The organism is Agromyces mediolanus, from assembly GCF_044917495.1.
Lineage (GTDB): Bacteria > Actinomycetota > Actinomycetes > Actinomycetales > Microbacteriaceae > Agromyces > Agromyces mediolanus_B.
Map to the genome: position 1 here is coordinate 1 of NZ_JAVSSI010000002.1, position 222,453 is coordinate 222,453.

At 72.8% G+C, this 222,453-nt stretch carries 217 protein-coding genes and 1 tRNA gene (1 of these 218 only partly in view); 57 read left to right on the plus strand and 161 right to left on the minus strand.

What is annotated here, in order from left to right; all coding sequences use genetic code 11:
- Window positions 1-262: 262 nt before the first annotated feature.
- The 4 genes from ROT00_RS02755 to ROT00_RS02770 all read right to left on the minus strand — a co-directional run bounded on the left by ROT00_RS02755 (window position 263) and on the right by ROT00_RS02770 (window position 6,182).
- Window positions 263-1,528, minus strand: a complete 1,266-nt coding sequence (locus ROT00_RS02755; RefSeq protein WP_404772154.1) for an extracellular solute-binding protein — start codon at window positions 1,526-1,528, stop codon at window positions 263-265.
- Between the two features lie 66 nt (window positions 1,529-1,594).
- Complete coding sequence (locus ROT00_RS02760; RefSeq protein ID WP_404772155.1) at window positions 1,595-2,812, minus strand: ROK family transcriptional regulator; 1,218 nt, start codon at window positions 2,810-2,812, stop codon at window positions 1,595-1,597.
- 96 nt (window positions 2,813-2,908) lie between these two features.
- Window positions 2,909-4,786, minus strand: a complete 1,878-nt coding sequence (locus ROT00_RS02765; protein WP_404772157.1) for a heavy metal translocating P-type ATPase — start codon at window positions 4,784-4,786, stop codon at window positions 2,909-2,911.
- A gap of 178 nt (window positions 4,787-4,964) precedes the next feature.
- A complete protein-coding gene (locus ROT00_RS02770; protein ID WP_404772158.1) occupies window positions 4,965-6,182 on the minus strand; it encodes an NADP-dependent isocitrate dehydrogenase in 1,218 nt (405 codons plus the stop codon).
- A 216-nt stretch (window positions 6,183-6,398) separates the two neighbouring features.
- Between ROT00_RS02770 and ROT00_RS02775 the strand changes: the two genes are divergently transcribed.
- Together ROT00_RS02775 and ROT00_RS02780 are read left to right on the plus strand one after the other, a co-directional pair.
- Window positions 6,399-6,851 (plus strand): GNAT family N-acetyltransferase, encoded by a 453-nt coding sequence (locus tag ROT00_RS02775; protein WP_404772160.1) that lies wholly within the window; start codon window positions 6,399-6,401, stop codon window positions 6,849-6,851.
- A gap of 8 nt (window positions 6,852-6,859) precedes the next feature.
- The gene (locus tag ROT00_RS02780) at window positions 6,860-7,246 is read left to right on the plus strand and encodes an MGMT family protein (RefSeq protein WP_404772162.1); all 387 of its coding nucleotides are present in this window, start codon (window positions 6,860-6,862) and stop codon (window positions 7,244-7,246) included.
- A 21-nt stretch (window positions 7,247-7,267) separates the two neighbouring features.
- Here the strand turns inward: ROT00_RS02780 and ROT00_RS02785 are convergent, their stop codons facing one another.
- Together ROT00_RS02785 and ROT00_RS02790 are read right to left on the minus strand one after the other, a co-directional pair.
- Window positions 7,268-9,079, minus strand: coding sequence for a sensor histidine kinase (locus ROT00_RS02785; RefSeq protein ID WP_404772164.1), 1,812 nt, complete (start codon window positions 9,077-9,079; stop codon window positions 7,268-7,270).
- A gap of 54 nt (window positions 9,080-9,133) precedes the next feature.
- The gene (locus tag ROT00_RS02790) at window positions 9,134-9,799 is read right to left on the minus strand and encodes a response regulator (protein WP_404772166.1); all 666 of its coding nucleotides are present in this window, start codon (window positions 9,797-9,799) and stop codon (window positions 9,134-9,136) included.
- Between the two features lie 227 nt (window positions 9,800-10,026).
- Between ROT00_RS02790 and ROT00_RS02795 the strand changes: the two genes are divergently transcribed.
- The gene (locus ROT00_RS02795) at window positions 10,027-10,425 is read left to right on the plus strand and encodes a peptidoglycan-binding domain-containing protein (RefSeq protein ID WP_404772167.1); all 399 of its coding nucleotides are present in this window, start codon (window positions 10,027-10,029) and stop codon (window positions 10,423-10,425) included.
- A gap of 87 nt (window positions 10,426-10,512) precedes the next feature.
- On the opposite strand, the gene ROT00_RS02800 is transcribed toward ROT00_RS02795, so the two are convergent.
- Together ROT00_RS02800 and ROT00_RS02805 are read right to left on the minus strand one after the other, a co-directional pair.
- Window positions 10,513-12,318, minus strand: a complete 1,806-nt coding sequence (locus tag ROT00_RS02800; protein WP_404772168.1) for an ABC transporter ATP-binding protein — start codon at window positions 12,316-12,318, stop codon at window positions 10,513-10,515.
- The gene (locus ROT00_RS02805) at window positions 12,315-14,207 is read right to left on the minus strand and encodes an ABC transporter ATP-binding protein (protein ID WP_404772170.1); all 1,893 of its coding nucleotides are present in this window, start codon (window positions 14,205-14,207) and stop codon (window positions 12,315-12,317) included. The genes ROT00_RS02800 and ROT00_RS02805 overlap by 4 nt, the downstream gene beginning before the upstream one ends.
- A 535-nt stretch (window positions 14,208-14,742) precedes the next feature.
- Here ROT00_RS02805 and ROT00_RS02810 point away from each other — a divergent pair.
- Genes ROT00_RS02810 through ROT00_RS02825 form a run of 4 tightly spaced genes read left to right on the plus strand, consistent with a single transcriptional unit; the run spans window position 14,743 to window position 21,861 of the window.
- Entirely contained in the window at window positions 14,743-17,361 is a 2,619-nt protein-coding gene (locus ROT00_RS02810; RefSeq protein WP_404772171.1) for a hypothetical protein, read from the plus strand.
- Entirely contained in the window at window positions 17,358-20,105 is a 2,748-nt protein-coding gene (locus ROT00_RS02815; RefSeq protein WP_404772172.1) for an FtsX-like permease family protein, read from the plus strand. The genes ROT00_RS02810 and ROT00_RS02815 overlap by 4 nt, the downstream gene beginning before the upstream one ends.
- A complete protein-coding gene (locus ROT00_RS02820) occupies window positions 20,102-21,151 on the plus strand; it encodes an ABC transporter ATP-binding protein (protein ID WP_404772174.1) in 1,050 nt (349 codons plus the stop codon). Before ROT00_RS02815 ends, ROT00_RS02820 begins: the two co-directional genes overlap by 4 nt.
- Window positions 21,148-21,861 carry an ABC transporter ATP-binding protein gene (locus ROT00_RS02825; protein WP_404772175.1) on the plus strand — a complete coding sequence of 238 codons (714 nt, stop codon included), beginning with the start codon at window positions 21,148-21,150 and terminating at the stop codon, window positions 21,859-21,861. The genes ROT00_RS02820 and ROT00_RS02825 overlap by 4 nt, the downstream gene beginning before the upstream one ends.
- On the opposite strand, the gene ddaH is transcribed toward ROT00_RS02825, so the two are convergent.
- The 11 genes from ddaH to ROT00_RS02880 all read right to left on the minus strand — a co-directional run bounded on the left by ddaH (window position 21,833) and on the right by ROT00_RS02880 (window position 33,863).
- Window positions 21,833-23,128, minus strand: coding sequence for a dimethylargininase (gene ddaH, locus ROT00_RS02830; protein WP_404772177.1), 1,296 nt, complete (start codon window positions 23,126-23,128; stop codon window positions 21,833-21,835). The genes ROT00_RS02825 and ddaH overlap by 29 nt on opposite strands.
- Window positions 23,129-23,204: 76 nt before the next feature.
- On the minus strand, window positions 23,205-24,299 hold the full coding sequence (locus ROT00_RS02835) for a Glu/Leu/Phe/Val dehydrogenase family protein (RefSeq protein WP_404772178.1): 1,095 nt from the start codon (window positions 24,297-24,299) through the stop codon (window positions 23,205-23,207).
- Between the two features lie 126 nt (window positions 24,300-24,425).
- Complete coding sequence (gene purH / locus ROT00_RS02840) at window positions 24,426-26,036, minus strand: bifunctional phosphoribosylaminoimidazolecarboxamide formyltransferase/IMP cyclohydrolase (protein WP_404772180.1); 1,611 nt, start codon at window positions 26,034-26,036, stop codon at window positions 24,426-24,428.
- Window positions 26,033-26,626: a phosphoribosylglycinamide formyltransferase gene (gene purN, locus ROT00_RS02845; RefSeq protein ID WP_404772182.1), complete on the minus strand. Its 594-nt coding sequence runs from the start codon at window positions 26,624-26,626 to the stop codon at window positions 26,033-26,035. Before purN ends, purH begins: the two co-directional genes overlap by 4 nt.
- Window positions 26,627-26,628: 2 nt before the next feature.
- Window positions 26,629-27,936: a cell division protein PerM gene (locus tag ROT00_RS02850; protein WP_404772184.1), complete on the minus strand. Its 1,308-nt coding sequence runs from the start codon at window positions 27,934-27,936 to the stop codon at window positions 26,629-26,631.
- A 58-nt stretch (window positions 27,937-27,994) separates the two neighbouring features.
- Window positions 27,995-29,464: a hypothetical protein gene (locus ROT00_RS02855; RefSeq protein ID WP_404772185.1), complete on the minus strand. Its 1,470-nt coding sequence runs from the start codon at window positions 29,462-29,464 to the stop codon at window positions 27,995-27,997.
- A gap of 141 nt (window positions 29,465-29,605) precedes the next feature.
- Complete coding sequence (gene sucD / locus ROT00_RS02860) at window positions 29,606-30,508, minus strand: succinate--CoA ligase subunit alpha (RefSeq protein ID WP_243567520.1); 903 nt, start codon at window positions 30,506-30,508, stop codon at window positions 29,606-29,608.
- Between the two features lie 13 nt (window positions 30,509-30,521).
- Window positions 30,522-31,685, minus strand: coding sequence for an ADP-forming succinate--CoA ligase subunit beta (sucC, locus tag ROT00_RS02865; protein ID WP_404772187.1), 1,164 nt, complete (start codon window positions 31,683-31,685; stop codon window positions 30,522-30,524).
- A gap of 194 nt (window positions 31,686-31,879) precedes the next feature.
- Entirely contained in the window at window positions 31,880-32,149 is a 270-nt protein-coding gene (locus ROT00_RS02870) for a helix-turn-helix transcriptional regulator (protein ID WP_404772188.1), read from the minus strand.
- A complete protein-coding gene (locus ROT00_RS02875) occupies window positions 32,146-32,985 on the minus strand; it encodes an ABC transporter permease (RefSeq protein ID WP_404772190.1) in 840 nt (279 codons plus the stop codon). The genes ROT00_RS02870 and ROT00_RS02875 overlap by 4 nt, the downstream gene beginning before the upstream one ends.
- A complete protein-coding gene (locus ROT00_RS02880; RefSeq protein ID WP_404772192.1) occupies window positions 32,982-33,863 on the minus strand; it encodes an ABC transporter ATP-binding protein in 882 nt (293 codons plus the stop codon). The genes ROT00_RS02875 and ROT00_RS02880 overlap by 4 nt, the downstream gene beginning before the upstream one ends.
- Window positions 33,864-34,007: 144 nt before the next feature.
- Between ROT00_RS02880 and ROT00_RS02885 the strand changes: the two genes are divergently transcribed.
- Window positions 34,008-34,730 (plus strand): VIT1/CCC1 transporter family protein, encoded by a 723-nt coding sequence (locus tag ROT00_RS02885; protein WP_404772193.1) that lies wholly within the window; start codon window positions 34,008-34,010, stop codon window positions 34,728-34,730.
- 30 nt (window positions 34,731-34,760) lie between these two features.
- Here ROT00_RS02885 and ROT00_RS02890 read toward each other — a convergent pair whose 3' ends face one another.
- The 4 genes from ROT00_RS02890 to ROT00_RS02905 form a co-directional block, all read right to left on the minus strand.
- Window positions 34,761-35,876: an FUSC family protein gene (locus ROT00_RS02890; protein WP_404772195.1), complete on the minus strand. Its 1,116-nt coding sequence runs from the start codon at window positions 35,874-35,876 to the stop codon at window positions 34,761-34,763.
- Window positions 35,873-38,341, minus strand: coding sequence for an ATP-dependent helicase (locus ROT00_RS02895; RefSeq protein WP_404772196.1), 2,469 nt, complete (start codon window positions 38,339-38,341; stop codon window positions 35,873-35,875). Before ROT00_RS02895 ends, ROT00_RS02890 begins: the two co-directional genes overlap by 4 nt.
- 47 nt (window positions 38,342-38,388) lie before the next feature.
- Window positions 38,389-39,384: a hypothetical protein gene (locus tag ROT00_RS02900; protein ID WP_404772197.1), complete on the minus strand. Its 996-nt coding sequence runs from the start codon at window positions 39,382-39,384 to the stop codon at window positions 38,389-38,391.
- 122 nt (window positions 39,385-39,506) lie between these two features.
- On the minus strand, window positions 39,507-40,544 hold the full coding sequence (locus ROT00_RS02905) for a glycerophosphodiester phosphodiesterase family protein (RefSeq protein WP_404772198.1): 1,038 nt from the start codon (window positions 40,542-40,544) through the stop codon (window positions 39,507-39,509).
- A 155-nt stretch (window positions 40,545-40,699) separates the two neighbouring features.
- Between ROT00_RS02905 and ROT00_RS02910 the strand changes: the two genes are divergently transcribed.
- On the plus strand, window positions 40,700-41,503 hold the full coding sequence (locus ROT00_RS02910) for a Bax inhibitor-1/YccA family protein (RefSeq protein ID WP_404772199.1): 804 nt from the start codon (window positions 40,700-40,702) through the stop codon (window positions 41,501-41,503).
- An 89-nt stretch (window positions 41,504-41,592) separates the two neighbouring features.
- Here the strand turns inward: ROT00_RS02910 and ROT00_RS02915 are convergent, their stop codons facing one another.
- Both ROT00_RS02915 and ROT00_RS02920 read right to left on the minus strand, forming a co-directional pair.
- Window positions 41,593-42,813 (minus strand): RNA polymerase sigma factor, encoded by a 1,221-nt coding sequence (locus ROT00_RS02915; protein ID WP_404772947.1) that lies wholly within the window; start codon window positions 42,811-42,813, stop codon window positions 41,593-41,595.
- A 133-nt stretch (window positions 42,814-42,946) separates the two neighbouring features.
- A complete protein-coding gene (locus ROT00_RS02920) occupies window positions 42,947-43,378 on the minus strand; it encodes a YciI family protein (protein ID WP_404772201.1) in 432 nt (143 codons plus the stop codon).
- Window positions 43,379-43,818: 440 nt separating this feature from the next.
- Here ROT00_RS02920 and ROT00_RS02925 point away from each other — a divergent pair, with 440 nt between their 5' ends.
- Window positions 43,819-45,546 (plus strand): cell wall-binding repeat-containing protein, encoded by a 1,728-nt coding sequence (locus ROT00_RS02925; RefSeq protein ID WP_404772202.1) that lies wholly within the window; start codon window positions 43,819-43,821, stop codon window positions 45,544-45,546.
- 24 nt (window positions 45,547-45,570) lie between these two features.
- Here ROT00_RS02925 and ROT00_RS02930 read toward each other — a convergent pair whose 3' ends face one another.
- The 7 genes from ROT00_RS02930 to ROT00_RS02960 form a co-directional block, all read right to left on the minus strand.
- Window positions 45,571-46,509, minus strand: a complete 939-nt coding sequence (locus tag ROT00_RS02930) for an L-lactate dehydrogenase (protein ID WP_404772203.1) — start codon at window positions 46,507-46,509, stop codon at window positions 45,571-45,573.
- A 129-nt stretch (window positions 46,510-46,638) separates the two neighbouring features.
- A complete protein-coding gene (gene guaA, locus ROT00_RS02935; RefSeq protein ID WP_404772205.1) occupies window positions 46,639-48,216 on the minus strand; it encodes a glutamine-hydrolyzing GMP synthase in 1,578 nt (525 codons plus the stop codon).
- On the minus strand, window positions 48,213-48,689 hold the full coding sequence (locus ROT00_RS02940; protein ID WP_404772206.1) for a DUF3817 domain-containing protein: 477 nt from the start codon (window positions 48,687-48,689) through the stop codon (window positions 48,213-48,215). Before ROT00_RS02940 ends, guaA begins: the two co-directional genes overlap by 4 nt.
- Before the next feature lie 9 nt (window positions 48,690-48,698).
- Window positions 48,699-49,496 (minus strand): SURF1 family protein, encoded by a 798-nt coding sequence (locus tag ROT00_RS02945; RefSeq protein WP_404772208.1) that lies wholly within the window; start codon window positions 49,494-49,496, stop codon window positions 48,699-48,701.
- A gap of 87 nt (window positions 49,497-49,583) precedes the next feature.
- Complete coding sequence (locus tag ROT00_RS02950) at window positions 49,584-51,314, minus strand: glycerol-3-phosphate dehydrogenase/oxidase (protein WP_404772209.1); 1,731 nt, start codon at window positions 51,312-51,314, stop codon at window positions 49,584-49,586.
- Window positions 51,315-51,437: 123 nt separating this feature from the next.
- Window positions 51,438-52,562: a GuaB3 family IMP dehydrogenase-related protein gene (locus ROT00_RS02955; protein WP_404772211.1), complete on the minus strand. Its 1,125-nt coding sequence runs from the start codon at window positions 52,560-52,562 to the stop codon at window positions 51,438-51,440.
- A gap of 22 nt (window positions 52,563-52,584) precedes the next feature.
- Window positions 52,585-54,285, minus strand: coding sequence for an ABC-F family ATP-binding cassette domain-containing protein (locus ROT00_RS02960; protein WP_404772213.1), 1,701 nt, complete (start codon window positions 54,283-54,285; stop codon window positions 52,585-52,587).
- Window positions 54,286-54,438: 153 nt separating this feature from the next.
- Between ROT00_RS02960 and ROT00_RS02965 the strand changes: the two genes are divergently transcribed.
- Window positions 54,439-55,590, plus strand: a complete 1,152-nt coding sequence (locus tag ROT00_RS02965; RefSeq protein ID WP_404772215.1) for a MalY/PatB family protein — start codon at window positions 54,439-54,441, stop codon at window positions 55,588-55,590.
- Between the two features lie 194 nt (window positions 55,591-55,784).
- Here the strand turns inward: ROT00_RS02965 and guaB are convergent, their stop codons facing one another.
- Entirely contained in the window at window positions 55,785-57,287 is a 1,503-nt protein-coding gene (gene guaB, locus ROT00_RS02970) for an IMP dehydrogenase (protein WP_404772217.1), read from the minus strand.
- Window positions 57,288-57,592: 305 nt separating this feature from the next.
- On the opposite strand from guaB, the gene ROT00_RS02975 reads away from it, so the two are divergent.
- Genes ROT00_RS02975 through ROT00_RS02990 form a run of 4 tightly spaced genes read left to right on the plus strand, consistent with a single transcriptional unit; the run spans window position 57,593 to window position 61,573 of the window.
- A complete protein-coding gene (locus ROT00_RS02975) occupies window positions 57,593-58,915 on the plus strand; it encodes a branched-chain amino acid ABC transporter permease (protein WP_404772218.1) in 1,323 nt (440 codons plus the stop codon).
- Between the two features lie 13 nt (window positions 58,916-58,928).
- The gene (locus tag ROT00_RS02980) at window positions 58,929-59,909 is read left to right on the plus strand and encodes a branched-chain amino acid ABC transporter permease (RefSeq protein WP_404772949.1); all 981 of its coding nucleotides are present in this window, start codon (window positions 58,929-58,931) and stop codon (window positions 59,907-59,909) included.
- Window positions 59,899-60,813 (plus strand): ABC transporter ATP-binding protein, encoded by a 915-nt coding sequence (locus tag ROT00_RS02985; protein WP_404772219.1) that lies wholly within the window; start codon window positions 59,899-59,901, stop codon window positions 60,811-60,813. The genes ROT00_RS02980 and ROT00_RS02985 overlap by 11 nt, the downstream gene beginning before the upstream one ends.
- Complete coding sequence (locus tag ROT00_RS02990) at window positions 60,800-61,573, plus strand: ABC transporter ATP-binding protein (protein ID WP_404772220.1); 774 nt, start codon at window positions 60,800-60,802, stop codon at window positions 61,571-61,573. The genes ROT00_RS02985 and ROT00_RS02990 overlap by 14 nt, the downstream gene beginning before the upstream one ends.
- Window positions 61,574-61,729: 156 nt before the next feature.
- On the opposite strand, the gene ROT00_RS02995 is transcribed toward ROT00_RS02990, so the two are convergent.
- The 3 genes from ROT00_RS02995 to groES form a co-directional block, all read right to left on the minus strand.
- The gene (locus ROT00_RS02995; RefSeq protein WP_404772222.1) at window positions 61,730-63,028 is read right to left on the minus strand and encodes an ABC transporter substrate-binding protein; all 1,299 of its coding nucleotides are present in this window, start codon (window positions 63,026-63,028) and stop codon (window positions 61,730-61,732) included.
- Between the two features lie 195 nt (window positions 63,029-63,223).
- Window positions 63,224-64,174 (minus strand): EamA family transporter RarD, encoded by a 951-nt coding sequence (rarD, locus tag ROT00_RS03000; protein ID WP_404772223.1) that lies wholly within the window; start codon window positions 64,172-64,174, stop codon window positions 63,224-63,226.
- 106 nt (window positions 64,175-64,280) lie between these two features.
- Window positions 64,281-64,577, minus strand: a complete 297-nt coding sequence (groES, locus tag ROT00_RS03005; RefSeq protein WP_017203655.1) for a co-chaperone GroES — start codon at window positions 64,575-64,577, stop codon at window positions 64,281-64,283.
- Window positions 64,578-64,892: 315 nt separating this feature from the next.
- Between groES and ROT00_RS03010 the strand changes: the two genes are divergently transcribed.
- The gene (locus ROT00_RS03010; RefSeq protein ID WP_404772225.1) at window positions 64,893-66,092 is read left to right on the plus strand and encodes a class I SAM-dependent methyltransferase; all 1,200 of its coding nucleotides are present in this window, start codon (window positions 64,893-64,895) and stop codon (window positions 66,090-66,092) included.
- A 34-nt stretch (window positions 66,093-66,126) separates the two neighbouring features.
- Here ROT00_RS03010 and ROT00_RS03015 read toward each other — a convergent pair whose 3' ends face one another.
- From ROT00_RS03015 to glmS, 10 genes are all read right to left on the minus strand, one after another.
- The gene (locus ROT00_RS03015; RefSeq protein WP_404772226.1) at window positions 66,127-66,627 is read right to left on the minus strand and encodes a hypothetical protein; all 501 of its coding nucleotides are present in this window, start codon (window positions 66,625-66,627) and stop codon (window positions 66,127-66,129) included.
- Window positions 66,628-66,761: 134 nt separating this feature from the next.
- Window positions 66,762-67,490, minus strand: coding sequence for a DUF4190 domain-containing protein (locus tag ROT00_RS03020; protein ID WP_404772227.1), 729 nt, complete (start codon window positions 67,488-67,490; stop codon window positions 66,762-66,764).
- A gap of 70 nt (window positions 67,491-67,560) precedes the next feature.
- A complete protein-coding gene (locus ROT00_RS03025; RefSeq protein ID WP_404772229.1) occupies window positions 67,561-67,956 on the minus strand; it encodes a DUF4190 domain-containing protein in 396 nt (131 codons plus the stop codon).
- Window positions 67,957-68,090: 134 nt separating this feature from the next.
- The gene (gene tsaD / locus ROT00_RS03030) at window positions 68,091-69,143 is read right to left on the minus strand and encodes a tRNA (adenosine(37)-N6)-threonylcarbamoyltransferase complex transferase subunit TsaD (RefSeq protein WP_404772230.1); all 1,053 of its coding nucleotides are present in this window, start codon (window positions 69,141-69,143) and stop codon (window positions 68,091-68,093) included.
- On the minus strand, window positions 69,140-69,760 hold the full coding sequence (locus ROT00_RS03035; protein ID WP_404772232.1) for a GNAT family N-acetyltransferase: 621 nt from the start codon (window positions 69,758-69,760) through the stop codon (window positions 69,140-69,142). Before ROT00_RS03035 ends, tsaD begins: the two co-directional genes overlap by 4 nt.
- A complete protein-coding gene (tsaB, locus tag ROT00_RS03040; protein ID WP_404772234.1) occupies window positions 69,757-70,377 on the minus strand; it encodes a tRNA (adenosine(37)-N6)-threonylcarbamoyltransferase complex dimerization subunit type 1 TsaB in 621 nt (206 codons plus the stop codon). The genes ROT00_RS03035 and tsaB overlap by 4 nt, the downstream gene beginning before the upstream one ends.
- Before the next feature lie 85 nt (window positions 70,378-70,462).
- The gene (gene tsaE / locus ROT00_RS03045; protein WP_404772236.1) at window positions 70,463-70,984 is read right to left on the minus strand and encodes a tRNA (adenosine(37)-N6)-threonylcarbamoyltransferase complex ATPase subunit type 1 TsaE; all 522 of its coding nucleotides are present in this window, start codon (window positions 70,982-70,984) and stop codon (window positions 70,463-70,465) included.
- Window positions 70,984-72,111 carry an alanine racemase gene (gene alr / locus ROT00_RS03050; RefSeq protein ID WP_404772238.1) on the minus strand — a complete coding sequence of 376 codons (1,128 nt, stop codon included), beginning with the start codon at window positions 72,109-72,111 and terminating at the stop codon, window positions 70,984-70,986. The genes tsaE and alr overlap by 1 nt, the downstream gene beginning before the upstream one ends.
- Window positions 72,108-72,476 carry a holo-ACP synthase gene (locus tag ROT00_RS03055; protein ID WP_404772240.1) on the minus strand — a complete coding sequence of 123 codons (369 nt, stop codon included), beginning with the start codon at window positions 72,474-72,476 and terminating at the stop codon, window positions 72,108-72,110. Before ROT00_RS03055 ends, alr begins: the two co-directional genes overlap by 4 nt.
- A gap of 48 nt (window positions 72,477-72,524) precedes the next feature.
- Window positions 72,525-74,375, minus strand: coding sequence for a glutamine--fructose-6-phosphate transaminase (isomerizing) (gene glmS, locus ROT00_RS03060; RefSeq protein ID WP_404772242.1), 1,851 nt, complete (start codon window positions 74,373-74,375; stop codon window positions 72,525-72,527).
- Between the two features lie 79 nt (window positions 74,376-74,454).
- On the opposite strand from glmS, the gene coaA reads away from it, so the two are divergent.
- Window positions 74,455-75,411 (plus strand): type I pantothenate kinase, encoded by a 957-nt coding sequence (gene coaA, locus ROT00_RS03065; protein ID WP_404772243.1) that lies wholly within the window; start codon window positions 74,455-74,457, stop codon window positions 75,409-75,411.
- A gap of 170 nt (window positions 75,412-75,581) precedes the next feature.
- On the opposite strand, the gene glmM is transcribed toward coaA, so the two are convergent.
- The 16 genes from glmM to ROT00_RS03145 form a co-directional block, all read right to left on the minus strand.
- Window positions 75,582-76,943: a phosphoglucosamine mutase gene (gene glmM, locus ROT00_RS03070; RefSeq protein ID WP_404772244.1), complete on the minus strand. Its 1,362-nt coding sequence runs from the start codon at window positions 76,941-76,943 to the stop codon at window positions 75,582-75,584.
- Window positions 76,944-76,964: 21 nt separating this feature from the next.
- Entirely contained in the window at window positions 76,965-77,450 is a 486-nt protein-coding gene (rpsI, locus tag ROT00_RS03075) for a 30S ribosomal protein S9 (RefSeq protein ID WP_189083736.1), read from the minus strand.
- 38 nt (window positions 77,451-77,488) lie between these two features.
- Entirely contained in the window at window positions 77,489-77,935 is a 447-nt protein-coding gene (gene rplM, locus ROT00_RS03080; RefSeq protein ID WP_189083735.1) for a 50S ribosomal protein L13, read from the minus strand.
- A gap of 153 nt (window positions 77,936-78,088) precedes the next feature.
- Complete coding sequence (locus tag ROT00_RS03085) at window positions 78,089-79,048, minus strand: tRNA pseudouridine synthase A (protein WP_404772246.1); 960 nt, start codon at window positions 79,046-79,048, stop codon at window positions 78,089-78,091.
- A gap of 102 nt (window positions 79,049-79,150) precedes the next feature.
- Entirely contained in the window at window positions 79,151-79,690 is a 540-nt protein-coding gene (gene rplQ, locus ROT00_RS03090) for a 50S ribosomal protein L17 (RefSeq protein ID WP_404772248.1), read from the minus strand.
- A gap of 45 nt (window positions 79,691-79,735) precedes the next feature.
- A complete protein-coding gene (locus ROT00_RS03095; protein ID WP_243567480.1) occupies window positions 79,736-80,722 on the minus strand; it encodes a DNA-directed RNA polymerase subunit alpha in 987 nt (328 codons plus the stop codon).
- A gap of 130 nt (window positions 80,723-80,852) precedes the next feature.
- The gene (rpsK, locus tag ROT00_RS03100; protein ID WP_022889749.1) at window positions 80,853-81,251 is read right to left on the minus strand and encodes a 30S ribosomal protein S11; all 399 of its coding nucleotides are present in this window, start codon (window positions 81,249-81,251) and stop codon (window positions 80,853-80,855) included.
- Window positions 81,252-81,283: 32 nt separating this feature from the next.
- The gene (gene rpsM / locus ROT00_RS03105; protein WP_243567479.1) at window positions 81,284-81,664 is read right to left on the minus strand and encodes a 30S ribosomal protein S13; all 381 of its coding nucleotides are present in this window, start codon (window positions 81,662-81,664) and stop codon (window positions 81,284-81,286) included.
- A gap of 160 nt (window positions 81,665-81,824) precedes the next feature.
- A complete protein-coding gene (gene rpmJ, locus ROT00_RS03110; RefSeq protein ID WP_005050492.1) occupies window positions 81,825-81,941 on the minus strand; it encodes a 50S ribosomal protein L36 in 117 nt (38 codons plus the stop codon).
- Window positions 81,942-82,012: 71 nt separating this feature from the next.
- Complete coding sequence (gene infA, locus ROT00_RS03115) at window positions 82,013-82,234, minus strand: translation initiation factor IF-1 (RefSeq protein WP_011186713.1); 222 nt, start codon at window positions 82,232-82,234, stop codon at window positions 82,013-82,015.
- 145 nt (window positions 82,235-82,379) lie between these two features.
- Window positions 82,380-83,546 carry a mannitol-1-phosphate 5-dehydrogenase gene (locus ROT00_RS03120; RefSeq protein WP_404772251.1) on the minus strand — a complete coding sequence of 389 codons (1,167 nt, stop codon included), beginning with the start codon at window positions 83,544-83,546 and terminating at the stop codon, window positions 82,380-82,382.
- Window positions 83,543-83,980 carry a PTS mannitol transporter subunit IIA gene (locus tag ROT00_RS03125; protein ID WP_404772253.1) on the minus strand — a complete coding sequence of 146 codons (438 nt, stop codon included), beginning with the start codon at window positions 83,978-83,980 and terminating at the stop codon, window positions 83,543-83,545. The genes ROT00_RS03120 and ROT00_RS03125 overlap by 4 nt, the downstream gene beginning before the upstream one ends.
- A 55-nt stretch (window positions 83,981-84,035) precedes the next feature.
- A complete protein-coding gene (locus ROT00_RS03130) occupies window positions 84,036-85,589 on the minus strand; it encodes a PTS mannitol transporter subunit IIBC (RefSeq protein ID WP_404772254.1) in 1,554 nt (517 codons plus the stop codon).
- 22 nt (window positions 85,590-85,611) lie between these two features.
- Entirely contained in the window at window positions 85,612-87,294 is a 1,683-nt protein-coding gene (gene ptsP, locus ROT00_RS03135) for a phosphoenolpyruvate--protein phosphotransferase (RefSeq protein WP_404772256.1), read from the minus strand.
- Between the two features lie 36 nt (window positions 87,295-87,330).
- Window positions 87,331-87,597 carry an HPr family phosphocarrier protein gene (locus ROT00_RS03140; protein ID WP_404772258.1) on the minus strand — a complete coding sequence of 89 codons (267 nt, stop codon included), beginning with the start codon at window positions 87,595-87,597 and terminating at the stop codon, window positions 87,331-87,333.
- Window positions 87,598-87,682: 85 nt separating this feature from the next.
- A complete protein-coding gene (locus tag ROT00_RS03145; RefSeq protein ID WP_404772260.1) occupies window positions 87,683-87,991 on the minus strand; it encodes a PTS sugar transporter subunit IIB in 309 nt (102 codons plus the stop codon).
- A gap of 163 nt (window positions 87,992-88,154) precedes the next feature.
- Here ROT00_RS03145 and ROT00_RS03150 point away from each other — a divergent pair, with 163 nt between their 5' ends.
- On the plus strand, window positions 88,155-90,212 hold the full coding sequence (locus ROT00_RS03150) for a BglG family transcription antiterminator (protein ID WP_404772262.1): 2,058 nt from the start codon (window positions 88,155-88,157) through the stop codon (window positions 90,210-90,212).
- Window positions 90,213-90,279: 67 nt separating this feature from the next.
- Here ROT00_RS03150 and map read toward each other — a convergent pair whose 3' ends face one another.
- The 23 genes from map to rpsJ form a co-directional block, all read right to left on the minus strand.
- Entirely contained in the window at window positions 90,280-91,131 is an 852-nt protein-coding gene (map, locus tag ROT00_RS03155; protein WP_404772263.1) for a type I methionyl aminopeptidase, read from the minus strand.
- 4 nt (window positions 91,132-91,135) lie between these two features.
- Window positions 91,136-91,762: an adenylate kinase gene (locus ROT00_RS03160; RefSeq protein WP_404772265.1), complete on the minus strand. Its 627-nt coding sequence runs from the start codon at window positions 91,760-91,762 to the stop codon at window positions 91,136-91,138.
- A complete protein-coding gene (gene secY / locus ROT00_RS03165) occupies window positions 91,759-93,081 on the minus strand; it encodes a preprotein translocase subunit SecY (RefSeq protein WP_251202118.1) in 1,323 nt (440 codons plus the stop codon). The genes ROT00_RS03160 and secY overlap by 4 nt, the downstream gene beginning before the upstream one ends.
- Before the next feature lie 136 nt (window positions 93,082-93,217).
- Complete coding sequence (rplO, locus tag ROT00_RS03170; RefSeq protein ID WP_404772267.1) at window positions 93,218-93,895, minus strand: 50S ribosomal protein L15; 678 nt, start codon at window positions 93,893-93,895, stop codon at window positions 93,218-93,220.
- Window positions 93,895-94,080 (minus strand): 50S ribosomal protein L30, encoded by a 186-nt coding sequence (gene rpmD / locus ROT00_RS03175; protein ID WP_067948559.1) that lies wholly within the window; start codon window positions 94,078-94,080, stop codon window positions 93,895-93,897. Before rpmD ends, rplO begins: the two co-directional genes overlap by 1 nt.
- Window positions 94,080-94,784: a 30S ribosomal protein S5 gene (gene rpsE, locus ROT00_RS03180; RefSeq protein ID WP_372458675.1), complete on the minus strand. Its 705-nt coding sequence runs from the start codon at window positions 94,782-94,784 to the stop codon at window positions 94,080-94,082. The genes rpmD and rpsE overlap by 1 nt, the downstream gene beginning before the upstream one ends.
- Window positions 94,781-95,140: a 50S ribosomal protein L18 gene (gene rplR / locus ROT00_RS03185; protein ID WP_243567474.1), complete on the minus strand. Its 360-nt coding sequence runs from the start codon at window positions 95,138-95,140 to the stop codon at window positions 94,781-94,783. The genes rpsE and rplR overlap by 4 nt, the downstream gene beginning before the upstream one ends.
- A gap of 2 nt (window positions 95,141-95,142) precedes the next feature.
- Window positions 95,143-95,679 (minus strand): 50S ribosomal protein L6, encoded by a 537-nt coding sequence (gene rplF, locus ROT00_RS03190; RefSeq protein ID WP_404772268.1) that lies wholly within the window; start codon window positions 95,677-95,679, stop codon window positions 95,143-95,145.
- A gap of 4 nt (window positions 95,680-95,683) precedes the next feature.
- Window positions 95,684-96,082, minus strand: a complete 399-nt coding sequence (rpsH, locus tag ROT00_RS03195) for a 30S ribosomal protein S8 (RefSeq protein ID WP_243567472.1) — start codon at window positions 96,080-96,082, stop codon at window positions 95,684-95,686.
- Between the two features lie 166 nt (window positions 96,083-96,248).
- Complete coding sequence (gene rplE, locus ROT00_RS03200) at window positions 96,249-96,833, minus strand: 50S ribosomal protein L5 (RefSeq protein ID WP_404772270.1); 585 nt, start codon at window positions 96,831-96,833, stop codon at window positions 96,249-96,251.
- Window positions 96,833-97,192, minus strand: a complete 360-nt coding sequence (gene rplX / locus ROT00_RS03205) for a 50S ribosomal protein L24 (protein ID WP_404772272.1) — start codon at window positions 97,190-97,192, stop codon at window positions 96,833-96,835. Before rplX ends, rplE begins: the two co-directional genes overlap by 1 nt.
- 2 nt (window positions 97,193-97,194) lie before the next feature.
- Window positions 97,195-97,563, minus strand: a complete 369-nt coding sequence (rplN, locus tag ROT00_RS03210) for a 50S ribosomal protein L14 (protein ID WP_404772274.1) — start codon at window positions 97,561-97,563, stop codon at window positions 97,195-97,197.
- 33 nt (window positions 97,564-97,596) lie between these two features.
- Window positions 97,597-97,899: a 30S ribosomal protein S17 gene (rpsQ, locus tag ROT00_RS03215; protein WP_404772275.1), complete on the minus strand. Its 303-nt coding sequence runs from the start codon at window positions 97,897-97,899 to the stop codon at window positions 97,597-97,599.
- A gap of 2 nt (window positions 97,900-97,901) precedes the next feature.
- The gene (rpmC, locus tag ROT00_RS03220; protein ID WP_285872697.1) at window positions 97,902-98,222 is read right to left on the minus strand and encodes a 50S ribosomal protein L29; all 321 of its coding nucleotides are present in this window, start codon (window positions 98,220-98,222) and stop codon (window positions 97,902-97,904) included.
- Window positions 98,222-98,641, minus strand: coding sequence for a 50S ribosomal protein L16 (gene rplP, locus ROT00_RS03225; RefSeq protein ID WP_189083717.1), 420 nt, complete (start codon window positions 98,639-98,641; stop codon window positions 98,222-98,224). Before rplP ends, rpmC begins: the two co-directional genes overlap by 1 nt.
- A 2-nt stretch (window positions 98,642-98,643) precedes the next feature.
- A complete protein-coding gene (rpsC, locus tag ROT00_RS03230; RefSeq protein WP_404772277.1) occupies window positions 98,644-99,399 on the minus strand; it encodes a 30S ribosomal protein S3 in 756 nt (251 codons plus the stop codon).
- Entirely contained in the window at window positions 99,399-99,764 is a 366-nt protein-coding gene (gene rplV / locus ROT00_RS03235) for a 50S ribosomal protein L22 (RefSeq protein WP_189083715.1), read from the minus strand. The genes rpsC and rplV overlap by 1 nt, the downstream gene beginning before the upstream one ends.
- Before the next feature lie 25 nt (window positions 99,765-99,789).
- Window positions 99,790-100,071, minus strand: coding sequence for a 30S ribosomal protein S19 (gene rpsS, locus ROT00_RS03240; RefSeq protein ID WP_022889728.1), 282 nt, complete (start codon window positions 100,069-100,071; stop codon window positions 99,790-99,792).
- Between the two features lie 12 nt (window positions 100,072-100,083).
- Window positions 100,084-100,923, minus strand: coding sequence for a 50S ribosomal protein L2 (rplB, locus tag ROT00_RS03245; protein WP_404772278.1), 840 nt, complete (start codon window positions 100,921-100,923; stop codon window positions 100,084-100,086).
- 15 nt (window positions 100,924-100,938) lie between these two features.
- Window positions 100,939-101,244: a 50S ribosomal protein L23 gene (gene rplW / locus ROT00_RS03250; protein WP_189083713.1), complete on the minus strand. Its 306-nt coding sequence runs from the start codon at window positions 101,242-101,244 to the stop codon at window positions 100,939-100,941.
- Window positions 101,241-101,900, minus strand: a complete 660-nt coding sequence (gene rplD / locus ROT00_RS03255) for a 50S ribosomal protein L4 (RefSeq protein WP_404772279.1) — start codon at window positions 101,898-101,900, stop codon at window positions 101,241-101,243. Before rplD ends, rplW begins: the two co-directional genes overlap by 4 nt.
- A gap of 3 nt (window positions 101,901-101,903) precedes the next feature.
- The gene (gene rplC / locus ROT00_RS03260) at window positions 101,904-102,560 is read right to left on the minus strand and encodes a 50S ribosomal protein L3 (RefSeq protein ID WP_189083711.1); all 657 of its coding nucleotides are present in this window, start codon (window positions 102,558-102,560) and stop codon (window positions 101,904-101,906) included.
- A gap of 8 nt (window positions 102,561-102,568) precedes the next feature.
- Window positions 102,569-102,877 carry a 30S ribosomal protein S10 gene (gene rpsJ / locus ROT00_RS03265; protein ID WP_087135818.1) on the minus strand — a complete coding sequence of 103 codons (309 nt, stop codon included), beginning with the start codon at window positions 102,875-102,877 and terminating at the stop codon, window positions 102,569-102,571.
- Between the two features lie 518 nt (window positions 102,878-103,395).
- Between rpsJ and ROT00_RS03270 the strand changes: the two genes are divergently transcribed.
- Window positions 103,396-103,854, plus strand: a complete 459-nt coding sequence (locus ROT00_RS03270; protein ID WP_404772281.1) for an OsmC family protein — start codon at window positions 103,396-103,398, stop codon at window positions 103,852-103,854.
- Window positions 103,855-103,878: 24 nt separating this feature from the next.
- Here the strand turns inward: ROT00_RS03270 and ROT00_RS03275 are convergent, their stop codons facing one another.
- From ROT00_RS03275 to ROT00_RS03355, 17 genes are all read right to left on the minus strand, one after another.
- Window positions 103,879-105,114, minus strand: coding sequence for an acyltransferase family protein (locus ROT00_RS03275; RefSeq protein WP_404772283.1), 1,236 nt, complete (start codon window positions 105,112-105,114; stop codon window positions 103,879-103,881).
- Between the two features lie 168 nt (window positions 105,115-105,282).
- Entirely contained in the window at window positions 105,283-106,476 is a 1,194-nt protein-coding gene (gene tuf / locus ROT00_RS03280) for an elongation factor Tu (protein ID WP_189083708.1), read from the minus strand.
- Between the two features lie 131 nt (window positions 106,477-106,607).
- The gene (fusA, locus tag ROT00_RS03285) at window positions 106,608-108,722 is read right to left on the minus strand and encodes an elongation factor G (protein ID WP_404772285.1); all 2,115 of its coding nucleotides are present in this window, start codon (window positions 108,720-108,722) and stop codon (window positions 106,608-106,610) included.
- Window positions 108,723-108,833: 111 nt separating this feature from the next.
- Window positions 108,834-109,304, minus strand: a complete 471-nt coding sequence (gene rpsG / locus ROT00_RS03290) for a 30S ribosomal protein S7 (RefSeq protein WP_092668506.1) — start codon at window positions 109,302-109,304, stop codon at window positions 108,834-108,836.
- Entirely contained in the window at window positions 109,304-109,678 is a 375-nt protein-coding gene (gene rpsL, locus ROT00_RS03295; RefSeq protein WP_022889720.1) for a 30S ribosomal protein S12, read from the minus strand. Before rpsL ends, rpsG begins: the two co-directional genes overlap by 1 nt.
- Window positions 109,679-109,916: 238 nt before the next feature.
- Window positions 109,917-110,567: a spermidine/putrescine ABC transporter substrate-binding protein gene (locus ROT00_RS03300; protein ID WP_404772287.1), complete on the minus strand. Its 651-nt coding sequence runs from the start codon at window positions 110,565-110,567 to the stop codon at window positions 109,917-109,919.
- Window positions 110,568-110,645: 78 nt separating this feature from the next.
- Window positions 110,646-111,122 carry a DUF6121 family protein gene (locus tag ROT00_RS03305; protein ID WP_404772288.1) on the minus strand — a complete coding sequence of 159 codons (477 nt, stop codon included), beginning with the start codon at window positions 111,120-111,122 and terminating at the stop codon, window positions 110,646-110,648.
- A 69-nt stretch (window positions 111,123-111,191) separates the two neighbouring features.
- Window positions 111,192-111,530, minus strand: coding sequence for a hypothetical protein (locus tag ROT00_RS03310; RefSeq protein WP_404772290.1), 339 nt, complete (start codon window positions 111,528-111,530; stop codon window positions 111,192-111,194).
- On the minus strand, window positions 111,530-112,396 hold the full coding sequence (locus tag ROT00_RS03315) for a T6SS immunity protein Tdi1 domain-containing protein (protein WP_404772292.1): 867 nt from the start codon (window positions 112,394-112,396) through the stop codon (window positions 111,530-111,532). The genes ROT00_RS03310 and ROT00_RS03315 overlap by 1 nt, the downstream gene beginning before the upstream one ends.
- Before the next feature lie 466 nt (window positions 112,397-112,862).
- Complete coding sequence (locus ROT00_RS03320; protein WP_404772293.1) at window positions 112,863-113,234, minus strand: hypothetical protein; 372 nt, start codon at window positions 113,232-113,234, stop codon at window positions 112,863-112,865.
- A 31-nt stretch (window positions 113,235-113,265) separates the two neighbouring features.
- Window positions 113,266-113,556: a hypothetical protein gene (locus ROT00_RS03325; protein ID WP_404772295.1), complete on the minus strand. Its 291-nt coding sequence runs from the start codon at window positions 113,554-113,556 to the stop codon at window positions 113,266-113,268.
- Window positions 113,557-113,581: 25 nt separating this feature from the next.
- Window positions 113,582-113,938 carry a hypothetical protein gene (locus ROT00_RS03330; RefSeq protein ID WP_404772296.1) on the minus strand — a complete coding sequence of 119 codons (357 nt, stop codon included), beginning with the start codon at window positions 113,936-113,938 and terminating at the stop codon, window positions 113,582-113,584.
- 34 nt (window positions 113,939-113,972) lie between these two features.
- Complete coding sequence (locus tag ROT00_RS03335) at window positions 113,973-114,251, minus strand: hypothetical protein (protein WP_404772297.1); 279 nt, start codon at window positions 114,249-114,251, stop codon at window positions 113,973-113,975.
- Window positions 114,248-119,458, minus strand: coding sequence for a polymorphic toxin type 15 domain-containing protein (locus ROT00_RS03340; protein WP_404772298.1), 5,211 nt, complete (start codon window positions 119,456-119,458; stop codon window positions 114,248-114,250). The genes ROT00_RS03335 and ROT00_RS03340 overlap by 4 nt, the downstream gene beginning before the upstream one ends.
- A gap of 73 nt (window positions 119,459-119,531) precedes the next feature.
- A complete protein-coding gene (locus tag ROT00_RS03345; protein WP_404772299.1) occupies window positions 119,532-119,843 on the minus strand; it encodes a WXG100 family type VII secretion target in 312 nt (103 codons plus the stop codon).
- A complete protein-coding gene (locus tag ROT00_RS03350) occupies window positions 119,840-120,484 on the minus strand; it encodes a WXG100 family type VII secretion target (protein ID WP_404772300.1) in 645 nt (214 codons plus the stop codon). The genes ROT00_RS03345 and ROT00_RS03350 overlap by 4 nt, the downstream gene beginning before the upstream one ends.
- A 64-nt stretch (window positions 120,485-120,548) precedes the next feature.
- Window positions 120,549-120,842 carry a WXG100 family type VII secretion target gene (locus ROT00_RS03355; RefSeq protein WP_056010942.1) on the minus strand — a complete coding sequence of 98 codons (294 nt, stop codon included), beginning with the start codon at window positions 120,840-120,842 and terminating at the stop codon, window positions 120,549-120,551.
- A 175-nt stretch (window positions 120,843-121,017) separates the two neighbouring features.
- Here ROT00_RS03355 and ROT00_RS03360 point away from each other — a divergent pair, with 175 nt between their 5' ends.
- The gene (locus tag ROT00_RS03360; protein ID WP_404772302.1) at window positions 121,018-121,635 is read left to right on the plus strand and encodes a hypothetical protein; all 618 of its coding nucleotides are present in this window, start codon (window positions 121,018-121,020) and stop codon (window positions 121,633-121,635) included.
- Entirely contained in the window at window positions 121,635-122,378 is a 744-nt protein-coding gene (locus tag ROT00_RS03365; RefSeq protein WP_404772303.1) for a hypothetical protein, read from the plus strand. The genes ROT00_RS03360 and ROT00_RS03365 overlap by 1 nt, the downstream gene beginning before the upstream one ends.
- 76 nt (window positions 122,379-122,454) lie before the next feature.
- On the opposite strand, the gene ROT00_RS03370 is transcribed toward ROT00_RS03365, so the two are convergent.
- From ROT00_RS03370 to ROT00_RS03380, 3 genes are all read right to left on the minus strand, one after another.
- Complete coding sequence (locus ROT00_RS03370) at window positions 122,455-123,063, minus strand: FHA domain-containing protein (protein WP_404772305.1); 609 nt, start codon at window positions 123,061-123,063, stop codon at window positions 122,455-122,457.
- Between the two features lie 80 nt (window positions 123,064-123,143).
- Entirely contained in the window at window positions 123,144-127,475 is a 4,332-nt protein-coding gene (locus tag ROT00_RS03375; RefSeq protein ID WP_404772306.1) for an FtsK/SpoIIIE domain-containing protein, read from the minus strand.
- 22 nt (window positions 127,476-127,497) lie between these two features.
- Entirely contained in the window at window positions 127,498-128,592 is a 1,095-nt protein-coding gene (locus ROT00_RS03380; protein ID WP_404772308.1) for a hypothetical protein, read from the minus strand.
- Window positions 128,593-128,715: 123 nt separating this feature from the next.
- Between ROT00_RS03380 and ROT00_RS03385 the strand changes: the two genes are divergently transcribed.
- Entirely contained in the window at window positions 128,716-129,261 is a 546-nt protein-coding gene (locus ROT00_RS03385; protein ID WP_404772310.1) for a hypothetical protein, read from the plus strand.
- Window positions 129,258-130,028, plus strand: coding sequence for a hypothetical protein (locus ROT00_RS03390; RefSeq protein WP_404772311.1), 771 nt, complete (start codon window positions 129,258-129,260; stop codon window positions 130,026-130,028). The genes ROT00_RS03385 and ROT00_RS03390 overlap by 4 nt, the downstream gene beginning before the upstream one ends.
- 16 nt (window positions 130,029-130,044) lie before the next feature.
- On the opposite strand, the gene ROT00_RS03395 is transcribed toward ROT00_RS03390, so the two are convergent.
- From ROT00_RS03395 to rpoB, 3 genes are all read right to left on the minus strand, one after another.
- Complete coding sequence (locus ROT00_RS03395) at window positions 130,045-131,145, minus strand: hypothetical protein (RefSeq protein ID WP_404772313.1); 1,101 nt, start codon at window positions 131,143-131,145, stop codon at window positions 130,045-130,047.
- A gap of 189 nt (window positions 131,146-131,334) precedes the next feature.
- Complete coding sequence (gene rpoC, locus ROT00_RS03400) at window positions 131,335-135,231, minus strand: DNA-directed RNA polymerase subunit beta' (protein ID WP_404772315.1); 3,897 nt, start codon at window positions 135,229-135,231, stop codon at window positions 131,335-131,337.
- Between the two features lie 41 nt (window positions 135,232-135,272).
- On the minus strand, window positions 135,273-138,764 hold the full coding sequence (rpoB, locus tag ROT00_RS03405; RefSeq protein ID WP_404772317.1) for a DNA-directed RNA polymerase subunit beta: 3,492 nt from the start codon (window positions 138,762-138,764) through the stop codon (window positions 135,273-135,275).
- 337 nt (window positions 138,765-139,101) lie between these two features.
- Between rpoB and ROT00_RS03410 the strand changes: the two genes are divergently transcribed.
- The 3 genes from ROT00_RS03410 to ROT00_RS03420 all read left to right on the plus strand — a co-directional run bounded on the left by ROT00_RS03410 (window position 139,102) and on the right by ROT00_RS03420 (window position 141,715).
- Window positions 139,102-140,001: a hypothetical protein gene (locus ROT00_RS03410; RefSeq protein ID WP_404772318.1), complete on the plus strand. Its 900-nt coding sequence runs from the start codon at window positions 139,102-139,104 to the stop codon at window positions 139,999-140,001.
- A 14-nt stretch (window positions 140,002-140,015) separates the two neighbouring features.
- On the plus strand, window positions 140,016-140,777 hold the full coding sequence (locus tag ROT00_RS03415) for a spermidine synthase (protein ID WP_404772320.1): 762 nt from the start codon (window positions 140,016-140,018) through the stop codon (window positions 140,775-140,777).
- Between the two features lie 71 nt (window positions 140,778-140,848).
- Window positions 140,849-141,715, plus strand: a complete 867-nt coding sequence (locus ROT00_RS03420; RefSeq protein ID WP_404772321.1) for a spermidine synthase — start codon at window positions 140,849-140,851, stop codon at window positions 141,713-141,715.
- Between the two features lie 138 nt (window positions 141,716-141,853).
- Here ROT00_RS03420 and ROT00_RS03425 read toward each other — a convergent pair whose 3' ends face one another.
- The 3 genes from ROT00_RS03425 to ROT00_RS03435 are packed head-to-tail and all read right to left on the minus strand — an operon-like array spanning window position 141,854 to window position 144,143.
- Window positions 141,854-142,717 (minus strand): 5-oxoprolinase subunit C family protein, encoded by an 864-nt coding sequence (locus ROT00_RS03425; RefSeq protein WP_404772323.1) that lies wholly within the window; start codon window positions 142,715-142,717, stop codon window positions 141,854-141,856.
- Entirely contained in the window at window positions 142,714-143,385 is a 672-nt protein-coding gene (locus ROT00_RS03430) for a 5-oxoprolinase subunit B family protein (protein WP_404772324.1), read from the minus strand. Before ROT00_RS03430 ends, ROT00_RS03425 begins: the two co-directional genes overlap by 4 nt.
- Window positions 143,382-144,143, minus strand: coding sequence for a LamB/YcsF family protein (locus ROT00_RS03435; protein WP_404772326.1), 762 nt, complete (start codon window positions 144,141-144,143; stop codon window positions 143,382-143,384). The genes ROT00_RS03430 and ROT00_RS03435 overlap by 4 nt, the downstream gene beginning before the upstream one ends.
- 89 nt (window positions 144,144-144,232) lie before the next feature.
- Between ROT00_RS03435 and ROT00_RS03440 the strand changes: the two genes are divergently transcribed.
- From ROT00_RS03440 to ROT00_RS03450, 3 genes are all read left to right on the plus strand, one after another.
- The gene (locus ROT00_RS03440; protein WP_404772327.1) at window positions 144,233-145,390 is read left to right on the plus strand and encodes a PQQ-dependent sugar dehydrogenase; all 1,158 of its coding nucleotides are present in this window, start codon (window positions 144,233-144,235) and stop codon (window positions 145,388-145,390) included.
- Window positions 145,391-145,512: 122 nt separating this feature from the next.
- The gene (locus tag ROT00_RS03445; protein ID WP_404772328.1) at window positions 145,513-146,010 is read left to right on the plus strand and encodes a SprT-like domain-containing protein; all 498 of its coding nucleotides are present in this window, start codon (window positions 145,513-145,515) and stop codon (window positions 146,008-146,010) included.
- A gap of 86 nt (window positions 146,011-146,096) precedes the next feature.
- Complete coding sequence (locus tag ROT00_RS03450) at window positions 146,097-146,708, plus strand: CGNR zinc finger domain-containing protein (RefSeq protein ID WP_404772329.1); 612 nt, start codon at window positions 146,097-146,099, stop codon at window positions 146,706-146,708.
- A gap of 6 nt (window positions 146,709-146,714) precedes the next feature.
- Here ROT00_RS03450 and ROT00_RS03455 read toward each other — a convergent pair whose 3' ends face one another.
- Entirely contained in the window at window positions 146,715-147,482 is a 768-nt protein-coding gene (locus ROT00_RS03455; protein WP_404772331.1) for a 2-phosphosulfolactate phosphatase, read from the minus strand.
- Window positions 147,483-147,568: 86 nt separating this feature from the next.
- Entirely contained in the window at window positions 147,569-148,858 is a 1,290-nt protein-coding gene (locus ROT00_RS03460) for an ATP-binding protein (protein ID WP_404772332.1), read from the minus strand.
- On the opposite strand from ROT00_RS03460, the gene ROT00_RS03465 reads away from it, so the two are divergent.
- The 4 genes from ROT00_RS03465 to ROT00_RS03480 all read left to right on the plus strand — a co-directional run bounded on the left by ROT00_RS03465 (window position 148,857) and on the right by ROT00_RS03480 (window position 152,890).
- Window positions 148,857-149,444, plus strand: a complete 588-nt coding sequence (locus ROT00_RS03465) for a hypothetical protein (protein ID WP_404772333.1) — start codon at window positions 148,857-148,859, stop codon at window positions 149,442-149,444. The genes ROT00_RS03460 and ROT00_RS03465 overlap by 2 nt on opposite strands.
- Before the next feature lie 211 nt (window positions 149,445-149,655).
- Window positions 149,656-151,311 carry a DEAD/DEAH box helicase gene (locus ROT00_RS03470; protein ID WP_404772335.1) on the plus strand — a complete coding sequence of 552 codons (1,656 nt, stop codon included), beginning with the start codon at window positions 149,656-149,658 and terminating at the stop codon, window positions 151,309-151,311.
- Window positions 151,312-151,391: 80 nt separating this feature from the next.
- Window positions 151,392-151,895, plus strand: coding sequence for a GNAT family N-acetyltransferase (locus ROT00_RS03475; RefSeq protein WP_404772336.1), 504 nt, complete (start codon window positions 151,392-151,394; stop codon window positions 151,893-151,895).
- 44 nt (window positions 151,896-151,939) lie between these two features.
- Complete coding sequence (locus ROT00_RS03480) at window positions 151,940-152,890, plus strand: nucleoside hydrolase (RefSeq protein ID WP_404772337.1); 951 nt, start codon at window positions 151,940-151,942, stop codon at window positions 152,888-152,890.
- Window positions 152,891-153,046: 156 nt separating this feature from the next.
- On the opposite strand, the gene ROT00_RS03485 is transcribed toward ROT00_RS03480, so the two are convergent.
- The 3 genes from ROT00_RS03485 to ROT00_RS03495 all read right to left on the minus strand — a co-directional run bounded on the left by ROT00_RS03485 (window position 153,047) and on the right by ROT00_RS03495 (window position 155,571).
- Entirely contained in the window at window positions 153,047-153,949 is a 903-nt protein-coding gene (locus ROT00_RS03485; RefSeq protein ID WP_404772339.1) for a TerC family protein, read from the minus strand.
- Window positions 153,950-154,077: 128 nt separating this feature from the next.
- Entirely contained in the window at window positions 154,078-154,833 is a 756-nt protein-coding gene (locus ROT00_RS03490; protein ID WP_404772341.1) for a dienelactone hydrolase family protein, read from the minus strand.
- Between the two features lie 156 nt (window positions 154,834-154,989).
- Window positions 154,990-155,571 (minus strand): NUDIX hydrolase family protein, encoded by a 582-nt coding sequence (locus ROT00_RS03495; RefSeq protein WP_404772343.1) that lies wholly within the window; start codon window positions 155,569-155,571, stop codon window positions 154,990-154,992.
- Window positions 155,572-155,615: 44 nt separating this feature from the next.
- On the opposite strand from ROT00_RS03495, the gene ROT00_RS03500 reads away from it, so the two are divergent.
- Complete coding sequence (locus ROT00_RS03500; RefSeq protein WP_404772345.1) at window positions 155,616-156,260, plus strand: alpha/beta hydrolase; 645 nt, start codon at window positions 155,616-155,618, stop codon at window positions 156,258-156,260.
- A 15-nt stretch (window positions 156,261-156,275) separates the two neighbouring features.
- Here ROT00_RS03500 and ROT00_RS03505 read toward each other — a convergent pair whose 3' ends face one another.
- Complete coding sequence (locus ROT00_RS03505) at window positions 156,276-156,665, minus strand: DUF5997 family protein (RefSeq protein ID WP_404772951.1); 390 nt, start codon at window positions 156,663-156,665, stop codon at window positions 156,276-156,278.
- A 123-nt stretch (window positions 156,666-156,788) separates the two neighbouring features.
- Here ROT00_RS03505 and ROT00_RS03510 point away from each other — a divergent pair, with 123 nt between their 5' ends.
- The gene (locus ROT00_RS03510; RefSeq protein WP_404772347.1) at window positions 156,789-157,547 is read left to right on the plus strand and encodes a LysR family transcriptional regulator substrate-binding protein; all 759 of its coding nucleotides are present in this window, start codon (window positions 156,789-156,791) and stop codon (window positions 157,545-157,547) included.
- A gap of 50 nt (window positions 157,548-157,597) precedes the next feature.
- Window positions 157,598-158,338 carry a glutamine amidotransferase gene (locus ROT00_RS03515; protein ID WP_404772349.1) on the plus strand — a complete coding sequence of 247 codons (741 nt, stop codon included), beginning with the start codon at window positions 157,598-157,600 and terminating at the stop codon, window positions 158,336-158,338.
- Between the two features lie 55 nt (window positions 158,339-158,393).
- On the opposite strand, the gene ROT00_RS03520 is transcribed toward ROT00_RS03515, so the two are convergent.
- From ROT00_RS03520 to ROT00_RS03535, 4 genes are all read right to left on the minus strand, one after another.
- On the minus strand, window positions 158,394-159,176 hold the full coding sequence (locus ROT00_RS03520) for a YidC/Oxa1 family membrane protein insertase (RefSeq protein WP_404772350.1): 783 nt from the start codon (window positions 159,174-159,176) through the stop codon (window positions 158,394-158,396).
- Window positions 159,177-159,276: 100 nt separating this feature from the next.
- Window positions 159,277-159,570: a DUF6412 domain-containing protein gene (locus tag ROT00_RS03525; RefSeq protein ID WP_404772352.1), complete on the minus strand. Its 294-nt coding sequence runs from the start codon at window positions 159,568-159,570 to the stop codon at window positions 159,277-159,279.
- 112 nt (window positions 159,571-159,682) lie between these two features.
- Window positions 159,683-160,258, minus strand: coding sequence for a GNAT family N-acetyltransferase (locus tag ROT00_RS03530; protein WP_404772354.1), 576 nt, complete (start codon window positions 160,256-160,258; stop codon window positions 159,683-159,685).
- 31 nt (window positions 160,259-160,289) lie between these two features.
- Complete coding sequence (locus ROT00_RS03535; RefSeq protein WP_404772355.1) at window positions 160,290-160,913, minus strand: TetR/AcrR family transcriptional regulator; 624 nt, start codon at window positions 160,911-160,913, stop codon at window positions 160,290-160,292.
- 87 nt (window positions 160,914-161,000) lie between these two features.
- Here ROT00_RS03535 and ROT00_RS03540 point away from each other — a divergent pair, with 87 nt between their 5' ends.
- From ROT00_RS03540 to ROT00_RS03550, 3 genes are all read left to right on the plus strand, one after another.
- Window positions 161,001-161,864, plus strand: coding sequence for a carbon-nitrogen hydrolase family protein (locus tag ROT00_RS03540; protein WP_404772356.1), 864 nt, complete (start codon window positions 161,001-161,003; stop codon window positions 161,862-161,864).
- Complete coding sequence (locus ROT00_RS03545; protein WP_404772357.1) at window positions 161,864-163,294, plus strand: APC family permease; 1,431 nt, start codon at window positions 161,864-161,866, stop codon at window positions 163,292-163,294. The genes ROT00_RS03540 and ROT00_RS03545 overlap by 1 nt, the downstream gene beginning before the upstream one ends.
- A 213-nt stretch (window positions 163,295-163,507) precedes the next feature.
- Window positions 163,508-164,230: a GntR family transcriptional regulator gene (locus ROT00_RS03550; protein WP_404772953.1), complete on the plus strand. Its 723-nt coding sequence runs from the start codon at window positions 163,508-163,510 to the stop codon at window positions 164,228-164,230.
- 101 nt (window positions 164,231-164,331) lie between these two features.
- Here ROT00_RS03550 and ROT00_RS03555 read toward each other — a convergent pair whose 3' ends face one another.
- From ROT00_RS03555 to iolC, 12 genes are all read right to left on the minus strand, one after another.
- Window positions 164,332-165,453 carry a Gfo/Idh/MocA family oxidoreductase gene (locus tag ROT00_RS03555; protein ID WP_404772359.1) on the minus strand — a complete coding sequence of 374 codons (1,122 nt, stop codon included), beginning with the start codon at window positions 165,451-165,453 and terminating at the stop codon, window positions 164,332-164,334.
- Window positions 165,450-166,397 carry an ROK family protein gene (locus ROT00_RS03560; RefSeq protein ID WP_404772361.1) on the minus strand — a complete coding sequence of 316 codons (948 nt, stop codon included), beginning with the start codon at window positions 166,395-166,397 and terminating at the stop codon, window positions 165,450-165,452. The genes ROT00_RS03555 and ROT00_RS03560 overlap by 4 nt, the downstream gene beginning before the upstream one ends.
- Window positions 166,394-167,287: a TIM barrel protein gene (locus ROT00_RS03565; protein ID WP_404772363.1), complete on the minus strand. Its 894-nt coding sequence runs from the start codon at window positions 167,285-167,287 to the stop codon at window positions 166,394-166,396. Before ROT00_RS03565 ends, ROT00_RS03560 begins: the two co-directional genes overlap by 4 nt.
- Before the next feature lie 29 nt (window positions 167,288-167,316).
- Window positions 167,317-168,441: an ABC transporter ATP-binding protein gene (locus ROT00_RS03570; RefSeq protein WP_404772364.1), complete on the minus strand. Its 1,125-nt coding sequence runs from the start codon at window positions 168,439-168,441 to the stop codon at window positions 167,317-167,319.
- A 16-nt stretch (window positions 168,442-168,457) separates the two neighbouring features.
- Window positions 168,458-170,191, minus strand: a complete 1,734-nt coding sequence (locus tag ROT00_RS03575; RefSeq protein WP_404772366.1) for an ABC transporter permease — start codon at window positions 170,189-170,191, stop codon at window positions 168,458-168,460.
- 57 nt (window positions 170,192-170,248) lie between these two features.
- Complete coding sequence (locus ROT00_RS03580; protein ID WP_404772368.1) at window positions 170,249-171,286, minus strand: extracellular solute-binding protein; 1,038 nt, start codon at window positions 171,284-171,286, stop codon at window positions 170,249-170,251.
- Window positions 171,283-172,779, minus strand: coding sequence for a CehA/McbA family metallohydrolase (locus ROT00_RS03585; protein ID WP_404772369.1), 1,497 nt, complete (start codon window positions 172,777-172,779; stop codon window positions 171,283-171,285). Before ROT00_RS03585 ends, ROT00_RS03580 begins: the two co-directional genes overlap by 4 nt.
- Window positions 172,780-172,890: 111 nt before the next feature.
- The gene (locus tag ROT00_RS03590; RefSeq protein WP_404772371.1) at window positions 172,891-173,688 is read right to left on the minus strand and encodes a 6-phosphogluconolactonase; all 798 of its coding nucleotides are present in this window, start codon (window positions 173,686-173,688) and stop codon (window positions 172,891-172,893) included.
- A 52-nt stretch (window positions 173,689-173,740) separates the two neighbouring features.
- On the minus strand, window positions 173,741-175,657 hold the full coding sequence (gene iolD / locus ROT00_RS03595) for a 3D-(3,5/4)-trihydroxycyclohexane-1,2-dione acylhydrolase (decyclizing) (protein WP_404772373.1): 1,917 nt from the start codon (window positions 175,655-175,657) through the stop codon (window positions 173,741-173,743).
- Window positions 175,654-176,511, minus strand: a complete 858-nt coding sequence (iolB, locus tag ROT00_RS03600; protein WP_404772375.1) for a 5-deoxy-glucuronate isomerase — start codon at window positions 176,509-176,511, stop codon at window positions 175,654-175,656. The genes iolD and iolB overlap by 4 nt, the downstream gene beginning before the upstream one ends.
- 56 nt (window positions 176,512-176,567) lie before the next feature.
- A complete protein-coding gene (locus ROT00_RS03605) occupies window positions 176,568-177,515 on the minus strand; it encodes a Cgl0159 family (beta/alpha)8-fold protein (RefSeq protein ID WP_404772377.1) in 948 nt (315 codons plus the stop codon).
- Window positions 177,508-178,485 carry a 5-dehydro-2-deoxygluconokinase gene (gene iolC / locus ROT00_RS03610; RefSeq protein ID WP_404772379.1) on the minus strand — a complete coding sequence of 326 codons (978 nt, stop codon included), beginning with the start codon at window positions 178,483-178,485 and terminating at the stop codon, window positions 177,508-177,510. The genes ROT00_RS03605 and iolC overlap by 8 nt, the downstream gene beginning before the upstream one ends.
- 242 nt (window positions 178,486-178,727) lie before the next feature.
- Here iolC and ROT00_RS03615 point away from each other — a divergent pair, with 242 nt between their 5' ends.
- The 4 genes from ROT00_RS03615 (at window position 178,728) to ROT00_RS03630 (ending at window position 182,753) form a co-directional block, all read left to right on the plus strand.
- Window positions 178,728-180,074: an ABC transporter substrate-binding protein gene (locus tag ROT00_RS03615; protein WP_404772381.1), complete on the plus strand. Its 1,347-nt coding sequence runs from the start codon at window positions 178,728-178,730 to the stop codon at window positions 180,072-180,074.
- A gap of 59 nt (window positions 180,075-180,133) precedes the next feature.
- Window positions 180,134-181,093, plus strand: coding sequence for a carbohydrate ABC transporter permease (locus ROT00_RS03620; protein WP_404772383.1), 960 nt, complete (start codon window positions 180,134-180,136; stop codon window positions 181,091-181,093).
- Window positions 181,090-181,920 (plus strand): carbohydrate ABC transporter permease, encoded by an 831-nt coding sequence (locus tag ROT00_RS03625; protein ID WP_404772384.1) that lies wholly within the window; start codon window positions 181,090-181,092, stop codon window positions 181,918-181,920. The genes ROT00_RS03620 and ROT00_RS03625 overlap by 4 nt, the downstream gene beginning before the upstream one ends.
- Before the next feature lie 83 nt (window positions 181,921-182,003).
- Window positions 182,004-182,753, plus strand: coding sequence for a GntR family transcriptional regulator (locus tag ROT00_RS03630; protein ID WP_404772386.1), 750 nt, complete (start codon window positions 182,004-182,006; stop codon window positions 182,751-182,753).
- Here ROT00_RS03630 and ROT00_RS03635 read toward each other — a convergent pair.
- A complete protein-coding gene (locus tag ROT00_RS03635) occupies window positions 182,698-183,756 on the minus strand; it encodes a helix-turn-helix transcriptional regulator (RefSeq protein ID WP_404772388.1) in 1,059 nt (352 codons plus the stop codon). The two genes, ROT00_RS03630 and ROT00_RS03635, sit on opposite strands and share 56 nt — an antisense overlap.
- A 105-nt stretch (window positions 183,757-183,861) precedes the next feature.
- Here ROT00_RS03635 and ROT00_RS03640 point away from each other — a divergent pair, with 105 nt between their 5' ends.
- Window positions 183,862-184,317, plus strand: a complete 456-nt coding sequence (locus tag ROT00_RS03640; protein ID WP_404772390.1) for a VOC family protein — start codon at window positions 183,862-183,864, stop codon at window positions 184,315-184,317.
- Between the two features lie 9 nt (window positions 184,318-184,326).
- Here the strand turns inward: ROT00_RS03640 and ROT00_RS03645 are convergent, their stop codons facing one another.
- The 4 genes from ROT00_RS03645 to ROT00_RS03660 form a co-directional block, all read right to left on the minus strand.
- Window positions 184,327-184,527 (minus strand): hypothetical protein, encoded by a 201-nt coding sequence (locus tag ROT00_RS03645; protein WP_404772392.1) that lies wholly within the window; start codon window positions 184,525-184,527, stop codon window positions 184,327-184,329.
- Between the two features lie 146 nt (window positions 184,528-184,673).
- Window positions 184,674-185,783: a fatty acid desaturase family protein gene (locus ROT00_RS03650; protein WP_404772394.1), complete on the minus strand. Its 1,110-nt coding sequence runs from the start codon at window positions 185,781-185,783 to the stop codon at window positions 184,674-184,676.
- Between the two features lie 178 nt (window positions 185,784-185,961).
- Complete coding sequence (locus tag ROT00_RS03655) at window positions 185,962-186,165, minus strand: cold-shock protein (protein WP_404772954.1); 204 nt, start codon at window positions 186,163-186,165, stop codon at window positions 185,962-185,964.
- Window positions 186,166-186,679: 514 nt separating this feature from the next.
- Window positions 186,680-187,675: a hypothetical protein gene (locus ROT00_RS03660; RefSeq protein WP_404772396.1), complete on the minus strand. Its 996-nt coding sequence runs from the start codon at window positions 187,673-187,675 to the stop codon at window positions 186,680-186,682.
- A gap of 37 nt (window positions 187,676-187,712) precedes the next feature.
- Between ROT00_RS03660 and ROT00_RS03665 the strand changes: the two genes are divergently transcribed.
- Window positions 187,713-188,255, plus strand: coding sequence for an aminoglycoside phosphotransferase family protein (locus ROT00_RS03665; RefSeq protein ID WP_404772397.1), 543 nt, complete (start codon window positions 187,713-187,715; stop codon window positions 188,253-188,255).
- Between the two features lie 55 nt (window positions 188,256-188,310).
- Entirely contained in the window at window positions 188,311-188,613 is a 303-nt protein-coding gene (locus tag ROT00_RS03670; RefSeq protein WP_404772398.1) for a hypothetical protein, read from the plus strand.
- A gap of 47 nt (window positions 188,614-188,660) precedes the next feature.
- Here ROT00_RS03670 and ROT00_RS03675 read toward each other — a convergent pair.
- Window positions 188,661-188,751: transfer RNA gene (locus tag ROT00_RS03675), tRNA-Ser, on the minus strand.
- Window positions 188,752-188,846: 95 nt separating this feature from the next.
- Here ROT00_RS03675 and ROT00_RS03680 point away from each other — a divergent pair.
- Complete coding sequence (locus ROT00_RS03680) at window positions 188,847-189,617, plus strand: SGNH/GDSL hydrolase family protein (protein ID WP_404772400.1); 771 nt, start codon at window positions 188,847-188,849, stop codon at window positions 189,615-189,617.
- A 9-nt stretch (window positions 189,618-189,626) separates the two neighbouring features.
- Window positions 189,627-190,991 carry a DNA repair protein RadA gene (gene radA / locus ROT00_RS03685; protein ID WP_404772401.1) on the plus strand — a complete coding sequence of 455 codons (1,365 nt, stop codon included), beginning with the start codon at window positions 189,627-189,629 and terminating at the stop codon, window positions 190,989-190,991.
- Between the two features lie 27 nt (window positions 190,992-191,018).
- On the opposite strand, the gene ROT00_RS03690 is transcribed toward radA, so the two are convergent.
- Window positions 191,019-191,426, minus strand: a complete 408-nt coding sequence (locus ROT00_RS03690; RefSeq protein ID WP_404772402.1) for a dehydrogenase — start codon at window positions 191,424-191,426, stop codon at window positions 191,019-191,021.
- Window positions 191,427-191,498: 72 nt separating this feature from the next.
- Between ROT00_RS03690 and ROT00_RS03695 the strand changes: the two genes are divergently transcribed.
- Complete coding sequence (locus tag ROT00_RS03695; protein ID WP_404772404.1) at window positions 191,499-192,161, plus strand: pentapeptide repeat-containing protein; 663 nt, start codon at window positions 191,499-191,501, stop codon at window positions 192,159-192,161.
- A gap of 23 nt (window positions 192,162-192,184) precedes the next feature.
- Entirely contained in the window at window positions 192,185-192,436 is a 252-nt protein-coding gene (locus ROT00_RS03700) for an SHOCT domain-containing protein (RefSeq protein WP_404772406.1), read from the plus strand.
- Between the two features lie 138 nt (window positions 192,437-192,574).
- On the opposite strand, the gene ROT00_RS03705 is transcribed toward ROT00_RS03700, so the two are convergent.
- A complete protein-coding gene (locus tag ROT00_RS03705) occupies window positions 192,575-193,408 on the minus strand; it encodes an oxidoreductase (protein WP_404772408.1) in 834 nt (277 codons plus the stop codon).
- Window positions 193,409-193,493: 85 nt separating this feature from the next.
- On the opposite strand from ROT00_RS03705, the gene ROT00_RS03710 reads away from it, so the two are divergent.
- Window positions 193,494-194,084, plus strand: a complete 591-nt coding sequence (locus tag ROT00_RS03710) for a TetR/AcrR family transcriptional regulator (protein ID WP_404772410.1) — start codon at window positions 193,494-193,496, stop codon at window positions 194,082-194,084.
- A 66-nt stretch (window positions 194,085-194,150) separates the two neighbouring features.
- On the opposite strand, the gene ROT00_RS03715 is transcribed toward ROT00_RS03710, so the two are convergent.
- From ROT00_RS03715 to ROT00_RS03730, 4 genes are all read right to left on the minus strand, one after another.
- On the minus strand, window positions 194,151-194,792 hold the full coding sequence (locus ROT00_RS03715) for a hypothetical protein (RefSeq protein ID WP_404772412.1): 642 nt from the start codon (window positions 194,790-194,792) through the stop codon (window positions 194,151-194,153).
- A 73-nt stretch (window positions 194,793-194,865) separates the two neighbouring features.
- On the minus strand, window positions 194,866-195,369 hold the full coding sequence (locus ROT00_RS03720) for an amino-acid N-acetyltransferase (RefSeq protein WP_404772414.1): 504 nt from the start codon (window positions 195,367-195,369) through the stop codon (window positions 194,866-194,868).
- A gap of 105 nt (window positions 195,370-195,474) precedes the next feature.
- Window positions 195,475-198,003: an ATP-dependent Clp protease ATP-binding subunit gene (locus ROT00_RS03725; protein WP_404772956.1), complete on the minus strand. Its 2,529-nt coding sequence runs from the start codon at window positions 198,001-198,003 to the stop codon at window positions 195,475-195,477.
- Between the two features lie 163 nt (window positions 198,004-198,166).
- The gene (locus tag ROT00_RS03730) at window positions 198,167-198,613 is read right to left on the minus strand and encodes a hypothetical protein (protein ID WP_404772416.1); all 447 of its coding nucleotides are present in this window, start codon (window positions 198,611-198,613) and stop codon (window positions 198,167-198,169) included.
- Window positions 198,614-198,703: 90 nt separating this feature from the next.
- Here ROT00_RS03730 and ROT00_RS03735 point away from each other — a divergent pair, with 90 nt between their 5' ends.
- The gene (locus ROT00_RS03735) at window positions 198,704-199,753 is read left to right on the plus strand and encodes a pirin family protein (RefSeq protein ID WP_404772418.1); all 1,050 of its coding nucleotides are present in this window, start codon (window positions 198,704-198,706) and stop codon (window positions 199,751-199,753) included.
- A gap of 108 nt (window positions 199,754-199,861) precedes the next feature.
- Here the strand turns inward: ROT00_RS03735 and ROT00_RS03740 are convergent, their stop codons facing one another.
- From ROT00_RS03740 to ROT00_RS03755, 4 genes are all read right to left on the minus strand, one after another.
- A complete protein-coding gene (locus ROT00_RS03740; protein ID WP_404772419.1) occupies window positions 199,862-202,948 on the minus strand; it encodes a M14 family zinc carboxypeptidase in 3,087 nt (1,028 codons plus the stop codon).
- Window positions 202,949-203,161: 213 nt separating this feature from the next.
- Entirely contained in the window at window positions 203,162-204,631 is a 1,470-nt protein-coding gene (gene cls, locus ROT00_RS03745; RefSeq protein WP_404772958.1) for a cardiolipin synthase, read from the minus strand.
- A gap of 9 nt (window positions 204,632-204,640) precedes the next feature.
- Complete coding sequence (locus tag ROT00_RS03750) at window positions 204,641-204,817, minus strand: hypothetical protein (RefSeq protein ID WP_189083612.1); 177 nt, start codon at window positions 204,815-204,817, stop codon at window positions 204,641-204,643.
- Window positions 204,818-204,883: 66 nt separating this feature from the next.
- Entirely contained in the window at window positions 204,884-205,609 is a 726-nt protein-coding gene (locus tag ROT00_RS03755; RefSeq protein WP_404772421.1) for a DUF1684 domain-containing protein, read from the minus strand.
- A gap of 133 nt (window positions 205,610-205,742) precedes the next feature.
- Between ROT00_RS03755 and ROT00_RS03760 the strand changes: the two genes are divergently transcribed.
- The 5 genes from ROT00_RS03760 to ROT00_RS03780 are packed head-to-tail and all read left to right on the plus strand — an operon-like array spanning window position 205,743 to window position 212,908.
- The gene (locus tag ROT00_RS03760) at window positions 205,743-208,400 is read left to right on the plus strand and encodes an ABC transporter substrate-binding protein (protein WP_404772423.1); all 2,658 of its coding nucleotides are present in this window, start codon (window positions 205,743-205,745) and stop codon (window positions 208,398-208,400) included.
- Window positions 208,397-209,389 carry an ABC transporter permease gene (locus ROT00_RS03765; protein ID WP_404772425.1) on the plus strand — a complete coding sequence of 331 codons (993 nt, stop codon included), beginning with the start codon at window positions 208,397-208,399 and terminating at the stop codon, window positions 209,387-209,389. The genes ROT00_RS03760 and ROT00_RS03765 overlap by 4 nt, the downstream gene beginning before the upstream one ends.
- Window positions 209,386-210,240, plus strand: a complete 855-nt coding sequence (locus ROT00_RS03770) for an ABC transporter permease (RefSeq protein ID WP_404772426.1) — start codon at window positions 209,386-209,388, stop codon at window positions 210,238-210,240. Before ROT00_RS03765 ends, ROT00_RS03770 begins: the two co-directional genes overlap by 4 nt.
- Complete coding sequence (locus ROT00_RS03775; protein ID WP_404772428.1) at window positions 210,237-211,832, plus strand: ATP-binding cassette domain-containing protein; 1,596 nt, start codon at window positions 210,237-210,239, stop codon at window positions 211,830-211,832. Before ROT00_RS03770 ends, ROT00_RS03775 begins: the two co-directional genes overlap by 4 nt.
- A complete protein-coding gene (locus tag ROT00_RS03780; protein WP_404772430.1) occupies window positions 211,829-212,908 on the plus strand; it encodes a peptidase C39 family protein in 1,080 nt (359 codons plus the stop codon). The genes ROT00_RS03775 and ROT00_RS03780 overlap by 4 nt, the downstream gene beginning before the upstream one ends.
- Before the next feature lie 100 nt (window positions 212,909-213,008).
- On the opposite strand, the gene ROT00_RS03785 is transcribed toward ROT00_RS03780, so the two are convergent.
- From ROT00_RS03785 to ftsH, 12 genes are all read right to left on the minus strand, one after another.
- Window positions 213,009-213,143 (minus strand): hypothetical protein, encoded by a 135-nt coding sequence (locus ROT00_RS03785; RefSeq protein WP_404772432.1) that lies wholly within the window; start codon window positions 213,141-213,143, stop codon window positions 213,009-213,011.
- Window positions 213,144-213,145: 2 nt separating this feature from the next.
- The gene (gene lysS, locus ROT00_RS03790; RefSeq protein WP_404772434.1) at window positions 213,146-214,663 is read right to left on the minus strand and encodes a lysine--tRNA ligase; all 1,518 of its coding nucleotides are present in this window, start codon (window positions 214,661-214,663) and stop codon (window positions 213,146-213,148) included.
- 70 nt (window positions 214,664-214,733) lie between these two features.
- Window positions 214,734-215,621 carry a pantoate--beta-alanine ligase gene (gene panC, locus ROT00_RS03795; protein WP_404772435.1) on the minus strand — a complete coding sequence of 296 codons (888 nt, stop codon included), beginning with the start codon at window positions 215,619-215,621 and terminating at the stop codon, window positions 214,734-214,736.
- The gene (locus ROT00_RS03800) at window positions 215,618-216,379 is read right to left on the minus strand and encodes a Rossmann-like and DUF2520 domain-containing protein (RefSeq protein WP_404772437.1); all 762 of its coding nucleotides are present in this window, start codon (window positions 216,377-216,379) and stop codon (window positions 215,618-215,620) included. The genes panC and ROT00_RS03800 overlap by 4 nt, the downstream gene beginning before the upstream one ends.
- Window positions 216,372-218,069, minus strand: coding sequence for a PH domain-containing protein (locus ROT00_RS03805; protein ID WP_404772439.1), 1,698 nt, complete (start codon window positions 218,067-218,069; stop codon window positions 216,372-216,374). Before ROT00_RS03805 ends, ROT00_RS03800 begins: the two co-directional genes overlap by 8 nt.
- Window positions 218,066-218,593 (minus strand): PH domain-containing protein, encoded by a 528-nt coding sequence (locus tag ROT00_RS03810; protein ID WP_404772441.1) that lies wholly within the window; start codon window positions 218,591-218,593, stop codon window positions 218,066-218,068. The genes ROT00_RS03805 and ROT00_RS03810 overlap by 4 nt, the downstream gene beginning before the upstream one ends.
- Window positions 218,586-219,050 (minus strand): DUF3180 domain-containing protein, encoded by a 465-nt coding sequence (locus ROT00_RS03815; protein ID WP_404772442.1) that lies wholly within the window; start codon window positions 219,048-219,050, stop codon window positions 218,586-218,588. The genes ROT00_RS03810 and ROT00_RS03815 overlap by 8 nt, the downstream gene beginning before the upstream one ends.
- Window positions 219,047-219,532 carry a 2-amino-4-hydroxy-6-hydroxymethyldihydropteridine diphosphokinase gene (gene folK / locus ROT00_RS03820; protein WP_404772444.1) on the minus strand — a complete coding sequence of 162 codons (486 nt, stop codon included), beginning with the start codon at window positions 219,530-219,532 and terminating at the stop codon, window positions 219,047-219,049. Before folK ends, ROT00_RS03815 begins: the two co-directional genes overlap by 4 nt.
- Entirely contained in the window at window positions 219,529-219,909 is a 381-nt protein-coding gene (gene folB / locus ROT00_RS03825; protein WP_404772446.1) for a dihydroneopterin aldolase, read from the minus strand. Before folB ends, folK begins: the two co-directional genes overlap by 4 nt.
- Window positions 219,902-220,693 (minus strand): dihydropteroate synthase, encoded by a 792-nt coding sequence (folP, locus tag ROT00_RS03830; protein ID WP_404772959.1) that lies wholly within the window; start codon window positions 220,691-220,693, stop codon window positions 219,902-219,904. The genes folB and folP overlap by 8 nt, the downstream gene beginning before the upstream one ends.
- A gap of 43 nt (window positions 220,694-220,736) precedes the next feature.
- Complete coding sequence (folE, locus tag ROT00_RS03835) at window positions 220,737-221,360, minus strand: GTP cyclohydrolase I (RefSeq protein ID WP_404772448.1); 624 nt, start codon at window positions 221,358-221,360, stop codon at window positions 220,737-220,739.
- A 17-nt stretch (window positions 221,361-221,377) separates the two neighbouring features.
- Window positions 221,378-222,453, minus strand: the 3' portion of a protein-coding gene (ftsH, locus tag ROT00_RS03840) for an ATP-dependent zinc metalloprotease FtsH (protein WP_404772450.1). Its footprint extends 943 nt past the window's final position; the window shows 1,076 of its 2,019 coding nt (coding positions 944-2,019); its start codon lies beyond the right edge, outside the window; the stop codon is at window positions 221,378-221,380.

The following is a 222,453-nucleotide window of genomic DNA, read 5'->3' on the forward strand; positions in this document are numbered from 1 at the left end:
GGGGGGGGGGGGGGGGGGGGGGGGGGGGGGGGGGGGGGGGGGGGGGGGGGGGGGGGGGGGGGGGGGGGGGGGGGGGGGGGGGGGGGGGGGGGGGGGGGGGGGGGGGGGGGGGGGGGGGGGGGGGGGCGGGGGGGGGGGGGGGGGGGGGGGGGGGGGGGGGGGGCCCCCGCCCCCCGCGGGGGGGGGGGGGGGGGGGGGGGGACGGGGCCCCGCGCCACCGCGAAGTCGGCGGGTACCGACTCGCTCGGTCGGTGGGTGCCGACTAGCTGTTGAGGATGTCCTCGATCTGCTTGTCCGCCTCCTCGGCGAGGCTCTTCACGTCGCCGCCCTGGGCGATGTTCACGAAGAGGTCCTCGAGGATGCGGGCGGCCTCGACGTCGGCCCAGCGCGGCGAGGCCGGCGTGAGCTTCGCGTTGCCGGCCGCGGCGGCGATCGCCTGCGCGACCTCGTCCGTGCCGAGCTTGTCGGCGAGCGAGAGCTTGGCCGGAACCAGGCCGCCCTCGGCGTAGATCGTCTGGAACTCGTCCGAGAGGATGATCTTCAGCGCGTCGACCGCGAGCTCGGGGTGCGCCGACTTGGCGGACACGCCGATGTTCGAGCCGCCGGCGAAGACCTGCGCCGCGCCGCCGTCCTTGCCCGGGAGGGCGTAGACGCCGAGGTTGGCCTCCTGGTCGGGGCAGCCGGGGGCTTCAGCGTCGACCGGCGCGAGGATCGAGAACTTGACCCAGCTCGGGGCCGAGAGCTGCAGCGTGGTGCCGTCGCAGAAGCCGACCTCGGGGCTCGTCTCGTTCGCGTCCTTCGGGGCGACCGAAGCGGTCTGCATCGTCTTCTGGACCTCTTCGAGGCCCTTGATCGACTCGGGCGAGCTCAGCTGCGCGTCCCACTTGTCGCCGTCCGGCACCGCGACCTCGCCGCCGTTCTCCCAGATGAAGGGGAGCGCGTTGCGCCAGTCCTGGCCGGGCCACCAGATGCCCGACTTGCCGGGGTTCGCCGTGGCGAGCGCGGCGCCGGTGGCGACGTACTCGTCGAGGGTGGTCGGCACGGTCTGACCGGCCGCCGCCATGGCGTCCTTCTTGAAGAAGACGAGGCGCGAGCCCGAGTAGAGCGGCGCGGCGTAGAACTTGCCGTCGTAGCTGCCCGCCTCGACGAAGCCGGGGAGCAGGTCGTCACCGCCGAGGGCGTCGTACTGGTCGGTCAGGTCGAGGAACGCGCCCGCCGAGGTGAACGCCGCGGCCTGGGTGTTGCCGACCTCGACGACGTCGGGGCTGTCCGAGCCGGAGAGGCTGGTGGTCAGACGGTCGACGAGACCGTCCCAGGCCTGCTCCTCGATGACGAGCTTCGAGCCGGGGTGCTCCTCCTCGAAGGTCTTCACCAGGTAGTCGCGCGCCGTGTCGGGCGTGTCGGTGCCGACGAGCCAGACGCGGATGGTGGCGTTCTCGTCCGAGCCTCCGCCGGTGTCGCCCGAGGCGCAGCCGGCGAGGGTGAGCGCAGCAGCGGCGCCGAGGGCCACGATGCCGAGTTTCCGCATTGCGTTGTTTCCTTTCTGGGGGTGAAGGAGCAGCAGGACGCTGTTCTCTCGGGTGCGAGGGCTCGTCTACGAGACCCCGAGTTCTCCGGACAGGACCATGACGGCCGTGCCGCGCAGGACGATGTCCTGCCCGTGCGCGGTCATCCGGAGCCTCAGATCGCGGGTCTGTTCCGCCATCGTCCGCTTCCGGAGCGTTTCGAGGGCCGCTTCGATGAGCGGACCGTCGAGCAGGTGAGCCGGACCGCTCAGCACGATCTCCGGCAGGTCGAGGGCGCCGACGACGGGCGCGAGCACGATGCCGAGCCGGCGACCGGCCTCGGCGAGCACCTCGGCGCGGGCGGCGGCGTCGGCGTCGGTGCCGAGGGCGTCGAGCTGCTCGGTGAGGCGCGGCACGGAGAGCCAGGCCTCGAGGCAGCCGTCGCGGCCGCAGACGCAGCGGGGGCCGCCGTCGGTGCCGACGACGACGTGGCCGATCTCACCGGAGGCGAAGCCGGATCCGGTGACGAGCCGACCCCCGACGATGAGCCCCGAACCGACACCGTGGCCGATCTTCACGAGCATGAGGTCGTCGGCCTCGGCGGCGCCGTGCTCGGCGAGCACGGCGGCGTTGGCGTCGTTGGTGGCGTGCACGGGCAGCCCGAGGCGGGCCGAGAGGCGCGCCTGGAGCGGGAGGTCGGTCCAGCCGAGGTTCGGCGCGGAGCGCACGGTGCCGCGGGGGTCGACGACACCGGGGGTGCCGATGCCGACGCCGAGCACCGGGGCGGTCGCGAGGGCGACGAGCCGGGCGGCGAGCTCGGCGACGAGTTCGAAGGCCCGCTCCCCCGTGGCTCCGCCGAGCGGCGACTCGGCGCGCTCGAGGACGGTGCCGGAGAGGTCGAGGACGGCGCCGCGGACGACGCGGTGGCCCGAGACGTCGATGCCGACGATCCGGAAGGCGCCGCGGGCGACGTCGAGGAGGGTGGCGGGTTTGCCAGGGCGGGCGTCCTCACGCTGGCCGAGCTCGAGGACGAGGCCCTCGGCCATGAGCTCCGCGACGAGGTCGGAGACGGTGACCCGGGTGAGGCCGGTCTCGCGGGCGAGGTCGGCGCGGCTCTGCGCGCCCGCCGTGTAGAGGGTCTGCAGGACGAGGGCGCGGTTGTGGCTGCGGGCGTGCTCGGGCAGCACCTTGCCCGTGGGGCGGAGGGCGCGGCTCCGGCTCGAGAGGCCGCTGAGCGCGCCGGATCCGGCGGCGGGGCCCGCGAGCTCCGCCTGCGCCGTTCCGCGAGGTGCTTCCGTAGCAGTCACGAAAGTTAGTAAAGCTTACGAACAAACTTCGCGCAAGAGGGATTCCCGACGGGAGCCGCTCGTTACCGAGTTGTGATCCGGATCCGGCCGCCGGGCTCAGCCGACCGCCGCCGGCTCGCTCGCGGGCGCCGCCGCGGGTCGCGCACGGTCCAGCCGCCCGCCGATCGCCCGCAGCGCGGCGAGGATCGCGACGAGGTCGACGACCTCCTGGAGGACCGCGCCGAGCGTCGCCGGGATGACGCCGAAGGCCGCGATGAGCATCAGCCCGACGCTCACCAGGATGCCGAGCCAGATGCTCTGCAGGGCGATCCGCACGGTGTCCTGCCCGATCCGCACCGCGCGGGCCACCCGGGAGATCTCGTCGACGAGCACGACGACGTTCGCCGACTCGCTCGCGGCCGTCGTGCCCTTCGCCCCCATCGCCACGCCGACGTCCGCCGCGGCGAGCACCGGGGCGTCGTTCACCCCGTCGCCGACCATCATCACGGGCCGGCGCTCGATCGCCTGGACGTCGCGCACCTTGTCGCCGGGCAGGCACTCCGCGTGCACGCGCGTGATGCCGAGCTCGTCGGCGATGTGCCGCGCGGTCGCCTCGGCATCCCCCGTCAGCATCAGCGTCTCCTCGACGCCGAGGCGGCGCAGCTCGGCGAGGGTGGCCGCGGCATCCGGACGCACGTGGTCCGCGGCGAGCACGGCGCCGGCGTAGCGGCCGTCGACCGCGACGTAGATCGCGAGCTGCCCGGGGGCGATCTCGGTGCGCCGCGCGTCCGGCGCGTGCTCGGCGACGAAGCGGAACTTGCCGACGACGACCTCGCGGCCCTCGATCCTCGCCACGACGCCGTTCGTGGCGTTCTCGGCGGCCCGGTCGGCCTCGGCGAGCGCGAGTCCGCGCTCGGCGCCCGCGCGGAGCATCGCCGCGGCGAGCACGTGCGAGGAGTACTGCTCCGCGCTCGCGACGAGGCGCAGGAGCTCCCGTTCGTCGAAGCCCGGCTCGGGGCGGAGCTCCGCGAGCTCCGGCTCGCCGCTCGTGAGCGTGCCGGTCTTGTCGAAAACGGCGGTCCGCACCCGGGCGAGGAGCTCGAGCACCCCGCCCGATTTCACGATGAGCCCGTTCTTCGCGGCCCGGCTCATGCCGCCGAGGAACGCGACCGGAGCTGCGATGAGCAGCGGGCACGGCGTCGCGAGCACGAGCACCTCGGCGAAGCGCACGGGATCGCCGGACGCCCACCAGGCGATGCCGCCGAGCGCGAGGGAGAAGACCGTGAACGGCACGGCGTAGCGGTCGGCGAGGCGCACGACCGGCGCCTTCGATTCGGAGGCCTCGGCGACGAGCGCGACGATCTGCTGGTACTGGCTGTCGGCGGCGGTCGCGGTCGCGCGCACCTCGACGGCGGCGCTGCCGTTCACCGATCCGCTCAGCACCGGATCGCCCGCGTGCTTCTCGGCGGGCACGCTCTCGCCGGTGATCTGCGCCTCGTCCATCGTCGTCTCGGCGGAGAGCAGCACGGCGTCCACCGGCACGAGCTCGGACGGCCGGATGAGGAGCACGTCGCCGACGCGCACGGCATCGGCCGGCACGTCGACGATCTCGCCGTCGCGGCGCAGGTGCGCCAGCTGCGGGGCCCGCGTGAGCAGGGCGTCGAGCTCGCGCTTCGCGCGGCGGTTGGCGTAGTCCTCGAGGGCCTCGCCGCCGGTCAGCATCAGCACCACGACGAGCGCGGCGATGTACTCGCCGACGAGCACGGTCGCGACGATCGCGGTGATCGCGAGGACGTCGAGGCCCCAGTGCCCGCGGAGCAGGTCGCGCACCATGCCGACGGCCTGCCAGGCCGCGATGGCGAGCGCGTAGCCGCTGAACAGCCAGGGCACGACCGCCCCGGCGCCGACCGCCCAGAGGAGGAGGCCGGCGAGGCCGACGACGACGGTGAGCGTGACCGCCCAGTACCGCCTCGCGATGCGCAGGATCCGTGCCACGAGCCCGCTCCTTCCGCCGGCTCCCCCGCGCCGGTCCTGCGCCCAGCCTACGACGGGTGCGGCCCCGGCGGGCGGGGTCGGCACGCGGCATCCGGCCGGCGTGCGCCGGAGCAGGGACGACGAAGGGCGGATGCCGAAGCATCCGCCCTTCGCACCGGCCGCGCTGCGGCCCGCGTCATCAGGCCGCGAGGCGCGCCTTCAGGTTCGCGTCGATCGCGTCGAGGAAGCCCTCGGTGGTGAGGTACTCCTGCTCCGGGCCGACGAGGAGCGCGAGGTCCTTCGTCATGGCGCCGGACTCGACGGTCTTCACGACGACGTCCTCGAGGGTGCTCGCGAAGTCGATGAGCTCCTGGTTGCCGTCGAGCTTGCCGCGGTGCGCGAGGCCGCGCGTCCAGGCGTAGATCGAGGCGATCGGGTTCGTCGAGGTGGGCTTGCCCTGCTGGTGCTGGCGGTAGTGGCGGGTGACCGTGCCGTGCGCCGCCTCGGCCTCGACGATCTTGCCGTCGGGCGTGGTGAGCACGCTCGTCATCAGGCCGAGCGAGCCGAAGCCCTGCGCGACGGTGTCGGACTGCACGTCGCCGTCGTAGTTCTTGCACGCCCAGACGTAGCCGCCCTCCCACTTCAGCGAGGAGGCGACCATGTCGTCGATGAGGCGGTGCTCGTAGGTGAGGCCGGCCGCGTCGAACGCGTCCTTGAACTCGGTGTCGAAGACCTCCTGGAACAGGTCCTTGAAGCGGCCGTCGTAGGCCTTCAGGATCGTGTTCTTGGTCGAGAGGTAGACCGGGTAGTTGCGCGAGAGGCCGTAGTTCAGCGAGGCGCGCGCGAAGTCGCGGATCGACTCGTCGAGGTTGTACATGCCCATCGCGACGCCGGCGCCCGGCGCCTGGAACACCTCGAACTGCTGCGGCTCGGAGCCGTCCTGCGGGGTGAACGTCATGGTGAGCGTGCCCGGGCCGTCGAAGCGGAAGTCGGTCGCGCGGTACTGGTCGCCGAAGGCGTGGCGGCCGACGATGATCGGCTTGTTCCAGCCCGGGACGAGGCGCGGAATGTTCGAGATGATGATCGGCTCGCGGAAGATGACGCCGCCGAGGATGTTGCGGATCGTGCCGTTCGGCGAGCGCCACATCTTCTTCAGACCGAACTCCTCGACGCGGGCCTCGTCGGGGGTGATCGTCGCGCACTTGACGCCGACGCCGTGCTGCTTGATGGCGTTCGCGGCGTCGACGGTGATCTGGTCGTCGGTCTCGTCGCGCTTCTGGATCGAGAGGTCGTAGTACTCGAGGTTCACATCGAGGTAGGGGTGGATGAGCTGGTCTTTGATGGCCTGCCAGATGATGCGCGTCATCTCGTCGCCGTCGAGTTCGACGACGGTGCCTTCAACCTTGATCTTCGACAAAGGGATGTCTCCTTGAATGCGGGCGGGGAAGCGGGCCCGTCGTGCGGGCTCGAGAACCGGCGGGGCGCGAGTTCGCGCCGCCGGACAGTTTACCGTGTCGCGCGAATATCTCGACATCGAGAGATCCTCCCCCGCGGATCCGCCGGACGGCGGGCCTGCGGAGGATGGCACTTCCGGCGGATACCGGCGCGGGCCGCGAGCCGTTAGCCTGTTCGCATGGGTGCGCTGAGACTTGAAGACCTGTCCGCCTCGAACATCGTCGCGGCCAACACGCTGTCGCTGAAGCCCGGGCAGGAGCAGTTCATCGCCCCCGTCACCTACTCCGCCGAGGCCTCCGTCGTGAACCCCGACACCGCCTGGCAGCGCGTGGCGCTGCTCGACGACCGCGTCGTCGGGTTCATCCACGGCAATTTCGACCCCGAGAACTCGCACGAGGAGTTCCGGGCCTGCATCTGGCGCATCAACGTCGACGCCGAGGTGCAGGGCCAGGGCGTCGGCCGCTTCCTCGCGACGGCGCTCGCGGAGGAGGCGAAGCACCGCGGCTTCGACCGCATCACCGTGCTCTGGGAGCCGGGCGACCAGGGCCCGGAGGCCTTCTTCCACCGGGTCGGCTTCGTCGACGTCGGCGAGACCGCCTACGGCGACGTCATCGGCGCGCTCGAGCTCTGAGCGGGCGGATGCCGCGACCGGACGCCGGCGACCGGGCCGCCGACCCGGCGCCCCACGGCGCCGCGCGTGACGACGCGCCGGCCGGCGACGCCCTCGGCAGCTTCGCGGACGCGGTCCTCGCGGTCGTCGCCGACATCCCCGCGGGCTGCGTCGCGACCTACGGCGACGTGGCCGCCCTGCTCGGCACCCGCGGGGCGCGCGCCGTCGGCCGGGTGATGGCGCTCTCGGGCGGGACCGTGCCGTGGTGGCGCGTCATCCGCGCGGGCGGGCATCCGCCGAGCGGGCACGGCGCCGAGGCCCGAGCCCACTACGAGCGCGAGGGCACCCCGCTGCTCGCGGCCGACACCGACGACGGCTACCGGATCGATCTGGCCGCCTGCCGCTGGCGGGCCTGAGCCGGCAGCCCCCGGAGCGGCTCAGCCCGTCGCCGTCTGCGCCCCGCCGGCGCCGTCGACGAGCGGCAGCCGCACCGAGACCGTCGTCCCCCGACCGGGCTCGCTCGCGAGGTCCAGCCGGCCGCCGACCGCCTCGACCCGGTCGACGACGCCGAGGATGCCGGTGCCCGCGTCGAGGCGGGCGCCGCCCGCACCGTTGTCGCGGACGCTCAGCAGGAGCTCACCGCCGCTCGTCGCCGCCTCCAGCCAGACCCGGGAGGCCCGGGCGTGCTTGTCGATGTTCGCGAGCGCCTCGGCCACCACGAAGTACGCGGTCGCCTCGACGAGCTCGGGCAGCCGTCCGCCGAGCTGCACCCGCACCTCGGCCGGCACGGAGCAGCGTCCGGCGAGCTCCGGCAGCGCGAGCGGCAGCCCGCCCTGCGCGAGCAGGCTCGGGTGGATGCCCTGGGCGAGCTCCCGCAGCTCCTTCAGCGCGGCGTTCAGCAGCACGATCTCCGCGTCGATCTCGTCGGCGACCGCCGGCATCCCCCGGTCGCGCGCCTGGTCGGCCGTCCGGCGCAGCCGCATCGCGAGCGAGACGAGCCGCTGCTGCGCGCCGTCGTGCAGGTCGCGCTCGATGCGGCGCCGCGCCTCGTCGCCCGCCTCCACGATGCGCTGACGCGACTCGCGCACGTGCGCGAGGGTCCGCTCGATCTCCGAGCGGAGGCGCCCGTTGTCCACCGAGAGCCGGAGCGCGCTCGAGACGCCGTCGAGCAGCCGCATGTTGTCGGTCAGCACGCGATCGTGCCGGATGAGCGCGATCGGCACGCCGAGCGGCGAGGCCACGGGCAGCACGCTCTGGCTCCCGCGCGGGTCGGCGTCGCCCTCCGGGATCGGCGCGCCCGAGGCATCCGCGTAGACCCCGCGCTCCTCGTCCCACCAGTAGACCCGCACCGAGGCGTCGCGGAGGGTCCGCGCGAGCGACTCGGCCCAGAGCCCGCGGTCGGCGCCCTCCCTCGTGATCCGCATCAGGTCGGCGACGCGCGCCCGCATGTTGCGCGCGTGCGCGACGCCCGCGACGAAGCTCACCGGGATCGAGGCGATCGCGATGAGCGACACGGTCGCGAGCATCTGGTCGCCCCGCGCCTCCGCCGCGTAGCTCACGGCCTGCGCGGTGAGCGTCGTCGCCCAGGCGAGGAGCGCGAGCGGCATCAGGAACGCGACCGTCCGCGCGGGCACGCTCCCCCGCATCCAGCGGACGAGGAGCCGCACGGCGATCGCGAGGGCGAGCCCCACGCCGACGATGCGGTAGCCGACGTCGATCGCGGTGAAGAGCTCGGGCAGCACGGCGATCCGGTACGGGTTCGGCGCGGTGCAGGCGCAGACGCCGTCCCCGGGCGCGGCGAGCAGGAGCACGGCCGCGAGGTTCGCCGCGGAGGCGACGATCGCGATCCCGACGACCCAGCGGTCGAAGCGCTCCCGGAGGACGCCGCGCGGGTAGATGAGCACGATGATGCCGGTCACGACCGCCCAGCCGAGGTCGACGCCGCGGACGAGCGGCCAGAGCCAGCCCACGTCGCCGATGACGGCGTAGATCGACTGCGGGATCCAGAGCACCACGAACGCGACCATCAGCCGCGCCGGCCAGCGGCTCTCGCCGAGCGCCCAGGCGACGCCCGCGCACGCGGCGAAGACGAGCGGCACGATCGCGTGCAGCGTCGCGTACGACGTCTCCGGCCGCGCCGCCGCCGGCGTCGCCCAGTACCCGGAGACCGCCATGGCGAGGCTCAGCCCGACGGCGATCGCGAGCGTGACGGTGCGCCGGGCGATGCGGCCGTTCCGGCCCGGCGCCATCACCTCGGCCTCACCCCGCCACCGCCCGCGCGCCGGCCCCGCGTCATCTCGGCGTCACCGCTCGCCGAGGAGGGCGAGCACCGCGAGCACGCGGCGATGGTGGTCGCGCGACTCCTCCAGGCCGAGCTTCTGCAGGATGCTCCGCACGTGCGTCTCGACCGTCTTCAGTCCGAGGAACAGCGCCTGGGCGATCCCGCCGTTCGAGTAGCCCTGCGCCATGAGCTCGAGCACCGAGCGCTCGCGCTCGGTCAGTCGCGAGATCGGGTCGTCGACGCGGCTGCGCCCGACGAGCTGCTCCACGACCTCGGGGTCGACGACCGATCCGCCGCCGGCGACCGTCTCGACCGCGCGGACGAGGGTCTGCGGCTGCGCCACGCGCTCCTTCAGCAGGTACCCGGTGCCGCTGCCGGCGCCCATGACGCGCAAGGCGTACTCCGGGGTCGCGTACATCGACAGCAGCAGGACGCCGATCGTCGAGCCGCCCGCGCGGATGCGCTCGAGTGCGACGACGCCCTCGTCGCTGTGCCCGGGGGGCATCCGGATGTCGAGCACCGCGGCGTCCACTGGCAGCTCGTCGAGGATGTCGAGGAGTTCGTCGGCCGTGCCGACCGAGGCGACGACCTCGATGCCGGCGTCCTCGAGGACCTTCTGGATGCCCTCGCGAAGCAGCATCGCGTCATCCGCGATGACGACTCGCAGGGGCGTGGTCGAATCGCCCATGGCTCCTCCGTTCGACGGCGCTCGGGCGCGCGGCCGCGGGCGCACACACCGCCCCGCTCACTGTATCGCGCTGGAAACGGCGGGGCAGGTCCCAATCCGGGGGTGCCGCCGCGCGCCTCCGCCTCCGCCCCGGGCCCCGGATGGGGAGGGCTGCCCATCGACGCCGGCGATCCGCGGCGCATACGATCGCCACGCGCGGCCCAGACCCGCGCCGGAAGGAGATCACCGTGAAGATTCGTACGAGGCGGCACAAGCTCGCCCTGACCCTCTCAGCGCTCGCGATGGCGGCGGCCGGCACGATCGGCGCCGCGGGCACCGCGGCGGCACCGGCGGAGGCCGCCGGCCGCTGCGTCGACTACAACTACTCGCAGGGCGGCTACTCGAGCTGCATCGGCTACATCCAGCAGCTCGTCAATTACCACACGGGCGCCGGCCTCGCCGTCGACAACAACTTCGGCCCGAAGACCCGGTCGGCCGTGGTCCGGGTGCAGGGGATCTTCCGGCTCACGGCCGACGGCATCGTCGGACCGCGCACCTGGAACATCATCTGCTACCCGCAGAAGGGACCGGGCCCCATCCCCGGCTTCCCCTACGCGGCGGCGCGCGCGGCGGGCTGCAGCATCTAACCCCGTCCGCGAGGAACGGCAGAGGCGGGCGACCCGATCGGGTCGCCCGCCTCCGTCATGCGTCCGCCGCCGTCCGCTCCACCCGGCTCACACGAGCGAGTCGCGCCACGCCGCGTGCAGCGCCGCGAAGCGGCCGTCGCCGCCGATGAGCTCGGCGGGCGAGCCGTCCTCCACGATCCGGCCGTGCTCCATCACGAGCACCCGGTCGGCGATCGCGACGGTCGACAGGCGGTGCGCGATGATGATCGCCGTGCGGTCGGCGAGGAGCTTCGTGAGGCCCTCCTGCACCAGCCGCTCGCTCGGGATGTCGAGCGAGCTCGTCGCCTCGTCGAGGATCAGCACCGCCGGGTTCGCGAGGAACGCCCGGGCGAAGGAGATCAGCTGGCGCTGCCCCGCGCTCACCCGGCCGCCGCGCTTGTTCACGTCGGTGTCGTAGCCGTTCGGCAGGCCCTCGATGAACTCGTGCGCGCCGACCGCCTTCGCGGCCGCGACGACCTCGTCGAGCGAGGCGTCCGGCTTCCCGAGCGCGATGTTGTCGGCCACCGAGCCGGAGAACAGGTACGCCTCCTGGGTCACCATCACGATCGCGCGGCGGAGGTCCTTCGGGTGCAGGGTCCGCAGATCGAGGTCGTCGAGGGTGACCGCGCCCTCGCTCGGGTCGTAGAAGCGGGCGATCAGCTTCGCGAGCGTCGACTTGCCGGCGCCCGTGGAGCCCACGAGCGCGATCGTCTGCCCCGCCGGGATGTGGAGGTCGAACCTCGGCAGCACGACCCGGTCCGTCGTGTACGCGAACTCGACGCCGTCGAAGCGCACCCGCCCGGTGGCGTTCCACAGGTCGACGGGCCGCTCGGGGTCGGGCACGCTCGGCTCCTCCTCCAGCACGCCCGAGATCTTCTCGAGCGCGCTCGCGGCGGACTGGTACCCGTTGTAGAACATCGCGAGGTCCTCCATCGGGTCGAAGAACCGCTTCGTGTACAGCACGGCGGCGAGCAGCACGCCCACCTGGAGCGAGCCGTCGACGACGCGGAATCCGCCGAGCACGATCGTCGCGGCCACCGCGGTGTTGCCGATGAGCGCGAGGCCCGGGTTGAACACCGCGAACAGGCCGAGGACCTTCGCGTTCACGTCGCGGTAGTCCTCCACGAGCCCGCCGAACTCGCGCTCGTTGCGGCGCTCCTTCCGGAACGCCTGCACCGCGCGGATGCCCGTCATGGTCTCGACGAACTGCACGATGAGGCGCGCCGAGGCGACCCGCGAGCGGCGGAACAGCTGCTGCGAGCGCAGCTGGAACCACCGGGTCAGGATGCCGAGCGGCACGAGGGCGATGAGCAGCACGACGCCCGACGGCCAGTCGAGGATGATGAGCATCGCCGCGGTGAACACCATGTACATGAGGCCGCGGACGAGGAGCGTGAGGCCCTCGTCCATGAGCTCGCGGATGGCGTCGAGGTCGCTCGTCTGCCGCGAGATGATCCGGCCCGAGGTGTACGACTCGTGGAACTCGAGCGAGAGCTTCTGCGTGTGCAGGAACACCCGCGTGCGCAGGTCGATGAGCACGGCCTGGCTGATCCGCGCCGAGAGCCGAATGTAGACCGCGATGAGGAACGCGCCGACGAGGCCGGTGACGACGTACGCCGCACCCGACAGCGCCGCCGGCCACCAGTTCTGCCCGATGAGGGCGGGGATGCCGGTGTCGATGCCGTAGGCGATGATCGCCGGGCCCGCCACCTGCGCGGCGGACGACAGCATCACGGCGATGACGGTGAGCCACAGCGTCGGCCGCAGCGGGTGCAGCAGGGCGCCGAGCAGACGCATCGAGCGGCGGCGGATCTGCCGCGACTCGGCGCGCGTGTAGTGCTCGCGCTCTTCTCCCTGAACGCCGGTGACGCTCATCGTGCGACCTCCTCTCGGTCGGTCTCGGGTTCTTCGGCGACGGCGCGGGACGGATCGCTCGCCGCCAGTTCCTCGTCCTCCAGGCTGGAGATGACGAAGCGGTAGTGCTCCGACTCGCGGAGGAGCTCGGAGTGCGTGCCGACCGCGGTGATGCGGCCGGACTCGAGCAGCGCGACCCGGTCGGCCATCATGACCGTCGAGGGGCGGTGCGCGACGATGAGCGCGGTGGTGTCGGCGAGGACGTTCCGCAGCTCCTCCTCGACCTTCGCCTCGGTCGTCACGTCGAGCGCGGAGAGCGGGTCGTCGAGCACCAGCACCGCGGGCTTCGCGGCGACGGCGCGGGCGAGCGCGAGGCGCTGGCGCTGGCCGCCGGACAGGCTCATGCCCTCCTCGCCGACCTTCGTCTCGAGGCCCTCGGGCAGTTCGTAGGCGAAGCCGGCCTGCGCGATGCGCAGCGCCTCCTCGAGCACGCGCTGCGCCTCGGCCCGCACCGCGGGGTCGTCGCCCGCGAGCTCCGGCCGGCCGAGCAGCACGTTCTCACGCACGGAGGCGCTGAACAGGGTCGCGTCCTCGAACGCCATCGCGATGTGGCGGCGGAGCTCCTCCCGGCTGAAGGCGCGGACGTCCACGCCGTCGAGCGTGACGGCGCCGCCCGTGACGTCGTAGAGGCGCGTCGTGAGCGCCGTCATCGTCGTCTTGCCGCTGCCGGTGAGCCCGACGAGCGCCATGGTCTCGCCCGGGCGCACGACGAGCTCGACGTCGTCGAGCAGGTCGGGGAACCGCGACGGGGCGTCCTGGTAGCGGAAGTGCACGCGCTCGAACGCGAGCTCCCCGCGGGGCCGCTCGAGCGTGCGCGGCTCCTCCGGGTCGAGGATCGTGTTCTCGCTGTCCATGATGTCGAAGAAGCGGTCGGTCGCGGTCCGCGCGTCGAGCGCGAACGCCAGCATGAAGCCGATCGACTCGATCGGCCAGGCCAGCACCGTCGCCGTCGCGAAGAAGGCGACGAGCTCGCCGACGCTGAGCTGGCCGTTCGCGGCCAGCCAGATGCCCACGACGAGGCACGCGCCGAGCGCGATGGCCGGCACGACCATGATCCAGACCCAGATGTTCGCGTCGAGCTGCGCCTTCTCGATCTCGGTGCGGCGGAGCGACTCGGCCTGCGCGCGGAACGTCGACAGCGCGTGCTTGCCCCGCCCGAACGCCTTCAGCACGCGGATGCCGTGCACCGACTCCTCGACGGCGGTGGCCAGATCGCCCTGCTGGTCCTGGCTGAGCCGCGACTTCTCGGAGTACTGCCCCTCGAAGCGGTAGCCGGCCCACCACAGCGGCAGCGAGCAGACGAGGAAGATGAGCCCGAGCAGCCAGTTCATCGACATCAGGATGCCGACGCCGACCACGATGATGACGACGTTCGCGCCCGTGAGCACGAGGCCGAAGCTGAGCCAGCGACGGATGAGACTGAGGTCGCTGACGGCGCGCGAGAGGAGCTGGCCGCTCGGCCAGCGGTCGTGGAAGCTCACCGGGAGGTCCTGCAGCTTCGCGTAGAGCGCGTCGCGCATGCGGGCCTCGACCTTCGTGCCGGGGCCGACGACGAGCCAGCGCCGGAGCGCGTACAGGATCGACTCGATCGCGCCGAGCACGAAGACGAGGAGCGCGAGCGGCCACACGGCGGTGGCGTCGCGGTCGGCGAGGGGCCCGTCGACGATCTGCTGCATCACCTGCGGGATCGCGAGCGCGAAGAGCTGCGCGACGAGGGCGGCGCCCATGCTCATCGCGAACGCGGGGAGCGCGGGTCCCGCGAACTCGCGGAGGCGCCAGAGGGCGCGCACCGCGCCGAGGCGCGGCGCCTCGGCGGCGTGTCCGGGCGGGTGGGTGGGTGGGGTGGTCAAGACGGCCCTTTCGGAACGGCGTGCTGCGGCGTCGGCCGGGCACGCGGAGGCGTGGGATGAGATGCGGATGGCGGACCGGGCCGTCGTCCGGGGACGGCAGTCGGTGCCCGAGGGGAACCGGCGGTGCGGCCCCCGGAAGCGGAGTGCGGCGCACCCTCGGCCGAAGTCGGCCGATCCGGGGGCGCCCGGTACTGGTCGCCGCCGAAGCGGCGTCTGGGCCGGACCGTGTCCGGCGCGACGTGCCGGAGCTAGTGCTCCGGCGTGGCAGCGGGACGGCGCGGGGCGCGGATGCCAGCGCCAGCGACCGCGACCGAATGGGCGGAAGTGTGGGCTGTTGACATCGGGTCCTCCTGCGTCATCGTCTCGTGATCCTTGAGCCTGCCGCGCTCGTGGTGCGACAGCCTTACAGACTATTCAGATCGAGGAGTGGTACGCAAGTCCCCGGTGCGGGGTATGCTGTCCGAATTCGACGCCGGCGCACCGCTGCACCGATCGCCGCGGCGACCCGAACCCCTGCATCGAGGAGGCTCCGCGCGTGGCATCCGCCCGGCTGGCACTGGCACGTGCCGGCGCGCGCTCGGGCGTGCTCGCCGGCGTCGCCGCAGTCGTGCTCGTGCTCGCGGGCGTCGGCACCGCCATCATCGACCAGGCCGCCGGCGCCGGCGTGACGGGGCTGCGCGACCGCGTCGGCGCGGCCGCCGGCGCCGAGGGCGCGGTGCGCTGGGAGATCCGCCGGTCGAGCGACCCGGAGGCCCAGACGGCGGCCGGCGCCGCCGTGCTCGACCGCACGCTCCCGGCCGACTCGATCGAGTGGGGCCGCACCGTCGAGAGCGCTCCGGTGCCGCCGAGCGGCGAGGACGCGCCGGCCGCCGGCCTCGTGCTGCTCACCGACCCCGATGCGGCGGCACGCGCGCACCTCGTCGACGGGGCGTGGCCCGAGACGGCGGGCGACGGCTCGGCATCCGCGCCGATCCCCACCGCCGTGCACGCGGGCGCCGCAGCGGCGCTCGGCCTCGCGGTCGGCGACACGATCGAGCTCGCCGACCGGAGCCTCGAGCTCGTCGGCACCTGGCTGCCGGACGACGCCCGCGCTCCGGCCTGGTTCGGCTCGCCGCTCGTCGCGACCGGCTCGGCCGACGGCGCCGCCGGCCCCTTCCTCGTCGACGAGCGCGCCCTCGACGGCCTGCCGGTGGCCGTCCGGGTGCGCTGGACCGCGACCCCGATCGTCGACGCGCTCACCCCGGACTCGGCCCGCGAGCTCACCTCCGCCATCGCGCGCACCACCCCGGCGCTCGCGGCGGAGCCCGGCATCGGCGAGGACGGACTCAGCCAGCTCGGCGGGCTGCCCGCCACGATCGACGCCGCCATCACGGGCCTCGACGCGGTGCGGGCCATCACGCCCCTCCCCCTGCTCCTCCTCGCCGCGGCGGGCATCGCCGCCCTCGGCCGGCTCGGCACCCTGCTCGCCGGGGCCCGCCGCGGGGAGACCGTGCTGCTCCGCGCCCGCGGCGCCGCGACCCGGCAACTCGTCGGCTGGCAGGCGGGCGAGGCCGCCGCCGTCGGCGCGCCCGCCGCGATCCTCGGGGCCGCCGCGGGCGAACTCGCGCTGCTCCTGCTCCGGCCGGGCGAGCCGAGGTCGCTCTGGATCGCCGCCGCGGTCGCCGCAGCCTCGGTGCTCGTCGCCGTCGTCCTGCTCGCGGCGAGCGCGTGGGGCGAGGCCCGCCGACCCGTCACCCGCTCGACCGGCGAGGACAGCGGCCGCGGCACCCGTGCCGCCGCCCTCGGCGGCACGATCCTCGTCGCGGTCGCGGCGGCCGTGTCGCTCTGGCAGTTCCGGCTCTACGGCTCCCCGCTGGTCCGCACCGCCGACGGCGGCACCGCCGTCGACCCGCTCGCGGTGCTCGCCCCCGTGCTCGTGCTCCTCGCCCTCGCGCTCGGCGCCCTCGCCTGCACGCCGTTCGTCTCGCGGCTGCTCGAACGCATCGCCTCGGCGCGCCCCGGGCTGGTGCCCTCGCTCCCCCTGCGTCAGTTGGCCCGACGGGCGCCCATGTTCGCCGCGGCCTCGTTCACCGCGATGCTCGGGGTCGCCGGGATCGTGCTCACCGCCACGGTCGCCGGCAGCTGGCAGCGCTTCGACGCCGATGCCGCCGCACTCGCGACCGGCGGCGAGGTGCGCGTCGTCGGCGCCGCCGACCCGGCCGCGGCGGAGGCCGCCGCCGAGGCCCTGCCCGCGGTCGTCGTCGAGCCGGTCGTGCGGCGGGAGATCCGCGTCGGCCCGGAGACCGCGACGCTCGTCGCGACAGGCCTCGATCTGCTGCCCCAGGTCGCCCCCGGCCTCCCGGCCGACATCGCGAGCGCGATCCGCGCCATCGACGCCGCCGACGCCGATCTCCTCCCCGTCGCGATCGACGAGAAGCTCGCCGCCAGCACGAGCGCGGGTCCCGGCGACCGCATCTCCCTCCGGCTCGGCAGCGCCGACGGCACCATCGACGCGCGCGTCGCGGCCGTCGTGCAGGCCGTCCCCGGCGCCGGCGAGATCGGCGTGCTCGCCGACCGTGCCGAGCTCGACGCCGCCGTCACCGAGGCCGGTGCCCGCGCGCCGAGCCCCGATGAGCTCTGGATCGGCGCCGCCGACCCGGCCGCCGTCGTCGCCGCGTTCGACCGCGACCGCCCCGGTGGCGCGGTGGCGCTCGCCCGGGATGCCGCATCGACGGCGAGCCTCGTCTCCCCCGCGATCACCGCGCTCTGGCTCGGGGCGATCGGTGCCCTCGCCGCCGCGCTCGCAGCCCTCATCGCGCTCGCCGCCGCGCTCGGCGCGTCCCGGCGTGGCGAAGTCCTCGTGCTCCGCGCGCTCGGGGCTCCGGCGGCGATGCAGGGGCGCGCGCGCTTCGCCGAGCTCGCCGCCTCCGTCGGCACCGCGATCGTCCTGGGCGCCGCGATCGGCGCGATCGCCGCGTGGGCGACCTCGGCCGAGCTCGCCCGGGCGGCGGTGCCCGGCGCGCCGGCCGCCCTCGCCCCGGCGCTCGCGGTCGAGTGGTGGCCGCTCGCAGCGGCGCTCGGCGCGTTCGCGCTGGCGACCGCCGCCGTCGCCCTGGTTTCGGCCCGCGCCGTCACCAGGGACGCGGGCCGCCCCGGACGGGAGGAGGTGCGATGAGCAGGCGCTCCCGGTTCTCCCCCGGCGGACTCGTGGCCCGGCAGTTCCAGGCGTCCCCGACCGCCTCGATCCTGCTGGCGGTGCTGGTCGCCGTCGCCGCGTTCGCCGCGGTCGCCCTGCCCCGGGCGATCACCGCGCTGCACACCGAGTCACTGCGGCAGTCGATGGCGGCCGCCGAGCCGCGCGAACTCGACCTGACCGCGTCGACGAGGGACCGCCCGCCGGTCGGGCCGGGCGAGTCCACCCTGCCCGAGGACGTCGCCGCCGTCTGGGGCTCGCAGGCGGAGCAGGCCGAGCAGATCCGGGAGCGGCTGCCCGACGAACTCCGCGCCGTCCTCGGCCCGCCGAGCGCCGTCGTCATCGGCGACCCGGTCGTCGCGAGCACCGCGGAGCAGGGTATCGGCAGCACGATCTACCGCGTCCAGCCCGGTTTCGATCCGCGGCTGCGCGAGCACGCCGCGCTCAGCGAGGGCGACTGGCCGGCCCCCTTCGACGGCGCGGTGCCCGGCGAGGAGCCGATGGAGATCGTGCTCTCCGTCCCCGTCGCCGAACGCCTGGAGTGGGCGATCGGCGAGACGCGCACCCTCGACTTCCCGACCGGCCAGGTGCCAGCGGTCGTCACCGGCACGTACACGGCGGTCGATCCCGCCGACCCGTTCTGGAGCCACGTGCCGACCGCCCTCCGCGCGAACCGCGAGGAGGTCGGGCTCAGCCCGCCCATCCTCACGGGCGTCGCGATGCTCGACCCCGCCTCCTGGGAGACCGTGCAGTCGGTGTCGCTCCCGATCGAGCTCCAGGTGTGGTTCCCGCTCGAGTACGGGGAGGTCCGCGCGGAGCAGGTGTCGACCCTCATCGACCAGCTCGGCGAGGTCGAGTCCCGGATGGAGCCGCTCGACCAGAGCGCCGAGACGCTGTCCTTCCGCACGGCCGACAGCATCACGTTCCGCAGCGGGCTGCGCGACGTGCTGATCCAGGCGCGCAGCGAGGCGGTCGCCGTCGACGCCGTGCTCGCGACCGTCGCCTCGGGCCCGATCGGCGTCACGATCGCGGTGCTCGTGCTCGGCGCGCTCGTGGTCTTCGAGCGTCGTCGCACCGGCCTCGAGCTCGCGGCCGCGCGCGGCGGCTCCGCCGGGCAGCTGCGCGCCGTCCTCGGCGCCGAGGGCGCGATCATCGGCCTGCCCGCCCTGCTCGTGGGCGGCCTCGCGGGCACCCTCGCCGTGAGCTCCGAGGCGGGCGGCGGCGGCTGGTGGCTCGCCGCGGCCTTCGCGCTCGCGCCGGGGGTCCTGCTCGCCGCCTCGGCCGGGCAGCTGAGCCCGTTGCGGCGCGCCAGGGTCGATCTCGGCGGGGTCCCGGCGCGCGGACGCTGGATCGCCGAGCTCGCGGTGACCCTCGTCGCCGCCACCGCCGTCGTGCTGCTGTTCCGCCGCGGCCTCGCAGGCGGCGACGCGACGGGGCCGGCGAGCGTCGACCCGCTTCTCGCGGCCGTCCCGCTGCTGCTCGCCCTCGTCGTCTGCGTCGTGGTGCTCCGCGCCTACCCGCTGCCGCTGCGCCGGCTCGTCGCGGTGCTCGAGCGCCGCCGCTCGCTCGTGCCGTTCCTCGGCGCCGCGCGGGCGCTCCGCGACCCGTCCGCCGGGCTGGTCCCGGTGCTCGCGGTCGTCGTCGGCGTCGCGGTCGCCGTGTTCTCCGCCGTGCTGCTCGGCACCGTGCGGGGCGGCATCGAGGCATCCGCCGCCGTGCAGGTCGGCGCCGACGTGCAGCTGCACGCCGGGCCGCTGACCACGGAGCAGCTCGACGAGCTGCGCGCGATCGACGGGGTCGAGGCGATCGCCCCGGTGTACTCCGAGGGCTCCGCGCCGCTCGAGATCGACGGGCAGCGCCGGCCGACGACGGTCGTCGTCGTCGACGTCGCCGAGATGTCCGCGGTGCAGGCCGGCCGGAGCGGGGTCGTGCCGCTGCCGGCATCCCTCGCCGCCGGGGAGCCGGCCGACCGGCCGGTGCCCGTGCTCGCCTCGGCGGCGCTCGCCGAGCGCATCGCGGGCGGCGACCGGGTCCGGCTCGACGGGCAGGAGATCGAGGTCGTCGAGGGCATCGACGCCGAGACGGCGTTCACGCCCCGCCGGGACTGGCTCCTCGTCGACCGCGCGAAGGCGCGCGCCTTCGCCGACACGCTCGTGCCCCGCACCGTGCTCATCCGCGTCGCGCCGGGGGCGTCGGACGCCGCGGTCGCCGAGGCCGCGATCGCCGTCGCGGGCGAGACGGCCACGGCGGAGACGCCGGCCTCGCTGACCGCCTCGCTCTCAGAGAGCCCGGCCGCGCGCGGGCTGATGATCGCCCTCGCCATCGCCATCGTGCTCACGAGCCTCGCGACGGCGCTCGCCATCGTGCTGACGCTCGTCGTGGGCCGGCCGGCCCGCGAACGGCTGCTGCCGCTGCTGTCGACGCTCGGCCTGCGCCGACGCGAGGAACGGGCCCTCGTCGCCTGGGAGATCGGCCCGGTCGTCGTCGCGGCGGTGGTCGCGGGCGCCGCCCTCGGGCTGGTGCTGCCGCTCGTGGTCCTGCCGGCCATCAACATCGCCGCGTTCACCGGCGCGATCGTCCAGCCGCCCGTCTCGATCGACCCGCTGCTCGTCGGCGGGGTGCTCGCCGGCGCGATCGCGGTTTCCGCGATCGGCGCCTGGGTCGCCGCGAGCATCGGGGGCCGGGTGGATGCCGCCAGAGCGCTCCGCAAGGAGGAGGAATCATGACCGACATCGCCGAACCGCACATCCTCTGCGTCGACCTCGTGCGCATCTTCAGCGCCGACGGCGTCGAGGTGCAGGCGCTGCAGGGCCTGAACCTCCGGGTCGAGGCCGGCGAGATGGTCGCCGTGGTCGGCGCCTCGGGCTCCGGCAAGTCGACCCTGCTCACCATCCTCTCCGGGCTCGACACCGCCACGGCCGGGGTCGCCCGGGTCGCCGGCCACGACCTGCTCGCGATGGGCGGCCGGGAGCGCGTCGGCTACCAGCGCACCACCGTCGGCTTCATCTGGCAGCAGACCTCGCGGAACCTGCTGCCCTACCTCACCGCCGCGGAGAACCTGGCGCTCGCGATCAACGTCGCGGGCACCGCGAAGGGGGCCGCCCGCGCGAACCGGATCGCCGAGCTGCTGGAGCTCCTCGAGGTCGGCGAGCTCGCCGACCGCCGCCCGGGCGAGCTGTCGGGCGGCCAGCAGCAGCGCGTGGCGATCGCCGTCGCCCTCGCGAACGCGCCCCGGGTGCTGCTCGCGGACGAGCCCACCGGCGAGCTCGACGAGGCGACGAGCGCCTCGGTGCTCGAGGCGATGCGGCGGGTGAACGAGGAGCTCGGCGTGACGACGCTCATCGTGACCCACGACCCGACGGTGTCCGAGCACGTGCGGCGGACCGTGCAGATCCGCGACGGCCGCACCTCCACCGAGGTGCTCCGCTCGACCCGGCTCGACGAGCACGGCGAAGAGCACGCCATCGCCGAGGAGTTCGCGGTGCTCGACCGGGTCGGCCGCCTGCAGCTCCCCCACGACTTCGTCGCCGGACTCGAGCTGCGCGAACGCGTGCGGCTCGCGCTGGAACCCGACCACGTCGGCGTCTGGCCGGGCCACGAGGGCGCCCCGCCGCCCCGGCCCCGCCCGGCCCAGCCCGCCCCCGGTGCGGAGACCGACCGCCGGCCGTCCGATGCCAGCACGGCCGGGACCGGCACCGACCCCGGCACCGGCGAGGCGCCCCGCCGCCGCGGCCGGCACGCCGCCCCCGAGCAGGACGGAGGAGCCGCATGACCACCTTGCGCGCCGAATCGATCACCCGCACCTTCGCCGGCCGAGCGGGCGAGGTGCACGCCGTGCGCGAGGTCTCCCTGGAGGTCCGCCCCGGCGAGCTGCTCGTCGTGACCGGGCCGTCGGGTGCCGGCAAGACGACCCTCCTGAACCTCCTCGGCGGCCTCGACCGGCCCGACTCGGGCCGGGTGCGCCTCGGCGAGCTGGAGCTCTCGACGCTCGACGAGGCGGCACTCGCCGAGGTGCGGCGGGATCGGCTGGGCTACGTGTTCCAGTCGTTCGGGCTCATCCCCGTGCTCTCGGCCGCCGAGAACGTCTCCGTCCCCCTCCGGCTGCAGCGCGTCGAACCGGCCGAGCGCGAGGAGCGGGTCGCCGAGGCGCTCCGCCTCGTCGGCCTGGCCGAGCACGCCGCGCAGCGGCCGTACGAGCTGTCGGGCGGTCAGCAGCAGCGCGTCGGCATCGCCCGGGCGCTCGTCGCCCGGCCGCAGCTGCTCCTCGCCGACGAGCCGACCGGTCAGCTCGACAGCGGCACCGCCGCGCAGGTGATGGACCTCATCGGCGAGCTCGTCCACGAGCACGGCGTCGCCGCGGTCGTGACGACGCACGATCCGCCCCTCGTGAAGCGCGCGGACCGGCTGCTGGAGCTCCACGACGGCGTCGGGACGCTCCGCCCCGTGTCCGGGCTCAGCGCACCCGCACCGACAGGCACGTGACGCAGCCCTCGAGCTTCTCGAACTCGCTGATGTCGACCGTGAGCACGCGGTAGCCGAGGCTCACGAGGAGCTCGGCCGTCCGCGGCGCCGCGGCCGACAGCAGCAGCGTGTCGTCCGACAGCAGCACGACGGCGACGCCCTCGCGCTCGGGCACGGGGAGGAAGCGCGGGAACAGGCTCGGCGCGTCGACGAGTTCGGGGTGGCCGATCACGGTGCCGTCGGGCAGCGCCGTGACCGCGCTCTTCAGGTGCAGCGCCCGGGTGACCGGCACGGCGACGACGGTGTAGTCGCGCCCCTCGAGGAGGGTTCGGAGCTGCCGGATGCCCTCGGCGTTCGTCCGGCTGGAGGCGCCCACGTAGACCGTGCGACCCACCTTCAGGACGTCGCCGCCCTCGAGGGTGCCGGGCGCCTCGATGCGGGCGAGCTCGAGACCCGGGAGATCGCGCACGCTGCGCTCGACGCCGTCGGTCTCGCCGCGGCGGGAGCCCGCGCCGGGGCTCGTGATCACCGCGAGATCGCCGAACATCACCACGGTGTCCTCGACGAAGACCGAGTCGGCGAGCTCGGGCGCGGCGTCGACCTCGACCGTCTCCCAGCCCTCCGCCACGAGGGTGGCGCAGTAATTGTCCCACTGCTCGTCGGCCTTCGCCTGGTCGACGGGCGTCCGCTCGAGGTGGGTGAGCTCGCCCTCGGCGAGGTTCGACGCCGGGATGCGGACGAGGGCGATCCGCCGCGGCATCCGTTCGGGCTGGTACGACTGGATGGCGCGGGCGACGAACGGCGCGAGCCAGAGCTCGCCGAGGGTCACGAGGAGCACGAAGACGAGGTTCAGGCTCACGAGGGAGCCGACGACGAAGAGGAACAGCTCGCCCGAGATGCCGCGCCCGGTCGCGAGGACCGTCACGGTGGTCGCGAGGATCGCGGCGAGGACGGCGGCGGCGAAGCCCGAGATGAGCGCCAGGAACCACGTGCGCAGCGCGCCCGCGGCGTTCGAGATCGCGAGGAGGGCCGCCGCGAAGAAGCCGGCCAGGGCGAAGTGCCCGGTGAGCTGCACGAACACCTCGGGGGTGTGGCCGTTGCCGATGAAGAAGGCGAGCAGCGCACCGAGGAAGCCGAGCGCGCCGACGGCGGCGGACGAGCCGAGCACCGCCAGGACGCGACGGCCGCCGCCGCCCCGCCGGGCGGACGGCGCGGCGGTCGGTGCGGGGTCGGCGGGCGCGCCGCCGCTCGGGTCGGCGGCGGGGGCGGCTGGCGCGGGGGACGTCATGGTCACCGAGCCTAGCGGCCGGGCCGCGGGCGGCGCGTCACCGTCGCCGCCCGCCCCGCGTCCGTCGACGGCGCGATCAGCGACCGGACCGGAGACGGGCGAGCGCGAGGCGCTCGGCCGCGTCGAGCGTCGTCGTGCCCGAGGCATCCGCCTCGCGCAGGACCGCGCCGATCGTGTCGCCGATGCCGGCGATGCGCGCGTCGAGCTCGGCGGCCGTGACCCCCGGCGTCGAGGCGAGGTCGAGGTACACGACGCCGCCGGCGTTCACGACGAAGTCGGGCGCCCAGGCGATGCCGCGCTCGCGGAGCCGGTCGGCCACCCCGCGCGCGGCGAGCTGGTTGTTCGCGGCGCCGACCACGGCGCGCACCCGGAGCTCGGAGACGACCTGCCCGGTGAGCACGCCGCCGAGCCCGCACGGCACGAACACGTCGGCCTCGATCCGGTGCGCCTCGGCCGGATCGACCCACGCCGCGCCGAGCTCCTCGGCGAGCGCCCGCTTGCCGTCGAAGACATCGGTCACGGTGAGCCGGGCGCCTCGGGCCGCGAGCATCCGGGCGAGGCGACCGCCGACCTGGCCGAGGCCCGCGACGACGAAGTGCCGGCCCGCGGGGTCGTCGGAGCCGAAGACGTGCTCGAGGGTCGCGAGCATGCCCGCGAAGACGCCCGCGGCGGTCGCGTCGGCGGGTTCGCCGACGCCGCCGGCCTCCGCGGGGAGACCGCACACGTGCTCGGTGCGCTCGTGCACGACGGCCATGAGCTCGGCGCTCGTGCCGACGTCCTCCGCGGTCATGTAGGCGCCGCCGAGCGACTCGACCGCGTCGCCGAGGTCGAGCATGGCGTCGCGCCGGCCGGCCTCGTCGAGTTCGACGCCCGCGGGGATCGCGACGACCGACTTGCCGCCGCCGCGCGCGAGCCCGGCCGCGGCGTTCTTCATCGTCATCGCCTGGGAGAGCCGGAGCGCGTCGCCGAGCGCGTCGGTCCAGTGCTCGTAGCGCCAGAGTCGGGCCCCGCCGAGCGCCTGGCCGAGCACCGTGGAGTGCACGGCGACGATGATGGTGAGCCCGGATCGCGGCCCGCGGGTGATGAGCACCCGTTCATGGTCGGGCGCCGCCTGGGGCAACTGGACGTGGACCTCGGTCGCGGGTGCGGCCGGTGCAGGGGTGATCGACATCGATCGGTTCTCCTCGACTCTGACGCCTCGTGGGCATGCCGGTGCGAGCGCCTCGTGAGCGCCCGTCGCTCCCAGCGTAGCGCCCGGCGGAGCACCCCGGATCCGGGTCCGGGCCCCGCCGAGGGATCAGTGGAAGAAGTGCCGCTCCCCGGTGAAGTACATCGTGACGCCGGCCGCCTTCGCCGCGGCGACGACCTCCTCGTCGCGCACGGAGCCGCCGGGCTGCACGACCGCGGTCACGCCCGCGTCGAGCAGGATCTGCAGCCCGTCGGCGAAGGGGAAGAAGGCGTCGGACGCCGCGACCGATCCGGCCGCGCGCTCCCCCGCCCGCTCGACGGCGAGACGGCACGAGTCGACCCGGTTGACCTGCCCCATGCCGACGCCGACGGAGGCGCCGCCCGAGGCGAGGAGGATCGCGTTCGACTTCACCGCGCGGCACGCCGTCCAGGCGAAGGCGAGGTCGGCGAGCGTCGCCTCGGCGGCGGGCTCGCCGGACACGAGCGTCCACTCGGCGACCGGCGCGAACGAGCGGTCGGCCTGCTGCAGCAGCATGCCGCCGGAGACCTGCTTCAGCTCGACCGCGGTGGGCGCGAAGCCCTCGGGCAGGGTGAGCAGTCGGATGTTCTTCTTCTGCGTCAGCAGCTCGACGGCCTCGGCCTCGAAGGCCGGCGCGACGAGCACCTCGGTGAAGATGCCCGAGACGGTCTCGGCCATCTCCCGGGTCACGGTGCGGTTCGCGGCGATGACGCCGCCGAAGGCCGAGACCGGGTCGCACTCGTGCGCGCGGCGGTGGGCGTCGGCGATCGGGTCCGCGGCGCCGGGCGCCGCGACGGCGATGCCGCAGGGGTTCGCGTGCTTGATGATCGCGACCGCGGGCTCGTCGAAGTCGAAGGCGGCGCGGACGGCCGCGTCGGCGTCGACGTAGTTGTTGTAGCTCATCTCCTTGCCGTGCAGCTGCACGGCCTGGGCGATGCCGGGGCGGCCGCCGTTCGTCGCGAAGATCGCGGCGCGCTGGTGGCTGTTCTCGCCGTAACGGAGGTCGGCCTGCTTCTGCCAGGTGCCGCCGACCCACGCCGGGAACGGCGAGACCGAGGCATCCTGGTCCGGCGCGACGACGCTGCCGATCCAGCTGGCGACCGCGACGTCGTACGTCGCGGTGTGCCGGAACGCCTCGCGGGCGAGCTCCTGCCGCTGGGCTAGGCTCGTGCCGCCCGCGGCGACCGCGGCGATGATCTCCTCGTAGCGGTCGGGCGAGACGACGACCGCGACGTTCGCGTGGTTCTTCGCCGAGGCGCGCACCATCGCGGGGCCGCCGATGTCGATCTGCTCGACGACGGCCGCAGGCTCGGCGCCGGACGCGACGGTCTCGACGAAGGGGTAGAGGTTCACGACGACGAGCTCGTACGGCGCGATGCCGAGCCCCTCGAGCTCGCGCTCGTGGTGCTCGAGCCGGAGGTCGGCGAGGAGGCCCGAGTGCACCGCGGGGTGCAGGGTGCGCACGCGGCCGTCGAGGTGCTCGGGGTAGCCCGTCACCTCGGCGATCTGCGTGACGGGGAGGCCGGCGTCGGCGATCGCCTTCGCGGTGCCGCCGGTCGACACGATCTCGACCCCCGCGTCGACGAGCGCCGAGGCGAGCTCGGCGAGGCGGCGCTTGTCGCTCACGGCGATGAGGGCGCGGCGCACGGGGACGACGTCCCGCTCGCGGTACAGGCTGGGGTCGATGGCGGGGCCGCTCATGATCGCGCGAGGTCCTTCAGATCGAGGTGGGCGTTGGCGATGTCGAGCACGGCCTCGATGAGGAGGCGGCGTTCGACGGGTTTGATGCGCTCGTGCAGGCTCGACTCGGTGTCGCCCGGCAGCACCGGCACGCGCTCCTGCGCGATGATCGGCCCGCCGTCGACGGAGTCGTCGACGACGATGAGGCTCGCACCGGTCTGCGTGGCGCCGGCGGCGATCGCATCGCGCACGGCGTGCGCGCCGGGGAACTCCGGCAGGTAGGCGGGATGCGTGTTGATGAGCTGCGGCGAGAACGCCCGCACGACCGCGGGCGGCACGAGCCGCATGAGCCCGGAGAGCACGACGAGCTCGGCGTCCCAGCGGCGCACCTCCTCGATGAGCGCCTCGCCCCAGGCGTCGCGGCTCTCGTAGGCCGTGAACGGCACGGTGAAGGTCGGGATGCCGAACTCCTCACCGAGGGCGAGGCCGTCGGCCTCGCGGTCGGCGCCGATGGCGACGACCCGGGCGGGGAACTCGGCATCGCGGGAGGCTTCGAGCAGCGCGCGGAGGTTCGAGCCGCCGCCGGAGATGAGCACGACGAGCTTCAGCACGCTCAGAGTGTATCGGGTTCCGCGGTGGCCGATTCGGTCAGCGGCTCTCGGCCACCGACCCGGGCGCGGGCGGTGAAGCCCCCGGCGACGGCGCCGAGCGCCACGGTGAGCGCGGCGACCCCGGCGACGGCCCAGCCGTCGGGCCCCGCCTCGGCGAGACGCCCGGGGCCGATCGCGCCCCCGGACCACCAGGCGCCGAGGCCGAGCACGATCCCGGCGAGGACGCCCGCGCCGAGGCCTGAGGCGAGCGGATGCCACCACGGCACCGGGTTCGCCCCGCGGGCCGGTGCCTCCGCGGGATCGGCTTCCGGATCCGCGAGGAACGCCGCCGCGGCATCCGCGCCGCCCGCCGAGCGCCGCGACACGAGGTACGCCCCGATGAAGGCGGCGAGCACGGGCACGACGAGCCAGAGCGCGGAGAGCGAGCCGCCGTCGCTCGGCAGCGCACCCGCGATCGGCAGCCCGGGGACCGGGCCGAGCAGCGTACCCGCCGGGGTCACCTGCGTGCCCGCGCCGATCGCGAAGCCCGGGCCGAGGAGCCACGAGGCGCCCCAGAGCACCAGGTTCGGCAGCAGGGCGAGCTCGGCCACGAAGATCGCGACGCCGCCGTCGAACCCGGCGCCGAGCACCTGGTGCAGGCCGGTGATCGTGGCGTAGCTCGACACGATCGCCCACGCGACGACGAGGCCGGAGACGGCGAGCACCGCGAAGGCCGAGCCGACGCCGACGCGCCAGGCCCGCCCGGCGAGCTCGAGCCACTCGTCCGGCACGGTCTGCGGCAGCCGGTCGACGAGGCGGTCGCGCAGCTCTTCCGAGCTCAGCAGGCCGATGAGGACGCCCGCCGCCGTGATCGCCGCGGGCAGGAGCGCGCCCTGCCAGACCGAGGCGTGGGCCGCCGGGTGCCGCGCGGCGAGCGTGGCGACGAGGCCGACGGCGCCGGCGACCGCGACCGCCGAGAGGAGCCCGGTCACGGGAGCGCCCGCGGCCACCGCCCGTCGGCCGATGCGCCGCGCGACGAGGAGGGTGAGCAGGGCGAAGCCGAGCAGCGCGATCGTGATCGGGAACGCCGCCTCGGCCCCGGGCACCCCGGTGCGCGCCGCCGTCACCGCGTCGAGCTGCACCGTGAGATCGACCCCGTGCCCGAGCAGCCAGACGTCGGCCGCGGCGCGGAACACGACGTCGAGCCCGAGCCCGAGCTGGAAGTGCATGCCCCAGAGCAGCATGAGCGGGACGAGGGCGATGCCGTAGCCGACGAGCGCCGAGACGAGGGCCTCGAGTGCGGCGAGGAGGGCGACCGTGGTGCGTCTCATGACCCGGTCGAGCCTAGCGGACCGATCCCCTGATCCCGCCCGCCACGGCGGGGCTCCGTCACTCCCGTGCGCGTGCCGCCGCGACCGCGTCGGCGGCGTCGGCCGTCGCGTCCTCGGCGAGCGGGCCGTCGTCCTCCGGGGCCGGCGCCCGATCGTCGGCGTCGCCGGCGCCGTCGGGCGCAACCGGCTCCCGTTCCTCGGCCGGCCGCCGCAGCAGCTCGACGAGCAGGATGGCGAGGAGCGCGAGGAGCACCGTCGTCACCACGAGGCCCGTGGTGAGCGGTCGGCCGAGCAGCACGACGACCACGGCGATGAGCGCGATCACCAGGTAGATCGCGGAGCGGAAGCGGTCGAGCGCGATGCCGAACGCGCCGGTGGTGACGCCGTACTTCGCCGCGGCGCGCCGGATCGCCGCGAACATCGCGTTCGAGAAGCGGCGGAGCGCTCTGGCCGGCCGGAACGGCCCCGCCCACCATGCGATGACCGCGGTGAGGATGCCGAGCACGAGCCCGGCGACGATCGTCGAGCGGATGAGCTCGATGATCTGCTCGTACAGCGCCCCGGCGGCGCCGGCCGGCATGATCGAGGGGCTCACCGTGCCGACGAAGAACAGCCGGCCGATGCCGACGCCCGCGGCGAGCGTCGCCATGACGAGTGCGAAGCCCGCGGCGGTCCAGACGAACGCCCGTGGCCGGTTGCGCGCGAGGAGGACGCCGCCGACGAGCATCGCGAGCACCACCCAGGGCAGCCAGGTGCCCACCGCCACGGCGAGCGCGTACACGGTCTGCACGAGCACAAGGGAGTCGGCCTGGGCGATCGCGATGCTCTGGTTCACGACCGGGATCGCGCTCGCGAAGCCGACGCCGCGGTCGACGAGCTGCTGCTTCACCGTCTCGATGATGGGGCCGAGCTGCACCGAGAGCTGGCCGCCGGGACCGATCTCGAGGGCCGCGTTCGGGTCGCCCTGGATGGCGGCGATCGCCTGGCGATGACTCACACGGAGCGCCGTCGCCCAGGTGTCGGCGAAGGCGTCGGAGGAGACGACCTGGCTCACCGTCTGCGCGACGAGCGACTGCAGTCCCTGCGCCGCCGGGCCCTCGAGGAGCGACAGCGCGTCGGCGGCCTTCGGCGGCAGGTCGAGCGAGCGGATGCCGTCGAACACCTGGGAGGTGAGCTGCGGGATGTCGACCTGGTCCTCGATGATGCCGGTCACCGTGTCCGCGACGAACGCCTGCACCTCGGGGTCCTCGGCGAGCGGGGCGAAGGTGGCGACGAAGCGGTCGGTGTCGACGAGCTCCAGGCGCGCCCAGGAGCTGAGGAGCGCGACCGGCGTGAGCAGCAGGGCGAGCACCACCAGGATGCCGGACACCACCGAGCGCCAGCGCCCGGGCGTGCGGCGTCGGCCGGTCGCGGCATCCGCGGTGTCCTCGCCGTCCGCGTCGCGCACCGTCTCGCGCGAGCGCAGCTCGCGATTCTCCGCCTCGAGCTCCGCGATGCGCGCTTCGAGGTCCGCCTGCGTCTTCGCCATGTTCCCCCCTCGGTTGACCATAGCGCCTCGGCCGCCGCCGGCGACAGCATCGATCCGGCCGTCGTCCCGGACCGACGGCGAAGGCCCCGCCGGTCGCTGCCGGCGGGGCCTTCGTGGGAGGGAGCGGGTCGCTCCGCGCGCTCAGAGCGCCGCGTACACCTCGCGGAGGAGGCGGGCGGTCTCGCTCGGCGTCTTGCCGACCTTGACGCCGGCGGCCTCGAGGGCCTCCTTCTTCGCCTGGGCGGTGCCGGCGGAGCCGGACACGATGGCGCCGGCGTGGCCCATGGTCTTGCCCTCGGGCGCGGTGAAGCCCGCGACGTAGCCGACGACCGGCTTCGTCACGTTCGCCTTGATGAAGTCGGCCGCGCGCTCCTCGGCGTCGCCGCCGATCTCGCCGATCATGACGATCGCCTTCGTCTCGGGGTCGGCCTCGAACGCGGCGAGCGCGTCGATGTGCGTGGTGCCGATGACGGGGTCGCCGCCGATGCCGATCGCGGTCGAGAAGCCGAGGTCGCGCAGCTCGTACATCATCTGGTACGTGAGCGTGCCCGACTTCGAGACGAGCCCGATCGGGCCCTTGCCGGTGATGTTCGCCGGGGTGATGCCGACGAGCGACTCACCGGGGCTGATGATGCCGGGGCAGTTCGGCCCGATGATGCGGGTCGAGCCGCCCTTCTCCTTGGCGTAGGCCCAGAACTCGGCCGAGTCCTGCACGGGCACGCCCTCGGTGATGATCACGAGGAGCGGGATCTCGGCGTCGATGGCCTCGATCACGGCGTCCTTCGTGAAGGCCGGCGGGACGAAGGCGATCGAGACGTCGGCGCCGGTCGCGGCGATGGCCTCGGCGACCGTCGCGAAGACGGGCAGCTCGACGTCGGCGCCCGAGGCGTCCTGGTGCAGCACGGTCGTGCCGGCCTTGCGGGCGTTCACGCCGCCGACCACCTGGGTGCCGGCCGCGAGCATGCGGGCGGTGTGCTTCGAGCCCTCGCCGCCGGTGATGCCCTGGACGATGACCTTGGAGTCCTTGTTGAGGAAGATCGTCATGGTTCTGCTGTCCTTACGCGTTCGCCAGCTCGGCGGCCTTGTCGGCGCCCTGGTCCATGTTCTCGGCGAGGGTCACGAGCGGGTGCGCCGCCTCCTCGAGGATGCGGCGGCCCTCGACGACGTTGTTGCCGTCGAGGCGCACGACGAGCGGCTTGTTCGCGGTCGAGCCGAGCTCGGCGAGCGCGCCGACGATGCCCTTCGCGACCTGGTCGCACGCGGTGATGCCGCCGAAGACGTTCACGAAGACGCTCTTCACCTGCGGGTCGCCGAGGATGATCGAGAGGCCGTTGGCCATGACCTCGGCCGAGGCGCCGCCGCCGATGTCGAGGAAGTTCGCCGGCTTCACCGAGCCGTGGTTCTCGCCCGCGTACGCGACGACGTCGAGCGTCGACATGACGAGGCCCGCGCCGTTGCCGATGATGCCGACCTCGCCGTCGAGCTTGACGTAGTTGAGGTCGAGGGCCTTCGCCTTCGCCTCGAGCGGGTCGGCGGCGTCCTTGTCCTCCAGGAGCGCGTGGCCCGCGTGGCGGAACTCGGCGTTCTCGTCGAGGCTGACCTTGCCGTCGAGGGCGATGATCTTGCCGTCCTCGTCGAGGATGAGCGGGTTGACCTCGACCAGGGTCGCGTCTTCCTTGTCGTAGACCTCGTAGAGCTTCACGAAGACCTCGGCGACGCGGTCGACGAGCTCGGCCGGGAAGTTCGCGGCGACCGCGATCTCCTTGGCCTTCTCGAGCGAGATGCCGGCGATGGGGTCGACCTCGATGCGCGCGAGCGCCTCGGGCTTCTCGACGGCGAGCTGCTCGATCTCCATGCCGCCCTCGACGCTCGTGAGCGACAGGTAGGAGCGGTTGGCGCGGTCGAGCAGCACGGAGAAGTAGAACTCCTGCGCGATGCGGGCGCCGCCGGCGACCATGACACGCTTCACGACGTGCCCCTTGATGTCGAGCCCGAGGATGGCCTTCGCCGCCTCGTACGCCTCGTCGGGGGTCTTCGCGACCTTGACGCCGCCGGCCTTGCCACGGCCGCCCGTCTTCACCTGGGCCTTGACCACGACGACGCCGCCGAGCTGCTCGGCTGCCGCACGCACCTCCTCGGGGGTGTCGGCCACGATGCCGGGGAGCACCGGCACCCCGTACTGCTCGAAGAGGTCTCTGGCCTGGTACTCGTAAAGATCCACGCTCTGCTTCCAATCGGTCCGCGCGGGTTCGCGCAGGGATGGTGGGTGAGGGACCCGGCCCCGAAACTCTCTCGATGTCGAGCTATCGGCACGGGCCGCCTGCCATGCTACTCCCCTTGTTCGACGCCGCCGAACCGGGGTCGCCCGGGGCCGCTTCGACCGGCGCTGGAAGCGCCGCCCGGCCACTGCGGACGTCAGCCGCGAGGCATCCCGTCGGGCGCGATCCGCGGGAACTCCTCGAGCGAGAAGACGAACTCGACGGGCACCTCGAAGAAGCGCGCGATGCGCAGCGCGAGGTGCAGGCTCGGGTTGAACTCCCCACGCTCGAGGTACCCGACCGTCTGGTAGTGCACCCCGATCGCCTCGGCGAGCTCGCGCCGCGTGACGCGCCGCTCGGCTCGGAGCATCGCCACCCGGTTGTGCACCAGGTCGCTGCGGGCCCCCTCCCCGGCCGGCCCGCTCATGCCCGCTGCAGCGCGGCCTGGCGCCGCAGCTCGATGCCCGAGGCCGTTTCACGACGTGCGACGCGCCGCAGCAGGCGCGGCGCGAGCAGCAGTCCCGCGACCGCCCAGACGCCGACCACGAGGAACGCGAGCCCGAACTGCCAGTCGCCGAAGACCTCGAACGCGGCGAGCTCGCCGGGAAGGAACGCCCCGCGCAGCGCGTGGCCGATCCAGTAGAGCGGCAGGGCGAGACCGATCGGCTGCACCCAGACCGGCAGCGAAGCGAGCGGCTGGACGAGGCCAGAGACGAAGGCGAGGACGCCGACGACGAGGAAGCCCCAGCCGCCGACCGAGCGCGGATTGCGGAAGACCGTTCCGATGACGAAGCCGAACGGGGTGAGTGCGAGCGTGCCGAGCACGAGCATGGCGAGCACGATCGCGAGGTCCGCGGCGTCGAGCCCGAAGCGCCCGCCGAGCACGATCGCGGCGATCGCGAGCGTGGGCACGAAGGTGCAGACGAGCTCGGCGAGCGTCTTGGTGACGACCCCGCTCGCGTAGACCGGCAGCCCGCGCGGCAGGGTGCGGGCCCGGAGCAGGGTGCCGTCCTCGCGCTCGGTGACGACGACCGTGGCGAGCCCGTAACCGGCGATGAACACGAGCTGGATCGTGAGGATGCTCGGCAGAATGAACCAGGTGAGCGGCACCCCCGGCGCCGCCTCCGCGTCGCGGTACAGCCAGAGCGCGACGCCGACGGCGACGAGGCCGATGAGGATGAACACCACGTCGGACGGGGTGCGCAGCGAGATGCCGAACTCGGTGACGCCCCGGCGGAGGCCGGCGCGGACGGCGGGGATCATCGTGCGTCCTCCGTGGCGATCATGGCGAGGTAGGTCTCCTCGAGGGTCTGGGCGCGGACCACGAGCTCGGTCACGACCACGTCGGTGCGGGTGAGCAGCTCGCGCACGAAGGGCTCGGCGTCGGCGGCGCTGTGCACCTGCCGGACGCCGTCTTCGCGCCAGCTGATCTCGCTCGCACCGGGGACGGCGCGGGCGAGCTCGGCGGGGCTGCCGTCGGCGACGATGACGCCGCGATCGAGGATGAGGATGCGCCCCGCGATCTTCTCCGCCTCGGCGAGGTCGTGGGTGGTGAGCAGCACGGTCGTGTCGTCGAAGTCGCTGAGCGCGTGGATGAGCTCGTGGAACTCGTGCCGGGCGACCGGGTCGAAGCCGGTCGTCGGCTCGTCGAGGAAGAGCAGCTCGGGCCGGCCGACGAGGCCGATCGCGACGTCGAGCCGGCGGCGCTGCCCGCCGGAGAGCGACCGGACGAGCGCACGGCGGTGTCCACCGAGCCCGACGAGATCGAGCAGCTCCGCGACCTCGTGCGGCCGACGCCCCGTGCTCGCCGCGAACGGTTCGTACAGCGTGGCGAACTGCTCGAGCAGCGGGCCGACGCGCCAGCGCGCGTGATCCCGCCACGACTGGAGCACGACGCCGATCCTGGCGCGCCAGGCGTCGCCCGCGGTCTCGGGCGACTCGCCGAGCACGCGGACCTGCCCGGCGTCGGGCCGCCGGAAGCCCTCGAGCACTTCGAGCGTCGTCGTCTTGCCCGCGCCGTTCGGCCCGAGCAGCGCGACCACCTCACCCCGGCCGATCCGGAAATCGATGCCGTCGAGCACGGTGCGGGAGCCGTATCGCATGCGCAGACCCTGCACCTCGACCACGGGAGCGGTGACCATGCGGCATCCTCTCGTCGTTGAATCACTATCAGATGTAGCACTTATGCTACATAGCTCCCGATCCGAGCGCCACCCGGTCCTCCAGCGGGTGAGGACAGCCTCGGCATCCTGGCGGAGCGCGCTCGACGCTGGGAGACTGCCGCCATGACGGATGCCACGACGCAATCGGCCCACGCCGACGAGCCGCACGACCCCGGGGTGCACGAGCGGCTGAACTGGCTCCGCGCGGGCGTGCTCGGCGCGAACGACGGCATCATCTCGGTCGCGGCGCTCGTCGTCGGCGTCGCCGCCGCCACCAGCGAGACCGGCCCGATCCTCGTGGCCGGCATCGCCTCGGTCGTCGCCGGCGCGATCTCGATGGGGCTCGGCGAGTACGTCTCGGTGTCGAGCCAGCGCGACACCGAGCACGCCCTCATCGCGAAGGAGCGCCGCGAGCTCGCCGAGATGCCGGAGCAGGAGCTCGCCGAGCTCGCCGGCATCTACCGGGCGAAGGGCCTCAGCGAGGAGACCGCCGATCGGGTGGCCCGTGAGCTCACCGCCCACGACGCGCTCGCCGCGCACCTCGAGGCGGAGCTGCACATCGCCGAGGCCGATGTCGTGAACCCGTGGCACGCGGCCGGGGCATCCGCGCTGTCGTTCCTCGTCGGCGCGGTGCTGCCGATGCTCGCGATCCTCCTGCCACCGGCCGAATGGCGCATCGCGACGACCTTCGCCGCCGTCGTCGTCGCGCTGGCCGTCACCGGCTGGCTGTCCGCCTGGATCGGCGGCGCTCCCCGCGGGCGGGCCGTGCTCCGCGTCGTCGTCGGCGGCGCGCTCGCCCTCGCGGTGACCTGGGTGATCGGCGGACTGCTCGGCGGCGCGGTCTAACGTCCCGCCGCTCGCCGCAGCCGGGTTCGCCTAGGGCCGGGCGGGCCCGGCGTCTCCGTCCGGCTCGATGCTCGGCGTCGCAGTCGTCGGCGGCGGCATCGGCACCACCTCGACGAACCGCCGGGCGGCGAGCACGACGACGACGCCGACCGCGGCGCCGACGACCGTCTCCAGGAGCCGATCGCCGAGGAGCCCGACGAGCGGTGCGGGCGAGGCGAGGTGCGCCACGGTCAGCGCCATCGGCGTGATGAACACGAGCGCCGTGCCGTAGTGCCGGGTGACGAGCACCTCGGCGCCGAACTGGCAGATCGCGACGGCGACGACGAGGAGCCACACCGACGGCTCCGGCCAGAGCAGCAGCGCGGCGACGCCGACTCCGGCGACGGTGCCGAGCACGCGGTGCACGGCCCGGGACACGGTGTGCGCGGCACGGGCCGGCGGGATCACCGCGACCGCGCTCACGACCGCCCAGTACGGATGGCCCGTGCCGAGCGCCAGGGCGATGGCGCCCGCGCCGAGGGCCGCGACGAGGTTCTGCCCCACGTTCAGCCACAGCCGCGGATCGGTGTGCCCGTGGACTCGCAGCGGGGTGCGCCGCGGCAGCGGACGGAACAGCCGCGGCTCGCGCGCTCCCGCGGCCCGGCGCAGCAGCCAGCCCGACATGGCGAGGAGCCAGGCGAACGCCGTCGCGGCGGCCGCGACGCCCCAGCGCTGCCAGCCGGAGCCGTCGTCGACCGGGAGGGCCGCGCAGACCAGCAGGCCGAAGACCGCGAACAGCGGCGTCGCGGGCGTCACGCCGAGCATGTTGTACGCGACGATGACGGCGGCCACGACGAGCGCGAGCACGACCGCCTGGAGGAGCGGGCCGGCGCCGACGACGGCGAGCAGGATGCCGAGACCGGTGGCGGAGAGCTGCACGACGGCGGCCGCCGACACGGTGCGGAGCCGCGTGCGGTAGGGCTCGCTGCGGCCGAAGATCGCCGTCATCCCGCCGAACGCGGCGTAGGCGGCCCAGTCGATGCGGCCGAGGGCGACCAGGATGGCGAGCGGCACCGCCGCGGCGATCGCGGCGCGCAGCGCGACCTCCAGGTCGAGCTCGCGGGCGCGACGCCACCACGCGGGGTTCGGGGTGGCGTCGCGAGTCACAGCTTCTCGATCGGCGCGATCTTGATCAGGAGCTTCTTCTGGCCGGCCGCGTCGAAGGCGACGTGCGCGATGCGCTTCGTGCCCTCGCCGGTGACCTGGGTCACCCGTCCCTCGCCGAAGTCGGTGTGCCGGATGCGGTCGCCCGCCTCGAGGGTGAGGTCGCCGTTGTCGCGAACGGTGCCGGTCACCTTGTTCGCCCACTCGGTCTTCGCGGCCGGGGCGCGCGTCACGCTGAAGCGGTCGAGGTCGCGGCGGGACTCGGAGCCGCCACCCCATCGATCGGAGCCGCGCCGGGCGTTGAGCGCTCGCGGCTGGGTGCCGCCGCGGCTCGTGGCCATGCCGGGCGACTGCTTCCAATCGATGAGTTCGTCGGGGATCTCCTGCAGGTAGCGGCTCGGCATCGCCACCGCGACCTCGCCGAACTGGGCCCGGCTCATCGCGAGCGAGAGGTAGAGGCGCTTCCGCGCGCGAGTGATGCCGACGTAGAACAGTCGCCGCTCCTCGGCCGGGCCGCCGGGCTCGGAGGCCGACATCTGGTGCGGGAGCAGCCCCTCCTCGATGCCGGTGAGGAAGACGGCGTGGTACTCGAGGCCCTTGGCGGTGTGCAGGGTCATCAGCGACACGGTGCCGGACTCGTCGTCGATCTCGTCCGCCGCCGCGACGAGCGACACCTGGGTGAGGAAGTCGACGAGCGTCGCACCCGGATTCTCGCGATCGAAATCGCGCGTCTGCGCGACGAGCTCGTCGACGTTCTCGGCGCGGGTCTCGTCCTGCGGGTCGCGGCTGGCACGGAGCGCGCCGATGAGCCCGGAACGCTCGACCAGGAAGACGAGGACGTCGGAGACCTTCGCGGCGCCCTCGTTCGTGCCGGCCTCGATGCCCGCCTGGGAGGGCACGAGCATCGCCGCGGCCTCGTCGAGCACGTCGGCGAGCGCGGTGATCGCCCCGGTGACCTTCGGGCCGAGCCCGAGCGATCCCGCGTGCCGCATGGCCTGGCGGAAGCTCAGCTCGTTCTGCTCGGCGTAGTTCGCGATGGCGGTCTCGGTCGCCGGACCGATGCCCCGCTTGGGCGTGTTCAGGATGCGTCGGAGCGCGAGCTCGTCGAGCGGGTTGGCGACGGCGATGAGGTAGGCCATCGCGTCCTTGATCTCGGCGCGCTCGTAGAACTTGGTGCCGCCGACGACCCGGTACGGCAGCGCGGACCGCACGAAGATCTCCTCCAGCGCACGGGTCTGCGCATTGGTGCGGTAGAACACGGCGATGTCGCGGTACGCGACGCCGGCCCGGTGCAGCGCCTCGATCTCGTCGGCGATGAACTGGGCTTCGTCGTGCGCCGTGTACCCCGTGTAGCCGACGATCTTGTCGCCGTCGCCGTCGGCCGTCCACAGCTTCTTCTCCTTGCGGTCGAAGTTGTTGGAGATGACGGCGTTCGCGGCGGACAGGATGTTCTGCGTCGAGCGGTAGTTCTGCTCGAGGAGGATGACCTCGGCGCCGCTGAAGTCGCGCTCGAACTCGGCGATGTTGCGGATGTCGGCGCCGCGGAAGGCGTAGATCGACTGGTCGGAGTCGCCGACGACGGTGAGGGAGGCGCCGGGGATGCGGCCGTTGCGATCGGTGAGCCCGCGCACCAGGATGCCGTGCTGATCGAGCTCGGTGACGATCTCGGGCTCGACCGGCCGGGTGAGCTCGTGGATGAGCGCGTACTGGGCGTGGTTCGTGTCCTGGTACTCGTCGACGAGGATGTGCCGGAAGCGGCGCTGGTAGAGCGCGGCCACCTTCGGGAAAGCCCGGAACAGGTAGACGGTCTCGGCGATCAGATCGTCGAAGTCGAGCGCGCTGGCCTCGCGGAGGCGCCGCGTGTACTGGCGGAAGATCTCGAGGAAGGTGAGCTCCTGCGGATCGTTCGTGTTCACGTTGCGCGCGTAGGTCTCGACGTCGGCGAGCTCGTTCTTGAGCTTCGAGATCTTGCCCTGCGCACCCGCGGGCGTGAAGCCCATGGTGTCGGCGTTCAGCTCCTTGATGATGCGCTTCAGGATGGTGCGCTGATCGGCCGAGTCGTAGATCGTGAAGGTCGAGCTGAGGCCGAGCGACTCGGCCTCGCGACGGAGGATGCGGACGCAGGCCGAGTGGAACGTGGAGATCCACATGCCCTGCGCGCCCTCGCCGAGGAGCGCCTGCACGCGCTCGCGCATCTCGGCGGCGGCCTTGTTCGTGAAGGTGATGGCGAGGATCTGGCTCGGCCACGCCTCGCGCGTCTCGATGAGGTGCGCGATGCGGTGCGTCAGCACCCGGGTCTTGCCGGAGCCCGCGCCCGCCACGATGAGCAGGGCGGGACCGCGGTACTCGACCGCGGCCTTCTGCTGGGGGTTGAGTCCGTCGGTGAGGCGGCTTCCGGCGGTTGCGCGCGCGGGAGCGTCGGCCTCGCGCCAGCCGGCCGGGTCGTCGGGGTCGAGGATCAGCGTCATGTCCCTCCAAGTCTAGGCGGGACCGCCGACACCCGACCCCGGCAGACTCAGGCCGGCGGCTGGGGCGCCGGAGGCTGAGGTGCGGGCGGCTGCGGCGCCGGCGGCTGAGGTGCGGGCGGCTGCGGCGCCGGCGGCTGAGGTGTGGGCTGACCGTACCCGGGCGGAGGCGGCGGGGTCGGCTGACCATAGCCGGGCTGAGCCGGCCGACCGTACCCGGGCTGAGCCGGCTGACCGTACCCGGGCTGCACCGGCTGACCGTACCCGGGCGGAGGCGGCGGGGTCGGCTGACCGTACCCGGGCGGAGGCGGCGGGGTCGGCTGCCCGTACCCGGGCTGCGCCGGATATCCCTGCTGGCCCGGCTGCCCGTATCCCGGCTGCCCGTACCCAGGCTGCCCGTACCCCGGCTGCCCGTACCCCGGCTGCACGGGCCGCGGCGCCTTCGGCTCGAAGGCGCGGAGGATCAGCGGGATCACGGCGGCCACGACCGCGACGAGCGAGGTCGCGCCCGCCGTGCGCCACCACCAGTCGGGCCAGTCGGGCACGGGGAACGCCGAGGGGATCGAGAGCACGAGCGCGGTGGCCCAGACGAAGACGAGCGTCACGATGCCCGAGATCCGCGTCGCGGTCTTCTTCGCCCGCGCGACGAAGTGCAGCCCGTACAACTGGGTCATCAGGAGGGCGAGCCGCAATAGGATCACGACGGCGAGGAAGCGCCCGATCTGCGCGGCCCAGACCCCCGGATCGGCGGTATCCGCGGGCTGCAGCCAGCCGTTCCAGATCTTCATGAGGCCGATCGCGACGAGGACGACGTTCGTGATCGTCGAAGCTGCGAGGTACCAGCGGTTCGGCCCGTCGGCGATCGTGGTGTCGAGGAGCACCGTGCCGGCGAACACCGCGACGAGCAGCATCGTGAGCCACGCGCGGCCGGCCACGTTGGCCTGGTCGCCGACGATGATGAAGTAACCGCCGAGGAGGGCGGCCGCGACGAGCATGCCGATGGAGAGCCAGAGGGCCGCCTTCGCGACGTTCGAACGCTGGGCCACCTCGGGCTGGGAGTCTGGAGTGGGGCCGGAACCTGGAATCGTGCTGGACATCGTTCCTCCTGTCGGCGCCCGCGCGCCTGGGATCCCCAGCCTAGCGAACGGGCTCCGCGCCGGGAGGGAGATCAGACCGACTGTGGAGAACCCGCTCCGCGGGCCTCCACGCCGAGGTCGGGGTGGTCGACGAAGATCCCGTCGACCCCGGTACCGATCACCGCGCGGAACTCCCCCAGCCAGTCGCCCCAGTGCGCGCGCGCCGCGCCGCGCCGGAAGGCCGGGGCGAGGAAGCGGTTCTCGGGCCGCAGCGTCCACGTGTACACGGCGAGTCCCGCGCTGTGGGCGGCATCCACGAGCTCGGCCCCGTGCAGTGACGCGCCGCGCTTCGCTGCGCCGACGAGGCGGGACTTCGAGACGCTCACCCCGTCGAAGCGGCCGGCGAGCCGCATGAGCCCGGCCTCGGTGACGGTCTCGTCGTAGCTCGTCGCGGCCGCGCCGTCGCGCAGCACCAGGTCCCAGGGCGCGCCCGTCTGCTCGATGAGGAACACCCGGGTGCCGCGCACGCCGCGCTCGGCGAGGCGGTCGAGGATCGTCGGCTCGAAGGACTCCAGGATGAGCCGTTCATCCCCCCGGCCCCAGCCGGCCGCCTCGAGCTCGGCGGCGAACAGCTCGTCGAGCGGCAGCCCGATGCCCGCGAAGTAGCTGGCGTGCTTGAACTCGGCGACGATGCGGAGCAGCCGGTCGGCGTCCGCCGAGGCATCCTCCACGAGCTCGAACAGATCGCGGAGCCGCAGCAGGGGGAAGCGGCCGTCGAAGCTGGCGCTCGTCTGACGGAGCCGGCCGAGGCGCTCGGTGGCCCGGAGTGTGGCGAGCTCCGCCCAGGTGAAATCCTCGGTGAACCATCCGGTGAGCTCGACGCCGTCGACCTCGCGCATCGTGCGGCGGCCCGCGAACTCGGGGCGGCTCGCGACATCCGTCGTGCCGGAGATCTCGTTCTCGTGGCGCAGCACGAGCACGCCGTCGCGGGTGGCGACCAGGTCGGGCTCCACCGCTTCGGCGCCGAGCGCGAAGGCGAGCTCGTACGCCGCGCGGGTGTGCTCGGGACGGTAGCCGGAGGCGCCGCGGTGTCCGATGACGAGCGGATGGCCCGCGGTGTCTGCCAGCATGCGCATAGCGTAGCGACGGCATGGCACCAGAGGATGATCTCCGGTCGATTCTCGGCGTCGTCACGGCTGGACACGGTAGATTCGTAGGAATCCGGTATGCAGCCGCGCCCGGATTCCCCTCCACCCGACGAACGCCGAAAGCAGAGGAACCGTCCATGGCACTCGACAATCCCGCCTTCTCGCGGAACCCCGCATTCTCCCAGCAGGGGGCGGTGGCCGCAGCGCAGGACGTGTCGGCCCAGCAGCTGCAGGAGATGTACGACCGTCCGACCACGCTGCCCGACTCCGAGGTCATGACGGTCGAGAACACCATCTCGAAGACCGTCGCCTCCTTCGGCGTGCTGCTCGTCGGCGCCGCCGCGGGCTTCGCCCTCACCCCGACGATGCCGTGGGTGTTCTGGGTCGGCGCCATCGTCGGCTTCGTGCTCGCGATGGTCAACATCTTCAAGCGCGAGCCCTCGCCCGCGCTGATCCTCGCCTACGCGGCCGCGCAGGGCCTCTTCGTTGGCGGCATCTCGCTGATCTACGAGACCCAGTACTCGGGCATCATCGCGCAGGCCGTGCTCGGCACCCTCGCCGTCTTCGGCGTGACGCTCGCGCTCTTCGCGAGCGGCAAGGTGCGCGCCTCGAAGAAGGCCACCAAGGTCTTCCTCATCGCGATGGTCGGCTACCTGGTCTTCTCGCTCATCAACATGATCCTCATGTGGACCGGCGTGAGCACCGACCCGTGGGGCCTCCGCGGCGTCCAGATCGCCGGCATCCCGCTCGGTCTCGTCATCGGCGTGCTCGTCATCCTGATGGCCGCGTACTCGCTCGTGCTCGACTTCGACGCGATCCAGCAGGGCGTGCGCAACCGCGCCCCGAAGAAGTACGGCTGGTCCGGTGCCTTCGGCATCATGGTCACCGTCATCTGGCTCTACCTCGAGATCCTGCGCTTCATCGCCATCGCGAGAGACTAGCTGCAGCAGCAGCTCGACTGCGCGAACGGGTCGCCCTCGGGCGGCCCGTTCGCCGTTTTCGGGAGCACTCGCCTGCATCCGGCGGCGGCTCAGCCCGCGCCGCTCGCCTTCGCGAGCAGCACGGCGCGCTCCCTCGCGTTCTGCGCGCGCTCCGCGGCGAGCGCGAACTCGGCACGGGCCTCCCCGTCGCGGCCGAGGCGGGCGAGCAGCTCGCCCCGCACGCTCGGCAGCAGGTGGGAGAGGGCGAGCCTCGGCTCCCCGGCGAGCCCGTCGACGATCGCCAGCGCCGCCGCCGGGCCCTCCGCCATCGACACGGCCACCGCGCGGTTCAACGCCACCACCGGCGACGCGGAGAGCTCGGCCAGCGCGTCGTAGACGGCGACGATCGCCGCCCAATCGGTCGCCTCGACCGATGCCGCCCGATCGTGCTCGAGGGCGATCGCCGCCTGCAGGGCGTACGGTCCGCGCCCGCGCCCGATCGCGTCCGCGCGCTCCAGCGCCGCGCGGCCGCGGCCGATCGCCCCGCGATCCCAGCGGGCGCGGTCCTGATCGACGAGCAGCACCGCGTTGCCCTCGGCATCCGTCCGCGCGGGGAACCGCGCCGCGGTGAGCTCCATCAGCGCGACGAGGCCCTGCGCCTCGGGCTCGCGCGGCAGGAGCGCCGCGACGATGCGGGCGAGCCGCAGCGCCTCGCGGCTCAGCTCCGGGCGCATCCAGTCGTCGCCGGCGCTCGCGGCGTGTCCCTCGGTGAAGATCAGGTACAGCACGCCGAGCACCGCATCGAGGCGTTCCGGCAGCTCCGCGCGCGACGGCACCTCGAAGGCGACGCCGGCCTCGGCGAGCGCTTTCTTCGCCCGCACGACGCGCTGCTGCACCGTCGACGCCGGCACGAGGAAGGCCCGCGCGATCTCCTCGCTCGTGAGGCCGCCGACGACGCGGAGCGTCAGCGCGACGCGGGCCTCGCGGCCGAGCACCGGGTGGCAGGCGATGAACACGAGCCGGAGCACGTCGTCGTCGATGCGGTCGGGGTCGTATGGCGGCGAATCCGCCTCGGCCGCGCGCTCGGCTTCGAGGTCGTGGGCGATCGCCGCCATCCGCTCGTCGTAGCGCTCGCGACGCCGCCAGCCGTCGATCGCACGGCGCTTCGCGACCGCGGTGAGCCACGCGCCGGGATTGCGCGGCACGCCCTGCTCGGGCCACTGCTCGAGCGCCTCGGCGAGCGCCTCCTGCGCGAGGTCCTCGGCGAGCGCGAAGTCGCCGACGAAGCGTGTGAGCGCGCCGACGATGCGCGGCGCTTCGATGCGCCACACCGCCGCGACGCGCTCGGCGACCGGGGCCGGCGCCGAAGCTCGGACGGATGCCTCCTCGCGCGCGCCGGAGCGCCGCAGCGACTCCTCGTCGCTGCGGCGCTCCTCGGGCTCGTGGCTCACGCGGCCGCCCGGCTCAGGCCTGCGCGGCCCGCTGGGCCTGCTCCTCGCGCCAGCCCTCCTCCTTCTGCACCCACTCGTTGTCGGCGGGGAAGTCGGAGGCGTCGGTCACCCGGCGCACCTCGAGGAACGCGCCCGGTCCGAGCGGCGCCCGGCTCGCCCATTCGGCGGCCTCGGCCTTCGAGGCCACCTCGATGATCCAGAAGCCGTTGAACAGCTCCTTGATCTCGCCGTAGGGGCCGTCGGTGACGAGCGGGGTCTCCCCGGTGAAGTCGACGACGAAGCCCTCGCTCGCGTCGGACAGCCCCTCGCCCGCGAGCAGCACGCCGGCCTTCATCATCGACTCGTTGTAGCGCCCCATCGCGGCGATGACCTCGGTGAAGTCCATCTCCTCGTAGGCGGCGACGCCGCGCTCGTCCGCACGCATGATCAGCATGTACTTGGTCATGATTCCGTCTCCTGTTCGGATCGATCGGGGCCGGTTCCGACCCTCTCACTCCTGACGTCGAACGGGAAGCCGCCGGATCGACACGAGTGCGAGATTTTCGTACGATCCACCCACCTCGCCGGTTCGAATCGGGGACACCCTTCCATTTCTCCGGCGCCTGTGGTGAGATGCTCACAGGACTCCGCGGCGTCGCGCACGGCGGTGCTCTCGCCACCCACCCCACGCACGCCCGCCAGGAGCCCGCTTTGCCCCATCGTTCCGCATCGCCCCGCCCTCGACGACGCCGTCGTACGGCCGTCTGGCTTGCTGCAGCCGTCGCGCTCCTGCTCGGCATCGGTTCGCCCGCGGTCGCGGCGACGCAGCCTGCCCTGAGCGGCGGCCCGCAGACCGCACGAGTCGCAGGAACGGTCGTCACTCCGGACGGAGTGGGACTCGACCGCGTGAGGTTCCGACTCATCCTGATCGGGCAGGACGGCAGCGAGATCGACTGGGGCGTGAAGCCCTGGAGCGAGACGAAGAACGGCGGCGTCTTCGACCTCTGGAGCCTCCCCGCCGGCACCTACACCATGGAGTTCCGACCACCGGAATCGGCCCGCTTGCTTCCCACTTGGTGGGGAGGCGGCGCCGACCGCGTCTCCGCGACGACGTTCACTCTCGCCGAGGGCCAGCAATTGCTCGGACAACGGATCACCCTCCGGTCCGGCGCATCGATCACCGGCGTGGTCTCCGGCCCCGACGGACGGCCGCTCGAGGGCGCCACCGTCGAAGCGATCCGCAATCCGAGCGGCAGCGAGTTTCTCACGGAGGATCGCACTGCGACGGACAGCGAGGGCAGATATCGGCTCGGCGGCCTCCCGCCGGACGCGTACACCCTGAGCTTCAGCATGCCCGGATACCTCATGGAGTACTGGGACGACCGGCCGACCGCTCAGACCGCCCAGTTCTTCGCCGTTGCCGACGGCGCGACCTTGGCGCGCCGGAACGCGCATCTTGCGACGACCACGCCGACGCTGCGCACGCCCGCGATCAGTCCGCCGTACCCGACGGTGGGCGTGCCGACCACGGTGGACACGGGCCCGGCACCCGCCGGCGTCACCTTCCGGTACCAATGGTTCCGCCAGAATGAGCCGATCGCCGGCGCCACCGGGCGCTCGTTCACGCCCCGGCCGGAGGACTTCGGCCGGCCGCTCCACGTCCAGGTGTTCTCGACCTCGACGCGCTATGCCCCGACGTTCTGGGCCTCGCCGTGGCTGGCGCCGACGATGGAGACGACCCGGATCGCCGGCAACGATCGCTATTCGACGGCAGCGGCGATCTCACGTGCGCACTTCGCGCCGGGAATCCCCGTCGCCTATGTCGCGAGCGGCCAGGCATTCGCCGATGCGCTGGCGGGCGCGCCTGCCGCGGTCCGCGACCGCGCACCCGTCCTGCTCGCCCAGGCCGACGGCCCGCTCCCCGCCAGCACGGCCGAGGAGCTGCGACGCCTTCGGCCGGCGCGCATCATCGTCCTCGGCGGACGCGGCGCGATCGGCGACGCCGCCTTCACCGAGCTCTCGCGACTGACCACCGGGGCCGTGACCCGCCTCTCGGGGAGCGATCGCTTCCAGACCGCCGTCGCGGTCTCACGCGCGCAGTACCCGAAGGGCGCCTCGCTCGTCTTCATCGCGCACGGGATGAAGTTCCCCGACGCTCTCACCGCCGCACCGATCGCGGGGATCTCGAACGCACCGCTCCTCCTTGCCAAGGGAACGCTCGAGCCGGCCTTGACGGCCGAGCTGAAGCGGCTGAAGCCGAAGCGCATCGTCGTCGTCGGAGACGCGATCGACCCCGCACTCGGTGCCAAGCTCGACGCGTACGCGCCCACCATCGACTGGTACCGCGGCGCCGATCGCTATGAGACTGCGGATCTCCTTGCCGGGTGGTTCCCGGGCGAGACCGAAACGCTGTACGTCGCGAGCGGCGTGGATTTCCCGGATGCGCTCGCCGGTGCGGCCGCTGCGGGGAAGAGCCGGAGCGGCATCCTGCTGACCCCGCCGAACGCGCTGAACCAGTACGCGAAGTGGCGGGTCAGGAACGCCTGGGCCGACCGGATGATCGTGCTCGGCGGCCCCGGCGCAGTCAGTGAGGACGTCTTCCGCGCACTCCAGCGCTTCGACTACAGCACCTGAGGCCGAGCCGCGGCGCCGAAAAGGTCAGCCGAGCGCGTCGACGGCGGCGCGGATCGCGTCGGCCGAGGCCAGGAGACGCGCCTCCTCGTCGACGGACATGGGCGTCTCGACCACCGGGCGGGCGCCGTGCGCCCCGACCACCGAGGGCAGCGAGAGCGCGACCCCGTGGATGCCCCGGACCCCGTCGAGCACGGTCGACACGGGCAGCACGGCGTGCTCGTCGCGGAGGACCGCCTCGACGATCCGCGCCCCGCTGAGCCCGATCGCGAGGTTCGTGGCGCCCTTGCCGCGGATGACCGTGTAGGCGGCGTCCCGCACCTCGCCGGCGATCCGATCGAGCTCCTCCCGGCTGAGCGGCTCCGCGCCGCGCCAGTCGAGGATGGGCACCGGGCCGATGCGCGCGTTCGACCACAGCGGGAACTCGGTGTCGCCGTGCTCCCCCACGATGTCGGCGTGCACGCTCGCCGTGCCGACGCCCGCCCGCTCGGCGAGCCGCCAGCGCAGGCGGGAGGTATCGAGCACCGTGCCGGAGCCGAAGACGCGCTCGGGCGGCAGCTCGGTGATCCGGCGCGCGACGACGGTCATCACGTCGGCCGGGTTCGTCACGATCACGAACACCGCCTCGGGCGCCCGTTCGAGGAGCGTCGGCATCAGTCGCTCGAGGATTCCGGCGTTCGTGGCCGCGAGCTCCATGCGCGACTGGCCGGGCTGCTGCTTCGCCCCCGCGGTCACGACGATCACGTCGCTGCCCTCGACGACGGCCGGGTCGGCCCCGCCCGAGACGGCCGAGCCGGTGAACTGCGTGCCGTGCGCGAGGTCGAGCACCTCGGCCTCGACCTTCTGCTCCGCGATGTCGTAGAGCGCGACCTCGGCGGCGCTCTCCCGGATGAGCGCGGCGTACGCGAGGCTCACCCCGACGCTGCCTGCGCCGACGACGGTCAGTTTCGTGCGCGAGTTCGCCATGCCGCCATCCTGCCCGCCCGCGGCGCCGACGGCCAGTGCCTGCGCGCTGCGTCCGCCTCCCGCGACGGCGCGCGGACGACGGAGGGCGCGGTCAGCAGACCGCGCCCTCCGGATGCCGGGTCTCCCCGGTCACTCCCACTCGATGGTGCCCGGCGGCTTCGACGTGACGTCGAGCACGACGCGGTTGACCTCGCGCACCTCGTTCGTGATGCGGTTCGAGATCTTCGCGAGCACGTCGTACGGCAGGCGCGTCCAGTCGGCGGTCATCGCGTCCTCGCTCGAGACCGGGCGGAGCACGATCGGGTGCCCGTAGGTGCGGCCGTCGCCCTGGACGCCGACCGAGCGCACGTCGGCGAGCAGCACGACCGGGCACTGCCAGATCTCCTGGTCGAGACCGGCGCGGCTCAGCTCCTCGCGCGCGATGGCATCGGCCTCGCGGAGCAGATCGAGACGATCACGGGTGACCTCGCCCACGATGCGGATGCCGAGGCCGGGCCCCGGAAACGGCTGCCGGCCGACGATCGCCTCGGGGAGCCCGAGCTCGCGGCCGATCGCGCGGACCTCGTCCTTGAAGAGGGTGCGCAGCGGCTCGACGAGCTCGAACTGCAGGTCTTCGGGGAGTCCGCCGACGTTGTGGTGGCTCTTGATGTTCGCCGTGCCTGCGCCGCCGCCGGACTCGACGACGTCGGGGTAGAGCGTGCCCTGCACGAGGAACTTGATCGGGGTGCCGTCGGCCGCGGCCTCGGCGAGGAGGTCGCGCTCCGCCGCCTCGAAGGCGCGGATGAACTCGCGCCCGATGATCTTGCGCTTCTCCTCGGGGTCGGTGACTCCGGCGAGGGCGTCGAGGAAGACGTCGGCGGCGTCGACCGTGACGAGACGGACGCCCGTCGCGGCGACGTAGTCCTGCTGCACCTGCTCGCGCTCGTCTTTGCGGAGGAGGCCGTGGTCGACGAACACCGCGGTGAGCTGCTCGCCGACGGCGCGCTGCACGAGCGCGGTCGAGACGGCCGAGTCCACGCCGCCCGAGAGCGCCGAGATGACGCGGGCGTCGCCGACCTGCTCGCGGATGCGGGCGACCTGCTCGGCGATGACGTTGCCCGAGTTCCAGTCGGCGGGGATGCCGGCGGCGCGGTGCAGGAAGTTCTCGATGATGCCCTGGCCGAACGGCGAGTGCTTCACCTCCGGGTGCCACTGCACGCCGTAGAGCTTGCGCTCGTCGTTCGCGAAGGCGGCGACCGGCGTCGACTCGGTCGAGGCGAGCACCTCGAAGCCCTCGGGGGCGCGCGCGACGGAGTCGCCGTGGCTCATCCACACCGTCTGCCCGGCGGGCTGGTCGACGAGGAGCGCGTTGCCGTCGGCGTCGGTCACGTTCGCGTGGGTCGCCCCGTACTCGCGCTGACCGGTCTGGGCGACCTCGCCGCCGAAGTGCTGCGCCATGACCTGGAAGCCGTAGCAGATGCCGAGGGTCGGCACGCCGAGCTCGAGCACCTCGGGGTCGAGCCGCGGGGCGCCCTCCTCGTAGACCGAGCTCGGCCCGCCCGAGAGCACGATGCCGATCGGGTTCTTGGCGCGCACCTCCTCGGCGGTGACCGTGTGCGGCACGATCTCGGAGTACACGGACGCCTCGCGCACCCGACGCGCGATGAGCTGCGCGTACTGGGCACCGAAGTCGACGACGAGGACGGGACGCTGTTCGGTCTCGCTCACTGGGCGGCCTCCACGGGCTGGTTGTCGGAATCTGCGGCCTCGGCCTCGCGGCGGTCGAGGTAGCTGCGGACCTCGCGACCGATCTTGGCCTCGAGGAAGAAGGAGAGGAACGGCACGATGCCGCCGAGCGCGATGAGGATGAACCGCGTGAACGGCCAGCGCATGAGGCTCCACAGCCGGAAGTCGCTGAACAGGTAGACGACGTAGAACCAGCCGTGGGCGATGAGGATGCCGGTGGAGAGGTTCACGCCCGAGCCGGTGGACTCGAGGCCGTTCGCCGTCTCGATCACGGGCTCGAAGCTGAGCAGGCCGTTCGGGCCGAACCCGTAGAGCTCGAAGTGCCAGACGTACTTCAGCAGCATCTCGGCGCAGAGCAGGAGCAGCATCACACCCGTGATGACCGACGCGACCTGGTAGAACTTCAGCGCCCCGCGGATGCGCGGCAGATCGGCGAGTTTGGGCTCGAGGGGCATGCCACCAGTCTACGCGGACTGGCTGAGCGCCTCCGCCTCGTCGCGTTCGCGCTCGACGGCGTCGCGCACGAGCCGGTACCAGAGGTAGATCGCGAAGCCCGCGAAGACCACCCACTCGACCGCGTAGAACACGTTCAGCCAGTTGAGCTCGACCGTCTGCTCGGGCGGCGGCGAGTGGATCGCGTCGAGTCCGGGGGCGGCATCCTTCGCCGTGACGTAGCCGAAGTACGCGGGCCGGTCGTCGAAGTCGGCCCAGAGGTTCACGAGCTGCGCGACCGCCACCGTCTTCATCTCGAAGGGGTCGGCGTCGTCGGCCGGCGCCATCGGCGCCTCGCTCGGCAGGAAGCGGCCGACGAGGGTGGTGTCCGCGTCGGCGATCCCCCGCTCGAAGTCGGCGAGCGCGCGCTCGGCCGTCTCGCGGTCGGGCGCCCAGCCGAGGGCGACCGGCAGCCCGCCGGGCGCGCCGTCGGTGACCTCGAGGTGGGCGACGACCCAGGTCCCCGCGACGCCCTCGTTCAACCGGCCGTCGATGAGCACGGTGTCGCCGGGCACGAAGCGACCGGTCACCTCGACCATCTGCCCGGTCGCCCGCTGCTCGGTCGGCACGTCGGGGGCGGCGAGCCCGGCGAAGGGCAGCACCTCCTCGGTCGGGCGGACCTCGACCGTCGCCTGCTCGACGGCCCGCTCGACCTGCCACTGCCCGAGCAGGGCGAAGGCGGCGGCGATGCCGAGGGCGAGGGCGAGGGCGAGCAGCCACCGCGGGCGCACCATCATGCGCAGCACGGCGCGGCGTGAGTCAGCGGACACGATCACCGAGCCTACCCGGCCGCGGCTGAGGAGGAGGTGGGTGCCCGGCGGGCGCCGACGTGCGATCCGCCCCGGGGGCGGGCCCGCTCAGTCGACCCGGACGATGTCCGGCGCCTCCAGGCGGACGCGGTCGGCGGAGGCGTCATCGGGCTGCTCCTGCGACGCTCGCTCGGCCTCGACCCGCTGCAGGTAGCGCTCCACCTCGAGGGTCTCGCGGGCCTCGTCCCAGCCGAGCACCCCGCCCATGAGCTTCGCCGCGACCGGTGCCGCGGAGACGCCGCGGTCCCACGCCTCGATCGAGATGCGGGTGCGGCGGGCGAGCACGTCGTCGAGGTGCAGGGCGCCCTCGTGCGAGGCGGCGTACACGACCTCGGCGGCGAGGTAGTCGTCGGCCCCCGGCAGCGGCTCGCCGAGCGAGGGGTCGTTGCGGATGAGGTCGAGCAGGTCGTCGGTCATCGTGCCGTAGCGGTTCAGCAGGTGCTCGATGCGCACCTTGTGCACGCCGAAGGCGCGGGCGATCTTGCCGCGCTTGTTCCACGCGGCCTGATAGCCCTCGGCGCCGAGCAGCGCGATGTCCTGCGTCGCCGACGGCGGGATCTTGCCGTCGAGCGCGTCGACGGCCGCATCGATCGCGTCCTTCGCCATCACCCGGTAGGTCGTCCACTTGCCGCCGGCGATGACGACGAGGCCGGGCACCGTGTGCGCGACGAGGTGCTCGCGGGAGAGCTTCGAGGTCTGGTCGCTCTCGCCTGCGAGCAGCGGCCGGAGACCGGCGTAGACGCCCTCGACGTCCTCCCGCGTGAGCGGCACGCCGAGGACCGAGTTCACGTGCTCGAGCAGGTAGTCGATGTCGGCCGCGGTCGCCGCCGGGTGCGCCTTGTCGAGGTTCCAGTCGGTGTCGGTGGTGCCGATCAGCCAGTGCCGTCCCCACGGGATGATGAAGAGCACGCTCTTCTCCGTGCGGAAGATCATGCCCATCGCCGACTGGATGCGGTCGCGCGGCACCACGAGGTGGATGCCCTTCGAGGCGCGCACCTTGAAGGTGCCCCGCTCCCCCACCATGCGCTGGGTGTCGTCGGTCCAGACGCCCGTCGCGTTCACGACCTGCTTCGCCCGGATCTCGAAGTGCTCGTCGGTCTCGAGGTCGTGCGCCTGCACACCGACGACCCGCTCGCCGACCTTCAGGAAGCCCTCGACGTTCACCCGGCTGGCGACGTGCGCCCCGTAGAAGCTCGCCGTGCGGGCGAGCGAGGCCACGTAGCGGGCGTCGTCGACCTGGGCGTCGTAGTAGGTGAGGCCGCCGACCAGGGCGTCCTTCGAGAGCGAGGGGATGGCGCGCATGACCTGCCGCTTCGACAGGTGGCGGTGGTGCGGGACGCCCGGAGGGCGCCCGCCCGTGTAGCTGAAGATGTCGTAGAGCATCATGCCGGCGCCGATGTAGACGCGCTCGAACACCCGCTTCTTCAGCGGGTAGAGGAAGCGCACGGGCTTCACGAGGTGCGGGGCGATGCGCTGCAGCAGGAGGCCGCGTTCGATGAGCGCCTCGCGGACCAGCCGGAAGTCGAGCTGCTCGAGGTAGCGGATGCCGCCGTGCACGAGCTTCGAGGAGCGGCTCGAGGTGCCGCTCGCCCAGTCGCGCGCTTCGAGCAGCCCGGTCGAGAGGCCCCGGGTGACCGCGTCGAGCGCCGACCCCGTGCCGACGATGCCGCCGCCCACGACGAGGACGTCGAGCTCCTTCTCCTTGAGCCGGGCGATCGCCGCCGCACGCTCCTCCGGGCCGAGCTTCGCCGACCGTGCCACCGACTTGAGCTTCGCCATCGTCGCCTCCCCAGACGTCGCGTACCGCGCTGCCTCCACGCTACCCGAGATCGCGCGGCCCGCGGCCGGGAACTCGAATGCGCTCAGCAGCCGTTCAGCCGGCGACGCTGAGGGGGACGGTGCTCAGGCGCCCTGGTACGGGGCGACGACGACCTCGACCCGCTGGAACTCCTTGAGGTCGGAGTACCCGGTGGTCGCCATCGACTTGCGGAGCGAGCCGACGAGGTTCGCGGTGCCCTCGGCGTTCGGCGCCGGGCCGTAGAGGATCTCCTCGAGCGGGGCGACCTGGCCGACCTGCACGCGCTTGCCGCGCGGGAGCTTCGGGTGGTGCGCCTCGGCGCCCCAGTGCCAGCCGCCGCCGGGCGCGTCGGTCGCCCGGGCGAGCGCCGCGCCGAGCATGACCGCGTCGGCGCCGCAGGCGATCGCCTTCACGATGTCGCCGGATGCCCCGACGCCGCCGTCGGCGATGACGTGCACGTAGCGGCCGCCCGACTCGTCGAGGTAGTCGCGGCGCGCGCCCGCGACATCCGCCACCGCGGTCGCCATCGGCGCGTGGATGCCGAGCGAGGCGCGCGTCGTCGAGGCGGCGCCGCCGCCGAAGCCGACGAGGACGCCGGCCGCGCCCGTGCGCATGAGGTGGAGCGCCGCCGTGTAGGTGGCGGCCCCGCCGACGATCACCGGGACGTCGAGCTCGTAGATGAACTTCTTCAGGTTCAGCGGCTCGACGTTCTTCGAGACGTGCTCGGCCGAGACGGTGGTGCCGCGGATGACGAAGAGGTCGACACCCGCCTCGACGACCGTCGAGTGCAGCTCGGCGGTGCGCTGCGGCGAGAGCGCGCCGGCGACGGTGACGCCCGCGGCGCGGATCTCGGCGAGCCGCTCGCGCACGAGCGCGGGCTGGATCGGCGCGGCGTAGAGCTCCTGCATGCGGACCGTCGCCTTGTCGGCGGGGAGGCTGCGGATCTCGGCGAGCACCGGCTCGGGGTTCTCGTAGCGGGTCCAGAGGCCCTCGAGGTCGAGCACCCCGAGGCCGCCGAGCTCGCCCATCATGATCGCCGTCTTCGGCGAGACCACGGAGTCCATCGGCGCCGCGAGGAACGGGAGATCGAACTGGTACGCGTCGATCGACCACGAGACGGAGACGTCCTCCGGGTCGCGCGTGCGCCGGCTCGGCACGATGGCGATGTCGTCGAACGCGTAGACACGGCGGCCTCGCTTGGAACGGCCGATCTCGATCTCCTGGCTCACCGTCCCAGCCTACCCGGGAGCCTCATCGGGTGCGCGCCACGCGGCGCTCGTCCCAGACCGGGGCATCCGTCTCGGCGACCTCGCCGTCCTCGCGGAAGACGAGGAAGCGGTCGAAGCCGCGCGCGAACCAGCGGTCGTGCGTCACCGCGAGCACGGTGCCGTCGAAGCGGGACAGCGCGTCCTCGAGGGCCTCGGCCGAGACGAGGTCGAGGTTGTCGGTCGGCTCGTCGAGGAGCAGCATCGTCGCCCCGGACAGCTCGAGCAGCAGGATCTGCAGGCGCGCCTGCTGGCCGCCCGACAGGTGCTCGAAGCGCTGCTGGGCCTCGCGGGCGAGCCCGTAGCGGTCGAGCGCGGAGCTCGCCTGCTCGCGCGCGAGGCCCGGGCGTTCGGCGTCGCCGCGGAACAGGATCTCCAGGAGCGTCCGCCCCCGGAACTCCGGATGCTCGTGGTTCTGCGCGAACCAGCCGGGCACGACCCTGGCGCCGAGCACCGCCCGCCCCGAGTGCGGCACCCGGGCGAGCCCGGCGGTCGCCTCCGTGCGGTGGCCCTGCATCGGGTCGGGGTCGCTGCCGCCGCCCGCGAGGAGCCGCAGGAAGTGCGACTTGCCCGAGCCGTTGGAGCCGAGCACGGCGACCCGGTCGCCGTACCAGACCTCGAGGTCGAACGGCCGCATCAGCCCGCTGAGTTCGAGCCCCTCGCAGACGAGGGCGCGCTTGCCGGTGCGGGCGCCGCGCAGTCGCATGTCGACCTCCCGGGCGGGCGGGCGCTCCTCGGGCGGCCCGGCCTCCTCGAACTTGCGCAGGCGCGTGACGGCGGCCTGGTACCGCGACGCCATGCCGTCGTTGTACGTCGCCTTCACTTTCAGCGTCGCCACGAGCTGCTTCAGCGCGGCGTGCTGCTCGTCCCAGCGCCGGCGCAGCTCGTCGAGCCGCTCGAAACGGGCCTCCCGCGCCTCGTGATAGCCCTCGAATCCGCCGCCGTGCACCCAGGCGGTGTTGCCGCCCCCGCCGAGCTCGATCGTCACGATCCGGTCGGCCGCACGGGCCAGGAGCTCCCGGTCGTGGGACACGAGGAAGACGGTCTTCGGCGTCTCCCGGAGCCGGTCCTCGAGCCAGCGCTTGCCCGGCACGTCGAGGGAGTTGTCGGGCTCGTCGAGGAGCAGCACCTGCTCGGGGCCGCGGAGCAGCGCCTCCAGGGCGAGCCGCTTCTGCTCGCCGCCCGACAGCGTCGCGAGCTCCCGCCAACGGGCGCGCTCGAACGGCATGCCGAGCGCGGCCTCGGTGCAGTGGTCCCAGACGACCTCCTGCTCGTAGCCGCCGGCCTCCGCGTACTCGGCGAGCGCGGCCGCGTACCGCATCTGCGCCGCGGTGTCCTCGTGCTCGATGAGCGCGTGCTCGGAGGCCTCGAGCTCGAGCGCCGCGACGCGGATCCGCTCGGGCGCGACCGAGACGAGGAGTCCCGCGACGGTCTCCGCGGCGCCCTCGGCGGTGCGGCCGGTGCCGATGAACTGGTCCATCACGCCGAGCCCGCCCTCGACCCGCACGCTGCCCTCGTCGGCGGCGAGCTCGCCGCGGACGATCCGCAGCAGCGTGGACTTCCCCGCCCCGTTCGCGCCGATGAGCGCGGTCGTACGGCCCTCGGTCACCCGGAAGGCGAGGTCGGCGAGGAGGGGCCGCCCGTCGGGCAGCGAATAGGAGACGCCGTTGACGTCGATGAATCCCATGTCGAGACATCCGTTCGCATGCGGCCGCGCCGGACGATCCGGGGCCGCGCCGCCTCGTGGGCAGCCGATCAGACTAGCGAGCGCCGGCCCGATCGGCAAACGGGACGGCGCCGGAGGGATGCCGAGCGCGCCCGGCTGGGGCAAGCTGGAGCCATGCACCGGATCGCCGCCCAGCCCCTCGACGTCCTCCGCACCCGCACCAGCGCCAAGTGGCGCCTGTACCCCGCCGACGTCCTGCCGCTGCCGGTCGCCGAGATGGACTATCCGCTCGCCGAACCGGTCGCGGCGGCGCTGCACGCGGCGGTCGACCGCTCCGACACCGGTTACGCCGCGGGCAGCGGGCCGATCGCGGAGGCCTTCGCGCCCTTCGCGCTCGAACGGTTCGGCTGGGAGGTCGACCCGGCCCGGGTGACGAGCACCGGCGACGTCGCGATGGGCCTCGTCGAGGTGCTGCGCCGGGTCACGAGCCCGGGCGACGGCGTCATCGTGACCCCGCCGATCTACCCGCCGTTCTTCGACATCGTGACCGAGGCCTCCGCGGCGGTCGTCGAGGTGCCGATGTCCGGCGGCATCGAAACCGGCTGGGCGCTCGACCTCGACGGCATCGACCGCGCCTTCGCGGCCGGCGCGAAGGCGATGCTGCTCTGCAACCCGCACAACCCGATCGGCCTCGTGCCGAGCCGCGACGAGCTCGCCGCCCTCGCCGCGATCGCCGCCCGGCACGGCGCCACGATCGTGTCCGACGAGGTGCACGGGCCGCTCTCGCAGCCCGACTCGCGCTACACGCCCTTCCTCACCGTCTCCGACGAGGCCCGCGAGTTCGGCGTGACCGTGACCGCCGGCACCAAGGCGTTCAACCTCGCCGGGCTGAAGGCGGCCATGATCGTCACCGCCTCGGAGCGCGGCGACGCCGTGCGCCGCGGCATGCCGTACGAGGTCGAGTGGCGGATGAGCCAGTTCGGCTCGATCGCGAGCATCGCGGCGTTCCGCGAGGGCGGCTTCTGGCTCGACGGCGTGCTCGCGAGCCTCGACGACAACCGCCGGCTGCTCGCCGAGCTCCTCGCCGACGAGCTGCCCGAGGTGCGGTACCGGATGCCGCAGGCGAGCTATCTCGCCTGGCTCGACTTCCGTGCGCTCGGCTGGGGCGACGACCCCGCCGCCCACGCGCTCGAGCGCGCGAAGGTCGCGCTCGGCGTCGGGCCCCAGTTCGGTGCCGAGGCGGGTCGCGGTCACGTGCGGCTGAACTTCGCCTGCACCCCGGAGGTGCTCGCCGAGGCGATCACGCGCCTCGCGGACGCGCGGTAGCGCCGCGAGCGCTCCTGCTGCCGCCGGGCTGAGGGAAGCGCGTCGCGGCTCCGCCGCGCCGGAGGGACGGGCCCGTTCGGCGCGAGTCGGCGTTCTGCCGCGGCACGCTTCGCAGCGCTGGCGCGCCCGCGAGCGCTCCTGCTGCCGCCGTGCTGAGGGAAGCGCGTCGCGGCTCCGCCGCGCCGCGCTGACCCTCAGCGCGTGTAGTTCGGCGCCTCGACGACGATCTGCACGTCGTGCGGGTGCGACTCCTTGAGGCCTGCGGGCGTGATGCGCACGAAGCGGCCCTTCGTCTTCAACTCCTCGATCGTGCGCGCGCCGACGTAGAACATCGACTGCCGGAGCCCGCCGATGAGCTGGTACGCCACGGCCGACAGCGGGCCGCGGTAGGGAACCTGGCCCTCGATGCCCTCGGGGATCAGCTTGTCGTCGCTCGGCACGTCGGCCTGGAAGTAGCGGTCCTTCGAGTAGGACGTCTTCTTGCCGCGGGTCTGCAGCGCACCGAGCGAGCCCATGCCGCGGTAGGTCTTGAACTGCTTGCCGTTCTGGAAGACGAGCTCGCCCGGGCTCTCGGCGGTGCCGGCGAGCAGCGAGCCGAGCATGACGGTGTCGGCGCCGGCGACGAGCGCCTTCGCGATGTCGCCCGAGTACTGCAGCCCGCCGTCGGCGATGAGCGGCACGCCGGCCGGCATGGTCGCCTTCGAGGCCTCGTACACGGCCGTGATCTGGGGCACGCCGACGCCCGCGACGACGCGGGTCGTGCAGATCGAGCCCGGGCCCACGCCGACCTTCACGGCGTCGGCGCCCGCCTCGACGAGCGCCTTCGCGCCCTCGTAGGTGGCGACGTTGCCGCCGATGACGTCGATGCCGGCGAACGAGGGGTCGGCCTTCAGCCGGCGGATGATGTCGAGCACGCCGGCGGACTCGCCGTTCGCGGTGTCGACGACGAGCACGTCGACCCCGGCGTCGCGGAGGGCCTCCGCACGCTCCCAGGCGTCGCCGAAGAAGCCCATGGCCGCGCCGACGCGCAGGCGCCCCTCGGCGTCCTTCGTCGCGTTCGGGTACTGCTCGCTCTTGTCGAAGTCCTTCACGGTGATGAGGCCGGTGAGCCGGCCCTCGTCGTCGATGAGCGGCAGCTTCTCGATCTTGTGCTCGGCGAAGATCGCGAGCGCCTCGTCGGGGTTCATGCCGACGTGGCCGGTGATGAGCGGCATCCGCGTCATCACCTCGGAGACCTTCGTGGTCGGCTTCTCGAAGTCGGAGACGAAGCGCATGTCGCGGTTCGTGACGATGCCGACGAGCCGGCCCGCCTCGTCGACGACCGGCAGGCCGCTCACGCGGTACGTGCCGCAGAGGGCGTCGACGTCGGCGACGGACGCGTCGGGCGTCGTCGTGACCGGGTTCGTGACCATGCCCGACTCGCTGCGCTTCACGCGGTCGACCATCTCGGCCTGGTCCTGGATGGAGAGGTTCCGGTGCAGGATGCCGATGCCGCCCTGGCGGGCCATGGCGATCGCCATACGGCTCTCGGTCACCGTGTCCATGGCGGCGGACAGCAGCGGCGTGGCCACGCTGATCCGTCGGGTGAGGCGCGACATCGTGTCGGCCTCGCTCGGGATGACGTCGGTGTGCCCGGGCAGCAGCAGCACGTCGTCGTAGGTGAGTCCCGTGAATCCGAACGGATCGTTCCTGTCCATGTCTGCCCTTCACTGCCGCCGGTGGTTCGCCGCCTGGATCGATGTCGCCCGCGCGGGATGCGCGCGAAGCGGTGCATCAATGTTAAGCGACGGCGGGCCCCGCGAATTCCCATCGGTGCTGCGCGAGGAGCGCCCGGTTCGCACGAACGTTGCGCCGGACCCGCCGCTCGGATAACAATCGAGGGCCGTTTGTGTCGCGGGCGAAACACCTAAGACATAATCGGCACGTACCGTCAACGACGTTGTCGACGGGAAAGGACCGGTCCCGGAGGTCCGAACGACCTCCGGAACCCCTTGGAGGTGCAGTGGAATCCACGCGAACAGTCCGACGGCACTCCCCAGGGAGATGGCTCGTACTCCTCGCAGTCCTACTGTCCGCACTCACTCTGTCCGGCATCGCAGCGTCCCCTGCGGTGGCGGAGGATGGGAGTACGGGCACAGGATCCGAAGAGTACGACTACTTCTTCCTCGGGAATGTGAAGTACGAGGACGAACCGCTTGAAGGTGTCGAGATCACGGTCGAGGGCGGTGGCTTCAAAGCCAGCGCCGAGACGGATGCCGACGGCAAATGGCGCATCGGCGTGCCCGAGAAGGCCAGCTACAAGGTGACCCTCGACGAGGACACCCTGCCGAAGGGTGTCGTCGTCGCCGAGGACGAGGAGAACCCGCGCACCGCGGAGTTCGGGCTCACCAACACGAAGTCGGTGAACTTCTTCCTCGGCGAGGGCACCCGGCAGACGGTCTCCTTCTTCGACCAGCTGCTGAACCGGCTGGCGAACGGCGTGAACTTCGGCCTCCTGCTCGCCCTCGCCGCGATCGGGCTCTCGCTCATCTACGGCACCACCGGGCTCAGCAACTTCGCCCACTCCGAGATGATCACCTTCGGCGCGCTGATGCTCCTGACCTTCTCGAGCGACCTCGGATTCCCGGTGTGGATCGCGATCATCATCGCGCTCATCCTGAGCCTCGGCCTCGGCTGGTCGCTCGACGGGGTGATCTGGAAACCTCTGCGAAAACGAGGGGTCGGCGTCATCCAGCTGATGATCGTGAGCATCGGTCTCTCGCTCGCGATGCGCTACACGTACCAGTTCTTCTACGGCGGGGCGACCAGGCAGCTGCCCGGCGCCTCCCCCGCGGACCTGCAGCTCGGACCGGTCTCGCTGTCCTGGATCGACCTCGCCAGCATGGGCATCAGCATCGTCGTGCTGCTCGGCGTGGCCTTCCTGCTGATGCGCACGCGGATCGGCAAGGCGACCCGAGCGGTCGCCGACAACGCGAGCCTCGCCGCCACGAGCGGCATCGACGTCGACCGGGTCATCCGGATCGTCTGGGTGCTCGGCGCCGGGCTCGCGGGCCTCAGCGGCATCCTCTGGGCGTACTACCGTCCCGGCGTGAGCTGGGACATGGGCTTCCAGATCCTGCTGCTCGTGTTCGCCGCGGTCACCCTGGGCGGTCTCGGCACCGCGTTCGGCGCGCTCATCGGCTCGCTCATCGTGGGCATCTTCGTCGAGCTCTCGACGCTCTGGCTGCCCTCCGACATGAAGTTCGTCAGCGCGCTCGTCGTGCTGATTCTGGTGCTCCTCTTCCGGCCGCAGGGAATCCTCGGCCGACGAGAGCGGATCGGGTAGGAGGCCGACCATGATCGATTGGGGAAGCATCTTCGGAAACGCGGCGGTCGAGCTGATCAGCCCGACCACGGCCGCCTACGCCCTCGCGGCGCTCGGCCTCGCCGTCCACTTCGGCTACACCGGCCTCCTGAACTTCGGCCAGGCCGGGTTCATGGCGCTCGGCGCATACGGCTACGCCATCTCGGTGCTCACCTTCGGGTTCCCGGTGTGGGGCGCCGTGCTCGTCGGCATCGGGGCATCCGTCGTCTTCGCGCTCGTGCTCGGCATCCCGACGCTGCGGCTGCGCGCCGACTACCTCGCGATCGTCACGATCGCGGCCGCGGAGATCGTCCGCCTCCTGTTCACGACGAACACCTTCGTCGCGGTGACGGGCTCGGCGAACGGCCTGAGCGAGTACAAGGCCGGATTCCGCGCCCTGAACCCGCTGAGCTTCGAGGGCAAGGCGGGCTTCGGCCCGTGGATGTTCAGCGCGAACGACTGGTGGAACATCATCGTCGGCTGGAGCGTCGTGGCCCTCGCCGTGCTCTTCACCTGGCTCCTCATGCGCAGCCCCTGGGGCCGCGTCATCAAGGGCATCCGCGAAGACGAGGACGCCGTGCGCGCGCTCGGCAAGAACGTCTACTCGTACAAGATGCAGAGCCTCATCATCGGCGGCGTCTTCGGCACCCTCGCCGGCATGATCTTCATCATGCCGCGGGCGGTGATCCCCTCCGCCTACGCGACCTCGCTCACCTTCTTCATCTGGGCGATCCTGCTCCTCGGCGGAGCGGCCACCATCCTCGGCCCCGTGCTCGGATCGATCGTGTTCTGGGTGCTGCTGTCGTTCTTCTCGGGCTTCATCGCCCGCGCGGTCGAGGCCGGCTGGTTCCCGATCTCCGAGGTGCAGGCGGGGCAGCTCCGGTTCATCCTCGTCGGCGTCGCGATCATGCTCCTCGTGATCTTCAGACCGCAGGGGCTGCTCGGCAACAAGAAGGAGATGTCTTTTGTCAAGTGAGACCACTCCCACGTCCAAGCCGGTCAAGTCGACCGGCCTCCACCTCGGCGCCGCCGAGCCGGGCTGCCGCAAGGTCGACCCGATCCTCGTCGCCGACGGCGTGAAGCGCACCTTCGGCGGCCTCACCGCCGTCGACGTCGCGCACGTCGAGATCCCCCGGGGCGCGATCACCGCGCTCATCGGCCCGAACGGCGCAGGCAAGACGACGTTCTTCAACCTGCTGACCGGCTTCGACAAGCCCGATGCCGGCACCTGGCAGTTCGACGGGAAGTCGCTCGCGCACGTGCCCGCCTACCGGGTCGCACGCATGGGACTCATCCGCACCTTCCAGCTGACGAAGTCGCTCGGCCTCCTGAGCGTCCTCGACAACATGAAGCTCGGCGCCAAGGACCAGACGGGCGAGAACCTGTTCCGCTCCCTGCTGCCGTTCCTCTGGCGGAAGCAGGAGCGGGAGATCGAGGCGAAGGCCGTCGACCTCCTCGCCCGCTTCAAGCTCGACGCGAAGCAGCACGACTACGCGGCGAGCCTCTCCGGCGGGCAGCGGAAGCTGCTCGAGATGGCGCGGGCGCTCATGAGCGACCCGACGCTCGTGATGCTCGACGAACCGATGGCGGGCGTGAACCCCGCCCTCACCCAGTCGCTCCTCGACCACATCCTCGACCTGAAGACGCAGGGCATGACCGTGCTCTTCGTCGAGCACGACATGCACATGGTCCGCCACATCGCGGACTGGGTCGTCGTGATGGCCGAGGGCCGCATCGTGGCCGAGGGCGACCCGCACACCGTCATGCAGGACCAGGCCGTGATCGACGCCTACCTCGGCGCCCACCACGACGTCGACCTCGGCGCGGCGCAGACGTCGAACGTCGAGGCAGTGAAGGAGCTCATCGATGACGAACACTGAACCGGCCGGCGCCACGGCCGTCGAACCGCCCCGGGGCGACACCGTCGTCGAGGTCGCCGAGGTCACGGCGGGCTACCTGCCCGGCGTGAACATCCTGAACGGCTGCTCGCTCGTCGCCCGCCAGGGCGAGCTCATCGGCATCATCGGGCCGAACGGCGCCGGGAAGTCGACGCTGCTGAAGTCGATCTTCGGGCTCGTGAAGGTGCGCAAGGGCGCCGTCCTGCTGAACGGCGAGGACATCACGAACCTGAAGGCGAACAAGCTCGTCGCCAAGGGCGTCGGCTTCGTGCCGCAGACGAACAACGTGTTCCCCTCGCTCACCATCCAGGAGAACCTCGAGATGGGGCTCTACCAGAAGCCCAAGGGGCTGAAGGACCGGCTGGAGTTCGTCACCGCGATCTTCCCGGAGATCGGCAAGCGGCTCGGCCAGCGCGCCGGCTCCCTCTCGGGCGGCGAACGGCAGATGGTCGCGATGAGCCGCGCGCTCATGATGGGGCCGCACGTGCTGCTCCTCGACGAGCCGAGCGCCGGGCTCTCCCCCGTGAAGCAGGACGAGGCGTTCCTGCGGGTGAAGGAGATCAACCGCGCGGGCGTGACGACGATCATGGTCGAGCAGAACGCCCGCCGCTGCCTGCAGATCTGCGACCGCGGCTACGTGCTCGATCAGGGCCGCGACGCCTACGAGGGCACCGGTCGCGAGCTGCTGAACGATCCGAAGGTGATCGGCCTCTACCTCGGCACCCTCGGTCAGGACGACTGAGCGGGCGCCTGAGCGCCGCTGACGGGCGGGTGGATGCCTCGGCATCCGCCCGCCCGTTCTCGTTCCCCCGGGGACGACGAAGGCCCCGGCATGACGAGGCCCGGCATGACGAAGGCCCCGGCGAGCGGAGCGCTCGCCGGGGCCTTCCACCGCCGACTAGTTGATGCGGGTCGAGGTGTTGTCTTCCTGGTACTCGTAGATGCCGATCGTGGCGCCCGTCGGGTCGCCGTTCTCGTCGAAGGTGATCGGGCCCGACAGACCGTCGTAGTCGATCTGGTCGCCCTTCTCGAGCAGGGCGGCGCCCTGCGCGAAGTCGGTCACCTTCTCGCCGTCACCGCTCGATCCGGAGATCTGGCGGAGGTACTCGGCGATCTTCGTGCCGCTGGTGTCGTTCGCAGCGTAGGCCGCGAGCGCGAACAGCACGATGTTGTCGTACGACTCCGCCGCGTAGGTGAAGTCGGTGAGCGACGGGTCGACCTCGAGGAGACGGTCGGTGAAGTCGCCGAGCGTCGCCAGGTCGAGACCGGGCGTGGTCGCCTTGGCGCCCTTGATGAGGCCGGGGGCGAACACGTCGCTGTAGTCGAGCCGGTTGCCGTCGGTCAGGTAGATCTTGTTGCCCGGGAAGCCGCCGCCGACGAGCTCCGGGATGATGATCTTGGCCTGGTCGAACGAGATGATCGCGATCGCGTCGGGCGACTGCGCCGTCACGTCGGCGATCTGGGTGGTGAAGTTGGTGTCGCCCGTGTTGTACGAGGACTCCGCGACGACCTCACCGCCCGCGCTCTCGAACGCCTTCTTCGTCGTGTCGGCGAAGCCGGTGCCGTAGGCGTCGTTCTGGAAGATGATGCCGAGGGTGCTGTTGCCGTCCTCGGCGATCAGGTTGCCCAGCACCTCGCCCTGCAGCAGGTCGGAGGGCGCCGTGCGCCAGTACAGGTCGTTGTCCTCGATCGTCGAGAGGTCGAGACCCGTGTTCGACGGCGACATCAGCACGACGCCGGCGCTCGTGACCTGCTCGTAGATGTTGCGGGTCTGCGCGGAGGCGGCGGCGCCCGAGATGGCCGACACGCCCTGCGAGAGCAGGTCGGTGACGGATCCGGTGGCCACGTCGATCGAGGTGTCGCCCTCGTCGCGGAGCACGAGCTCGATCTGGATGCCGAGGTCGGCCTTGTTGATGTCGTCGACCGCGAGCTTCGCTGCTGCGATCTGGGGCGGGCCGAGGACGGCGAGGCTGCCCGACTGCGGCGCGAGCTGACCGACCTTCAGGGTGAGATCGCGGGGACCGGCCTCGATGGGCAGTGCGTCGCCCGTGTCGGCCGGCTCGTCGGTCGGGGCGGTCGTGCTGCCGCCGCCGCTGGTGCAGGCGGAGAGAAGGAGGGCGGCGGCGCCCGCGAGGGCGACTCCCGTCCAGATTCCGCGTGCGCCGCGCTTGGCCGTAGCCTTCGCGAATACGCTCATGTTGCTCCTTGGGACTGAAGGATCGGACATAACGATGCGTCAGGTGACGCCGTGGTTTGACGATATTGCCCGGCCAACGAGGAAACAAGGGATGCCGGTCACAACCGCGTAACAGCGCAATGATCGTTACCGTGCCGACATCGGCGGGCGGTTCGGCGCAGCATCCGTGCGCGGAAGCCCGTTCGGACGCTCGGATCAGACGGGCTCGGCGACGACCTTCCGCGCCGCCCTGGCGTTGCGGACGAGGTCGATCGTGAGCACCACGAGGGCCACCCAGACGAGGGCGAAACCGAGCCAGCGCTCGAGCGGCATCGGCTCGCGCAGGATGAGGACGCCCACGAGGAACTGGATGAACGGCGCGAAGTACTGGATGAAGCCGAGGTAGATGAGCGGCAGCCGGCGCGAGGCCGCCGCGAACAGCAGCAGCGGCACCGCCGTCACCGCGCCCGCGCAGACGAGCAGCAGCGTGTGCCACGGGCTCACCGTGCCCATCGTCAGCCCGCTCGTGGCGGCGACCCACCAGAGCAGGCCCGCGGCGACGGGCGCGAGCCACAGCGTCTCGAGCGTCAGCCCGGACACGGCGTCGACGCGATGGCCGACGCGCTTCTTGATGAGTCCGTAGAAGCCGAAGGAGAACGCGAGGACGAGCGCGATCCACGGGAACTGCCCGTGGCCGACCGCGAGCACGACGACCGCGACGATGCTGATGCCGACCGCGATCCACTGCATGATGCTGAGGCGCTCGCGGAGCACGAGGACGCCGAGGAAGACCGTGACGATCGGATTGATGAAGTAGCCGAGCGCCGCCTCGACGACCTGGCCCGACACGGCGGCGTAGACGTAGGTCAGCCAGTTCACGAAGATGAGCACCCCGGCCGCGCCCATGGTGAAGAGCACCCGGCGGTCGCGCAGCAGCGCCCAGAACGCCGCCCAGCCTCGGGTGACGGCGAGGAGGGCCGCGCAGAAGACGAGCGAGAGCAGGATGCGCCAGGCGACGATCTCGACGGGCCCGCTCGGGGCGAGCGCGATGAAGTAGACGGGCAGGAAGCCCCAGAGCACATAGGCGGAGACGGCGTAGCCGAGGCCCGAACGGCTGAGGGCCGGAGCGCCGACCGGCGCGGCGGGGCGGTCGGGGCTGGAGTTCACCGGCTCAGCCTACGCCCAGCGGGCGGGCGGCCCGCGCACTGCGGGCTCCGGGAACGCGGAACGGCCCGGATGCCGAGGCATCCGGGCCGTTCTCGGAGCGCGTGGGTCAGCGCACGACGACCGCGAGGACGTCGCGGGCCGAGAGCACGAGGAACTCGTCGGCGCCGAACTTGACCTCGGTGCCGCCGTACTTCGAGTACAGCACGCGGTCGCCGACGGCGACGTCGAGCGGCACGCGGTTGCCGTTGTCGTCGATGCGGCCGGGGCCGACGGCGACGACCTCGCCCTCCTGCGGCTTCTCCTTGGCGGTGTCGGGGATGACGAGGCCCGACGCGGTGGTCTGCTCGGCCTCGACCTGCTTGATGACGATGCGATCCTCGAGCGGCTTGATGGAAACCGACACGGTTGACCCCTTTTCTAGATGAAGACTGTCTTGAAAGACTGGGTTAGCAGCCTCGGAACGAGAGTGCTAACCAGAGTCTAGGCGGCATCTGGCACTCGTGCAACGTGAGTGCCAGTGCGCGGAAGTCCTGGCGGCGGGTGGGCTGCAAGTCGCACGACGAGGCGGGCGCCGCGCCGCGGCCGCTCGGCGGGTCACCTTGTTCGCCGTGCAACTCGTCACTCGCCAGTCGGGCGGAGCGCGCTCGCCGGACGAGGCGGCAGCGGGCGGATGCCGGGCGGGCCGCACCGGGCTGCGCCGCGGTGCTAGCGTGGCCGGGTGGATCGCTCCGAACTCGTCGAACTGCTGTCCCCGGAGGGCCTGCGCCTGCTCGATTCGATCGGCGACTGGGATGCGAAGGCCGACGTCGTGAAGACCGTCGCCGCACTCCGCAAGCAGGGGCACCCGCCGGCCCTCGTGGCGGCGGTCCTGAGCCAGTCCCGGCTCCGGGCGAAGGGCCGCGCGAAGTTCGGCGAGTTCGCCTCGCGGATGCTCTTCACCGAGGCCGGCCTCGAGCAGGCCACCCGGCTGAACGTCGCCGCCCTGCACGCCGGCCGCTTCGCCCGCGCGGGCATCGCCCACGTCGCCGACCTCGGCTGCGGCATCGGCGGCGACGCCCTCGCCCTCGCCGCCATCGACCTCGAGGTCACCGCGGCCGACGCCGACGAGGTGACCGCCGCGGTCGCCGCCTTCAACCTCACGCCCTTCCCCCAGGCCCGGGTGCTGCACTCGCGCGCGGAGGACGTCGCGCTCGGCGGCATCGGCGGGGCCTGGCTCGACCCCGCCCGCCGGGTCACCTCGGGCGGCAGCACCCGGCGCCTGACGGATGCCTCCGACTACTCGCCGCCGCTCGACTTCGCCTTCGGGCTCGCGGACCGGATGCCGGTCGGCGTGAAGCTCGGCCCGGGCACCGACCGCGACGTCATCCCCGCCGGCGCCGAGGCCCAGTGGGTCTCCGTCGACGGCGCCGTCGTCGAGCTCGCGGTCTGGCTCGGCGCGCTCGCGCGACCCGGGGTCGGCCGCGCCGCCCTCGTCGTACGCGATGGCGCCGCCCACGAGCTCACCGCCCCGTCCGACAGCGCCGACGAGGCCGTGGGCGAGCTCGGCGCCTTCGTCTACGAACCCGACGGCAGCGTCATCCGCGCGCGGCTGATCGGCGACCTCGCCCGATCGCTGGACGCCCAGATGCTCTCGAACGGGATCGCCTACCTCACCGGCGACCGCCTCGTCGAGACGCCGTTCGCACGCGCGTTCCGCGTGCTCGAGCGGCTGCCGGCCGAGGAGCGGCAGCTGCGCCGCGAGCTCTCAGCCAGGAACATCGGCACGCTGGAGATCAAGAAGCGCGGCGTCGACGTCGACCCGGCCGCGCTGCGGACCCGGCTGAAGCTCTCGGGCGACGCCTCGGCCACGATCGTGCTGACCCGGGAGGCCGGCCGGCACGTCGCGCTGCTCGTCGAGCGGGCGGACACGCGGGGCTGACTGAGGCCTGCCGCTCAGCGCGGAGGCCGCCCGCTCAGCGCGGGAGCGCGCCGAAGACGATCGCGTAGTAGCCGATCCACACGGCGGAGAACACGAGGCCCGCGAGGCCGGTGCCGATGCCCGCGAACGCGAGGGCGCGGCCGTGCTCCTCGCGGCGGAGTCCCAGCACGCCGAAGACGATCGCGGCGAGGGAGACGGGGAGCATCCAGCCGACGAAGAGCGAGGCGATGCCGCCGATCGCCCCCGTCACGACGGAGATCCAGCTGTAGACGCGCCGCTGGGCATCGTCGTCGTCGGCCACCGCGACCTGCTCGACCGGCTCGGGCAGCGGCGGCCGGTGCACGAGCAGCAGCTGCCCGGTCGACAGCGAGCGCAACTGGCCCGTGTCGACCGGGACCTCGTACTCGCGCTGCTCGATCGCGGTCGGCGGCGTGTCGTCGCGGTGCGCCCCCGCGGCCACGCCGAGCGGGTCGCGGTCGTCGCCGTCGTCGACCCGGCGGCGCCGGCCCGTGCCGCCGCCGAGCGCCTCCCGCACGGCGGGCTCGCCGCGGAACGTGGGCTCGGCCGGCTGGTACGGGGCGAGCGGGCGCTCGGGGTCGAAGCCCGCAGGGGTCCCGTCGTCCGACGGGACCCCTGCGCGTTCGTTCGGCTCGGACAGGATCGGACCGATCAGTAGCTGTACGTGCTGCCCGCTGCGGCGAGCACGATGAAGAAGATCACGATGCCCACGATCCACAGCAGCCCCACGGCGATGCCGACGAAGCCCGTGATGAGGCCCGTGAGCCAGAAGCCCTTCGCCGCCGGCTCCTTCTTGCGGCCGAGGAAGCCGAGCACGACCGCCGCGATCGAGAAGAGCGCGCCGAAGCCGTAGAACAGGCTGCCGAGGAGGCCGAGGATGCCGCCGATCATCGAGATGATGCTGAGCGTCGGCGTGGGCGCGGCGGGGGCGGGCGCGTACCCGGCGTACCCCGGCTGAGCGTAGCCCGGCTGCCCGTACGCCGGCTGCTGCGGCTGGCCGTAGCCCGGCTGACCGTACGCGGGCTGCTGCGGCTGGCCGTAGCCCGGCTGACCATACGCGGGCTGCTGCGGCTGCCCGTACGCCGGCTGCTGGCCGTAGGGCTGCTGACCGTACGCCGGGGGCTGCTCCCCCGTGGCCGCGCCGTAGGCGGGCGGCGCCGGCGCCGCGGCGGGCGGCTGCGGGGCGGCGGGGGCCTGGGCCTCGGGTGCGCCGTACGACGGCGGGGTCGGGGCGGCCGGGGGTTCGGGCGCGGCCGGCGTGGCCGGCGGCTCCGGTGCGGCGGGCGTCTCCGGCGGCTCGGGCGCGGAGGGCACCTCGGGGGTGCCGCCGGCGACCGGGTCCGGCTCGGCCGGGTTCTGCGGGGTGTTCTGCTCGCTCATGTGCGTGCCTCTCGTGTCGCGCTGCGTGCGCGGGACGTCTGGGGTCGGATCTGGACGGTTCGGCCGGTCGTCAGCCGCTGACGCTCGACATCGTGGCGGCGGCCGCGACGACGACGATCACCACGATGATGGCGATCACGGACAGGGCGATGCCGACGTAGCCGATGATGGTGCCGGCGAGCGCCGCGCCGTGGCCCTGCTCGCCGGTCTTCTTGATCTGGCTGAGCGAGATGTGCCCGCAGATGATGCCGACGAGGAAGCCGAATCCGGTGAGGAGCCCGGCGAGCGAGGCGACGAGCGAGACGACCGCGAGGGTGTTCGTCTTCGCCGGCGCCTGGATGCGCGACTCCTGATCGACGTAGTTGGGAACGATCGGGTCCTCCGGCGGCGTGGCCGAGGTCGCCATGCCGAAGTCGGCCGACGCGGGCGTGAACGCCGGGTCGGAGTTCTGCCTGGGATCGCTCATCGCTGGCCCTCCTCGTGCGCGGATGCCCGGTCGCGCCGCTTCGGGCGCAGTTCCCCCCGAGGCATCCGGCCTCGCATTCCACACTACCGCGCGCCCGGACCCCCGCGCGAGGTCCGGAGCGGGGCCCCGCCCGCTCAGACCTGGATGTCGGTGACCGGGAGCGTCGAGTCGGCGCCGAAGCCGAGCGTCGACGGCCCGTGGCCGCCCATGATGAGCTGCGCGCCGAGTGCGGCGATCATGGCGCCGTTGTCGGTGCAGAGCGAGAGCGGCGGGATCCGCAGCTCGATGCCGTCCGCGGCGGCGCGCTCGGCGGCGAGCTCCCGCAGGCGCGCGTTCGCGATGACTCCGCCGCCGAGGAGGAGGCGGGGCACACCGAGCTCGCGGCAGGCGTCGATCGCCTTCCGCGTCAGCACGTCGACGACGGCCTCGCGGAAGCTCGCCGCGACATCCGCGACGGGCACCGGCTCGCCCGCGGCCTCGCGCTGCTCGACCCAGCGCGCGACGGCCGTCTTCAGCCCGGAGAAGCTGAAGTCGTAGCGGTGGCGCTCGAGGTCTTTCGGGCGGGTGAGTCCGCGCGGGAAGCGGATGGCGGCCGGGTCGCCCCCGACGGCGGCGCGATCGATCTCCGGGCCGCCCGGGTAGGGCAGTCCGAGCAGCCGGGCGACCTTGTCGAAGGCCTCGCCGGCGGCGTCGTCGATGGTCTCGCCGAGGAGCTCGACGTCGGAGACGAGGTCGCGCACGAGGAGCAGCGAGGTGTGCCCGCCGGACACGAGCAGCGCGATCGTCGGCGTCTCGAGCGGCGCCGCGGTGTCGAGGAGATCGGCGCCGACGTGCCCGACGAGGTGGTTCACGGCGTAGATCGGCACGTCGAGCGACACGGCGAGCGCCTTCGCCGCGCCGACCCCGACCATGAGGGCGCCGGCGAGCCCGGGACCGCTCGTCACGGCGACGGCGTCGATCTCGTCGAGGGAGACGGATGCCTCGGCGAGCGCCTGGCGGATCGTGGGGTCGAGCGCCTCCAGGTGCGCCCGCGCGGCGACCTCCGGGACGACGCCGCCGTACCGCGCGTGCTCGTCCATCGAGGAGGCGATCGTGTTCGCGAGCAGCTCGGTGCCGCGGACGATGCCGACGCCGGTCTCGTCGCAGCTCGTCTCGATGCCGAGCACGAGCGGGGCGCTCCGGTTCATCGCAGGTCCTCCCCGGTCGGGTCGTTCGATTCGGTCGCGGCGCCCGTGCGTTCGGCGACCGTGCGTTCGGCGACCGCCGGCCGGGTCACGGCCGGCGCGACCTCGAGCCGCATGATCACCGCGTCGATGCCGTGGCGGTAGTAGCCCGGGCGGACGCCGAGCTCCGCGAAGCCGAGCGAGGCGTAGAGGCCGCGGGCGACGGGGTTGTCCGCGCGGACCTCGAGGAAGACGTGCTCGGCGTCGCGCCGCCGCGCCTCGGCGATGAGCGCCTGCATGAGGACCCGGCCGAGCCCGGTGCCGCGGTGCTCGGGGTCGACGGCGATCGTCTGGATGTCGCCCTGCCCGCTCCCCCGCGGCGCGAGGAGGCCCGCGTAGGCGTAGACGGCGCCGGAGGCATCCGCCCGCTCGGAGTCCGCGCCGTCGGCGTCCGTGGGCTCGTCGCCCGCGCTGTCGGCCTCGGCCTCCCCGTCGACCGCGACGAGGTAGTAGCCGTGCTCGCTGCCGAGCTCGCGGCGCATGGCGTCCTCGGGCCAGGCGTCGTCGGCGAAGGTGTCGCGCTCGAGCCGCATGATCGCGGCCAGGTCGGCCGGCCGCGCGCGCCGGAGGAGCACGCTCATCGCGTCACCCGCTTGCCGGCCGAGGGGGTGACGTCGGGCTCGCGCAGGTAGATCGCGGCGTCGCCCGCGAGCGGCAGGCGCCCCGCCGCGAAGGCGAGCTCGGCGAGCATGCCGATGCCGCCGGCCGGGACCTCGGCCGCGTCGAGCCGCACGCCCGCGAACGGCGGCACCTCCTCGCGCGGGACGAGCCGCGGCCCGGCGGTGCGCACGGGCAGCCCGTCGCCGTCGAGGCCCAGGTACTCGGACACGGCGAACTCGCGGCGGCGCGCATCGGTGACGACCTGGACGGCGGAGGCGCCGCCGGCGACGAGGTGCGCCCAGGCGACGGCGTCGTGGCTCGGCACAGGCACGAAGGGACGACGGATGCCGAGGGCGAAGGCGTGCGCGGCGGCGATGCCGACGCGGAGCCCGGTGTAGGGCCCGGGGCCCATGCCCGCGGCGACGCCCGAGAGCGCGGTCGGGGCGACGCCGGCGGCGCGGAGCGACTCGGCGATGAGCTCGCCGATGACCTCCGCGTGCCGCATCGCGTCGGCGGTGCCGCGCTGGTCGAGCACGCCGCCGTCGCGATCGACGACGGCGACGCTCGTGCCTGCCGAAGTGTCGATGGCGAGGAGCATGCCTCAAGCCTATTCGCCCCGCCCCTCGCACAAACTCAGGAGCATCCCGATCGGCATCCGCGGAATCCGGGCCCGGGCGCCCGCGCTACTCGGACGTATCGGCCGGATGTTCCTGAATACGCTCGAGGAGGGGGCCGCGGAGGGTGAGGGTGCGGGGCTCGTCGGCCTCGAGGTCGAGGTCCGCGTCCGCGCGGGGCGCGGCGCCGTCCTCCCCGGCCACGCCGGCGCCCGTGCGGCGCTCGATGACGATCTCGAGCCAGGCCGGGTGGGTCTCGTCGACGAGCCCGGCCGCCCACTCCGCGACGACCACCGAGCCGGCGAAGTCGAGGTCGAGGTCGTCGAGCTCGAGCGCGTCGCTCAACCGATAGGCGTCGACGTGCACGAGCGGCGCGCCGCCGACGAGGCTCGGGTGCGTGCGCGCCAGCACGAAGGTCGGGCTCTGCACGGGGCCCCGGATGCCGAGCCCCTCGCCGATGCCGCGGGTGAGGGTCGTCTTCCCGGCGCCGAGCGGCCCGGTGAGCAGCACGAGGTCGCCCGCGCGCAGCGCGGCGCCGAGACGGCGGCCGAACGCCTCCATCGCCTCGGTGTCGGCGACCTCGAGCCGCATCACGCGCCGCCGAGGTAGCCGCGCGGCACGCGCGGGCCGATCCGGGTGACGATCTCGTAGCCGATGGTGTCGGCGGCGACGCCCCAGTCGTCGGCCGACGGCGCACCCGTCGCGGGGTCGCCGAAGAGCACGACCTCGTCGCCGACCGCCACGGCGTCGTCGCCGACGTCGACGAGGAACTGGTCCATCGCGATCCGCCCGACCACCGGCCGCCGCGCGCCGGCGAGCAGCACCTCGCCGCGGCCGGAGGCCTGCCGCGGGATGCCGTCGGCGTAGCCGAGCGGCACGAGCGCGAGCGTCGTGTCGCGCTCGGCGCGCCAGGTGTGGCCGTAGGAGACGCCGTCGCCCGCGGCGATGCGGCGCACCGCGGCCACCCGGCCCCGGAGGGTCATCACGGGGATGAGGCCGAGCTCGGCCGAGGTGGTGCCGTCGGCGAAAGGCGGGATGCCGTAGCAGGCGATGCCGAGCCGCACGAGGTCGTAGCGCGCATCGGGCCGGGTGAGCGCCGCGGCCGTCGACGCGATGTGGCGGAGCTCGGGCGCGAGTCCGGCGGCGCCGGCCTCGGCGAGGGCGCGCTCGAAGGCGGCCAGCTGCGCGGCGTCCGACTCGGCCGAGGTGTTCGCGAGGTGGCTGAAGACGCCGCGCAGCTGCACGACGCCCTCGCGCTCGAGCGCCGCGGCGAGGCGCACGGCGCTCGGCCAGTCGTCGGGCTGCACGCCGTTCCGGCTGAGCCCGGTGTCGATCTTCAGGTGCACCCGGGCGGGCCGGCCGAGCGCGCGCGCGGCATCGGCCGCCCGCAGCAGCTGCGCCTCGGCGGAGAGGCCGAGGTCGATGTCCGCGGCGATCGCGGGACCGAAGTCGGCACCCGGGTCGTGCAACCAGGCGAGGATCGGCGCGTCGATGCCGGCCGCCCGCAGCTCGTGCGCCTCGCCGAGATCGGCGGTGCCGAGCCAGCCGGCGCCGCCGGCGAGGGCGGCACGGGCGACCGGCACGGCGCCATGGCCGTAGGCGTCGGCCTTCACCACCGCCATGGCGCGCGTCCCGCCCAGGCGGTCGACGAGGGTGCGGACGTTCGCGGTCACCGCGTCGAGGTCGATCACGGCCTCGCGGAAGGGTCGCTCGCTCATGCGCCGGATCCCCCGCTCCGCTCGAGGACGACGAACGCGCTCGCGATGCCGGCGTCGTGGCTCATCGAGAGGTGCAGCACGTCGATGCCGAGCGAGTCGAGGTGCTCGGCGAGTCCGCCGGTGACCTCGAAGCCCGGGTTGCCGTCGGCATCCTGCACGATCCGCATCTCCTGCCAGCGGAGCACCGCGTGCCCGCCGAGCGCCTTGATCAGCGCCTCTTTCGCGGCGAAGCGGGCGGCGAGGGAGCGGGGCGAACGACCCCGTTCGCTCTCGGCGAACAGGCGCTCGACGAGGGCCGGGGTACGACGGATCGAGCGCTCGAAGCGGTCGAGATCGACCACGTCGACCCCGATGCCCGCGATCACGCGCGCACCCCGTCGCTCACACAGCCCCCGTCGTTCATGCGCCCCCGGTCACTCCACCGTCACGGACTTCGCGAGGTTCCGCGGCTGGTCCACGTCGAGGCCCTTGGCCTGCGCGAGTTCCATCGCGAACACCTGCAGCGGCACGACCGCGAGCAGCGGCTCGAAGAGCGGCGCGGCGAGCGGGATGCGGATGACCTCGTCGGCGAACGGCAGCACGGCCGCGTCGCCCGCCTCGGCGATCGCGATGACGCGGGCGCCGCGAGCGCGGATCTCCTGGATGTTCGACACGACCTTCGGGTGCAGGCTGTTCGGGTGGCGCGGGCTCGGCACCACGACGAACACCGGCTGGCCCGGCTCGATGAGCGCGATCGGCCCGTGCTTCAGCTCGCCGGCGGCGAAGCCCTCGGCATGGATGTACGCGAGCTCCTTGAGCTTCAGCGCCCCCTCGAGGGCGATCGGGTAGCCGACGTGGCGGCCGAGGAAGAGCACCGAGCGGGTGTCCGCCATCCAGTGGGCGAGCTGGGCGACCTTCTCGGACTCCTCGAGCACCGCGGCGAGCTTCTCCGGCACCGCCTGGAGCTCGTGCAGTTGCGCCGCGAGCTCGCCCGCGGTCAGCGTGCCGCGCACCCGGGCGAGGTGCAGGCCGAAGAGGTAGAGCGCGGTGATCTGCGCGACGAAGGCCTTCGTCGAGGCAACGGCCACCTCGGGCCCGGCGTGCGTGTAGACGACCGCGTCGGACTCGCGCGGGATCGTCGCGCCCTGGGTGTTGCAGACCGAGACCGTCTTCGCCCCCATCTCGCGGGCGTACTTCACGGCCATCAGCGTGTCCATCGTCTCGCCCGACTGGCTGATCGACACGACGAGGGTGTCCTGCTCGATGACAGGTTCGCGGTAGCGGAACTCGTGGCTGAGCTCGACCTCGACGGGCACCCGCGCCCACTGCTCGATCGCGTACTTCGCGACGAGGCCCGCGTACGACGCGGTGCCGCAGGCGATGATCGTGATGCGACGGACGGCGCGGAGCTCCTCGTCGCCGAGGGCCTCGAGCTCGGGGATGACGACCTGCTCGTCGGCGATGCGGCCGCGCACGGTGTTCGCGACGGCGTCGGGCTGCTCGGCGACCTCCTTGCGCATGAAGGACGACCAGCCGCCCTTCTCGGCGGCCGAGGCATCCCACGCGACCTCGAAGGACTCGACCTCGACGGGGGCGCCCTCGAAGTCGGTGACGCGCACCTCGTCGGCGGTGAGCTCGACGATCTGGTCCTGACCGATGGCGACGGCGCGCTTCGTGTACTCCACGAAGGCCGCGACGTCCGAGCCGAGGAAGTTCTCGCCCTCGCCGAGGCCGAGCACGAGCGGCGAGTTGCGGCGCGCGCCGACGACGAGGCCCGGCTCGTCGCGGTGCACGGCGAGGAGCGTGAAGGCCCCTTCGAGCCGCTGCACGGTGGCGCGGAACGCGGCGCGGAGGTCGCCGGTGCGACGGACCTCGCGACCGAGGAGCACGGCGGCGACCTCGGTGTCGGTCTCGGAGGCGAAGGCGAAGCCCTCGTCGAGGAGCTCCTGCTTCAGCTCGGAGAAGTTCTCGATGATGCCGTTGTGGATGAGCGCGAGGCGCCCCTCGTCGGCGAGGTGCGGGTGCGCGTTGGCGTCGGTCGGGCCGCCGTGGGTCGCCCAGCGGGTGTGCCCGATGCCGGTGCCGCCCTCCTCGAGCGGCTGCTGCTCGAGCGCTTCGGCGAGCACCTTGAGCTTGCCGGCGCGCTTGGCCGTGGCGAGCTCACCCTCGGCGCCGATCACGGCGACTCCGGCCGAGTCGTAGCCACGGTATTCGAGGCGGCGCAGGCCACCCATGAGGACGTCGACGCTCGAACGGGCGCCCACGTATCCGACGATTCCACACATGCGCACGATCCTAGCGGCGAGATCCTGGACGAGCGCCGCACGGGACGAGCACCCCCGCGCCCGTCACTAGACTGTGCGGGTGCCGGATCAGCATCATCCAGCGTCGAACGCTCCGCAACTGTCGCCGTTCATCGAACTCGACCGCGCGGACTGGGCGGCGCTCGCCCCGTCGATGCCCTCCCCGCTCCAGGAGACCGAGCTCGTGCAGCTCCGCGGGCTCGGCGAGCCGCTCGACCCCCGCGAGGTCGCCGAGGTCTACCTGCCCCTCTCCCGGCTGCTGAACCTCTACGTCGGCGGTACGAAGGCCCTGCACAAGGTGACGAGCGAGTTCCTCCGCGAGCAGTTCGCCCCGACCCCGTTCGTCATCGGCGTGGCCGGCTCGGTCGCGGTCGGCAAGTCGACGATCGCGCGTCTGCTCCGCGAGCTCCTCGCCCGCTGGGAGCACACGCCCCGGGTCGAGCTCGTGACCACCGACGGCTTCCTCTTCCCGAACGCGGAGCTCGAACGGCGCGGGTTGATGGCGCGGAAGGGCTTCCCGGAGTCGTACGACCGCCGGGCGCTGCTGCGCTTCGTGAGCGAGGTGAAGGCCGGGGCCGCGGAGGTGCGCGCGCCGTTCTACTCCCACCTCGCCTACGACATCGTCCCCGACGCCCAGATCACCGTGCGCCGGCCCGACGTCCTCATCGTCGAGGGGCTGAACGTGCTCCAGCCGCCCGGGCCCGGGCACCGGCTCGCGGTGAGCGACCTGTTCGACTTCACGATCTACGTCGACGCCCGTACGGGCGACATCGCCCGCTGGTACGAGGAGCGGTTCCTGAAGCTGCAGCGCGGCGCCTTCGCGAACCCGCGATCCTACTTCCACCGCTACGCCTCGCTCTCCGAGGAGGAGGCCAGGCAGCGCGCCCGCGAGATCTGGCACGGGATCAACGAGCCGAACCTGCTGCAGAACGTGCGGCCGACGCGCTCGCGCGCCTCGCTCGTGCTGCGGAAGAGCGCCGACCACACCGTGTCGAGCGTGCTCCTGCGGAAGCTCTGAGCCCGGTTGCGCGGCTGAGCGGCTGAGCGGCCGCGCGGCTGCCCGCCCGCGCGGCTGAGCCCGCCCCGGCATCCGAGCGCCGCCGGAACGGCGAATCGCCCGCCTCCGGGGAGACGGGCGATTCCGGCCCTGCTTTCCGGATGCCTCGCCGGCACCACCCGTTCGCGCGCTCAGCGGGCGAGCTCGACGCTCACGATCTCGGCGAGCGTCGCCGCGTGCCGATCGGCCACGGACTGCTCGGCGGCCTCGACCATGACGCGCACCATCGGCTCGGTGCCGCTCGGGCGGAGCAGGACACGACCGGAGTCGCCCAGCTCGGCCTCGGCCGCGGCCACCGCGGCGGCGACGCCGGCGTTGTCGTGCAGCGCGTGGTGGTCGACGTCGCGGACGTTCACGAGCACCTGCGGGTAGACGCGCATCACGGAGGCGAGCTCCGCGAGCGACTTGCCCGTGCGCGCGACCTCGGCTGCGAGGTGCAGGCCCGTCAGCACGCCGTCGCCGGTCGTCGCGAACTCGCTCATGATGACGTGCCCGGACTGCTCGCCGCCGAGGGCGTAGCCGCCCGCCGTGAGCTCCTCGAGCACGTAACGGTCGCCGACCTTCGTCTCGACGATGCGGATGCCGTGCTCGGCCATCGCCCGCTTCAGGCCCAGGTTCGACATCACCGTGACGACGAGGGTGTCGTCGACGAGCTTGCCGCGCTCCTTCATGGAGACCGCGAGGATCGCCATGATGCGGTCGCCGTCGATGATGTTGCCCTCGGCGTCGACGGCCAGGCAGCGGTCGGCGTCGCCGTCGTGCGCGATGCCGAGGTCGGCGCCGTGCTCGAGGACGGCCGCCTGCAGCGGACCGAGATGCGTCGATCCGACCCCGTCGTTGATGTTGATGCCGTCGGGGTCGGCGCCGATCACGACGACCTCCGCACCGGCGTCGCGGAACGTCTCGGGCGAGACGCCCGCCGCGGCGCCGTGGGCGCAGTCGAGGACGACCTTCAGTCCGTCGAGGCGGTGCGGCAGCGTGCCGAGCAGGTGCACGACGTAGCGGTCCTCCGCGTCGGCGAAGCGGCGGATGCGCCCCACGCCGTCGCCGACCGGCGCGAGCTTCTGCTTGCCGAGGAAGCCCTCGATGCGGTCCTCCACCACGTCGGGGAGCTTCGTGCCGCCGAACGAGAAGAACTTGATGCCGTTGTCGGGGGCGGGGTTGTGCGACGCCGAGATCATCACGCCGAAGTCGGCGTCGATCGAGTCGATGAGGAACGCGGTCGCGGGAGTGGGGATCACCCCGGCGTCGAGGACGTCGACCCCGCTCGAAGCGAGGCCGGCCGCGACGGCGGCGGTGAGGAACTCGCCCGAGACGCGGGGGTCGCGCGCGACGACGGCGACGGGACGTCGCCCGGCCGCGCGGTTCTCCTCCGCGTGGCGTCCCTGGGTGAGGACGGCAGCAGCCGCCTGAGCGAGGCCCAGGGCCAGGTCAGCCGTGAGTTCACGGTTGGCCAGGCCCCGGACCCCGTCGGTTCCGAATAGCCGAGGCATGCGGAAAGTCCGGCGAAGCGATTAACGCTTCGAGAACTGCGGAGCCTTGCGCGCCTTCTTGAGACCGGCCTTCTTGCGCTCGATGACGCGGGCGTCGCGCGTGAGGAAGCCGGCCTTCTTCAGGGTCGGACGGTTGTTCTCGCGGTCGATCTCGTTCAGCGCACGGGCGATCGCGAGGCGCAGCGCGCCGGCCTGGCCCGAGGGGCCGCCGCCGGTGATGCGGGCGATCACGTCGTACGAGCCGTTGAGCTCGAGCACGGTGAAGGGGTCGGTGATGAGCTGCTGGTGGAGCTTGTTCGGGAAGTAGTCCGCGAACTCGCGGCCGTTCACCTTGATGCCGCCGGCACCCGGGACGACGCGCACGCGCGCGATGGCCTGCTTGCGGCGGCCGACGGCCGCGCCCGAGACGTTCAGCACGGGGCGGGCGGCGGCGGGGGCCTCAGCCGCGGCGCTCTCGGTCGTGTAGCTCTCGGGAGCCTGGTCGATCTGGTCTGCGATCTTCGCCATGGTGGTAATGAGTCCTTTTCGAGAAGTCGAGGGGGCGCTTACTGCGCGACCTGGGTGAGGGTGTACGGCTTCGGCTGCTGAGCCGCGTGCGGGTGCTCCGGGCCGGCGTAGACCTTCAGCTTCTTGAGCTGGGCCCGACCGAGCGAGTTCTTCGGGAGCATGCCGCGGATCGCCTTCTCGACGGCGCGGACGGGGTTCTTCTCGAGGAGTTCGGCGTACCCGACGGCCTTGAGGCCGCCCGGGTAGCCCGAGTGGCGGTAGGCCTTCTTCTGCTCGAGCTTCTGGCCGGTGAGGGCCACCTTCTCGGCGTTGATGATGATGACGAAGTCGCCGGTGTCGACGTGGTTGGCGAAGATCGCCTTGTGCTTGCCGCGGAGCAGGGCGGCGGAGTGGCTGGCGAGGCGGCCGAGCACGATGTCGGCGGCGTCGATGACGAGCCAGTCGCGCTGGATCTCGCTCTGCTTCGGGGTGTACGTACGCGTCACGGGAGTGCTGCTTTCTGTATCGAGTGAGAGGTTCGTGAATCCCGCTCCGGTGGGGTGTTCGTGCGCGATGCGCGTGAACGCCCCGGTGGAGGGCTCAACTTCGGATACCGGGGGTCGACCTGAAGGTCGGCGCCGTGGCACCAAAGGGAGAGTTTAGCCGACGACCCCGTCGACCCGCAATTCGCGGCGGGCTCGGGTCTGCTCGGCGCGCGCCGCGAGCTCCTCGTCGGGCGGGTAGCCGACCTCGGTGAGCACGAGCCCCTTCGCCGGCATCACCTTGAACGCGCTCGTGCGCTCGGCCGCGGCGAGCAGGGCGGCGGGATCCGCCGGGTCGAGCCGCCCCTCCCCCACGGCGACGCTCGAGCCGACGAGCGCGCGCACCATCGAGTGGCAGAAGGCATCGGCCTGCAGGCGGGCGACGAGCACGCCGCCCTCGCCGCGCTCCCAGCCGAACGCCTGCAGTGTTCGGATCGTCGTCGCCTCCGGCCGCGGCTTGCAGAAGGCGGCGAAGTCGTGGAGCCCGACGAGCGAGCGCGCCGCGGCATCCATCGCTCCGACGTCGAGGGTGCGCGGCAGCCAGACCGTGCGGTTCCGCGCCAGCGGATCCTTCAGCGCACCGCCGTCGGCGATGCGGTACTCGTAGCGGCGCCAGACCGCGGAGAAGCGGGCGTCGAAGCCCTGCGGCGCGAGCACCGCCGAGGTGACGACGACGTCGGCCTCCGCGGCGCCCAGGATGCCCGTGAGCCGCCGCAGGAGCACGGAAGCGGGGTCGGCGGCCTCCCCCGGAGCGGCGTCGCCGCGGCGCGGCTTCGTGACCGCAGCGAGGGCCTGCGGGGGCACGTCGAGGTGCGCGACCTGACCGAGCGCGTGCACGCCCGCGTCGGTGCGGCCGGCCACCGTGAGGCGCGGCGCGACGCCCGCCCGCCGGAACAGGGTGCCGAGCGCCTGCTCGATCGTGCCCTGCACGGTGCGCAGGCCCGGCTGCGCGCTCCACCCGGCGAAGCCGCCGCCGTCGTAGGCGATGCCGAGGCGGAGGCGCACGGGCGCGTCGCCCGGTGCCGGTGCGGCGACGTCGACGGGCGCGCCGTCGTCGCTCGTCGGGGTGCTCGCCATGTCCACCAGCTTAGGGCGGCGGCATCCCGTCGGTCCGCCCCCGGAAACGCCGACGGGCCCCGATGCATCGCGCATCGGGGCCCGTCGGACGGGGTGCTGAGGTTACTTGGCCTCGGCCTCGGCGGGCTCGCCCGCCTCCGCCTGCTCCTCGGCCGGAGCCTCGGTCTCGGCGGTCTCCTCGGCGGGGGCCTCGGTCTCGGCGGCGGCCTCCTCGGCCGGCTCCTCGACCGGGGCGGCCGGGGCGGCCTCGGCGGCGGGCTTCGCGGCGCGCTGCTTCTTCACGACCGGCTCGAGCACGAGCTCGATGACGGCCATGGGGGCGTTGTCGCCCTTGCGGTTGCCGATCTTCGTGATGCGGGTGTAGCCGCCCTCACGGTCGGCGACCTGCGGCGCGATGACCGCGAACAGCTCGTGCACGACCGACTTGTCGCCGATCACGGCGAGCACGCGACGGCGGGCGTGCAGGTCGCCGCGCTTCGCGAACGTGACGAGGCGCTCGGCGAGCGGACGCAGGCGCTTGGCCTTGGTCTCGGTCGTCGTGATCGACTTGTGCGTGAACAGCGCGGCAGCGAGGTTCGCGAGCAGCAGACGCTCGTGCGCGGGGCCGCCTCCGAGGCGGGGGCCCTTGGTGGGCTTCGGCATGATTCGTTGTCTCCAGTACTTGGGGGGTTAGAGCGGCGCTACCGCTTAGTTCTCGTCGTCGAAGCCCGTGTAGAAGTGGGCGCCGTCGAAGCCGGGAACCGAGTCCTTGAGCGCGAGGCCCATCTCCGTCAGCTTGTCCTTGACCTCGTCCACCGACTTCTGGCCGAAGTTGCGGATGTTCATGAGCTGCGACTCCGACAGGGCGACGAGCTCGGACACCGTGTTGATGCCCTCGCGCTTCAGGCAGTTGTAGCTGCGCACCGAGAGGTCGAGGTCCTCGATCGGGATCGAGAGCTCGCTCGAGAGCACGGCGTCGACCGGCGCGGGGCCGATCTCGATGCCCTCGGCCGCGGTGTTCAGCTCGCGGGCGAGGCCGAACAGCTCGACGAGGGTGCGACCGGCGGAGGCGATGGCGTCGCGCGGCGAGATCGCCGGCTTCGACTCGACGTCGACCACGAGGCGGTCGAAGTCGGTGCGCTCGCCGGCACGGGTGGCCTCGACGCGGTAGGTGACCTTCAGCACCGGCGAGTAGATCGAGTCGATCGGGATCTGGCCCGCCTCGCTGTACTCGTTGCGGTTCTGCTGGGCCGAGACGTAGCCGCGGCCGCGCTCGATGGTGAGCTCGAGCTCGAACTTCGCCGCGTCGTTCAGGGTCGCGATGACGAGCTCGGGGTTGTGCACCTCGACACCGGCCGGGGCCGAGATGTCGGCGGCGGTGACCTCACCGGCGCCCTGCTTGCGCAGGTAGGCGGTGATGGGCTCGTCGTGCTCGCTGGAGACGACCAGGTTCTTGATGTTGAGGATGATCTCGGTGACATCCTCCTTGACGCCGGGCACGGTCGAGAACTCGTGCAGCACGCCGTCGATGCGGATGCTCGTGACGGCCGCCCCGGGGATCGAGGAGAGGAGCGTACGACGGAGCGAGTTGCCCAGGGTGTAACCGAAGCCCGGCTCGAGGGGCTCGATCACGAACCGCGAACGGAACTCCGAGATGTTCTCTTCGGTGAGCGTCGGGCGCTGTGCGATCAGCACTGTGGATTCCTTTCGGCAGGGTGTCCGCTATATGACACCGAGCAGTTCTTGAAGGATCTTGAGTTGTGAGAGAACGGCCCGCACCCCGGGCGACGCCGCGAGGGCGTCGCCCGGGGGCGGGGACGGAGCGTCAGACGCGGCGGCGCTTCGGCGGGCGGCAGCCGTTGTGCGCCTGGGGCGTCACGTCGTTGATGCTGCCGACCTCGAGGCCGGCGGCCTGGAGCGAGCGGATGGCGGTCTCGCGACCCGAGCCCGGGCCCTTGACGAAGACGTCGACCTTCTTCATGCCGTGCTCCTGCGCCTGGCGGGCGGCCGACTCGGCGGCGAGCTGCGCGGCGAACGGGGTCGACTTGCGCGAGCCCTTGAAGCCGACGCCACCGGAGGAGGCCCAGCTGATCACGGCACCGTTGGTGTCGGTGATCGAGACGATCGTGTTGTTGAACGTCGACTTGATGTGGGCCTGGCCCACGGCGATGTTCTTCTTTTCCTTCTTGCGCGGCTTGCGAGTAGCCGCCTTGGGTGCTGCCATGTTCGAAATCTCCTAGATCTGGCGACAAGCGGTTACTTGCGGCCGGCCTTCTTCTTGCCGGCCACGGTGCGCTTCGGGCCCTTGCGGGTACGAGCGTTGGTCTTGGTGCGCTGGCCGCGGACGGGGAGACCGCGACGGTGGCGGAGGCCCTCGTACGAGCCGATCTCGACCTTGCGGCGGATGTCGGCGGCGACCTCGCGGCGGAGGTCTCCCTCAACCTTGTAGTTGCCCTCGATGTAGTCGCGCAGTGCGACGAGCTGGTCGTCGCTGAGGTCCTTGACGCGGATGTTGCCGTCGATGCCGGTGTCCGCGAGCGTCTGCAGCGCACGGGTGCGGCCGACGCCGTAGATGTAGGTCAGTGCGATCTCCACGCGCTTCTCGCGCGGGATGTCGACTCCTGCCAGACGTGCCATGGTGGCTTCTCCTGTGAGTGAGTGGAGGTGTGAAGCAGTGCCGGTGCCCGGGCCTCCTCCCGAGGTGTCCCCCGCTCCCGAGTCATCGGGCGGCGAGTTCTGGCACTGCCGTGTTCGTGTTCAGTTGTCACGGCCGACGACGCGCGTCGGCCGCCGCAGGTCAGCCCTGGCGCTGCTTGTGGCGCGGGTTCGACTTGCAGATGACCATGACGCGGCCGTGACGGCGGATCACCTTGCAGTGGTCGCAGATCGGCTTGACGCTGGGGTTCACCTTCATGAGGGATGTTTCCTTCGATTCGCTGTCCTCGTACCCGCGGGATGCCGCGGGCCGTTACTTTCCGACAGCCTTTACTTGTAGCGGTAGACGATGCGCCCGCGGGTCAGGTCGTAGGGGCTGAGCTCCACGATCACGCGGTCCTCCGGGAGGATGCGGATGTAGTGCTGCCGCATCTTGCCGGAGATGTGGGCCAGGACCTTGTGGCCGTTGGTCAGCTCGACGCGGAACATTGCGTTCGGAAGCGCCTCGATGACCGAGCCCTCGATCTCGATGACACCGTCTTTCTTCGCCATAGCCTCACTATCGCTTGGGGGTAAAGGTGGTCGGTCGTGCGATGGTTCCGCACTGATCCGCCCTGTCGGCGCATGCCGAAGCGCAGGTGCAGAACACCAAGGGTCTACTTTAGATCATTCCGAGCGGAATCGCCAACCGGCACCGTCAGCCGCGAGCGCGACCCGCCGCTGCGGCCTCCACGCGCTCGACGAGCGGGTCGTGGAGCGGATGCCCCGGCTCGATGCCGGTCACGCGGACGACGAAGGACACCGGGTCGAGGTCGTCGAGCAGCGCGCCGAGCTCCACGCTCTCGGCATCCTCCGGCACGTCGAAGCGCAACGCCGCCGCGATGGCGGCGAGCAGCCCCTCGACCGGGGCGCCGCGCTCGGCGAGGCGCGCCGCCGGGGCGATGAAGCGCTCGTGCCGCGAGAGCTTCCGCAGCGGCTGCCGGCCCACCCGCTCGACCGTGTCGGGCAGCTCGGGGTTCGCGAAGCGCTCCAGGATCCGCTCCCGGTAGGCGTCCTGCTCGGCGCGGCTGAAGCCGTGCTCGGCGACGATCAGGGCCGAGGTCTCGCCGAGCGCGCCCTCCACCACCGCGCGCACCGCCGGGTCGGCGAGCGCCGCGCTCAACCGGTGATGTCCGGCGAGCGCACCGGCGTAGGCGGTCGTCGCGTGCCCGGTGTTGACGGTGAAGAGCTTCCGCTCGATGTACGGGGCGAGCTCGTCGACGAAGTGCGCTCCCGGGATCCGCGGCTCGTCGCCCGCGAACGGCCCGCGCTCGATCGCCCACTCGAAGAAGGCCTCCACGGTGACGTCGAGGCTCGAGGCATCCGGCTGCCCCGGCACGATCCGGTCGACGGCGGTGTTCGCGAAGACGGCCCGCGGGGCCAGTTCCGCCCACTCCCCGGGCTCGGCGAGCGCGACGACCTCGTCGCGCAGGAGATCGGTGGCATTGATCGCGTTCTCGCACGCCATCACGCCGAGCGGCGGGAGTCCCGCCGGACGCGCGCGCAGCGCGGCGAGCACGTGGGGGGCGATGAAGCGCAGGACGCGCGGTCCGACCGCCGTCGTCACGAGCGCGGCGCCGGCGAGCTCCGCGACGAGGGCCGACGGGTCCGCCGCGCCGCTGTCGATCGCGCGGAAGCGCGTGACCGCGTGATCGCGCGCCCCCGCGCCCACCTCGTGCACGGTGTAGCGCTCGGCGGCGTCGAGCCGGGCGATGAGGTCGCGGTCCACGTCGGCGAAGACGACCTCGTATCCGGCCTCGTGCAGCAGCAGCCCGACGAAGCCCCGGCCGATGTTGCCGGCCCCGAAGTGGACCGCGGTGCTCACTCGTTGACCTCCGACAGCAGTCGGCCGAGCTCGTCGCTCGAGTCCGCGTCGAGGAGCTTCCGCACCTCGTCCTCGTCGGAGAAGATCACCGCGATGCGCGAGAGGATCTCGAGGTGCTCGTCGCCGATGCCCGCGATGCCGACGACGAAGCGGGCCTCCTCGCCGCCCCAGTCGATCGGCTCCTCGTAGCGCACGAAGGACAGCGCCGAACGGCGGATGCGGTCCTTCGCCTCGTTCGTCCCGTGCGGGATGGCGAGGCCGTTGCCCATGAACGTCGACACCGAGCGCTCCCGGTCGAGCATCGCGCCGACGTACTCGGGTTCGACGGCGCCCGCCTCGACGAGGATGCGCCCGGCCTCCCGGATCGCGTCCTCCCGCGATGCGGCGGCGGCCACGATGCGGATGTCACCGGGGGCGAGGATCTGGTCGGTCATCTCGGCTTCCTTTCTGCGGTGGCCCGGGCGGCCGCGCTGGCCGCCCGGGCCGGGGTCACTGCTCGTCGCGGATGATCCGCACGACCTCGTCGTACTTCGGCGAGTTCATGAAGTTGTCGACGGAGACGTGCACGGCGCTCGGCGTCTGCTGCCTGGCCCGGTCGGTGAGCTGATTCTGCGTGATGACGAGGTCGGCGCTCGCGTCGAGGTTGGCGATCGCCTGGTTGGTGACCGTCACCCCCTCCACGCCCGCCTTCTTGAGCTTCGCCCGCAGGACGCTCGCCCCCATGGCGGAGGAGCCCATCCCGGCGTCGCACGCGAAGACGACCTTCTCAATGTGCGCGCCCTCGAGGGTCGCGGTGGCGACCATGCCCGCGTTCTCGACGTCGTCCATGCCCTCGGCGCGGAGGCCCTCGAGGTACTCGGACTGCTTGCCCTTCGCCGCCTCGGTGCGCGAGATCGCCGAACCGAAGGCGTCACCACCCGCGGCGGCGGCCGCGAGGTCGCGCTTCCTCGAGGCGCGGAGGATGACTCCGGCGATGACGAAGGTCACCGCAGCGGAGAGCACGACCGAGAGGATGACGGCGACGTAGGCCCCCGGCGCGGTCTGCGCGATCACCGCGATGATGCTGCCCGGTGCGGCCGGCGCTCTGAGCGCGCCGCCGAGGAGCATGTTCGTGGTGACGCCCGTCATGCCACCCGCGATGAGCGCGAGGATCAGCACGGGCTTCATCAGCGCGTACGGGAAGTAGACCTCGTGGATGCCGCCGAAGAACTGGATGACGGCGGCGCCCGGAGCCGAGGCGCGCGCCGCGCCGATGCCGAAGAGGGTGAACGCGAGCAGGAGCCCGACGCCCGGACCGGGGTTCGCCTCGAGCAGGAACAGGATGGACTGCCCGGAGTCGGCCGCCTCCTGCGTGCCGAGCGGCGTGAGCACGCCGTGGTTGATGGCGTTGTTCAGGAAGAACACCTTGGCCGGCTCGATGATGATGCTCGTGAGCGGCAGCAGGTTCGTCGAGATGAGCCAGTTCACCGCGTTGCCGAGCACCGTCATGATGCCGTTCACGAGCCAGGCGACCGGGTAGAAGCCGACCACGGCCATCACGAAGCCCCAGATGCCCGCGGAGAACAGGTTCACGAGCATCTCGAAGCCGGCGCGGATGCGCCCCTCCCAGAGCTTGTCGAGCCACTTCATCGTGTACGCCGCGAGCGGGGCCATGATCATCGCGCCGATGAACATGTGCACCTGGCCGAGCGGGGCCTCGCCCTCCGGCAGGGTCGCGTTGAACTGGGCGACGAGCAGGTCGGAGCCCGCGATGGCGCCCATCACGGCGATCGCCGCCACCACGCCGCCGCGCACCTGGTAGACCATGTGGCCGCCGGTGTAGGCGATCAGGATCGGCAGCAGGTAGTGGATGATCGGGCCGACGAGCGTCGCCAGATCGGCGTTCGGCGTCCAGCCCACGGGGATGAAGAACGCGGTGATGATGCCCCAGGCGATGAGCGCCGGGATGTTCGGCATGATCATGCCGCTCAGGAAGGTGCCGAACTTCTGGACGGCGACGCGGACTCCCCCGGGCCGCTTCGTCGTGTCGGACGTCGTTGTCATGGCGACTGCCTCTCGGGATGGCTCACGGCGCGCCCTCGCGCGCCGCGGTGGCGGATGCGGCGGCCGTGACGGCCGCCTGCTTGGCGTCGGCCGCTCCCTCAGCGGCCAATGCTGCCCGGGCGATCGCGCGTGCGTCGTCCAGGCCGTACCGCGCGAGGGAGGCGCGGACGTCTGCGAGTGCCGATGGCGACATCGACAGGCTGGTAGCGCCGAGGCCGACGAGGACCACGGCGAGCAGCGGATCGGCTGCGGCCTCGCCGCAGATGCCGACCGGGGTGCCGGTGCGCGCTCCGGCCGCGCCGACCTCTTCGATGAGGCGGAGCACGGCGGGGTGCCACGGGCTCTGGAGCTGGGCGACCGTGCCGAGCAGGCGATCGGCCGCCATCGTGTACTGGGTGAGGTCGTTCGTGCCAATCGAGGCGAACGCGCAGGCACCGAGCACCCGGTCGGCGAGGAGGGCCGCGGCGGGCACCTCGACCATGACCCCGGCGGTGCGGATTCCGAGCTCGGTGGCGAGCGCGGTGAAGTAGCGTGTCTCCTCGACCGTCGCGATCATCGGCGCCATGACCCAGAGCTCGGCCTCGGTCGCGGCGTCGGCCGCGGCGAGCGCGGTGAGCTGCTCGCGGAGGATGGTCTCGGAGTGCCGGAGCGCCCGGATGCCGCGGAGCCCGAGCGCCGGGTTCTCCTCCTCGGCGTCGTTCAGGAAGGCGAGCGGCTTGTCGGCTCCGGCGTCGAGCACCCGGACGACGACCTTCTTCCCGGCGAACTCGGTGAGGAGCTTCGTGTACTGCTCCTGCTGCTCGGTGATGCTCGGCGCCCGCTCGGCGTCGAGGAAGAGGAACTCGGTGCGGAAGAGCCCGACGCCCTCGGCGCCGAGTCGGAGCGCCTCCGCGGCGCCCGCGACGGAGCCGAGGTTCGCGAGCAGCGGCACCGCGGTCCCGTCGGCGAGGGCGCCCGGCGTCACCGGGGCCTCGGCGGCGAGCTTGCGGGCGGCGATGCGCTCGCGCGCCTCGGCGAGGCGCGCCTCGTCGGGTGCGACGACGACGACGTCGTGCTCGGCGTCGACGAGGACCTGGTCGCCGTCGGCGAGCGAGGCGGCGTCCGCGGCGCCGACGACCGCGACGATGGACTGCTCGCGGGCCAGGATCGCCGTGTGCGAGGTGGGGCCGCCGTCGATCGTGACGAGGGCGAGCACCTGCTCGAGGTCGAGCACCGCCGTGTCGGCGGGGGCGAGGTCGCGGGCGACGAGCACGAAGGGATGCCCCGGGTCGGGCACGCCGGGGGCGGGCACCTTGAGCAGGTGCGCGACGACCCGCTGCGACACGTCGTCGAGATCGGCGGCGCGCTCCCCGAGATAGCCGCCCATGCCGGCGAGGAGCTCGCGGAACGACGCGAAGGCCTCGTAGACGGCGCGCTCGGCGGTCTTCCCCTCGGCGAGCCGGGCGACCACGTCGGTGATGAGCGTCGGGTCCTCGGCCATCATGGCCTGTGCCTCGAGCACGTCCTTCGCGGCCCCGCCGGCGCGCGCCCCCCGGCGCTGCAGCTCGTCGGCGACGACGGCGAGCGACGCCTTGGCGCGCTCCTCTTCGCGGGCGGCGTCGAGGTGGCTCGGCCGGTCGACGGGTTCCGGCAGGGGTTCCGCCATGCGGATGACCGGCCCTGCGGCCACCCCCTGGCCGATGCCGATGCCCTGGATCTCGTTCACGCGGTCCTCCCTCGTCGGTCGATGGGAGCCGGACGCCTACTCGTCGTGGTCGGTGCCGAGCAGCGCCACCAGCTCGTCGAGCACGCGCGCCTCATCGCCGCCGTCGACGACGAGGGTGACCTCGTCGCCGTGCTCGATGCCCTGCGCGATGACCGAGAGGATGCTGGCCGCGTTGACCGCGGCTCCGCCGTCCTTCGCGATCGTGACGCTCGATCCCGAGGCCGTGACGGCCTGGGTGAAGAGCTTCGCCGGCCGGGCGTGCAGGCCGTGCGTCGATCCGATCCGAACTGTGCGTTCCACCATGTCCCCGGTTCCCGTCGCTGGTGTCCGTCTCCTCGTTCACCATAGCCCGCGGCCGCTCCGGGAGGAACGGCCGCATCCTGGCCGGTCATGACCCCGCCCCAGCGAGCGAACGGGCGAGGTCGAGGGTGGTCGCGCCGTCGTCGGTCGCGGCGGTCTCCGGCAGCACGGCGAGCGGGACGCCCGCTTCGGCGGCGAGCGCGCGGACGGCGTCGAGTGCGGGCTCGAGGTGCGCTCCGACGAGCAGCACGTCGGCGTCCGCGAGCTCCGCGCGGAGCACGGACTCGCTCACGGCGCGGGCCTCGAGCGCGATCCCGCGCTCCGCGGCGGCGCGACGCAGCCGATGCACGACGAACGTGCTGGACGCTCCGGCGCCGCAGACGACGATGACGCGCATGCCGGCCTCCTCGCCCTCTGTTCGCGGTCCGCCGGCACGGGTGCTGCCGACGCTTCGATCCTGCCGAGGCATCCGCCGCGCCGCCACCCGATTCGCTTCCGGCCCCCCGGAAATCCCGCCCGGATCGCGCCCAGCGTACCGAGGTCGATGATTGACTGGCGTCGTGGCCGAGCGATGGCAGCGACTCCTCGACGAGCTCGCGCGCGCCGACGGATGGACGACGGCGTCCGAGCTGGCGGACCGGTTGGGCGTGACGACGCGCACCGTCCGCAGCTGGGTGGTGCGCGCGAACGAGGCCGGCCGTCTCGTCCGCAGCAGCCCCGCGGGCTATCGCGTCGATCTCGCGGCCCTCGCCGCGAGCGACCGCACTGCGGCGGAGGAGGAGCTCGCCGCGGTTCGTCCTGAGGGGCGGATGGCCCGGGTCATCCGGGCGCTCGCGGATGCCGAGGACGGCGTCGACGCGTACTGGCTCGCCGGCGAGCTGCACGTCAGCGATTCGACCCTCGACGCGGACCTCGCCCGGGCCAGGGCCCGGCTCGGCGACGGCCCGCTCGCGATCGTCCGGAGCGGCGCGGCGCTGCGCCTCACCGGCCCGGAGTCGGCGAAGCGCCGGCTGCTCGGCTCGCTGCTGCGCGAGGAGTCGGCGCGCGGCAGGATCGCCGTCGACGCGCTGCGGCAACGCTTCCCGGAGCTGCCCGGGTTCCGCGAGCGGCTCGTCGCCGGGCTCCTCGACGCCGGCTACGCGCCGAACGAGTACGCCCTCGACGATGTCCTGCTGCACCTCGCGATCGCGGCCGACCGGGTCTCGCGCCACCGTCCGATCGAGGATGCCGCGGCATCCGGCGGCCTCCCGGGCGCCGCCCGCGGGACGGTCGGGGCGGTCGCGGGGGCGGAGACCCGAGCCGACGGCGACGGCGCGATCTCCGCGCTGCTCGCCGCCCTCGTCGCCGAGGAGCTCGACGTGGTGCTGCCGCCCGCGGAGCTCGCCCACCTCTCGAAGCTGCTCCGCACGCGGGCGGCGACGACCCGGCTCGACCCCAGCGGCACCGAGCCCGCCGGCACCGACCCGGCCCCGGCCGGCACGGGCTCGCCGCGGGCGGCGCTCGTCCGCGGCATCCTGCGCCGCGCCGGCGCCGAGTACCTGGTCGACCTCGACGACGAGGACGTCGTCGAGCGCCTCGCGCTGCACGTCGACAACCTGGCGGAGCGCTCCGCGGAGCGGTCCTTCTCGCGGAACCCGCTCACCCCGCGGATCAAGGCCGCCTATCCGCTCATCTACGAGCTCGGGGTCTACGTCGCGAGCGAGCTCGGCCGGGCCGAGGGCATCACCGTGAACGACGACGAGATCGCCTATCTCGCCATGCACCTCGGCGCGCACCTCGACCGTCGTCGCGGCGAGGCCGACCTCGTCCGCGTGCTCGTCTCGGCACCGCGCTACCACGGCGTCGCCGACGCCCTCGTCGACCGGGTCCGCGAGGTGCTCGGCGCAGGAGCCGCCGTCGCCCCCGCGCCCGCGCCCGCCGGCCCGGCGCCCAGCGGCCCGACGGCGCCGGGCGTGCCGGAGACCGCGGACCCCGGGGACGCCGTCCGTGGCGGTCGCGCCCTCCTCCAGCGCGCCGACCTCGTGGTCGCCGTCGTCCCGCCCGAGCAGACGACGTCCCGCCTGGTGCTCGTCTCCCCCATCCCGACGGACGACGAGCTCGAGCGGGTGCGCAGCGAGGTGGTTCGGCTGCGCCGCGCGCGCCGCACGGCTCGGCTCGCCGCCCGGCTCTCCGAGACCATCGAGCCGGGCTTCTTCGTCCGCGGACTCCGCGGACTCGACCGGGAGGGCATCATCCGCCTCCTCGGCGAACGGCTCGTCGCAGCCCAGGTGATCGACCGCGGCTACGTCGACGGTGCCGTCGAGCGGGAGCGGATGAGCTCCACCGCGTTCGCCGAGCACCTCGCCGTGCCGCACGCGATGGCGATGACCGCGCGCCGCACCGCGATCGCGATCGGCATCGACGAGGTCCCGATCGACTGGGCGGGCACCCCCGTGCACGTCGTCGCGCTCATCGCCTTCGCCGACAGCGGCCGGGCGGAGTTCCAGGAGGTCTTCGACCACTTCGTCGAGACGTTCTCCGAACGGGACAACGTGCTGCGGCTCGTGCGCGGCGCGACCGACTACCCGGGCTTCCTCGCCGAGCTGGCGCGACTCATGGACGCCGACGCCGAGGAGTGACGGCGCCGGGCCCGTGAACGGGCCGGTTCAGGACCGACGGACTGGTTCAGATCTCCGACGGACCGGCTCAGGCGATCGGGACCGGGGTCACGCCGAACGGCGCGAGGCCCGCTGCGCCCCCGTCGGGAGCGGTGAGCACCCAGATGCCGTCGGCGTGCACCGCGACGGAGTGCTCGACGTGCGCGGCGTCCGAGCCGTCGGAGGTCGTCACGGTCCAGCCGTCGTCGCGCACGAAGGTCTCGATCGAGCCGGCGACGATCATCGGCTCGATGGCGACGACGAGTCCCGGCTTCACCGCGGGGCCGCGGCGGTCGACGCGGTAGTTGAACACCGGCGGCTCCTCGTGCATGCGCCGCCCGATGCCGTGCCCGACGTAGTCGAGCAGGATGCCGTACTCCCGGCCGGATCCGCCCGGGGCATCCGCCTCCGCGAGCACCGCGTCCTCGATGGCGCCGCCGACCTCGTTCAGGTGGCGCGCGCTCGCGAGCGCGGCGATGCCCGTCCAGAGTGCGAGCTCGGTCACCCGCACGAGCTCGCGCCGGGCGGCGACCACGTCGGGGCGCTCGGGATCGTCGATCACCACGGAGAACGCCGCGTCGCCGTTCCAGCCGTCGACCTCGGCGCCGCCGTCGACGGATACCAGGTCGCCTGGCCGGAACGGCCGGTCGCCCGGGATGCCGTGCACCACGTCGTCGTCGACCGAGACGCAGAGCGTGTGCCGATAGCCGGGCTCGAGCTGGAAGTTCGAGCGGCCGCCGCGCTCGACGATGACGCGCTCGGCGGCCGCGTCGAGCTCGAGCGGCGTCGCGCCGACCGCGATCAGCCGCCTCGCCTCGGCGAGTGCCGCCGCGGTCGCCTCGCCGGCCGCGCGCATGGCGCGGAGCTCGGCCGGCGACTTCAGGATCGAGCGGCGGAACACGGGCTCAGACGACGGCGCCCGGGTGCAGCGGCGCCAGGCCGCGCGCGGCGAGCGCGGCGAAGATGCGGGCGGTGACCTCGTCGAGCGTGCCGACGCCGTCGATGCGGACGACGATGCCGCGCGCGCGGTAGACGTCGAGGATCGGCGCCGTCTCGCGCTCGTAGATGGCGAGCCGGTTCTCGATCACCTCTTCGGTGTCGTCGGTGCGGCCCTGCTCGACGGCGCGCTGACGCAGCCGCGAGATCGACTCCTCGCGCGGCACCACGAGCTCGATGACCGCGTCGAGCTTCTCGCCACGGGGCTCGAGGAAGGCGTCGAGGTCGGCGACCTGCCCCCGGTTGCGCGGGTACCCGTCGAGGAGGAAGCCCTCGGCGGCGTCGGGCTGCGCCAGACGGTCGGCGACGAGCGCGCTCGTCAGCTCGTCGGGGACGAGGTCGCCCGCCTCGATGATCGACTGCACCCGCTTGCCGAGCTCGGTGCCGCCCTTCACGTTGGCGCGGAAGATGTCGCCCGTCGCGATCTGGGGCACCTCGAACGCCTCGGCGACGAGCACGCCCTGGGTCCCCTTGCCGGAGCCCTGCGGGCCGACGATGAGGAAGCGGGCGGAGCGGGCGGAATCGGCGCTGGTCATCGGAGGAGTCCTTCGTAGTGTCGCTGCTGGAGTTGCGCGTCGATCTGCTTGACGGTCTCGAGACCGACGCCGACGATGATCAGGATGGATGCACCGCCGAACGGGAAGTTCTGATTGGCCCCGACCAGTGCGAACGCGATGAGCGGGATGAGCGCGATGAGGCCCAGGTAGAGCGAGCCCGGGAACGTGATGCGGGTGAGCACGTAGTCGAGGTACTCGGCCGTCGGACGACCCGCGCGGATGCCGGGGATGAAGCCGCCGTACTTCTTCATGTTCTCGGCGACCTCGTCGGGGTTGAACGTGATCGCGACGTAGAAGTACGTGAAGCCCACGATGAGCAGGAAGTACAGGAGCATGTACAGCGGGTGGTCGCCCTTGGTCAGGTAGTTCGTGATCCACGCGACCCAGGGCTGGATCTCCTCGCCCGCCTTCGGCTGGTTGAACTGCGCGATGAGCGCGGGCAGGTAGAGCAGCGAGGAGGCGAAGATGACGGGCACGACGCCGGCCATGTTCACCTTGATCGGGATGTACGTGTTGTTGCCGCCGTAGGTGCGGCGGCCGACCATGCGCTTCGCGTACTGCACCGGGACCCGGCGCTGCGACTGCTCGACGAAGACGACGGCGACCACGACGATGAGGCCGATCGCGAGGACGATCGCGAAGACGTCCCAGCCGCGGGAGATGCCGATCGCCCAGAGCGAGCCCGGGAAGGTCGAGGCGATCGAGGTGAAGATGAGGAGCGACATGCCGTTGCCGATGCCGCGCTCGGTGATGAGCTCGCCCATCCACATGATGAGGCCGGTACCCGCGGTCATCGTGATGACCATCAGGAGGATCGCGTACCAGGCGTCATTCGTGATGAGCTGCGAGCAGGAGGGGTCGGCCGAGCCGCTGAACAGCGCGCCCGAGCGGGCGACCGTGATGAGCGTGGTCGACTGCAGCACGCCGAGCGCGATGGTGAGGTAGCGGGTGTACTGCGTGAGCTTGCCCTGGCCCGCCTGGCCCTCCTTGTAGAGGGTCTCGAAGTGCGGGATGACGACGCGGAGGAGCTGCACGATGATCGACGCGGTGATGTACGGCATGATGCCGAGCGCGAAGATCGACAGCTGCAGCAGTGCGCCGCCGGAGAAGAGGTTCACGAGCTCGTAGAGGCCCGATGCGCCCTGGTTCGCCGCGAGACAGGCCTGGACGTTCGAGAAGTCCACGAACGGCGCGGGGATGAACGAGCCCAGACGGAACAGGGCGATGATGCCCAGGGTGAAGCCGATCTTCCGGCGCAGGTCCGGCGTGCGGAAGATCCGCCCGATCGCGTTGAACACTCGTCCTCCTGTTGCTCCGTCGTGGAGCGTCATACACAGCACCCGGGCGCGGCGCCCGGATGCGATTCGAGCCTGTCAGGACCCCCGTGAATCATACGCGAGGTCCCGACAGGCTCGAACTTCGTTGGTGGATCGGTTACTTGACCGAGCCGCCCGCGGCGACGATCTTCTGCTCTGCCGAGCCGGAGACCTTGTCGACGGCGACGTTCAGCTTCACCTGCAGGTCGCCGTTGCCGAGCACCTTGACGCGCTCGTTCTTGCGGACCACGCCCTTGGCCACGAGGTCGGCGACGGTGACGTCGCCGCCCTTCGGGTAGAGCTCCGCGAGCTTGTCCAGGTTCACGGCCTGGTACTCGACGCGGAAGGGGTTCTTGAAGCCGCGGAGCTTCGGCGCACGCATGTGGTACGGAAGCTGGCCACCCTCGAAGCCGGGGCGCACCGTGTTGCGGGCCTTCGTGCCCTTGGTGCCGCGACCGGCGGTCTTGCCCTTCGAGCCCTCACCGCGACCGACGCGGGTCTTGTCCTTCTTGGCGCCGGGAGCCGGACGAAGGTGGTGCACCTTCAGGACCTGCTCGCGGGCCTCGACGACGTCGGCCTTCGGGGCCGCCTTCTTGGCCGGAGCCTTCTTGGCGGGCGCCTTCTCGGCCGGAGCCTTCTCGGCGGCGTCGGCCTTCGAGGCCGCGGCCTTCTTGGCCGGAGCCTTGGCGGCCGGAGCCTTCTCGGCGGGGGCCTTCTCGGCAGCGGCCTTCGCCGGAGCCTTCTTCGCGGGAGCCTTCTTCGGGGTCTCCTCGGCGACGTTCTTCTCGTCAGCCATTAGTCAATCTCCTCAACCTTCACGAGGTGGGCGACCGTCTTGACGTAGCCGCGGTTCTGCGGCGTGTCCTCGCGGACGACGGAGTCGCCGATGCGCTTCAGTCCGAGGCTCCGGAGCGTGTCGCGCTGGTACTGCTTCTCGCTCACCTTGGACTTGATCTGGGTCACCTTGAGCTGCTTGGCCATCAGGCACCTGCCTTCGCTGCTGCGGCGGCCTCGGCCGCCTGGGCCTCGGCACGCAGCAGACGGGCGGGCGCGACCTCGTCGTAGTCGAGACCACGACGGGCGGCGACGGCGCGCGGCTCCTCGAGCTGCTTCAGCGACTCGACGGTGGCGTGCACGATGTTGATGGTGTTCGACGAGCCGAGCGACTTCGACAGCACGTCGTGGATGCCGGCGCACTCGAGCACGGCGCGGACCGGACCACCGGCGATGACACCGGTACCGGGCGACGCCGGACGCAGGAGGACGACACCGGCCGCGGCCTCACCCTGCACGGGGTGCGGGATGGTGCTGCCGACGCGCGGGACGCGGAAGAAGTTCTTCTTCGCCTCCTCGACGCCCTTCGAGATGGCCGTCGGGACCTCGCGCGCCTTGCCGTAGCCGACGCCGACGAGTCCGTTGCCATCGCCCACGACGACGAGCGCCGTGAAGCTGAAGCGACGGCCGCCCTTGACGACCTTCGACACGCGGTTGATGGTGACGACGCGCTCGAGGAACTGGCTCTTCTCGGCGTCGCGGCCACCGCGGTCACGACCGCCCTGGCCGCGGTCGCGGCCGCCACGGCGGCCGTCGCGCTCGCGGCGCTCGGGCTGCTGCTCGGTGCCGGCAGCGGTCTCGACGGGTGCCTCAGCGGCCACCTCGGTCTCCTTCACAGTGTTCTCACTCACAGGTTCAGCCCTGCCTCTCGCGCTCCATCGGCGATCGCCGCGACACGACCGGCGTACTTGTTGCCGCCGCGGTCGAAGACGACCTCGGCGATGCCGGCCTGCTTGGCGCGCTCGGCGACGAGCTCGCCGACCTTCTTCGCCTTGGCGGTCTTGTCACCGTCGAACGCGCGGAGGTCGGCCTCCATGGTCGACGCGGAGGCCACGGTGCGGCCCTGGGCGTCGTCGACGACCTGCACGAACACGTGGCGGGCCGAACGGGTCACGACGAGACGCGGGCGCAGCTCGGTGCCGACGATCTTCTTGCGAAGGCGGGTGTGGCGGCGCGAACGCGCAGCCGACTTGCTCTTCACGGCCATGGTTACTTACCAGCCTTTCCGGCCTTGCGACGCACGACCTCGCCGGCGTAGCGGATGCCCTTGCCCTTGTACGGCTCGGGCTTCTTGATCTTGCGGATGTTGGCGGCGGTCTCGCCGACGGCCTGCTTCGAGATGCCCGACACGGTGAGCTTGGTGTTGCCCTCGACCGCGAAGGTGATGCCGGCGGGCGCCTCGACGACGACCGGGTGCGAGAAGCCGAGCGCGAACTCGACCGCGTTGCCCTTCTGCGCGACGCGGTACCCGGTGCCGACGATCTCGAGGCCCTTCGAGTAGCCCTGGGTCACGCCGACGATGTCGTTGGCGATGAGCGTGCGGGTGAGGCCGTGGAGCGAACGCGACTCGCGCTCGTCGTCCGGGCGGGTGACGATGACCTGGTTGCCATCGACCTTGGCCTCGATGGGGCTCGCGACGGTGAGCGAGAGCTCGCCCTTCGGGCCCTTGACGGTGACGGCGGAGCCGTCGATCTTCACCTCGACACCGGCGGGGATGTCGATGGGGAGTCGTCCGATTCGTGACATGGACTTACCACACGTAGGCGAGGACTTCCCCACCCACGCCCTTCTTCTCGGCCTGGCGGTCGGTGAGCAGACCGCTGGAAGTGGACAGGATCGCGACGCCGAGGCCGCCGAGGACCTTGGGGAGCTCGGTCGACTTCGCGTACACCCGGAGACCGGGCTTCGAGACGCGCTTGATGCCGGCGATCGAACGCTCGCGGTTGGGGCCGAACTTGAGGCTCAGCGTGAGGGTCTTGCCGACGCGGGCGTCGGTCACCTCGAAGTCCGCGATGTAGCCCTCGTTCTTGAGGATCTCGGCGATGTGGCCCTTCAGCTTGGAGTGGGGCATCGACACCGCGTCGTGGTGGGCGGAGTTGGCGTTCCGCAGACGGGTCAGCATGTCAGCGACCGGGTCGGTCATCGTCATGACGATGTGTTCCTTACGTTCACCAGGTTTCAGGACCCGTTACACGGGGACTGACCTGTGGTGGTGCGGCTCGCGGTTGCGAACCGTCGAAGTGCCTGTGCCGGCGCCGCTCCCCTCGACTGGCTCGGGGAGCGGTGCCGGCTCATGCACAAACTCGTAGAGTCTACTACGCGTTCTCGACCTGCTTGAACGGGAAGCCGAGCGCCTTGAGCAGCGCGCGACCCTCGTCGTCGTTCTTGGCGGTGGTCACCACGGTGATGTCCATGCCGCGAACGCGGTCGATCTTGTCCTGATCGATCTCGTGGAACACGCTCTGCTCCGTGAGACCGAAGGTGTAGTTGCCGTTGCCGTCGAACTGACGGTCGCTCAGGCCGCGGAAGTCGCGGATGCGCGGGAGCGCGAGCGACAGGAGGCGGTCGAGGAACTCCCACATGCGGTCGCCGCGCAGCGTGACGTGCGCGCCGATCTGCTGGCCCTCGCGCAGCTTGAACTGCGCGATGGACTTGCGGGCCTTCGTGACCTGCGGCTTCTGGCCGGTGATCTTCGTGAGGTCGGCGATGGCGCCGTCGATGACCTTGCCATCGCGCGCGGCCTCGCCGACACCCATGTTGACGACGATCTTCACGAGGCCCGGCACCTGGTGCACGTTCGAGTAGCTGAACTGCTCGATGAGGCCCTTCGAGATGTCCTCGCGGTACTTCTGCTTCAGGCGGGGCTGGATTTTGCCAGCCGCCACGGCAGTCTCAGTCATCAGAGGTCCTTACCTGACTTCTTGGCGTAACGAACGCGGACGGTCTTGGTGACCCCGTCCTTCGTCACGGTTTCGGTGCGGAAGCCGACGCGGGTCGGCTTCTTGGTCTCGGGGTCGACGATCGCGACGTTCGAGACGTGGATCGGGGCCTCGTGGGTCTCGATGCCGCCGGTCTTCGAGCCGCGCTGGGTCTGGCCGACCCGCACGTGCTTCGTGACGTAGTTGACGCCCTCGACGACGACGCGGTTCTGGTCGACCAGCACCTCGATGACCTTGCCCTGCTTGCCGCGGTCTCCACCGCGGGCCTGGCTGCGGCCGGAGATGACCTGGACCAGGTCGCCCTTCTTGATGTTCGCCATGGTTAGAGCACCTCCGGAGCCAGCGAGATGATCTTCATGAACTTCTTGTCGCGCAGCTCGCGGCCCACCGGGCCGAAGATACGGGTGCCGCGCGGCTCGCCGTCGTTCTTGAGGATCACCGCGGCGTTCTCGTCGAACTTGATGTAGGAGCCGTCGGGACGACGGGTCTCCTTGCGGGTGCGGACGACGACGGCCTTGACCACGTCGCCCTTCTTCACGTTGCCGCCGGGGATCGCGTCCTTGACCGTCGCGACGATGACGTCGCCGAGGCCGGCGTAGCGGCGGCTGGAGCCGCCGAGCACACGGATGGTGAGGAGTTCCTTCGCACCCGTGTTGTCGGCCACCTTGAGCCGGGATTCCTGCTGAATCACTTCAGTCTCCTTCTCGGAAGCAAGCCCAGGGGCTTACTTGGCCTTCTCGACGATCTCGACGAGGCGCCAGCGCTTGGTGGCGCTGAGCGGCCGGGTCTCGGAGATGACGACCAGGTCGCCGATGCCGGCGGTGTTCTGCTCGTCGTGCGCCTTGACCTTCGAGGTCCGGCGCATGACCTTGCCGTACAGCGGGTGCTTCACGCGGTCCTCGACCTCGACGACGATGGTCTTGTCCATCTTGTCGCTGACGACGTAGCCGCGGCGCACCTTGCGGTACGGGCGCTGCTCGGCCGTCTCGGCGACCTCGGCCGCGGGGGCCTTCTTGGTCTCAGCCATGATCAGGCCTCCTTCGTCTCAGCGGCGTCGGCGGCGTCGTCAGCGGCCTTGGCCTTCTTGGTCTTCTTCTCGGCCTTCGCAGGCACCTCGACCGGGGCGGGGGTGGCCCGGATGCCGAGCTCGCGCTCGCGGATCACCGTGTAGATGCGGGCGATGTCGCGCTTGACCGCACGGAGGCGGCCGTGGCTCTCGAGCTGGCCGGTGGCCGACTGGAAGCGCAGGTTGAACAGCTCTTCCTTGGCCTTCTTCAGCTCGTCGACGAGACGCTCGTCTTCGAAGGTGTCGAGCTCGACGGTCTCGAGCCCCTTGGTTCCGACGGACATTACGCGTCGCCCTCCTCGCGCTTGATGATGCGTGCCTTGAGGGGCAGCTTGTGGATGGCACGGGTCATGGCCTCGCGCGCGAGCTCCTCGGAGACACCCGAGACCTCGAACAGGACGCGACCCGGCTTGACGTTGGCGACCCACCACTCGGGCGAACCCTTACCGGAACCCATGCGGGTCTCGGCCGGCTTCTTCGTGAGCGGACGGTCCGGGTAGATGTTGATCCACACCTTGCCGCCACGCTTGATGTGACGCGTCATGGCGATACGAGCGGACTCGATCTGACGGTTGGTCACGTACGCGGGGGTGATGGCCTGGATGCCGTACTCACCGAAGCTGACCTTGGTGCCGCCCGTGGCGGCGCCGTCGCGCTTGGGGTGGTGCTGCTTGCGGTACTTGACTCGACGGGGAATCAACATGGTTACGCCTCAACTCCTGCTGCCGCCGGCTCCGCAGCCTTGGGGGCGCGGTCGCGGCGGGGACGGTCGCGGTCGCCGCGGGACGGCTTCTGGGAAGCCTGCTCGCGGGCGAGCTCCTTGTTCGTGATGTCGCCCTTGTAGATCCAGACCTTCACGCCGATGCGGCCGAAGGTGGTCTTCGCCTCGTAGAAGCCGTAGTCGATGTTCGCGCGCAGCGTGTGCAGCGGCACACGACCCTCGCGGTAGAACTCCGAGCGGCTCATCTCGGCGCCGCCGAGGCGGCCGGAGACCTGGATCCGGACACCCTTGGCGCCGGCGCGCTGCGCGCCCTGCAGACCCTTGCGCATCGCGCGGCGGAACGCCACACGAGCCGAGAGCTGCTCGGCGATGCCCTGCGCGACGAGCTGGGCGTCGGCCTCGGGGTTCTTCACCTCGAGGATGTTGAGCTGGATCTGCTTGCCGGTGAGCTTCTCGAGGTCGGCGCGGATGCGCTCGGCCTCGGCGCCGCGGCGGCCGATGACGATACCCGGGCGGGCCGTGTGGATGTCCACGCGGACGCGGTCGCGGGTGCGCTCGATCTCGATGCGCGAGACACCCGCGCGGTCGAGCGAGGTGGTCAGCATCTGACGGATGCGGACGTCCTCGGCGAGGTAGTCGGCGTAGCGCTGACCGGGCTTGTTCGAGTCGGAGAACCACCGCGACACGTGGTCGGTGGTGATGCCCAGACGGAAGCCGTACGGGTTGACCTTCTGACCCATTACTTCGTACCCTCCTCGGGCGTGGCGAGCACGACGGTGATGTGGCTCGTTCGCTTGTTGATGCGGAAGGCACGGCCCTGCGCGCGCGGCTGGAAACGCTTGAGGGTGGTGCCCTCATCGACGAATGCACGCGCGACGTACAGGTCCTGCTCGTCCAGGTAGGTGTTCGTGGCATCGGCCTTGACGCGAGCGTTCGCGATGGCCGAGGCGACGAGCTTGTACACCGGCTCGCTCGCGCTCTGGGGCGCGAACTTCAGGATGGCCAGGGCCTCCTGTGCCTGCTTGCCGCGGATCAGGTTGACGACGCGGCGAGCCTTCATGGGGGTGACGCGGATGTGTCGCACGCGGGCGATCGACTCCACCATTTCTTCCTCCTTCACACCACCGCGGTCAGCGGCGGCGGCCCTTCTTGTCGTCCTTCACGTGTCCACGGAAGGTGCGGGTGGGCGCGAACTCGCCGAGCTTGTGGCCCACCATGGTCTCGGTGACGAACACCGGGATGTGCTTGCGGCCGTCGTGCACGGCGATCGTGTGCCCGAGCATGGCCGGGATGATCATCGAGCGACGCGACCACGTCTTGATGACGTTCTTGCTGCCGGCTTCGTTCTGGACGACGACCTTGCGAAGCAGGTGCTCGTCGACGAAGGGGCCCTTCTTGAGACTGCGAGGCATCTTCTCTTACTCCTACTTGCGCTTCTTGCCGACGGTGCGACGACGGACGATGAGCTTGTCGCTTTCCTTGTTGGGGCGACGAGTGCGTCCCTCGGGCTGACCCCACGGGCTGACCGGGTGACGACCACCGGAGGTCTTGCCCTCACCACCACCGTGCGGGTGGTCGATCGGGTTCATCGCGACACCGCGGACGGTCGGGCGGACGCCCTTCCAGCGCTTGCGGCCGGCCTTGCCCCAGTTGATGTTCGACTGCTCGGCGTTGCCGACCTCGCCGATGGTCGCGCGGCAGCGCGCATCGACGTTGCGGATCTCGCCCGAGGGCAGACGCAGCTGGGCGTAGGGGCCGTCCTTCGCGACGAGACGCACCGAGGCGCCCGCCGAACGGGCCATCTTCGCGCCGCCGCCGGGACGGAGCTCGATCGCGTGGATCACCGTACCGGTGGGGATGTTGCGCAGCGGCAGGTTGTTGCCGGGCTTGATGTCGGCCGCGGGGCCCGACTCGATCAGGTCGCCCTGACGGAGCTTCGCCGGCGCCAGGATGTAGCGCTTGGTGCCGTCCGCGAAGTGCAGCAGCGCGATGCGCGCGGTGCGGTTCGGGTCGTACTCGATGTGCGCGACCTTGGCGGGCACGCCGTCCTTGTCGTTGCGACGGAAGTCGATGACGCGGTACTGGCGCTTGTGGCCACCGCCGATGTGGCGGGTGGTGATGCGACCCTGGTTGTTGCGGCCACCGGTCTTGGAGAGCGGGCGCAGCAGCGACTTCTCGGGCGTCGAACGGGTGATCTCGGCGAAGTCCGAGACCGACGAACCGCGACGACCGGGGGTCGTGGGCTTGTACTTACGAATAGCCATTGTTTTCTACGCTCCTCAGCCGACAGCCGTGAAGATGTCGATGGAACCGGACTTGAGGGTGACGATCGCGCGCTTGGTGTCCTTGCGCTTGCCGATCCCGAACCGGGTGCGACGGGTCTTGCCCTGACGGTTCAGGGTGTTGATCGACGCGACCTGCACGTTGAAGATCTTCTCGATGGCGAGCTTGATCTCGGTCTTGTTCGAGCGGGGGTCCACGATGAACGTGTACTTGCCCTCGTCGATCAGGCCGTAGCTCTTCTCCGAGACGACCGGCGCGATGATGATGTCGCGCGGGTTCTTGTTGAAAGCGGCGGAGCTCATGCGGAGACCTCTTCCTTCTTGGCCTGCTTCGCGGCGACGAACGCCTCGAGCGCGGCCGTGCTGAAGACGATGTCGTCGGAGACGAGCACGTCGTACGCGTTCAGCTGGTCGGCGGCGATCACGTGCACGGCCGGGATGTTGCGGACGGCGCGCTCCGAGAGCTCCTCGCCACGGGCGAGGACCACCAGGAAGTGCTTCGACGGGGCGATCTTGCCGAGGAGCGCCACGGCGTCCTTGGTCTTCGCCACGTCGCCGGCCGCGAAGCCCTCGACCGCGTGGATGCGGCCGCCGCGGGCGCGGTCCGAGAGCGAGCCGAGCAGCGCGGCCGCGATCATCTTCTTGGGGGTGCGCTGCGAGTAGTCGCGCGGGGTCGGGCCGTGCACGACGCCACCACCGGTGTGCTCCGGGGCGCGGACCGAGCCCTGGCGCGAACGGCCGGTGCCCTTCTGCTTGAACGGCTTGCGACCCGAACCCGACACCTCGCCGCGGTTCTTGGTCTTGTGCGTGCCCTGACGGGCGGCGGCGCGCTGCGCGACGACGACCTGGTGGATGAGCGGCACGTTGGTCTGCACGTCGAAGAGCTCGGCGGGGAGCTCGACCGTGCCGGTCTTCTTGCCGGTGACGTCGAGGACGTCGATGGTGTTGGCGGTAGCCATGGACTACGCCCCCTTCACAGCGTTACGGACGAACACGAGACGACCGCGCGCCCCGGGGACGGCGCCCTTGACGAGCAGCAGGCCCTTCTCGGCGTCGACGGCGTGCACGCGGAGGTTGAGCACGGTCACGCGCTCGCCACCCATGCGACCGGCCATGCGCATGCCCTTGAAGACACGGCTCGGGGTCGACGAAGCACCGATCGAACCGGGCTTGCGGTGGTTGCGGTGGGCACCGTGCGAAGCGGAGACGCCCTTGAAGTTGTGGCGCTTCATGACACCGGCGAAGCCCTTGCCCTTCGAGGTGCCGACGACGTCGACCAGCTGGCCGGCCTCGAAGGTGCCCTCGACGGTGAGCTCCTGGCCCGCCTCGTACGACGCGGCGTCCGCGGTGCGGATCTCCGTGACGTGACGGCGGGGGGTGACGCCGGCGGCCTGGAAGTGGCCCTGGAGCGGCTGGGTGACCTTGCGCGGGTCGATCTGACCGGCCGCGATCTGCACGGCGGTGTAGCCGTCCTTCTCGGGGGTGCGGATCTGCGTGACCACGTTGGGGTCGATCTGGATGACGGTCACCGGGACGACCTTGTTGTTCTCGTCCCAGACCTGGGTCATGCCGAGCTTGGTGCCGAGCAGACCCTTCACGTTCTTGGTAGCGGTGGACATTTCGAACCTCAGAGCTTGATCTCGATGTTGACGTCGGCCGGGAGGTCGAGACGCATGAGCGAGTCGACGGCCTTGGGCGTCGGGTCCACGATGTCGATCACACGCTTGTGGGTGCGCATCTCGAAGTGCTCGCGGCTGTCCTTGTACTTGTGGGGCGAACGGATGACGCACACCACGTTCTTCTCGGTCGGAAGCGGCACGGGGCCGACGACCGTGGCGCCCGCGCGGGTCACCGTGTCGACGATCTTGCGCGCCGAGGTGTCGATGACCTCGTGGTCATACGACTTCAGTCGAATGCGGATCTTCTGTCCCGCCATGTCGAACTCTCTCTCTGTCAAGGCGTCGTACCCCTTCCGAGGGCATTGGACGCCGCGTGGTTCTTGCGCACCACTGTTCTGCTGTCAACGGCCTGATCATCGAGCCTGTCGAAGGCACCCCGCGCGCTGCGAACAGCTGCGATGGCCTCGACACGCTCGACCTCGAGCCACCTCCTCCCAGCCGCGCTCGCGCCCGGCCGGAGACACGGGTCGCCCCGGATCTCGTTGGTGGAGGGTGTCGTGTTCTGCTGCCCGCGGCCTAGCCTGACGCCGGACGCCCTTGCGGACCCGGGGGCTATGCACTGCCTGGCAGTGATTCGAACGGCACGCAGCAAGGCACGCCGTTCGAAATGTTGAACTCAACGAGTTTGCCACATCCGGCAGGTCCGTGCAACCCGGGCGTGTCGCGCTCCGCGCACTCCCAGCACCCTCTCGGTTCCACCCGCTCCCGCCGCGGAATCCCGGGCCTCGACGAGGCATGATGGAGGAGCACGATCGACGACGCAGGGAGGCCCCAGATGACGGATCCGAGTGTGCAGGCGAGCACGAAGGAAGGCCCCGGGAGCGTCTCGGCGACGCGCCGCTCCTCCCGACGATACCTGGGCCGGAACGCCCGCGGCGCGACGGTCGAGATCGGCGCCCCGGAGCTCGACGGCACCCACTTCACGCCGGGCGAGCTGCTGAAGCTCGCGCTCGCGGGCTGCGTCGGCCTCTCCGCCGATCGCGTGGCCGCCCGGCGGCTCGGCGACGACTTCGCGCTCACGGTGTGGGCGCACGGGCAGTCGGACGAGGCATCCAACCGCTACGAGGCGATCGCCGAGGAGCTCGTGCTCGACCTCTCCGGGCTCGAGGAGGCCGAGCGAACGAAGCTCATCGACATCATGGCGCGGGCGATCGAGAAGGCCTGCACGGTCGGCCGCAGCGTCGAGGGCGCCATCGACGTGAGCACCGAGATCGACGGCACGCGGGTCGACTGACGCCCCGGCCCCCGGGCGCACGACTCACCGCTGCGGGGCCTCGCACGCGCGTCCGCGCTCGTCGGCCGCGATGCCCGGCATCGCCACGCCCGCGCCGACGACGACGGCGACGGCGGTCGCGATACCGCCGAGCACGAGCGTGGGCCGGGCGAGCACCCGCCCGCGCGCCCGCCGGAACGGGTCCTCGATCCAGCGCTTCGAGAGCGCCGAGACGGCGAGGGCGAGCACGACGAGCAGCGCCATCAGCCACGGCGGGCTCGGCACCCCCGTGAGGTACGGCGCGAACATGAAGATCGGCCAGTGCCAGAGGTACAACGAGTAGGAGACGTCGCCGGTCCACTGCACCGGCCGCCAGGCCGCGAGCCGTGCCGGCGACCACGCCGGCTCCGGCATCCCGGCCCAGATGACGGCGACCGTGCCGAGCACCGGCGCGAGCACGACGAACCCCGGGAAGACCTCGGGGTCGCGGAACACCGCGATCGGCACGAGGATCGCGACGAGCCCCGCCCAGGACACCGCCGCGCGCAGCCGCGGCGCCCACGGCCGCCCGGCCGGTGCGGCGCCACGGCGCCGGGACAGCCAGAGCGCGAGCAGCGCCCCCGCCCCGAACTCCCACGCCCGCGCGAAGGTGCCGAAGTACGCGAGGTTCGCGTCGGTGGCCGTGAGCAGGATCGAGTGCACGAAGGAGGCAGCCGTCACGGCGCCGAGGATCACGATGGTGAGCGTCCGCCCCGAGCGGCCGAGCTTCACCGCGAGCGCGAAGGCGAGGATGACGAGGAGCGGCCAGACGAGGTAGAACTGCTCCTCGACCGAGAGCGACCAGAAGTGCTGCACCGGGGTGGATTCCAGCTCGGCCCGACGCGGGATCTGCGAGTCGATCGCGAGCTGCCAGTTCTCGAAGTAGAGGGCGCTCGCGACGAGGTGGCGGAACCAGCGCCGCCACTCCTCCATCGGGACGACGGCGATCGTGAGCACCGACACCACGACGAGGACGGCGACCCCGGCGGGCAGGATGCGTCGCGCCCGTCGCAGGTAGAAGCGCGACAGCGACACGCGCCCCTCGGCCTCCGCCTCGCGCACGAGCATCCCGGTGATGAGGAACCCGGAGACGACGAAGAAGACGTCGACGCCCATGTATCCGGCCGGCGCCACCGCCGGCCAGCCGTGATGGAGCACGACGGCGCCCACCGCGAGGGCCCGGAGCGCCTGCACCTCGGGGCGGATCGCGGATCTGACGAATGGCGGTGTGGGGGGAGCCATCCCGCCCACGGTACGTCCGCTCCCCCCCATCCGCCAGGGCTCGATCCGGTCTCACCGGATCTCCTCAGCTTCCGGCCATCGGTATACCAACAGGGCGGGGCGCCCGGACATGACGAGAGGGGCCGGGCCCGAAGGCCCGACCCCTCTCAGGTCGCAGTCGCGAAGGTCTTACTTGAGGATCTTCGTGACGGTACCGGCGCCGACGGTGCGGCCACCCTCACGGATGGCGAAGCCGAGGCCCTCCTCCATGGCGATCGGCTGGATGAGCTCGACCGTCATGTCGGTGGTGTCGCCGGGCATGACCATCTCGGTGCCCTCGGGCAGCGTGATGACGCCGGTGACGTCGGTGGTGCGGAAGTAGAACTGCGGACGGTAGTTCGCGTAGAACGGGTTGTGACGGCCGCCCTCGTCCTTCGAGAGGATGTAGGCAGTGCCCTCGAAGTTGGTGTGGGGGGTGACCGAGCCCGGCGCCACGACGACCTGGCCGCGCTCGACGTCCTCGCGCTTGGTGCCGCGGAGCAGGAGACCGCAGTTCTCGCCGGCCCAGGCCTCGTCGAGCTGCTTGTGGAACATCTCGATGCCCGTGACGGTGGTCTTCTGCGTCGGGCGGATGCCGACGATCTCGACCTCGGAGTTGATCTTCAGCGTGCCGCGCTCGGCGCGGCCCGTGACGACCGTGCCACGACCGGTGATCGTGAAGACGTCCTCGACCGGCATGAGGAACGGCTTGTCCTTGTCGCGCACCGGGTCGGGGATCGACTCGTCGACGGCCTCCATGAGGTCGAGGACCGACTGGACCCACTTCTCGTCGCCCTCGAGCGCCTTCAGGCCCGAGACGCGGACGACCGGAGCGTCGTCGCCGGGGAAGCCCTGCGACGAAAGCAGCTCGCGGACCTCGAGCTCGACGAGCTCCAGGATCTCCTCGTCGTCGACCATGTCGCTCTTGTTGAGCGCCACGAGCAGGTACGGCACGCCGACCTGCTTCGCGAGCAGCACGTGCTCGCGGGTCTGAGCCATCGGGCCGTCGGTCGCCGCGACCACGAGGATCGCGCCGTCCATCTGAGCGGCACCGGTGATCATGTTCTTGATGTAGTCAGCGTGACCCGGGGCGTCGACGTGCGCGTAGTGGCGCTTCGGCGTCTCGTACTCGACGTGCGAGATGTTGATCGTGATGCCGCGCTGGCGCTCCTCGGGAGCCGAGTCGATCGACGCGAAGTCGCGCTGCACGTTGGTGGCCGACGGGAACTTGTCGGCGAGCACCTTCGAGATCGCGGCGGTGAGCGTCGTCTTGCCGTGGTCGACGTGACCGATCGTGCCGATGTTGACGTGCGGCTTGGTCCGCTCGAACTTGGCCTTCGCCACTGTGGTCCTCCTCAGGACATCGTGCAACCTCAACGGGCGCCGGATTGCGCTCGGTGGGTTACGGGGTTGTGTTGATATGTTACGCGACCCGGGCGGGTCGTGCGGGCAGGGTCCCGAACTCCGTTGCGGAGCTACTCGCCCTTGTTCTTCTGGACGATCTCGTCGGCGACAGCCTTCGGGACCTCCGCGTAGCTCTCGAACTCCATCGAGTACACGGCGCGGCCCGAGGTCTTCGACCGCAGGTCACCGATGTATCCGAACATCTCCGAGAGCGGGACGTGCGCACGCACGACCTTCACACCGGCGGCGTCCTCCATCGACTGGATCTGGCCGCGGCGCGAGTTCAGGTCGCCGATGACGTCGCCCATGTACTCCTCGGGAGTACGGACCTCGACGCTCATCAGCGGTTCGAGCAGCACGGGGTTCGCCTTGCGAGCGGCTTCCTTGAAGCCCATCGAACCGGCGATCTTGAACGCCATCTCCGAGGAGTCGACGTCGTGGGCCGCGCCGTCCACGAGGGTGGCCTTCACGCCCACCATCGGGAAGCCGGCGAGGATGCCGTACTGCATGGCGTCCTGGAAGCCGGCGTCGACCGAGGGGATGTACTCGCGCGGGACGCGACCACCGGTGACGGCGTTCACGAACTCGTACGTCTTGTCGCCCTCGACCTCGAGCGGCTCCAGCTTGAACTGGATCTTCGCGAACTGGCCCGAGCCACCCGTCTGCTTCTTGTGGGTGTAGTCGTGACGCTCCACCTCGCGGCGGATCGTCTCGCGGTAGGCCACCTGCGGCTTGCCGACGTTCGCCTCGACCTTGAACTCGCGCTTCATGCGGTCCACGAGGATGTCGAGGTGCAGCTCGCCCATGCCCTTGATGACGGTCTGACCCGTCTCGGGGTTGAGCTCGGTGCGGAAGGTCGGGTCCTCCTCGGCCAGCTTCTGGATGGCCGTGCCGAGCTTCTCCTGGTCGGCCTTGGTCTTCGGCTCGATGGCGACCTCGATGACCGGCTCCGGGAACGTCATCGACTCGAGGACGACCTGCTTGTCCGGGTCGCACAGGGTGTCGCCGGTGGTCGTGTCCTTCAGACCGATGACCGCGTAGATGTTGCCCGCGGTCAGCGAGTCGACGGGGTTCTCCTTGTTGGCGTGCATCTGGAAGATCTTGCCGATGCGCTCCTTCTTGCCCTTGGTCGAGTTGACGACCTGGGCACCCGAGTCGAGGTGACCCGAGTAGACGCGCACGTAGGTGAGACGACCGAAGAACGGGTGCACCGCGACCTTGAACGCGAGCGCCGCGAACGGGTCGTTGGCGTCGGGGTGACGCTCGATGATCTCGTCCTCGTTGCGCGGGTTGCGGCCCTCGATGGCGGGGACGTCGAGCGGCGACGGCAGGTAGTCGACGACCGCGTCGAGCATCGGCTGGACGCCGCGGTTCTTGAACGCCGAGCCGCACAGCACGGGGTAGATCTCCGAGTTGACGACCATCTTGCGGATGGCGCCCTTGATCTCGGCGACCGTGAGCTCCTCGCCGCCGAAGAACTTCTCGAGCAGCGCGTCGTCGGTCTCGGCGACGGTCTCGAGCAGGACCTGACGGTACTCGTCGGCCTTGTCCTTCAGGTCGGCGGGGATCTCCTGGACCTCGTACTTGGCGCCCATGGTCACGTCGCCCTTGGCGTCGCCGGGCCACACGAGGGCGCGCATCTCGATCAGGTCGACGACGCCGATGAAGTCGTTCTCGGCGCCGATCGGGAGCTGCAGCACGAGCGGCTTCGCGCCCAGGCGGCTGACGATCGTGTCGACGGTGAAGTAGAAGTCCGCACCGAGCTTGTCCATCTTGTTGACGAAGCAGATGCGCGGGACGTTGTACTTGTCGGCCTGACGCCACACCGTCTCGGACTGGGGCTCGACGCCCTCCTTGCCGTCGAAGACGGCGACGGCACCGTCGAGCACGCGGAGCGAGCGCTCGACCTCGACCGTGAAGTCGACGTGGCCGGGGGTGTCGATGATGTTGATCTGGTTCTTGTTCCAGAAGCAGGTGACCGCGGCGGACGTGATCGTGATGCCGCGCTCCTTCTCCTGCTCCATCCAGTCGGTCGTCGAGGCGCCGTCGTGCGTCTCGCCGAGCTTGTGGTTGACGCCCGTGTAGAACAGGATGCGCTCGGTGGTGGTGGTCTTGCCGGCATCGATGTGCGCCATGATGCCGATGTTGCGGACCTTGCTCAGGTCGGTGAGCACGTCTTGTGCCACGGGGGTTCCTCCGGATGGGTGGTGCGGAACGGAAGGTCTGGGGCGGGCGGATGCCTGGTCTGGAGCCCTTCGACGAGCTCAGGGGACCAGTCCGGGCATCCGCCCGGCCTACTACCAGCGGTAGTGGGCGAAGGCGCGGTTCGACTCGGCCATCTTGTGGGTGTCCTCGCGGCGCTTGACCGCGGCACCCAGGCCGTTCGAGGCGTCGAGGATCTCGTTGGTGAGACGCTCGGTCATGGTCTTCTCACGACGGGCCTTGGCGTAGCTCGTGAGCCAGCGGAGCGCGAGCGTGTTCGCGCGGTGCGGCTTCACCTCGACGGGGACCTGGTAGGTCGAGCCGCCGACGCGGCGCGAACGCACCTCGAGGGTCGGGCGCACGTTGTCGAGCGCCTTCTTCAGCGTGGCGACCGCGTCCTGGCCGGACTTGTTCGCGACGTTCTCGAGCGCCTCGTAGACGATGCGCTGCGCGAGGTCCTTCTTGCCGTCGATCAGGATCTTGTTGACGAGCTGGCTGACGACCGGCGAACCGTAGACCGGGTCGGCGACGACGGGGCGCTTCGGAGCGGGACCCTTGCGAGGCATTACTTCTTCTCCATCTTCGCGCCGTAGCGGCTACGAGCCTGCTTGCGGTTCTTCACGGCCTGCGTGTCGAGCGCGCCGCGGATGATCTTGTAGCGCACGCCGGGGAGGTCCTTCACACGGCCGCCGCGCACGAGCACCATCGAGTGCTCCTGCAGGTTGTGGCCCTCACCGGGGATGTAGGCGGTGACCTCGGTGCCGTTCGAGAGCTTCACACGGGCGACCTTGCGGAGCGCCGAGTTCGGCTTCTTCGGGGTGGTGGTGTACACACGCGTGCACACGCCGCGCTGCTGGGGGTTGGCCTTCAGGGCGGGAGCCTTGGTCTTGGTGACCTTCGGCGAGCGACCCTTGCGGACCAACTGCTGAATGGTTGGCACTGCTTCTCCTTGTTGCTGCTGCACGGTGACAGCGGTGATGGATTTCACATCAGACCCGCCGGCGCCGCAGAGCTGCGACGCTTTCGTGGTGGGTATGCCGTGGGGGTGAACCGCGGATGTCCGCAGGCACCCGGACATGCACGCGCGAGCGCGCACACCCGGTCAATCGTAATGCGACGTCACGCCGCGGTCAAATGTGCGCGGCTCGGGGACGCCCGTGTTCGCGCTGGGCGCACCCTCAGCCGCCCGGCCACCCCGGCGCGTCGAGCTCCCGCTCGAGATCGGCGAGGAGCTCGGCCACCTGCGGCTCGACGAGCCGCTCGACCGCGTTGCCGATCCGGCGGCGGTGCTGGGCGAGCTCGACGCAGATGCGCCGGCCGAGCTGCTTCGCGAAGTCGTCGGCGAGCCGAACCTCCTCGCGGAGCGCCTCCTTCTCCTCCGGGGTGAAGGGGCGCGGAGCCGGCTCTGCCGCCGCGGCGGCGGTATCGGCCTCGAGGCCCGCGAGCGTGAAGAGGAACGGCTGGTCGGGCACGGGCTCCGGGTCGAGCTCGAGCCCGAGGTACTCGGGATCGAGGCCCTCCCCCGCCCGGTAGGGCCGGCGGGCCTTGCGCTCCTCCGCGAGCCGGATCTCGCGGTGCAGCAGCGGCAGGTTCCGCGCCGTGTAGTCGTCGACCGCGTCGTCGATGACCGCCTTCATCCGCATCGAGAACGCGTGCTGCACCGGGTGCGGCACATCCACCTCGAGACCGGCGGCCGCGAGGATCGGCGAGCCGAAGCACTTCTGGCAGAGCCGCACGCGGGCGCGGTGGGTCCCGGGTCGCCACCGCGGCAGCCATTGCAGCCAGCGGTCGACCTCGGAGCTCACGCGAGCCTCGATCGAACCCTGCACGCGCTTCACGATAGCGCCGGATCCGCCCGCCCGTGCCGATTCCACGGTCGATTGGCGTGCCGCAACCGGCCGGCCCGGTTACTCCTCGTCGTGCTCCCAGGGCCAGCGCGGGCGCTCCATCCCACCGCGCCGGCCGCGCGCGACGAGCACGGCGACGGCCGCGGTGAGCGCGGCGCAGACGGGAATCAGGAGCCCGAACCAGCCGAGGCCGAGTACGAGGGCGAAGCGCACCCCGTCGCCCGGGTCGCCCGTCGAGGACACGATGCGGCCGATCGCGGCGACGAGGACGAAGGCGAACCACGAGCCGAACGTCGCGAGGAGCACCGTCGCCGCCATCCGCTCCGGCCGGCGGAGCCGCAGCCCGAGCACGAGCAGCACGGTCAGCACCGAGGCGCCGACCGCCACCGGGGCGACGAGCACGCCGACCTCGCGATCGCCCACGACCTCGAGATCGGCCAGCAGGCTCACGAAGCCGAAGCCGCAGACCACGAGGGCGAGATCGAGCGCCGCCGCGAATCCGGCGACCACCCAGGCGTCCCGTGTGCGCTGCTCCATGCCTTCGAGGCTACGCGCCGGGCCCGCTCGCCGCGGCGGGGTTGCGCCCTGACGGGGCATCCGCCCGGCTCAGCCCTGCTCCCACCCGGGGAAGCCGGCGCAGCCGTAGGCGAGACGGATGAACCCGTCGGTCTTGTCGGTGAGGATCGCGTACGACTTCGCGGCGTCGCCGTGCTCGACCGCCTCGCGCATCTGCTCGAGGTTGCGCAGCGCCGTGGGGATCCACTCGCGGAGCGCGCCCTCCGGCAGGGCGGCGGGGTCGTCGGCGAGGATGCCGCGCACGACGCCGATGACGCGGAGCAGCTCGGGCTGGTCCTGAGCCCGGTACGCCGCGGACATGCTGATCGCGACGAGCTCGGTGACCGGCTGACGGAGGCGCTCGCAGCGCTCGGCGAGCGCGTCGGCCATCAGGCGCCGCCCGTCGGCCGGTCGAGCTCGAACTTCTCGAGCGGCGTGCGCACGCCGTCGCGGAAGGCCCCGAGCCCCGCCTCGAAATCGACGGCGGAGCCGACGAAGAGCACGGTCTCATCGGGAGCGACGTAGATCTTGCCGCCGCCGCGCACGGGGTGCACGAGGCAGACGCCGAGGCCGTCCGGCAGTTCGACGACGTTCAGCTGGGCGTCGGGCGCGAGCTTCGCGAAGAGCGCGCGGCCGACCGCGACGAGGCGGTCCTCCCCCGAGGCATCCGCCTCGGCGCCCGCCTCGGCCGTCGCGATCTGGAGGTGCCGGCGCACCTGCGGCTGGCCGGCGAGCTGGGCGATCACGGCGAGATGCTCGTACAGGCCGGAGAGCTGGAGGCGCTCCGGATCCGGCGAGCCGCCGAGGGCGAGCAGCGGCACGAAGCCGAAGCACTGTTCGAACCCGGGCACGCCGTCGCGATCGCGGGCGGCCGGGTAGGGCTGCCACTCCCAGGCGACGTCGCGCTGCGCCGGGTCCTCGACGAGCGCGACGAGCTCGTCGAAGCCCGCCCCCTCGAGGAGGTCGATGGCGCCCCAGCGCGACTTGATCACGAGGAAGAGGCCGTTGACGTGCACGACGAGGTCGCCGAGAGCGGTCGTGAACAGCACCGTGCTGCCCTCGGGCAGCCCGAACACCCCCTCGAGCATCTCGGCGGCGCGGGCGGGGTCGACGAAGCGGAAGTAGCCGTCGCCGACGAAGCCGGCGCCCTGCGTGCGCCAGAGCTCGGCGACCTCGGCGGGCACACGGCCGGCGAAGGCGGCGATCGTCTCGTCGGAGATGGGGGCGACCGGGTCGAAGCTCCGGAACCTCGTCATGGCTGCCTTCCTCTGGTGGGCGCGAACCGCTGCGGTGCGCGGGATGCCTCGGGGCGACTGCCGCGGCGGGAACGCGCGCGGCCAGTCACCTCCGGAAGTCTATCGAGGCTGCACCTGCGGGCCATGGGGAGCACTCCCCATGCGCGGTATCGGCGTCAGCTCAGCCCACCCGCGCGCCCGCCCGATTCCTCGCGATCCGAGGGGGTCAGTTGCCGACAGGCGGATGGCGGTCGGACGAAGCCGGTGTCGGTGAACGACCCTCTCGGGGCGGGAGGCCGGGCTCGGGGCAGGACCAGGGGCCGCGCGCCCGCCGCCGCTCAGTCGACCTCGAGCACCGCCGCGAACGGCTGCAGGAGGATCTCCCGCTCCTCGACGGAGAGAACCTGGAGCCCCTCGATGTGGCGTCAGCGCCGCCGCGGATGGCGGTCGCACGAAGCGCCTGCCGGAAAACGACCCCCTCGACCGGTCACCTCGCGGCGTCCGGGTGTGCTGGCGCCTCGACGCCGAGTTCAGTGAACGGGGTGACCAGGATCTCGTACTGCTCAGGCGTGAGCTGCGCGGCCTGCTGGACCGCGCGAGCGGCGATCACGATCGCGCTCTTCGCGTCAGCGTGCAGTCCGGCGCGCGCCGCGTTCAGCTCCTCGGCGCGGGGCAGCAGCAGCTCTCGGACGGCGTGCTCGAGCTCGGAGTTCACCGCCGCCGACGGCTTCGTCGCACGGCTCGCCTCCTTGCCGCCCGCGCGCCGAAGACGCACCGCCCGGTCGAAGGCGCTCGCCAGCTGCTCCGCCGGGAGGGCGCCGGCCTGCGCGAGGAAGCGCTCGGTCGAGGTGTTCAGCACGCGATCGCCTTCGGATGTCCCGGACCGCGGTTCACTGGGCCGGCGCGTCGACCGGCGTCATCCGCCGGATCTTCTCGAAGTTCGGCGTGTGGTACTCCTGGCGCACGACGCCCGACGCCTTGTCGACGAAGATCGCGAGGTTGTCGTACCGCGCATAGGGCTCGAGACCGTCGACGAGGAACTCCTTCGCCCCCCAGACGGGCAGGTAGTCATGCTCGTCCTCGAACCACTCCGGCGCGATGTAGAGCTCTCCCGAGAGTGCGGGCGGGTGCTCGGCGAAGTACTGCTCGAGCAGCCGACGTGCGTCCTGAATGGTCACCATGTTCCCGCTGCGCACCCGCCGCCGCTCAGTCGACCTCGAGCACCGCGGCGAACGGCTGCAGGAGGATCTCCCGCTCCTCGGCGGAGAGACGCTCGCCGAACGCCTTCGCGTGGGCGGCGAACAGCGTGTCCGCGACCGCGGCCGCGAGCGCACCGTCGCCGAACGCCATGAGCTCCGCAGAGCGCGGCTGCAGGCGATCGCGCACTCGCGTGTCGAGTGCGCTGAACTCGGACGCCGACAGCTTCGCGGCCTTCCGGGCAGCGATCCGACGGGCCGGGCCGATGGCGCGACCGGCCGCCCGCACCGCATCGAACTGCGCCGGGGAGAGCTCGACGGCTCGGGCAAGAAACGCGTCGAGGGACGCGAGGTCAGGACTCGTCACCGTCTGAGCCTAACCTTCCCTCGGCGGACAGGTCTCAGGACTCGGACCGCTCGACCCGGTAGCCCCGCGCCTCGACCTGATCGAGGAACGCGCCGAGATCCGGGGCGGCCCGGAGCAGTGCGCCCAGCTCCCCCTCGTTCGCGGCCATACGGAAGGTCGCACTCGCGAAGGGATGGGTCACCGGAGCGCTGCCGGGCATGGGCGGCGGTGCGGAGATGCTCACGAGGATCCCGGCCCCCTCCCGGAGTTCGAGCGCGAGTTGATCCCCGTCGTACACGAGATATCCGCGGCGGCGGTCCTCCTGGTCGCTCACTTCACCCCTCCCGCTCCGTAGAGCTGCTCGAGCAGTGCGAACATCTTCGGATCGTTCGCCTTCAGCCAGGACTGCGTGTACTTCGCAGTCGTGCCCGGCGCCTGACTGTACGGATGCCCATGGTACGCGGCCACGGAGTTGGCGAAGTACTCCTCCTTGTTCGCCGCCGAGTACCAGTCCGGGTCGAGCCATCCCGCGTGTCCGGAGCCACCGGCCGAGCCGTCCGGGACGACCGGGTGCGCCGCGACCCGCTCCGCGTGGAGTGCGGCCAGCAGGGACTCCTGCGCCGGCGTGAGCGCGGACCGCTGGAGCCCGTGTCCCCCCTCATGCGCGGCGACGAAGCCGTGTCCGTACCCGACCGGCACCGCGGCCAGCGCTTCCTCGCCGATCGCGACGCGCACGCGACCGTTCACGATGTCCTGAATGCCTCGGACATCGCCCCAGTCGCGTCCGTCGAAGGTCTGCTTCCCGGCGAGATGCGCGTACTCGGGCAGGTCCGTGAGCTTCGTCCCGCTCGGAATGATGTCGATCGATACCGGGTTCGCCGCCATCAGCGCCCGATTCTCGGGCGCGAGCCCGCCGAACAGTTCCTCGGCCTGCTGCTGCGCCTGCGCGATCGCCGCATCCGAAGCGCCGTTCCCGTTGACCTCGCAGAGCGAGGAGAGGGGCGCGCCGGACGGGGCGTCGCCGTGCGATTCGGGCTGGTGTGCGAGGTCGGCGGGCTGGTCGGGCTGCGTTTCCGCGTGGCCCCCCTGGCCCGCGCTCTCGATCGAGGCGCTCGCACCCGGGCCGCTCGGGTCGACGGCCGCCGTCTCGCCGGAGCCTGCGGCCTCGGTCGGTCCCGGCTCCGCGCCCGTCCCATGGGTCGGACCCGCGGTGGAGCCGGGTTCCGCGCCAGAAACGGAGCCAGTGCGGACCGTCGGCGAGGCCGGAGCGGTCGACGGCGTCGGACTCGCACTGCCGGACTGCGGCCCGGTCGTGACGGGCTGGGCCGAACCGAGCGTCCCCTGCGTCGCGTCGGGGCTGCCGGAGACCAGGTCGCGCGCGCCGAATTCGACGTGCATCTTGATGTGGGGGCGGAGGCCGGCGGGGATGCCGTCGGCCGTCGCGTCGACCAGAAGCGTGAGGTCGGCGATGCGGTGCCGCCACTGGTTGCCGAGCGAACTGTTGATCCCGAACGACCCCGCGCCGTCGAAGCGGTCGGCCCGACCGCCCGCGACCTGGTCGGGTCCGTGCAGCACCGCCTGCCCCGACATCGGGACGCCGGCGGCGGCGAGCGCCTGATTCGCGGCGGCCTGCTCCGCCTTCGCCACCCGGTTGTACTGCTGGTAGAAGCCGACGTTGTGCTGCCATTCGGCGACGGTGAGCTGGTTGAGGCCCTGCTGCTGCAGACCGACCTGACGCTGGAACTCGGCCCAGTCGTGGGCGTCGTTCGTCATCGTGAAGGCGTCGACCTCGATCGGGTCCTTCAGCGAGTAGGAGCCGTCCTCGTTCCGCACGATGGGCGAGTCCGGCTGCGCGGCGAGCGCGTCGAGCTGCTCGCGGATCTCCGGGGTGAGCTCGGGGATGTCGTAGCCGTTGTACGTCGTGCCGGGGCCCGCGGAGCCGTCGGAGGGGTGGCTCGGGTCGACGCGGTCGACGGGCGGAGTCCACTTCGGCCAGCGGCGGCCGTCCCGGTCGGGGTCGGCGCCGTCGGTACCGTCGGTGCTCGAGCCGTCCGCGTCGGTACTGGTGCCGTCGGGCGCGGTGCCGTCGGGCGCGGTGCCGTCGGGCGCCTGGTGCGTCGTGGGCGAGGCCTCGGCGGGCGAGCTCGTTCCCGCCTCCGCCGCGCTCGGCGCCGTCGGCGCGCTCGCGTTCGGGTTCGCCGCATCCGGCGTCTGCGGGGCCTGGGGCGCGTTCGCGTCGGGCTTCGCGTCGGCCGGCTTCGTGCCGTCCGGGTTCACGACGTGCTCGGGGCGGATCGAGGCATCCCAGTTGGTCGCGTTCGGCTCGTGCGGCGGCCACGGCGAGCGCGTGCCGTTCTGCGCGTCGAGCGACCAGACGGTGTCGCCATCGAAGTACGCGTTGAACCAGTGGCCGGCATCGCCCGCGCGGTCGATGCCGACGACGCAGTGCGAGCCCGGGCCCATCGCCCGCAGCGTCGACTCGATCTGCTCCGGCGTGACGGTCGTCTGGGGGTTGCCCGTGCGGGCCTCCATGTCGGGCGTGCTGAGGGTGCCGGTGGATGCCTCGGCGCTGTCCTTGCCGTTCAGGAAGTCGTTGAGGTTCGCCGAGGTGTTGCCGCAGTTCGTCGCGTAGCCGTTGGCGGGGTCCGAGGGGTCGAAGTTCGGGTTGATCTCGTTGAGGGCCTGGTCGATCTCGTCGATCGAGCGCTCGGAGCTGTTGTTCGACGGGCTCTGGTCGGGCTGCGAGCCGTCGGGCTGCTGGCCGTCGGGCTGGGAGCCGTCGCCGGCCTGCCCGTGGCCGTCGCCGGTCGAGCCGGTGCCGTCCGCCGCGGGGGCGTCCGGCTGGGAACCGTTGCCGCTCGTGCTGCCGTCGGGCGCGCCGTGCCCGTTCGCGCCGTCGGTGCTCGGGGCGTCGGGCTTGCCGCCGTTCCCCGAGGGGCTGCTCGGCGAGAACAGCGAGGGCTTCGAGAAGAGGGAGGGCTTGCCGAGGAGCGTCGCCGCGCCGGCTGCCGCAGCGGCACCGCCGGCGGCCGCGGCCTCCTCGGGGGCGATCCCGTCGGCGTCGCCGTCGCTGCTGCCCTCGCCGTCGGCGTGTGCGCCGTCGGCATCGGGCTGCGTCGCGTCGGGCTGCGTCGCGTCGGGCTGTCCGCCGTCCGCGCCGTCGGCGTGCGCCGGAGCGCTGCTGTCGACGGAGCCGGCGTCGCCGGGCTTCGCCGAGGCGCCGGAGCCGGCCGCCACCGCGCCGGGCGCGCCGTTGCCCTGGCCGTCGCCGGTCGAGCCGTCGGCAGCGGGGCCGTCGGCCGCGGGAGCGTCCGCCGCGGGAGCGTCCGCGGTCCCGGGGGTGCCGGCGTCCGCCGTGCCGGGCGTGCCCGCGTCAGCGGTGCCCGGCGTGCCTGCATCAGCCGTGCCGGGAGTCGTTGCATCGACGCTGCCGGGCGTGCCGGCGTCGACCGTGCTCGGCGTGCCCGCATCCGCGTGTCCAGGGGTCCCAGCATCCGCGTGACCAGGCGTGCCCGCATCCGCGTGACCCGGGGTCCCGGCATCCGCATGACCCGGCGTACCCGCATCCGCGTGACCCGGCGTGCCGCCATCCGCGTGACCGGGCGTGCCGCCATCCGCGTGACCGGGCGTGCCGCCATCCGCGTGACCAGGTGTGCCTGCATCCGCGTGACCCGGGGTCCCGGCATCCGCGTGTCCCGGAGTGCCGCCATCCGCGGTGCCGGGCGTCCCCGCATCCGCGTGACCGGGCGTGCCCGCATCTGCGTGACCAGGAGTCCCAGCATCCGCGGCACCCGGCGTCCCGCCATCCGCGTGACCCGGCGTGCCGCCATCGCCGACCGCCGAGGGCACGTCGACCGAGCCGCCGCCGTCGCCCGCGCCGCCGCCGAGGTCGCCGGGGCTCGAGGGGGCATCCGTCGGGATGTCGATCGAACCGCCGCCGTCGCCTGCGCCGCCGCCGGCGTCACCGCCGCCCGGGGTCGGGCCGTCGCTCGGGATGTCGACGCCCGCGCCGCCGTCGCCCGCGGCCGTGCCGGCGTCGCCGGCGCCGGGCGTCGGCGCGTCGTTCGGGACGTCGACCGCGCCGCCGCCGTTGCCGGCCGTCGCGGTGGTCTGGTTGCCGCCGCCCGGGGTGGGCGAGTCGGCGCCGGGCACGGTGACCGCCGGCAGCGTCGAACCATTGCCGGGACCGCTCGGCGCCGAGGGGCTCGACGGCCCGCCGTGGCCACCCGGGCGTCCGGCCAGCGCCCCACCGAGGAGCGCACCGGCCGCGATCGAGCTGAGCGGCGAGAACGGCGTGCCGTTCAGCCCCGACTCGGCGAGGCCCGAGGCGAGCCCGTCGACCGCGCCGCCGCCGGTCTCCACCGCGATGTGCGTGACGCGCTGCATGGCGCCCGGGTTGATGCGGTTCGTGAGCCGCCCCGCCGCGCCGGAGACGGTGCCGCCGGCTGCGCCGCCCGCCGCCGAGGCGAGGGCCGCGTTCAGCACGTTCTGCGGCTGGTAGTTCGGGTCGAGCGCACCGCGCACCTGGTTGAACGAGGCGGTCGTGATCGCGCTCGCGAGACCGGCGGACAGCGCCTCCCGGGCGACGCGGATGCCGCCGCGGACCGCCATGCGGGCGAGGCGCAGCGCCGCCATGATGAGGCGGCGGAGCTTCTGGCAGAGCGCCGCGATCTTGATCGCCCAGCGCGTGACGGTGAGCATGATCTTCGCGGCCATCGCCGCGGCGCCGGCGCCGAAGGTCACCGCGCCGAGCAGTGCGCCGATGCCGATCTCGAGGGCGATCTCGATGGCCATCTGCGCGATGAACCAGCCGATCTCCTCCCAGGCCTTGTCGACGGCGTCGATCATGCCCCGGGCGAAGCCGGCCATCGAGCCGGCGCTCTCGGAGAGCTTGCCGAAGGAGCTGCCGAGCGAGGTCTGGCAGCGGCGGATGTTGCTCGACTGGGAGGGCGGCAGCGTCATCGAGGAGGCGTTCACGAACGCCGAGCCGACCTCGGACTTCGCGGTCGTCATCGCCTGCGACAGCTCGCTCCACGCCTGCTCGGCGGTCGAGAGCTTGCCGCGGTCGGCGGAGGGCAGCACGACGCCGAGGGTCGCGAGCGCGTCCTTCAGGAAGTCGCCGAACTCGCCGAGCGGCCCTTCCGGGCCCTTGCCGAGCGCGGTCGGTACGGAGGCGTGCGGCTCGTTCACGACGGCCGTCTCGGCGGGGATGCTCGAGGAGGAGGCGGGCTTGAACGCGCCGACGAGCTGGGCGCCGTCGTACGCGCGGCCCGTGTTGCCGAGGGCGGCGTCCACGATGCGGAGCGCGTTCGACATGCCCTGGACGGCCTTCAGCAGGTCGACGGCGTACCCGTCGTAGCCGGGCTCCCCGTCCTGGCCGTGCGCGAAGACCTCGGCCGACTCGTCGTCGCCGGCCATCCCGCCGGTGCCGCCGAGAGCCGACTCGCAGGCGCGGGCCGCGCGGGAGGCGGCGCTCGCGATCGAGAACAGCGCGGTGCCGTCGGCGGCGAGCCGTGCGGCGTCGAGGCGGACCTGCGTCATGAGTGCACTCCCGGTGGGATCGGATGATGGATGTCTGGGGCTGATCGGGGCGCGTCCGGCGCGCCGCACCGGCTCAGCCGCTCAGGCCGTTGGCGAGGTCGCTCCAGGCGCCGTCGAGGGATTCGATGGTCTCGGTGTAGGCCTGATGGGCGCCGGAGACCTGGTCCTGCAGGCCTTCGGCGGCCTGGGTCATCGCCTCGGCGCCGAGCTGCCACTTCTCGAACATGCCGATGAAGTTCGCCATCGCCGGGCCCTGCCACTCGGCCGGCAGCATGTAGGCGAAGCCGCTCGCGCCCTGCTTCAGCGCCGAGCAGTACGTGATGAGCTCACCGAGCATGTCGGCGAGCGCCTTCAGCTCGGTCGTGTCGGCCTGCTGCTCGCTCATGCGCCCGTCCCCTCCGCGTCCGCGGTGCCGACGACCGGCACCTCTCCGATCTCGACCGCCGCGACCTGCGCGGTGATCGCGGGCTCGCCGTCGGCGCCGAGGCGGAAGACGCCCTCGCCGATCGAGTCGTCATCCCCGTCGCCGTCGCTGTCGCCCGAGCCGCCGCCCGTGGCCTGGCCGCTCGTCTTGCGGGGACCGAGCGCCCCGCCGCCGAACTGCTCGACCTCGTCGTCGCCCGCGTAGTCGCGACCGAAGAACTCGGCCATGTCCTCGGCCTTCTCCTCGCCGCTCGCGACCCGCTTGCCGAGTTCACCGGTGCCCGAGCGCATCGCGGCGAGCGCGGGCGCCCGGCCGGTGAAGGAGCGCTGCACGCCCGACTCGTTCTGCGTGTACGAGCCGTCGGCGGCGATCAGTCCGGCCTGGAGCGCGGCGAGCGACTGCCGGACGAATCCGGCCGTGGTCATGAACGTCGCCCAGCCCTCGGAGAAGCTCTCGGCGTCGTCGCCCTTCCACGTCACGTCGACGGTGCGCTTCACCTGCGCGTCGACGGTCGACAGGTTCGTGTCGAACGTCGACAGCACGGTGCCGAGCAGCGCGGCGACCTCGCTGAGCGCCGAGGCGCGGACTCTGAACTGGACCACCTGGTTCCCTCCCGACCGGATTGGCTCCGCGGGCGGGTGCCCGCGGAGCCGTCAGCGACGGATGTCAGCCGTTGAACGTGCCGGCGATGGCGTTCTCGCTGTCCTCGTAGGACAGCGCGGCCTGGTTCAGCAGGTCGCTGATGCCCTGCAGCGACTCCTTCAGCTGCAGACCGGCCTGGTCCCACTGCGAGTACAGCTCGTTGAAGCTCTGCGACGCGGTGCCCGACCAGTCGCCCGAGATGAGGCCCTCGACGAGGGACTTGAGGTTGGACAGCTGCGACTCGATCGACTGCGAGCCGCTCGAGAGCTGACCTGCGACTCCGGCGAGGGAGTCGGAAGTGACGCGGATCTCCGCCATGGTTTCCTCCAGATTTGGCTGGTGTCGGGGGCCGGACGGGGATGTCCGTTCCCGGCGCGTGCCTCACGTTACCCGGAGTCGGCGCGGATTCCGATGGGGAGAACTCCCCGTCCCGCGCTCCCCCGGACTGGGTACAGTCGTTCTCGTCGCTGTTCCCATCGCGAAAGGCCCCGCCGTGCGCCCCTCCGACGCCACTCTCGCCGCCCTCCCGGGGGAGTTCCGCTTCGCCCGATCGACGACGCGCACGGTGGTGTTCTCGGTGCTCGCGGCGCTCGCGCTCGCAGCCCTCGTGCTCGTCCTCGTGAACTTCGGTGCGATCCGCGACGACGCGAGCGAGATGACCGGGCGCCGCTCGGGGCTCCGCGGCGTGGTCGCGCCCGCGCTCGTCGTCATCACCGCGTTCTTCGCGGTGCTGTTCGCCTGGTTCGCGATCGGCGGCTCGCACCGCTGGATCCGGATCGACACGGGCACGCCCCTTTCGGGCCGCCACTTCGTCGCCGCGGGCGGCCGGGCGGAGGCCGAGGCGCTGCACGCCAGGTTCGCCACCGGCGACCCGGCGGCCTACCTGCCGGTGCCGAATCACAAGAAGGGCGACATCCGCCTCTCGATCTACCTCGTCGTGCCCGACCGCACCGCCTACGTCACCGTGCGGCTCGGGAAGGAGCCGGGCGCGACGGCCTGGCCGCTCATCACCCTCACCGATCGCGCGTACGTGCAGCTGAAGCGGCTCGGCACGGGCGACCTCGTGCGCCCCTCCGCCGGCGGCGTCGTCGACCCCTTCCTCCGCGGCTGATGACCGTCCCGGCCGGCCCGGTCCGCTTCGTCGCCCAGCCCGACCGGGCCAAGGCGGCCTCGGTGCCGCGCTGGAACCGCGGCTTCATCACGACCGGGGCGGTGCTCCTCGGCGTCGCCGCCGCGGGCGTCGTCGCCCTCCTCGCCACGGGCTTCGGCAGCTGGTTCACGATCGGCCTCGTGGTGGTCTTCGGGCTCGCGGCGGGGGGCCTCCTCCTCACGAGCGTCCTGCGGGGACGGATGCTGCGCCTGCTGCTCGCCCCCGGCGCGCCCGTGCTCGTGGTCACCGGTACGGGGATCTCGACGGGCGGTCTGCCCGAGATCCCGTGGTCGGAGCTCGCCTTCATCGGCGTGCTGAACGACCGCCCGCGCACGGCCAGGCTCCGCTCGGTGCCGATCTTCGGGCAGGCGGGCGGGCTCGCCCTGCGGGCCGGCAACGGCACGGTGCTGTGCGAGCTCGGCGTGCGCGACGGGGAGGCGCTGCGCGCCCGGACGCCCGATCGGGGCGCCGCCTCGCGCATCGGGCTCTACGGCCGCTGGCCCGACGGCGCCAGGCGCGGGCTCGTGCCGCTGCTGATGGACGCCGTGCTCGCGGACGATGTCGCCGCCACCGCGGTGCAGCTGCTCCTGGCCGAGGCATCCGCCCGCGGCATCCCGCACGCGCTCTTCGAGCAGGCGCTGCCGTTCACCGCGTGGAAGGGCCCGCTGCTCGACCCGGCCTGGCCGGGCGCCGAGCAGGGCTGAGCGGGCCGGCCGCGGACCGCGAGGAGCGGCTCCGGCCGCCCGGGTCTCGGGCCCTGCGGCTCCGGCCCCCTGGGTCTCAGGCCGCCTGGATGACGAAGCTCAGGTCGCCGAGCCAGACCGTGTCGCCGACGGCGGCGGGCACCCGGGTGCCCGCGCTCTCGAGCTCGATCTCCCGGCCGCCGCGCTCGAGGCGCGAGCCGTTCGCCGAACCGGCGTCGCCGACCGTGATGCCCCCGCCCGAGACCTCGAGGAAGAGGTGCACGCGCGAGACGGAGCGGGTGTCGTCGAGCACCTCGACGGCGCGGGCGCCCATCGCGAGCGCGGTGTCGGCGGGCTTCCGGCCGACGACCGCGGAGCCCTCCACCACGACGCGCTGCCCGGTGGAGAACAGCAGCTCGACGCGATCGACGGCGGCCGGTGCCGCGGTGGGCGGCGCGGGCATCGTCTCGACGCGGGGCGTCTGCTGCCACGGCAGCGAGCGCGGCAGCGGCACCGGCTCGACCGGGGCGGCCTGCGTCGGCGTCTGCACCACCGGCGCCGCGCTCGGCGTCGGCTTCGCCCCGGCGAAGGGCGCGGGGACGGGCGGGGCGCTCTGGGACTGCGGGATCAGCTGACCGCACGAGAGGCAGTACATGCTGTTCGGCTCCAGCGTCGCATCGCAGTACGCGCAGCGGGCAGAGGCCACTCGGATCATCCCCTTCTCGACGGGCTCGGGCCCGATTCCCCCGGGTCCAGCCCGGCCAGTCTACGTGCGCCGGAGGGCGCCTACTGCCGGATGTCCGGCACGCGCACCGGCAGCCAGCCGCCGGGCGTCGTCAGCACCGCCGATCCCGGGGTGCCGCGACCGAGCATGAACTTCGGGATCGGCGTGCCGATCGCCTGCGTGCCCATGATCGTCGACTCCGGCCGGAGCGCGAGCGCCCGGCGCGAGCGCTTCGCCTCGACGACGGGCCCGCCGAACAGCGTCGACAGCGACTCGGAGTCGGCCGCGACGATGAACGTCGCCCGGTGCTTCGCCCCGGTGAGCGCGTGCTCGAGGGGCGCGTTCTTGTACTGCTCGGCGTCGTCGACGACCACGGTGACGTGCTCGCCCGCCGCGTCGAGGATCGGGTCGAGCTCGGCGGGCGTGAGGTCGCCGCCGGGCACGACCGGGATGCCGTGGGCGCCGGCCACCTCGGTGAGGATCGACTCCCGACCGGACACGACGACGAGCGGCGTCTTCCGCCAGGCGAGCTGGTGCACGATCGCCGCGAGCGCCGAGGAGCGCCCCGACTTCCGGGCTCCCGTGACGAGGAAGCCGCCGTCGGCGGGCCAATCGAGGGTGAACTTCGACAGCAGGTCGCCGCCCACCGCGACGACGGGGCCGTCGGCCGGACCCGAGTCGCCGAGCGGCAGCTCGTAGGCGGCCGTGAGCGCGTAGTGGCCGGGCAGCGGGTCGACCCGGAACGGCGCGGGCAGCGACTGCAGCTGCGGGAACTGGTCGTAGTGGTCGCGCACCTGCTCGACGATGCGCCGGAGGGCGGTGGTCTGCGCCTCGCCGCTCGTGTCGCGGCTCAGCACCGCGAGCTGCGCCTCGGCCCCCGCGGCGCCGAACAGCACCCGGCCGGGGGCGAGGTCGAGCGGGATGTCGCGGGCGAGGATGCCGGCCGTGCGGTAGTCGGCGATGTCGCGCATCGGCAGCACGTACTGCTCGTCGATGAACGCGACGACCTTGTCGCCCGTGATGCCCCGGTCGCCCGTGAGCAGCACTCGGACGCCGACCGCGGGCCCCTCGCGGAGCACCCGCATGAACTGGTCGCGGAAGGTCACGAGCTGGTCGGGGTTCATCGTCGAGAGCATCCGCTCCCAACCGTCGACCGCGACGATCGCGTACGGCAGCCGCGTCTCCGGGGTCGACTGCGCGCGCTGCTCGGAGATGTGCCCGACGCCGGAGGCCGAGAGCACCGCCTGGCGGCGGCCGAGCTCCTCCAGCAGCCGCTGCACGAGCCGCGGCAGCCGGTCGGAGTCGAGCTGGGTGACCACGGCGCCCGTGTGCGGGGCGTCGACGAGGGGCAGCAGCGCCCCGTTGCCGAAGTCGATGACGTAGAGGTGGAGGTCGGCGGGCGAGAACTCCTGCACGAGCTGGCCGAGCATGGTGCGCAGCGCGGTCGTGCGGCCCGACATGGCGCCGCCGAGGAAGAGCACGTGCGAGCCCTCGTCGACGCGCCAGGTGAGGCTCCGCTGCGACTGCTCGCCCGGGACGTCCTCGAGGCCGAGCACGATCGCCTGCTCGGGGATCGGCTCGTCCTGGAACTTCTCGAGCGGCAGCACCGCCGGCAGCGGCATGAGCCACGGCGAGGGGTTCTTCGGCACGCCGAGCTGCACGGTCGCCGCCGTGATGAGGTTCACGATGGCGCGGAGGTCGGTGTCGTCGTGGTCGGTGTTCTGCGCCTGCGTGGAGACCGCCTTCGGGTAGCGCACGGGGTAGCCGAGCTCGTCCCACTCGAGCGGCGCCTTCCGCGGCAGCACCTTGACCTGGCGCTGCACGCCCGGCCGGATGCCCGCGACGCGGGCCGTCTGGAAGGGCGCGGGCGCCGAGGCCGGCCCGGTGCGCACGTAGCCGCGCCCCGGGGTCGACGCGCTGATGAGCGCCGCCTCGCCGGAGCCGAGGATGTCGGAGGAGTCCGCGCGGTCGGTCACGCGGAGCGCGACGCGGAGGTTGATGTTCGACTGCATCTCCGGCGTCACGACGCCGGAGGGCCGCTGCGTCGCGAGCACGAGGTTCACGCCGAGCGAGCGGCCGACGCGGGCGATGCGGACGAGACCGTCGATGAACTCCGGCAGCTCGGTGCGCAGCTCGGCGAACTCGTCGATGACGATCATGAGCCGCGCGAGCCCGCGACGGGCGGCCGTGTCGGCGTCCTTCGCCCACGCGGCGTCCACGTCCTTCGCGCTCATGTCGCGGAGCACCTTCTCGCGGCGCTTCAGCTCCGCGTCGAGCGAGGCGAGGGCGCGCTCCGTCTCCCGCGCGTCGAGGTTCGTCACCATGCCGACCGTGTGCGGCAGCCGCTCGCAGTCGGCGAACGCCGAGCCGCCCTTGTAGTCGACGAGCACGAAGTTCAGGGCGTCGGGGCGGTTCGCCATGGCGAGGCTCACGACGAGCGCCTGCAGGAACTCCGACTTGCCGGAGCCGGTGGTGCCGGCGACGAGCGCGTGGGGGCCGTCGCGGGAGATGTCGATCGCGAACTCGCCCTCCCCCGTCGCCCCGACGACGACGAAGGTGTTGCGCGGATGGGTCGACCAGCGGCGCACGAGCGGCTCCGGGTCGTCGAGGTCGAGCTTCATCAGCTCGGCGAAGCGCACCGCCGTCGGCAGCATCGCGTCGTCGCCGACGCCGCTCACGTGCCGGAGCGAGCAGAGGCTCCGGGCGAGGCGCTCGCACTGCGCGGTCGACAGGCCGTCGACGAGCACGATCGGCCAGTACTCGGCGCCCGTCTCGACCCGGGCCATGGCGGGATCGCCGTGGTCGATCGCGACGACGCTCTTCGCCTCCTCGGGGAGCCGCGCGCGTTCGGAATCGAGCGCGACGACGTGGATGCCGTGGGCCGCGCCGTGCTCGAGGAGCGGCACCATGCCCGGGAGCATGCGGTACTCGCGCGCGCCGTCGACGACGACGAGCACGTCGCTCGGCGGCTCGGCGCCGCGCTGGCCCGCGAGCCGCATGCGCTGCTCGAGGAGCACCCCGAGCTCCCGCACCCGCTCGCGGCGGGTGTCGTCGGTGTTGCCGATCGCGGCGGCCGCGCCGCCCGCCGCGGCGTGCGGGAGCCACTGCACCCAGGACCAGTCGGGCGCCGCGTCGTCGGGGCAGACGACGACGAGCTCCGCGTCCCGCGGCGAGCGGAGCGTCGCCCAGCTGGCGACGACGGAGCGGGCGACGGAGCGCACGGCGTCGCGGGGGCCGGCGATGCCGAGGGGGCCGTTCCGCAGTTCGGCGGCGACCGGGGCGGGCGAGACGCCGACCCGGCGCGCCTCGCCGCGGTCGCGGCCGCCGCCCTCGAAGCGCACGTCGAGGGCGACCTCGGCGACCCCGACCCGCATCGAGAGGGCGTCGGTGTCGCTCCGGCGCCGCTCCCAGAGCCGGGCGAGGGGGCGGGTCGCGATGTCGAGGACCACGACGGGGTCGGGCAGGCGGTACCAGCGCTCGATGCGCTGCCGCCGGGCGAGCTCGTCGATGCGCCGCTCGGCGAGGCGCACCTCCTCGATCCACTGCTGCTCGGTCTTCACGCCCTTCTTCTTCGCGAGCTTCCGGTTCGTGAGGAAGGAACCGACGACCATGATCGGGCTCGCGGCGGCCATCAGCAGCATGATCGGCCGGCCGAAGACGACCGCCATCGTGACGCCGAGGACGACCGGGATGATCGCCGAGAGCCAGGGCAGCGGCGACTGGTCGGGGTCCTCGGGCCGGTCGCCCGGGAGCGGCACGACCGGCTGCTCGGCCGCGGGGCGGATGCGGGAGGGCCGGTTGAAGCCCCGGGCGCCGAGCGCGTCGCGGATGAGGTCGGCGTCGGCGGCCGGCGCGACGCCGAGCCGGAGCACGCTGCTGCCGAGCTGCACGAGGTCGGCGGGCACGATCGGGGTCGCCTCCTCGATCGGCTGCCCGTTCACCCAGACCGCGGCGCCGGGCGCCGGCTCGACGGTCGCGCCGAGCGGCGCCGGGCGCCCGTCGGCCGCGCTGCCGTCGCTGATCGTGAGCGAGGCGTGGGTGGGCTGCAGGGCGTGGTCGGCGATGACGAGGGTGCAGCCGGGATCGCTGCCGACCGTGACGCGCGACCCGCGGGACACGGGCACGGTCTCACCGGCGAAGGGGCCGCCGACGAGCTCGAGCCGGAGCGTGCCCGGCTGCAGCGACTCGTCGCCGCCCGCGGGCAGGGTCGCCCCGGACAGGAGCGTGCTCTCGGCGAGGGGCGCCGAGGCCCCCGCGAGCGGGTCGAGCGCCTCGCTCGGCAGGCCGAGCGACTCGGCGACCTCGCCGACCGTGGTCGCCTCGTCGACGTCGAGCGCCCAGCTTCCCGCGGCGTCGGCGCTCGCCGTCCGGTCGATCGTGAGTCTCAGGCTCATGGCGTCCGCCTCCAGCGACTGGTCATCGGGCCCCCACGCGATCGAGGGTGCCGAGGAGCGGGGCGAGCAGGCCGCTCGCCCCCGTGTGGTCTTCGACGGGCCGGCGGGGCGCGATCGCGCTCGCGACGCCCTGCTTGCCCTGCTTCGACTTCGCGATCGGCGCGGTGCCCGGGCGGAGCGCGCCCGCCTCGGCATCCGCGTCGGCGTCCGCCGGGACGAGCGTGACGGAGGCGAGCGCCTGCTCGCCGCCCGTGCTCGCCACCTGCACGGCGAACTGGTCGACGCCGCCGTCGCCCTGGTAGCCGATCGTGCCGTCGGCCTCGCAGCGTACCTGCCCGCGGATGGCCGTACCGCAGCCGACGAGCACCAGCTCGTCGCCGCCCAGGGCGAACGCCAGCTCCTCGAGCGACAGCTCGGCGCCGTCGTCGTCGAGCCCGACGACGAGGTCGCTCGTGACGAGCGGGGCGCCGACGCCCCGGACGACGGATGCCTGCACGACGCCCTCCGGCGACCAGGTGCCGTAGTCGTCGGCGAAGCGGAAGACGAGTTCGGCCGGGCCGGTGTAGCCCTCGGCCGCGCGGAACACGAGGTGCGTCGGGGTCGCCCAGAGCGAGCCGGCCTGGGCGGGGTGCACCGCGACCGCGCGCAGCCGGCCGCCCGCGTCGCAGACCGCGCACTCGACGCCGAGCTCGGAGACGGGCAGGCGCAGCAGGGCTCCGGCGGTCGCCGGCCGAACGGTTCGGCCCGGCTCGGCGCTCGGCGTCTCGGGGCCCTCGAGGCGCACCCGGTACTCGGCGACGGTCGTGATGCGCCCGTCGCTGAGCGGGACGCGGACGACGGTGGTCGGCGCCTCCGGGTCGTAGTCGGGGGCGGCGAGCGAGATGCTCCGCTCGTCGCAGCCGACGACGAGCGGGCCCGCCTCGCGCGGCATCCCGCAGTCGGTGATCCGCCACGGCGCGGCGATGTCGATCGTCGTCGAGCCGCGGTAGGGGATGGCGACGTCGCCGGACCCCGCGCCGGCCGGTGCGCCGTCGGCGGCGACCGCCGGCGCGCCGAGGGCGAGCGAGGCCGCGACCGCGAGCGCGGCGGCTCCCGGCCGTCGTGTCGTGCCGCCCACTCCGCTCCCCCTCCTCGCGTGCCCCGTTCGGGGCAGGCGCACCGATATAGCATGGTACGCGGTCGCGCGACCGGGCCGGCCCCGCTGCGCCGCACCGACACGTTCGACCCCGAGGGAGCCGACATGACCGACCGCACGCCGCCGCCCGCCGCGACGGCCCCGGGCGCGCTCGCCCCGGGCCGCACCGCGCAGCTCGCCGGCGGCGCACGCGCGCTCGGCAGCGGCACCTCCGTGCTCCCCGAGCTCGCCGACGCGCCGCCGCGTACCCGGCGGTGGTGGCTGCACCCGGCCTTCCTCGTCTCCGTCGGCCTCACCTTCCTCGCCCTCGCGGGCGCGCTCGCCTGGTGGATCGTCTCGATGGCGACCGACTCGAGCGTGCGCGTCGAGGGGCTCTCGGCGTCCGTCGAGTCCGGCAACCTGCGCCTCGACTGGTCGGGCCCCGACGCCGACTACCAGCTCTTCGTCGTGGGCGGTGACGGCGAGACGGCCGACCTCAGCGGGTTGGTCCGCGGCACCGAGGCCTGGATCCCCGCCGCCGCAGGCCTCTACGACGACCGCAGCTGCTTCGTCGTCCGCCCCGGCGGCATCGACGCGGAGGTCTCCCTCGACGCGGCGACGCTCTCCGGTCAGCGCGGCGCCGGCGTCTGCGCGGCGGACGCCGCATCGTGAGCCCGACCGGCGGTGCGCCCGGCCCGGCTCGCCGCCGCGGCATCCGCGCCGCCCTGCTGCTCGTCCCGGCCCTGCTCCTCGCCGGCTGCTCGGCCGCGCCCCCGCTGCCGACCGCCCCGCCGGGCATCGACGTCGAGTCGTTCGACGGTTCGAGCGGCAATGGGCTCTGGCTCGTGCCCCCGGCCGAGCTCTCCGCGCGCATCCTCGACGCGGTCCGCGCCGGCGGTCCGGTCGCCATGTCGGGCACCGTGCACGAGTTCGTGCCCTCGGAGGAGGGCGAGCTGCTCCCCGGCCGCACGATCACCGTCGACTACGCGGGACGTGCCGGCGCCTTCCGGGCCGAGCTCGGCGCCGGCGGGGTGCGGACGACCCTCCTCGTCGACGAGGGGCGCACCGCCGTGCGCGGCAACCCGGCCTTCGCGGACGCGAACGCGCGTCCGGAGCTCGTGGAGGGGGTGTGCACCGTCGGCGACGACCCGGCGGTGGCGCAATGGGCGCCGTTCACCGATCCGGAGGCGCTGCTCGGCGCCGTGCTGACCGGCGCGGAGCTCTCCGTCGCGGCACCGAGCGGCGACGGCGAGACGCTCGCCGTGCAGATCGGGGCGAGCGACAGCCGCGCCGGCGTGCTGATCGTCGAGCGCTACGGGCCGCCGCTCCCCCGCTCCCTGAGCCTCGCCGAGACCGACGGCGACGCCGAGCTCGGCTTCGCCGACTGGGGCGCCGAAGTCGAGCTCGGCGCGACGGCGGCCGAACTCGGCTGCGAGTAGACCGCCGTCATCCGCCTCAGCGGAACTGCGCCTGCGGACCCGCCGCGATCTCCCGGTCGTACGCCTCGAGCGCGAGCCGGTTGCGCTCCGTGACCTTGCGACCGCGCGCCGCGATCCAGCCGCCGAGCCAGATCGGGATCTCGCGGGCGATGACCGCCGCGACGATCGCGAAGGGATCGAGCCAGCGCTGCGCGACGAAGCCCGGCACGTCGCTCGGGGTGATCGTCCACGCCACCGACCAGAGCGCCCCGCCGACGTAGGAGAAGTACACGGCGACCGCGACGAGGAGACCGAAGACGGCGTACGTCCACCAGGCGCCCTTGTTCACGATCGCGGCGAGCAGCGCGAAACCGAGGAAGAAGACCGCCACCGGCACCCAGAACAGCTGCTTCGCGGCGAACTGCGTGAGCTGCTCGGTCGCCGAGCCCGCATCGCCCTGGCTGAGCAGGAGGAGGTAGGCGGCCCCGAGGTAGAGCGCGGCGAACAGCACCGTGCCGATGAGCGCCACGAGGATGCCGAAGCCGCGGTTGCCCTTCGCCTTCGGCGGCTCCGGGGCCTGCACGTAGACGGTCTGCGGGCCGGCCGCGGGGAAGGCGGGCTCGGGCGCGAGGGTCGCGGCGCCGGCCGCGGCACCCGCCGCCGCACCGGCCGGGACGTAGGTCTCGCGCCGCACCGCGTCGGCCGCCACGGGCTCGGGCAGCGGCTCGTCGGCGTCGGCCCCGCCGGGGACCACGCCGGCGCGCTGCACGGCGGCGTCGAGCCGCGCGTTCGCGTCGAGCTCCTCCGTACGCGGCTCCTCCTCGATGACCCCGGGGGCCTCGCCGAGGGCGGAGGTGGCGGACTCGGCCGGGGCCGCGGAGTCGGCAGGAAGCGCGGATGCGTCGGGAGCCGCGGATGCGTCGGCAGCCGCGGGTGCGTCGGGAGCCGCAGGTGCGTCGGCAGCCGGCCGGGGCTCGACCGCGACGGGCTCGGGGAGCACCGCGGTCGGGTGCTCCGTGTCCGCGCCCGCGTCGGGCGACGAGGGCTCGCCCGCCGCGGTGGCCGCCTCGGCGGCGGACCGCGTCCCGGCATCCTCGTTCGCGCGCTGCTCGTCGTCTCCGGGAGTCGTGCTCGTCATGGTCTGCTCCTTCCGGGCACCCCGTGTGACCGATTCGGCTCATGCTAGCGCCGCGGGGCCGCCGCCCAGGGGAAGCGCGCGGGGCATCCGCCGGGTCCGGCGGTCTCGCCGCACCCGCCGGCTCCGCCGCCCGGGAACGCCGAAGGGCCCCGGATTCCTCCGGGGCCCTTCGGGTTCAGCGCGTCACGCTCAGCTGTAGTTGCCGGGCGTGAAGTCGTCGCTCGAGAACGCGTCGAAGTCGACGAAGCTGAGGTCGCCCTCGTTGAACGACGCGTCGTCGGCGAAGATGCGGTTCGGGTAGCGCTCCGCCTTCGCCTCCTCCGTCGCCTCGACCGTGACGTTGCGGTACTTCGCAAGGCCCGTGCCGGCGGGGATCAGCTTTCCGATGATCACGTTCTCCTTGAGGCCGACCAGCGGGTCGCTCTTGCCCTCCATGGCGGCCTGCGTGAGCACGCGGGTCGTCTCCTGGAAGGACGCGGCCGACAGCCACGACTCGGTTGCCAGCGAGGCCTTGGTGATACCCATGACCTCCTGACGCGCCGAGGCGGTCTTCTTGCCCTCGGTGAGCGTCGCACGGTTGATCTCGTTGTACTTCGAGCGGTCGACGAGCTCACCCGGCAGCAGGTCGGTGTCGCCGTGGTCGACGACGGTGACCTTGCGCAGCATCTGGCGCACGATGACCTCGATGTGCTTGTCGTGGATCGGCACGCCCTGCGAGCGGTACACGTCCTGCACGCCGTTCACCAGGTGCTTCTGCACCTCGCGCACGCCCTTGACCCGGAGGACCTCCTTCGGGTCGACCGTGCCGACGATGAGCTGCTGGCCGAGCTCGACGTGCTGCGCGTCCTCGACGAGCAGCGTCGAGCGCTTGAGCACGTTGTACGTGATCGGCTCGTCGCCGTTGTCGGGCGTCAGGATGACCTTGCGCTGCTTGTCGGTCTCGTCGATGGTGATGCGGCCCGGGGCCTCGACGATCGGCGACGCGCCCTTGGGGGTGCGGGCCTCGAAGAGCTCCTGCACGCGGGGCAGACCCTGCGTGATGTCGTCGGCCGAGGCCGAACCACCGGTGTGGAAGGTACGCATCGTGAGCTGGGTGCCCGGCTCGCCGATGGACTGCGCCGCGATGATGCCGACGGCCTCGCCGATGTCGACGAGCTTGCCCGTCGCGAGCGAACGGCCGTAGCACTTCGCGCAGACGCCGACCGCCGACTCGCAGGTGAGCACCGAGCGGACCTTGATGGACTCGACGCCCGCCGCGATCAGCTTGTCGATGAGCACGTCGCCCACGTCCTCGCCGGCCTCGGCGACGACCTCGCCCGCGGCGCTCACGGCGTCGGCTGCGAGCGACCGGGCGAACACGGAGTTCTCCACGTTCGGGTCGCGCACGAGCTCGCCCGAGGCGTCCGTGAGACCGATCGGCAGGTCGAGGCCCTTGCCGGTGCCGCAGTCGTCCTCGCGGATGATGACGTCCTGCGAGACGTCGACGAGACGACGGGTCAGGTAGCCGGAGTCCGCGGTGCGGAGCGCCGTGTCGGCCAGACCCTTACGGGCACCGTGGGTCGCGATGAAGTACTCGGCGACCGAGAGGCCCTCGCGGTACGAGGAGATGATCGGGCGAGGGATGATCTCACCCTTCGGGTTGTTCACCAGGCCTCGCATGCCGGCGATGTTGCGCACCTGCAGCCAGTTACCACGGGCGCCCGACGTCACCATGCGGTTGATGGTGTTGTCGGTCGGGAAGCTCTCCTGCATGGCCTTGGCGACCTCGTCGGTGGCCTTGGTCCAGATCTGGATGAGCTCCTGACGGCGCTCGAGGTCGGTGGTGAGACCCTTGTCGAACTGCGACTGCACCTTGGCGGCCTGCTTCTCGTACTTCGCCACGATCTCGCCCTTGCTCGGCGGCGTGATGATGTCCGAGAGCGCGACGGTCACGCCCGAACGGGTCGCCCAGCGGAAGCCGGCGTCCTTGATGCGGTCGAGGGTCGCGGCGACCTCCGTCTTCGGGTAGCGCTCGGCGAGGTCGTTGACGATCGCCGAGATCTGGCCCTTGCCGGCCTGCTTGTTGAAGTACGGGTAGTCGACGGGCAGCGCCTCGTTGAAGATCGCCCGGCCGAGCGTGGTCTCCAGCAGGAACGACTTGCCCTGCTCGAAGCCCTCCGGCTCCTGGCCCTCACCGAAGTGCAGGCCCTCGAGGCGGATCTTCACGACCGCACCGAGGTCGAGCTTGATGTCGCCCGGACGGTTCTGGTCGAAGGCGAGGATCGCCTCGGCGATCGACGAGAACGCGCGGCCCTCGCCGGCGGCGCCCGGCTTCTCGGTCGTCAGGTGGTGCAGGCCGATGATCATGTCTTGTGAGGGCAGGGTCACCGGACGGCCGTCCGACGGCTTCAGGATGTTGTTCGAGGCGAGCATGAGCACGCGGGCCTCGGCCTGGGCCTCGACCGACAGCGGCAGGTGGACGGCCATCTGGTCGCCGTCGAAGTCCGCGTTGAACGCGGCGCAGACGAGCGGGTGGAGCTGGATGGCCTTGCCCTCGACGAGCTGCGGCTCGAACGCCTGGATGCCGAGACGGTGCAGCGTGGGCGCACGGTTCAGCAGCACGGGGCGCTCGCGGATGATCTCCTCGAGCACGTCCCACACCTGCGGGCGCGAACGCTCGACCATGCGCTTGGCGGCCTTGATGTTCTGCGCGTGGCTGAGGTCGATGAGGCGCTTGATCACGAACGGCTTGAAGAGCTCGAGCGCCATCTGCTTGGGCAGACCGCACTGGTGCAGCTTCAGCTGCGGGCCGACGACGATGACCGAACGGCCCGAGTAGTCGACGCGCTTGCCGAGCAGGTTCTGACGGAAGCGACCCTGCTTGCCCTTCAGCATGTCGCTGAGGGACTTGAGGGCGCGGTTGCCGGTGCCCGTGACCGGGCGGCCGCGGCGGCCGTTGTCGAACAGCGCGTCGACGGCCTCCTGGAGCATCCGCTTCTCGTTGTTCACGATGATCTCGGGCGCGCCGAGGTCGAGCAGACGGCGGAGACGGTTGTTCCGGTTGATGACGCGACGGTAGAGGTCGTTCAGGTCGGAGGTCGCGAAGCGGCCGCCGTCGAGCTGGACCATCGGACGGAGCTCCGGCGGGATCACCGGGACCACGTCGAGCACCATCGCCGCCGGCGAGCTGCCGGTCTGGAGGAACGAGTTGACGACCTTCAGCCGTTTGATGGCGCGGATCTTCTTCTGACCCTTGCCCTCGGCGATCTGCAGGTGCAGGTCCTCGGCCTCGGCCGCGAGGTCGAACGAGAGCAGACGCTTCTTGATGGCCTCGGCGCCCATGTAGGCCTCGAAGTACATGCCGAAGCGGTCCTGCAGCTCGTGGAAGACCGAGTCCTCGGGCTTCAGCTCGCCGACCTTCAGCGTGCGGAAGTCCTCCCAGACGCGCTCGAGGTGCGCGATCTGCTCGTCGGCCGACTTGCGGACCTGCGTCATCTCCTTGTCGGCGGCGGCCTCGGCGCGCTTCTTGGCGTCGGACTTGGCGCCGTCGGCCTCGAGCTGCGCGAGCTCCTCCTCCTTGCGGGCCATGAGCGTCGCGATGCGGGCGTCGCGCTGGTCGCCGATGGTCTTGATCTCGAGCCGGAGCTCGTTCTCGAGGCCGGGCATGTCGGCGTGACGGCCGTCCTCGTCGACATCGATCACCATGTAGGCGGCGAAGTAGATGACCTTCTCGAGGTCCTTCGGCGCCATGTCGAGCAGGTAGCCGAGGCGCGAGGGCACGCCCTTGAAGTACCAGATGTGCGTCACCGGGGCGGCGAGCTCGATGTGGCCCATCCGCTCGCGGCGGACCGAGCTCTTCGTGACCTCGACCCCGCAGCGCTCGCAGACGATGCCCTTGAAGCGGACGCGCTTGTACTTGCCGCAGGCGCACTCCCAGTCGCGGGAGGGCCCGAAGATCTGCTCGCCGAAGAGCCCGTCCTTCTCGGGCTTCAGCGTGCGGTAGTTGATGGTCTCCGGCTTCTTGACCTCGCCGTAGGACCACTTGCGGATGTCCTCTGCGGTGGCCAGGCCGATACGAAGCTCATCGAACGTCGTTGCGTCGAGCAATTTCTCTCCTAGATTCCTGAAGTCGTTTCGTACCTGGCGGTTCAGATCTCGTCGATGTTCGACGACTCGAATCGCGCGGAGATGTTGATGCCGAGCTCCTCCGCTGCGCGGAAGGCCTCGTCATCGGTGTCGCGGAGCGAGACCGCCGTGCCGTCGGCCGAGAGCACCTCGACGTTCAGGCAGAGCGACTGCATCTCCTTCATGAGCACCTTGAACGACTCGGGGATGCCGGGCTCCTGGATGTTCTCGCCCTTGACGATCGCCTCGTAGACCTTGACGCGGCCGAGGATGTCGTCGGACTTGATCGTGAGGAGCTCCTGGAGGGCGTAGGCGGCGCCGTACGCCTCGAGCGCCCACACCTCCATCTCGCCGAAGCGCTGGCCGCCGAACTGCGCCTTTCCACCCAGCGGCTGCTGCGTGATCATCGAGTAGGGGCCGGTGGAGCGGGCGTGGATCTTGTCGTCCACGAGGTGGTGCAGCTTCAGGATGTACATGTAGCCGACCGAGACGGGGTACGGGAACGGCTCGCCCGAGCGGCCGTCGAACAGCTGGGTCTTGCCCGAGGAGTCGATGAGGCGCTCGCCGTCGCGGTTCGGCAGCGTCGAGTCGAGGAGACCGGCGATCTCCTCCTCGTGGGCGCCGTCGAACACCGGGGTGGCGACCTTCGTGCCGGGGGCGGCCTCGCGGGCGCCCGCGGGCAGGGTCTTCGCCCACTCGGGGGTGCCGTCGACCTTCCAGCCCTGCTTCGCGACCCAGCCGAGGTGGGTCTCGAGGACCTGGCCGAAGTTCATTCGACCCGGGATGCCGAGCGGGTTCAGCACGACGTCGACCGGCGTGCCGTCCGCGAGGAACGGCATGTCCTCGACCGGCAGGATCTTCGAGATGACGCCCTTGTTGCCGTGGCGGCCGGCGAGCTTGTCGCCCTCGGTGATCTTGCGCTTCTGGGCGATGTAGACGACCACGCGCTGGTTGACGCCCGAGCCGAGCTCGTCGTCGCCGTCCTGCGAGTCGAACACCTTCACGCCGATGATCGTGCCCTGCTCGCCGTGGGGCACCTTCAGGGAGGTGTCACGGACCTCGCGGCTCTTCTCGTTGAAGATCGCGCGGAGCAGGCGCTCCTCGGCGCTGAGCTCGGTCTCGCCCTTCGGCGTGACCTTGCCCACGAGGATGTCGCCGGGGCGGACCTCGGCACCGATGCGGATGATGCCGCGCTCGTCGAGGTCGGCGAGCAGATCGGGGCTGACGTTCGGCAGGTCGCGGGTGATCTCCTCCTTGCCGAGCTTGGTGTCGCGGGCGTCGACCTCGTACTCCTCGATGTGGATCGAGGAGAGGACGTCGTCCTTCACCAGGTTCTGGCTGAGGATGATCGCGTCCTCGAAGTTGTGGCCCTCCCACGGCATGAACGCCACGAGGAGGTTCTTGCCGAGCGCGAGCTCGCCGTTGTCGGTCGCGGGGCCGTCGGCGATGACCTCGCCGACCTCGACGCGCTCGCCGGCCGAGACCACGACGCGGTTGTTGTACGAGGTGCCCTGGTTCGAGCGGTCGAACTTGCGCAGGTAGTAGGTCTGCGTGCCGCCCTCGTCGAGCTGGACCGTGACGGAGTCGGCCGAGACCTCGGCGACGACGCCCGCACGGTCGGCGGTGATGACGTCACCGGCGTCGACGGCCGCGTAGCCCTCCATACCGGTGCCGACGAGCGGCGAGTCGCTGCGCAGCAGCGGCACGGCCTGGCGCTGCATGTTCGCACCCATGAGGGCGCGGTTCGCGTCGTCGTGCTCGAGGAACGGGATGAGCGAGGTGCCCACCGACACCATCTGGCGCGGGGAGACGTCCATGTAGCCGATCTCCGCGGCCGGGAACAGGTCGACCTCGCCGCCCTTCTTGCGGGCGAGCACGCGGTCCTCGACGAAGGAGCCGTCGGCCTTCAGCGGCGCGTTGGCCTGGGCGACGATGAAGTCGTCCTCCTCCGACGCGGTGAGGTAGTCGATCGTGTCGCTGACCTTGCCGTTCTCGACGCGGCGGTACGGCGTCTCGATGAAGCCGAACGAGTTGATCCGCGCGAAGGAGGCGAGCGAGCCGATGAGGCCGATGTTCGGGCCTTCCGGGGTCTCGATCGGGCACATGCGGCCGTAGTGCGAGGGGTGCACGTCGCGGACCTCGACGCCCGCGCGGTCGCGCGAGAGGCCGCCGGGGCCGAGCGCCGAGAGGCGGCGCTTGTGCGTGAGGCCGGCGAGCGGGTTGTTCTGGTCCATGAACTGCGACAGCTGCGAGGTGCCGAAGAACTCCTTGATCGCGGCGACGACGGGTCGCACGTTGATCAGGGTCTGCGGAGTGATCGCCTCGATGTCCTGCGTCGTCATGCGCTCGCGGACGACGCGCTCCATGCGGCTGAGGCCGGTGCGCACCTGGTTCTGGATGAGCTCGCCCACGGCGCGGATGCGACGGTTGCCGAAGTTGTCGATGTCGTCGACGTCGAGGCGGATGTCGACCGCCTTGCCGCCGCGGCGACCCGGCAGCGTCTCCCGGCCCTCGTGCAGCGCGACGAGGTACTTGATCGTCGCGACGATGTCGTCGACGGTCAGGACCGAGTCCGTCAGCGGGGCCTCGAGGCCGAGCTTCTGGTTGATCTTGTACCGGCCGACCTTCGCGAGGTCGTAGCGCTTCGGGTTGAAGTAGAAGTTGTCGAGGAGCGCGCGGGCGGCCTCGGCGGCGACCTGCTCTCCCGGACGGAGCTTGCGGTAGATGTCCTTCAGCGCCTCTTCCTTCGTGAGGATGTTGTCCTTCTCGAGGGTGAGGGCGATGGACTCGTAGCCGGCGAACTGCTCGAGGATCTCCTCGGACGTGAGGCCGAGGGCCTTCAGGAAGACGGTGACCGACTGCTTGCGCTTGCGGTCGATGCGGACGCCGACCTGGTCGCGCTTGTCGATCTCGAACTCGAGCCACGCACCGCGGCTCGGGATGACGCGAGCGGAGTAGATGTCCTTGTCGCTCGTCTTGTCGGGGGTGCGCTCGAAGTAGACGCCCGGCGAGCGGACGAGCTGCGAGACGACGACGCGCTCGGTGCCGTTGATCACGAAGGTGCCGCGGGCGGTCATCAGCGGGAAGTCGCCCATGAACACCGTCTGGGTCTTGATCTCGCCCGTGAGGTGGTTCATGAACTCGGCGTTCACGTAGAGCGGCGCGGAGTAGGTCTTGCCCTTCTCCTTGCACTCGTCGATCGTGTACTTCGGCGGCTCGAGCTCAGGGTTCGTGAACGAGAGCTGCATGGTCTCGCCGAGGTCCTCGATCGGGGAGATCTCCTCGAAGATCTCCTCGAGGCCGGTGGCCTCCGGCAGGTCCTTCCGACCGTCGGCGACGGCCTGCTCGACGCGCGCCTTCCACGCGTCGTTGCCGACGAGCCAGTCGAAGCTCTCGGTCTGCAGGGCGAGCAGGTCGGGGACCGTCAGAGTGTCGGTGACCTTCGCGAACGAGAGGCGACTTGCCTCGCGTCCGTTTTTGGGGGTGGGCGTGGTCGCGTTGCGCGCAGCAGCCAAGGAAATGACCTCCATGGGCCCGTCGGCCCGGTTCATTGTCACAAGTGGAGAGTTGCCCCGAGACGTGTGCGGGAGTCGGTGATCGCGAGATCACGGACTACACGGAGCCGACCGCAATATGAAGGCAGAGTGGGTCTGGGAGCGCAAAGGTCAAGCATATGCGAGAAGACGCGCCATGTCCAGCCGGATTCTTGATTTCGTCGGAGAACTCCGGTATAACCGCGCGGTGCGGGTTCCGGATGCCCCGGCGAGGGAGTCGAATCGCCCGGGATTCCGGCCCGCTCCTCCCCCACGACGTCACCGGCGCTCCCTAGACTGACCGGCACGAGGAGGTGCCATGACCGAGCCAGGTGCCGTTCCCAGCCCGCCCGCCGCGCCGCCCGCCGCACCCTCCGCCCAGGAGCCGGCGCAGCATCCCGAGGCGCACCGGCCGCCCGGGGTCCGCGGGGCCCGCCGCGCCGCCGTCGTGGCGCTCGTCGTCTCGATCTCCATCACGGCGGTCGTCGGCATCGTGGTGCTGCTCACCGGCGACTTCGGCGAGGTGCAGGGGCGCGTCCTCACGACCACCCTCCTCGTCGCCGGCTTCAGCACCGTCGCGCTCTGCCACCTCGCCGTCGCGGGGCGCCCGGTGCGGGTCGTCGGCTTCGTCGGCCTCGCCGTCAGCGCGATCGCGCTCGTCATCGGCCTCGTGCTGATCTGGACGCCGTGGGACTCCTGGTCGGGCGGCTCCGGCGAGCTCTGGCGCTGGTTCGGCGTGACCGGCATCCTCGCCCTGAGCCTCGCGCACGCGAACCTGCTGCTGCTCCTCGCCGGCCGCCGGCACCCCTTCGTGCGCACCGCCATGGCGATCACGCTCGCCGCGATCGCCCTCGTCGCGCTCCTGCTCATCCTGCCGATCCTGAGCGACGGCGACATCCCCGGCGACACCGGCTGGGACGCGTACTGGCGCTGGTTCGGCGTGATCGCGATCGTCGACGCGCTCGGCACCGTCGTGCTGCCGGTCGTGGGGCTCCTGATCCGCGACCGGACGGCCGGGCCGGCCGCTCCGGCTGCACCGGCCGCAGCGCCCGTCGGGGCATCCGTCCCGCCCGCGCCCCCGGCCACGACGGCGCTCGACGCCCGCATCGCCGCCCTCGCCGCCGCGAGCGGGCTCGAGCGAGACGCGCTCCTCGCCGAGGCGCTCGACGCCTTCGAGGCGCGACGCGACGCGACGCCCCACGACGACGCCGATCGCTGAGCGGCCCCGCCGGCATGACGCGCATCGAGTTCGAACGCGACGTGTTCAGCAGCCACGGCTGGACGCTGCTCGTCGACGGCACGGCCCAGTCGCACGTCGACGCCGACGACCCCGGGCAGCTCTTCTTCGAGTACGTGCGCCGGATCGGGCACGTCGTCGACGCGATGGCGACCCCCGGCGCGCCGCTGCGCGTGCTCCACCTCGGCGGCGGCGCGCTGACGATCCCGCGCTACCTCGCCGCCACCCGGCCCGGCTCGGCCCAGCTCGTCGTCGAGCTCGACGCCGAACTCCTCGACCTCGTGCTCGAACGGATGCCCGCCCCGCCCGGCGTCGAGACCCGCGTCGCCGACGCCGCCGACGCCGTGCCGGCGCTGCGGGAGGCGGGCGCGGGCTTCGACCTCGTCGTGCTCGACCTCTACACCCGCCTCGAGCCGCCCGCCTTCGTCGCCGACCCCGCCTTCCAGGGCGAGCTGCTCGCACTCCTCGACCCCGCCGACGGGCCGCCGCTGCTCATCGCGAACGTCGCGGACGCCGCCGGGCTCGGCCGGCTCCGGGAGCAGGCTCGCGCCGTCGCCAGGGCGCGGCCCGGCATCGAGCTGCTCGTCGCCGGCGACGCGGCCGTGCTCGCCGGCACGGAGGAGGGCAACGCGGTGCTCGTCGCCGGCCCGTCGGGCATCCCGCCCGCCGTCGCCGAGCGGCTCGCCGCGCACGGCCCGCACCCCGGCGCCGTCCTCGAACGCGACCGCCTCGACGCCGTGCTCTTCGGCGGCTGCTGAGCGCACCGCCGGGGCTGCCACCGCCACCGCAGCCGCAGCCGCAGCCGCAGCCGCCGGAGTAGCGTGGAGCCGTGCCCCACCCCGTCGATCCGCCGCTCGAACGCCGCCTCTCCGCGAGCGGCCACCTCGCGAAGCTCGAGGAGTCGCGCAGCGCGCCCGGATCCTGGACCCTCTACGTCGACGGCACCCCGCAGTCGCACGTCGAGCTCGGTCGGCCCGAGTGGCTCGGCTTCGAGTACGTGCGCCGGATCGGGCACGCGATCGACCTCGTCCGCCCGGAAGGCGAGCCGATCACGGCGCTGCACCTCGGCGGCGGCGCGCTCACCCTGCCCCGCTACGTCATCGCCACCAGGCCGGGCTCCCGCCAGCAGGTGATCGAGCTGGAGTCGGAGCTCGTCGAGCTCGTCCGCGAGGTGCTGCCGCTCCCCCGCGGTGCGCAGCTGCGGGTGCGCCACGGCGACGCCCGCGCGGTGCTGCAGAAGCTGCCCGCCGGTCTCGACGGCGCCGTCGACCTCGCCGTCGTCGACATCTTCTCCGGTGCGCGCACCCCCGCGCACGTGACGAGCACCGAGTTCTACGGGCTGCTCCGCCCTCGGCTCGCGCCCGGCGGCATCGTCGCGGCGAACGTCGCCGACGGGGCCGGGCTCGCGTTCGCGCGGACCCAGGCCGCGACCCTCGCCCACGTCTTCGGCCACGTCGCGCTCGCCGCCGACCCCTCGATGCTGAAGGGCCGCCGCTTCGGCAACGTCGTGATGTACGCGAGCGACGCCGAGCTGCCGTTCGGCGAGCTGCCGCGCCGGCTCGCGAGCGATCCGGCGCCCGCGAAGCTCATCGACGGCGAGGAGCTGCGCCGCTTCATCGCCGGCGCACCGGTGGTGACGGATGCCACGGCGGTGCCGAGCCCGCCGCCGGCGCGTTCGGTCTTCCTGGCCAAGTAGCCTCCCCGCTCCCTTGCTCCTTCCCACAACTCAGGAAGAACCCGACCGGCATCCCTGTGCCGCCACCGATCGCTGATCGGCTCGAGGCGCATATTGGCCGGATGTTCCTGAGTTGTGTCAGGCGGGAGGGAGGGGGGGTCAGCGGGCGTGGCGGAAGCGCACGGGCTGGCCCGGCCGGAGCTGCGCGACCGCGTCGAGCGAGGCGGGCGCGACGATCGCGACGACGGGGTACCCGCCCGTGACCGGCCGGTCGGGCCCGAGGATCGTCGGCTGCCCCGAGGTCGAGACCTGGATCGAGCCGGGAACGGTCCCCTCGCTCGCGAGCTCCCCTCCGACGAGCCGTTCGAGCGCCGGCCCGTCGAGCCGGGTGCCGACCCGGTCTGCGGCGGCCGAGGCCCGCCACTCCGCGTCGAAGAGAAGCGTCCGCGCGGCGTCGGTGAACCAGTCGCTCCGGGGCCCGGGCAGCAGTTCGAGCACGACCGGGCCGTCGGCGGGGGCGAACGCCGCCTCGCGATCGAGGAGGGCGACGGGCGCCTGCGGCTCCGCCCCGACAGGCAGCACGTCGCCGGCGAGCACCGGGGCCGGGCCGAGGCCCGCGAGCGTGTCGCGCGAGCGGGAGCCGAGCACCTCGGGCACCGCGATCCCGCCGCGCACCCCGAGGACGTAGCGGAGCCCGTGCTCGGCGGGACGCAGCTCCAGCTCGGCCCCGGCGGGCAGCAGCACCGCGCGGGCCGGGGCGATCTCGGCGCCGTCGACGAGCAGTGCGCCGCGCGCGCCGGCCACCGCGATCCAGACGTCGGCGTCGGCGACGGCCCGGAAGCCGCCGAGCAGCACTTCGAGCGCGGCGGCCTCCGGCGGGTTCCCGACGAGCCGGTTCACGAGCGCGAGCGCGCCCCGGTCGGCGGCGCCGGAGCGGCCGACGCCGAGGCGGGCGAGGCCCGGGCGGCCGAGATCCTCGACGAAGCAGGAGGCGCCCGGTGCGCGCACGTGCAGCGCGGTCACGAGGACGCCTCGCGGAAGCGCACGCGCGCGCCGGGGACGAGGAGCGTCGGCGGTGCGGCCTGCTCGTCCCAGAGCACCGCCCCGGTCCGGCCGATGAGGCGCCAGCCTCCGGGCGTCTCCCGCGGGTAGGCGCCCGTGTAGCCGTCGGCGAGCGCGATCGAGCCGGCGGGCACCCGGGTCCGGGGCGCGTCGAGCCGCGGCACCCGGTACGGCCAGTCCTCGCTCACGAGGTAGGCGAAGCCCGGAGCGAAGCCGATGAACGCGACCCGCCACTCGGCGGCGAGGTGCCTAGCCACGAGCTCCGCGGGATCGAGGCCGAGGAGCCGGGCGGTGCCGGGGAGGTCCTCGCCGTCGTAGCTGGCCTCGATGACGACGGTCCGCTCACCCGGGGCATCCGTCCCGGAGCCGCGCGCCGCCGCAGCCGCAGCATCCGCAGCGCCGCTCCCCGCCGTCCGCGCCGCCGCACGCCGCACCCAGCTCGCCGCCGTCTCGAGCGGGAGCTCGCGGTGATCGAGCGCGACGAGCACGGTGCGCGCGGCGGGCACGAGCTCGACGAGGCCGGCTGGCGGGTCGGCGGCGAGCGCCTCGTGCAGCGCGAGCACCTCGGCCTGCGAGCCGCACTCGACGAGGAGCGCGTCGGTGCCGCTCGGCAGCAGCCGCACGCTCATGCGAACGCCCGCACCGCGACGCCGGCGGACTCGAGCGCCGTGCGGACCCGCCGGGCGAGCTCGGGCGCGCCCGGGGTGTCGCCGTGCAGGCAGATCGAGTCGGGTGCGAGCTCGAGCGCGCCGCCGCCCGCGAGCGGCACCGCCCCCGTGGTCGCGAGGGCGACGGCCCGGGCGGCCACCTCGTCCGGCTCGGTGACGAGCGCTCCCGGTGCGCCGCGCGGGAGGAGGAGTCCGTCTGCGCCGTAGCCCCGGTCGGCGAAGGCCTCCCTGGCGAAGCGGAGCCCGGCGGCGCTCGCGGCGCGCTCGATCGCCCCGCCCGGCGCGCCGAGCACGGGCAGCGCCGGGTCGTAGCCGGCGAGCGCCTCGACGAACGCCGCGGCGGCCCGCTCGTCGGCGCCGAGCCGGTGGTAGAGCGCCCCGTGCGCCTTGACGTAGCGGACGCGGACGCCGGCGGCGCGCGCGAGGCCGTCGAGCGCGCCGAGCTGGTAGAGCAGCTCGGCCGCGAGCTCCTCGGGGGACGCGTCGAGCGCCCGCCGGCCGAAGCCCGCGAGATCGCGGTAGCCGGGGTGGGCGCCGAGCGCGACGCCGTGGCGCGCCGCGAGCCCGACGCTGCGCCGCATGGTGAGCGGATCACCCGCGTGGAAGCCGCAGGCCACGTTCGCGCTCGTCACGAGCCCGAACATCGCCTCGTCGTCGCCGAGCCGCCACGCCCCGAACGACTCGCCGAGGTCGCAGTTCAGATCGATCGAGGCCGCCATGCCCCCATTCTGCCGCGGGCGGGCGTTGCCGCGCGGCCCCGCTGCCCGCAGACTGGTGCGGACGGCGTCGACCGGGGACGGGAGTCAGGATGCCGAGACGAAGCCAACGCGCGGCCGGTGCCGCCCTCGCCTGCCTGTCGCTCCTCGCGCTCGCCGCCTGCGCCGCCGGTCCGGACCCGGCGCCCCGCAGCCCGACGGCATCGGCCGCGCCGACCGCGACGAGCCCGGCGCCCACGCCGCCACCCCCACCGCCGCCCGTGCTCCAGCCCGACGGCACCGTGCGCGAGCTCGCGACCGGGCTCGACGCGCCGTGGTCGGTCGTCGCCCTGCCGAACGGGGCGGTGCTCGTGAGCGAGCGCGACCTCGGGCGCATCGTCGAGGTGCTCCCCGGCGGCGGCACGCGCGTCGTCGCCGAGGTGCCCGGCGTCGCGCCGGGCGGCGAGGGCGGGCTGCTGGGCCTCGCGCAGCTGCCGGGCGACGGCGAGCGCCCGGCATCCCTCTACGCCATGTTCACCGCCGCCGACGACAACCGGATCGTCCGGATGGACCTGGCCGGCGAGCCCGGTGCGATCGCCCTCGGCGCCCCGCAGCCGGTGCTCACCGGCATCCCGAAGGCGGGCAACCACAACGGCGGCCGGCTCGCCTTCGGCCCCGACGGCTTCCTCTACGTGACGACGGGCGACGCCGGGCTCCGCGACGCGGCCCGCGACCGCGGCTCGCTCGCCGGCAAGATCCTCCGGATGACCCCGGCGGGCGAACCGGCGCCGGGCAACCCGTTCGGCACGCACGTCTGGAGCCTCGGGCACCGGAACCCGCAGGGCATCGCCTGGGACGCCTCCGGCCGGCTCTGGGCCGCCGAGTTCGGCCAGAACACCTGGGACGAGCTGAACCTCATCGAACCGGGCGGCGACTACGGCTGGCCGGTGGTGGAGGGCGTCGCGGGCGACCCCGCGTTCGTCGACCCGGTGCTGCAGTGGCCGACGGCGGAGGCGAGCCCGAGCGGGCTGGCCGCCGCTGGCGACACGCTCTTCCTCGCGGCGCTCCGCGGCGAACGGCTGTGGTCGATCGCCCCGGCGAGCGCGGCCGAGCCCGCCGCCACCGCCTGGTTCACGGGCGAGCACGGGCGACTCCGCGACGTGGTCGCCGCCCCCGGCGGCGGACTCTGGGTGCTGACGAACAACACGGACGGCCGCGGCGAGCCGCGCGAGGGCGACGACCGGCTGCTCCTCGTCGGCCTGGCCGGCTGAGCACCACGCTGAGCACCCGGCGCGGCGCCGGCGCGGCACCCGATGACCGGTGCCGGTCGAGCACCCGGCGCGGCGCCCGATGACCGGTGCCAGTGGCGGTGGACGGCGCTATCCTCTGTCCCATGGCGGAACTCGAACGGGTCAGGCGGTGGGCCGAGGCGCTCATCGCCCTGCACCTGGACCCCGCCCAGTGGAGCTTCGGCTTCGACAACGCGAAGAAGCGGGCGGGTCTCTGCAACTACACGGCGAAGCACATCTCGGTGTCGCGCTACCTCGCCGCGCGCTACGACGACGACGAGATCCACCAGATCCTGCTGCACGAGGTCGCCCACGCGCTCGCCGGCCCGCGAGCCGGGCACGGCCCGAAGTGGGCACGCACCGCGGCGGAGCTCGGCTACGTCGGCCGCCGCACGCACGACGGCGAGATCGCCGACGAGCTCGCGCCGTGGATCGGCACGTGCCCGGCCGGGCACGTGCACTACCGCTACCGCCGCCCAGAGCGCCCGCTCAGCTGCGGGCTCTGCCGCCGCGGCTTCGACCGGGCGAACCTCATCGCGTGGGAGCGGCGCGACATCACCCCGGCGATGCGCCGGCGCGCCGCGAGCGCCGCGGCGGGCTAGGGTCCGGGCCGGCGCGCTCGCGGCATCCGGCAGAATGGAGGGCGCGCCCCCTCCGGCGCACCGCACCTCCCTCTCGAAAGCGCAGCATGCCCGTCTCCACCGTGCAGATCCCCGTCGGCCAGTGGGTCGTCTCCGGCGACGGGCTCCGCTGGTGGTTCGACTCCGGCTCGCTCGCCCTCGACTTCGCCTGCACGGGACCGATCGGCGCCGCGCTCGCGGAGGAGCTGCTGCACGCCCCCGACGACCTCGCCGGCTGGCTGCGCGAGCGGTTCCCGATGGCGATCGGCGACGCCCGCACCCGCGACCTCTTCGACGCGACCGCGCTCCGCGACGCGATCACGAGGCTCGCCCTCGCCGCGGCGCACGGCGGCGAACGCCGCAGCGACGACGTCGACATCGTGAACCTCTACGCCGCGACGCCCGACATCCCGCCCTCGCTCGACGGCGGGTCCCGCCAGGCGGGCCGGTCGGTGCAGCTCGTCGGCCAGGCGCTCTCGACGATCGCCCGAGACGCGGTCGACCTCCTCGGCGCGGCGAACGCCGAGCGCATCCGCGTCTGCGCGGGCGACGACTGCGACATCGTCTTCCTCGACACCTCGCGGGCGGGCAGCCGCCGCTGGTGCTCGATGCAGCGCTGCGGCAACCGGGCGAAGGTGCGGGCGCACCGCGCGCGGAAGCGCCCCGTCACCGCCGGCTGACGGGCCTCAGGGCCGGAAGACCTCGTCGCGGAGCTCGGGCACGAGCTCGGTGACGTCGGTCCGGGCGGCCGCGGCGACGCCGTCGCCGACGCCGCGCTGGACGAGCTCGACCCCGCTGCTGCTCGCGCTCTGCAGGTGGCCGACCGCCCGGCGGAGCCCTTCGTACGCCGCGCACGCGACGGCCGCCTCGGGCGAGGTGTGATCGATGCCGAGGGCGACGAGCGCGTCGACGACGGCGCCCCCGGCGAGCTGGTCCTCGATGGCGAAGCGCACGCCGTCGGCGCCGCGCTCGCCTGCCGCGAGGATCGTCACGCTCAGGCGGCGGCCGCGCTCCTCCTGGAGGGCGAGGATGCGGCGGGCCACTGCCGTGCGGTTGCGGAGCGAGGCGGCGAGCACCACGGGCGCCTCGTCGGCCCCTGCTGCCGCCCGCACCGCGAAGCCGCGGGCGAGCGTCGCGCCGTTCGGCGAGGCGAGCACGAGCGTCGCTCCCGGGCCGGCCGGCGGCTGTTCCTGCGCGGCGACGGCCGCGAGGAAGGCCGCCGGTGCGCTCAGCTCCGCGCCGTGGCGGGCGGCGAAGTCCTCGGCGCCCGGCTCGCCCTTCGGCCACGGTGCGACCGCGAGCCCCAGCTCGGCGGCGGCGACGACGGCCGTCGTGAAGGAGAGCGCGTCGACGAGCACGACGATGTCGGCGGGGGCGAGGCGCGCGAGGCCCTCGGCCCCCCACTCGAACCGGACCTGGTACTTGGACTGGGCGAAGGGGGCGTCGTGCGGCACCGGGCCAGGCTAGTGGACGCGGGCCGGATGCCCCGCCCGTGCGACGCCGTGCGTCATCCGGGTCCCGACGACGTCGCCGTCACGGCTCAGGACCGGCCGGCGCCGGCGTCCCACGCGGCGAGGGCCTCGGCGTCGGCGGCCCGTGCCGCGGCACGGCGCGCGGCGTCGAGGGCGGCGACGGGATCGGGCTCCTGCCTGGCGATGACGAGCTGGCGCTCCGCCTCGGCGAGCCGGGTGCGCGCGTCGGCGCCGACGAGTCCGCGCCCCCGCTCGACGAGGGCCCGGGCGACGCCGAGCTGGCTCTCGGCGATCGCGAGCGCCCCGCCGAGCGCCGAGCGGGCGCCGTCGAGCCGCGCCTGCGCGGTGCGCGCCTCCGCTCGGGCGGCCTCGAGCCGGTCGAGCGCGGCGCGCATCCGGTCGCGGTCGGCAAGCGGGTCCGCGAGCCCGGCGGCGGCCTGGTCCGCCGCCGCGCGGCGCGCGCCCTCCGCGACCGCACCGCCGATGGTCTCCGCGACGCCCGCGATCGCCTCGCCGAGTTCACGGGCGGATTCGGGGTCGCTCAGGGCGTCGCGCTGGCGCCTGGCCTCGACGAGCTCGGCGTCGAGCCGGCGCATCCCCTCGCCCGCCGCCCGCTCGGCGTCCGCGAGTTCGAGCTCGAGGCGGTCGAGCAGATCGAGGTCGGCGGCGGCGCGGTCGAGGTCGGCGGAGATGCGCGCGGCCCGCTCCGCATCGCCGGCCCCGGCGGGTTCGGCGAGCGCGCTCGCGCTCGCGGCGAGCGCCGCGTCGACCCGGGCGAGCGCCGCCCGGCCGCCGACGAGGGCGGTCGGCCGGAACCTCGTGGCGAGGCGGTCGAGTGCGGCCGCGGCATCCTGACGACGCCTCGCGAGGCGCGCCGCGGTCTCGGGGAGCTCGGCCAGGGTGGCGCCGGCGCCCCGCTCGGCGGCGCGGCGGGCGCCGAGCGCCGTCTCCGCCTGCTCGAGCGCGCCGAGCGCCGAGACGCAGAGCTCGGAGATCCGCGCGCTCCAGCTGCGCCGCTCGGCGGCGGTGTCGGGTACGGCGTCGTCGAGCCGCTGCTGCAGCAGGAACGCCTCGCGCAGCCACCGCTCGGCCCGATCGCTCACCTCCCGCATGGGGCGCGCGGCCTCCGCACCGAACTGCGCCTCGGCGAAGGCGATCTCCCGTCGCGCCTCGCGCACCCGTTCGTCGGTCTCGACGATGAGCTGCTTCGCCCGGACCTCCACGGCCCGGCCGCCCTCGAGGTCCGCGAGCTCGCGGCGGCGGCCGAGGCGGCGCGCGCCCACGATCCCCGCGGCGAGCGCGACGGCGGCGCCGCCGAAGACGAGGAGGGAGGGCAGCCACCAGAGTCCATCGGCCATGGCCGGAGTCTACGGCGCGCGGCTCGGCGGATCCCGAGCGGAGCGGCGTACCCTCTCGGGCATGCGCGTGCTGCTGAAGCTCACCCTCGACTGCGACCCGGACGCCGCCTGGCGGGCGCTGCGGAGCCCCGCGGTGCTGCGCGAGGTCGTCGCCCCGTGGCTCGATTTCCGCTCCCTCGAACCCGGCGGCCTGCCGACGAGCTGGACCGAGGGCCCGCACCGGGTGCAGCCGCTCGCGTTCCGCCGCTGGCCCGCGGGCGAGGAGGTCGTCGATCTGCGCTTCCTCGAGGGCGAGCGCGACGGGCTGCCGGCCGGGGTGCGGATGCTGCGCGACGGCGGCGGCGCCACCGCGGGGCCGCTCGCGGCGTTCCGCAGCTGGGATCACCGGATGGCCGTCTCCCCCGCGCCGGGCGGGCGCACCACGTACCGCGACCAGCTGCGCGTGAGCTCCGGCTCCGTGCTCGGCGACGCCCTCGCCTGGTACCCGGTCTGGGCGTTCTGGCAGTGGCGCGGGGCACGCCTGCGGGCCCTCGCGCCGGGCTGGGCGCACGAGCCCGAATCGGCCGAACGACCCCGCGTCGGCTAGACTGATGACGTGGCGCGCCTCGCGCGCCTCGCGTCGTAGAACGCTTCCGGGCCGGCTCAGGCCGCCCCGATGACTCATTCGTACGGCGAACGGATGCGCCGACCGGCGCCTTCGCCACTCACCCACCGACGGGTCGAACCGCCTCGGCGTGCCGCACGAATCGCACCCGCCGTGCGCGCTCCCGCCCGTGGGCCACGCCCGAAAGGCACCCATGACCACCCCCGACTTCCGCGCGCTCGGCGTGCCCGCACCGCTCGTCGACGTCCTCGCCGCCGACGGCAAGACCATCCCCACCCCGATCCAGGCCGACTCGCTGCCCGACACCCTCGCCGGGCGCGACGTGCTCGGCCGCGGCCGCACCGGCTCCGGCAAGACCATCGCCTTCGCCCTGCCGATGGTGGCCCGCCTCGGCACCGTGCTCGCCGGCGGCTCGCGCCGCGCCGGCCGCCCGCTCGGCCTCGTGCTCGCCCCGACCCGCGAGCTCGTCACCCAGATCGCCCGCACCATCGAGCCGCTCGCCGAGGCGTACGGCCTGAAGGTCACGACGATCTTCGGCGGCATCAACCAGAAGCGCCAGGTCGAGGCGCTCCGCGCCGGCGTCGACATCGTCGTCGCCGCGCCCGGCCGCCTCGAGGACCTCATGCAGCAGGGCTTCGTGCACCTCGACGCCGTCGAGATCACGGTGCTCGACGAGGCCGACCACATGGCCGACCTCGGCTTCCTCCCCGTCGTCACGCGCATCCTCGACAAGACGCCGCGCGGCGGCCAGCGCCTCCTCTTCTCGGCGACCCTCGACAACGGGGTCGACAAGCTGGTGAAGCGCTACCTCCAGAACGAGGTGCTGCACTCGGTCGACGAGGCGAACTCGCCCGTCGCCGCGATGACCCACCACGTCTACCTCACCGAGGACCAGGACACGAAGTTCGAGCTCGTGAAGTCCCTCGCGAGCGGCACCGGCCGCCGCATGCTCTTCATGCGCACGAAGCACCAGGCCAAGAAGCTCGCGAAGAAGCTCACCGAGTCCGGCATCCCCGCCGTCGACCTGCACGGCAACCTCTCGCAGCCGCAGCGCGATCGCAACCTCGCCGCCTTCGGCGACGGCTCGGTGCGCGTCATGGTCGCGACGGACGTCGCGGCGCGCGGCGTGCACGTCGACGAGGTCGAGCTCGTGGTCCACGTCGACCCGCCCGTCGAGCACAAGGCGTACCTGCACCGCTCGGGCCGCACCGCCCGCGCCGGCAACGAGGGCGACGTCGTCACGATCGCCATGCCGAGCCAGCTGCAGGACCTGAAGCAGCTCCTCCGCAAGGCGGCGATCACCGTCACCCCGAAGCCGGCCACGCCGGCCTCGCCCGAGGTCGTCGCGCTCGTCGGCGACGTGGCGCCCTACGTGAAGCCCGCGCCGAAGCAGCCGAAGCCGCAGGGCGGCGGCGGCAGCTCCCAGGGCGCGAACGCCCAGCGCAAGCGCGCCCGCCGCGCCGGCGGCGCCGGTGCCGAGGGCGGCGAACCGCGCGAGGGCGGTCGCGGTCGCGGCGGTCGCGGCGGCGCCCCGCGCAGCGAGGGCGAGCGCAGCGGCGAGGGCGGCGGCTCGCGTCGCCGTCGTGGCGGCGGCCGCGGTCAGGGCGGGGCGGATGCCGCGTCGCGCACGAGCTCGTCGCAGGGCTCCGCTCGTGGCGGCGAGCGCGGTTCGTCGAACGCCTCGGGCGGCCGCGCCGCCGGCTCCGGCCGCGGACAGGGCGCCGCCGCGAAGTCGGCCGGCGCGAGCGGCGGCCGCGGCCAGAGCGCGCGCGGCCCGCAGCCGCTCCGCGTCGGCAGCCTCGTCGGCTCCTCGCGGAACACCCGCACCAACCGTCGCGCGCAGGGCTGATCCCTGCCGCTCGGGCGGCGACGGCCCCGCCGTCGCCGCCCGATTTCGCCCTGCGGCCGAGCTGGCCTACTCTCAGGTGCATGAGCACCGAGGTTGTTGCACAGGTCGTCGTCCGCCCCATCCGCGATTCGGATGTCGAGGCGCTCGGTCGCGTGCACGCCACCTGCTGGCACGAGACCTACGACCACCTCATCTCGAAGGCGGCGCTCGAGAACCTCTCGCCCCGCCGCATGGCCGAGCTGTGGAGCCACATGGCGTCCCGCGGCGAGGAGTACCGCCAGTTCGCGGCCCTCGTCGACGGTGAGATCGTCGGCTTCGTGGGCTCGGGCCCGGCGCGCGACGAGGACGCCCCGCGCGAGCGCGAGCTGAACTTCATCTACGTCCTCGACGCGTACCACGGCACCGGCATCGGCAAGAAGCTCTTCGACGCCGCCGTCGGCGACGAGCCCGTGTACCTCTGGGTCGCCGCCGACAACCCCCGGGCCCACCGCTTCTACGAGCGCAACGGCTTCGCCCTCGACGGGGCCACGCAGCGCCAGCCGTTCCTCGGCGAGGAGATCGACGAGGTCCGCTTCGTGCGCTGAGCCGCGCACGTCACACGCCCCCTTGCGGGCTTAGGCTTCTCGGCATGCCGATTCCCGTGATCCTCGATGTCGACACCGGTGTCGACGACGCCCTCGCCCTCCTCTTCGCCGTCGCGCACCCGGAGATCGACGTGCTCGCCGTCTCCTGCGTCGCGGGCAACGCCTCGCTCGAGCAGGTCGTCGACAACACGCTGCGGATCCTCGACGTCGCCGGCGCCGGCGACATCCCGGTCGCCGCGGGAGCCGTGCGTCCGCTGCTCGAGCCCGCCCGATCGGCCTCGCACGTGCACGGCGCCGACGGTCTCGGCGGACTCGTGCTGCCCGAGACCGCCCGCCGCGCGGTGGACCTCAGCGCGGTCGAGCTCCTCCGCCGCACCATCCTCGAGCACCCGACGCCGGTCACGCTCGTCGCGCTCGCGCCGCAGACGAACCTCGCGCTGCTGCTGCGCACCCACCCCGAGGTCGCCGCGAACCTCGAGCGGATCGTCTTCATGGGCGGCTCCGCGAGCGTCGGCAACGCGACCGCCGTGGCGGAGTTCAACGTCTGGCACGACCCGGAGGCGGCCGCGATCGTGCTCGACTCGGGCGTGCCCTGCTACATGTACGGGCTCGACGTCTTCAACCGGGTCTCCGTCGCGCAGGACCGCGCCGCCGCGCTCGAGGCCGGCGAGCACCCCGTCGGCCGCGTCGTCGGCGCACTGCTCGGCCACCGCATCGCCCTCAGCGAGGACGAGCGCGCCCAGTACACGGGCCTCATCGGCGACGCCGGCGCCGTGTGCGCCCTCGTCGACCCCGAGGCGCTCCGCACCGAGCAGCGCCCGGTGCGGGTCGAGCTCGCCGGCTACAGCCGCGGGCAGACACTCGTCGACCTCCGGGAGTTCCCGGGCGAGGACGTCGTGCACGGCCTCGCCGGCGAGTGGACGACCGCGGAGGTCGCACTCGGCGTCGACGCGGACCGCGTCGCCGCGCTCTTCCTCGACACCGTCCTCGGCTGAGCCGACTCGCCAGCACCACGACGTCGCACGAACGGCTCCGTCGGACCGCTTGCTCCCGTCGTTCGCGCGACTTCACATCGTGGAGTCGCGCGAACGGCTGCTTCGGCGCTCGGGGATGCCCCGTTCGCGCGACTTCGGGGACCGGCCGAGCGCGGCTCAGCCGAGACCGCGCGGCTCCTGGTGGCCGTCGCCCTCGGTGAGCTCGCCGTCGACCGGCTTCGACGAGAGGCCGACCGCGCCGCTGCCCGGCGCGTTCGAGGTCGCGGCGTGCACCGCCGCCTCCTCGTTCTCGACGGGGTACGCGGTGTGCAGCCGCACCGGGTCGCGCTGCTGGGCGAGCCGCTTGGCGCGACGGTTCGCCGCGATGAGGTTCAGCGCCTCGACGAAGATCGCGAACGCCATCGGCCCGTAGATGAGCGCCTTGTCGATCTTCACGCCGAAGCCATCGGCGATGAGGAACACGCCGATGAGCAGCAGGAACGCGAGCGCGAGCATCTTCACCGTCGGGTGGGCGTTCACGAAGGCGAAGATGAACCGCGCGGCGAACAGCATGATGCCGAACGAGAGCACGACGACCGTGATGATCACGACGAGGTTCTCCGTCATGCCGACGGCCGTGATCACGGAGTCGAGCGAGAACACGAGGTCGAGCACGAGGATCTGCGCGATCACCGAGCCGAAGCTCGCGCGCGCGGCCGAGCCGGCCGTGTGCTCCTCGGCGCCCTCGAGCTTCTGATGGATCTCGTGCACCGCCTTGTACACGAGGAACAGCCCGCCCGCGATGAGGATCAGGTCGCGTCCGGAGAAGCCGATGCCGGCGATCTCGAAGAGGTCGGTCTTCAGCGTGATGATCCAGCCCGCGAAGAGCACCAGCAGCACCCGCATCAGCATCGCCAGCGTGAGGCCGAGGTTGCGGGCCTTCGCCTGCTGCTCCACGGGCAGCTTCGAGGCGAGGATCGAGATGAAGATGACGTTGTCGACGCCGAGGACCACCTCGAGCACGAAGAGCGTCAGGAAGACGGCGATCAGGTCGGGCGTGAACTCGAGCGAGAACTCCATGTGCACATGAATACCACGGCGGGCTGCACGGAATCCGCGCAGCCCGCCGTCCGGGTCCGGGGTCGGGGCCGAGGCCTGCTCCGGGCCCGGGACCCGGCTCAGTCGGCCCCGGCCCAGTCGGCCCCGGCTCAGTCGGCGCGGGGTCCAAGGTGCCGGGCGAAGAAGCGGGCGGCGTCCTCGCCCGCGAACGCGGGGACCCCGGTGTGACCGCCGAGGTTCGCCTGCAGGGTCTTCTCCGCGGAGCCGAAGGCGTCGAAGAGCTCGAGCGCCGCCCCGCGGTCGTTGCCCTCGTCGTCCCACTGGAGGAGGACGTGCAGCGGGATCGTGACCCGCCGCGCCTCCGCCAGGGTGGCGCGCGGCACGTAGCTGCCGGCGAACAGCCCGGCCGCCGCGATCCGCGGCTCGATCGCCGCGAGGCGCACCCCGATCGCGATGACCCCGCCGGAGAAGCCGACCGGCCCGGCGATCTCGGGGAGGTCGAGGAGCTCGTCGAGGACGGCCCGCCACTCGGGGACGGCCCGCTCGACGAGCGGCAGGATCAGCCGGTCGACGGTGTCCTCCGTCGGCGGGAGGCCGGCGGCGATCGCGCGGCCGAGCTCCGCCCGCGCCTCCGCTGCGCCCGGCAACGGGGTGCGATCGCCCGCGCCGGGCAGCTCGATGGCGGCCGAGGCGAAGCCCTGCGCGGCTGCGCTGCGGGCGCGCGCGGCGAGCCGTGGATGCATCCGCTGCATCCCGATCCCGCCCGGCTGGCCCAGGAGGATCAGCGGGACCGGGGCGACCGGCGAGGCGGCCTGCGGCGTCCAGAGGAGGCCGGGGACGTCGCCGAGGGCGAACGTGCGCTCGACGAGGCCGTCGTCGAGGTGGTGCGTGGAGGTGAAGTGCATGGTCGTGCCTTTCGGGAGTGCGCGGAATCGCGGCGCTCCCGGACGACTCAGCGCCCGACCGTGACTCCGCTGGGGAGCACCGACGTGGATTCGTTCACGGGTACCACCTCCTCGGCTCGCTGCACGGACGGTTCAGGCTAGCAGCTCGGCCGCCGATCAGCGCAGGGCGCCGACCGAGGCGAGCGCCTGCCGGACGAGTACGCCGCGGCCGCCCTCGAGCTCGTCGCCGACGGCGCGGCTCGCGGCCTCCGCCGGGGGCATCCAGCTGACCTCGAGCGCGTCCTGCCGCGGCTCGCACGTGCCCGTGACCGGCACGATGTACACGAGCGAGACCGCGTGCTGCCGTTCGTCGGTGAACGGGGTGATGCCCGGCATCGGGAAGTACTCGGCGACCGTCGCCGGCACGGGGCTCGCCGGCAGCAGCGGGAACGCCATCGGCCCCAGGTCCTTCTCGAGGTGCCGGAAGAGCGCGTCGCGGAGCGTCTCGCCGTACATGACGCGGCCGGACACGAGCGTGCGGGTCATCTCGCCGACGGTGTTCGCCCGGAGCAGCAGCCCGACCTCGGTCACCTGGCCGAGACCGTCGACCCGCACGGGCACCGCCTCGACGTAGAGGAGCGGCAAGCGGCCGCGCACCTCGGCGAGCTCGAGGTCGCTCAGCCAGCCGGGGTTCGTCGGCTGCGGGACGTCGGGCTCCTCGCCCGGGGTCCAGTCGGGGTCCGGGGTGCGCACGCTCATGCGTCGATTCTGCCCCACCCGGCCGCCGGGCGTACGCTCGTTCGATGCGGATCGATGACGAAGCGGTGCTCTGGTCGGCCGCGGGCGACGACCGGAGCGGGCGTCCGCTCCTCGTGCTCCTGCACGGCTACAACTCCAACGAGGGCGATCTGTTCGGCCTCGCGCCGTACCTGCCGCTCGATCCCGTCATCGCCTCGCTGCGGGCGCCGATCGACGCCGGTTACGGCTACGCGTGGTTCGAGATCTTCGACGCCGCCGGCCGGCTTGACGACGACGACCCGGCGAAGCTGGTCGCCGCCGAGCAGGCCGTCGACGCGGTGCTGGCCTGGCTCGACCGCGTCGCGGGCGACGCCCCCTCGATCGGGCTCGTCGGCTTCTCGCAGGGCGGCGCCATGAGCCTCGAGCTCCTCCGCCGTGCCCCGGAGCGCTTCGCCTTCGCCGCCATCCTGGCCGGCTTCGCCATGCCCGGCGTCCGTGCCGGCGACGCCAGGCTCGCGGAGCTGCAGCGCCCGGTGTTCTGGGGGCGCGGCACGGAGGACGCCGTCATCCCGGACTCCGCGGTCGCCCGCACGGCGGCCTGGCTGCCGGGGCACAGCGCGCTCGACTCGCGCATCTACGAGGGGCTCGCGCACTCGGTCTCCGAGCGGGAGCTCGCCGATCTGACGGCGTTCCTCGCCGAGCGGTACTAGCGGGGACGAGCGGTACTAGCGGGACTCGCCGCGCTCGCCCTCGGCGGCGCGGGCGGCGCGCTCGCGGTCGCGCTCGGCGATGCGGACCTTCTCGGCGCGCACCGCGGCCTGCGTGGCGCGCTCCTGCACGAGCCAGGCCGGCGGCGCGGCGAGGAGGGCCTTGATCTCCGCGGTCGTCAGCGGGTCGACGATGCCGCCGCGGGCGAGCCCGGAGTTCGAGACGCCGAGCTTCGCGGCGACGACGGGGCGCGGGTGCGGGCCCTCGGCCTTCAGCGTGGCGAGCCACTCCGGCGGGTCGGCCTGCAGCGCGTTCAGCTCGACGCGGGTGACGACGCCCTCCTGGAACTCGGCGGGCGCCGCCGACAGCAGGATGCCGAGCTTCTTCGCCGCGGTCTCGGGCTTCATGGTCTGCGCCTTGGCGCGGCTCGGCTGGTTCTCGCTCACCCTGCAACCGTAGCCGACGGTAGCCTGGGAGGCACCAGCGCCGCCGTCCGGCGGGCGCGAGGACCACGGCCCGGGCGGAGACGGATGGCGCTGCGACTCGACTACGTCGCCGGAGTGAGCCCGGCGAAGTGGCTCCGCGCCTGGGCGGAGCGCCGCCCCGATCTGCCGCTCGAGGCCGTGCGCGTCGACGAGCCGGCGCAGCTCGACCGGCTGCGCGCCGGCGAGGTCGACCTCGCCTTCGTGCGGCTGCCCGTCGACGACACGGGGCTCCACGTCATCCCGCTCTGGGAGGAGCAGCCGGTCGTCGTGCTCGGGAAGGGCCATCCCTTCGCCGACGCCGAGGCGATCCCCCTCGCCGAGCTCGCCGGGGAGCCGGCCGCCCCGGTGCAGGACGACCCGGCCATGACGATCGAGCTCGTGGCCGCGGGCACCGGCTACGCGATCGTGCCGCAGTCGATCGCGCGGCTCCACCACCGCCGCGACGTCGTCGCGGTGCCGCTCCACGACGCCCCGACGACGCGCGTCGCGCTCGTCTGGCTCGTCGAGCGCGACGACGAGACCGTGCAGGAGTTCGTCGGCGTGGTCCGCGGCCGCACCGCGCGGAGCTCCCGCGGGGCGGAAGGGGATGCCGCGGCCGAGCGCAGTGCGTCCGAGCGGCACCGCGAGCGCGGGAAGCGCGGCGACGGGCCGGGCGCGAAGCCGGGCGGCGCGAAGACCGGCGGCGCGAGCGGCGGACGGGGCGGATCCGGGCGGGGCGGCACGGGCCGGAGCGGCTCCGGCCGCGGCTCCTCCGGACGCGGCTCCTCCGGCCGCGGCCGCCCGAACCGCGGACGGAAGCGCTGAGCGCCGACGCCGAGTGGCGCGAGCCGCCCCTCCCGGGGGACGATGGAGGGATGACCCGGCCATTCCTCTTCCTCTCGGCGCGCCCCGAGGCCGAAGCGGTCGGCCCCGAGTACGAGGCCGTGCGCCGGGCGATGGGCCTCGACGCGGCCCGGCTCGAGCATCTGCGCCTCGATGTCGAGCCGCTCTCGCAGCTCGTCCTCGGCGACTTCGCGGGCATCGTCGTCGGCGGCAGCCCGTTCAACGTCACGACCCCCGAGGAGCGCAAGGGCGCGATGCAGCGCCGCGTCGAGGACGACCTCGCCCGCCTCGCCGAGTGGGCGCTCGCCGGCGACCGGCACGTGGTGTTCACCTGCTACGGCATCGGCGTCCTCACCCGGGTGCTGGGCGGCGCGGTCGGCACGCGGCACGGCGAGGACGCCGCGGCGGTCGAGATCTCGCTCACCGACGCCGGGCGGGCCGATCGCCTCGCCGGCGCCCTGCCCGAGCGCTTCGACGCCCTCGTGGGCCACAAGGAGGCCACTGAGCGCCTGCCCGACGAGGCGGTGCTCCTCGCCGGTTCGGCGGGCTGCCCTGTGCAGCTGTACCGCGTCGGCGAGCACGTCTACGCGACCCAGTTCCACCCCGAGGTGTCGACCGCCGACTTCGTCGCCCGGGCCCGGGTGTACCGCCACCACGGCTACTTCCCGGCGAGCGAGCTGCGCGAGGTGGAGCTGCGGCTCGGCGAGGCATCCGTCACCGAGCCGCAGCACCTGCTCCGCCGCTTCGTCGAGCTGGCGGCCGTCCCCGCCTGAGCGCCCTCACCGACGTGCCCGACGTTCCGGAACGTCGGAAACGTCGGAATGCGGCTCAGCCGATCGGGTAGCGGCGGCGCAGCACGAGCCGCTGGGCGAGCGTCCACGCGACGGTCGTCAGCAGGTACAGTCCCGCCGCGAGCGGCACGAACATCGCGATGCCCGCGGTGAGGAAGTGCAGCGGCAGCAGCGCCTTCGAGAGGTCGGGCATCGCGGGCGCGCCGGGCACCGCGGGCGCCGGGCTGCTCGTCGCGGCCGGTCGCGGGACAGCGAGCGGGCCGCCGGGGCGCGCCGCCCGGAGCGTGAGGAAGCCGACCGCCGCGATCGCGACCACGAGGCCGGCGAACACGAGGAGGTCGAGCGGCTGCGGCACGCCGGCGCCGATCGTGCCGACGAGGCTGTGGCCGAGCGGGACGCCGAGCAGCGTCTGGTCGAGCAGCAGGTTCGGGTGCCCGTTCACCACCGGGAGGATGAAGAGCGCGTAGATGATGCCGACGACCGGCGCCTGCACGAGCATCGGCAGGCAGCCGGCGAACGGGCTCGTGCCCTCCTCGGCGTAGAGCGCGCGGAACTCGCGCTGCAGCCGCTCGGGGTTGTTCGCGTGCTTCCGCTGCAGCTCCTGCAGCTTCGGCGCGATGCGGGCGCGGGTCTGCTCGCCCTTCGCGAGCAGTACGCCGACGGGGACGAGGGCGGCGCGCACGAGCAGCGTGACGAGCACGACGGATGCCGCGGCGGCGGCCCCGCCGAGGAGCGGCTCGAGGAGCCCGGCGAGGCCCATGAGCAGCGTGTAGGCGCCGTCGATGACGGCGGCGATGGGCGGGAAGGCGTAGAGGTCCATTGATGCGTCCTAGCGGTCGGCGCGACGGATCGTCGCGCGCGGAACGGGGTTCCGTCTGACCGCCGGCCGCAGCTCGCGCGAGGGCGCGGAGGCGTGCGACTCAGGCGGTCGGGACCGCCAGGCCGGGCGCCCTGGGACGCGCCCGCCCGGGCGCGTCGGGGTCGGACTGCGAGAGGAGGCGCCAGGGGTCGGCGGTCTGCCGGAGCCGGGTCGCCGCGCCCGTCGGGTCGGCGGCGACGAGGGCGGGCAGCGCGCGGACCGAGAGGACCACGACCACGACGGCCGCGGCGCCGACCACGCCGAGCAGGAGGAACGCGAGCTGGCCGTTCGCCGCGAGGCCGAGCTCGAACGAGGCCGCGACGAAGCGCAGCAGGTTCGTGAACAGCTCGATCATCGCCGGTGCGCCTCCTGCGTCCCGCTCGGGACGCTCCCCTCGACGGTACCAGGCCCGCCCGCGGGCTCCCCCTCAGTCTTCGAGGGCCCCCGTCAGTCCTCGAGGGGCCCCGTCAGTCCTCGAGGAGGCGCTGGAAGAGCACGTGGTCCTGCCACTCGCCCGCGATGCGGAGGTAGCGCGGCGCGAAGCCGATGCGGGTGAAGCCGTTGCGCTCGAGCACCGTCTGCGAGGCGGCGTTGTGCACGAGCGTGCCCGCCTGCACCCGGTGCAGCCCCGCCTGCCTCGCGAAGTGCAGGGCGCCGCCCACCGCCGCGGTGGCGAGGCCGCGGCCCTGCAGCTCGCCGTCGATCCAGTAGCCGAGGTGGGCGTTCAGGAACACGCCCCGCACGAGGTCGCTGAGGTTCACCCGGCCGACGATGCGCTCGGATCCGGCCTCGGCTCCGGCCTCGGATCCGGCCTCCCGCTGCACGAGCACGAGCGGGATCGCGGTGCCCTCGGCGAGCCGCCGGGCGCTCGCGGCGGCCTCGCGCTCCTGCACGGCCGCGGTGAAGAAGTCGGGGGTCCGCGCCGGCTCCCACGGGGCGAGGTGCGCGCGGTTGCGCTCGTAGGCCGCGGCGAGCGCGGCCCCGTCGCCGGGTGCGATCGCGCGGAGCCCGATCCCGCCGTCCAGTTCGATGGGGGTGATCACCGTTCGATCGTGGCACAGCGGCGCGGTTCGCTCATCGCGCGACGCCGCTCGGGACGGGCAGCGGAGCGCCGAGGAGCGCGCCGCCGAGGTCGAGGATCGTCGCGAGCGCCTCGTCGCTCGTCAGCCGGCCGGTGATGACGGGGCCGGCCAGGCCGTCCTCCGCGGCGAGGAGCAGCCGCGCGATCCGCGCCGCGGGCAGCTCGGTGCGGAAGTCGCCGCTCGCGATGCCGCCCGCGACGATCTCCTCGAAGAGCTCCAGTTGCGCGCGTTCGAACTCGGCCGCGGGTGCTTCGAAGCCGCGGTCGCGCACGCACTGGGCGCCGAGCTCGATGAGGAGGACGGTGGCGTCGAACGAGGGCTCGCCGGCGATGGGGATGCCGAGGCGGAGGCACTCCGCGAGCCGGGCGGGCGCGCCCTCGGCGAGCGCGACCCGGTCGCGGCGGCGGGCGATGTACTCGAGCGCGGCCGTCTCGTAGGTCTCCGCGTAGAGGGCGGTGAGCTCGGGGTAGTAGTAGGAGACCGAGGCCGGGGTGAGCTTCGCGGCCTCGGCGATGTCGGTGAGGCGGGCCGAGGCGGCGCCGCGGTCGATGAGCAGCCGCGAGGTGACCGCGACGAGTTCGCTCCGTCGCTGCGCCTGGTTCCGTGGTCGCGCCATACGGAGATTCTTCCATGTTCTTTTGACGAACGCTTGACAGCCCGTATATTCATTCTTCAAACTTTGATGAATAAATGGAGGTCTGCGATGACGCGGAGTCTGGTGGTCGCTCTCGCCCAGGTGGCGGCGGAGCCCCGATTCGAGGTGGATGCCTTCGCCGAGCATCTGCGCACGCTCGCCCGGCGCACGCCGACGGCCGAGTTCTGGGCGTTCCCGGAGCTGCATCTCGACGCGGCCGACACGGCCGAGGGGATCGAGGCATCCGCCCGCCCGCTCGACGATCCGCACCTCGCCGCGCTCGGCGCCCTCGCGCAGGAGCTCGGGATCTGGCTCGCACCGGGCACGATCTACGAGCGGGGCGAGCGCGGCGCGGTGCACAACACCGCCCTCGTGTTCGCCCCGACCGGCGAGCGGGTCGCGAGCTACCGGAAGATCTTCCCGTGGCGGCCCGCCGAGTCGGCGGCGCCCGGCGACCGCTTCGAGGTCTTCGAGCTGCCCGGGCTCGGTCGCATCGGGCTCTCGATCTGCTACGACATCTGGTTCCCGGAGCACGCGCGGCACCTCGCCTGGCTCGGGGCCGACGTCATCCTGAACCTCGTCCAGACCGCCACGAGCGACCGCGAGCAGGAGCTCGCCATCATCCGCGGCAACGCCGTCATGAACCAGCTCTGGATCGCCTCCGTGAACGCCGCCGCACCGACCGGGCGCGGCCGCTCGCTCGTCGTCGACCCGAGCGGCTCGGTGCGGGCGGCGTCGCCCGACGCCTCCGCCGAGGTGCTGACGGTCGTCGTCGACTTCGGGCTCACCGAACTCACCCGCGACCGCGGCACCGCCGGGGTCTCCCGACCCTGGTCGCAGTTCCACGAGGGCGACGCCCCGATCGCCCTCCCCCTCTACGACGGCCGCATCGAGCCGTCGGACTGGCACCCCCGTTCGAAGGAGAACCGCTAGTGTCATCCCCCTCCCCCGCCCAGACTCCCGCTCCCGCCGAGTTCGCGCCGCCCTCGGGCGATCGCCGGCTGCTGCGCCGCCTCGGCCTCGCCGGCGTGGTCTTCTTCGGTCTCGCCTACATGGCGCCCGGCATCGTGACCTCGACGTTCGGCGTCGTGTCCTCGACGAGCGGCGGCGCCGCCCCGACGGCCTACCTCGTGGCGACCGTCGCGATGGGCCTCACCGCGGTCTCCTACGCCATGCTCGCCCGCGCGTACCCGAGCTCGGGCTCCTCGTACAGCTACGTCGGGCGCCTCCTCGGCCGGCACGCGGGCTTCCTCGCCGGCTGGGTGATCCTGCTCGACTACCTGTTCCTGCCCATGGTCGCGTGGCTCATCCAGTCGGTGTACCTGCACGCGCAGTTCCCGAGCGTGCCGCTCTGGGTGTGGGTGCTCGTGAACATCGTGCCGACGACGATCGTGAACCTCCTCGGCATCACCCTCGCCGACCGCGTGAACACCTGGCTCACGATCGCGGCGATGGCGCTCGTCGCGACGACCACCGCCGTCATCATCGGCTTCGTGGTCGGCGGCTCGGGGCCCGCGCCGGACCCGGCGGCCGCGTTCTGGGGGCCGGATGCCTCGGTCCTCGCCGTCGCCGCCGCAGCCGCCGTCGCGGCCTACTCGTTCCTCGGCTTCGACGCCGTCTCGACGCTCAGCGAGGAGACCAGGAACCCGCGGCGCACGATCCCGCTCGGCATCATCCTCGTGGTGCTGATCGGCGGGGCGATCTTCGTGGCCGTCTCGTTCGTCATGCAGCTCGCGCACCCCGGCGGCGACTTCGAGAACCCCGACATCGCCGGGTACTCGCTGCTCGTCACGGCGGGCGGCGAGTCGCTCGCGAACGTGATCAACCTCGTCGGCATCATCGCCGCCTTCGGCTCGGGCCTCGCGATCCAGGCGACCTCGAGCCGGCTCCTCTACGTCATCGGCCGCGACGGCGTGCTGCCGCGGCGGCTGTTCGGCCGGCTGAACGCGTTCCGGGTGCCGTGGGTGAACATCCTGCTGATCGCGGGCATCGGCATGATCGGCATGCTGCTCGACATCGCGCAGGCCACGGCGCTCATCAACTTCGGGGCGTTCCTCGCGTTCGCACTGGTGAACGCGGCCTTCCTCGTCTGGATCTGGCGCACCCGCGCCGCGCGGGCGGGCTGGGCGTCGACGCTGCTCTCGCTCGTGCCGCTCGCGGGCATCGCGATCGACCTGTCGCTGTTCTCGCAGCTGCACGACACCGCGTTCCTCATCGGCGGCGCCTGGCTCGTCCTCGGCGTGGTCGTGCTCGCCATCGCGACGCGCGGGTTCCGCCGCCCCGTGCCGAAGCTCGAGGAGGACACCGGCGACCTCGCCCCCGCGAAGGCGGACGCGGAGCCCGCGCCCGTCCGCTCGCACTGAGCCCGCACTGCTCCTGCGCCTGCGCCTGCACTTCGCCTGCGCAGCCCGCGTGCGCCCGGCGGGGCGCGTCCGGTTCCGGCCGCGCCCCGCCGCAGGAAACCGAGACGGATGCCGCGTCGAGCAACTATATTTGTCTTGACATTTCGGAGCTCGGAGGCAGACGTGGCGGAGACGACGACGGTGCGCGACGCGGCGTTCCCGCCGGAGCTGTTCATGGACCTCGACCGCGCGAGCCCGGTCCCCCTCTACTACCAGGTCGCCGAGCGCATCGAGTCGGCGATCACCACGCACGCGCTGCCCGCCGGCTCCCGCATCGAGAACGAGATCGCCCTCAGCGAGCGGCTCGGCATCTCCCGCCCGACGATCCGGCGCGCCATCCAGGAGGTCGTCGACAAGGGCCTCCTCGTCCGCCGTCGCGGGATCGGCACGCAGGTCGTGCAGGGCCAGGTCACGCGCGGCCTCGAGCTCACGAGCCTCTTCGACGACCTCGTCCGCGGCGGGCAGGTGCCGACGACCGAGCTCCTCTCCCGCGAGACGCTGCCCGCGAGCGCCGCCGTCGCCGAGGCGCTCGCCGTGGCCCCCGGCAGCGACACGCTGCATCTGCGCCGGCTGCGCTCGGCCGACGGCGTCCCGGTCGCGGTGCTCGACAACGTGCTCCCCGCCGACTACGTCGACCTCGACACCGCGGCGCTGCAGAGCTACGGGCTCTACCAGGTGCTCCGCTCGCGCGGCACGACGATGCGCGTCGCCCGGCAGCGGATCGGCGCGCGCCGCGCGACGGCCGCCGAGAGCGAGCTGCTCGAGCTCGAGGACGGCGCCCCGGTGCTCACCGCCTCGCGCACCGTGTTCGACGACTCGGGCCGGGCCGTCGAGCTCGGCACGCACTGCTACCGCCCCGACCTCTACTCCTTCGACGTCACGCTCGTCCAGAAGTAGGGGCGCTTCGACGAGCTCAGCGAACCACTTCCCGAAACCGCGAGTTGCCCGACTTCCCTGGAAGTCGGGCAACTCGGTGGGTATGTAAGGGGCGGCGCTGCTCAGGCCGCGTCGGACTCCGTGCGGACGTCCTCGCCGCGGGAGGCGGCGATCGCCTTCGCGAGCGCCTGCAGGCAGCGGATGTCGCGCTTCGCCCCGGCGAAGTCGGAGACGACCGCCTCGTCGTGCCGGATCGAGCGCGCGAAGGCGTCGAGCTGGCGCAGGAAGCCCGTCTCGTAGCCGTCGGCGTAGCTCGTGTCGCGGCGCTCGAGGCCCCGGTTGCGCTCGACGCGGAGGCGGCTGCGCTCCTCGAGCAGGTACGGCTTCGCGAGGTGGTACTCGAGGCGCCCGTTCGCGGCGAGCACCTTCAGCTCCTCGTCGTACTCGGGGTACTCGGGCAGCCAGTTCCAGCTCAGCACGTAGCGCACGTCGCCGACGGCGGCCGTCGCGATGAGCGAGGCGGGCGCGCTGCCCTCGAGCGAGGGGAACGCCTCCGCGGTCCAGGACTCCGGCAGCTCGAGCCCGAGGGCCCGGAGGAGGCTGAGCTCGTGCACGACGGAGCCGTTCAGCACGTTGCGGTAGTAGCGCTGCACCGCGTCCGAGGCGCCGGGCAGGGCGAGCGCCGACTGCTCGGCCTCGTAGGCCTGCGCCCGCTCGATCTCGGCGAGGTCGGCGTCGGGCTGCGGCGGGGTCATCCGGAGGTGGTCGACCTGGGGCAGGTCGTCGGGGTGGGCGACCGTGATCCGCACGAGCCGGACGTCGTCGAGCTCCGCGAGCTCCGTGCGCGCGCGCTCGGTGAGCGGGTCGTACATCTTCATGTAGCCGACCTGGGCGACGACGCCGGCCTCCGCCGCTGCCGCCTCGAGCTCCTCGACCTCGGCGACCGTGAGGGCGAGCGGCTTCTCGGCGAGCACGTGCTTGCCGGCGCGGATGGCGGCGAGCGCGAGCTGGGCGTGCGAGCCCGGGGTGGCGATGAGCACCGCCTCGACCTCGGGCGAGGCGATGGCCTCGGCCGGCGAGGTGGTGCCGCGGATGCCGGTGCGCGCGGTGACCTCGGCGACGCGCGAGGGCGACAGGTCGCAGACCACGACGACGTCGTAGCCGGCGCGCTGGAGGCTCGGCAGGTGCACCGACTGGGTGATGGTGCCTGCGCCGATCACGGCGATGCGGACGGGTGCGGTCATGCGGTTCTCTCTTCTCGTGATGCGGTGCCGACCGCGTGCGGTGCGGCGGCGAGCTCCCAGGCGAGCGCGGCGGCGCCCAGGAGGCCGGGGTTCGTGGGGACGGCGCTCGGCAGGAGCGGCGGCGGGGAGGGCCGGCGCGCGGCGACCCGCTCGTACTCGGCGCGGATGCCGCGGCCGAGCCGGGTGTCGGCCGAGCCGAGGCCGCCGGCGAGCACGAGCGCGGGCGGGTCGAGCAGCGACACGAGCTGCGCGAGCGCGCGCCCGATCGCGGCCGCCGCGCTGTCGACCACGGCGACGGCGGTCGCGTCGCCGGACTCGGCCGCGGCCAGGACGCCGCGGGCGCCGCGGTCGGCGAGCTCGGTACCGGTGCGGGCGAGGTAGCGGGCGGCGATGCCGGATCCCGAGGCGAAGCCCTCGAGGTTGCCCCGCCACTCGGGGTCGAGGTCCGCGGGCACCGACCACTCGCCGAAGCCGATCGCCTCGCCGCGCGCCCCCTCGTGGAGGCGGCGGTCGACGACGATCGCGGTCGAGATGCCGGTGCCGAGCGAGACGTAGACGAAGCCGTCGTGCTCGCGCCCGCGGCCGAGGGCGAGCTCGCCGAGCGCCCCCGCCTTCACGTCGCTCGCGATGCGGACCGGGACGCCGCCGGCGAGCTCGGCGAGCGCCTCCCCCGGCTGGACCGTCCAGTCGAGCACCTCGTGCGCGGTGACGAGGCCGTCGTTCGACACGTACTCCGGGAATCCGGCGACGACGGCGGAGACCGTCGTCCCGGCGCCGCGCGCGCGGTCGAGCAGCTCGCCGGCGAGGCCCAGCGTCGCGACGAGGCCGGGATCGCGGCCGGCCGTCGCCGCGAGCCCCTCGTCGAGCACCCGGTACTCCCGGTCGAGGAGCGCGCCGTGCGCCTTGGTGCCCCCGACGTCGAGGGCGAGCACGGCCTCGGTCATCGCCCGAGCCGCTCGGCGATCCAGTCGTGGTTGTGCCGCTGGTCGCCGACGATGCGGTCCCAGGTCTCGGCGGTCGCGGGCGCGCCGTCCTGCTCGACGACGAGCCAGCCCGCGTAGTCGCTCCGCCCGATCAGGGCGAGGAACTCCTTGAGCGGGCCGTCCCCCGAGCCGAGCGGCACCGAGACCTCGTCCCACCAGTCGTCGATGCGCTCGTGGTCCGAACCCCGCGCCGCCTCGCGCACGGCGAGGCGGACGTCCTTCACGTGCACGTGGTTCACCCGGTGCCCCCACTCGCGGAAGTAGGCGACGGGGTCGGCGTCGCCGAGCACGAAGTGCCCGGTGTCGAGGCAGAGCCCGAGGTCCGTGCGCTCGAGCAGCACGTCGATCTCCGGCGCCTGCTCGACGTAGGTGCCGAAGTGCGGGTGGAAGCTCGTGCGGAGGCCCGCGGCGCGGGCGAGCTCGTCGGCCGCGGCCAGGCGCTCGAGCGCGAGGTCCCACTGCGCGGCGTCGAGGCCGCGCTCGGCGTTCGGCCGGAACGGGCGGGCGATGATCGACTCGTCGCCCTCGTCGGCGAGGATGGCGAGGCCGTCCCCGCCCGCGGCGGCGAGCTCCTCGAGCGTGCGCCGCATCCCCTCCAGGTCGGCCGCCATGACCTCGTCCGGCTGGCTGAGGTGCAGCGGGACGTAGGCGCCGAGGACGGCGAGGCCGTGGTCGGCGAACAGGGTCGCCGTCTCGGCCGGGGTGCCGAAGAACCCGGGCGGGCCGAGCTCCGAGCCGGTGTAACCGGCCGCGGCCATCGCCGCGACGAGCTCGCGCGGGGTCGCGGCGAGCTTCGAGACATCCGCTCCGCCGTGGATGCCGAAGCTGACGGGTGCCGAACCGATTCGCATGCTGGGGTGCTCCTTCGTGCCTGGGCCGCTCACGCGGCCGGTGCGGCGGCGAGCTCGTCGGCCGTCTCGGCCTCGGGCGCCGCCTCGCGATAGTAGTCGTCGGACTCGGGAACCAGCGCGGCGGCGCCGACGCGGATGCCGACCTCCTCGCCGGGGCGGGCGGACACCGGCCGCCGGTGGTCGACCTCGCACATCGTGCCGTCGGCCAGTCGCAGCGCCGAGCGGTAGCCGCGGCCGTGGTAGCTCGAGCGCACGAGCGCGCCGCGCAGCTGCGCGTCGCCGTCCTCGACGAGGTCGAGGTCCTCGGGCCGCAGCACGAGCTGGGCCCGACCGGTGGGCAGCGCTCCGGAGAACGCGGGCAGCCGGCCGGCGATCGGCAGGTCGGAGCGGAAGCCGCCGGCGCCGTCGCTCACCCCGCCGAGCAGCGTGACGTGGCCGATGAAGGAGGCGACGAACGCCGTGCCCGGGGTCTCGTAGATCTCCTGCGGTGCGCCGACCTGGTCGATGCGCCCGTCGTGCATGACGGCGACCTGGTCGCTCATCTCGAGCGCCTCCTCCTGGTCGTGCGTCACGTACACGGCGGTGATGCCGACCTCGCGCTGCAGGCGCAGCAGCTCCTGGCGCATCCCGATCCGCATCTTCGCGTCGAGGTTCGACAGCGGCTCGTCGAGGAGGAGCACGTTCGGGCGGAGCGCGAGGGCGCGGGCGATCGCGACGCGCTGCTGCTGCCCGCCCGAGAGCTGACCCGGGAAGGCCTCCGCGCGCCCGTCGAGCCCGACCATGCGGAGCGACTCCGCGACCCGCTCCGCGATCTGCTCCTTGCCGAGCTTGCGGAGCTTCAGGCCGTAGGCGACGTTGTCGCGGATGCTCATGTGCGGCCAGAGCGCGTAGTTCTGGAAGACGAAGCCGATGTTGCGCTTCCACGACGGCATCCGGGCGATGTCCCGCCCGTCGAAGGTGACCCGGCCGCTCGTCGCGGTCTCGAACCCCGCGAGGATGCGCAGCAGGGTCGTCTTGCCGCAGCCCGAGGGGCCGAGCAGCGTCGTGAACGAGCGCGCCTCGATCTCGAGGTCGACGCCCTTCAGTGCGACGTGCCCCGGGAACTCCTTGCTGATGGCCTCGACGCCGACGGCGACTCCGTTGCCACGTTCCATTGCTCTCTCGCTTTCTCTAGACGCTCGTGACCGAGGCGAACTTGCGCCGCACGAAGTACAGCGGGATGTAGACGCTCAGCATCAGCACGACCGTCATCGCCGAGGCGACGCCGAACGGGCTCGCCGGCTGCATCGCGTTCGTGAAGATGACCACCGTCATGGTGATGAACGGCACGGAGTAGAGCATGACGGTCGCGCTCAGCTCGGTGACCATCTGCAGGAACCCGACCGTGCCGCCCGAGACGATCGCGGGCCGCACGAGCGGCACCGTGATCTGCCGGAACGCGCGCATCGGCTTCGCGCCGACGCTCATCGCGGCCTCCTCGAGCGCGGGGTGGACCTGCGTGAGCGCCGCCTCGATCGACTTCGTCACGTAGGGGATGCGGCGGATGAAGTACGCCAGCACGAGGATCGTCGCAGTGCCGGTGAGGATCAGCGGGCCGCTGCCGAAGGCGAGGATGAGGCCGATCGCGAGCACGGTGCCGGGGATGATGTACGGCACCATCGTGATGACGTTCAGCGCCGGGCTGACGACGGCGTAGCGGCGGCGCACCGTCAGGTAGGCGACGAGCACGGCGACGATCACGCACAGCACGCAAGCGATGCCGGCGAGCAGGAGGCTCATCAGGATGACCTCGAGGTTCTCGTCGAAGAGCCGCACGTAGTTGTCGAAGGTCGGGATCCACTTCAGGATGCCGGCCTTCCACGTCAGCAGGCTCGTGCCGACGACGACGACGTGCGGCACGAAGGAGAGGCCGAACACGACGCAGAGGTAGCCGATCATGAGGCCCTTCTTCACGCCGCGCACCGGCTGCAGCGGGCGACGCCGGCTCGACACCGAGGCGTAGGTGCGCCGGCGCAGCGCCCACTGCTGGAGCGCGAGCGCGATGCAGGCGACGCCGAGCATGACGAGGCTGCCCGCCGAGGCGATCGCCGGGTTCGTCGACACCTCGGAGAGGAACTCGTAGTAGACCGCGGTCGGCAGCATGGGCGTGCCGCCGCCGATGATGAGCGGCGTGCCGAAGTCGGTGAAGATCTTCATGCTCGACATGTAGAAGCCGGTGACGAGCGCGGGAACCGCCATCGGCAGCACGATGCGCAGGCGCGTCCGCCAGGGGCCGGCGCCGACGCTCGAGGACGCCTCGTCGAGGCTCGGGTCGATGGCGCGGAACGCGTCGTAGGCGAGCAGGAACACGAGCGCCTGGGTCGCCCAGACCGTGACCCAGACGATGCCGCCGGGGCCGATGATCGTGTCGAACGGCAGCTCGATGCCCCACGCCCGCAGCTGGGTGGTGAGGATGCCGCCCCGGCCGAGCAGCAGCACCCAGGCGTAGGCGCCGAGGAACGGCGGCGACACGGTGGCCATCGTGGCGAGGGTGAGGAAGCCGTTCCGGCCGGGCAGGTCGAACTGCGCGAGCACGTACGCGGCCGGCACCGAGACGGCGCAGGCGAGCACCCCGGCGACGACCGCGACGACGAGCGAGTTCAGGATGGCCTCCTGGAACCGCGGCGTCGTGAAGAACTCGATGAAGTTCGCGAGCGAGAAGCCGCCGTCGTCCGTGAAGGCCTCGCCGACGAGCCGCAGCTGCGGCAGGACGATCGTCGAGGTGAGCAGGAGGAGGAGCCCGAGCGCCACGAGGAGCCAGACGCCGGGGCGTCGGCTCGCCCGCCGCTTCACGGGGACGGGGGCGGGCGGCGCGAGCGTCTCCTCGAGCGGTTCGACGCGCTCCCGCAGGTCGTTGCTAGGCATGGTGCCACCGTTTCCGGCCGGGCCGACGCGTGGCGTCGACCCGGCCTCGGGGATGGATTACTTGGCGCTCGCGAGCTTCTCGTCGAAGCGGGTGAGCACGGCGTCCTTGTCGGTCGCGAACACCGCGGGGTCCGGGGCGGCGAGGTTCAGCTCGTCGGCGGCGGGCAGGCCCTTCGGCGGGGCGACGTCGGTGCGGGCCGAGCGGCGGCCGACCTCGTCGACCATGAGCTGCTGGGCCTCCTTCGACATGAGGAAGTTCACGAAGGTCTCCGCGGCCTTCGGGTGCTTCGCGCCCTCGATCACGGCGGCGACGCCGATCTGGTTCGACACGACGTCGCTCGGGTAGACGAGCTCGAGCGGGGCGCCCTCGGCGACCCAGGTGGCGCCGAGGTCCTCGTTGATGAAGCCGAGCGCGTACTCGCCGGTGCGGACGCCGTCGAACATCTGCGAGCTGCCGTCGACGACCTTCGCGTTCGGCAGGAAGCCGTCGAGGTAGTCCCAGTCGTGCGCGGTCACCATGGCGGCGAGCAGCGAGTAGGAGGTGCCGGAGGAGCGCGGGTTCGCGAAGGCGATCTGACCGGCCTCGCGCCACTTCGGGTCGAGCAGGTCCTCGAAGCTCTCGGGGTAGCTCGACGGGTCGGTGACGCGCTCGGTGTTCACCGCGATCGCCTGGAAGAGGGCGTCGGTGGCGTGCCACTTGTGGTCGGGGTCGGTGACGACCGTCGCCGCGTCGTTCTCCAGCTCGACGGACGCGAACGCGTCCGCGGACGCTGCGGCGTAGTTCTCGCTCGAGCCGCCCCAGGCGACGTCGCCGAGCGGGTTCTTCATCTCGCTCTCGACGCGGCTGATCAGCTCGCCCGTGCCGGGGCTCGCGGTCAGCGAGACCGAGATGTCCGGGTATGCCTTCTCGAAGGCGGCGATGATCGGGTCGGTGACCTCCGGGCCGTGCGCCGCGTAGACGACGACGGTGCCGGACTCGGCCGAGTCGTCGCCGCCCGCGGGCTGGCCGCCGACGAGGGCGCTGCAGCCGCTGAGGACGAGCGACGCCGAGACGGCGGCGATGCCGACCGCGGCGAACTTCCTGCCGTGCTTCATGATTCTCCTTCGTGCATGGGTGTGGTGGTGCGATGGACCGTGCGGACGAAGCTCGTGAGAGCTTCGAACGACTCGTGCGAGCGCCAGGCCGAGGCCCAGTGCCGGGGATCGTCCGAGCGGCGGTGCAGCTCGGCGCGGTAGGCGGCGGGGACGGGGTCGTCGTCGACGAGGACGAGGCGCGTCTCACCGGGCTCGACGTCGCCCTGGAACCACATCAGGCCGTCGCGGATGACGAACAGCGCGCAGGGCACGTCGATGCGGAAGTCGAGCTGGAGCTCGACGGGCGTCCCGTCGAGCTCGAGGTGCTCGCCGAGGCCCGCCTCGCGGCCGGCGCTGCGGAGGCGCAGCTCGAGCTCGGCCCCGCGGGTGACGACGGTCGCGGCGCGGCGGAGTCCGTCGAGGAGCCCGGCGGCGCTGCGCTCGGCGACCCGCACCGCGGTGACCACCTGCCCGAGGCGCTGGGCGGGGTCGCCGAGCTCGTGGCAGTCGGTGCCGGCGACGGGGGCGATGTCGTGCCCCTCGGCGAGCAGCCGGTCCCAGAGCCCGATCGCGGCGTCGTTGTTGGCGTCCTGCCCCTGGTTCACGACCTCGAGGAGGTCGACCTCGGCCCAAGGCACGTCGGAGCGCCGCCAGGCCTGCTGACCGCTGAAGGGGTGGTTCACGCCGAAGAGCCCGCCCTGGGCGTGCACCTCGCGGACGAGCTCGCCCGCCGTGCGGTCGGGGCCGTCGACGTAGACGTCGACCCAGTCGCGGAGGCCGTGGGCGTTGCCGTGGCCGCGGTGCGTGGTGACCTCGATCGAGGGCAGCACGATGGGGCCGCCCGCGGCTTCGGCCGCCTCGGCGAGCGGCGCCCAGTGGCTCCAGGTGAAGTGGTCGCTGAGCGCGAGGAAGTCGAAGCCGCGGCTCCGCGCGTCGGCCACGATGGCCGCCACCGGGTCGCGGCCGTCGCTGTGCTGCGAGTGGCAGTGCAGCTCGCCGCGGAGCCAGCCCGGCTCCCCAGAGGGGGCGGGCGTCGGTTGCGCGGATGCCTCGGCGACGCCCGCCGTCGCGTCGGTTCTCGGAGTCGAACGGGGGCGCGCCGTCCCATCGGTGTCGTCGGCCTCCTCGGGCACCGCGAACAGCCGGAGCGCGTAGGCGCCCTCCTGCCGGAAGCGGTCGAGATCGATCCGGAGGGTCCAGGTCCCGGCGGCGATGGGGCCCGCGATCGCGCCCGGGCTCGCCGAGCCGATGCCGACCGTGAAGCGGAGCTCCCGCGGGCCGGGCCCGCCCGGGCACTGCACGTGCCCGCGGAAGACGCCGTCCGGGTCGATGAGCGCGGCGTAGAGCTGGAAGCGGTCGGTGACCTTGACGTAGTCGAGCTCGACCCGGAGCTGTCCCGTGCCCGCCGGTACCTCGACGACGCGGTCGAGGTACTCGCCCTCGAGCGGCGGGCGCAGCACGTCGTCGACGTCGAGCAGCGCGACGCCGCGGCGGTCGGCGGGGACTGAGGTCATGATGCGTCCTTGGATCGGGGGAGGGTGCGCGAGCGCGGTTCCATCCTCGACCAGAGTTGTAACAATGTCAATTTGACAATACAAAGTCTGGCCGAGGATGGGACGGGACGGTCAGTCCTGCTCGCCGGCGGCGGCGCGATCGGCCACGACGAGCGCGCCGGCGCACTCCGCGATGACGGTCGCGGGCCACGCGGGGTCGTACGCCGACGCCGCCGTGATCCGCTCGAAGGCCTGCTGCTTCTCGGCCGTGGTGATGATCATGACCGCGCTGCGCGAGAGCCCGGCGATCGTGCCGATGCCGACCGTCACGCCGTGGCTCGGCACGGCGTCGAGCGAGCCGAAGCCGGGGAAGGTCCCGAGGTTGTCGATGCGGGTCTGCTCGGCGAGGCGCACGACGCGGCTGCCGCTCTCCCGCGGCGAGCCCGGCGGGTTGAAGGCGACGTGCCCGTCCCCCGCGCCGCTCGCGAGCAGGAAGCAGTCGATGCCGCCCGCCTCGCGCAGGAGCGCGTCGTACGCCTCGGGGTCGGCCGGGTCCGGCTGGAGCAGGCGGTCCGCCGCCATCCCCTCGTCGGCGGCCGCCGCGTTCAGCGCCCCGACGACCTCGTCGCGGATGAACCGCCGGCAGCTGTTGTGGGCGTCGAGGTCGACGTTGCGGAAGCCGCCGTCGGCCTCGACGACGTAGTCGTCCATGATCGCGATGCGCAGGTGCGAGATCGCCAGCCCGCGCTCGCGCACGAGCCGGGCGAGCGCCCGGTACGTCGGCAGGGGCGTGCGCCCGCTCGGACAGCCGAGCACGTAGTCGGCGCCGGCCGCGCGCGCCCGCTCGATGCCGTCGGCGATACGGCCGGCGACGAACTCGGCGACCGCATCGGCGTCGGACAGGATCCGGATCTCGGGAACGGTGGACATGGTTCTCCTCTCGAAGGGGCGCCGGGCGCCCCGCGGGTTCGGTCGCGCGGGCTCAGACGAGCGGGCGCTGGGCTTCGCGGGCCGTCTCGTACGCCTCGCGGGCGCGCTGCGTGCTCGGCACCTCGGAGACGGCGGCGACGGGGACGTCCCACCAGCCGCCGCCGTCGGGGGCGGGGACGAGCGGGTCGCTCTCGACGTGGATCAGCGTGGCCGTCGGCGAGGCCTTCGCCGCCCGTACGGCGGCCGCGAGCTCCGCGACCGCGTCCGCCGAGGGCTCAATGCGGACCACGTCGATGCCGAGGCTCGCGGCGTTCGCGGCGAGGTCCACGGGAAGGGTCCGCTCGGGGTCGACGTCGTTCGCCTCGGCATCCTGATAGCGGTAGCGCGTGCCGAAGCGATCGGTGCCGACCGTGTCGCTCAGCGCGCCGATCGAGGCGTAGCCGTGGTTCTGGATCAGCACGATGACGACCTTCAGCCCCTCGGCGACGGCCGTGACGATCTCGGTGTGCATCATGAGGTAGGAGCCGTCGCCGACCATGACGATGACGTCCCGGTCGGGCGCGCCGCGCCGCACGCCGAGGCCGCCGGCGATCTCGTAGCCCATGCACGAGTACGCGTACTCGACGTGGTAGCCGAGGTCGTCGCGCACCCGCCAGAGCTTGTGCAGGTCGCCCGGCAGGGATCCGGCCGCGCAGACGACGACGTCGCGGGGATCGCTCGCCGACTGCACGGCGCCGATGATCTCCGACTGGGCCGGCCGGGGCCGTCCGCTCGGGGCGAACGCGGCATCCACGACCCCGTCCCAGGCCGCCTTCTCCTCGGCGAGCGCGCGCCGGTACTCGGCCGAGGTGCCGGCGCCGGAGCCCTCGAGCGCCGCGCCGAGCGCGACGAGGCCCGCCCGCGCGTCGGCGACGAGCGGCAGCTCCGTGCCGTGCTTCATCGCGTCGAAGGAGGCCACGTTCAGGTTCACGAAGCGCACCCCGGGGTGCTGGAACGCCGAACGCGAGGCGGTCGTGAAGTCGCTGTACCGCGTGCCGACGCCGATCACGAGGTCGGCCTCGGCGGCGAGCCGGTTGGCCGTCGTCGTGCCGGTCGCGCCGACGGAGCCGGCCGCGAGCGGGTGGTCCCACGGCAGCGCGCCGACGCCGGCCTGCGTCGTGGCGACCGCGATGCCGTGCGCCTCGGCGAATCGGCGCAGCTCGTCCGCGGCATCCGAGTAGAGGACGCCGCCGCCCGCGACGATGAGCGGAGCGGACGCGCCCCGGATGGCCGCCGCGGCACGGGCGAGCTCGCCCGGGTCCGGCTGGGGCCGGCGCACGTGCCACTCGCGCTCGCGGAGGAACTCGAGCGGCACGTCGATGAGCTCCGCCTGCACGTCCTCGGGGAGGGAGATCGTGACCGCCCCGGTCTCGACCGGGTCGGTGAGCACGCGCATCGCGCCGAGGGCGGCGGAGAACAGCTGCTCGGGACGGCTGACCCGGTCGAAGAAGCGGGAGAGCGGCCGGAACGCGTCGTTCACCGAGACCGTCGCGTCGTGCGGCAGCTCGAGCTGCTGCAGCACCGGGTCGGCCACGCGCGTCGCGAAGGTGTCCGAGGGCAGCAGCAGCACGGGCAGGCGGTTCGTCGTCGCGAGCGCCGCGCCCGTCAGCATGTTCGTGGCGCCCGGGCCGACCGACGCCGTGCAGGCGAAGGTCGCGCGCCGGCGGTGCATCCGGGCGTAGCCGACGGCCTGGTGCACCATCGCCTGCTCGTTGCGCGCCTGATGGTACGGCATCCGTGCCGGGTCCTCCCGGGCGAGCTGCTTCAGCGCCTGGGCGACGCCCGCGATGTTGCCGTGCCCGAAGATGCCGAAGGTGCCGGCGATGGTGCGCTCGCGGACGTCGCCGTCGACGGTCCACTGATTGGCGAGGAACTCGACGAGCGCCTGGCTCACGGTCATCCGCCGGGTGGCGGTGCGTCGTTCGGTCATGGGCGTGCTCCGTCCGTGGTCGGGCCGAGGTACGGCAGCCGGGGGTCGAACTCCTGACCCTCCCAGCTCCGCCGCACCCAGGCGTGCGCGGGGTCGTCGCTGATCCGCCAGGCGCGCTCCGGCCCGGGGCCGGCCATGACGTTCAGGTAGTAGAGGTCGTAGCCGGGCGCGGCGACGGCCGGGCCGTGGTAGCCGAAGGGCACGAGGGCGATGTCGCCCGTGCCCACCCGGCCGTCGATCTCGATGTCGCCGGCGGGCGAGCTCGCCGTGGAGAAGAGCCCGAACGGCGCCGCCCCCGCGGGCGCCTCGGTCCCCCGGGCCACGTCGGCCTCGAAGTAGTAGATCTCCTCCAGCTGCGACTCGACGCCCGGCAGCTGCTGATCGTGCTTGTGCGGCGGGTACGACGACCAGTTCTCGGCCGGCGTGATCACCTCGCAGACGATGAAGCGGCCGGCGGCGAGCGTCTCGGGCGTGCCGAAGTTGTGCACCTGGCGGCTCGAGCGTCCGGCGCCGCGGAGCTCGACGGGCACGTCCTCGGCGGCGATCCGACGGGAGGGGTGCCGCTCGTCGCTCGGCGCCTCGGCGACCGCGACCCGCCCGGAGCCGCACAGCGTCGCGGCGGTGCCGACGGCCAGGTACGCGACGTCGCTCGGGCCGTCGAAGACGGACGCCCGTCCGGCGAGCTCGATCCGCTCCGTCCGGCCGTCGTCGTGGCGGAGGTCGACGGCGAACGAGCCGGAGAGCGGCACGACGAGCCGCTCGAGCCGCCCGGCGGGCAGCTCGGCCGACTCCCCCGGCGCGAGCTCGGCGACCCGGAGGCCGGTCCACGTCCAGCCCTCGAGCCCGTCGTCCACGACGGACTCCCAGGGACCCGCGGGGGGCTCGCCGCGGCGGTGCAGCCAGCGGGCGCTCACGCGGTGCCGCCCGGGTGCACGAGGCGCGCGGCCGTGTCGATCGCCGAGCGCACGTCGCCGTCGGCCGGGTAGAGCAGGGTGCGGCCGACGACGAGGCCGTGCACGCCGGGGAGCTCGAGCGCGTCGGCCCAGGAGGCGTAGGTCTCGTCCGGGCGCTCCCGCGGGTCGCCGCCGAGGAGCAGCGTCGGCAGCGTCGACGCGGCCATCACCCGCTCCATGTCGGGGACGACGGGCAGCTTCAGCCAGGAGTACGCGGAGCTCGTGCCGAGCCCGGAGGCGATCGCCATCGAGGTGATCACCGCCTGCGCGCTCAGATCGTTCACGATGCGCCCGTCCTGCCAGGAGCTCATGAAGGGCTCGAGCATGATCGGGAGGCGCGCGGCGGCGGCCTGGCCGACGGCCTCCGCGGTCGCCTGCAGCGTCGGCGCCGTGGCCCGGTCGTCGAGGTTCACCCGGACGAGGAGCTTGCCGAAGTCGAGCCGGGAGCGCACCATCGTCGGCACGTCGTAGCCGGTGTAGCGGTCGTCCATCTCGAACGCGGCGCCCCGCAGCCCGCCCCGGTTCATCGAGCCGACGACGATCTTGTCGTCGAGGAGGCCGAGGAGGGCGAGGTCCTCGATCACGTCGGGGGTGCCGAGCACCCCGTCGACGCCGGGGTGGGCGAGCGCGACGGCGAGGCGGTCGAGCAGCCGGTAGCGGTCGGCCATGGCGAGCTCGTCGTCGCGGACGCCGAGCGCGCCCCGGGCGGGGTGATCGGCGGCGACGATGAAGAGCCGGCGGTCGCCGCGGAGGAGCGGCCTGGAGCGGCGCGCCTCGAGCGATCGGGCGATCGCGTCGGGGTCGGCGGCGCGCGCCTCGCGGAGGGCGGCGAAGGACTCGGGCGGGAGGCCGCCGGCGATGGGCTCGGCAGCGGACGTGGCGGTCGTGGTGGTCGGCTCAGGCATCCCGGCTCCCCTCGCCCGATCCGGCCAGCGCCGCCTCGACCTCGGCGGTCGTCGGCATCGCGGTCGAGCACTCGCGCCGGCCGGCGACGATGGCGCCGGCGACGTTCGCGAAGCGGATGACGCGGTCGAGCGACTCGCCGGCGAGCAGTCCCCGGCACAGTGCGCCGCCGAAGCCGTCGCCGGCGCCGAGGCCGTTCACGACGGAGACCGCGTACGGCGGCACCTCGACGGTCTCGTCCCGGGTCTTCGCGAGGACGCCGCGCGGGCCCTGCTTCACGATCGCGAGCTCGACGCCGCGGTCGAGCAGCGCGTCGGCGGCCCGCTGCGGCTCGCGCTCGCCGACGGCGATGTCGCACTCCTCGAGATTGCCGACGGCGACGGTGACGTGCTCGAGCGCGGCCGACACCTGCTCGCGGGCGAGCTGCTCGTGCTGCCAGAACATCGGTCGGTAGTCGAGGTCGAGCACCGTGAGGGGCGCGCGGCCGCGGGCGGCCCAGGCGGCGAGATGGGCGGTGCGGCTCGGCTCGACGGAGAGCCCCGTCGCCGTCGCCCAGTAGAGGCGGGCGTCGCGGACGGCGTCGAGGTCGAGCCCGTCGGCCTCGATCAGGAGGTCGGGCGCGATCGGGTCGCGGTAGAAGTAGAGCGGGAAGTCGTCGGGCGGGTAGATCTCGCAGAAGGTGATCGGCGTCTTCGGGCCGGACAGCGCCTCGACGAAGCGGGCGTCGACGCCCAGCCGCGTGAGCTCCTGGACGACGAAGCGGCCGAAGGGGTCGTCTCCGGTGCGCGTGATCACCGCGGAGGACAGTCCGTGCCGCGCGGCCGCGACGGCGACGTTGGTGGCGCTGCCGCCGAGGTACTTGCCGAAGGTCGCCACCTCCTCGAGCGGCGTCGCGTCCTGCAGCGGGTAGAGGTCGACGCCGACCCGGCCGATGGTCAGGACGTCGAGGGCGGCGTCGGGGGTGGGGTTCATACGGCTGGCGCTCCGGTTTCGAGGGGGAACTTTGTCTTGACAAAGTAACATGAATTGCGGATGGTTGGATCAGCGAACCGACCACTGGTCCTGAAACTGGACTAATTGGTCTCATCATGACACGATGACGACGTCCGCGGCGCCGATGGCGACAGCCGGAGACGCACGGGCGTTCCCCCGACTCGGCAGTGATGCCGACCAGCCGCGAGCGACATCGCTGCCGCTCCGGAAAGGACCCCCTCATGCCCACCCGTCGAATGCGTCTCACCGGTGCCGCTGCCGCGGTCGCCGTTCTCGCCCTGGGGCTCGCCGCGTGCAGCGCGCCCGGCGGTTCGCGCACCGCCCCCTCCGCCCCGGTGGAGGAGATCACCGCCCCCGTCACCCCCGAGCAGCTCGCCGAGCTCGGCGACGTCACCCTGAGCGTCTGGGCCGACCAGGGCGAGCAGGACTTCATGGACCTGCTCGTGCCGGCGTTCGAGGCCGAGTACCCGAACGTGTCGGTCGACATCCAGTTCAAGAGCTTCAACGACCTCACCGCGACCGTGCTGAACGCGATGAACTCCGCCGACGCACCGGACGTCGCCCAGGGCAACCAGGGCTGGGCCACCGACGGCGCCCTCGTGAAGGCCGGGCTGATCCGTCCGCTCGACGACGTCGCCGACGCGTACGACTACCGGGATGCCGCGGGCGACGCCATCACCCAGCTGCAGTGGTCGGACGACGGCGCCGCCTTCGGCGAAGGCTCGGTGTACGGCATGTCGCCCGACAACCAGATGGTCGGCCTGTTCTCGAACCGCTCCAAGCTCGCCGAGCTCGGCCTCGGCACCCCGACCACCCTCGACGAGCTCGAAGCCGCCTTCGCCGCCGCCAAGGCCGCCGGTCAGACGCCGCTCGTGCTCGGCAACGCCGACAAGGCCTCGGCCATGCAGACCTTCTCGATCCTGCAGGGCGCACTCACCCCGGCCGCCGACACCCGCGCCTGGATCACGGGCGCGACCGGGGCCGACTTCGCCGTCGACTCGAACCGCGAGGCGCTCGACCGCTTCGCCGAGTGGGTCGCGAAGGGCTACGTCTCAGCCGGCTACGACGGGACGAGCCCCGACGACGCCGCCGCCGCGTTCGCCTCGGGCGAGGGCGTCTTCTTCATCGGCGGCAACTGGTACGCCGGCGCCATCTCCGACGGCGCCGCCTTCGACTTCACCCCCGGCCTCTCCGACGGCGACTACGCCTCGAGCGGCTCCTTCGGGATGCCGTGGCACGTGAGCTCGAAGTCGGATGCCTCGCTCGCGGCGATCGCCTTCGTCGGCATGGTGAACTCGCCCGAGTCGGCCGCGCTCCTCGCCGAGACGCACCGCGTCCCGATCCAGCCCGTCGAGGCCGCCGGGGACGACGCCATGTTCCAGGCCCTGCTCGACGCCTCGTCGACCCAGCTCGACGGCGCCGGACCGCTCTACTGGTACGACTGGGCGACCGACACGATGTTCGACACCTTCACGGGCGGCCTGCAGGAGGTGCTCGCCGGACGCGAGAGCGCCGACGCACTGCTCGAGCGCGTGCAGGCCGACTGGTCCGACTTCCACGCCGAGTGACCGACCCCGAGTCCGGGGCGGGCCGCACGGCCCGCCCCGGATCCTCACCGGAGATCCTGATGACCATCGCTCCCCCGCGCTCCGCCCCCGCCGCGGCCGGCTCCCGCCCGCCGCGCCGCCGCGGACGCCTGCGCCGCTACGACTGGGACGCGTACCTCTACCTCGTCCCCGCGTTCGCCTTCTACCTCGTCTTCCTCGTCCGCCCCGTCGTCGAGTCCGTCTGGATCGCCCTGTTCGACTGGGACGGCATCACGGCGAGCGAGTGGGTCGGCTTCGACAACTTCGCCGAGGTGCTCGCCGATCAGCAGATCTGGCAGGCGACGCTGCACTCGCTCGTCTTCGTCGTGTTCTACGCCCTGCTGCCGACCGCGCTCGCCCTCGTCTTCGTCGGCGCGATCGCCCGCATCCGGGTGCGCGGCCTCGCCGCGTTCCGCGCGCTGCTGTTCGTGCCCTACATCCTCTCCACCGTCGTCGTGGCGATCTCCTGGCGCTGGATCTTCGCCGAGCAGGGGCCGCTCAACACCGCCCTCCGCGCGATCGGCCTCGACGGCCTCACCCGCACCTGGCTCGGCGACTTCACCACCGCGCTGCCCTCGGTCGGCGTCATCGGCACCTGGGTGATGTTCGGACTCGCGTTCGTGCTCTTCGTGAGCGGGCTGCAGAACATCCCCGCCGAGCAGTTCGAGGCGGCCCGCCTCGACGGCGCGGGCCCGGTGCGCGAGTTCTTCGCCGTCACCCTGCCCGCGCTCCGCGGCGAGATCCAGGTCGCGCTCGTGCTCATGATCACCGCGGCGCTTCGGAACTTCGACATCGTCTGGAACACGACCGCCGGCGGGCCCGGGACCTCCACCACCGTGCCCTCGTACTACATCTACCGCGAGGCCTTCGTCACCCACCAGGTCGGCCGGGCCTCGGCGATCGCCGTCGTGCTGACGCTGCTGATCTTCGCGATCGTCGGCGCGGCCATGTGGCTCACCCGCGACCGCGACGCCGCCGCTCCCCGAGGAGGAACGCGATGAGGATCCGCCGCTCCGAACAGCTCCTGGGGCACCTGCTCCTCATCGTCGGCGCGCTGCTCGCGCTGCTGCCGTTCCTCTCCATCGTGCTGCTCGCGCTCACCCCCTCCGGCGAGCGCACCGGCGGCGGTGGGCTGCCGTCGAGCCTCACCCTGGAGAACTTCGCGACCGCGTGGACCCGGGGCGGCTTCGGCCAGGCGCTCTGGTCCTCCCTCGTCGTCGCCGTCGCGGTCGTGCTCGGCGCGAGCCTCGTCTCGGTGCTCGCCGGCTACGCGTTCCAGACCATGCGCTTCCCCGGCCGCTTCGTGCTCCTCGGGGTGCTCCTCATCGGCCTCGTCATGCCCTACGAGGGCATCATCGTGCCGCTGTACTACCTGCTCGAGGGGATGGGGCTGCTGAACACGTACTGGGCGCTCATCCTGCCCCAGATCGCGACCTCGGTCTCGCTCGGCGTGCTCTGGATGCGCACGGCGTTCGCGAACGTGCCGCGCTCCCTCGGGGAGGCGGCGTCGATCGACGGGGCGAGCCGATGGTCGACCCTCTGGCGTGTGCACGTGCCGGTCTCGGCGCCCGCGATCGCGACCCTCGGGACGCTCCTGTTCCTCTACACCTGGAACGAGTTCCTGATGGCGCTCGTGCTGGTGCCGCAGAACCCCGCCGTGCAGACCGCCCCGCTCGCGCTCTCGTTCTTCGCCGGCAGCACGCGCAACTTCGACCCCTCGGTCACCGCGGCGGCCGCCGTCATCGTCGCCCTGCCGATCCTCGTCGTCTACGCGATCTTCCAGCGCCGCTTCATCACGGGCGTCGTCGCGGGGGCGGTGAAGGAGTGAGCACCGGGCGGCCAGTCGCCGGCGGCGCCCGGCTTGACCGGCGGGTCGGCGCTCGCAAGAATCGGGGCGGGGAGGCGGCCACGATGACCGAACACGCGACCGCGACGGCTGCGCCGCGCCGGCTCGGTCCGACGGCGTCCCGCGCCCGGGACGCGGTGCGCGAGCTCGTCGAGACCGGCGTCTTCGAACCGGGGCAGAAGCTCCCCGGCGAGCGGGAGCTCGCCGAACGGGTGTCGGTCAGCCGGGTGGTGCTCCGGGAGGCGCTCGCCTCCCTCGAGGAGGACGGCCTCCTCGAGAGCTCGCCGTGGCGGGGCTGGTTCGTCACGGCGCCGCACATGGCCGAGCGCGTGACGCTGCAGTCGTTCACCGAGATGGCGCTCGCCCGGGGCCTCCGGCCCGGCGCGCACGTGCACCGGAGCGAGGTGCGGCCGGCGACCCTCGGCGAGGCGACGAGCCTCGCCCTCGCCCCCGCCTCGCCCCTGCTCGAGGTGCACCGTGTGCGCACCCTCGACGAGGTGGCGATCTGCTACGACGTCTCGGTGATCCCGCTGCAGCGCGCGCCCGGTCTCGAGGCCCCGATGCTCGAGGACGCCTCGCTGTACGGCACGCTGGAGGCCGTGTGCGGGCTCCGCGTCGTCCGCAGCGACTACACCGTGCGGGCCGAGGCCGCGGACGCGGACATCGCCGGGGCGCTCGGCATCGCCCCCGGCGCGCCGGTGCTCGTGGGTGAGGAGATCGCGTCGGAGCTCGGCGGAACCCCGGTGCTCCTCGGCCGGGTCACCTACCGCCACGACGCGTACGAGTTCCAGGCGACGCTCTACCGGCCGAGCTGAGCCGCCCGCCGGCGGCCTCGGCCGCGGCGAGGAGCTCCGGCGGGCCGAGGAGCTCGAACGGCCGCTCGAACTGCAGCAGCCGGGCGGCGACGCCGGCCCACGACCAGGAGCCGAGCGCGAGCCGGCAGCGGCCGTCGCCGGCCTCGACGAGCTCGCCGGCCTCGAGCCAGGGCGCGAGCTCGGCCGCCTCGGCACGGACCAGCACCTCGCCGATGCACGGCCAGGCGTCGCCCGCTCCCTCGGCCGCGCCTCGGAATCGGCCGGCGAGGAAGGCGAGCGCGTCGCCGCCCGGGATCCGCCGGGCAGCGAAGCGGGCGCCGTGCGGCGTGCGCGGCGCCATCCGATCGAGGCGGTAGACGCGCCACTCCTCCCGCTCGAGGTCGAAGGCGACGAGGTACCAGCGGCCGTCGCGGGCGACGAGCTCGTGCGGCTCGACCCGGCGCGGCGGGGCCCCGTCCGCCGCGAGCCCGGCGCCGCCTCCGCCGCCACTCCCACTCCCGCTGCCGCTTCCGCCGCCACTCCCGCTGCCGCTGCCGCGGTAGTCGAAGCGCAGCACCCGCCCCTCCCGCACCGCCGCGCTGACGGCGAGGATCACCTCGGGGTCCGTCCGCACGCCGCTCGGGCCGTTCGCGAAGCGGAGCCCGTCGACGCGGTGCCGGAGCCGGGAGGGCAGCACCTGGCGCACGGTCGCGAGCGCCCGCTCGGCGTCCTCCTCGATCGCGGCGCCGGTGCCGCCGACCGCGCTCAAGGCGATCGCGATGGCGACCGCCTGCTCGTCGTCGAAGCGCAGCGGCGGCAGCTCCTCCCCGGCGGCGAGCCGGTAGCCGCCGTCGGGACCCATCGCGGCCGAGACCCGGTAGCCGAGCTCCCGCAGCCGCTCGACGTCCCGGCGGATCGTCCGGGTGCTGACCCCGAGCCGCCCGGCGAGCTCGGCCGCGGGCCACTCGCGTCTCGCCTGCAGCAGGGAGAGCAACGAGAGCATGCGCGCGGAGCCATCCGTCATGCGGTCCAGTCTCGTCGAAGTCCCGGACATTCGGTGTCCTCGACTGCTGGGACGCTGGGCGAACGGCCGAGATCCGGCCGCGATCCGCCCACGAGAGGAACGACGATGAGCCTCGTCACCACGACCCACCTGAACTTCGGCGCCGGCGAAGCCCGCCCGGCGCTCGAGCACTACCACCGCGTCTTCGGCGGCGAGCTCGCGCTCACGAGCTACCGCGAGCTCGGGATGCCGGCGGACGCCCCGGATGCCGAGAAGATCGTCTTCGGCGCGGTCACGAGCCCCGACGGCTTCCGCGTGATGGCGTACGACGTGCCCGGCGGCGCCGGGCCCGTCGCGGCATCCCCGACCGCGACCCGTCGCGAGCACGGCGCGACCCTGACCGAGCGGCCCTTCTTCGTCTCGCTCCGCGCCGACTCGCTCGATGCGGCGCAGCGCGCCTGGGACGGGCTCGCCGACGGGGCGACGGTCATCGAGCCGCTCGCGGCCTCGGCGTGGTCGCCCGGCTTCGGCATGCTCGCCGACCGCTTCGGCGTCACCTGGGTGATCGACGTCGCGGGCTGAGCACCCGGCCTACCGGGTCGGCATCCCGGAGTCCGGGCCGTTCCCTTCGTGGCGCCGTCCCAGGACGCGCTGCCACCAGCCGCGCTTCGACGTCGGCTCCGGCTCCGGCTCGGGAGGTCCCTGCTCGCCCTTCCAGATGAGGTAGGCGAGGTAGGGGTCGTCCTCGGGGTTCGTCGGCGCTGCGGGCGCGCGTCGTCGTCGGATGCCCATCGTCGCGACTCCCCCCGTCCGCCTTTCGCTGGTCCATCCAGTGTCCGTCATCCGCCCGGGAACTCCCTCAGAGAGCACCCGGAGGGCGCAGCGAGCACCCGGAGGGCGCAGCGAGCGCCCGGAGCGCAGCGAGCGCCCGGCGGAGGTCAGGCCCGCCGGAACTGGGTGACCATGGGGCAGTCGAAGGGATCGCGCGCGGCCAGGCCGACGCGGTTCAGGTAGGCGATCACGATCGCGTACGAGCGCCAGAGCGAGGTCTCGGTGTAGGGCACGTCGTGCGTCTGGCAGTACTCCCGCACGATCTCCCGGGTCTGAGCGAGGTGCATACGCGACATGCTCGGGAAGAGGTGGTGCTCGACCTGGTAGTTGAGGCCGCCCATGAGCCAGGTCGCCCACCAGCCGCCGCGGATGTTCCGCGAGGTGCGCACCTGCTTCTGGAAGAAGTCGAGCTTCGCGTCGCGTGCGATGACGGGCATGCCCTTGTGGTTCGGCGCGAACGATGCGCCCATGTACACGCCGAAGACGGCGAGCTGCACGCCGACGAAGGCGAACGCCATCCCGAGCGGCAGCACGAGGAACACCGGCACGAACAGGACCGCGAAGCGGGCGGCGATGATGGAGAGCTCCGTCCAGCGGCCCGGGACCGGACCCCGGGCGAAGAGGTGGCGGAGGCTCTGGTAGTGCAGGTTCAGCCCCTCGAGGGTGAGCAGCGGGAAGAACCACCAGCCCTGCTTGCGGGTGAGGAGCTGGCGGATGCCGCGCGCCTCCGCCGCGTCCTCCTCCAGGAAGGAGATGGTGTCGACCTCGATGTCGGGGTCCTTGCCCACCCGGTTCGGGTTCGCGTGGTGGCGGCTGTGCTTGCTGTCCCACCAGCTGTAGCTCATGCCGACGAGGCCCGCGAGGACGCGGGCGAGCCGGTCGTTCGACGGCCCCGAGGCGAGGATCTGGCGGTGCGCGGCCTCGTGCGCGAGGAACGCGAGCTGCGTGAAGAGGATGCCGAGCGCTCCGGCGATGAGCAGCTGATACCAGCTGTCGCCGAGGAGGATGAAGCCGGCGACGGCGCCGCCGAACGCGAGGGCGATCGCGGTGCCGATGAGGGCGTAGAACCAGGGCGTCCTGCGGAGGAGCCCGGTCTCGCGGACGAGCTGCGAGAGCTGCGTGTATGCGCGGGTGATGGGCGGGAAATCGCCGGCCCTGGCGTAGGTCTGCCGGACGGGGCCGAGCGCGGCCTCCTGGGCGATGGGGATGGTCGGCATGGGGGCTGCCTGTCTGTGCTGGGCCGCGAGTCTTCGGCCGTGAAGCCAAAGGCGGGTGCCCATCGCTGCTGCCCACGCTACGCGGCGAACCATGCCCGCCCCTGCATACAGCCTGTGAGGATGGGCAGACAGCCTGTGAGGATGGCCGGCTCCGACGGTGCGGAGCCGGCCGACCCGATTACAGGGCGCGGATGTTCGTCGCCTGCAGGCCCTTCTGGCCCTGCTCGATGTCGAACTCGACGCGCTGGTTCTCGGAGAGTTCGCGGTACCCGCTGCCGGTGATCGCGCTGAAGTGCGCGAACACGTCGGCGGAACCGTCGTCGGGCGCGATGAAGCCGAAGCCCTTGTCGGTGTTGAACCATTTGACGATGCCGGTGGCCATGACGTCATTCCTTCGTTGTCGTGGACCACGGGGGTGATCCGGGAAACCGCGGCGACGGCGCCGCCGCGGGGCTCGGTTGCGCCGGACCTGGTGGTCGGCGGCGGGGAGGACGCCGGACACGGCGTCGGGACGGATGCCGGGTGCGGCACCGGCCTCGAGTGCGGACTGCGCGGCGTCGAGCGAGTCGAGGCGGGCGACGAGTCGCCCGACCGGGTCGTAGGCGAGGAACGCCGGCCCGTCGGCGATGACGTGCCCCGCGTACTCGCCGTCGAGCGTCGCGCTGTGGACGTCGAGGTCGGCTTGCCGCCAGTGCAGGCGGGGGGACGAACTGGTGAAGAGCAGGGAGATGAGTGAATTCGATTCAGTACGGCGGTCGGGGCGACGACGACGTCGGCGACTGCGGAAGATGAGGATGCGCTCCAAGCGCGGAGATCGTTTCGGGACGCGCGATGCGCGACGGCGCTCGAAGATCACGAGCACGCGGTGGTGACCGCCGGATCGACTGCACGGCGCATCACTGCCCACTAGTGTACGCGACGCGGCTGGGAATCCGGCCTCGGCTCGATTTCCGGCGTTCGGGCGCCGGCCGCGCGGCGGATCGGACGGGACCGACCGCGCCGGCCTCAGCCCGGTGGAGGCGTCGGGCGTTCCTCGACCGTGCCCCCGCGGATCTCGTAGACACGATCGGCGATCGCCTCGACGTCGGCAGCGTGGTGGCTGGTGAAGACGATCGCCGTCCCCCGCGCGCCGCCTCCGCACGCTGCTGGCCCAGTCCGCCCGCTGGGACTCGGCGACCACCCACGCGGGCGGCATGGACTTCGGCGCGGCCGTCGCGGTCTATCAGCGCCGGCCGCGGCTCGGCCGGCGGCTCCGCGCCGTCCGGGCGCTCGGGCGGCCGGCGGCCGTGTTCCTCGTCCGCGACGCGATCGGGGCGGCCCGGACGCCCGCTCGCCTCGCCGCCGGAGTCCTCACCGTCGCCGCGGCCGGCGCGCTCCTGACCCTCGCGTTCCTTCCCGCCGCGCCCGGCTGGCTGGTGGGGGCCGCCGCGGGGGCGACGCTGTTCGCTGGGCTCGGCCCGATCACCGACGGCCTCCGGCACGCGGCGAGCATCACGGCCGGACTCCCGCTCTACGGCATCAGCGACGAGCAGCTCGTCGCGAGGCACCTGCTCTTCCCGTCGATCGTCACGGTCGTCGTGCTCCTCGCGGTCGCCGTGGCGGTCTCGCTCGCGGCCGGGATCGCCGCCGTCGGGCCGCTCCTGGGTGCGCTCGCGCTCGGACTGCTCGTGCTGATCGCGCGCCTCAGCACGGCGATGAAGGGGCCGCTCCCGCCCGCGCTGCTCGCCCCGATCCCGACCCCCGTCGGCGACCTCGGCGCCGCCGTCCGGCTGCTGTGGGCGCTCGACGGCGTGCTGCTCGCCGCGCTCGCGGGGGCGGCCGCCGCGCTCGTCTTCGAGAGCCCGATCCTGCTCCTCGGCGTCGCCGCCGCCCTCGTCGGGATCGGGGCGCACCGCTGGCGCGCCGACCACACGATCGCGGGCCGTCCGGGTGGTCGGCTCGCTCCTGCGGCAGCTGCACGGCGTGCCCGCCCCCGACGGGCTCCCCCGGCTCGGGGCGGTGCTCGCCGAGATGCTCGAGCAGGCCCCGGCCGCGATGGCCACGCTCGACCGCGAGGATCGGTCCCGGCTCGACCGCTGGGTGCGCCGCGTCGGCGAGCTCGAGGCGGAGCCCGGCGATCGCCTCCTGCACTGGGATCTGCACTACGGCAACGTACTCTCGGCCGACCGCGAACCGTGGCTCGCGATCGACCCGGAACCGCTCGTCGGCGACCCCGGCTTCGACCTGTGGCCCGCGCTCGACAGCGGCTGGAGCGCGGACCCCACTGTCACCGGGGCCCCTCGCCTCGTCCGACGGCGCTTCGACCTCCTGACGGAGCTGCTGGACCTCGACCGAGACCGCGCCGCCGGGTGGACGGCGGCCCACCCGCTGCAGAACGCCCTCTGGGACATCGAGGACGGGTACGCCGCGATCGCCGCGCCCGCGCAGGCGATCGACGACGCCCTCGCGTCGCCCGGGCGCCCGCTGCGCTAGCCCCTCGGCTCGGGCGGCCGCTACGGTGGTGGGATCACGAGGCGAAGGAGCAGCGATGAAGACCGGACCCGTCGTCATGGGCGTCGCAGCCGGCGCCCTCGCCCTCCTCGGCGTCGTGCTCGCGCTCCTGCCGGAGCCGGGCGACTCGTTCGGGTGGTTCGCCTCCCTGCCCGTCGGCGACACCGGATTCGTCGGCAGCCGCACGCTCGTGCCGCCGACCCGTCTCTGGGGCACGGTCCTGCTCGTGATCGCGTTCGGCGGCGGCGCCTTCGCCGCGGGGTGGGCGCTGGGTACCGCACGCGCCCGCACCGCCGGCAGCGCTCCGGAGCCAGACAGCTCGCGCGGCGAGCCGGCGTAGAGCTTCGCTCGAATGCAGAAAACCCCCGGAGAACCGGGGGTTTTCGCTGGCGGTGACGGTGGGATTTGAACCCACGGTAGGGGGTTACCCTACACAACTTTTCGAGAGTTGCACCTTCGGCCGCTCGGACACGTCACCGGGATCGATAGTAGACGATCCCGCGCGACTGACCAAAACGGACGACCGGGCGGATGCCTCAGCAGACGTTCAGCGGACGCCCATAGTTTCGTCGCATGCCCGCTCCGCACCGCCTCGCCACCATCGCGCTCGTCGCGGGCGGCCTCGGCGTCGCCGCGGCGGCCGGGGCGCTCGGCTGGCGGGCCTTCGGCGAGCGCCGGCGCGAGGAGTCGGCGGTGCTGAACGAGACGCTCCCGGTGCACTCGAAGTGGTGGCGCGAGCTCGCGAAGACCCGCGGCGAACTGCTCTACGTCGCGATCGGCGACAGCGCGGCGCAGGGCATCGGCGCGAGCCGGCCCGACCTCGGCTACGTCGGTCTCCTGGCCGACGAACTCCGCAGCCGCAGCGGGCGCACCGTGCGGGTCGTGAACCTCAGCGTCTCGGGCGCGACCGTCGGGCTCGCAGTGCGCGATCAGCTCCCCCGCTTCGGCAGGCTCCGCCCCGACGTCGTCACCGTCGCGATCGGCGCGAACGACATCGCCGACTGGGATGCCGCGGCCTTCGCCGAGGGCATTCGTGCCGTACTCGACGCGGTCCCCCGGCACGCCGTCGTCGCCGACCTGCCGTACTTCTACTTCCCCGGCAACGAGCGCAAGGTCGCGGAGGCGAACGCGATCCTCCGGCGGGAGGCCGCCGCGCGCGGGCTCGTCGTTGTGCCGCTGCACGAGGCGACGAAGCGCCAGGGCGTGCGCGGCATCCTGACCGGCTTCGCGAAGGACTGGTTCCACCCGAACGACCGCGGCTACCGCGTCTGGGCGGGCGCCTTCCGCCCCGCCGTGATCGCACGCCTGCGGGAGCTGCCCGGCGGTGTCGGGGGCCGCGGCTAGGCTCTGGGCATGGCCCGAACGAGCACCGCCTTCCGCTGCACCGAGTGCGGGTGGAGCACCGCCAAATGGGTCGGCCGCTGCGCCGAGTGCCAGCAGTGGGGCACCGTGGTCGAGGCGGCGGCGCCGACCGGCATCACGCGCACGGTCAAAGCCGCGGCCATCGCCCCGTCGCAGGCGGCCCGGCCCATCGCGCACATCGAGGTCGCGGCGACGAGCCACCGTCCGAGCGGCATCGGCGAGTTCGACCGGGTGCTCGGCGGCGGCATCGTCGCGGGCGCGGCCATCCTGCTCTCCGGCGAGCCGGGCGTCGGCAAGTCGACCCTCCTCCTCGAGGTCGCCGCCCGCGTCGCGGCGAGCGGCCGCCGGGTGCTCTACGTCAGCGCCGAGGAGTCGGCGGCCCAGGTCCGGCTCCGCGCCGGCCGCACCGGCGCGCTGCACGACGAGCTCTACCTCGCCGCCGAGGCCGACCTCGCCACGGTGCTCGGGCAGATCGACGAGGTCGCCCCCGAGCTCCTCATCGTCGACTCGGTGCAGACGGTCGCGAGCTCCCTCGTCGACGGCCTGCCCGGCCAGCCGAGCCAGGTGCGCGAGGTGGCGTCCACGCTCATCCGCGTCGCGAAGGAGCGCGACCTGCCGCTCCTGCTCGTCGGGCACGTCACGAAAGACGGCACCATCGCCGGCCCGCGCCTGCTCGAGCACCTCGTCGACGTCGTGTGCCACTTCGAGGGCGACCGGCAGACGGCGCTCCGCTTCGTGCGCGCGCTGAAGAACCGCTTCGGCCCGACCGACGAGGTCGGCTGCTTCGAGATGACGGGCGACGGCATCGCCGAGGTCCCCGATCCCTCCGGGCTCTTCCTGAGCCGGTCCCGCACCGCGGTCAGCGGCACCTGCGTCACCGTGGCGCTCGAGGGCCGGCGGGCGCTGCCTGTCGAGGTGCAGGCCCTCGTCGTCGCGACGAAGGCGCCGCAGCCGCGCCGGGTCGTGAACGGGGTCGACCCCTCGCGGGTGGCGATGATCCTCGCCGTGCTCGAGCGCCGCGCCGGGCTCAAGGCCCTCGGCGAGCACGACGTCTACGTCTCCACCGTCGGCGGGGTCCGTCTCGTCGAGCCGGGCGCCGACCTCGCCATCGCCGTGGCCATCGCCTCGGCCATGCGCGACCGGGCGGTGCCGCACGAGCTGGCCGCCTTCGGCGAGATCAGCCTCGCCGGCGAGGTGCGGCCCGTCGCAGCGGCGACGCAGCGCGCCACCGAGGCCCGCCGGCTCGGGTACACGGCGATCCTCGACGTCGAGGCCGGCAGCGTGCGCGCCGCCGTCGAGCGGGCGATGCTCGCCGCGAAGGGCTCCCGCGAGCGCGAACTCGACGCGGCGTTCTGACGCCGGCGATGCCCGCCGCGATCCGGGTTACGCCTCGAGCGCGCGCAGCAGCTCGCCGGGCGGCGCCTGCATCGGATGCGGGCCCGCGATGTCGAGGAAGACGGTCGTGATCGTCGACTCGTAGCGCTTCAGGAAGCTGCGCAGCCATGCCGGGCTCTGCAGCCCGACGGCGGGCGGCAGGTTCGCCGGCTTGTGCTCGGCGTCGCTGAAGAGGAGGAGCGCCACCTCGCCCGTCTTCGGGTCGCGGTACGTCCACACCTCGCCGCCGTCGAGCGGGCGGTCGCGCGGACCGGGCTTCACGAGCGGGACGACGGTGTTGCCGTGGCGCAGCGCGAGGGCGACCGCGGCCATGTCCTGCCGCTCGAGCGCCTCGGCGAGCGCCTGCGAGCGGAACTCCAGCGGCGGCTTCGCCTTCTTCTTGCCCGTGCCTGCCATGCCTTCCAGCGTAGCCGGGCCGGCGGAGGCATCCGCCCGCGCGATGTCGGTCGCCGCCGATAGCGTGCTCGCATGCCGAAGCCCGCCACCCGCCCGCCGCTGATCGACCCGCTCCGACTCGACGGCCTCGACGCCGGCGACCCCGACGCGCTCGCGCCGCAGCGCACGGTCGAGGGGCTGCGCTTCGTCGACGTCGATGCCGAGGGGCGCGACCTCTCGGGGGCGACCTTCTCCGAGTGCGAGCTCGTCGGGTGGAACGCGCACGAGACCTCGTTCCGCGCCGCCCGCTTCCTCGAGACCCGCGTCGAGCGCCTGAACGCGCCCGTGTTCGTCGCCTCCCGTTCGACCTTCCGCGACGTGCGCATCGAGGGGTCCCGGATCGGCTCCGCCGAGCTCTACGACGCCGAGCTGCAGTCGCTCGTGGTCGAGCAGTCGAAGCTCGGCTGGGTGAACCTGCGCGCGGCCGAGCTCCGCGACGTCCGCTTCACCGGCTGCAGCTTCGACGAGCTCGACCTCGGCGAGGCGAAGCTCGCAAGGGTCGCCTTCGAGGACTGCACGGTCGGCGAGCTCGTCGTGACCCGCACCACGATGCAGGACGTCGACCTCCGCGGTCTCGACATCCGCGCCATCCGCAGCCTCGAGGGCCTCGCCGGCGCCACGATCGACTCGCAGCAGGCCGCCGCCCTCGCCGAGCACTTCGCCGCCCAGCTCGGCCTGCGCATCGAAGACCGCTGAGCGGCCGCCGCTAGGCTCGAGCCATGTTCATGGGATTCGACGGCTGGCACGCGCTCATCCTCCTCGGCATGGTCCTCGTGCCCCTCGCGATCGTGGCGGCCATCGTGCTCGTCGTCGTGCGCGTCTCCCGCACCAGCGCACCCCCGGCAGCACCGGTCGCCCCGGCCGCGAGCCCCGCCGAGCGCCTGGCGCAGCTCGACCGACTGCGCGACGAGGGCCGCATCAGCCCGACGGAGTACGAGCAGACGCGGGCCCGCATCCTCGGCGAGCTGTAGCGACCGCCCGCTCGGGCGTGTCGCGAACCCAGAATTGGGTGTCGGACCGCGAATCAGCCCTTCGAGCCGCTCCCGCGGCGGGCTCTGCCTCGCCGCCGCACGCCACTGGCTGACCAGCGCGTCAGTCGAACTGCGTGGTCAGGCACGGGGCATCCCGACGGCGCGGCTGATGATGAAGTCGAAGGCGCGATCCCCGAGCATCCTCCGCGCGGCGATGAGCGGCTTCGCGCCGAAGCCGACGGCGTAACGTGTCTTGGGCTTCGAGACGGTCACGGCCTTTCCGATGGCATCGGAGATGACCGAGGGCGGCGAATTGCGGTTGCCGTTCGCTTCCGACCGCAGGGACTTCGCCACTGCGTCGGCCTGGGCGGCGTACGGCCCGGAAGCCGAGAACTTCTCGAGGCCATCAGCGGCGATGGCGCCCCATTCGGTGGCGATGCCGCCCGGCTCGATGACCACGACGTTGATACCGAAGGGCGCGACTTCCAGGCGGAGGCAGTCGCTGAGCGCCTCGATGGCGAACTTCGTGCCGTGATACCAGCCCCCGAGTGGCGTGTAGATCTTGCCACCCATGGAGGAGATGTTCACGATCGTTCCGCCGTGCTGTGCGCGCATGTGCGGCAGGACGAGCTGGGTCAGGCGCATCGCGCCGAACACATTGACATCGAACTGGCGACGGGCCTCGTCCAGAGCGACGTCTTCGATCGCGCCGTATGAGCCGTAGCCGGCGTTGTTCACGAGCACGTCGACCCGCCCGGTCTCGGCGATGACGCGCTCCATACCGTCAGTCATCGACTTCTCGTCGGTGACGTCCATCGCGAGCGGGCGGATGCCGTCAGCGCTGAGGCCCTGGAGTCGGTCGGTGCGTCGCGCAGCGCCGTAGACGGTGTATCCGAGGCTCTGGAGCTTCCGTGCGGTGGATTCGCCGATGCCGGACGAGGCGCCGGTCACGAGGGCGGTCTTGGTGGTCATGTCATGCTCCTGCAGTAAGATGAATCGAGGTTCATATTTATGATGAACCAAAGTTCACTTAAGTGCAAGCGGTGGCAGGAGAAGCATGAGCAGCCAGCAACGACCGATGCGTGCAGACGCGGTGCGCAACCGCGTCAAGATCCTCGACGCTGCCCGATCGCAGATCAGCGAGCACGGACCTGATGCAGGAATGGACGAGATCGCCTCGGCTGCAGGGGTGGCAGTAGGAACTCTCTATCGCCACTTTCCGACCAAGACCGACCTGGTCGCCGCGGTCATCGCCGAATACACCCAGCAGATGACCATCGCGGCCGAAGCAGCACTCGACCGCGCCAGAAAGACCGGACACCCGCTACGTGAACTCGCCGACTTCCTCCGCGAGGTCATCCGTGTCTCGGCCATGAACGAAGCCGTCAAGAGCGCCGCTCCCGCCCTCGGAGCCGCGCCCGTCGGCGACGACACGCGCGCAGCCGCAGCACTCAGCGAGCTGATCGCTCTCGGCATCGACGCCGGGACCGTTCGCCACGACCTCACTGTGGCCGACATCTACACGCTCGTCCTTGCCGCACCGCTCGACCAACCCGACGCCGTCCGGGAGCGATGGGCGCAGCTGGTGCTGCCTTGTCTGACGGCGTTCGCGGCCACGATCGATCTCGACACCGAATCATCTCGATGAGCCGAGCGCCGGAGCCATGCGGCGAACCGACGCGACCCTCATCTCCCCTGCTTGAGCTACACCGGCTCAGTACAGCAGGAACTGCTTCGTCTCGGCAGAGGCGATGCCGTCGACCGACACCTCGAGGTGGTACGACGCGCCCTCGGCGGGCACGGCCTCACGGGCCCCGGTGCAGGTGTCGGTCGAAGAGCGGGTGCGGTCCCACACGATCGGCACGGCCGAGCTGACCGGCGTGCCGGGCGTGAGCGAGACCTGCGCGTCGACCGCGTCGGTCTGGCAGTCGCTCGAACGCCAGTAGACCTCGTCGCCGCTGCGGATCGTGAACTCCTGCACCGCGGTGCCGGCGTTCATGACGCAGACGTTCTTGCCGGTGTTCGTGATCGACACCGACAGCTGCGGCTGCTCGCCCGCCTGGTACTGGCCCATGTCGGTGACCGCCTCGACGAGCACCTGCGCGGGATCGCACGGGGCGCCATCGGCGGCGGTCTCCTCGGTCGGGATGACGGTCTCCGGCGCGGTGCTGGCCGGGGCATCCGTCGACTTCGTGGTGGGCGGAGGCGTCTTCTCGTCGCCCTGGCTCGAGCCCGGTCGCACGATGACGAGGACGATCGCCACGATCACCGCGACGACGCCGAGGAGCACCATCAGCCGGCGGCGCCGGTACACCGCGGGCGAGAGGCGCCCGTTCGGTGCAGGGTTCGTCGACATGGCCACAGGGTACGTCCAGCGGCCCGACGCGCCGGGCAGGCACGCGGCGCGCCGGGGCATCCCCCAGCGTGGCTCAGAGGTGCTTCAGCATGCGGGTGTTGCCGAGCGTGTTCTGCTTCACCCGCGCGAGGTCGAGGAACTCCGCGACGCCCTCGTCGTGCGAGCGCACGAGCTCGGCGTACACCTCGGGGTCGACGGTCTCCTCGCCCATGTCCTCGAAGCCGTTCCGGCCGAAGAAGCCCACCTCGAAGGTGAGGCAGAACAGCCGCGAGAGGCCGAGCTCGCGGGCGTCGCGTTCGAGCGCGTCGAGCAGCGCCCGCCCGACGCCGCGGCCGAGCCACTCCTCCGCGACGGCGAGGGTGCGCACCTCGCCGAGGTCCTCCCAGATGACGTGCAGGGCGCCCGCGCCGATGACGCGGCCCTCGGCGTCCTCCGCGATCCGGAATTCCTGGATCGCGCCGTACAGGTCGACCCGCTCCTTGCCGAGCAGGATTCGTCGGCTGACGAACGGCTCCACGACGTCGATGATCCTCGGCACATCGCTCGTGCGCGCCCGGCGCACCGTGAAGTCGGTCATCGACCAATCGTAGAACCGCGCGGGACGTCACGAGAACACGGCCGGAGACGGCGGATGCCCCGTGCTCGTCGAGCACGGGGCATCCTGAGTCGTTCGGCGCGGAGCCTAGTCGCCCGACGCGGCCGCCAGGTCGGGCGTCGCCGAGCCGGTGCCGATCGCGGCGCTGGTGTTCACGCCGACGTTCGCCGGCAGGGCCCGCTGCGTCGTGGTGAACACGAACTCGCCGTCCTGGAAGTCGACCTTCACGTGGTCACCCGAGTTCAGCTCGCCGTGCAGGATCTTCTCCGACAGGCGGTCCTCCACCTCGCGCTGCACCGCGCGGCGGAGCGGCCGGGCGCCGAGCGCCGGGTCGAAGCCGACCTCGATCAGGCGGTCCTTCGCCTCGGAGCTGAGCTCGATCGTCATGTCGCGGTCGAGCATGCGCTCGCCGAGCCGCTTGATGAAGAGGTCGACGATCTGCTTCAGCTCGGGCTTCGAGAGCTGCGGGAAGACGATGATGTCGTCGACGCGGTTCAGGAACTCCGGCTTGAAGTGCTTCTTCAGCTCCTCGTTCACCTTGGCGCGCATGAGGTCGTAACCGGTGCGCGAGTCGCCCTCCATCTGGAAGCCGACGGGCCCGCCCGAGATGTCCTTCGTGCCGAGGTTCGTCGTCATGATGATGACGGTGTTCTTGAAGTCGACGACGCGGCCCTGACCGTCGGTGAGACGGCCCTCCTCCAGGATCTGCAGGAGCGAGTTGAAGATGTCGGGGTGCGCCTTCTCGATCTCGTCGAAGAGCACGACCGAGAACGGCTTGCGCCGCACCTTCTCGGTGAGCTGGCCGCCCTCCTCGAAGCCGACGAAGCCGGGAGGGGCGCCGAAGAGCCGCGAGACGGTGTGCTTCTCGCCGTACTCCGACATGTCGAGGGAGATCATCGCCGCCTCGTCGTCGAAGAGGAACTCGGCGAGCGCCTTCGCGAGCTCGGTCTTGCCGACGCCCGTGGGGCCGGCGAAGATGAACGAGCCCGAGGGGCGCTTCGGGTCCTTGAGGCCCGCGCGGGTGCGGCGGATCGTGCGGCTGAGCGCGGCGATCGCGTCCTCCTGGCCGATGACGCGCTCGTGCAGCGCCTTCTCCATGAAGACGAGCCGGCTCGACTCCTCCTCCGTGAGCTTGAACACGGGGATGCCGGTCGCCTGCGCGAGCACCTCGGCGATCAGGCCCTCGTCGACGACCGCGGTCGTCTTGACGTCGCCCGACTTCCACTGCTTCTCGAGGCGGAGCCGCTCGCCGAGGAGGTTCTTCTCCTCGTCGCGGAGCGAGGCCGCCTTCTCGAAGTCCTGCTCCTCGATCGCGGTCTCCTTCGCGGAGCGCACGGTCGCGATCTTCTCGTCGAACTCGCGGAGCTCCGGCGGGCTCGAGAGGATCGAGAGGCGCAGGCGCGCGCCGGCCTCGTCGATCAGGTCGATGGCCTTGTCGGGCAGGAAGCGGTCGGAGATGTAGCGGTCGGCGAGGTTCGCCGCCGCGACGATCGCCCCGTCGGTGATGGACACCTTGTGGTGCGCCTCGTAGCGGTCGCGCAGGCCCTTCAGGATGTTGATGGCGTGCGGCAGGCTCGGCTCGTTGACCTGGATCGGCTGGAAGCGGCGCTCGAGCGCGGCATCCTTCTCGAAGTGCTTGCGGTACTCGTCGAGGGTCGTGGCGCCGATCGTCTGCAGCTCGCCGCGGGCGAGCAGCGGCTTCAGGATCGAGGCCGCGTCGATCGCGCCCTCGGCCGCGCCGGCGCCCACGAGGGTGTGGATCTCGTCGATGAAGACGATGATGTCGCCGCGGGTGCGGATCTCCTTCGTGACCTTCTTGAGGCGCTCCTCGAAGTCGCCGCGGTAGCGGCTGCCCGCGATGAGCGAGCCGAGGTCGAGCGAGTAGAGCTGCTTGTCCTTCAGCGTCTCCGGCACCTCGTTCTTCACGATCGCCTGCGCGAGCCCCTCGACGACGGCGGTCTTGCCGACGCCGGGCTCGCCGATGAGGACGGGGTTGTTCTTGGAGCGGCGGGAGAGGATCTGCATGACCCGCTCGATCTCCTTCTCGCGCCCGATGACCGGGTCGAGCTTGCCCTCGCGGGCCGCCTGGGTGAGGTTGCGGCCGAACTGGTCGAGGATCTGCGAGCCGCCCTGGGCCTGCTGCTGCTCGTTCGCGCCGACCTGGACCTGCTCCTTGCCCTGGTAGCCGGAGAGGAGCTGGATGACCTGCTGGCGCACGCGGTTGAGGTCGGCGCCGAGCTTCACGAGCACCTGGGCGGCGACGCCCTCGCCCTCGCGGATGAGGCCGAGCAGGATGTGCTCCGTGCCGATGTAGTTGTGGCCGAGCTGCAGCGCCTCGCGCAGCGACAGCTCGAGCACCTTCTTCGCGCGGGGCGTGAAGGGGATGTGCCCGGTCGGCTGCTGCTGGCCCTGACCGATGATGTCCTGGACCTGCTCGCGCACGGCGTCGAGCGAGATGCCGAGCGACTCGAGCGCCTTCGCGGCGACGCCCTCGCCCTCGTGGATGAGGCCCAGCAGGATGTGCTCGGTGCCGATGTAGTTGTGGTTCAGCATCTTGGCCTCTTCTTGGGCCAGGACGACGACACGGCGGGCGCGGTCGGTGAATCTCTCGAACATCATCAACTCCTCGTCGACGCCGGCTGTGTGGGCATCGATACAACGAGCGTAAACAAGCCGGATGGCTCCCGGGGCGCTGTTCGCCGTGGGCGCACCGGACTTGACGAACGACGACGGGCCGTCGGCGCACGCAGCGCCGACGGCCCGTCGGAAGGCTGAGCCCCTACTTGATGGGGAGGACGAACTGCTGCTCGCCGAGGCGCACGGTGAGCTTCTCGGTCGTGGTGACGTTCATCGGCGTCCAGAACACCGTGGTGTGCGGCACGTAGTCCATGGTGCAGGGCTTCGTCTCGTCCTGCTCGGGCACGACGATCTCGACCGTGTTGCCCTCGCCCGCGGGCTCGATCACCTTGATGTCGGTGCCGATGATCGGGCACGTCGACGAGCCGAAGGTGGTGACGGCGAGCTTGCCGCCGAGCTCGAGCCACTGCGCCTGCAGCGCGCTCTCCTCGCCGCCGGTCTCGTGGCCGGCCTCGCCGTGCTCGGACTCGGGCAGGCCCGGGAAGTTCTCGACCGGGCTGGTGCCCGGCGCGCACGCCGAAAGCAGGAAGACCGAGGCCAGCGCAGCAGCGGCCAGCGACGCACGACGGATGCCCGTGGAAGAAACCATGCGCCCATGCTATCGGCTGGCGGCGGCCGGGTTGAAGCGGCGCGATGCGCGCCGTCCGCGGGCGCTCGGGACGGGCATAGGATGCCTCGCATGAGCAACCTCGAGCGCGACCCGGCCGAACTCCGCTGCGCGGCGGAGGGAGCCGGGGCGGCGATCGAGGTGCTCCGCCCGCGGGACGTGCCGCTCGGCGGGCCCCGCGCCATGCCGGTGCGGCGCACCCTGCCGCAGCGCGGCCGGACGACGATCGGCGCCTGGTGCTTCGCCGACCACTACGGGCCCGACGACGTCGCCGAGACCGGCGGGATGGTCGTGCCGCCGCACCCGCACACCGGGCTGCAGACGGTGAGCTGGCTGTTCCAGGGCGAGATCGAGCACCGCGACTCGACCGGCAGTCACGCGCTCGTCCGCCCGGGCGCCGTGAACCTGATGACCGCGGGCCACGGCATCTCGCACTCGGAGGTGTCGACGCCGTCGACCACGACCCTCCACGGCGTGCAGCTCTGGGTCGCGCTGCCCGACGGCTCCCGCGACGTCGCCCCCTTCTTCGAGCACGCGGAGGTCGGCGAGGCGACCGTCGACGACGCCGCCGTGCGGGTGTTCGTCGGATCGCTGCCCGGGCTCGACGACGAGGCCGCGGTGACGGTGTTCTCGCCGCTCGTCGCGGCCCAGATCGATCTGCCCGCGGGCGGCGAGGCCTGGATCGAGCTCGAGGAGGGCTTCGAGCACGGCATCCTCGTCGACCGCGGTCCCGTGCACCTCGCGATCGCGGCGAGCGAGGGCGAGGACCTCGACGCCCTCGTCGGCGGCGACCCGCTCGCCGTCGCCGGGCACTCGGCGGTGCTCGAGCGCGCCGAGCTCGGCTATCTGCCGCCCCGGCACGAGGGCGTCCGGCTGCGGGCCGGCGCCGAGCCGGCGCGGGTCGTGCTCCTCGGCGGTGTGCCGTTCGGCGAGGAACTCGTGATGTGGTGGAACTTCATCGGCCGCAGCCACGAGGAGGTCGCGGAGTTCCGCCGCCAGTGGCAGGCCGAGGTCATCGGCCGCGACAACCCCGACGGCCGCTTCGGCACCGTCGCCGGCTACCCCGGCGATGCGCTGCCCGCACCCGAGCTGCCCACCGTGCGCCTGAAGCCCCGCAGCTGACGGCACCGCGCCGGAGCTGACCGCTCCCGAACGACGAAGGCCGCCGCGGACCGGGATGCCCCGGCCCGCGACGGCCCGTCCGGGGGCGCGTCGCCGCGCCCCCGAGGGTCACTCCACGTCGCCCGCCCCGCGGCGACGCAGCCGCTGGATCACGAGCGCCGCGGTTCCGAGGAGGAGCACGCCCGCGGCGATGCCGATCGGCAGCGCGACGGAGGCGCCGGTGTCGGCGAGGTCGCCGGAGCCGGACGCCCCGTTGCCCGAGCCGTTCTCACCGCCGGGCTCCTCACCGCCGGGCTCCTCGCCGCCGGGCTCCTCGCCGGGGCCCTCCGTCTCGGGCGCGACGATCGCGAGGTCGTCCCAGCCGATCAGCGTGCCGTCCGCGGCGATCACCGCGAGCCGGTGGGAGCCGAGCGGCGCGCTCGTCGGGATCGTCGCCCCGTAGCCGTCGCCGTCCACGGTGGCCGCGCCGAGCGGCACCGGGTCGGAGAACAGCACGGTCTCCACGACCGCCCCGTCGAGCGCGGCGCCGACGGTCACCCGGATCGTCTCGCCCGGCTCGGCCTCGGCCGGGACGCGCACGGGACCGCGCGCCTCCTCGACGAGGTCCTCCGCCGTGACCGGCGCGACGACCGCCGCCCCCTCGCCGCCGACCCAGAACAGGCTGCGCGCGATGTCGGGGTAGGACCCGACGGGGTGGGTGCGGAAGTTCACCGAGGTGCCGAACAGCACGACGCGAGATCCGCTCGGGCCCGTCGCCGTGACGACGGAGGCCTGGTTCGCGGCATCCGCCGCTCCCCGGCCGGCGGTCGCCCGCCAGTGCCCGGCGACGAACGTCGACTCGCCCGCGTACGTCTGCTCGACGCTCGCGTTCCCGCCGAGCGCCGTGTACCAGACGGCCGGGTAGACGAAGGCGGTGTCCTGCGGATGCGTCGCGAGCAGGCCGCCCTCGGCGTTCGCCACGCGGACGATGCCGTTCGAGCCGTTCGTACCGCTCGTGGCGGTCACCGTGACGAGCCCGAACTGATTCGCGAAGTTCGCGATCGCCGTGCCCTTGCCGGCGACGCCCTTGCCGCTCGCGAGGAACTCCGCGACCCGGTCCGCGCCGCCCGCGTTGCCGCCGGTGAAGGCGAGGTTGCCGCCCACCCACAGCACGTCGGCCTGCGACAGATCGGCGTCGCCGGAGGCGATGGTCGCCGCCGTCACGAGCCGGATGTCGGTGAACCCGAGGCGCTGCAGGGTGACCCGGTCGTCCTGGTTGCCGGAGTAGGCGACGGTCAGCCGGTCGAGCCCGCGGCTCGGCTCGGTGCGGAGTCGCATCCCGTCGGACGCGGTGAACGCGACGCCGTACGCGTCGGCGACCACCTGGGCCGCGGCCCGGTCGCTGCCGCGGACGACGACGTCCCCGTCCTCGAAGGCCGAGACCGCGACGCCCGCGTCGAGCAGGGCGTTCACCGCCTGGTACTCGGCGGCGCCCGCGGTCGCGAGCTCGAGGTACGCGCCCTCGGGCACGGCGCCGGTCGGCGCGGCCTCCTCGACCGCCTCGACGGCGACGGGCAGCGCGGCGTCCGTCGTGGAGCCGACGGTGAGCACGTCGGCGCCCCAGAGGAGCGAGAGGCTCCAGGCCGAGATGTCGTACATGTCGGAGGTGCGCTCGGAGATGTCGGAGCCGTCGGCGAGGAGCACGTTCGCCATACCCCGGAGCGGCTGGTGCATGTCCACGACGTAGCTGCCGGCGGCGAGCTCCACGCCGTCGACCGTGAACGCGGCGGTGGCGCGCGAGACCTCGACGCCGTTCGCGATCAGCTGGTCGACGAGTCGGGCGGCGTCGGTGTCGGAGCGCTGGCCGGCGCCCATCGGGATCACGTACGCGCGCGGCAGCTCGGCCGTGAACTGGTCGGCCTCGCTCCAGATGTCGGCCCACTGGTCCGGGCCGGGGATCGTCGCCGGGTCGGCGCCGACCGGGATGGTGCGGAGCGGCTCGCCCGCGTCGCCGCGCCGGAAGATCTCGATCTGGTTCTCGAGCAGCGCGGCCGAGTTGCCCGCGGCGTAGTCGACCGCGGTCTCGATGACGACCTTCGCGACCTGCACGTTCACCAGGGTGTTCGCCTGGTTCGTCTCGGCGTTGTTGGTGCGGCCGAGGGGCAGCTCGACGGTGTTCGTGATCGCGCCCTGGTAGGCGATGAACTGCGGGGTGAAGATCGGGGGCCAGTCGTCCCAGCCCTCGCGCACGTCGCGGTAGGGGATCTTGATCTTCCCGGTGTTCTCGAGCGTCGGGCGCCCGTCCGCACCGAGGTAGGTGTTGCCCTCGATATCCGCGGCGACGACGGCCTGCTCGATCTCGAGCGCGGCCTCGTAGGCGTGCGGGAGGAACAGGTCGTACTCGTAGTTCTCGCCGTGCGGCGGGCCGCAGGGCTCGATCTGGAGCACGCTCGTGTAGCCGTGCAGGTCGACGTAGAAGGTGGGCTGGATCACACCGACGAGGTCGCGGATGATCCGCGCCTCGGGCGTCGCGCCCGTGATCATGTCGCGGTTGGCGTCGAAGCCGTCCGCGTTGGCGCGCTGGCCGAGCGCGCGCCCGTCGGGGTTGTTCGTGACCGTGAAGTAGATCCGGTACCGGTCGAGCAGGGCGCCGACCTCCTCGATCGGCGCGGTGGCGAGCTTCTCGATGTAGGGCAGGACGCCGTCGGTGCCCTCCCACTCGTTGCCGTGGATGTTCGCGTTGAACCAGATCGGCACCTTGTAGCCGGCCATCAGCTCGGCGTCCTCGGCGGCGGCCGCGGCGTCGTGCTTGATCTCGTCGCGCCAGGCGGCCTGCTGCGCGGTCTGCTCGGCCGTCTCGGGCGCGGTGATCGTCACGAGGTGAATGTCGCGGCCCTGCACCGACTGCCCGACGACCTGCACCGAGATGCGGTCGCTCTGCGCCTGGAGCGCGTTCAGCTTGGGCGCGATCGCGTGGTACGGCACGGCGCCGCGGGCGATCGACGCGTCGCTCGGCAGCTCGTCGACGAGCGGCAGCTCGACCTGGGACGGGTACGACGCCGGGGGCGCCACGAGCGAGGAGATGGGCGTCGTGATGGGCAGTGCGCTCGGGCTCGGCGGCGTCGGTGCCGCCTGCGCAGGGAGGGACCCGGAGAACAGGGTGGTCGCGACGAGCGCGGCCACCCCGACCCCGGAGGCAAGCTGATGGAACGACATTGTTCTCCAGTTCGTCTTCGGCGGAGGTCTCAGAGAGCTGCCGCATCCGGGTCGACGGATGCCGGCGGCGCCACGTCTTGGGGGATGATCAAGAAACGGACGCGCTTCGAGTCTGGCACGCACTCACCATGCGAATGGAGGCGCGCATCGCAACAATCGTGCGCATTCGGGGGACAAAACGGACAAGATTGCGCGAATCGCGCGCCCCGGGCCCTACTGCAGCGCGGAGGTGAGCCGGGCGAGGTTGTCGAGCACCGTCGAGCGCAGCGGCTGCTGCAGCCACTCGTCGAGCGTGAGCTCGCGGCTGTCGCGCCGGTAGCCGTCCTCGATCTGCCGCATCTCGCGGACGAAGGAGGCGCCGCGCACGAGCAGCGACACCTCGGCGTTCAGCTCGAAGGAGCGGATGTCCATGTTCGAGGAGCCGATGACGGCGACCTCGTCGTCGACGGTGAAGTGCTTCGCGTGCAGGATGTAGGGCGCCTTGTACATGTAGATGCGCACGCCCGCCCGCAGCAGCGCCTCGTAGTAGGAGCGCTGCGCGTGGTAGACGAGGGCCTGGTCGCCGATCTCCGAGACGAAGAGCTCGACGTGCACCCCGCGCTGGGTGGCGCCGCTGATCGCGCGGAGCATGGCCTCGTCGGGCACGAAGTACGGGGAGGTGATGATGAGCTTCTCGCGGGCCGCGTAGAGCAGCGCGAGGAAGAGCTTCAGGTTGTTCTCGTTCGGGAAGCCGGGGCCGGAGGGCACGACCTGGCAGTCGAGGGCCTGCGCCTCGCCGGGCTGCGAGAACGCCCCGTCGAACTCGTCGCGCTGCGGCGGCTCGTCGGTCTCGAGGTACCAGTCGGTGGCGAAGATCGCGTCGAGTCCGGAGACGATCGGGCCCTCGAGGCGCGCGACGAGCTCCTTCCACTTGAGCCCGCGGCGCTGGTTGCTCTTCTTGTTGTAGCTGCGGTCGATGACGTTCTGCGAGCCGAGGAAGCCGACCTCGCCGTCGACCACGAGGATCTTGCGGTGGTTGCGGAGGTCGGGCCGCTGGTACTTCCACCGCCAGGGCTGCACCGGCAGCATGAGCTGCCAGCGCACGCCCATCTCGTCGAGCTTGCGGAGCGTCTGCCGGTAGCCGGCGACCCGCGCCGAGGCGATGTGGTCGAGCAGCACCCGCACCTCCACGCCGCGGGCGACGGCCGCGCCGAGGGCGTCGAAGAACGCCGCGGTGGTGCGGTCGTAGGCGAAGATGTAGAACTCGACGTGCACGTAGCGCTTCGCGTCGTGCACCGCGTCGGTCATGGCGGCGAGGGAGCCCTCGTAGTCGCCGATGAGGTGGGCGCTGTTCGAGCCGATGAGCGGCATCGCGCCGAGGTTGCGGTTCAGGCGCACGACGCCCGCGAACCAGTCGGGCCAGCCGGCCGGGTCGCTCGCGCGCTCGACGCCGTGGGTGGACTCGCGGATGAAGCGGTCGACCTCCGCCTGCCGCTTCCGGCGACCGCGCGGCAGCTTGGGGTTGCCGATCAGGAGGAAGAACAGCACCCCGAGGATCGGGATGAAGAAGATGGCGAGGAGCCAGGCCATGCCCGCGGTGGGCCGGCGGTTGCGGGGGACGACGATGACGGCGACGACGCGCACGACGAGATCGATCAGGATGATGATGCCGGCGGCGATCAGCGCCACCTGCTCCCCCGTGATCACGCGGGCCTAGCCGGCGTGGCGCTCGCGCGCCCGCTTCGCGCGCTCTTCGGCCTCGATCCGGGCGTACGCCTTGCGCTCGTTGCGATCGGCGCGCATGAGCGCACGCATCACGAACCAGAAGATGAGTCCGATGAGCACGGTCGGCGCCAGCGACCAGATCGCATTCGCCCAGAAGTCGTCCATAGCCCCATCAGGATATACGGCTTCGCCGGGAAATCCGCCCTCAGCCGGGGAATCCGCCCTGGCGGCTCAGACGACGACGCGCTCGCCCGCCCGGATGGGCACCGACCAGCGGTTGCCGGGCACCGGCAGCACGCAGACGTAGTGGTCGGAGAAGGCGCACGGCGGCAGGTAGGCGCGGTTGAAGTCGACGACCGCCTGCTCGCCCTCGGGCACCGGGAAGCGGATGAAGCGGAACGGATGACTCTCCTCGCCGCTCGTCGCATCGGAGAACGCCGCGAAGAACCAGCCCTCGTCCTCCTGCACCGCGAGCGCGACGGCCCCGCCGTCGAGCTCCAGCTCGACGACGGCGTCGAACTCGCCGACGGCGAGGTGCCCGTCGACCGAGGTCGTCTGCTGCTCGCTCGTGCGCCGGCGGACGCGTCCGGGCACCCGTGCCGCGGGGTCGAGCGGGAAGCGCTCGATGGCCGAGATGCCCCGCGCGGCGGCCGCGCCGGCGTCGAGGACGCGGAGCGCGACGGAGCCGTCGCGCTCGAAGGCGCGGAGGAGCACACCGGCGAGCTCGGCCTCCTCGCCCGGCGCGAGCCGGAGCTCCGAGCGGTCCTCGCCCGGGCCGGCGAGCCCCTCGCCGACGACGACGCCGTCGGCGGCGCGCCAGCGGCCGGGCACGCCGTCGAGCTCGAGCGGCTCGCTCCAGAGCCAGTGGGTGGCGGCGAGGCTCGCGATGCCGCGCTCGCCCCAGACGCGCTCGTCGCGCTCCCGTACCCAGTCGTCGTGCGCCGCCCGCAGGTCCATGCCACCTCGCCGTGTCTCGTCGTGTGCCGCACTCATCGTGCCACCTCATCGTGGCAGCTCGTCGGCGACGCCCGGTGACGTCCGCCTACATATTGTTACGCCATCGAAACATGAACATCTATAGCCTGCCCCTATGGACGATGATGGCTTCGTCGAGATCGACGCCCTGACCCGGGCGCTCGACGTGCACTCCCTGCGGATCCTGGTCGCGATCGACCGGACCGGCTCCATCAGCGCGGCCGCCCGCTCCCTCGGCTACAGCCAGCCCACCATCACCCAGCACGTGCAGCGGCTCGAGTCGCGGCTCGGCACGGCGCTCGTCGCCCGCACCGCCCGCTCGGCAGCGCTCACCCCGATCGGCGCCCTGCTCGCCACGCACGCCCCCCGCATCGACGCGAGCCTCACCGCCGCCGCGACCGAGCTCGCCCGGGCGCTCGGCCACCGGGTCGGCACGGTGCGCATCGCCGCCCCGGCCGAGGCCATCGCCACGACCATCGCCCCGGCGCTCGCCCGGATCGCGGCCGAACTCCCCGGCGTCGAGGCCCGCCTCGTCGAGGCCGGCACCGAGGAGGCGCTCGAGCTCGTCCGCTCCGGCCGCGCCGACGTCGCCGTCATCACGAGCGACTCCGGCGAGCGCGGCGGGCGACTCCGCCGTGCGGGGCTCCGCCCGACGTTCCTCTACGCGGAGGAGCTCATCGCCGCCGTGCCCGCGGGCGAGGCCACCGAGCCCGCGGCGCGGATCGCGGCATCCGAGCTCGCCCGACTGCCCTGGATCTTCGGCGAGGGCACCCGCTCGGCCCTCGTCGCGGAGCTCGTCGGCCGCGACGCCTCGCCCGCCGACCTGCACGTCTCCCGGCCCGACGCGGCGCTCGCGCTCGTCGCCGGCGGACTCGGCGTCGCCTTCCTCCCCGAGCGGGCCTTCGTCACCGCGCCGCCGCCCGGCGTCCGCGCCCTCGGGCTCAGCCCCGCCTGCTCCACCCGCACCGTCGCCGTCACGCTCGCCGAGGCGAGCGCCATCCCCGCCGTCGCGGCGAGCCTCCGCATGCTCGCCGCACGCCGTCCGAACGGACTCGAGGTCGAGGCACTCGCCGACGCCCGCCGCCGCTCGCACGGGCACCGCGCGCGCTTCGCGCAACCCATCGCCCTCGCACCGCTCCCCCGACCCCTCGAGGAGGACTCCCCCATGTCAGCTTCCACCCGCTCCCGCGCCGCGCGCGCGGGCGCCGCAGCGGCCGGCGTGCTGCTGCTGGCCGCCTGCGCGACCGGCGCCCCCGACCCCGGCACCGGCACCGGTGCCGACACCGGCGAGGAGATCGACCACATCACGGTCGCGCTCCCCGGCTCGCTGTCGAACCTCTACGTCGGCCAAGAGGCCGGCATCCTGAACTACTACATCGCCTCCATCGCCCAGGAGGGCCTCGTCTCGGTCGACGCCCAGGGCCGCGTGCAGCCCGGCCTCGCCGAGTCGTGGGAGCAGACCGACGACGTGACCTACGTCTACGAGCTCCGGGACGACGCCGAGTTCCAGGACGGCACCCCGGTCACCGCCGACGACGTCGTGTACAGCCTCGAGCAGGCGCGCGACGAGACGGTGTCGCCGGGCCTCGCGTACTACCTGGCCGGCGTCGACACGATCGAGAAGACCGACGAGCACGAGGTGACGATCACGCTCACCGCGCCGGACGCCGCGTTCGCCGCGAACATGAGCTCCGGCGGTGCCGCGTTCATCAGCTCGCAGGCCTTCTGGGAGCAGAACGCGGGCAAGGTCGGCACGGCCGACTCGCTGCTGCTCGGCACCGGCCCCTACCAGGTGACCGAGTTCGTGCCCGACTCGCACGTGCAGCTCGAGCGCGTCGACACCTGGTGGGGCGAGCTGCCGAAGGTGAAGTCGATCACGGTCGAGTTCATCCCCGACGAGTCGACGCGCCTCCTCGCCGCCCAGTCGGGCGAAGTCGACGTCGCGTTCAACGTGCCGCTCGCGCAGGCCAGCCAGTGGGAGAAGCTCGACACCATGCGGGTCGAGTACGTGAACGACCTCTCCTACGTCGGCCTGTACTTCAACACCTCGCTGCCGCCCTTCGACGACCCCAAGGTGCGCGAGGCCTTCGCGCACGCCGTCGACCGCGACGCCGTCGTCGACAAGCTCCTCCGCGGGCACGGCGAGGCCGCGACCGCGATCATGACGCCGGAGTCGCTCGGCAAGGCCTACGACGCCGACGAGGCCCGGAAGGTGCTCGCCGAGATCCCGCAGTACGACTTCGACCTCGACGCCGCGAAGGAGGCGCTCGCCGCCTCCGGCCACCCCGACGGCTTCGAGGCGGAGCTGCTCACCCCCTCGACCGGCCCGCAGCTCGGCACCGCCGCGCAGTCGCTCGCCGAGAACCTCTCCTCGATCGGCGTCACGCTGAACGTCCGCGAGGTGCCGATCGAGGAGTGGCTCGCGAGCCTCGACGCCTCCTCGAGCTACGGCGTGGGCATGATGTGGTACTTCTCGACCCTCGGCGACCCCGCCGAGGTGCCGAGCTACCTGCTCGGGCCGGGCAACCCCTCCGCCTACAGCAACCCGGAGATCGACGAGCTGCTCGCCCAGGCCGGCGCCGAGTCCGACCCGGTCGCCCGCGCCGAGCTGCTCGTGCAGGTCGAGACGCTGCAGGCCGAGGACGTCGTGAACGTCCCGCTCTGGTGGGGCCAGTCGGCGACCGCCTTCGCGAAGGACCTCGGCTTCGACGACTACAGCTCCTTCGCGTTCATCTCGTCCTGGCCGACCCGGCTCTACCGCGCCGAACTGTGACCGAGACCCTCCCCACGGCGCGCGCACCGCGACTCCGGCCCATCGGCCGGATGCTCGCGGTGCGCGTGCTCGGCACCGTCGCGATCCTGTTCGTGCTGTCGATCATCGTCTTCTCGATGCTGCACCTCGCCCCCGGCGACCTCGTGAAGACGCTCCTCGGCACCCGCCCCGCCTCCCCGGAGGCGGTCGCGGCGATCCGCGAGCAGTACCACCTCGACGACCCGCTGCCCGTGCAGTACCTGCGCTGGCTCGGCGGCGTGCTCACGGGCGACTTCGGCCAGTCCATCCGGCTGCAGACCTCCGTCGCCGACGCGATCGGCTCGCGGCTCGGCCTGACGCTCGCCCTCTGCGGCCTCGCGTTCGCCGTCGCGATCGGCACCGGCATCCCGCTCGGCGTGCAGAGCGCCGTCCGCGCCGGCGGCGCCCTCGACCGCGTCGGCACCGCCCTCGGCGTCATCGGCCTGAGCGCCCCGACCTTCGCGGTCGGCCTGCTGCTGCTCTACGTGTTCGCGTACTACCTGCCGATCTTCCCCGTCTACGGCGGCGGACGCGGGCCGCTCGACACGCTCTACCACCTGATCCTGCCCGCGATCACGCTCGCCGCGGGCCTCGGCGCCATCGTGCTGAAGCTCACCCGCACGGCGATGCTGCGCGAGCTCGACGCCGACTACGTGACGAGCGCGCGGGCCCGCGGCATCCCCGAGGGGCGCGTGCGCCGCCTCGCGCTCCGGAACGCGGCGATCCCGATCGTCACGGGGGCGAGCCTGCTGCTCACCTTCCTCGTCGGCGGCACCGTGCTCGCCGAGACGACGTACGCGCTGCCGGGCCTCGGCACCCTTCTGCAGGACTCGGTGCTGTTCAAGGACCTCGCCGTCGTGCAGGCCCTCACCCTGCTCGTCGCGCTCGTCATCGCCGTGATCGCGCTCCTCGCCGACCTCGCCTACCTGCTCCTCGATCCGCGCGTCCGCGCGAAGGGAGGCACCGCATGAGCGCCTCGCTCGGCGCCGTCGGCATCGGCTTCCGCCGCCGCGGCATCCCCGTCACCGTCATCGTCTGCCTCGTCGTGCTCGCGGCCGCGTTCCTCGCGGTCGTGCTCGGGCCCGTGCTCTTCCCCGAGGCGACGAAGCAGGACATCCTCTCGAGCCTCATGCCCGCCGGCAGCCCGGGCCACCCGCTCGGCACCGACGAGCTCGGCCGCGACATCCTCGCCCTCACCGTCGCGGGCGCGGCCTCGGCCCTCGTCGGCCCCGTGTGCGTGGCGGTCGGCTCGATGCTCCTCGGCATCCTGCTCGGCACCCTCGCCGGCTACGAGCGGGGACCGATCGACTTCGTGATCAGCCGCTGGACCGATCTGCTGCTCGCCCTGCCGGTGCTCCTCGCCGCGATCGTGGTGTCCGGCGTGTTCGGCGGCGGCTACTGGACGACGGTCGCCCTCCTCGTGCTGCTGTTCTCACCATCCGACATCCGCATCGTGCGGGCCGGCGTGCTCGAGCAGAGCGCGCGCCCCTACATCGAGGCGGCGCAGATGCTCTCGCTGTCGCGCTGGCGGGTGATGTTCCGGCACATCCTGCCGAACGTCTCCTCGCTCGTGATCACGAACGCGATGCTGAACGTCGCCTTCGCGCTGGTGGCGTTCTCCTCGCTGTCGTTCCTCGGCGTCGGCGTGCCGCCCGGCACCGCCGACTGGGGCCGTCAGCTCACCGACAGCCGCTCGATCATGTTCGACAACCCGGCCGCGGTGATCGTGCCCGCGGTGCTCATCATCGCGGTCGCGTGCGCGGTGAACCTCGTCGGCGACTGGCTCGGCCAGCGCCTCACCCGGAGCGGAGGGCTCGCATGACGGGCATCGACGTCGCCCTCGACGGCATCGAGGGTCCCGCCGGCCGGATGGTCGAGCCGCTGTCGTTCGCCATCGCGCCGGCCGCCTCGCTCGCGCTCATCGGCGAGTCGGGCTCGGGCAAGACGCTGACGGCGAAGAGCCTCGTCGGGCTGCTGCCCCCGGGCTTCCACGCCGCGGGGACGCTCCGCGTCGAGGGCCGGGAGCACCGCCTCGAGCAGACGGATGCCGCGTGGCGCGCGGTGCGCGGCCGCGAGGTCTCCCTCCTCCTGCAGGACCCGTTCACGAGCCTCTCGCCCGTGCACCGCTGCGGGCCGCAGATCGCCTGGACGCTCGAGGCGAAGGCGGGTCGGCGGCTCCCGGCCCGCGCGCTCGACGCCGAGATCGCCCGCCGGCTCGACGAGGTGAACCTGCCCGCCCGGGTCGCCCGCGCGCACCCGCACGAGCTCTCGGGCGGCATGCGCCAGCGGGTCGCGATCGCAGCGGCGCTCGCGAGCGATCCGCGGCTCCTCATCGCCGACGAGCCGACGACGGCGCTGGACGCCTCGAACCAGGCGGAGATCCTCGACCTGCTGCGCGAGCTGCAGCACGAGCGCGGGATGGCGATGCTGCTCATCTCGCACGACCTCGGGCTCGTCCGCGGCCGCACCGACGAGGTGCTCGTCATGCGGCACGGCGAGGTCGTCGAACGCGGCGCCACGGCGCGGGTGCTCTCGGCCCCCGAGCATCCCTACACGAAGGCGCTGATCGCGGCGGACCCGGCGCTCGCGCTCGATGCGCCGGCGTCCGTCGAGGCATCCGGGCCCACCGAGGCATCCGTCGCCGACGCGGCGCCGCTCGTCCGAGCCACGGGCGTGGTGAAGCGCTTCGGCGAGCGCACAGTGCTGAGCGGCGTCGATCTCGACATCGCCGCGGGCGAGATCGTCGGGATCGTCGGCGAGTCCGGGTCCGGCAAGTCGACGCTCGCCCGCTGCATCGCGGGCCTCGAGCGGGAGGACGCCGGCACGATCGCCTTCGACGGCGCCGTGCTCGCCCCCGGCCGCCGCTCGCGCACCCCCGGGCAGATGCAGATCGTCTTCCAGGACCCGTACTCCTCGCTGAACCCGATGATGACGATCGGGCAGATCCTCCGCGAGGCCCTCGCGGTCGGCGGGCGCGCGGCGTCCGAGGTCGCCGGGCTCCTCGAGATCGTCGGCCTGCCGGCGAATGCCGCGGCGAAGCGTCCGGCGCAGCTCTCCGGCGGGCAGCGGCAGCGCGTCGCCATCGCCCGGGCCCTCGCGCCCCGACCGCGCCTCCTCATCTGCGACGAGTCCGTCTCGGCGCTCGACGTGCAGGTGCAGGCGCAGATCCTCGAGCTGCTCGGGCGGCTCCGGGAGGAGCTCGGCGTCGCCATCCTGTTCATCTCCCACGACCTGGCGGTGGTGCGGCGGATCGCCGACTCCGTCACGGTCGTCTGGCAGGGCCGCGTCGTCGAGCGGGGCCCCTGCGCCCGCGTGCTCGACGCGCCCGTCGAGGAGTACACGAAGCTCCTCGTCGCCGCCGCGCACCGCGACAGCACCAGCAGCACCCACGACGGAAGGACCATCCCGGCATGACCACCACCCTCTCCCCCCGGCTCGACGACGAGCTGCGCGCTGCGCTCGGGCCCGCCCGCGCCGCCCGCTGGGAGCTGCCCCGCGACGCCTACGCGCCGCGGCTCGACGTCGCCCGCGACGGTGACGGCGCCGCGATCGCCGCGGTGCTGACCTCGCGGCGCGGCGCGACCGCAGCGGTGAAGCTCGTCGACGTCTGGTGGCGCGACGAGGCGGATGCCGCGGCCGCGGCCGCGCTCGTCGACGCGGTCGTCGAGCGCGCGGTCGAGCACGGCGACGCCGCGGTGAAGTGGGAGGTGCCGCTCGGGCAGGAGCTGCCCGGGTTCGCCCGCGAGCGCGGCTTCACGGAGCTGCGCGCGCCGCATCCCTCCGCCGCCGGCACCCTCGGCAGCCGCGGCTACGTGCGCTGGCTGCGGGAGCTCCCGCACGCCGAGGCCCCCTACTACGCGCAGACCACGATGTACACGTGCGGCGCCGTCACCGGGCTGCTCGCGGCCGAGGTGTCGGGCGCCGGGGGCTTCGCGGGCGACGCGGCGCCCGAGCCGTCCGTCGCCGACCGCGACCTCGAGCTCGCCTTCTGGCGCCGCGCGAGCAACTACCCGGCGATCGAACCGGTCGGGCTCGGCGTCGTCATGCGCGACACCCTGCCGGCGGAGCGCCGGGGCCAGGTCCCCCTCGCCCACGACGGGCCGGTGCTGATCGAGGCGTACGAGGGCTTCGAGCGCGACTTCCGGGCCGAGCTGCAGTCGGAGTCGCAGCGGCAGGCGGACGCGGTCGGCGTGCCGGTGCTGCGCAAGCGCGTTCCCGTCGCCGAGATCGCCCGGCGGGTCGCGGGCGGCGAGCTCGCGCTCCTCCTCATCGACGAGGCGCCGATGCACGGCGAGACCGGTCCGCACTGGGTGCTCGCCCACGCCGCCGACGAGGAGGTCGTCGTGATCGAGGACCCGTGGATCAGCTCGGACCTCGGCGAGAGCTGGGTCGACACGCACGAGCTGCCGATCGCCCACGCCGACCTCGACCGGATGGTCGCCTGGGGCGAGGCGGGCTACCGCGGCGTCGTCTTCGTCGACCGGGGCTGATCTGCTGTGGTTCCCTGAGCCCGTCGAAGGGCGCTTCGACAAGCTCAGCGAACCAGGGCAAGCTCAGCGAACCAGGGCGAGCTCAGCGAACCAGAACGACTCAGCCGCCGTTGCTCAGCAGGCCCCAGACGCCGGAGCCGATGAAGTAGAGCGCGATCGCCCCGACCACGACCCAGATCATGATCCGCGAGTTCGACGGACGTCGGGGGTCCTGGTCGGGGCGATCGCCGCTCATCGCTACTTCACCAGCGGGAAGAGGATGGTCTCGCGGATGCCGAGGCCGGTGATCGCCATCAGCAGCCGGTCGATGCCCATGCCCATGCCGCCCGAGGGCGGCATGCCGAACTCGAGCGCCCGGAGGAACTCCTCGTCGAGCTGCATCGCCTCGGGGTCGCCGCCGGCGGCGAGGATCGCCTGCGCGACGAAGCGCTCGCGCTGGATCACCGGGTCGACGAGCTCCGAGTAGCCGGTGGCGAGCTCGAAGCCGCGCACGTAGAGGTCCCACTTCTCGACGACGCCCGCGATCGAGCGGTGCCCGCGCACGAGCGGCGAGGTGTCCTCGGGGAAGTCCATGACGAAGGTCGGGCGCACGAGTCCGCCCTTCACGTGGTGCTCCCACAGCTCCTCGACGAACTTGCCGGGAATGGGGTGGTCGATCTCGATGCCCGCCTCGTCGGCGAGCTCCTGCAGCCGCGCCATCGGCGTCTCGGGCGTGATCTCCTCGCCGACCGCCTCGGAGAGCGAGCCGTACATCGAGATGCGGTCCCACTCGCCGCCGAGGTCGTACTCGGTGCCGTCGGCCCAGGTCACGACGTGCGAACCCGACACGGCGGCCGCGGCATCCTGGATGAGCTTCTGCGTGAGGTCGGCGATCGTCGTGTAGTCGCCGTACGCCTCGTAGGCCTCGAGCATCGCGAACTCGGGGCTGTGCGTCGAGTCGGCGCCCTCGTTGCGGAAGTTGCGGTTGATCTCGTACACCCGCTCGATGCCGCCGACGACGGCGCGCTTCAGGTAGAGCTCCGGCGCGATGCGCAGGTACAGCTCCGTGTCGAAGGCGTTCGAGTGGGTGACGAACGGCCGGGCGGAGGCGCCGCCGTGCATGACCTGCAGCATCGGCGTCTCGACCTCGATGAAGCCGAGGCCGGCGAAGGTCTGCCGGAGGCTCGCGTTCACCTTGGCGCGGTCGATGACGTTCTTGCGGGCCTGCTCGCGCGCGATGAGGTCGAGGTAGCGCGAACGCACCCGGGTCTCCTCGCCGAGCTCGTTGTGCAGGTTCGGCAGCGGCAGCACGGCCTTCGCCGCGATGCGCCACTCCTTCACCATGATCGAGAGCTCGCCGCGGCGGCTCGTGATGACCTCGCCGGAGACGAAGAGGTGGTCGCCGAGGTCGACGAGCTCCTTCCACGCCGCGAGCGACTCCTCACCCACCTCGGCGAGGGAGACCATCGCCTGGATGCGGCTGCCGTCGCCCGACTGCAGGGCGGCGAAGCAGAGCTTGCCGGTGTTGCGGAGGTGCACGACGCGGCCGGCCACGCCGACGGTCTCGCCGGACGCCTCGTCGACGCCGAGGCCGACGAAGCGGTCGCGCACCTCGGGGATCGTGGTCGTGATGGGCAGGCGTACCGGGTAGGCGCCGCCGCCGAGGTCGCTCGCCTCCTCGATCAGCCGCGCGCGCTTCTGGAGCCGCACGGCCTTCTGCTCCGAGATCTCCTCGGCCGTGGGTTCGGTGGGCTGGTTCGGCGTCTCGTCGGCCATGCTTCTCTCTCGTGGTTCTCGCGGATCGCGGTGCGCGCTCGGAATCGTGCGACCACCAGCCTACTTGCGGTCAGCCGAGCACGACGCGCCGGTTGTCGATCAGCCGGGTGGCGCCGACCCGGGCGGCGACGAGCGCGAGCGCCGGGCCCGTCGCGTCGTCGGCGACGGGGAGGAAGGTGGCGGGGTCGACGATGACGAAGTAGTCGAGCTCGGCGCCGTCGTGGTCGCCGAACGCCGCGACCGCCTCGGCGAGCGCCTCGGGGGCGCCGTCGCCCGCGGCATCCGCTGCGGCCGAGAGCGCCTCGGAGAGCACGAGCGCGGTGCGCCGCTCGGCGTCACCGAGGAAGCGGTTGCGGCTCGACAGGGCGAGCCCGTCGGATTCGCGCACGGTCTCGACGACCTCGACGGCGACCGGCAGGTCGAGGTCGCGCACCATCCGCCGCACGAGGAAGACCTGCTGCGCGTCCTTCTGGCCGAAGACGACGGCGTCGGGCTGCACGATGTTCAGGAGCTTCGCGACGACCGTGAGCATGCCGTCGAAGTGCCCCGGACGCGAGGCGCCCTCGTAGAGCCCGCCGACCTCGCCCGCGACGACCCGCGTCGCGGCCGGGCCGTCGGGGTACATCTCGGCCACCGTCGGCGCGAAGACGAACGCCGCGCCCGTGCCGGTGAGCGCGGCCACGTCCGCGTCGAGGGTGCGCGGATAGCGCTCGAGGTCCTCGCCCGGGCCGAACTGCAGCGGGTTCACGAAGATCGAGACGACGACGACGTCGGCGAGCTCCCGCGCGCGGGCGACGAGCGCGAGGTGGCCGTCGTGCAGCGCCCCCATCGTCGGGACGAAGGCGACGGATGCCCCGCCGGCCCGCGCATCGGCGATCCGGCTCCGGAGCCCGGCGATCGTCGCGGTCACCTCCGGCGTCCCGCCGCCGCCCGCCGGGGTGCGCGCTGCGTCGTTCACCAGGTGCCTCCTGCGCCGTCGTCGAACGTGCTCCCATCGGCGCCAGGGCCTGGGCCGTCGGCGAGGCCGGGCCCCTCGTCGTGCCGGGCGAGGGCGTTCTCCACCGCGCTGCGCACGAGCGGGGCGAGCACCGCGCCCGGCCGGCTCACGCCGAGGCCGCCGAGGATGCCGCTCGCCTGGTCGACGATCGCCGAGGAGAACGAGACGGCCGTGTCGATCGCCTCCGCGTACGCGGGGCGCGCCGTCTCGTCGACGATGAAGGGCTCGCCCCCCATCTCCACGACGAGCGCCTGGGCGATCGGCAGTACCGGCGCCGGGGCGGTCACGGCGAACCAGGCGCCGGCGAGCCGGGCGAGGTCGATGCTCGTGCCGGTGAAGCTCATCACGGGGTGCACGGCGAGCGGGATGGCCCCGGCCCGGCGCGCGGGATCGAGCACCCCCGTGCCGTACTCGGCGGCGGTGTGCAGCACGAGCTGGCCCGGCTGCCAGTCGCCGGTCGCGGCGAGGCCCTCGACGAGGGCGGGCAGCTCGGCCGGCGGCACCGCGAGCAGCACGAGCTCGCTGCGGCGCACCACCTCCGGGGTCGTGAGCACGGGGACCCCGGGCAGCATCGCGTCGGCCCGGTCGCGGCTCGACTCCGACACCGCGGTCACGCCGGTGAGGGCGTGGCCGGCCCCGCCGAGGGCGGCGGCGAGCACGGCGCCGACGCGGCCGGCCCCGATCGTGCCGACGCCGAGGCGTCCCGCCCGCTCAGGCATCCGCCGCCTCCCGGCCCCAGTGCTGCGAGCGGTCGTCGTTCGCCCGGAGGACCGCCTCGTCGGCGAGGTGCGCGAAGAGCGCCTCGCCCTGCTCGCGCTCGATGACCGGCAGGCTCGCCACGACCGGCCCCATGACGGTGTGCAGCCGCACCTCCGAGAGCGCGAGGGCGCGGCGCACCGGCCCGGCCGAGACGGCGACGGACTGCATCCGCGCGAGCGGCACGAGCACGAGCCGGCGCACGAGCGCGCCACGGCGGAGGAGGGCGATGCCGGCGGTGCCGGACCAGCCGATGCGCCGCCACGAGAACGGGTGCAGCCAGACGGCGCGGCGGGGCGTCGCGGAGAAGCCGTCGCCCGGGCGCCCTGCGCGGCCGGTGAGGCCGCTCGCGATCCCGCCGGCGAGCGCGCCGCCCGCGGCGGCCTCCGGCAGCAGCAGGGCGATGACCCGCTGCACGTCCTCGGCGGTGCCGACGGGGAGCACGAGGGTGCGCTGCGCGGCCTCCGAGCTGCTCGTGACCGACTGGCCGGCCACGTTGATCCGCACCGACCACCAGCCGAAGGGCCGCCAGAAGATCCACTGGGTCGCCTCGACGGCGTGGATGCGGCCCGGGGGCAGCGTGTGGTTCGCCGTCGACAGCAGCCCGTAGCCGACGCGCACGCCGTCGGGGGTGCCCGCGATGGAGTAGCGGAGCGACTTCGTGATGCGCGACCAGAGGTAGCTCACGAGACCGATCGCCGCGGGGACGAAGGTGAACAGCAGCCAGAGCTGCCGGGTCAGGATGCCGGCGACGACGACGCCCGCGACGACGAGCACCCAGAACGCGGCGCCGCCGAGGAGCGTCGAGCCGACGATGCGGCCGACCGGGATGTGCACGACCGACTCCGGCGGGGCGAGCTCAGGGTCGAGCTCAGGCGCGAGGAACTCGTCGACCCGCTGGCCGACGATGGCGCCCGCGCGCGAGCCGATCGTGGCCGGCTCGGCGCCGGGGACCGGAGCGGCACCGGGGATCGGCTCGGCACCGGGGATCGGCTCGGCGACCGTCTGCCCCGGGGCGACCGCGGGCAGCGTCGCGGCCGGGACCTCGCCGCCGTGCGTCGCCCGCGCACCGGAGGCGAGGCGCAGGATGTCGCGGCGGAGGCCGTCGGTGAGCGAGGAGCCGAGGTAGGCGAGCTGCATGTTGCCCGACTGCCCGGCGACCTGCACCTCGAGCTTCGCGGCGCCGAACAGCCGCGCGAAGACCGGCCGGGTGATGTTGATGCCCTGGATGCGGTCGAGCCTGGCGCTCCGGTGCGAGCGGAACAGGATGCCGCTGCGCACCTCGACCGCCTCCGGCGTGACCCGGAAGGTGTGCATCCGCCACGACAGCCAGAAGCCCGCGATCACGAGGACGATGACGACGAGCACCGCGAGCAGCGCCCAGCCGACGAGGTTGTTCGCGACGATGCCGCCGATCGGATCGCGGCCCCAGTCGTTCTCGTCGTCCCATTCGCCGAAGCCGTCGCCGAGCTGGTCGGGCGCGAAGACCACGAGGAAGAAGTCGACGACGCGCTCGCGCAGGTTCGCGATGACGAAGCCGGCGATCGCGATGAACACGAGTCCGCCGCGCAGCAGCGGGCTCGCCGGGTGCAGCCGGTGCCACTCGCCGTCGGCGAGATCGACGAGCGGCTTCGCGGCGGGGGTACCGCTCACAGCCCCGCCCGCCGGGACTCGGCGAGCGCGACGAGCTCGTCGCGCAGGCGGTCGGCCTCCGCCTCGGGGATGCCGGGGACGGTGACCGCCGTGGCCGCCGCGGCGGTCACGAACTTGAGGTCGGCGAGGCCGAGGGCGCGCGCCACCGGGCCGCGGGTGATGTCGACGAGCTGCATGCGCCCGTACGGCACCGCGACCTGGCGGTGGAACATGATGCCGCGGCGGAAGAGCAGGTCGTCCTCGCGGAGCCGGTAGCCGATCGAGCGCACCCGGCGCGGTTCGAACGCGATCGCGATGATCGCGATGAGCCCCACCGCGCCCGCCGCCCAGGGCGCCCACCACAGCCCCCACAGGGCGAAGGCGACGAGGAGCCCCGCGACGATCAGCACCGTCGTGATGATGGAGCCGATCACCTCGACGACGAGGTACTTCGGCGACACCCGGCGCCACTCGGCGTCGGGCGTGAAGCGGTGCTCCGGGGTCGCGGGCTGCTCCGGGGTCGCGGCGTGGTCCGTCTCAGGCATGGGCGGGCTCTTCATCCTCGTGGTCGTCGGGTGGAAGCGTGCAGAAGTGCTCGGCGACGAGACCGGCGACGAGCAGGAGGGCGGCGCCGATCGCGGTCGCCGCGGCGAGCCACACCGTGCCCGCCTGCGGCACGACGGTGCGGGTCAGCAGGAAGATCGTGATGCCGATGCCGAAGCCCGCGACCAGGGCGCCGCTCAGGCTGCAGGCCTTCGCGAGCACCGCGACGCGCATGGCGTGGAACGGGTCGACCCGCCGGCCGGTGCCCTTCACCGATCGCCGGATCGGCCAGGCGAGCGCGACGACGACCGCGCCGACGCCGACGAGCGTGATCGCGAGCGAGATCGGCGGGACGAGCGCGTTGCCGCCGGCGGAGACGATCGCGAGGTCGCCGAGGTAGCCGAGCACGAGGCCGACCGCGGCGAACGCGACGAGGACGGGGGCGTGGGTGCGCGTCATCGTCGTCGCACCTCGTCGGCGGCGGCGGCGCGGAGCTCGGCGACCGGCCCGCGCCCGGCGACGACCGCGTCGGGGTCGACGTCGAGCCAGGGCTGGAGCACGAACGCCCGCTGCCACGCCCGCGGGTGCGGCAGCTCGAGCCGCTCGTCGGCGAGGCGGGCGCCGCCGTGGTCGATGAGGTCGAGGTCGAGGGTGCGGTCGCCCCAGCGCTCCTCGCGGACCCGGCCGTGGGCGAGCTCGACCCGCTGCAGCAGCTCGAGCAGCTCGAGCGGCGCGAGGCTCGTGTCGACGAGGAGCACCCCGTTCAGGTAGCCGGGGGCGTCGTGGTCGACGCCGGAGAGCTTGATCGCGGGCGTCTCGTAGACGGGCGAGACGGCGAGGAGCTCGACCCCCGGGGCGTCGGCGAGCTCCGCGGCGGCCGCGGCGATCGTCGCCTCGCGGTCGCCGAGGTTCGCGCCGAAGGCGATGACGGCCCGGGTCACGTGCGGCTCCTCGTGATCGTGACGGCGACGTCGTCGAACGGCACGCGGATGGGCGCCTGCGGCTTGTGCACGGTGACTCGGACGGCCTCCGCCGCCTCGAAGCCGAGGGCGATCCGCGCGACCCGCTCGGCGACGGTCTCGATGAGGTCGACCGGGTCGCGCTCGACGCCCTGCACGACGGCCTCGGCGAGCTCGCCGTAGTGCACGGTGCGCGCCAGCTCGTCGCCGCGGGCGGCCGCGGCGAGGTCGACGAAGACGGTCACGTCGATCACGAACTCCTGGCCGTCGGCGCGCTCGAAGTCGAACACCCCGTGGTGCGCGAAGACGCGCAGCCCGGTCAGGGTGATCCGGTCTCCGCCGTCGCGCTCGTCAGCCACGTCCCCCATGCTGCCATGCTCCGAGGACGTCGAGCGCGAGCCGGGTGGATGCCACGTCGTGCACGCGCACCGCCCAGGCCCCCGCCTGCGCCGAGAGCACGCTCACGACGGCCGTGGGTAGATCGCGCCCCTCGACGGCGGCGCCCTCCGGCAGCAGCCCGCCGAGGAAGCGCTTGCGGGACGCCCCGACGAGCACCGGAAAGCCGAGCGCCTGCAGCTCGTCGAGCCGGGCGAGGAGCTGCCAGTTGTGCTCGGCGCGCTTCGCGAAGCCGAGGCCGGGGTCGAGCACGATGCGCTCGGGCGCGACGCCGGCGGCCACGAGGGCGTCCACCCGCACGGCGAGCTCGTCGCGCACCTCGCGCACGACGTCGTCGTACTCGGCGAGCCCGTCCATCCGGTCGGAGTGGCCGCGCCAGTGCATCGCGACGTAGCGCGCGCCGCTCGCGGCGGCGATCTCGGCCATCGCCTCGTCGGCGAGGCCGGCGGAGACGTCGTTGATGAGCTCGGCGCCCGCCGCCACCGCGGCCTCGGCGGTCGCGGCGCGCATCGTGTCGACGCTCACGCGGTGCCCGCGGGCCGCGAGCTCGGCGACGACGGGGATGACCCGGCGGAGCTCCTCGGCCGGCTCGACCCGCGCCGCGCCGGGCCGGGTCGACTCGCCGCCGACGTCGAGCAGTTCGGCGCCCGCCGCGGCGAGCTCGAGCCCGTGCGCGATCGCCAGCTCGGGATCGAACCAGCGGCCGCCGTCGCTGAAGGAGTCGGGCGTCACGTTCACGACGCCCATCACGAGCGGCGCCGTCGACGCCGATGCCGGTGCCGGTGCCCGCTCAGTCACGCCGGGCCCCGATGAGCGCGACGATCTCGGCGCGCGCCGCGGGCTCGGAGAGGGCGCCGCGGCTCGCGATCGTCACGGTCGAGCTGCGCTCCTGCCGGGAGCCCCGGGTGGTGACGCAGCGGTGCTGGGCGTCGAGCACGACGAGCACGCCCTTCGGCTCGAGGCCGGTCTCGAGGGCGTCGGCGATCTCCTCCGCGAGGCGCTCCTGCAGCTGCGGACGGCTCGCGAGCGTGTCGACGACGGCGGGGATGCGGCCGAGGCCGACCACCCGGTCGCCCGGCAGGTAGGCGACGTGCGCCGTGCCGACGAAGGGCAGCAGGTGGTGCTCGCAGACCGAGCGGAAGTCGAGGTCGCGGAGCACGACCGCGTCCGAGGTCGTCGGGGTGTCGGCATCCGCCCCGCCCCTCGCCCGGCGGATGCCGGCGTCGAGCGGGACCGCGTCGGCGAGGTGCACGAGCGGGTCGACGGCGAGCCCGCCGAAGAACTCCGCGTACGCCTCGGCGACCCGCTTCGGGGTGCGCACGAGTCCGGGCCGCGCCGGGTCCTCGCCGATCGCGAGGAGGATCTCGCGCACGGCGCGTTCGATGCGCTCCTGGTCGACGCCGGGTGTCGTCATCCCCGCCCCGTCACGGCTCAGGCCGTCGCCGGCCGCGGGTTCGACCGCGGCGCCTTCGGCTCGGCCGCGGGCTCCTCGGGCGTGACGTCGGAGTCGATGCCGCCGTCAACGAGTCCGGCGTCGATCGGCATCTTCTCGGTCGGGAACGCGATCGGCGGCACGTCGGAGACGGGGCGCTTGTCGCTCGACAACCACAGCGGGCGCTCGGGGAGCTTCCGCACGTCCGTGAAGATCTCGGCGATCTGGTTGTGGTCGAGGGTCTCCTGCTCGAGGAGCTCGGCCGCCAGCTTGTCGAGGATGTCGCGGTTGTCGTTCAGCACCTGCCACGCCTCGTCGTGCGCCTGCTCGATGAGCGCGCGCACCTCGGCGTCGACCTTCTCGGCGATGCCCTCGGAGTAGTCGCGCTGGTGGCCCATGTCGCGGCCGAGGAACATCTCGCCGGAGGACTGGCCGAGCTTCACGGCGCCGACGTTCGCCGACATGCCGTACTCGGTGACCATCTTGCGCGCGGTGGCCGTGGCCTTCTCGATGTCGTTCGAGGCGCCGGTGGAGGGGTCGTGGAACACGATCTCCTCGGCGACGCGGCCGCCCATCGCGTAGGTGAGCTGGTCGAGGAGCTCGTTGCGGGTGACGGAGTACTTGTCCTCCAGCGGCAGCACCATCGTGTAGCCGAGGGCGCGACCGCGCGGCAGGATCGTGATCTTCGTGACCGGGTCGGTGTAGTTCATCGCCGCCGCGGCGAGGGCGTGGCCGCCCTCGTGGTAGGCCGTGATGAGCTTCTCCTTGTCCTTCATCACGCGCGTGCGCCGCTGCGGGCCGGCGATGACGCGGTCGACGGCCTCGTCGAGGGCGCGGTTGTCGATGAGCTGCGCGTTCGAGCGGGCGGTGAGCAGCGCGGCCTCGTTCAGCACGTTCGCGAGGTCGGCGCCGGTGAAGCCCGGGGTCTTCCGCGCGAGCACCTCGAGGTCGACGCCCTTCGCGAGCGGCTTGCCCTTCGAGTGCACCTCGAGGATCTTCTGCCGGCCCTTGAGGTCGGGCGCGTCGACGCCGATCTGGCGGTCGAAGCGGCCGGGGCGCAGGAGCGCCGGGTCGA

Excerpts from the sequence above, each read along its gene's own strand:
- ROT00_RS02755 (WP_404772154.1), bottom strand. The coding sequence starts at position 1,528 with ATGCGGAAACTCGGCATCGTGGCCCTCGGCGCCGCTGCTGCGCTCACC.
- ROT00_RS02775 (WP_404772160.1), top strand. The coding sequence starts at position 6,399 with ATGGGTGCGCTGAGACTTGAAGACCTGTCCGCCTCGAACATCGTCGCG.
- ROT00_RS02780 (WP_404772162.1), top strand. The coding sequence starts at position 6,860 with ATGCCGCGACCGGACGCCGGCGACCGGGCCGCCGACCCGGCGCCCCAC.
- ROT00_RS02785 (WP_404772164.1), bottom strand. The coding sequence starts at position 9,079 with ATGGCGCCGGGCCGGAACGGCCGCATCGCCCGGCGCACCGTCACGCTC.
- ROT00_RS02790 (WP_404772166.1), bottom strand. The coding sequence starts at position 9,799 with ATGGGCGATTCGACCACGCCCCTGCGAGTCGTCATCGCGGATGACGCG.
- ROT00_RS02800 (WP_404772168.1), bottom strand. The coding sequence starts at position 12,318 with ATGAGCGTCACCGGCGTTCAGGGAGAAGAGCGCGAGCACTACACGCGC.
- ROT00_RS02815 (WP_404772172.1), top strand. The coding sequence starts at position 17,358 with ATGAGCAGGCGCTCCCGGTTCTCCCCCGGCGGACTCGTGGCCCGGCAG.
- ROT00_RS02820 (WP_404772174.1), top strand. The coding sequence starts at position 20,102 with ATGACCGACATCGCCGAACCGCACATCCTCTGCGTCGACCTCGTGCGC.
- ROT00_RS02825 (WP_404772175.1), top strand. The coding sequence starts at position 21,148 with ATGACCACCTTGCGCGCCGAATCGATCACCCGCACCTTCGCCGGCCGA.
- ddaH (WP_404772177.1), bottom strand. The coding sequence starts at position 23,128 with ATGACGTCCCCCGCGCCAGCCGCCCCCGCCGCCGACCCGAGCGGCGGC.
- ROT00_RS02835 (WP_404772178.1), bottom strand. The coding sequence starts at position 24,299 with ATGTCGATCACCCCTGCACCGGCCGCACCCGCGACCGAGGTCCACGTC.
- purH (WP_404772180.1), bottom strand. The coding sequence starts at position 26,036 with ATGAGCGGCCCCGCCATCGACCCCAGCCTGTACCGCGAGCGGGACGTC.
- ROT00_RS02850 (WP_404772184.1), bottom strand. The coding sequence starts at position 27,936 with ATGAGACGCACCACGGTCGCCCTCCTCGCCGCACTCGAGGCCCTCGTC.
- ROT00_RS02855 (WP_404772185.1), bottom strand. The coding sequence starts at position 29,464 with ATGGCGAAGACGCAGGCGGACCTCGAAGCGCGCATCGCGGAGCTCGAG.
- sucD (WP_243567520.1), bottom strand. The coding sequence starts at position 30,508 with ATGACGATCTTCCTCAACAAGGACTCCAAGGTCATCGTCCAGGGCATC.
- ROT00_RS02870 (WP_404772188.1), bottom strand. The coding sequence starts at position 32,149 with ATGAGCGGGCCGGCCGGGGAGGGGGCCCGCAGCGACCTGGTGCACAAC.
- ROT00_RS02875 (WP_404772190.1), bottom strand. The coding sequence starts at position 32,985 with ATGATCCCCGCCGTCCGCGCCGGCCTCCGCCGGGGCGTCACCGAGTTC.
- ROT00_RS02880 (WP_404772192.1), bottom strand. The coding sequence starts at position 33,863 with ATGGTCACCGCTCCCGTGGTCGAGGTGCAGGGTCTGCGCATGCGATAC.
- ROT00_RS02885 (WP_404772193.1), top strand. The coding sequence starts at position 34,008 with ATGACGGATGCCACGACGCAATCGGCCCACGCCGACGAGCCGCACGAC.
- ROT00_RS02895 (WP_404772196.1), bottom strand. The coding sequence starts at position 38,341 with ATGACGCTGATCCTCGACCCCGACGACCCGGCCGGCTGGCGCGAGGCC.
- ROT00_RS02905 (WP_404772198.1), bottom strand. The coding sequence starts at position 40,544 with ATGCTGGCAGACACCGCGGGCCATCCGCTCGTCATCGGACACCGCGGC.
- ROT00_RS02910 (WP_404772199.1), top strand. The coding sequence starts at position 40,700 with ATGGCACTCGACAATCCCGCCTTCTCGCGGAACCCCGCATTCTCCCAG.
- ROT00_RS02920 (WP_404772201.1), bottom strand. The coding sequence starts at position 43,378 with ATGACCAAGTACATGCTGATCATGCGTGCGGACGAGCGCGGCGTCGCC.
- ROT00_RS02930 (WP_404772203.1), bottom strand. The coding sequence starts at position 46,509 with ATGGCGAACTCGCGCACGAAACTGACCGTCGTCGGCGCAGGCAGCGTC.
- ROT00_RS02940 (WP_404772206.1), bottom strand. The coding sequence starts at position 48,689 with ATGCCCCTCGAGCCCAAACTCGCCGATCTGCCGCGCATCCGCGGGGCG.
- ROT00_RS02950 (WP_404772209.1), bottom strand. The coding sequence starts at position 51,314 with ATGGCGAAGCTCAAGTCGGTGGCACGGTCGGCGAAGCTCGGCCCGGAG.
- ROT00_RS02960 (WP_404772213.1), bottom strand. The coding sequence starts at position 54,285 with ATGGGATTCATCGACGTCAACGGCGTCTCCTATTCGCTGCCCGACGGG.
- ROT00_RS02965 (WP_404772215.1), top strand. The coding sequence starts at position 54,439 with ATGCACCGGATCGCCGCCCAGCCCCTCGACGTCCTCCGCACCCGCACC.
- guaB (WP_404772217.1), bottom strand. The coding sequence starts at position 57,287 with ATGGACAGGAACGATCCGTTCGGATTCACGGGACTCACCTACGACGAC.
- ROT00_RS02990 (WP_404772220.1), top strand. The coding sequence starts at position 60,800 with ATGACGAACACTGAACCGGCCGGCGCCACGGCCGTCGAACCGCCCCGG.
- ROT00_RS02995 (WP_404772222.1), bottom strand. The coding sequence starts at position 63,028 with ATGAGCGTATTCGCGAAGGCTACGGCCAAGCGCGGCGCACGCGGAATC.
- ROT00_RS03020 (WP_404772227.1), bottom strand. The coding sequence starts at position 67,490 with ATGAGCGAGCAGAACACCCCGCAGAACCCGGCCGAGCCGGACCCGGTC.
- ROT00_RS03025 (WP_404772229.1), bottom strand. The coding sequence starts at position 67,956 with ATGAGCGATCCCAGGCAGAACTCCGACCCGGCGTTCACGCCCGCGTCG.
- tsaD (WP_404772230.1), bottom strand. The coding sequence starts at position 69,143 with ATGAACCGGAGCGCCCCGCTCGTGCTCGGCATCGAGACGAGCTGCGAC.
- ROT00_RS03035 (WP_404772232.1), bottom strand. The coding sequence starts at position 69,760 with ATGAGCGTGCTCCTCCGGCGCGCGCGGCCGGCCGACCTGGCCGCGATC.
- tsaB (WP_404772234.1), bottom strand. The coding sequence starts at position 70,377 with ATGCTCCTCGCCATCGACACTTCGGCAGGCACGAGCGTCGCCGTCGTC.
- tsaE (WP_404772236.1), bottom strand. The coding sequence starts at position 70,984 with ATGCGGCTCGAGGTCGCCGACACCGAGGCGATGGAGGCGTTCGGCCGC.
- alr (WP_404772238.1), bottom strand. The coding sequence starts at position 72,111 with ATGAGCGAGCGACCCTTCCGCGAGGCCGTGATCGACCTCGACGCGGTG.
- glmS (WP_404772242.1), bottom strand. The coding sequence starts at position 74,375 with ATGTGTGGAATCGTCGGATACGTGGGCGCCCGTTCGAGCGTCGACGTC.
- glmM (WP_404772244.1), bottom strand. The coding sequence starts at position 76,943 with ATGCCTCGGCTATTCGGAACCGACGGGGTCCGGGGCCTGGCCAACCGT.
- rpsI (WP_189083736.1), bottom strand. The coding sequence starts at position 77,450 with ATGGCGAAGATCGCAGACCAGATCGACCAGGCTCCCGAGAGCTACACG.
- ROT00_RS03085 (WP_404772246.1), bottom strand. The coding sequence starts at position 79,048 with ATGGCGAGCACCCCGACGAGCGACGACGGCGCGCCCGTCGACGTCGCC.
- rplQ (WP_404772248.1), bottom strand. The coding sequence starts at position 79,690 with ATGCCGAAGCCCACCAAGGGCCCCCGCCTCGGAGGCGGCCCCGCGCAC.
- rpsK (WP_022889749.1), bottom strand. The coding sequence starts at position 81,251 with ATGGCAGCACCCAAGGCGGCTACTCGCAAGCCGCGCAAGAAGGAAAAG.
- rpsM (WP_243567479.1), bottom strand. The coding sequence starts at position 81,664 with ATGGCACGTCTGGCAGGAGTCGACATCCCGCGCGAGAAGCGCGTGGAG.
- rpmJ (WP_005050492.1), bottom strand. The coding sequence starts at position 81,941 with ATGAAGGTGAACCCCAGCGTCAAGCCGATCTGCGACCACTGCAAGGTG.
- infA (WP_011186713.1), bottom strand. The coding sequence starts at position 82,234 with ATGGCGAAGAAAGACGGTGTCATCGAGATCGAGGGCTCGGTCATCGAG.
- ROT00_RS03125 (WP_404772253.1), bottom strand. The coding sequence starts at position 83,980 with ATGACCGACCAGATCCTCGCCCCCGGTGACATCCGCATCGTGGCCGCC.
- ROT00_RS03130 (WP_404772254.1), bottom strand. The coding sequence starts at position 85,589 with ATGACAACGACGTCCGACACGACGAAGCGGCCCGGGGGAGTCCGCGTC.
- ROT00_RS03140 (WP_404772258.1), bottom strand. The coding sequence starts at position 87,597 with ATGGTGGAACGCACAGTTCGGATCGGATCGACGCACGGCCTGCACGCC.
- ROT00_RS03145 (WP_404772260.1), bottom strand. The coding sequence starts at position 87,991 with ATGCGCGTCATCGTCGTCTGCGGCGCCGGAGCGTCCAGCACGTTCGTC.
- ROT00_RS03160 (WP_404772265.1), bottom strand. The coding sequence starts at position 91,762 with ATGACCAGCGCCGATTCCGCCCGCTCCGCCCGCTTCCTCATCGTCGGC.
- rplO (WP_404772267.1), bottom strand. The coding sequence starts at position 93,895 with ATGGCTGACGAGAAGAACGTCGCCGAGGAGACCCCGAAGAAGGCTCCC.
- rpmD (WP_067948559.1), bottom strand. The coding sequence starts at position 94,080 with ATGGCCAAGCAGCTCAAGGTGACCCAGATCAAGTCCAAGGTGAGCGAG.
- rplR (WP_243567474.1), bottom strand. The coding sequence starts at position 95,140 with ATGGCCGTGAAGAGCAAGTCGGCTGCGCGTTCGCGCCGCCACACCCGC.
- rplF (WP_404772268.1), bottom strand. The coding sequence starts at position 95,679 with ATGTCACGAATCGGACGACTCCCCATCGACATCCCCGCCGGTGTCGAG.
- rpsH (WP_243567472.1), bottom strand. The coding sequence starts at position 96,082 with ATGACGATGACCGACCCGGTCGCTGACATGCTGACCCGTCTGCGGAAC.
- rplE (WP_404772270.1), bottom strand. The coding sequence starts at position 96,833 with ATGACTGAGACTGCCGTGGCGGCTGGCAAAATCCAGCCCCGCCTGAAG.
- rplX (WP_404772272.1), bottom strand. The coding sequence starts at position 97,192 with ATGGCGAACATCAAGAAGGGCGACCTGGTCCAGGTCATCTCCGGCCGC.
- rpsQ (WP_404772275.1), bottom strand. The coding sequence starts at position 97,899 with ATGGCTGAGACCAAGAAGGCCCCCGCGGCCGAGGTCGCCGAGACGGCC.
- rpmC (WP_285872697.1), bottom strand. The coding sequence starts at position 98,222 with ATGTCCGTCGGAACCAAGGGGCTCGAGACCGTCGAGCTCGACACCTTC.
- rplP (WP_189083717.1), bottom strand. The coding sequence starts at position 98,641 with ATGTTGATTCCCCGTCGAGTCAAGTACCGCAAGCAGCACCACCCCAAG.
- rpsC (WP_404772277.1), bottom strand. The coding sequence starts at position 99,399 with ATGGGTCAGAAGGTCAACCCGTACGGCTTCCGTCTGGGCATCACCACC.
- rplV (WP_189083715.1), bottom strand. The coding sequence starts at position 99,764 with ATGGTGGAGTCGATCGCCCGCGTGCGACACATCCGCGTCACCCCCATG.
- rpsS (WP_022889728.1), bottom strand. The coding sequence starts at position 100,071 with ATGCCTCGCAGTCTCAAGAAGGGCCCCTTCGTCGACGAGCACCTGCTT.
- rplB (WP_404772278.1), bottom strand. The coding sequence starts at position 100,923 with ATGGCTATTCGTAAGTACAAGCCCACGACCCCCGGTCGTCGCGGTTCG.
- rplW (WP_189083713.1), bottom strand. The coding sequence starts at position 101,244 with ATGAGCTCCGCCGCTTTCAACAAGAACCCGCGCGACATCATCATCGCG.
- rplD (WP_404772279.1), bottom strand. The coding sequence starts at position 101,900 with ATGGCTACCGCCAACACCATCGACGTCCTCGACGTCACCGGCAAGAAG.
- rplC (WP_189083711.1), bottom strand. The coding sequence starts at position 102,560 with ATGTCCACCGCTACCAAGAACGTGAAGGGTCTGCTCGGCACCAAGCTC.
- rpsJ (WP_087135818.1), bottom strand. The coding sequence starts at position 102,877 with ATGGCGGGACAGAAGATCCGCATTCGACTGAAGTCGTATGACCACGAG.
- ROT00_RS03270 (WP_404772281.1), top strand. The coding sequence starts at position 103,396 with ATGACGGATCCGAGTGTGCAGGCGAGCACGAAGGAAGGCCCCGGGAGC.
- ROT00_RS03275 (WP_404772283.1), bottom strand. The coding sequence starts at position 105,114 with ATGGCTCCCCCCACACCGCCATTCGTCAGATCCGCGATCCGCCCCGAG.
- rpsG (WP_092668506.1), bottom strand. The coding sequence starts at position 109,304 with ATGCCTCGCAAGGGTCCCGCTCCGAAGCGCCCCGTCGTCGCCGACCCG.
- ROT00_RS03305 (WP_404772288.1), bottom strand. The coding sequence starts at position 111,122 with ATGGAGCAGCGCACACGGGACGCCTGGGTGGTCGCCGGATTCGCGGCG.
- ROT00_RS03310 (WP_404772290.1), bottom strand. The coding sequence starts at position 111,530 with ATGGCCGACGCGCTCGCCGAGCGCTGCGAGCGCCTCCGTCAGCCGGTC.
- ROT00_RS03315 (WP_404772292.1), bottom strand. The coding sequence starts at position 112,396 with ATGACGAGGTTCCGGAGCTTCGACCCGGTCGCCCCCATCTCCGACGAG.
- ROT00_RS03325 (WP_404772295.1), bottom strand. The coding sequence starts at position 113,556 with ATGGTGACCATTCAGGACGCACGTCGGCTGCTCGAGCAGTACTTCGCC.
- ROT00_RS03340 (WP_404772298.1), bottom strand. The coding sequence starts at position 119,458 with ATGACGCAGGTCCGCCTCGACGCCGCACGGCTCGCCGCCGACGGCACC.
- ROT00_RS03345 (WP_404772299.1), bottom strand. The coding sequence starts at position 119,843 with ATGAGCGAGCAGCAGGCCGACACGACCGAGCTGAAGGCGCTCGCCGAC.
- ROT00_RS03355 (WP_056010942.1), bottom strand. The coding sequence starts at position 120,842 with ATGGCGGAGATCCGCGTCACTTCCGACTCCCTCGCCGGAGTCGCAGGT.
- ROT00_RS03365 (WP_404772303.1), top strand. The coding sequence starts at position 121,635 with ATGACCGTCCCGGCCGGCCCGGTCCGCTTCGTCGCCCAGCCCGACCGG.
- ROT00_RS03375 (WP_404772306.1), bottom strand. The coding sequence starts at position 127,475 with ATGAGCCTGAGACTCACGATCGACCGGACGGCGAGCGCCGACGCCGCG.
- ROT00_RS03385 (WP_404772310.1), top strand. The coding sequence starts at position 128,716 with ATGACCGACCGCACGCCGCCGCCCGCCGCGACGGCCCCGGGCGCGCTC.
- ROT00_RS03395 (WP_404772313.1), bottom strand. The coding sequence starts at position 131,145 with ATGACGAGCACGACTCCCGGAGACGACGAGCAGCGCGCGAACGAGGAT.
- ROT00_RS03410 (WP_404772318.1), top strand. The coding sequence starts at position 139,102 with ATGACCGAGCCAGGTGCCGTTCCCAGCCCGCCCGCCGCGCCGCCCGCC.
- ROT00_RS03415 (WP_404772320.1), top strand. The coding sequence starts at position 140,016 with ATGACGCGCATCGAGTTCGAACGCGACGTGTTCAGCAGCCACGGCTGG.
- ROT00_RS03430 (WP_404772324.1), bottom strand. The coding sequence starts at position 143,385 with ATGAGCGTGCGGCTGCTGCCGAGCGGCACCGACGCGCTCCTCGTCGAG.
- ROT00_RS03435 (WP_404772326.1), bottom strand. The coding sequence starts at position 144,143 with ATGGCGGCCTCGATCGATCTGAACTGCGACCTCGGCGAGTCGTTCGGG.
- ROT00_RS03440 (WP_404772327.1), top strand. The coding sequence starts at position 144,233 with ATGCCGAGACGAAGCCAACGCGCGGCCGGTGCCGCCCTCGCCTGCCTG.
- ROT00_RS03445 (WP_404772328.1), top strand. The coding sequence starts at position 145,513 with ATGGCGGAACTCGAACGGGTCAGGCGGTGGGCCGAGGCGCTCATCGCC.
- ROT00_RS03450 (WP_404772329.1), top strand. The coding sequence starts at position 146,097 with ATGCCCGTCTCCACCGTGCAGATCCCCGTCGGCCAGTGGGTCGTCTCC.
- ROT00_RS03465 (WP_404772333.1), top strand. The coding sequence starts at position 148,857 with ATGGCCGGAGTCTACGGCGCGCGGCTCGGCGGATCCCGAGCGGAGCGG.
- ROT00_RS03460 (WP_404772332.1), bottom strand. The coding sequence starts at position 148,858 with ATGGCCGATGGACTCTGGTGGCTGCCCTCCCTCCTCGTCTTCGGCGGC.
- ROT00_RS03470 (WP_404772335.1), top strand. The coding sequence starts at position 149,656 with ATGACCACCCCCGACTTCCGCGCGCTCGGCGTGCCCGCACCGCTCGTC.
- ROT00_RS03475 (WP_404772336.1), top strand. The coding sequence starts at position 151,392 with ATGAGCACCGAGGTTGTTGCACAGGTCGTCGTCCGCCCCATCCGCGAT.
- ROT00_RS03480 (WP_404772337.1), top strand. The coding sequence starts at position 151,940 with ATGCCGATTCCCGTGATCCTCGATGTCGACACCGGTGTCGACGACGCC.
- ROT00_RS03485 (WP_404772339.1), bottom strand. The coding sequence starts at position 153,949 with ATGGAGTTCTCGCTCGAGTTCACGCCCGACCTGATCGCCGTCTTCCTG.
- ROT00_RS03490 (WP_404772341.1), bottom strand. The coding sequence starts at position 154,833 with ATGCACTTCACCTCCACGCACCACCTCGACGACGGCCTCGTCGAGCGC.
- ROT00_RS03495 (WP_404772343.1), bottom strand. The coding sequence starts at position 155,571 with ATGAGCGTGCGCACCCCGGACCCCGACTGGACCCCGGGCGAGGAGCCC.
- ROT00_RS03500 (WP_404772345.1), top strand. The coding sequence starts at position 155,616 with ATGCGGATCGATGACGAAGCGGTGCTCTGGTCGGCCGCGGGCGACGAC.
- ROT00_RS03505 (WP_404772951.1), bottom strand. The coding sequence starts at position 156,665 with ATGAAGCCCGAGACCGCGGCGAAGAAGCTCGGCATCCTGCTGTCGGCG.
- ROT00_RS03510 (WP_404772347.1), top strand. The coding sequence starts at position 156,789 with ATGGCGCTGCGACTCGACTACGTCGCCGGAGTGAGCCCGGCGAAGTGG.
- ROT00_RS03515 (WP_404772349.1), top strand. The coding sequence starts at position 157,598 with ATGACCCGGCCATTCCTCTTCCTCTCGGCGCGCCCCGAGGCCGAAGCG.
- ROT00_RS03520 (WP_404772350.1), bottom strand. The coding sequence starts at position 159,176 with ATGGACCTCTACGCCTTCCCGCCCATCGCCGCCGTCATCGACGGCGCC.
- ROT00_RS03525 (WP_404772352.1), bottom strand. The coding sequence starts at position 159,570 with ATGATCGAGCTGTTCACGAACCTGCTGCGCTTCGTCGCGGCCTCGTTC.
- ROT00_RS03535 (WP_404772355.1), bottom strand. The coding sequence starts at position 160,913 with ATGGCGCGACCACGGAACCAGGCGCAGCGACGGAGCGAACTCGTCGCG.
- ROT00_RS03540 (WP_404772356.1), top strand. The coding sequence starts at position 161,001 with ATGACGCGGAGTCTGGTGGTCGCTCTCGCCCAGGTGGCGGCGGAGCCC.
- ROT00_RS03550 (WP_404772953.1), top strand. The coding sequence starts at position 163,508 with ATGGACCTCGACCGCGCGAGCCCGGTCCCCCTCTACTACCAGGTCGCC.
- ROT00_RS03555 (WP_404772359.1), bottom strand. The coding sequence starts at position 165,453 with ATGACCGCACCCGTCCGCATCGCCGTGATCGGCGCAGGCACCATCACC.
- ROT00_RS03560 (WP_404772361.1), bottom strand. The coding sequence starts at position 166,397 with ATGACCGAGGCCGTGCTCGCCCTCGACGTCGGGGGCACCAAGGCGCAC.
- ROT00_RS03565 (WP_404772363.1), bottom strand. The coding sequence starts at position 167,287 with ATGCGAATCGGTTCGGCACCCGTCAGCTTCGGCATCCACGGCGGAGCG.
- ROT00_RS03570 (WP_404772364.1), bottom strand. The coding sequence starts at position 168,441 with ATGGAACGTGGCAACGGAGTCGCCGTCGGCGTCGAGGCCATCAGCAAG.
- ROT00_RS03575 (WP_404772366.1), bottom strand. The coding sequence starts at position 170,191 with ATGCCTAGCAACGACCTGCGGGAGCGCGTCGAACCGCTCGAGGAGACG.
- ROT00_RS03580 (WP_404772368.1), bottom strand. The coding sequence starts at position 171,286 with ATGAAGCACGGCAGGAAGTTCGCCGCGGTCGGCATCGCCGCCGTCTCG.
- ROT00_RS03585 (WP_404772369.1), bottom strand. The coding sequence starts at position 172,779 with ATGACCTCAGTCCCCGCCGACCGCCGCGGCGTCGCGCTGCTCGACGTC.
- ROT00_RS03590 (WP_404772371.1), bottom strand. The coding sequence starts at position 173,688 with ATGTCCACCGTTCCCGAGATCCGGATCCTGTCCGACGCCGATGCGGTC.
- iolD (WP_404772373.1), bottom strand. The coding sequence starts at position 175,657 with ATGACCGAACGACGCACCGCCACCCGGCGGATGACCGTGAGCCAGGCG.
- ROT00_RS03605 (WP_404772377.1), bottom strand. The coding sequence starts at position 177,515 with ATGCCTGAGCCGACCACCACGACCGCCACGTCCGCTGCCGAGCCCATC.
- iolC (WP_404772379.1), bottom strand. The coding sequence starts at position 178,485 with ATGAACCCCACCCCCGACGCCGCCCTCGACGTCCTGACCATCGGCCGG.
- ROT00_RS03615 (WP_404772381.1), top strand. The coding sequence starts at position 178,728 with ATGCCCACCCGTCGAATGCGTCTCACCGGTGCCGCTGCCGCGGTCGCC.
- ROT00_RS03620 (WP_404772383.1), top strand. The coding sequence starts at position 180,134 with ATGACCATCGCTCCCCCGCGCTCCGCCCCCGCCGCGGCCGGCTCCCGC.
- ROT00_RS03625 (WP_404772384.1), top strand. The coding sequence starts at position 181,090 with ATGAGGATCCGCCGCTCCGAACAGCTCCTGGGGCACCTGCTCCTCATC.
- ROT00_RS03630 (WP_404772386.1), top strand. The coding sequence starts at position 182,004 with ATGACCGAACACGCGACCGCGACGGCTGCGCCGCGCCGGCTCGGTCCG.
- ROT00_RS03635 (WP_404772388.1), bottom strand. The coding sequence starts at position 183,756 with ATGACGGATGGCTCCGCGCGCATGCTCTCGTTGCTCTCCCTGCTGCAG.
- ROT00_RS03640 (WP_404772390.1), top strand. The coding sequence starts at position 183,862 with ATGAGCCTCGTCACCACGACCCACCTGAACTTCGGCGCCGGCGAAGCC.
- ROT00_RS03645 (WP_404772392.1), bottom strand. The coding sequence starts at position 184,527 with ATGGGCATCCGACGACGACGCGCGCCCGCAGCGCCGACGAACCCCGAG.
- ROT00_RS03650 (WP_404772394.1), bottom strand. The coding sequence starts at position 185,783 with ATGCCGACCATCCCCATCGCCCAGGAGGCCGCGCTCGGCCCCGTCCGG.
- ROT00_RS03655 (WP_404772954.1), bottom strand. The coding sequence starts at position 186,165 with ATGGCCACCGGCATCGTCAAATGGTTCAACACCGACAAGGGCTTCGGC.
- ROT00_RS03670 (WP_404772398.1), top strand. The coding sequence starts at position 188,311 with ATGAAGACCGGACCCGTCGTCATGGGCGTCGCAGCCGGCGCCCTCGCC.
- ROT00_RS03680 (WP_404772400.1), top strand. The coding sequence starts at position 188,847 with ATGCCCGCTCCGCACCGCCTCGCCACCATCGCGCTCGTCGCGGGCGGC.
- radA (WP_404772401.1), top strand. The coding sequence starts at position 189,627 with ATGGCCCGAACGAGCACCGCCTTCCGCTGCACCGAGTGCGGGTGGAGC.
- ROT00_RS03690 (WP_404772402.1), bottom strand. The coding sequence starts at position 191,426 with ATGGCAGGCACGGGCAAGAAGAAGGCGAAGCCGCCGCTGGAGTTCCGC.
- ROT00_RS03695 (WP_404772404.1), top strand. The coding sequence starts at position 191,499 with ATGCCGAAGCCCGCCACCCGCCCGCCGCTGATCGACCCGCTCCGACTC.
- ROT00_RS03700 (WP_404772406.1), top strand. The coding sequence starts at position 192,185 with ATGTTCATGGGATTCGACGGCTGGCACGCGCTCATCCTCCTCGGCATG.
- ROT00_RS03705 (WP_404772408.1), bottom strand. The coding sequence starts at position 193,408 with ATGACCACCAAGACCGCCCTCGTGACCGGCGCCTCGTCCGGCATCGGC.
- ROT00_RS03710 (WP_404772410.1), top strand. The coding sequence starts at position 193,494 with ATGAGCAGCCAGCAACGACCGATGCGTGCAGACGCGGTGCGCAACCGC.
- ROT00_RS03715 (WP_404772412.1), bottom strand. The coding sequence starts at position 194,792 with ATGTCGACGAACCCTGCACCGAACGGGCGCCTCTCGCCCGCGGTGTAC.
- ROT00_RS03720 (WP_404772414.1), bottom strand. The coding sequence starts at position 195,369 with ATGACCGACTTCACGGTGCGCCGGGCGCGCACGAGCGATGTGCCGAGG.
- ROT00_RS03725 (WP_404772956.1), bottom strand. The coding sequence starts at position 198,003 with ATGTTCGAGAGATTCACCGACCGCGCCCGCCGTGTCGTCGTCCTGGCC.
- ROT00_RS03730 (WP_404772416.1), bottom strand. The coding sequence starts at position 198,613 with ATGGTTTCTTCCACGGGCATCCGTCGTGCGTCGCTGGCCGCTGCTGCG.
- ROT00_RS03735 (WP_404772418.1), top strand. The coding sequence starts at position 198,704 with ATGAGCAACCTCGAGCGCGACCCGGCCGAACTCCGCTGCGCGGCGGAG.
- ROT00_RS03740 (WP_404772419.1), bottom strand. The coding sequence starts at position 202,948 with ATGTCGTTCCATCAGCTTGCCTCCGGGGTCGGGGTGGCCGCGCTCGTC.
- ROT00_RS03750 (WP_189083612.1), bottom strand. The coding sequence starts at position 204,817 with ATGGACGACTTCTGGGCGAATGCGATCTGGTCGCTGGCGCCGACCGTG.
- ROT00_RS03755 (WP_404772421.1), bottom strand. The coding sequence starts at position 205,609 with ATGGACCTGCGGGCGGCGCACGACGACTGGGTACGGGAGCGCGACGAG.
- ROT00_RS03760 (WP_404772423.1), top strand. The coding sequence starts at position 205,743 with ATGGACGATGATGGCTTCGTCGAGATCGACGCCCTGACCCGGGCGCTC.
- ROT00_RS03770 (WP_404772426.1), top strand. The coding sequence starts at position 209,386 with ATGAGCGCCTCGCTCGGCGCCGTCGGCATCGGCTTCCGCCGCCGCGGC.
- ROT00_RS03775 (WP_404772428.1), top strand. The coding sequence starts at position 210,237 with ATGACGGGCATCGACGTCGCCCTCGACGGCATCGAGGGTCCCGCCGGC.
- ROT00_RS03780 (WP_404772430.1), top strand. The coding sequence starts at position 211,829 with ATGACCACCACCCTCTCCCCCCGGCTCGACGACGAGCTGCGCGCTGCG.
- ROT00_RS03785 (WP_404772432.1), bottom strand. The coding sequence starts at position 213,143 with ATGAGCGGCGATCGCCCCGACCAGGACCCCCGACGTCCGTCGAACTCG.
- lysS (WP_404772434.1), bottom strand. The coding sequence starts at position 214,663 with ATGGCCGACGAGACGCCGAACCAGCCCACCGAACCCACGGCCGAGGAG.
- ROT00_RS03800 (WP_404772437.1), bottom strand. The coding sequence starts at position 216,379 with ATGCCTGAGCGGGCGGGACGCCTCGGCGTCGGCACGATCGGGGCCGGC.
- ROT00_RS03810 (WP_404772441.1), bottom strand. The coding sequence starts at position 218,593 with ATGCCTGAGACGGACCACGCCGCGACCCCGGAGCAGCCCGCGACCCCG.
- ROT00_RS03815 (WP_404772442.1), bottom strand. The coding sequence starts at position 219,050 with ATGACGCGCACCCACGCCCCCGTCCTCGTCGCGTTCGCCGCGGTCGGC.
- folP (WP_404772959.1), bottom strand. The coding sequence starts at position 220,693 with ATGGGCGTCGTGAACGTGACGCCCGACTCCTTCAGCGACGGCGGCCGC.
- folE (WP_404772448.1), bottom strand. The coding sequence starts at position 221,360 with ATGACGACACCCGGCGTCGACCAGGAGCGCATCGAACGCGCCGTGCGC.